Source organism: Mycolicibacterium sichuanense, assembly GCF_033741125.1.
Taxonomy (GTDB): Bacteria; Actinomycetota; Actinomycetes; order Mycobacteriales; family Mycobacteriaceae; genus Mycobacterium.
Map to the genome: position 1 here is coordinate 573,507 of NZ_JAWQPU010000001.1, position 230,686 is coordinate 804,192.

The 230,686-nt window shown below is 68.0% G+C and carries 217 protein-coding genes, 1 tRNA gene and 3 pseudogenes (2 of these 221 only partly in view); 124 read left to right on the plus strand and 97 right to left on the minus strand.

All coding sequences use genetic code 11. From position 1 onward, the window contains the following. The 5 genes from SBI80_RS02770 to SBI80_RS02790 all read left to right on the plus strand — a co-directional run. Positions 1-453 carry the 3' end of an NAD(P)H-quinone dehydrogenase gene (locus SBI80_RS02770; RefSeq protein ID WP_318972890.1) on the plus strand. It extends 963 nt beyond the left edge of the window, so only the last 453 of its 1,416 coding nucleotides appear in the window; its start codon lies beyond the left edge, outside the window; its stop codon occupies positions 451-453. Positions 454-510: 57 nt separating this feature from the next. Then, a complete protein-coding gene (locus tag SBI80_RS02775; protein WP_318972891.1) occupies positions 511-2,256 on the plus strand; it encodes a glycerol-3-phosphate dehydrogenase/oxidase in 1,746 nt (581 codons plus the stop codon). Further along, the gene (locus SBI80_RS02780; RefSeq protein ID WP_318972892.1) at positions 2,253-3,116 is read left to right on the plus strand and encodes a pseudouridine synthase; all 864 of its coding nucleotides are present in this window, start codon (positions 2,253-2,255) and stop codon (positions 3,114-3,116) included. Before SBI80_RS02775 ends, SBI80_RS02780 begins: the two co-directional genes overlap by 4 nt. 51 nt (positions 3,117-3,167) lie before the next feature. Next, complete coding sequence (locus SBI80_RS02785; RefSeq protein WP_318972893.1) at positions 3,168-3,941, plus strand: SDR family NAD(P)-dependent oxidoreductase; 774 nt, start codon at positions 3,168-3,170, stop codon at positions 3,939-3,941. Between the two features lie 172 nt (positions 3,942-4,113). Then, a complete protein-coding gene (locus SBI80_RS02790; RefSeq protein ID WP_318972894.1) occupies positions 4,114-4,815 on the plus strand; it encodes a hypothetical protein in 702 nt (233 codons plus the stop codon). 14 nt (positions 4,816-4,829) lie between these two features. On the opposite strand, the gene SBI80_RS02795 is transcribed toward SBI80_RS02790, so the two are convergent. Together SBI80_RS02795 and SBI80_RS02800 are read right to left on the minus strand one after the other, a co-directional pair. Continuing rightward, positions 4,830-6,077, minus strand: coding sequence for a mechanosensitive ion channel family protein (locus SBI80_RS02795; RefSeq protein WP_318972895.1), 1,248 nt, complete (start codon positions 6,075-6,077; stop codon positions 4,830-4,832). Between the two features lie 276 nt (positions 6,078-6,353). Further along, a complete protein-coding gene (locus SBI80_RS02800; protein WP_318972896.1) occupies positions 6,354-7,085 on the minus strand; it encodes a TetR family transcriptional regulator in 732 nt (243 codons plus the stop codon). Between the two features lie 68 nt (positions 7,086-7,153). Here SBI80_RS02800 and SBI80_RS02805 point away from each other — a divergent pair, with 68 nt between their 5' ends. Beyond that, positions 7,154-8,233 carry a ferredoxin reductase gene (locus SBI80_RS02805; protein WP_318972897.1) on the plus strand — a complete coding sequence of 360 codons (1,080 nt, stop codon included), beginning with the start codon at positions 7,154-7,156 and terminating at the stop codon, positions 8,231-8,233. Between the two features lie 110 nt (positions 8,234-8,343). Further along, positions 8,344-9,414: a fatty acid desaturase family protein gene (locus SBI80_RS02810; protein ID WP_318973653.1), complete on the plus strand. Its 1,071-nt coding sequence runs from the start codon at positions 8,344-8,346 to the stop codon at positions 9,412-9,414. Between the two features lie 27 nt (positions 9,415-9,441). Here the strand turns inward: SBI80_RS02810 and SBI80_RS02815 are convergent, their stop codons facing one another. The 4 genes from SBI80_RS02815 to SBI80_RS02830 form a co-directional block, all read right to left on the minus strand. Continuing rightward, entirely contained in the window at positions 9,442-11,151 is a 1,710-nt protein-coding gene (locus SBI80_RS02815) for a DegT/DnrJ/EryC1/StrS family aminotransferase (RefSeq protein WP_318972898.1), read from the minus strand. Positions 11,152-11,155: 4 nt separating this feature from the next. Next, on the minus strand, positions 11,156-12,181 hold the full coding sequence (locus SBI80_RS02820; protein WP_318972899.1) for an NAD-dependent epimerase/dehydratase family protein: 1,026 nt from the start codon (positions 12,179-12,181) through the stop codon (positions 11,156-11,158). 291 nt (positions 12,182-12,472) lie between these two features. Then, positions 12,473-14,023 (minus strand): FAD/NAD(P)-binding protein, encoded by a 1,551-nt coding sequence (locus SBI80_RS02825; RefSeq protein ID WP_318972900.1) that lies wholly within the window; start codon positions 14,021-14,023, stop codon positions 12,473-12,475. A 24-nt stretch (positions 14,024-14,047) separates the two neighbouring features. After that, positions 14,048-15,244, minus strand: a complete 1,197-nt coding sequence (locus SBI80_RS02830; RefSeq protein ID WP_318972901.1) for an alkane 1-monooxygenase — start codon at positions 15,242-15,244, stop codon at positions 14,048-14,050. Positions 15,245-15,668: 424 nt separating this feature from the next. Here SBI80_RS02830 and SBI80_RS02835 point away from each other — a divergent pair, with 424 nt between their 5' ends. Continuing rightward, on the plus strand, positions 15,669-17,288 hold the full coding sequence (locus tag SBI80_RS02835; protein ID WP_318972902.1) for a GMC oxidoreductase: 1,620 nt from the start codon (positions 15,669-15,671) through the stop codon (positions 17,286-17,288). Positions 17,289-17,292: 4 nt separating this feature from the next. On the opposite strand, the gene nei2 is transcribed toward SBI80_RS02835, so the two are convergent. Next, positions 17,293-18,063, minus strand: coding sequence for an endonuclease VIII Nei2 (gene nei2 / locus SBI80_RS02840; protein ID WP_318972903.1), 771 nt, complete (start codon positions 18,061-18,063; stop codon positions 17,293-17,295). 206 nt (positions 18,064-18,269) lie between these two features. Between nei2 and SBI80_RS02845 the strand changes: the two genes are divergently transcribed. Genes SBI80_RS02845 through SBI80_RS02880 form a run of 8 tightly spaced genes read left to right on the plus strand, consistent with a single transcriptional unit; the run spans position 18,270 to position 25,729 of the window. Further along, positions 18,270-18,791: an MSMEG_0572/Sll0783 family nitrogen starvation response protein gene (locus SBI80_RS02845; RefSeq protein WP_318972904.1), complete on the plus strand. Its 522-nt coding sequence runs from the start codon at positions 18,270-18,272 to the stop codon at positions 18,789-18,791. 10 nt (positions 18,792-18,801) lie between these two features. Continuing rightward, complete coding sequence (locus SBI80_RS02850; RefSeq protein WP_318972905.1) at positions 18,802-19,695, plus strand: carbon-nitrogen hydrolase family protein; 894 nt, start codon at positions 18,802-18,804, stop codon at positions 19,693-19,695. Then, the gene (locus SBI80_RS02855; RefSeq protein ID WP_318972906.1) at positions 19,688-19,987 is read left to right on the plus strand and encodes an MSMEG_0570 family nitrogen starvation response protein; all 300 of its coding nucleotides are present in this window, start codon (positions 19,688-19,690) and stop codon (positions 19,985-19,987) included. Before SBI80_RS02850 ends, SBI80_RS02855 begins: the two co-directional genes overlap by 8 nt. Further along, entirely contained in the window at positions 19,984-21,279 is a 1,296-nt protein-coding gene (locus SBI80_RS02860) for an MSMEG_0569 family flavin-dependent oxidoreductase (RefSeq protein WP_318972907.1), read from the plus strand. Before SBI80_RS02855 ends, SBI80_RS02860 begins: the two co-directional genes overlap by 4 nt. Before the next feature lie 13 nt (positions 21,280-21,292). Then, positions 21,293-22,351 carry an MSMEG_0568 family radical SAM protein gene (locus SBI80_RS02865; RefSeq protein WP_318972908.1) on the plus strand — a complete coding sequence of 353 codons (1,059 nt, stop codon included), beginning with the start codon at positions 21,293-21,295 and terminating at the stop codon, positions 22,349-22,351. Next, entirely contained in the window at positions 22,348-23,766 is a 1,419-nt protein-coding gene (locus SBI80_RS02870; protein WP_413232617.1) for an MSMEG_0567/sll0787 family protein, read from the plus strand. The genes SBI80_RS02865 and SBI80_RS02870 overlap by 4 nt, the downstream gene beginning before the upstream one ends. A 26-nt stretch (positions 23,767-23,792) precedes the next feature. Continuing rightward, positions 23,793-24,632, plus strand: a complete 840-nt coding sequence (locus SBI80_RS02875; protein ID WP_318972909.1) for a carbon-nitrogen hydrolase family protein — start codon at positions 23,793-23,795, stop codon at positions 24,630-24,632. 2 nt (positions 24,633-24,634) lie between these two features. Further along, positions 24,635-25,729, plus strand: coding sequence for an MSMEG_0565 family glycosyltransferase (locus tag SBI80_RS02880; RefSeq protein WP_318972910.1), 1,095 nt, complete (start codon positions 24,635-24,637; stop codon positions 25,727-25,729). Between the two features lie 8 nt (positions 25,730-25,737). Here the strand turns inward: SBI80_RS02880 and SBI80_RS02885 are convergent, their stop codons facing one another. From SBI80_RS02885 to SBI80_RS02910, 6 genes are all read right to left on the minus strand, one after another. After that, positions 25,738-26,703 (minus strand): NAD(P)H-dependent flavin oxidoreductase, encoded by a 966-nt coding sequence (locus SBI80_RS02885; RefSeq protein ID WP_318972911.1) that lies wholly within the window; start codon positions 26,701-26,703, stop codon positions 25,738-25,740. A 19-nt stretch (positions 26,704-26,722) separates the two neighbouring features. After that, the gene (locus SBI80_RS02890; protein ID WP_318972912.1) at positions 26,723-27,214 is read right to left on the minus strand and encodes a DUF2834 domain-containing protein; all 492 of its coding nucleotides are present in this window, start codon (positions 27,212-27,214) and stop codon (positions 26,723-26,725) included. A gap of 48 nt (positions 27,215-27,262) precedes the next feature. Further along, on the minus strand, positions 27,263-27,742 hold the full coding sequence (gene hadC, locus SBI80_RS02895; RefSeq protein ID WP_318972913.1) for a (3R)-hydroxyacyl-ACP dehydratase subunit HadC: 480 nt from the start codon (positions 27,740-27,742) through the stop codon (positions 27,263-27,265). Positions 27,743-27,865: 123 nt separating this feature from the next. Next, a complete protein-coding gene (locus SBI80_RS02900; protein ID WP_318972914.1) occupies positions 27,866-32,416 on the minus strand; it encodes an ATP-dependent helicase in 4,551 nt (1,516 codons plus the stop codon). 39 nt (positions 32,417-32,455) lie between these two features. After that, positions 32,456-33,076, minus strand: a complete 621-nt coding sequence (locus SBI80_RS02905) for a TetR/AcrR family transcriptional regulator (RefSeq protein WP_318972915.1) — start codon at positions 33,074-33,076, stop codon at positions 32,456-32,458. A gap of 88 nt (positions 33,077-33,164) precedes the next feature. Next, positions 33,165-33,971: an SDR family oxidoreductase gene (locus tag SBI80_RS02910; protein WP_318972916.1), complete on the minus strand. Its 807-nt coding sequence runs from the start codon at positions 33,969-33,971 to the stop codon at positions 33,165-33,167. Positions 33,972-34,053: 82 nt separating this feature from the next. Between SBI80_RS02910 and SBI80_RS02915 the strand changes: the two genes are divergently transcribed. Then, on the plus strand, positions 34,054-35,196 hold the full coding sequence (locus SBI80_RS02915) for a CaiB/BaiF CoA transferase family protein (RefSeq protein ID WP_318972917.1): 1,143 nt from the start codon (positions 34,054-34,056) through the stop codon (positions 35,194-35,196). Here the strand turns inward: SBI80_RS02915 and htpG are convergent. From htpG to hglS, 5 genes and pseudogenes are all read right to left on the minus strand, one after another. After that, positions 35,193-37,106 carry a molecular chaperone HtpG gene (gene htpG / locus SBI80_RS02920; RefSeq protein ID WP_318972918.1) on the minus strand — a complete coding sequence of 638 codons (1,914 nt, stop codon included), beginning with the start codon at positions 37,104-37,106 and terminating at the stop codon, positions 35,193-35,195. The two genes, SBI80_RS02915 and htpG, sit on opposite strands and share 4 nt — an antisense overlap. Positions 37,107-37,193: 87 nt before the next feature. Then, a pseudogene (locus SBI80_RS28190) lies at positions 37,194-38,497 on the minus strand (HNH endonuclease signature motif containing protein). Then, positions 38,422-38,694, minus strand: coding sequence for a hypothetical protein (locus SBI80_RS02935; protein WP_318972920.1), 273 nt, complete (start codon positions 38,692-38,694; stop codon positions 38,422-38,424). The pseudogene SBI80_RS28190 and the gene SBI80_RS02935 overlap by 76 nt, the downstream one beginning before the upstream one ends. An 87-nt stretch (positions 38,695-38,781) precedes the next feature. After that, positions 38,782-40,320, minus strand: a complete 1,539-nt coding sequence (amaB, locus tag SBI80_RS02940) for an L-piperidine-6-carboxylate dehydrogenase (RefSeq protein ID WP_318972921.1) — start codon at positions 40,318-40,320, stop codon at positions 38,782-38,784. Further along, positions 40,317-41,534, minus strand: a complete 1,218-nt coding sequence (hglS, locus tag SBI80_RS02945) for a 2-oxoadipate dioxygenase/decarboxylase (protein WP_318972922.1) — start codon at positions 41,532-41,534, stop codon at positions 40,317-40,319. Before hglS ends, amaB begins: the two co-directional genes overlap by 4 nt. 66 nt (positions 41,535-41,600) lie before the next feature. On the opposite strand from hglS, the gene SBI80_RS02950 reads away from it, so the two are divergent. Further along, positions 41,601-42,062, plus strand: coding sequence for an Lrp/AsnC family transcriptional regulator (locus SBI80_RS02950; RefSeq protein ID WP_318972923.1), 462 nt, complete (start codon positions 41,601-41,603; stop codon positions 42,060-42,062). Positions 42,063-42,115: 53 nt separating this feature from the next. Beyond that, complete coding sequence (gene lat / locus SBI80_RS02955; RefSeq protein ID WP_318972924.1) at positions 42,116-43,459, plus strand: L-lysine 6-transaminase; 1,344 nt, start codon at positions 42,116-42,118, stop codon at positions 43,457-43,459. Here lat and SBI80_RS02960 read toward each other — a convergent pair. The 3 genes from SBI80_RS02960 to SBI80_RS02970 form a co-directional block, all read right to left on the minus strand. Then, the gene (locus SBI80_RS02960) at positions 43,452-43,973 is read right to left on the minus strand and encodes a restriction endonuclease (RefSeq protein ID WP_318973657.1); all 522 of its coding nucleotides are present in this window, start codon (positions 43,971-43,973) and stop codon (positions 43,452-43,454) included. The two genes, lat and SBI80_RS02960, sit on opposite strands and share 8 nt — an antisense overlap. A 140-nt stretch (positions 43,974-44,113) precedes the next feature. Beyond that, positions 44,114-46,717: a molybdopterin-dependent oxidoreductase gene (locus SBI80_RS02965; protein ID WP_318972925.1), complete on the minus strand. Its 2,604-nt coding sequence runs from the start codon at positions 46,715-46,717 to the stop codon at positions 44,114-44,116. Between the two features lie 31 nt (positions 46,718-46,748). After that, complete coding sequence (locus SBI80_RS02970; RefSeq protein WP_318972926.1) at positions 46,749-47,573, minus strand: FAD binding domain-containing protein; 825 nt, start codon at positions 47,571-47,573, stop codon at positions 46,749-46,751. A 319-nt stretch (positions 47,574-47,892) separates the two neighbouring features. On the opposite strand from SBI80_RS02970, the gene SBI80_RS02975 reads away from it, so the two are divergent. Together SBI80_RS02975 and SBI80_RS02980 are read left to right on the plus strand one after the other, a co-directional pair. Then, positions 47,893-48,327, plus strand: coding sequence for an ATP-binding protein (locus tag SBI80_RS02975; protein ID WP_318972927.1), 435 nt, complete (start codon positions 47,893-47,895; stop codon positions 48,325-48,327). Continuing rightward, a complete protein-coding gene (locus SBI80_RS02980) occupies positions 48,324-49,112 on the plus strand; it encodes an RNA polymerase sigma factor SigF (protein WP_318972928.1) in 789 nt (262 codons plus the stop codon). Before SBI80_RS02975 ends, SBI80_RS02980 begins: the two co-directional genes overlap by 4 nt. A gap of 3 nt (positions 49,113-49,115) precedes the next feature. Here SBI80_RS02980 and pucL read toward each other — a convergent pair whose 3' ends face one another. The 4 genes from pucL to SBI80_RS03000 are packed head-to-tail and all read right to left on the minus strand — an operon-like array spanning position 49,116 to position 52,763. After that, a complete protein-coding gene (pucL, locus tag SBI80_RS02985) occupies positions 49,116-50,015 on the minus strand; it encodes a factor-independent urate hydroxylase (RefSeq protein WP_318972929.1) in 900 nt (299 codons plus the stop codon). Positions 50,016-50,018: 3 nt separating this feature from the next. After that, a complete protein-coding gene (uraH, locus tag SBI80_RS02990; protein WP_318972930.1) occupies positions 50,019-50,339 on the minus strand; it encodes a hydroxyisourate hydrolase in 321 nt (106 codons plus the stop codon). 9 nt (positions 50,340-50,348) lie between these two features. After that, positions 50,349-50,855, minus strand: coding sequence for a 2-oxo-4-hydroxy-4-carboxy-5-ureidoimidazoline decarboxylase (gene uraD, locus SBI80_RS02995; protein ID WP_318972931.1), 507 nt, complete (start codon positions 50,853-50,855; stop codon positions 50,349-50,351). Continuing rightward, positions 50,856-52,763 carry a PbuX/PucJ/PucK family nucleobase permease gene (locus SBI80_RS03000; RefSeq protein ID WP_318972932.1) on the minus strand — a complete coding sequence of 636 codons (1,908 nt, stop codon included), beginning with the start codon at positions 52,761-52,763 and terminating at the stop codon, positions 50,856-50,858. 33 nt (positions 52,764-52,796) lie between these two features. Between SBI80_RS03000 and SBI80_RS03005 the strand changes: the two genes are divergently transcribed. Together SBI80_RS03005 and SBI80_RS03010 are read left to right on the plus strand one after the other, a co-directional pair. Then, on the plus strand, positions 52,797-53,342 hold the full coding sequence (locus SBI80_RS03005) for a nucleotidyltransferase family protein (RefSeq protein ID WP_318972933.1): 546 nt from the start codon (positions 52,797-52,799) through the stop codon (positions 53,340-53,342). A 132-nt stretch (positions 53,343-53,474) separates the two neighbouring features. Further along, complete coding sequence (locus tag SBI80_RS03010; RefSeq protein ID WP_318972934.1) at positions 53,475-53,813, plus strand: histone-like nucleoid-structuring protein Lsr2; 339 nt, start codon at positions 53,475-53,477, stop codon at positions 53,811-53,813. A gap of 3 nt (positions 53,814-53,816) precedes the next feature. Here SBI80_RS03010 and SBI80_RS03015 read toward each other — a convergent pair whose 3' ends face one another. From SBI80_RS03015 to SBI80_RS03035, 5 genes are all read right to left on the minus strand, one after another. Then, positions 53,817-54,839 (minus strand): malate dehydrogenase, encoded by a 1,023-nt coding sequence (locus SBI80_RS03015; RefSeq protein ID WP_318972935.1) that lies wholly within the window; start codon positions 54,837-54,839, stop codon positions 53,817-53,819. Then, positions 54,836-55,168, minus strand: coding sequence for a hypothetical protein (locus SBI80_RS03020; protein WP_318972936.1), 333 nt, complete (start codon positions 55,166-55,168; stop codon positions 54,836-54,838). Before SBI80_RS03020 ends, SBI80_RS03015 begins: the two co-directional genes overlap by 4 nt. A 61-nt stretch (positions 55,169-55,229) precedes the next feature. Then, a complete protein-coding gene (locus tag SBI80_RS03025) occupies positions 55,230-57,029 on the minus strand; it encodes an acetyl/propionyl/methylcrotonyl-CoA carboxylase subunit alpha (protein WP_318972937.1) in 1,800 nt (599 codons plus the stop codon). Positions 57,030-57,190: 161 nt separating this feature from the next. Next, a complete protein-coding gene (locus tag SBI80_RS03030; protein ID WP_318973658.1) occupies positions 57,191-57,598 on the minus strand; it encodes a SufE family protein in 408 nt (135 codons plus the stop codon). A 2-nt stretch (positions 57,599-57,600) separates the two neighbouring features. Continuing rightward, positions 57,601-58,488, minus strand: coding sequence for a sulfurtransferase (locus SBI80_RS03035; RefSeq protein WP_318972938.1), 888 nt, complete (start codon positions 58,486-58,488; stop codon positions 57,601-57,603). 92 nt (positions 58,489-58,580) lie between these two features. Between SBI80_RS03035 and SBI80_RS03040 the strand changes: the two genes are divergently transcribed. Together SBI80_RS03040 and SBI80_RS03045 are read left to right on the plus strand one after the other, a co-directional pair. Continuing rightward, positions 58,581-59,924 carry a nucleotide sugar dehydrogenase gene (locus SBI80_RS03040; protein WP_318972939.1) on the plus strand — a complete coding sequence of 448 codons (1,344 nt, stop codon included), beginning with the start codon at positions 58,581-58,583 and terminating at the stop codon, positions 59,922-59,924. After that, positions 59,917-60,897, plus strand: coding sequence for an NAD-dependent epimerase/dehydratase family protein (locus SBI80_RS03045; RefSeq protein ID WP_318972940.1), 981 nt, complete (start codon positions 59,917-59,919; stop codon positions 60,895-60,897). Before SBI80_RS03040 ends, SBI80_RS03045 begins: the two co-directional genes overlap by 8 nt. Positions 60,898-60,903: 6 nt before the next feature. Here SBI80_RS03045 and SBI80_RS03050 read toward each other — a convergent pair whose 3' ends face one another. The 3 genes from SBI80_RS03050 to SBI80_RS03060 all read right to left on the minus strand — a co-directional run bounded on the left by SBI80_RS03050 (position 60,904) and on the right by SBI80_RS03060 (position 63,569). Next, entirely contained in the window at positions 60,904-61,548 is a 645-nt protein-coding gene (locus tag SBI80_RS03050) for a nucleoside triphosphate pyrophosphatase (protein ID WP_318972941.1), read from the minus strand. Positions 61,549-61,573: 25 nt separating this feature from the next. Then, the gene (locus SBI80_RS03055; protein WP_318972942.1) at positions 61,574-61,855 is read right to left on the minus strand and encodes an acyl-CoA carboxylase subunit epsilon; all 282 of its coding nucleotides are present in this window, start codon (positions 61,853-61,855) and stop codon (positions 61,574-61,576) included. An 85-nt stretch (positions 61,856-61,940) separates the two neighbouring features. Continuing rightward, positions 61,941-63,569, minus strand: a complete 1,629-nt coding sequence (locus tag SBI80_RS03060; RefSeq protein ID WP_318972943.1) for an acyl-CoA carboxylase subunit beta — start codon at positions 63,567-63,569, stop codon at positions 61,941-61,943. Positions 63,570-63,875: 306 nt separating this feature from the next. On the opposite strand from SBI80_RS03060, the gene SBI80_RS03065 reads away from it, so the two are divergent. From SBI80_RS03065 to SBI80_RS03090, 6 genes are all read left to right on the plus strand, one after another. Beyond that, positions 63,876-64,937: a glycosyltransferase gene (locus SBI80_RS03065; protein WP_413232618.1), complete on the plus strand. Its 1,062-nt coding sequence runs from the start codon at positions 63,876-63,878 to the stop codon at positions 64,935-64,937. After that, on the plus strand, positions 64,934-65,899 hold the full coding sequence (locus SBI80_RS03070) for a GDP-mannose 4,6-dehydratase (RefSeq protein WP_318972945.1): 966 nt from the start codon (positions 64,934-64,936) through the stop codon (positions 65,897-65,899). The genes SBI80_RS03065 and SBI80_RS03070 overlap by 4 nt, the downstream gene beginning before the upstream one ends. Continuing rightward, positions 65,896-66,576 (plus strand): acyltransferase, encoded by a 681-nt coding sequence (locus tag SBI80_RS03075; protein WP_318972946.1) that lies wholly within the window; start codon positions 65,896-65,898, stop codon positions 66,574-66,576. Before SBI80_RS03070 ends, SBI80_RS03075 begins: the two co-directional genes overlap by 4 nt. Then, a complete protein-coding gene (locus SBI80_RS03080) occupies positions 66,576-67,703 on the plus strand; it encodes a glycosyltransferase family protein (protein ID WP_318972947.1) in 1,128 nt (375 codons plus the stop codon). Before SBI80_RS03075 ends, SBI80_RS03080 begins: the two co-directional genes overlap by 1 nt. Next, complete coding sequence (locus tag SBI80_RS03085) at positions 67,696-68,859, plus strand: lipopolysaccharide biosynthesis protein (RefSeq protein ID WP_318972948.1); 1,164 nt, start codon at positions 67,696-67,698, stop codon at positions 68,857-68,859. The genes SBI80_RS03080 and SBI80_RS03085 overlap by 8 nt, the downstream gene beginning before the upstream one ends. 101 nt (positions 68,860-68,960) lie before the next feature. Continuing rightward, entirely contained in the window at positions 68,961-70,106 is a 1,146-nt protein-coding gene (locus SBI80_RS03090; protein ID WP_318972949.1) for a glycosyltransferase, read from the plus strand. On the opposite strand, the gene SBI80_RS03095 is transcribed toward SBI80_RS03090, so the two are convergent. Together SBI80_RS03095 and SBI80_RS03100 are read right to left on the minus strand one after the other, a co-directional pair. Further along, positions 70,099-71,643 (minus strand): cellulase family glycosylhydrolase, encoded by a 1,545-nt coding sequence (locus tag SBI80_RS03095; protein WP_318972950.1) that lies wholly within the window; start codon positions 71,641-71,643, stop codon positions 70,099-70,101. The two genes, SBI80_RS03090 and SBI80_RS03095, sit on opposite strands and share 8 nt — an antisense overlap. A gap of 51 nt (positions 71,644-71,694) precedes the next feature. After that, complete coding sequence (locus SBI80_RS03100; protein WP_318972951.1) at positions 71,695-73,116, minus strand: O-antigen ligase family protein; 1,422 nt, start codon at positions 73,114-73,116, stop codon at positions 71,695-71,697. 126 nt (positions 73,117-73,242) lie between these two features. Here SBI80_RS03100 and SBI80_RS03105 point away from each other — a divergent pair, with 126 nt between their 5' ends. The 12 genes from SBI80_RS03105 (at position 73,243) to SBI80_RS03160 (ending at position 86,520) form a co-directional block, all read left to right on the plus strand. Continuing rightward, entirely contained in the window at positions 73,243-74,778 is a 1,536-nt protein-coding gene (locus SBI80_RS03105; protein ID WP_318972952.1) for a tyrosine-protein kinase domain-containing protein, read from the plus strand. 37 nt (positions 74,779-74,815) lie between these two features. Further along, entirely contained in the window at positions 74,816-76,030 is a 1,215-nt protein-coding gene (locus SBI80_RS03110; protein ID WP_318972953.1) for an alpha/beta fold hydrolase, read from the plus strand. After that, a complete protein-coding gene (locus tag SBI80_RS03115) occupies positions 76,012-76,743 on the plus strand; it encodes a YveK family protein (RefSeq protein ID WP_318972954.1) in 732 nt (243 codons plus the stop codon). Before SBI80_RS03110 ends, SBI80_RS03115 begins: the two co-directional genes overlap by 19 nt. A 116-nt stretch (positions 76,744-76,859) precedes the next feature. Next, positions 76,860-78,014, plus strand: a complete 1,155-nt coding sequence (locus tag SBI80_RS03120) for a lipase family protein (protein ID WP_318972955.1) — start codon at positions 76,860-76,862, stop codon at positions 78,012-78,014. A 58-nt stretch (positions 78,015-78,072) separates the two neighbouring features. After that, positions 78,073-79,275 carry a lipase family protein gene (locus SBI80_RS03125; RefSeq protein WP_318972956.1) on the plus strand — a complete coding sequence of 401 codons (1,203 nt, stop codon included), beginning with the start codon at positions 78,073-78,075 and terminating at the stop codon, positions 79,273-79,275. Continuing rightward, positions 79,262-80,158 carry a sialate O-acetylesterase gene (locus SBI80_RS03130; protein WP_318972957.1) on the plus strand — a complete coding sequence of 299 codons (897 nt, stop codon included), beginning with the start codon at positions 79,262-79,264 and terminating at the stop codon, positions 80,156-80,158. Before SBI80_RS03125 ends, SBI80_RS03130 begins: the two co-directional genes overlap by 14 nt. A gap of 3 nt (positions 80,159-80,161) precedes the next feature. Next, entirely contained in the window at positions 80,162-81,391 is a 1,230-nt protein-coding gene (locus SBI80_RS03135; protein WP_318972958.1) for a lipase family protein, read from the plus strand. A gap of 206 nt (positions 81,392-81,597) precedes the next feature. Beyond that, positions 81,598-82,827 carry a lipase family protein gene (locus SBI80_RS03140; protein WP_318972959.1) on the plus strand — a complete coding sequence of 410 codons (1,230 nt, stop codon included), beginning with the start codon at positions 81,598-81,600 and terminating at the stop codon, positions 82,825-82,827. 71 nt (positions 82,828-82,898) lie between these two features. Beyond that, the gene (locus SBI80_RS03145) at positions 82,899-83,423 is read left to right on the plus strand and encodes a YdcF family protein (protein WP_318972960.1); all 525 of its coding nucleotides are present in this window, start codon (positions 82,899-82,901) and stop codon (positions 83,421-83,423) included. A 114-nt stretch (positions 83,424-83,537) separates the two neighbouring features. Then, the gene (locus SBI80_RS03150) at positions 83,538-85,028 is read left to right on the plus strand and encodes a sugar transferase (protein WP_318972961.1); all 1,491 of its coding nucleotides are present in this window, start codon (positions 83,538-83,540) and stop codon (positions 85,026-85,028) included. Between the two features lie 181 nt (positions 85,029-85,209). Beyond that, positions 85,210-85,974: a biotin--[acetyl-CoA-carboxylase] ligase gene (locus SBI80_RS03155; RefSeq protein WP_318973659.1), complete on the plus strand. Its 765-nt coding sequence runs from the start codon at positions 85,210-85,212 to the stop codon at positions 85,972-85,974. Between the two features lie 27 nt (positions 85,975-86,001). After that, positions 86,002-86,520, plus strand: coding sequence for a PH domain-containing protein (locus tag SBI80_RS03160; protein WP_318972962.1), 519 nt, complete (start codon positions 86,002-86,004; stop codon positions 86,518-86,520). On the opposite strand, the gene SBI80_RS03165 is transcribed toward SBI80_RS03160, so the two are convergent. Then, positions 86,475-87,140: a GtrA family protein gene (locus SBI80_RS03165; RefSeq protein WP_318972963.1), complete on the minus strand. Its 666-nt coding sequence runs from the start codon at positions 87,138-87,140 to the stop codon at positions 86,475-86,477. The genes SBI80_RS03160 and SBI80_RS03165 overlap by 46 nt on opposite strands. A gap of 119 nt (positions 87,141-87,259) precedes the next feature. Here SBI80_RS03165 and SBI80_RS03170 point away from each other — a divergent pair, with 119 nt between their 5' ends. The 3 genes from SBI80_RS03170 to SBI80_RS03180 are packed head-to-tail and all read left to right on the plus strand — an operon-like array spanning position 87,260 to position 90,149. Beyond that, positions 87,260-88,444, plus strand: a complete 1,185-nt coding sequence (locus SBI80_RS03170; protein ID WP_413232654.1) for a 5-(carboxyamino)imidazole ribonucleotide synthase — start codon at positions 87,260-87,262, stop codon at positions 88,442-88,444. Further along, the gene (gene purE / locus SBI80_RS03175) at positions 88,437-88,943 is read left to right on the plus strand and encodes a 5-(carboxyamino)imidazole ribonucleotide mutase (protein ID WP_318972964.1); all 507 of its coding nucleotides are present in this window, start codon (positions 88,437-88,439) and stop codon (positions 88,941-88,943) included. The genes SBI80_RS03170 and purE overlap by 8 nt, the downstream gene beginning before the upstream one ends. A 42-nt stretch (positions 88,944-88,985) precedes the next feature. Next, on the plus strand, positions 88,986-90,149 hold the full coding sequence (locus tag SBI80_RS03180) for an acyl-CoA dehydrogenase (protein ID WP_318972965.1): 1,164 nt from the start codon (positions 88,986-88,988) through the stop codon (positions 90,147-90,149). Positions 90,150-90,162: 13 nt separating this feature from the next. Here SBI80_RS03180 and SBI80_RS03185 read toward each other — a convergent pair whose 3' ends face one another. Next, complete coding sequence (locus SBI80_RS03185) at positions 90,163-90,873, minus strand: TIGR03089 family protein (protein WP_318973661.1); 711 nt, start codon at positions 90,871-90,873, stop codon at positions 90,163-90,165. After that, a complete protein-coding gene (locus tag SBI80_RS03190) occupies positions 90,870-92,339 on the minus strand; it encodes an LCP family protein (protein ID WP_318972966.1) in 1,470 nt (489 codons plus the stop codon). Before SBI80_RS03190 ends, SBI80_RS03185 begins: the two co-directional genes overlap by 4 nt. Before the next feature lie 68 nt (positions 92,340-92,407). Here SBI80_RS03190 and rfbD point away from each other — a divergent pair, with 68 nt between their 5' ends. From rfbD to manB, 4 genes are all read left to right on the plus strand, one after another. Beyond that, the gene (gene rfbD / locus SBI80_RS03195; RefSeq protein WP_318972967.1) at positions 92,408-93,274 is read left to right on the plus strand and encodes a dTDP-4-dehydrorhamnose reductase; all 867 of its coding nucleotides are present in this window, start codon (positions 92,408-92,410) and stop codon (positions 93,272-93,274) included. 52 nt (positions 93,275-93,326) lie between these two features. Next, positions 93,327-94,367 (plus strand): cellulase family glycosylhydrolase, encoded by a 1,041-nt coding sequence (locus tag SBI80_RS03200; protein WP_318972968.1) that lies wholly within the window; start codon positions 93,327-93,329, stop codon positions 94,365-94,367. Positions 94,368-94,428: 61 nt separating this feature from the next. Then, positions 94,429-95,319 (plus strand): glycosyltransferase family 2 protein, encoded by an 891-nt coding sequence (locus SBI80_RS03205; protein ID WP_318972969.1) that lies wholly within the window; start codon positions 94,429-94,431, stop codon positions 95,317-95,319. Beyond that, on the plus strand, positions 95,320-96,399 hold the full coding sequence (gene manB, locus SBI80_RS03210; protein WP_318972970.1) for a mannose-1-phosphate guanylyltransferase ManB: 1,080 nt from the start codon (positions 95,320-95,322) through the stop codon (positions 96,397-96,399). It abuts the gene before it with no gap. Here manB and SBI80_RS03215 read toward each other — a convergent pair. From SBI80_RS03215 to cofD, 3 genes are read right to left on the minus strand one after another with little or no spacing between them, the layout of a single operon-like run. After that, the gene (locus tag SBI80_RS03215; RefSeq protein ID WP_318972971.1) at positions 96,381-96,977 is read right to left on the minus strand and encodes an NUDIX hydrolase; all 597 of its coding nucleotides are present in this window, start codon (positions 96,975-96,977) and stop codon (positions 96,381-96,383) included. The two genes, manB and SBI80_RS03215, sit on opposite strands and share 19 nt — an antisense overlap. After that, the gene (locus tag SBI80_RS03220; RefSeq protein ID WP_318972972.1) at positions 96,974-98,332 is read right to left on the minus strand and encodes a coenzyme F420-0:L-glutamate ligase; all 1,359 of its coding nucleotides are present in this window, start codon (positions 98,330-98,332) and stop codon (positions 96,974-96,976) included. Before SBI80_RS03220 ends, SBI80_RS03215 begins: the two co-directional genes overlap by 4 nt. Beyond that, positions 98,329-99,342 carry a 2-phospho-L-lactate transferase gene (gene cofD / locus SBI80_RS03225; RefSeq protein ID WP_318972973.1) on the minus strand — a complete coding sequence of 338 codons (1,014 nt, stop codon included), beginning with the start codon at positions 99,340-99,342 and terminating at the stop codon, positions 98,329-98,331. Before cofD ends, SBI80_RS03220 begins: the two co-directional genes overlap by 4 nt. A 430-nt stretch (positions 99,343-99,772) precedes the next feature. Between cofD and SBI80_RS03230 the strand changes: the two genes are divergently transcribed. Continuing rightward, a complete protein-coding gene (locus SBI80_RS03230; RefSeq protein ID WP_413232655.1) occupies positions 99,773-100,042 on the plus strand; it encodes a WhiB family transcriptional regulator in 270 nt (89 codons plus the stop codon). A 20-nt stretch (positions 100,043-100,062) separates the two neighbouring features. Here the strand turns inward: SBI80_RS03230 and SBI80_RS03235 are convergent, their stop codons facing one another. Further along, entirely contained in the window at positions 100,063-100,485 is a 423-nt protein-coding gene (locus SBI80_RS03235; protein ID WP_318973663.1) for a metallopeptidase family protein, read from the minus strand. Positions 100,486-100,617: 132 nt separating this feature from the next. Here SBI80_RS03235 and SBI80_RS03240 point away from each other — a divergent pair, with 132 nt between their 5' ends. The 5 genes from SBI80_RS03240 (at position 100,618) to SBI80_RS03260 (ending at position 105,802) form a co-directional block, all read left to right on the plus strand. Beyond that, positions 100,618-101,025: a DUF3499 domain-containing protein gene (locus tag SBI80_RS03240; protein WP_318972974.1), complete on the plus strand. Its 408-nt coding sequence runs from the start codon at positions 100,618-100,620 to the stop codon at positions 101,023-101,025. Positions 101,026-101,167: 142 nt separating this feature from the next. Continuing rightward, positions 101,168-102,565, plus strand: coding sequence for a phosphomannomutase/phosphoglucomutase (locus SBI80_RS03245; protein ID WP_318972975.1), 1,398 nt, complete (start codon positions 101,168-101,170; stop codon positions 102,563-102,565). Beyond that, positions 102,562-103,635 (plus strand): TobH protein, encoded by a 1,074-nt coding sequence (locus SBI80_RS03250; RefSeq protein WP_318972976.1) that lies wholly within the window; start codon positions 102,562-102,564, stop codon positions 103,633-103,635. The genes SBI80_RS03245 and SBI80_RS03250 overlap by 4 nt, the downstream gene beginning before the upstream one ends. Positions 103,636-103,639: 4 nt before the next feature. Then, a complete protein-coding gene (gene manA / locus SBI80_RS03255) occupies positions 103,640-104,866 on the plus strand; it encodes a mannose-6-phosphate isomerase, class I (protein ID WP_318972977.1) in 1,227 nt (408 codons plus the stop codon). A 15-nt stretch (positions 104,867-104,881) separates the two neighbouring features. After that, positions 104,882-105,802, plus strand: a complete 921-nt coding sequence (locus SBI80_RS03260) for a cation diffusion facilitator family transporter (protein WP_318972978.1) — start codon at positions 104,882-104,884, stop codon at positions 105,800-105,802. Here SBI80_RS03260 and SBI80_RS03265 read toward each other — a convergent pair. Then, positions 105,759-107,135, minus strand: a complete 1,377-nt coding sequence (locus SBI80_RS03265) for an FAD-dependent oxidoreductase (protein WP_318972979.1) — start codon at positions 107,133-107,135, stop codon at positions 105,759-105,761. The genes SBI80_RS03260 and SBI80_RS03265 overlap by 44 nt on opposite strands. A 194-nt stretch (positions 107,136-107,329) precedes the next feature. Here SBI80_RS03265 and SBI80_RS03270 point away from each other — a divergent pair, with 194 nt between their 5' ends. The 18 genes and pseudogenes from SBI80_RS03270 (at position 107,330) to secA (ending at position 126,155) form a co-directional block, all read left to right on the plus strand. Then, the gene (locus SBI80_RS03270; protein ID WP_318973664.1) at positions 107,330-108,568 is read left to right on the plus strand and encodes an alkane 1-monooxygenase; all 1,239 of its coding nucleotides are present in this window, start codon (positions 107,330-107,332) and stop codon (positions 108,566-108,568) included. Then, positions 108,565-108,738, plus strand: coding sequence for a rubredoxin (locus SBI80_RS03275; protein ID WP_318972980.1), 174 nt, complete (start codon positions 108,565-108,567; stop codon positions 108,736-108,738). Before SBI80_RS03270 ends, SBI80_RS03275 begins: the two co-directional genes overlap by 4 nt. Then, a complete protein-coding gene (locus tag SBI80_RS03280) occupies positions 108,735-108,920 on the plus strand; it encodes a rubredoxin (RefSeq protein WP_029367840.1) in 186 nt (61 codons plus the stop codon). Before SBI80_RS03275 ends, SBI80_RS03280 begins: the two co-directional genes overlap by 4 nt. Positions 108,921-108,945: 25 nt before the next feature. Further along, positions 108,946-109,617 (plus strand): TetR/AcrR family transcriptional regulator, encoded by a 672-nt coding sequence (locus SBI80_RS03285; RefSeq protein WP_413232619.1) that lies wholly within the window; start codon positions 108,946-108,948, stop codon positions 109,615-109,617. Between the two features lie 115 nt (positions 109,618-109,732). After that, entirely contained in the window at positions 109,733-111,199 is a 1,467-nt protein-coding gene (gene ahcY, locus SBI80_RS03290; protein ID WP_318972982.1) for an adenosylhomocysteinase, read from the plus strand. Positions 111,200-111,422: 223 nt separating this feature from the next. After that, a pseudogene (locus tag SBI80_RS03295) lies at positions 111,423-111,581 on the plus strand (lipase family protein); the annotation flags it as partial. 137 nt (positions 111,582-111,718) lie between these two features. Then, entirely contained in the window at positions 111,719-112,348 is a 630-nt protein-coding gene (locus SBI80_RS03300) for a dTMP kinase (RefSeq protein ID WP_318972983.1), read from the plus strand. Between the two features lie 56 nt (positions 112,349-112,404). Beyond that, positions 112,405-113,091 carry a two-component system response regulator MtrA gene (gene mtrA / locus SBI80_RS03305; protein WP_318972984.1) on the plus strand — a complete coding sequence of 229 codons (687 nt, stop codon included), beginning with the start codon at positions 112,405-112,407 and terminating at the stop codon, positions 113,089-113,091. Then, complete coding sequence (gene mtrB, locus SBI80_RS03310) at positions 113,088-114,737, plus strand: MtrAB system histidine kinase MtrB (RefSeq protein ID WP_318972985.1); 1,650 nt, start codon at positions 113,088-113,090, stop codon at positions 114,735-114,737. The genes mtrA and mtrB overlap by 4 nt, the downstream gene beginning before the upstream one ends. 11 nt (positions 114,738-114,748) lie before the next feature. Then, a complete protein-coding gene (gene lpqB / locus SBI80_RS03315; protein WP_318973665.1) occupies positions 114,749-116,500 on the plus strand; it encodes an MtrAB system accessory lipoprotein LpqB in 1,752 nt (583 codons plus the stop codon). 125 nt (positions 116,501-116,625) lie between these two features. After that, the gene (locus SBI80_RS03320; protein WP_318972986.1) at positions 116,626-116,928 is read left to right on the plus strand and encodes a WXG100 family type VII secretion target; all 303 of its coding nucleotides are present in this window, start codon (positions 116,626-116,628) and stop codon (positions 116,926-116,928) included. Continuing rightward, the gene (locus SBI80_RS03325; protein WP_318972987.1) at positions 116,925-117,212 is read left to right on the plus strand and encodes a WXG100 family type VII secretion target; all 288 of its coding nucleotides are present in this window, start codon (positions 116,925-116,927) and stop codon (positions 117,210-117,212) included. The genes SBI80_RS03320 and SBI80_RS03325 overlap by 4 nt, the downstream gene beginning before the upstream one ends. 3 nt (positions 117,213-117,215) lie before the next feature. Further along, the gene (locus SBI80_RS03330) at positions 117,216-119,813 is read left to right on the plus strand and encodes a WXG100-like domain-containing protein (protein WP_318972988.1); all 2,598 of its coding nucleotides are present in this window, start codon (positions 117,216-117,218) and stop codon (positions 119,811-119,813) included. 2 nt (positions 119,814-119,815) lie between these two features. Next, positions 119,816-120,241 carry a hypothetical protein gene (locus SBI80_RS03335; RefSeq protein ID WP_318972989.1) on the plus strand — a complete coding sequence of 142 codons (426 nt, stop codon included), beginning with the start codon at positions 119,816-119,818 and terminating at the stop codon, positions 120,239-120,241. A 616-nt stretch (positions 120,242-120,857) separates the two neighbouring features. After that, positions 120,858-121,478: an Imm61 family immunity protein gene (locus SBI80_RS03340; protein WP_318972990.1), complete on the plus strand. Its 621-nt coding sequence runs from the start codon at positions 120,858-120,860 to the stop codon at positions 121,476-121,478. Positions 121,479-121,592: 114 nt separating this feature from the next. After that, positions 121,593-122,216, plus strand: coding sequence for a ComF family protein (locus SBI80_RS03345; protein ID WP_318973666.1), 624 nt, complete (start codon positions 121,593-121,595; stop codon positions 122,214-122,216). A 300-nt stretch (positions 122,217-122,516) separates the two neighbouring features. Next, on the plus strand, positions 122,517-123,185 hold the full coding sequence (gene hpf / locus SBI80_RS03350; RefSeq protein WP_318972991.1) for a ribosome hibernation-promoting factor, HPF/YfiA family: 669 nt from the start codon (positions 122,517-122,519) through the stop codon (positions 123,183-123,185). 117 nt (positions 123,186-123,302) lie between these two features. Continuing rightward, a complete protein-coding gene (gene secA, locus SBI80_RS03355; RefSeq protein ID WP_318972992.1) occupies positions 123,303-126,155 on the plus strand; it encodes a preprotein translocase subunit SecA in 2,853 nt (950 codons plus the stop codon). Between the two features lie 17 nt (positions 126,156-126,172). Here secA and SBI80_RS03360 read toward each other — a convergent pair whose 3' ends face one another. Beyond that, positions 126,173-126,721, minus strand: a complete 549-nt coding sequence (locus SBI80_RS03360; RefSeq protein WP_413232620.1) for an Rv3235 family protein — start codon at positions 126,719-126,721, stop codon at positions 126,173-126,175. Between the two features lie 143 nt (positions 126,722-126,864). On the opposite strand from SBI80_RS03360, the gene SBI80_RS03365 reads away from it, so the two are divergent. The 5 genes from SBI80_RS03365 (at position 126,865) to SBI80_RS03385 (ending at position 132,233) form a co-directional block, all read left to right on the plus strand. Next, entirely contained in the window at positions 126,865-128,274 is a 1,410-nt protein-coding gene (locus SBI80_RS03365) for a WS/DGAT/MGAT family O-acyltransferase (RefSeq protein ID WP_318972994.1), read from the plus strand. Between the two features lie 25 nt (positions 128,275-128,299). Continuing rightward, positions 128,300-129,148, plus strand: a complete 849-nt coding sequence (gene ppk2, locus SBI80_RS03370; RefSeq protein WP_318972995.1) for a polyphosphate kinase 2 — start codon at positions 128,300-128,302, stop codon at positions 129,146-129,148. 14 nt (positions 129,149-129,162) lie between these two features. Then, positions 129,163-129,690 carry a DUF6912 family protein gene (locus SBI80_RS03375; RefSeq protein ID WP_318973667.1) on the plus strand — a complete coding sequence of 176 codons (528 nt, stop codon included), beginning with the start codon at positions 129,163-129,165 and terminating at the stop codon, positions 129,688-129,690. A gap of 90 nt (positions 129,691-129,780) precedes the next feature. Next, complete coding sequence (locus tag SBI80_RS03380; RefSeq protein ID WP_318972996.1) at positions 129,781-130,932, plus strand: ferredoxin reductase; 1,152 nt, start codon at positions 129,781-129,783, stop codon at positions 130,930-130,932. 68 nt (positions 130,933-131,000) lie between these two features. Beyond that, the gene (locus SBI80_RS03385; protein WP_318972997.1) at positions 131,001-132,233 is read left to right on the plus strand and encodes a fatty acid desaturase family protein; all 1,233 of its coding nucleotides are present in this window, start codon (positions 131,001-131,003) and stop codon (positions 132,231-132,233) included. 72 nt (positions 132,234-132,305) lie between these two features. Here SBI80_RS03385 and SBI80_RS03390 read toward each other — a convergent pair whose 3' ends face one another. From SBI80_RS03390 to aroA, 5 genes are all read right to left on the minus strand, one after another. Further along, positions 132,306-133,154, minus strand: a complete 849-nt coding sequence (locus SBI80_RS03390) for an aldo/keto reductase (protein ID WP_318972998.1) — start codon at positions 133,152-133,154, stop codon at positions 132,306-132,308. A 64-nt stretch (positions 133,155-133,218) separates the two neighbouring features. Continuing rightward, entirely contained in the window at positions 133,219-134,067 is an 849-nt protein-coding gene (locus SBI80_RS03395; RefSeq protein ID WP_318972999.1) for an aldo/keto reductase, read from the minus strand. A 12-nt stretch (positions 134,068-134,079) separates the two neighbouring features. Beyond that, on the minus strand, positions 134,080-134,202 hold the full coding sequence (locus SBI80_RS03400; protein WP_318973000.1) for a hypothetical protein: 123 nt from the start codon (positions 134,200-134,202) through the stop codon (positions 134,080-134,082). 3 nt (positions 134,203-134,205) lie between these two features. Further along, positions 134,206-135,186 carry a ribosome small subunit-dependent GTPase A gene (gene rsgA, locus SBI80_RS03405; protein ID WP_318973001.1) on the minus strand — a complete coding sequence of 327 codons (981 nt, stop codon included), beginning with the start codon at positions 135,184-135,186 and terminating at the stop codon, positions 134,206-134,208. Beyond that, a complete protein-coding gene (aroA, locus tag SBI80_RS03410) occupies positions 135,183-136,499 on the minus strand; it encodes a 3-phosphoshikimate 1-carboxyvinyltransferase (protein ID WP_318973002.1) in 1,317 nt (438 codons plus the stop codon). Before aroA ends, rsgA begins: the two co-directional genes overlap by 4 nt. Positions 136,500-136,544: 45 nt before the next feature. Between aroA and SBI80_RS03415 the strand changes: the two genes are divergently transcribed. Beyond that, entirely contained in the window at positions 136,545-137,324 is a 780-nt protein-coding gene (locus tag SBI80_RS03415) for an SOS response-associated peptidase (protein ID WP_318973003.1), read from the plus strand. On the opposite strand, the gene SBI80_RS03420 is transcribed toward SBI80_RS03415, so the two are convergent. Beyond that, entirely contained in the window at positions 137,321-138,178 is an 858-nt protein-coding gene (locus SBI80_RS03420; RefSeq protein ID WP_318973004.1) for an SDR family oxidoreductase, read from the minus strand. The two genes, SBI80_RS03415 and SBI80_RS03420, sit on opposite strands and share 4 nt — an antisense overlap. A 9-nt stretch (positions 138,179-138,187) precedes the next feature. Continuing rightward, positions 138,188-138,679 carry an aminoacyl-tRNA deacylase gene (locus tag SBI80_RS03425; RefSeq protein WP_318973005.1) on the minus strand — a complete coding sequence of 164 codons (492 nt, stop codon included), beginning with the start codon at positions 138,677-138,679 and terminating at the stop codon, positions 138,188-138,190. A 212-nt stretch (positions 138,680-138,891) separates the two neighbouring features. Between SBI80_RS03425 and SBI80_RS03430 the strand changes: the two genes are divergently transcribed. Together SBI80_RS03430 and rsrA are read left to right on the plus strand one after the other, a co-directional pair. After that, positions 138,892-139,542: a sigma-70 family RNA polymerase sigma factor gene (locus SBI80_RS03430; RefSeq protein WP_318973668.1), complete on the plus strand. Its 651-nt coding sequence runs from the start codon at positions 138,892-138,894 to the stop codon at positions 139,540-139,542. Then, positions 139,539-139,850 carry a mycothiol system anti-sigma-R factor gene (gene rsrA, locus SBI80_RS03435; RefSeq protein ID WP_318973006.1) on the plus strand — a complete coding sequence of 104 codons (312 nt, stop codon included), beginning with the start codon at positions 139,539-139,541 and terminating at the stop codon, positions 139,848-139,850. The genes SBI80_RS03430 and rsrA overlap by 4 nt, the downstream gene beginning before the upstream one ends. Here the strand turns inward: rsrA and SBI80_RS28200 are convergent. Next, positions 139,847-139,939: a 50S ribosomal protein bL37 gene (locus tag SBI80_RS28200; protein WP_413232621.1), complete on the minus strand. Its 93-nt coding sequence runs from the start codon at positions 139,937-139,939 to the stop codon at positions 139,847-139,849. The two genes, rsrA and SBI80_RS28200, sit on opposite strands and share 4 nt — an antisense overlap. 149 nt (positions 139,940-140,088) lie before the next feature. On the opposite strand from SBI80_RS28200, the gene SBI80_RS03440 reads away from it, so the two are divergent. Both SBI80_RS03440 and SBI80_RS03445 read left to right on the plus strand, forming a co-directional pair. Continuing rightward, complete coding sequence (locus SBI80_RS03440) at positions 140,089-140,304, plus strand: biotin/lipoyl-binding carrier protein (protein ID WP_318973669.1); 216 nt, start codon at positions 140,089-140,091, stop codon at positions 140,302-140,304. A gap of 24 nt (positions 140,305-140,328) precedes the next feature. Next, positions 140,329-141,831, plus strand: coding sequence for a two-component system sensor histidine kinase PdtaS (locus tag SBI80_RS03445; protein WP_318973007.1), 1,503 nt, complete (start codon positions 140,329-140,331; stop codon positions 141,829-141,831). 92 nt (positions 141,832-141,923) lie between these two features. On the opposite strand, the gene whiB1 is transcribed toward SBI80_RS03445, so the two are convergent. Together whiB1 and SBI80_RS03455 are read right to left on the minus strand one after the other, a co-directional pair. After that, positions 141,924-142,178 (minus strand): transcriptional regulator WhiB1, encoded by a 255-nt coding sequence (gene whiB1, locus SBI80_RS03450; RefSeq protein WP_003893300.1) that lies wholly within the window; start codon positions 142,176-142,178, stop codon positions 141,924-141,926. Between the two features lie 246 nt (positions 142,179-142,424). Beyond that, positions 142,425-143,384, minus strand: a complete 960-nt coding sequence (locus SBI80_RS03455) for a diacylglycerol/lipid kinase family protein (RefSeq protein ID WP_318973008.1) — start codon at positions 143,382-143,384, stop codon at positions 142,425-142,427. Positions 143,385-143,446: 62 nt separating this feature from the next. Between SBI80_RS03455 and SBI80_RS03460 the strand changes: the two genes are divergently transcribed. Continuing rightward, positions 143,447-143,866, plus strand: a complete 420-nt coding sequence (locus SBI80_RS03460; RefSeq protein ID WP_318973009.1) for a hypothetical protein — start codon at positions 143,447-143,449, stop codon at positions 143,864-143,866. On the opposite strand, the gene SBI80_RS03465 is transcribed toward SBI80_RS03460, so the two are convergent. Genes SBI80_RS03465 through SBI80_RS03475 form a run of 3 tightly spaced genes read right to left on the minus strand, consistent with a single transcriptional unit; the run spans position 143,821 to position 145,996 of the window. Beyond that, positions 143,821-144,300 (minus strand): GNAT family N-acetyltransferase, encoded by a 480-nt coding sequence (locus SBI80_RS03465; RefSeq protein ID WP_318973010.1) that lies wholly within the window; start codon positions 144,298-144,300, stop codon positions 143,821-143,823. The two genes, SBI80_RS03460 and SBI80_RS03465, sit on opposite strands and share 46 nt — an antisense overlap. Next, complete coding sequence (locus SBI80_RS03470; RefSeq protein ID WP_318973011.1) at positions 144,297-145,388, minus strand: isochorismate synthase; 1,092 nt, start codon at positions 145,386-145,388, stop codon at positions 144,297-144,299. The genes SBI80_RS03465 and SBI80_RS03470 overlap by 4 nt, the downstream gene beginning before the upstream one ends. Then, on the minus strand, positions 145,385-145,996 hold the full coding sequence (locus tag SBI80_RS03475; RefSeq protein ID WP_318973012.1) for an acid phosphatase: 612 nt from the start codon (positions 145,994-145,996) through the stop codon (positions 145,385-145,387). The genes SBI80_RS03470 and SBI80_RS03475 overlap by 4 nt, the downstream gene beginning before the upstream one ends. 88 nt (positions 145,997-146,084) lie before the next feature. Between SBI80_RS03475 and SBI80_RS03480 the strand changes: the two genes are divergently transcribed. Continuing rightward, on the plus strand, positions 146,085-146,879 hold the full coding sequence (locus SBI80_RS03480; RefSeq protein ID WP_318973013.1) for a ParA family protein: 795 nt from the start codon (positions 146,085-146,087) through the stop codon (positions 146,877-146,879). Positions 146,880-146,886: 7 nt separating this feature from the next. Here the strand turns inward: SBI80_RS03480 and SBI80_RS03485 are convergent, their stop codons facing one another. Next, the gene (locus SBI80_RS03485) at positions 146,887-148,101 is read right to left on the minus strand and encodes an Rv3212 family protein (protein WP_318973014.1); all 1,215 of its coding nucleotides are present in this window, start codon (positions 148,099-148,101) and stop codon (positions 146,887-146,889) included. 20 nt (positions 148,102-148,121) lie between these two features. Beyond that, positions 148,122-149,717, minus strand: coding sequence for a DEAD/DEAH box helicase (locus tag SBI80_RS03490; protein ID WP_318973015.1), 1,596 nt, complete (start codon positions 149,715-149,717; stop codon positions 148,122-148,124). Positions 149,718-149,976: 259 nt separating this feature from the next. On the opposite strand from SBI80_RS03490, the gene SBI80_RS03495 reads away from it, so the two are divergent. Continuing rightward, positions 149,977-150,669, plus strand: coding sequence for a ferritin-like fold-containing protein (locus SBI80_RS03495; RefSeq protein WP_318973016.1), 693 nt, complete (start codon positions 149,977-149,979; stop codon positions 150,667-150,669). A gap of 10 nt (positions 150,670-150,679) precedes the next feature. Here SBI80_RS03495 and SBI80_RS03500 read toward each other — a convergent pair whose 3' ends face one another. After that, positions 150,680-151,567, minus strand: coding sequence for a hypothetical protein (locus SBI80_RS03500; RefSeq protein WP_318973017.1), 888 nt, complete (start codon positions 151,565-151,567; stop codon positions 150,680-150,682). A 232-nt stretch (positions 151,568-151,799) separates the two neighbouring features. Here SBI80_RS03500 and SBI80_RS03505 point away from each other — a divergent pair, with 232 nt between their 5' ends. Further along, on the plus strand, positions 151,800-152,060 hold the full coding sequence (locus tag SBI80_RS03505) for a DUF3107 domain-containing protein (RefSeq protein ID WP_318973018.1): 261 nt from the start codon (positions 151,800-151,802) through the stop codon (positions 152,058-152,060). Here SBI80_RS03505 and fasR read toward each other — a convergent pair. Then, positions 152,057-152,743: an HTH-type transcriptional activator FasR gene (gene fasR, locus SBI80_RS03510; RefSeq protein ID WP_318973019.1), complete on the minus strand. Its 687-nt coding sequence runs from the start codon at positions 152,741-152,743 to the stop codon at positions 152,057-152,059. The genes SBI80_RS03505 and fasR overlap by 4 nt on opposite strands. Before the next feature lie 182 nt (positions 152,744-152,925). Here fasR and SBI80_RS03515 point away from each other — a divergent pair, with 182 nt between their 5' ends. From SBI80_RS03515 to SBI80_RS03525, 3 genes are all read left to right on the plus strand, one after another. After that, the gene (locus SBI80_RS03515) at positions 152,926-153,960 is read left to right on the plus strand and encodes a DUF3152 domain-containing protein (protein WP_318973020.1); all 1,035 of its coding nucleotides are present in this window, start codon (positions 152,926-152,928) and stop codon (positions 153,958-153,960) included. Between the two features lie 93 nt (positions 153,961-154,053). Then, positions 154,054-155,247 (plus strand): adenylyltransferase/sulfurtransferase MoeZ, encoded by a 1,194-nt coding sequence (moeZ, locus tag SBI80_RS03520; protein WP_318973021.1) that lies wholly within the window; start codon positions 154,054-154,056, stop codon positions 155,245-155,247. Between the two features lie 36 nt (positions 155,248-155,283). After that, on the plus strand, positions 155,284-156,138 hold the full coding sequence (locus SBI80_RS03525; protein WP_318973022.1) for a TIGR02569 family protein: 855 nt from the start codon (positions 155,284-155,286) through the stop codon (positions 156,136-156,138). Here the strand turns inward: SBI80_RS03525 and SBI80_RS03530 are convergent. Together SBI80_RS03530 and SBI80_RS03535 are read right to left on the minus strand one after the other, a co-directional pair. Beyond that, the gene (locus tag SBI80_RS03530; protein ID WP_318973023.1) at positions 156,135-156,431 is read right to left on the minus strand and encodes an MGMT family protein; all 297 of its coding nucleotides are present in this window, start codon (positions 156,429-156,431) and stop codon (positions 156,135-156,137) included. The genes SBI80_RS03525 and SBI80_RS03530 overlap by 4 nt on opposite strands. Before the next feature lie 3 nt (positions 156,432-156,434). Continuing rightward, on the minus strand, positions 156,435-157,217 hold the full coding sequence (locus tag SBI80_RS03535; RefSeq protein WP_318973024.1) for an alpha/beta fold hydrolase: 783 nt from the start codon (positions 157,215-157,217) through the stop codon (positions 156,435-156,437). Between the two features lie 98 nt (positions 157,218-157,315). On the opposite strand from SBI80_RS03535, the gene SBI80_RS03540 reads away from it, so the two are divergent. Continuing rightward, positions 157,316-160,447, plus strand: a complete 3,132-nt coding sequence (locus SBI80_RS03540) for a PD-(D/E)XK nuclease family protein (RefSeq protein ID WP_318973025.1) — start codon at positions 157,316-157,318, stop codon at positions 160,445-160,447. Further along, the gene (locus SBI80_RS03545) at positions 160,444-163,725 is read left to right on the plus strand and encodes an ATP-dependent helicase (RefSeq protein ID WP_318973026.1); all 3,282 of its coding nucleotides are present in this window, start codon (positions 160,444-160,446) and stop codon (positions 163,723-163,725) included. Before SBI80_RS03540 ends, SBI80_RS03545 begins: the two co-directional genes overlap by 4 nt. Here SBI80_RS03545 and SBI80_RS03550 read toward each other — a convergent pair. Beyond that, positions 163,697-164,098, minus strand: a complete 402-nt coding sequence (locus SBI80_RS03550) for a DoxX family protein (RefSeq protein ID WP_318973027.1) — start codon at positions 164,096-164,098, stop codon at positions 163,697-163,699. The two genes, SBI80_RS03545 and SBI80_RS03550, sit on opposite strands and share 29 nt — an antisense overlap. Before the next feature lie 45 nt (positions 164,099-164,143). Here SBI80_RS03550 and SBI80_RS03555 point away from each other — a divergent pair, with 45 nt between their 5' ends. Next, on the plus strand, positions 164,144-165,223 hold the full coding sequence (locus SBI80_RS03555; protein WP_318973028.1) for a potassium channel family protein: 1,080 nt from the start codon (positions 164,144-164,146) through the stop codon (positions 165,221-165,223). Next, positions 165,220-166,155: an NAD(+) diphosphatase gene (gene nudC, locus SBI80_RS03560; RefSeq protein ID WP_318973029.1), complete on the plus strand. Its 936-nt coding sequence runs from the start codon at positions 165,220-165,222 to the stop codon at positions 166,153-166,155. The genes SBI80_RS03555 and nudC overlap by 4 nt, the downstream gene beginning before the upstream one ends. A 1-nt stretch (position 166,156) precedes the next feature. Here nudC and mrx1 read toward each other — a convergent pair whose 3' ends face one another. Continuing rightward, positions 166,157-166,408, minus strand: a complete 252-nt coding sequence (gene mrx1 / locus SBI80_RS03565; protein WP_318973030.1) for a mycoredoxin Mrx1 — start codon at positions 166,406-166,408, stop codon at positions 166,157-166,159. Positions 166,409-166,502: 94 nt separating this feature from the next. Here mrx1 and SBI80_RS03570 point away from each other — a divergent pair, with 94 nt between their 5' ends. From SBI80_RS03570 to SBI80_RS03580, 3 genes are all read left to right on the plus strand, one after another. Then, a complete protein-coding gene (locus SBI80_RS03570; RefSeq protein ID WP_413232657.1) occupies positions 166,503-168,656 on the plus strand; it encodes an ATP-dependent DNA helicase UvrD2 in 2,154 nt (717 codons plus the stop codon). A gap of 137 nt (positions 168,657-168,793) precedes the next feature. Further along, a complete protein-coding gene (locus tag SBI80_RS03575) occupies positions 168,794-168,997 on the plus strand; it encodes a hypothetical protein (RefSeq protein ID WP_318973032.1) in 204 nt (67 codons plus the stop codon). 145 nt (positions 168,998-169,142) lie between these two features. Further along, positions 169,143-169,424, plus strand: a complete 282-nt coding sequence (locus SBI80_RS03580; protein WP_318973033.1) for a WhiB family transcriptional regulator — start codon at positions 169,143-169,145, stop codon at positions 169,422-169,424. Between the two features lie 57 nt (positions 169,425-169,481). Here the strand turns inward: SBI80_RS03580 and SBI80_RS03585 are convergent, their stop codons facing one another. Both SBI80_RS03585 and mrf read right to left on the minus strand, forming a co-directional pair. After that, positions 169,482-170,807, minus strand: coding sequence for a macrolide-binding ATPase MABP-1 (locus tag SBI80_RS03585; RefSeq protein ID WP_318973034.1), 1,326 nt, complete (start codon positions 170,805-170,807; stop codon positions 169,482-169,484). Between the two features lie 44 nt (positions 170,808-170,851). Beyond that, positions 170,852-172,054 carry a ribosome hibernation factor-recruiting GTPase MRF gene (gene mrf, locus SBI80_RS03590; RefSeq protein WP_318973035.1) on the minus strand — a complete coding sequence of 401 codons (1,203 nt, stop codon included), beginning with the start codon at positions 172,052-172,054 and terminating at the stop codon, positions 170,852-170,854. A 182-nt stretch (positions 172,055-172,236) separates the two neighbouring features. Between mrf and SBI80_RS03595 the strand changes: the two genes are divergently transcribed. Further along, the gene (locus SBI80_RS03595; RefSeq protein WP_318973036.1) at positions 172,237-172,560 is read left to right on the plus strand and encodes a hypothetical protein; all 324 of its coding nucleotides are present in this window, start codon (positions 172,237-172,239) and stop codon (positions 172,558-172,560) included. A gap of 27 nt (positions 172,561-172,587) precedes the next feature. Here the strand turns inward: SBI80_RS03595 and SBI80_RS03600 are convergent, their stop codons facing one another. Further along, positions 172,588-173,430: a TOMM precursor leader peptide-binding protein gene (locus tag SBI80_RS03600; protein WP_318973037.1), complete on the minus strand. Its 843-nt coding sequence runs from the start codon at positions 173,428-173,430 to the stop codon at positions 172,588-172,590. Positions 173,431-173,501: 71 nt separating this feature from the next. Then, entirely contained in the window at positions 173,502-174,842 is a 1,341-nt protein-coding gene (locus SBI80_RS03605) for a zinc-dependent metalloprotease (protein WP_318973038.1), read from the minus strand. A 145-nt stretch (positions 174,843-174,987) separates the two neighbouring features. On the opposite strand from SBI80_RS03605, the gene SBI80_RS03610 reads away from it, so the two are divergent. The 5 genes from SBI80_RS03610 (at position 174,988) to SBI80_RS03630 (ending at position 184,187) form a co-directional block, all read left to right on the plus strand. Then, positions 174,988-176,022 (plus strand): YlbL family protein, encoded by a 1,035-nt coding sequence (locus SBI80_RS03610; RefSeq protein ID WP_318973039.1) that lies wholly within the window; start codon positions 174,988-174,990, stop codon positions 176,020-176,022. 99 nt (positions 176,023-176,121) lie between these two features. Next, positions 176,122-179,121 (plus strand): UPF0182 family protein, encoded by a 3,000-nt coding sequence (locus SBI80_RS03615; RefSeq protein ID WP_318973040.1) that lies wholly within the window; start codon positions 176,122-176,124, stop codon positions 179,119-179,121. A gap of 17 nt (positions 179,122-179,138) precedes the next feature. Beyond that, a complete protein-coding gene (locus SBI80_RS03620; protein WP_318973041.1) occupies positions 179,139-182,585 on the plus strand; it encodes an ATP-binding protein in 3,447 nt (1,148 codons plus the stop codon). A 112-nt stretch (positions 182,586-182,697) separates the two neighbouring features. Continuing rightward, positions 182,698-184,062 carry an FAD-binding oxidoreductase gene (locus SBI80_RS03625; RefSeq protein ID WP_318973042.1) on the plus strand — a complete coding sequence of 455 codons (1,365 nt, stop codon included), beginning with the start codon at positions 182,698-182,700 and terminating at the stop codon, positions 184,060-184,062. A gap of 51 nt (positions 184,063-184,113) precedes the next feature. Beyond that, positions 184,114-184,187, plus strand: a tRNA-Met gene (locus tag SBI80_RS03630). Between the two features lie 111 nt (positions 184,188-184,298). Here SBI80_RS03630 and SBI80_RS03635 read toward each other — a convergent pair. From SBI80_RS03635 to SBI80_RS03655, 5 genes and pseudogenes are all read right to left on the minus strand, one after another. Beyond that, positions 184,299-185,831, minus strand: a complete 1,533-nt coding sequence (locus SBI80_RS03635) for a S8 family peptidase (RefSeq protein ID WP_318973043.1) — start codon at positions 185,829-185,831, stop codon at positions 184,299-184,301. A 181-nt stretch (positions 185,832-186,012) separates the two neighbouring features. Then, positions 186,013-187,172, minus strand: a pseudogene (locus tag SBI80_RS03640) (IS3 family transposase). Positions 187,173-187,269: 97 nt separating this feature from the next. Continuing rightward, complete coding sequence (locus tag SBI80_RS03645; RefSeq protein WP_318973044.1) at positions 187,270-188,721, minus strand: 2-oxo acid dehydrogenase subunit E2; 1,452 nt, start codon at positions 188,719-188,721, stop codon at positions 187,270-187,272. Between the two features lie 451 nt (positions 188,722-189,172). After that, the gene (locus SBI80_RS03650; RefSeq protein ID WP_318973045.1) at positions 189,173-191,164 is read right to left on the minus strand and encodes an alpha-ketoacid dehydrogenase subunit alpha/beta; all 1,992 of its coding nucleotides are present in this window, start codon (positions 191,162-191,164) and stop codon (positions 189,173-189,175) included. A 48-nt stretch (positions 191,165-191,212) separates the two neighbouring features. Continuing rightward, positions 191,213-192,283, minus strand: a complete 1,071-nt coding sequence (locus SBI80_RS03655; protein ID WP_318973046.1) for a zinc-binding dehydrogenase — start codon at positions 192,281-192,283, stop codon at positions 191,213-191,215. Between the two features lie 436 nt (positions 192,284-192,719). On the opposite strand from SBI80_RS03655, the gene SBI80_RS03660 reads away from it, so the two are divergent. The 3 genes from SBI80_RS03660 to SBI80_RS03670 all read left to right on the plus strand — a co-directional run bounded on the left by SBI80_RS03660 (position 192,720) and on the right by SBI80_RS03670 (position 196,443). Further along, positions 192,720-194,156: an APC family permease gene (locus SBI80_RS03660; RefSeq protein WP_318973670.1), complete on the plus strand. Its 1,437-nt coding sequence runs from the start codon at positions 192,720-192,722 to the stop codon at positions 194,154-194,156. Continuing rightward, positions 194,146-195,579, plus strand: a complete 1,434-nt coding sequence (locus SBI80_RS03665; RefSeq protein WP_318973047.1) for a glutamine synthetase family protein — start codon at positions 194,146-194,148, stop codon at positions 195,577-195,579. Before SBI80_RS03660 ends, SBI80_RS03665 begins: the two co-directional genes overlap by 11 nt. A gap of 102 nt (positions 195,580-195,681) precedes the next feature. Further along, positions 195,682-196,443 carry a gamma-glutamyl-gamma-aminobutyrate hydrolase family protein gene (locus SBI80_RS03670; protein ID WP_318973048.1) on the plus strand — a complete coding sequence of 254 codons (762 nt, stop codon included), beginning with the start codon at positions 195,682-195,684 and terminating at the stop codon, positions 196,441-196,443. A gap of 49 nt (positions 196,444-196,492) precedes the next feature. On the opposite strand, the gene SBI80_RS03675 is transcribed toward SBI80_RS03670, so the two are convergent. The 4 genes from SBI80_RS03675 to SBI80_RS03690 are packed head-to-tail and all read right to left on the minus strand — an operon-like array spanning position 196,493 to position 199,670. After that, positions 196,493-197,359 carry an SMP-30/gluconolactonase/LRE family protein gene (locus SBI80_RS03675; protein WP_318973049.1) on the minus strand — a complete coding sequence of 289 codons (867 nt, stop codon included), beginning with the start codon at positions 197,357-197,359 and terminating at the stop codon, positions 196,493-196,495. A gap of 14 nt (positions 197,360-197,373) precedes the next feature. Further along, complete coding sequence (locus tag SBI80_RS03680) at positions 197,374-198,489, minus strand: enolase C-terminal domain-like protein (protein ID WP_318973050.1); 1,116 nt, start codon at positions 198,487-198,489, stop codon at positions 197,374-197,376. A gap of 3 nt (positions 198,490-198,492) precedes the next feature. Continuing rightward, positions 198,493-198,879: a Rid family hydrolase gene (locus tag SBI80_RS03685; RefSeq protein ID WP_318973051.1), complete on the minus strand. Its 387-nt coding sequence runs from the start codon at positions 198,877-198,879 to the stop codon at positions 198,493-198,495. Continuing rightward, entirely contained in the window at positions 198,876-199,670 is a 795-nt protein-coding gene (locus SBI80_RS03690; RefSeq protein ID WP_318973052.1) for an SDR family NAD(P)-dependent oxidoreductase, read from the minus strand. Before SBI80_RS03690 ends, SBI80_RS03685 begins: the two co-directional genes overlap by 4 nt. A gap of 226 nt (positions 199,671-199,896) precedes the next feature. Between SBI80_RS03690 and SBI80_RS03695 the strand changes: the two genes are divergently transcribed. Both SBI80_RS03695 and SBI80_RS03700 read left to right on the plus strand, forming a co-directional pair. Continuing rightward, positions 199,897-200,631, plus strand: a complete 735-nt coding sequence (locus tag SBI80_RS03695; RefSeq protein WP_318973053.1) for an IclR family transcriptional regulator — start codon at positions 199,897-199,899, stop codon at positions 200,629-200,631. Positions 200,632-200,666: 35 nt separating this feature from the next. Then, positions 200,667-201,455 (plus strand): SDR family NAD(P)-dependent oxidoreductase, encoded by a 789-nt coding sequence (locus SBI80_RS03700; protein ID WP_318973054.1) that lies wholly within the window; start codon positions 200,667-200,669, stop codon positions 201,453-201,455. 406 nt (positions 201,456-201,861) lie between these two features. Here SBI80_RS03700 and SBI80_RS03705 read toward each other — a convergent pair whose 3' ends face one another. Further along, entirely contained in the window at positions 201,862-202,494 is a 633-nt protein-coding gene (locus SBI80_RS03705; protein WP_318973055.1) for a TetR/AcrR family transcriptional regulator, read from the minus strand. A gap of 108 nt (positions 202,495-202,602) precedes the next feature. Between SBI80_RS03705 and SBI80_RS03710 the strand changes: the two genes are divergently transcribed. From SBI80_RS03710 to SBI80_RS03725, 4 genes are read left to right on the plus strand one after another with little or no spacing between them, the layout of a single operon-like run. Then, complete coding sequence (locus SBI80_RS03710) at positions 202,603-204,201, plus strand: bifunctional 3-(3-hydroxy-phenyl)propionate/3-hydroxycinnamic acid hydroxylase (RefSeq protein WP_318973056.1); 1,599 nt, start codon at positions 202,603-202,605, stop codon at positions 204,199-204,201. Then, positions 204,198-205,052, plus strand: a complete 855-nt coding sequence (locus SBI80_RS03715) for an alpha/beta fold hydrolase (RefSeq protein ID WP_318973057.1) — start codon at positions 204,198-204,200, stop codon at positions 205,050-205,052. Before SBI80_RS03710 ends, SBI80_RS03715 begins: the two co-directional genes overlap by 4 nt. Continuing rightward, complete coding sequence (locus SBI80_RS03720; protein ID WP_318973058.1) at positions 205,049-206,038, plus strand: VOC family protein; 990 nt, start codon at positions 205,049-205,051, stop codon at positions 206,036-206,038. Before SBI80_RS03715 ends, SBI80_RS03720 begins: the two co-directional genes overlap by 4 nt. Positions 206,039-206,053: 15 nt before the next feature. Further along, positions 206,054-206,809 carry an amidohydrolase family protein gene (locus tag SBI80_RS03725; protein ID WP_318973059.1) on the plus strand — a complete coding sequence of 252 codons (756 nt, stop codon included), beginning with the start codon at positions 206,054-206,056 and terminating at the stop codon, positions 206,807-206,809. Between the two features lie 108 nt (positions 206,810-206,917). Here SBI80_RS03725 and SBI80_RS03730 read toward each other — a convergent pair whose 3' ends face one another. Beyond that, positions 206,918-207,436, minus strand: coding sequence for a phenolic acid decarboxylase (locus SBI80_RS03730; RefSeq protein WP_318973060.1), 519 nt, complete (start codon positions 207,434-207,436; stop codon positions 206,918-206,920). Between the two features lie 40 nt (positions 207,437-207,476). On the opposite strand from SBI80_RS03730, the gene SBI80_RS03735 reads away from it, so the two are divergent. Continuing rightward, on the plus strand, positions 207,477-207,947 hold the full coding sequence (locus SBI80_RS03735) for a MarR family winged helix-turn-helix transcriptional regulator (RefSeq protein ID WP_318973061.1): 471 nt from the start codon (positions 207,477-207,479) through the stop codon (positions 207,945-207,947). 10 nt (positions 207,948-207,957) lie between these two features. Here the strand turns inward: SBI80_RS03735 and SBI80_RS03740 are convergent, their stop codons facing one another. The 9 genes from SBI80_RS03740 to SBI80_RS03780 all read right to left on the minus strand — a co-directional run bounded on the left by SBI80_RS03740 (position 207,958) and on the right by SBI80_RS03780 (position 214,929). Then, positions 207,958-208,779: an RsiV family protein gene (locus SBI80_RS03740; RefSeq protein WP_318973062.1), complete on the minus strand. Its 822-nt coding sequence runs from the start codon at positions 208,777-208,779 to the stop codon at positions 207,958-207,960. A 506-nt stretch (positions 208,780-209,285) separates the two neighbouring features. After that, positions 209,286-209,828, minus strand: coding sequence for a hypothetical protein (locus tag SBI80_RS03745; RefSeq protein ID WP_318973063.1), 543 nt, complete (start codon positions 209,826-209,828; stop codon positions 209,286-209,288). A gap of 74 nt (positions 209,829-209,902) precedes the next feature. Next, positions 209,903-210,247, minus strand: a complete 345-nt coding sequence (locus SBI80_RS03750) for a hypothetical protein (RefSeq protein WP_318973064.1) — start codon at positions 210,245-210,247, stop codon at positions 209,903-209,905. A gap of 27 nt (positions 210,248-210,274) precedes the next feature. After that, the gene (locus SBI80_RS03755) at positions 210,275-211,318 is read right to left on the minus strand and encodes an LLM class flavin-dependent oxidoreductase (RefSeq protein ID WP_318973065.1); all 1,044 of its coding nucleotides are present in this window, start codon (positions 211,316-211,318) and stop codon (positions 210,275-210,277) included. After that, a complete protein-coding gene (locus tag SBI80_RS03760; RefSeq protein WP_318973066.1) occupies positions 211,315-211,539 on the minus strand; it encodes a tautomerase family protein in 225 nt (74 codons plus the stop codon). Before SBI80_RS03760 ends, SBI80_RS03755 begins: the two co-directional genes overlap by 4 nt. Position 211,540: 1 nt before the next feature. Beyond that, on the minus strand, positions 211,541-213,028 hold the full coding sequence (locus SBI80_RS03765; protein WP_318973067.1) for an aldehyde dehydrogenase: 1,488 nt from the start codon (positions 213,026-213,028) through the stop codon (positions 211,541-211,543). Continuing rightward, a complete protein-coding gene (locus tag SBI80_RS03770) occupies positions 213,021-213,752 on the minus strand; it encodes an alpha/beta fold hydrolase (RefSeq protein WP_318973068.1) in 732 nt (243 codons plus the stop codon). The genes SBI80_RS03765 and SBI80_RS03770 overlap by 8 nt, the downstream gene beginning before the upstream one ends. Positions 213,753-213,763: 11 nt before the next feature. Continuing rightward, positions 213,764-214,315: an amino acid synthesis family protein gene (locus SBI80_RS03775; RefSeq protein WP_318973069.1), complete on the minus strand. Its 552-nt coding sequence runs from the start codon at positions 214,313-214,315 to the stop codon at positions 213,764-213,766. Beyond that, a complete protein-coding gene (locus SBI80_RS03780; RefSeq protein WP_318973070.1) occupies positions 214,312-214,929 on the minus strand; it encodes an amino acid synthesis family protein in 618 nt (205 codons plus the stop codon). Before SBI80_RS03780 ends, SBI80_RS03775 begins: the two co-directional genes overlap by 4 nt. A gap of 268 nt (positions 214,930-215,197) precedes the next feature. On the opposite strand from SBI80_RS03780, the gene SBI80_RS03785 reads away from it, so the two are divergent. Genes SBI80_RS03785 through SBI80_RS03800 form a run of 4 tightly spaced genes read left to right on the plus strand, consistent with a single transcriptional unit; the run spans position 215,198 to position 218,360 of the window. Then, a complete protein-coding gene (locus tag SBI80_RS03785; RefSeq protein WP_318973071.1) occupies positions 215,198-216,682 on the plus strand; it encodes a purine-cytosine permease family protein in 1,485 nt (494 codons plus the stop codon). Between the two features lie 24 nt (positions 216,683-216,706). Continuing rightward, positions 216,707-217,135 carry an ester cyclase gene (locus tag SBI80_RS03790; RefSeq protein WP_318973072.1) on the plus strand — a complete coding sequence of 143 codons (429 nt, stop codon included), beginning with the start codon at positions 216,707-216,709 and terminating at the stop codon, positions 217,133-217,135. Next, entirely contained in the window at positions 217,132-217,659 is a 528-nt protein-coding gene (locus SBI80_RS03795; protein ID WP_318973073.1) for a flavin reductase family protein, read from the plus strand. The genes SBI80_RS03790 and SBI80_RS03795 overlap by 4 nt, the downstream gene beginning before the upstream one ends. Before the next feature lie 26 nt (positions 217,660-217,685). Continuing rightward, positions 217,686-218,360, plus strand: coding sequence for a GntR family transcriptional regulator (locus SBI80_RS03800; RefSeq protein ID WP_318973074.1), 675 nt, complete (start codon positions 217,686-217,688; stop codon positions 218,358-218,360). Between the two features lie 33 nt (positions 218,361-218,393). Here the strand turns inward: SBI80_RS03800 and SBI80_RS03805 are convergent, their stop codons facing one another. Next, a complete protein-coding gene (locus SBI80_RS03805; RefSeq protein ID WP_318973075.1) occupies positions 218,394-219,017 on the minus strand; it encodes a TetR/AcrR family transcriptional regulator in 624 nt (207 codons plus the stop codon). 343 nt (positions 219,018-219,360) lie between these two features. Between SBI80_RS03805 and SBI80_RS03810 the strand changes: the two genes are divergently transcribed. Continuing rightward, on the plus strand, positions 219,361-221,709 hold the full coding sequence (locus SBI80_RS03810) for an arylsulfatase (RefSeq protein WP_318973076.1): 2,349 nt from the start codon (positions 219,361-219,363) through the stop codon (positions 221,707-221,709). Here SBI80_RS03810 and SBI80_RS03815 read toward each other — a convergent pair. Continuing rightward, the gene (locus SBI80_RS03815; RefSeq protein WP_318973077.1) at positions 221,684-222,238 is read right to left on the minus strand and encodes a superoxide dismutase; all 555 of its coding nucleotides are present in this window, start codon (positions 222,236-222,238) and stop codon (positions 221,684-221,686) included. The two genes, SBI80_RS03810 and SBI80_RS03815, sit on opposite strands and share 26 nt — an antisense overlap. A 256-nt stretch (positions 222,239-222,494) precedes the next feature. Between SBI80_RS03815 and SBI80_RS03820 the strand changes: the two genes are divergently transcribed. After that, complete coding sequence (locus SBI80_RS03820) at positions 222,495-222,758, plus strand: hypothetical protein (protein WP_318973078.1); 264 nt, start codon at positions 222,495-222,497, stop codon at positions 222,756-222,758. 22 nt (positions 222,759-222,780) lie between these two features. On the opposite strand, the gene SBI80_RS03825 is transcribed toward SBI80_RS03820, so the two are convergent. Then, on the minus strand, positions 222,781-224,223 hold the full coding sequence (locus tag SBI80_RS03825; protein WP_318973079.1) for a PepSY-associated TM helix domain-containing protein: 1,443 nt from the start codon (positions 224,221-224,223) through the stop codon (positions 222,781-222,783). Positions 224,224-224,435: 212 nt separating this feature from the next. After that, entirely contained in the window at positions 224,436-224,984 is a 549-nt protein-coding gene (locus tag SBI80_RS03830) for a hypothetical protein (protein WP_318973080.1), read from the minus strand. A gap of 170 nt (positions 224,985-225,154) precedes the next feature. Here SBI80_RS03830 and SBI80_RS03835 point away from each other — a divergent pair, with 170 nt between their 5' ends. From SBI80_RS03835 to SBI80_RS03845, 3 genes are all read left to right on the plus strand, one after another. Continuing rightward, positions 225,155-225,781 carry a DUF5994 family protein gene (locus SBI80_RS03835; protein WP_318973081.1) on the plus strand — a complete coding sequence of 209 codons (627 nt, stop codon included), beginning with the start codon at positions 225,155-225,157 and terminating at the stop codon, positions 225,779-225,781. 6 nt (positions 225,782-225,787) lie between these two features. Continuing rightward, a complete protein-coding gene (locus SBI80_RS03840) occupies positions 225,788-226,651 on the plus strand; it encodes a pyridoxamine 5'-phosphate oxidase family protein (protein WP_318973082.1) in 864 nt (287 codons plus the stop codon). A gap of 165 nt (positions 226,652-226,816) precedes the next feature. Then, complete coding sequence (locus tag SBI80_RS03845) at positions 226,817-227,266, plus strand: Hsp20/alpha crystallin family protein (protein ID WP_318973083.1); 450 nt, start codon at positions 226,817-226,819, stop codon at positions 227,264-227,266. A 72-nt stretch (positions 227,267-227,338) separates the two neighbouring features. Here SBI80_RS03845 and SBI80_RS03850 read toward each other — a convergent pair whose 3' ends face one another. Beyond that, positions 227,339-227,752 carry a hypothetical protein gene (locus tag SBI80_RS03850; protein WP_318973084.1) on the minus strand — a complete coding sequence of 138 codons (414 nt, stop codon included), beginning with the start codon at positions 227,750-227,752 and terminating at the stop codon, positions 227,339-227,341. Positions 227,753-228,039: 287 nt separating this feature from the next. Here SBI80_RS03850 and SBI80_RS03855 point away from each other — a divergent pair, with 287 nt between their 5' ends. Then, the gene (locus SBI80_RS03855) at positions 228,040-228,756 is read left to right on the plus strand and encodes a HemK2/MTQ2 family protein methyltransferase (protein ID WP_318973085.1); all 717 of its coding nucleotides are present in this window, start codon (positions 228,040-228,042) and stop codon (positions 228,754-228,756) included. Between the two features lie 7 nt (positions 228,757-228,763). On the opposite strand, the gene SBI80_RS03860 is transcribed toward SBI80_RS03855, so the two are convergent. The 3 genes in view from SBI80_RS03860 to SBI80_RS03870 are tightly spaced (at most 53 nt apart) and all read right to left on the minus strand, a layout consistent with a single transcriptional unit that may run on beyond the window. Continuing rightward, on the minus strand, positions 228,764-229,792 hold the full coding sequence (locus SBI80_RS03860; protein WP_413232623.1) for an iron-containing redox enzyme family protein: 1,029 nt from the start codon (positions 229,790-229,792) through the stop codon (positions 228,764-228,766). Between the two features lie 53 nt (positions 229,793-229,845). Beyond that, complete coding sequence (locus SBI80_RS03865; RefSeq protein WP_318973086.1) at positions 229,846-230,562, minus strand: hypothetical protein; 717 nt, start codon at positions 230,560-230,562, stop codon at positions 229,846-229,848. Further along, positions 230,559-230,686: the 3' portion of a vWA domain-containing protein gene (locus SBI80_RS03870; RefSeq protein WP_318973087.1), read on the minus strand. 847 nt of this gene lie beyond the right edge of the window; the window shows 128 of its 975 coding nt (coding positions 848-975); the start codon falls outside the window, past its right edge; the stop codon is at positions 230,559-230,561. The genes SBI80_RS03865 and SBI80_RS03870 overlap by 4 nt, the downstream gene beginning before the upstream one ends.

Below are 230,686 nucleotides of genomic sequence, written 5' to 3' on the forward strand. Positions count from 1 at the left end.
CTGCCGCTGGCCTCGGTGGCAGCCATGCAGGGCCGCATCGCGATGTATCACGCGCTCGGTGAGGGTGTGTCGCCCATCCGGTTGCGCACCGTCGCCGCGGCCGTGTTCACCCGTCCCGAGATCGCAGCGGTGGGGGTGCCGCAGACCGCGATCGACAACGGCTCGGTGCCGGCCCGCACGCTGATGCTGCCGCTGACCACCAACGCCAGGGCCAAGATGTCGCTGCTGCGCCGTGGCTTCGTGAAGATCTTCTGTCGCCCCGCGACCGGCGTCGTCATCGGTGGTGTCGTCGTGGCGCCGATCGCGTCGGAACTGATCCTGCCGATCGCACTGGCGGTGCAGAACCGGATCTCGGTGAGCGATCTGGCGCAGACGTTGTCGGTGTACCCATCGCTGTCGGGCTCGACGGTGGAAGCCGCTCGGCGCTTGATGGCCCACGACGATCTGGACTGAAGACACGTAGGCTCGCAGACGTACGCCTACCGGCCAGTAACTAGAGGAGTCCTTGGCGTGAGCGACCCGATCCCCGGTCCGGGCAACGGCCAGACCCTTCTCGGCCCCGAATGGCGATCCCAGTCGTGGGAACGTCTCGGAAGTGAGCAGTTCGACGTCGTCGTCATCGGTGGCGGCGTGGTGGGCGCTGGCGCCGCGCTGGACGCGGCCACCCGCGGTCTGAAGGTGGCGCTCGTCGAGGCCCGTGACTTCGCCTCCGGCACGTCGAGCCGGTCCTCGAAGATGTTCCACGGCGGCCTGCGCTATCTCGAACAGCTCGAATTCGGACTGGTACGCGAGGCGCTGCACGAACGCGAGCTCTCCTTGACGACCCTGGCGCCCCATCTGGTCAAGCCGCTGCCATTCCTGTTCCCGCTCACCAAGCGGCTGTGGGAGCGGCCCTACGTCGCCGCGGGCATCTTCCTCTACGACCAGCTGGGCGGTGCGAAATCCGTTCCCGCGCAAAAGCATCTGCTCAAGGCAGGTGCGCTGCGGCTGGCGCCCGGCCTGAAGCGCAGCTCGTTGATCGGTGGCATCCGCTACTACGACACCGTCGTCGACGACGCCAGGCACACCATGACCGTGGCGCGCACCGCGGCGCACTACGGGGCGGTGGTGCGCACCTCGACGCAGGTGGTGTCGCTGCTACGCGAGGGTGACCGCGTGACCGGCGTGCGGGTCCGTGATACCGAGGACGGTGCGCTGACCGACGTCCGCGGCCACGTGGTGGTCAACGCCACCGGCGTGTGGACCGACGAGATCCAGGCGCTGTCCAAGCAACGCGGTCGCTTTCGCGTGCGTGCCTCCAAGGGCGTGCACATCGTGGTGCCCCGCGACCGCATCGTCAGCGAGGTGGCGATCATCCTGCGCACCGAGAAGTCGGTGCTGTTCGTCATTCCGTGGGGCACGCACTGGATCATCGGCACCACCGACACCGACTGGAACCTCGACCTCGCGCACCCCGCGGCCACCAAGGCCGACATCGACTACATCCTCGGACACGTCAACGAGGTGCTCGCCACACCGCTGAACCACGACGACATCGACGGCGTCTACGCGGGCTTGCGGCCGCTACTGGCCGGTGAGAGCGAGGAGACCTCCAAGCTCTCCCGCGAGCATGCGGTGGCCTCCCCGTCCCCGGGTCTGGTGGCGATCGCCGGCGGCAAGTACACCACCTACCGGGTGATGGGGGAGGACGCCATCGATGCGGCCAGCCAGTTCATCCCGACCAGGGTGGCGCCGTCGATCACCGAGAAGGTGCCGCTCGTGGGCGCCGACGGCTACTTCGCGCTGATCAACCAGACCGAGCACGTCGGTGCGCACTACGACCTGCATCCGTACCGGGTGCGCCACCTGCTGGACCGCTATGGCTCGCTGATCGGCGAGGTGCTCGCAATGGCCGAGGGGCGCCCGGAGCTCTTGGCGCCCATCACCGAAGCGCCCGTCTACCTCAAGGTCGAGGCCTGGTATGCCGCTGCGGCGGAGGGTGCGCTACACCTCGAGGACATCCTGGCCAGGCGCATGCGCATCTCGATCGAGTACCCGCACCGCGGCGTCGACTGCGCCCGTGAGGTCGCCGAAGTGGTTGCGCCCGTTCTTGGTTGGAGTCCCGAGGACGTCGAACGCGAGGTGGCCATCTATCTGGCCCGGGTCGAGGCCGAGGTGCTCTCTCAGACCCAGCCCGACGACGAGTCCGCCGATGCGTTGCGCGCCGCCGCGCCCGAGGCGCGCGCCGAGATCCTCGAGCCCGTCCCGCTGACGTGAGGCGACCCGCGCCGCTTCCGGTGCGCGACGGCCTCGGCCCCGCCCGGGTGCGGTTGCGGGGCGGCGCCGTGCTGGTCGAGCTCGCCGACCGCTTCGGCGAGGACGCGGCCGCCAAAGTCCTTGCTGGAGAGGTCGTCTGCGCGGACGGTTCGATCGTGACCGCCTCGACGGTGCTCGCGCCCAACAGTCACGTCTACCTGTACCGCGACCTGCCCGCCGAGGTGGAGGTGCCGTTCGACGTTCCGGTGCTGTACCGAGACGGCGACGTCGTGGTGGTCGACAAGCCGCACTTCCTTGCCACCATGCCGCGCGGCGGCTACGTCGCGCAGACCGCGCTGGTGCGGTTGCGCCGCTCGCTGGACCTGCCGGAGCTGAGCCCTGCGCACCGTCTCGACCGGTTGACCGCCGGGGTGCTGCTGTTCACCGTCCGGCGCGACGTACGCGGCGCCTACCAGACGATGTTCGCGCGGGGTGAGGTGCGCAAGACCTACCTGGCGCGCGCGGCGGTCGACCCCGGATTGGCCCTGCCCGCGGTGCTGTCCAGCCGAATCGTCAAGCAGCGCAGCCGGTTGCAGGCCTTCGAGGAGGCCGGCGAGCCCAACGCAGAGACGCTCGTCGAGCTGGTCTCGCCAGACGGGGTGTACCGGCTGACGCCACGGACCGGGCGCACGCACCAGCTGCGCGTGCACATGGCATCCCTCGGGCTGCCGCTGATCAACGACCCGCTCTACCCGCACGTGCGCGACGTGGCGCCGGACGACTTCTCCCGCCCGCTCGCCCTGCTGGCGCACACCCTGGAGTTCGACGATCCGCTGACCGGCCGGCCGCGCCGGTTCGAGAGTGCCCGGCCGTTGCCCTGATCGTGGCGAGATGAGGCCTGCGTCGAACTGAAACGTGTTCTACTGGCCAGCGTGGATCGCACGACATTCGACGCACTGTTCGACATGACCGGCCGCACCGTGATCGTGACCGGTGGCACCCGGGGCATTGGCCTGGCGATGGCGGAGGGTTTCGCGCTCGCCGGTGCCAACGTGGTCGTCGCCAGCCGCAAGGCCGACGCCTGTGATGAGGCCGCCGAGCACCTGCGCGCCCTGGGGGGTGGGAAGGCCATCGGAGTGCCCGCCCACGTCGGTGCACTCGAGGATCTCGACGTCCTGGTGGGCCGAACCGTGGCCGAGTTCGGCGGTGTCGACGTGGTGGTCAACAACGCGGCGAACGCGCTCGCTGAACCGCTGGGCTCGCAGTCGGCACAGGCGTGGGCGAAGTCCAACGAGGTCAACGTGCGAGGGCCGGTGTTCCTCGTGCAGGCCGCGCTGCCGCATCTGAAGGCGAGCAGTCACGCCGCGGTGCTCAACGTGGTGTCGGTGGGCGCCTTCCTGTTTGCCCCCGGTCTGTCGATGTACGCGGCGGCCAAGGCGGCGATGATGTCCTACACGCGGTCGATGGCAGCCGAGTTCGCGGGTGACGGCATCCGCGTCAACGCACTCGCTCCCGGACCCGTCGACACCCACATGATGCGGCAGAACCCGCAGCAGGCGATCGATCACATGGTGGCGGGCACGCTGTTGAAGCGACTCGCCTCGCCGGACGAGATGGTCGGTGCCGCACTGCTGTTGTGCTCGGATGCCGGTAGCTACATCACGGGCACCGTCGTCATCGTCGACGGGGGCGGCACACCCCGCTGACCCTCTCACCCCGGCCGAGCGTGGAGAGGAAGCACGCAACTCACCGCGACGGCGTGCAGCTACTGCACACACACTCGACGGGGATCAATATTGCGTAAGTATCGGCGCGCACGACGTCAGGGTTGCGTATGCGATCGCTTCGGACGTCGCGACGGGGCGTACTCCTGAAGGCATGCCCATTGCCGTCGATGCGCCAGAGGCGATTCCGCTCTCGCTGCAGACCTCCATCCAACTCGTCCGCCGCGTGGTGACGGGCGCCGGTTACGACGTACCCGGCGCCGCGCTGGACGACCCGACCGTGACGGCCTGGGTCCGCGAGCACGGTGCGACGGTCACCGCCCACGACGACGACGAGCTGGACCTGGTGCAGTACAGCGGCATTCGTCCCAGCCAGATCGTGTTCAGGTGCGGCACCAGAACCGACACGGTACGACGAGCCGTGAAACTCGGGGTGTTCCGGTTCGTGGTCTGCACACCGGCGCAAATCGCCGGCCTGACCGCGTGCACCGAGCGGACGAGCTATCTCTACCTCGACGAGCATTCGCCCCTGGTGCTCGGCGACCGTCGCCTGCGGGTCATTGGTCTGCTTGGCGAAGTCGACGACTCCGACGGCGCCGTGGAGTGGGCCTCGGTGGCCGAGCGACTGCTGTGCCGGATGGCGCTGCTGAAGACCTGTGGCAACCCGACCAGGCGCATCATGCTCAGCGGCGGCTCCACCGACATCTGGCTGAAGGGCCAAGTCCCGCAATTGACCTCGATCGCGCATGCCATCGACGACGCGCTCCGCGAGGGCTGCGAGCGCTGGCAGTTGCCGAGGCCGGCGGTGACGCTGGCGTCATCGATGGTCTCGGGACGGGTGAGCACGGCGGCGTGAGCCCGCCCGGTCGGCTATCCGCCGTCGTAGCGCACCCGACCGTCGAATCCCGCCGCGCCCGCGCCGTTGACGCTCTCGGCCATCGCTTCGCCGTGGTCGAAGACGCGTCCCCGCCGCTCGGCGTCGCTGCTGCCGCTGAACAGCGACGCGTCGGACAGGTCGCCGGGTGCGGTGACGTCCCTGTTCTCGAGCGCCGATGCCCGGCCGCCGAATTGCTCGACCCGCCAACGGGGCAGCGCGCCGGGGTTGGTGTGCTGCAGCCAGGTGGTGATGCCTTCGCGGACGTGGCAGCGCAGATCGAACAGCGCAGGCGCGTTCGACGCGCTGACCAGAATGCGCACGCGCAGGTATCCGCCGACGCAGTCGGTCACCTGCACGACGCCGACGCGGCCGTCCCACAGCTCGTCGGCGGACAGCAGCCGGTCGAGCTCCGCGCGCATCGCATCGATCGGCACCGTGAAGTCGAGGTCGAACTCGGCGGTGCCGAGTAGTTCGGTGGCGTTGCGCGTCCAGTTCTGGAACGGCTTGGTCGTGAAGTAGGTACACGGCAGCACCAGGCGGCGCTCATCCCACAGATGCACGACGACGTAGGTGAGGGTGATCTCCTCGATCCGGCCCCACTCGTCCTCGAGCACCACGACGTCGCCGACGCGGATCGCATCGGAGAACGCGATCTGGATGCCGGCGAACACCGCGCCGAGCGAGGTTTGAGCGGCCAGACCCGCCACGACCGACAGCACACCCGCGGAGGCGAACAGCGTCTTGCCGACGTCGGTGAACGACGGGAAGGTCATCAGCGCCGAGGAGAGCCCGAACAGCACGATGATCGCGATGACGACGCGGCGCATCACCGTTACCTGGGTCCGCACCTTGCGTCGGTGGCGGTCGGCGTCGGTCATCGCGTCGTCCCCGCCGCCGAACTTGGCGATCGCTTGCCGTTCGGCGACGCGCACCAGACTCGCCACCACCCAGGTGGTCGCAGCGATCAACAGGATCAGCAGGGCATGGTCTACCCAGCCGCGCCAGGACGCGGACGGGGGCACGGCCCGCTTCACGACGATGCTGGCGGCGATGACCATCAGCGTCGCCCGGCCCGGAATGCGGGTGAACCTGGCGACGTCGGTGATCAGCGTGCTGTGCCGACCGATGCGCTGCAGCACCCAGGAGAGCATCACTCCCAGGAAGTAGGCGGCGACCACGGCGGCGCACACCCACGCGATCGGCACGGCGACGTCGGTCATCGAGGTGAATCCCTCAGACATTGGACTCTCTGCTCCCGTAGCTCGGGGTCGGGGGGTCGCCTTCCGACGCTACGGGAGGTATCGGCGTCCGTCGAATCGGCGGGGATCGGTCGGATGCGCCCGATGAGAGCGGTCTCACAGTTTGAAAACCGTTCAGCCGCTTGCCATTCGCGATCTCAGCTGGCTTCATCATCACCGAAGGCGGGCCGTCCGGCGGCGATTGACCGGCGCCGAACCGAATAAGATTCGGCCGCATGACCTTTCGAGCAGGTACGACGCAAGCCGACTGACAGCGCCTCAGCCCAGCAGTGGGCCCGCATCCTCACTGCGCCATCCGGTGATGCCGACGATGATCAGCCGCAGCTGCTTGACCGCGGTATTCCTGATGTCGTCCAGCGCGGCCTGATCGGGTGCGTCCTCGATGGCTTCGGCGATCGAGATCATCGCGTTGACGAACAGGCTGGACAGCATGTTGAGGTCCTCGGCGCTCCAGTCATTCAGACCGGGAAACCGGGTCAGGTCGATCGCCAGCTCCGAGGTGATCAGGCGGATCTCGGTGCGGATCGCGTAGCGCAGGACGGTGACGCCGCTGTTGCGTTCCCGGCCGATGAAACGCCAGTGCTCCCGGCGTTCGTTGACACCGGCGATGAGGATGTCGACAGTCGACTCGATCACCCGGCTGGGATCCAGCTTGCCCGCACGTGCACCCCGCAGCATGTCCCGCAGGGCGCGGAACGACTCGTCGATGAGCACCAGGCCGAGGGCTTCCATCGAGTCGAAGTGGCGGTAGAAGGCGGCGGGCACGATGCCTGCCTCGCGGGTCACCTCGCGCAGGCTGAGTGCGCTGAAGCTGCGTTCCTCCAGCAGCTTGAGGGCGGCCGCCACGATGGCCCGGCGGGTCGCTTCCTTGCGCTCCTCGCGCGACGGGGTGTCCCGGGCGGAGCGTGAACTGCGCCGTCTGTCGTCCTCACGGCCGGGTGTCGAGCGTCCCGGGCGAGACGATCGTGAACTGGGCGTACGTTCGTTCACTATGTGAAACCTAACACAACCTGGTCGAATCCATTGACGAGCAGCGCCGATCGGCGCACGGTATACACATGTTCACTCAAACGAAGACGCTGAGCCTGCGGGACCGGTTGTTGCGGTCGCCGCTGGTCGACCTGCTCACCGGACCACACGGCGTCGATCGGTACACGGAGCTCGTAGAGCCCACGTGGACGCTGGGCGACGCTCGCGCCAAGATCGTCGAGGTCCGTCGCCAGACGCCCCGCAGCGTCACCCTCACCCTGCAACCCAACGCGGCGTTCGCCGCCGGGCCGGCGCTGCGCGCCGGTCAGCACGTCAACCTCACCGTCGAGGTGAACGGCCGTCGGCAGACCCGCTGCTACTCGCCCGCCAACGCCGAGGGCACGTCGCTCCTCGAGCTCACCATCGGCGTGCACGACGAGGGCCGGGTCTCCCAGTACCTGTTCCGCCACGCCCGGCCGGGCATGGTGGTCGGTCTCGACGGTGTGGGCGGCGACTTCACCCTGCCGGCCCTGCGTCCGCGACGCGTGCTGTTCGTCTCCGGCGGCAGCGGCATCACCCCGGTGCTGTCGATGCTGCGCACCCTGGTCGCCGAGGACGCCGACCCGGATCGGGAGATCACCTTCGTGCACTACGCTCGCACCCCGGACGAGGCCTGTTACCGGGCCGAACTCGACGCGATGCCGGGTGTGCGCGTGCTGCACGGCTACTCCCGGTCGCCCGAGGCAGGCGACCTGACGGGGTACTTCGGCGCCGGTCATGTCGATAGCATGCCCGAACCCGACGCGGTCTACGTGTGCGGCCCACCGGCCCTGGTCGACGCCGTGCGCGAGCTGTTCCCCGACGCAGCCTTCGAATCCTTCGTCCCGCCGGTGTTCGCGGTGCCCGACGAGGCATCCGGAGGCACCGTGGCCTTCGCCGACAGCGGCATCGACGTCCTCGACGACGGCCGTTCCCTGCTGGAGCAGGCCGAGGCGGCAGGACTGACGCCCGAGAGCGGGTGCCGCATGGGCATCTGCCACACCTGCACCCGCCGCAAGACCAGCGGCGCGGTGAAGAACCTCGTCACCGGCGCCGTCTCCACGGCCGATGAGGAGGACGTGCAGATCTGCGTGTCCGTTCCCGTCGGTGACGTCGAACTCGCCCTCTAACCCATCCCACCGAGAAGGAGTGCCACATGACTGCGATGCTCGAAAAGCCCGCCCTCGAGGCCGAGGTCGCCGAGGTGCTGCCCCAGCCCGTTGCACAGGCCATCACCAAGATGGTGCGCGGCAAGCCCGTCACCATGACCCCCGAGATGGCCGACGCCTTCGGCCGTGAACTCGACGAACTGCGCGAACGCGTCGTCGCCGATCTCGGCGAACGCGACGCCAACTACATCCGCAACGTGATCAAGGCCCAGCGCGCACTCGAGGTCGGCGGCCGTGCCTTGCTGTTCGCCGGCGTCCTGCCGCCCGCCTGGATCGCCGGCACCGCCATGCTCGCGGCGTCCAAGATCCTGGACAACATGGAGATCGGCCACAACGTCATGCACGGCCAGTACGACTGGATGGGCGACCCCGCGCTGACCAGCCGCAACTTCGAGTGGGACTCGGCGTGCCCCAGCGACCAGTGGCGCCACTCGCACAACTACATGCACCACACCTACACCAACATCGTCGACATGGACCGCGACATCGGCTACGGCATCCTGCGGATGAGCGAGGATCAGCGCTGGGTGCCCTACTACTACGGCAACCCGGTGTACGCGTTCCTGCTGATGATCCTCTTCCAGTACGGCGTGGCGCTGCACGAGCTGGAGACCGAGCGCATCCGCTCCGGTGAGATCTCGATCGCCGACAAGCGCGAGACGCTCAAGGGCATCTGGCGCAAGGTCAAGAAGCAGACGCTGAAGGACTACGTCGCCTTTCCGCTGCTGGCCGGCCCGTTCGCGCCGTGGGTGTTCACCGGCAACCTGACCGCCAACCTGATCCGCAACGTGTGGTCCTACGCGATCATCTTCTGCGGGCACTTCCCGGACGGCACCCAGGAATTCAGCAAGGAGGAGACCGCCAACGAGACTCGAGGCATGTGGTACTTCCGCCAGATCCTCGGCTCGGCGAACCTCACCGGCGGCAAGTGGTTCCACGTGATGAGCGGCAACCTGTCGTTCCAGATCGAGCACCACCTGTTCCCCGACATCCCCGCGTTCCGGCATGCCGAGATCTCGGTCGAGGTCCAGGACATCTGCGAGCGGTACGGCATCCCGTACAACACGGGCCCGCTGCCCAAGCAGTTCGCGACCGTCGTGCGGAAGATCTTCTCGCTGGCCCGCAAGCCGACCGCCGCATGAGGGGGACGCAGGGGCCTGGCCGGAAGGTCAGGCTCCTGCGGTCAGGTCCTCGAGTTCGTCTCGCAGGACGCCGATCACGTATTCGGCGGTCGACTGCGGCAACTCGTTGGTGATCGGCAGCGACAGCATGCAGTCGGCCAGCTGATCGGTCACCTCGAGGGGGGTGCGCACCAGATGCTTGAACGGCGCCATGACGTGCACGGGCCGGAAGTACGGGCGCGTCTCGATCCGGTTGCGCAGCAGGCGGTCGGCCAGCTCGTCGCGCAGCCGAGGGGATTCGACGACCAGCACGACGTCCTTGGCGGTGCCCACGCGATCGGCCTGCCGATGCGGGACGACGCGCAGGTGCTTCAGGTCGGCCAGCCCCTCCTCGTAGATCGTGGCGGTCCGGCGTCGGGCGGCCAGCCAGCCGTCGAGCAGGTCGATTCCGGCCAGCGCCAGACCGGCAGGCCATTCCGCAAGTCGCCCGTTGACGCCGGCCGCAACGCAGGAGAAGGTCTCGTCGAGGCCGTAGCGGCCGATCTCGCGCAGCCGGGCCTCGGCCTCGTCGTCGTGCAGGCTCAGGAAGCCGCCCTCACCCGCGGAGAGCACCTTGGTGCTGCTGAGGCTGAACATCTCCATGTCGCCGTAGGTGCCCACCTTGCGGTCGCCGATCGTGGCGCCGAGCGCAGCGGCGGCGTCGGTGATCAGGAACGCCCCGCAGTCGCGCGCCAGGTCCTCGATGGCAGCCATGTCGCACGGTGCGCCATGCGCCAGGACCGGGGATAGCGCGAGGGTGCGGTCGGTGATCATCGGTGCCATGGTCGCCGCCGAGGCGCACAGGTTGTCCGGTTCGACGTCGCAGAACACGGGTACGAGCCCGGCTCGTACGACGGAGTTGACCGTGGACGGGAACGTGTAGCTGGGCAGTACCACCTCGGTGCGGTCGCTGCGCTGGTTGGCCGCGAAGATCATCGCCATCCCCAGCGCGGTGTCGCCGCTGGCCGCCGTGATCACGTGCCGCGCGCCGATGTACTCCGCCAGCCCCTGCTCGAGGGCGGCGTTGAGCGGGCCGTGGTTCGACAGCCGTCGCGACGAGGCGATCTCGTCGACCAGTTCGTGCAGCCGCTCGGTCGGGGGCAGTGACGGCATGGACACCCGGACCCGGCCGGTGACGTCGTCACCCCGGGACACCACGTTGGCGGCGTCGACGACGGCGAGGCGGGCACCCTTGCCGAACAGGGCGGCCCATGTCGAGCCCTCGCCCGACTCGTCTCCCCACGCGCTGGTGAAGCTGATCGCGGCCGGATGGGGCACGTCCCTTCCCGCTGCGACGCCGGCCGGGTCGAAGTTGACCTCGGACCGCTCACCGGTGTTCGGATCGCAGAACGCCGCGGCGCAATAGACGACGTCGGCATCGTGGTCGGCGAGGGCGTCCAGGCTGGCGCGGAGGTGACCGGGCAGGTACTCGGAGTCTTCGTCGAGCACGCTCAGCACCGCACCGCGGGCCAGCTCCCTGGCGCGGTCGAATGCCCCTGCCCGGGTGCCGGTGATCTCCTCGTAGCGGATCCTTGGATCGTCGAACTGGGCTACCGCGGCACGCATCCGCGCGTTGTCCGCGTGTTCGCTGACGACGACGAGTTCCCAATCCCCGTGCGTCTGCGCGAGCACCGACGGGATGGCGTAGTGCGCCACGGCATGGGGCCGGTCACCGCATGGCAGCAGGACGCTCACCAATCCGCTTCGGTCACTTGCCATCTGCTTAGTCACTCCACCGAAGGTCATCGCCGAGCTCTCCTCGCTCCAGTAGGTGCTGCAGTCGCCGGGCTCGGTTGCTGCCGGATGCCGATGCGTGTTCCTGCCACGTCGCGCGGCCTAGGCCATCGACCACCTCGGCCAACCCGTCCTCGATGCTCACCGAGGGCCCCGGGCAGATCCGGCGCAGCCGGCCGGCGTTCACCCGGTAGTGCCGGGCGTCGGTGGAGGCGGGGTGGCGCACGATGCGGCTGCCAGGAACCCGCGTCCGCACCATCTCGGCGATCTGTGCGATCGAGTAGCCCTCGGAGGCATCCGCGACGTTGAAGACCTGGCCGCGCATCTCGTCCTCATCCGACTTCAGGACGTCCAGGATGGCCGCCGCGGCGTCGCGGACGTGCAGCAGGGGCCGCGACTGCTCACCCGAGCCGTGCAGCGTGATCTCCCCGGTCGTGTGGGCGGCCGCGACCATGGTGTTCACCACCAGATCGCTGCGCAGGTTGGGGGAGAGCCCGTACAACGTGGCGAACCTCAGGATCGTAGGGGCGAACGTCGACGACGCCTCGCCCCGAATGCCGGCTTCGGCCGCCAGCTTGGACCTCGCGTAGGTCGAGACCGGTGCGCATCGGGACCGCTCGTGCGAGATGCGATTCGGCGCCGAGCCGTACACGCTGCAGCTGGACGCGAAGACGAATCGCGGCACGCCCGCGCTCTTGACCAACTGGGCGAATTCGATGGCGGACGCACCGTTCAGGCGGCCCGTCTGATCGGTCCGCAGATCGCACGCGGCATCGCTGGAAATCGCGGCCAGGTGGACCACTGCATCATGGCCGGACAAGTCCTCGGCACGAATGTCGCGAAAGTCCGACCGCTTCGTCGACGTGCGCTCACCCGAGGGTGCCCCGGCACCGTCAGCAATCGAATGCTGGTAGAGGTCGAGGTCGACGCCGCTAATCGACCAACCGGTGTCGCGGCCCCGCTGTGCGAGCACCGAGCCCAGGAAGCCCCGGATGCCGGTGACCAGGATCCTCACGATGCAGTCCGACGGTGACGGCCCCGCCGGCTCGCGCCGGGCGCACCCGTGGAGTTCATGAAATCTCCTGGTGAGAGTCGGTGGATGGGACATTCGTCGATATGGCGATCAACGAAGTCCGGCTAAGTTGGCACGGGTCCACGTCGAGCTCTCGATGCCTCGTCAGTGTGCCAATGGTCATGTCGATCCGCAAGCGAGACACCGCCGGGTAGGCAAACTTTCCGAACCAATTTCCGATCCCGCGATGGCGAATCTGGCCACGCCCGGCGAGAGTTTCCTGAGCGGACGCCATCACGGCGCCCCGAGGATCTCGGCCTCGAACTCGCGCACCATGAACCGGGCAGCCGCTGGAGCCACCCCCATGATTCGGCGCACGCTCTCGGCGTGCCAAATGAGCATGCTGCGGTTGGCATTTCCGGCGAGCAACGGACCGACCACGTAGAGGTGGGGGGCGGCCCGAAATCGATCGTCCACGCGCAACCCGGCATTCGAGCTCGACGCCTCGGCGAGACCGTCCCGCAGCAGCTGCCGCAGCAGCGGGTCGCGAGTGTCCGCCACGCCCTCGAACCCGACGGCACCCACGATGGCGCCGAACCGTCCGTCGAGCATGGCGTGGCGGCCCCGCTCGTCGGTCGCGGTGACGCGGAAGTGCGATTCCTCGCGGCGGCTGCCCACGTAGCGGCCCGTCTCGAACGTCAGCGTGCCCGACCGGACGTCGGATTCGACGACGTCGACGGCGTCACCACAGTCCTGGCGGAGCAGCCGGCTGATCGCCAGGCCGTACCGTTCGGCGATGGCGGCACGGTCGGCGTCATCGAGGTAACCGAGGAAGCCGGGGACGGCATCGGCCAATCCGGGAACCGTCGCCAGATCCGAGCCGGCAGCCACGGCCGTCCGCAGATCGGCGTGCACGGCCTGGTAGAGCTGCGCCGCGGTGACTCGCGCACCCCGTTCGGCCGCGCTGCGCAACTGGGACGTCGCGCTCAGGGTGGCGACCTCGTCGGGGCTGCGGCGGCGCCAGTGACGGGGTCGCCCGCTGGGCGACAGCACCGTGACACGCGCTCGCAGTTCGTCGACGATCCGATGGCTTGCCGTGACGAATTCGAGGGCCGTCGCGTTTGCGCCGACCACGAGGACGTGGCGGGTGTCGACGGGCAGGTCCAGCAGTCTGCGGCGCACCGCAGCCAGGGTCGCGTCGAGCCCGGGGTCGTAGGCGTCGTGCACGATGCCGTCGGTCGTTTCGTCGTCGCAGGGCAGGCGGCGCGCCGGAGGGGATCCCACGGTCAGTACGACGGCGCCGGCGTCGAGCTCAACGCGTCGGCCGCCGGCGTCGCGGGCGCCGACGACGTGCCGGTCGCCGGTGCGTTCGATGGAGGTGACGTCGCCGGTGACCAGCTCGCATTCGGCCACCCCGGCGGCCCGTGCGTCCCGAATCGCCCGGTCGACCTGCTCTTGGAGGTATCGGCCGTACAGCCGGCGCGGCACGAACAGGTCGTCCCACCCGTTCGTGGCGATCGCGGCGCGGTGACGGTACAGCCAGGCCGGGTCGGCGATCGCTGGCACGACGTCGTGCCTGCCGGCGACCAGCCACGCGACGAAGCGGGCACGCTCGTCGTCGGGCAGGAACCGTCTCAGCGTCGAGAGGGTGAGCGACGCTCGGCCCGATCGGTCGCCGTAGGCGATGCCCGTGAAGAACCGACGATCGCGATCGAAGACGACGATCCGCACCGGACGCCCGCGCTGGCGTTGCGGTGCCGCGAGTTCTGCGAGTAGCGCGAGCAGGGTGTGCGCACCCGAGGTGCCGGCCCCGACGATGGCCAGATCGGCCGTCTCCGCGGACACCTCAGGAGCCTCGGGAGCCGGTATTCACGCGGCCAGTGGGTATCGGTCCCGCAGACGCTTCTCGTGACGCGGGTTCACTGCGGCCAGGCTGACGTCACCGCCGTAGTGGGCCACCACCCGCGGGTCCATCACCCGTCGCCAGAGCGGCGGGACGCTGGCCAGGAGCAGCATGGCGGTGTAGCCGGCGGGCAACTGCGGGGCTTCGTCGTCGTGGCGGAGGGCCTGGTACCTGCGAGCCGGGTGGGCGTGGTGGTCGGAATGCCGCTGCAGGTGGAACAGCAGGAGGTTGGCAACCACGGTGTTGTTGTTCCAGCTGTGCGACGGCCGGACCCGTTCGTAGCGCCCGTTGGGCCGCCGCTGGCGCCGTAGACCGTAGTGCTCGATGTAGTTGATCGCCTCGAGCAGGCAGATGCCTACGACGGCCTGGCCGACGAGCCAGGGCAGGACCTCGAGGCCGAAGAGGGCGACGAGCGCGCCGAACAGGACCGCCGACACGAGCCAGGCATTGAGGGCGTCATTGCGCAGATCCCAGGCGGGCAGCCCCGAACGACGGAGGCGACGGCGCTCCAGTTGCCATGCGCAGCGCACGCTTCCGGCGACCGACCGCGGGATGAACAGGTAGAGGCTCTCGCCCATCCGCGAGCTGGCCGGGTCCTCGGGAGTGGCGACGCGAACGTGGTGGCCGCGGTTGTGGGCGACGAAGAAGTGGCCGTAGCAGGCCTGTGCCAGGGCGAGCTTGCTCAACCGCTGTTCGACCCTGGCCCGCTGGTGGCCGAGTTCATGGGCGGCGTTGATGGCGACGCCGCCGATGCCGCCGATGGTCACCATCAAACCGATCCGGTCGACCGTCCCGAGCGCGACGCCGCCACCGCCGCTCCACACCCAGCAGGCCAGCGCCAGCGAAGCGTATTGGATGGGGAGGTAGAGGTAGGTGGCCCAGCGGTAGAAGCGGTCGTCCTCGAGTCGGGCCAGAGCGCTCTCCGGCGGGTTCTCGTCGTCCCGGCCGACGGCGTAGTCGAGGACCGGCAGGATCACGAACGTCACGATCGGACCGAGCCACCAGAAGACGCCGGAGCCCGTCAGGTACACCCCGAACCAGGCGAAGAGGAAGACCGTGGGAACCACCAAGCCAAGTAGCCAGAGGTATCTCTTGGGGTCGCGCCACTGCGCGACCATGATCACCGTGCGATTGGGCTGCTCCGCCAGCTGGGGATATGGCATGCCGACGCTCCAATCACCGTAGAAATCAGAATCCAGTTAATCCACGTATCTGGGGCAGAGTACCGTAAATCCAGGCAAGCACCCGCGGAACGCGGCGAGGCTTCGATCTTGGCAATTGCCGGTCGGGCGCGCGCCCGGGCGATGTTCTCCGGTAAGGAGGTGTAATACGTTGTCCAACAAGATCTTTGATGTACCTGTCGAGGTGGCCCGGACCGGGATGGTGCGATCCGTCAAACCACGGCGCACGGCTACACTGCCATTCGATGGGCGGTGCTAGCTTGGAACGACCTGAAAACTAGCTAACGAAATTGTGGAACATGACTTTGATTGGTCACAGCGTGGGCATTGAATTCGGGAAATGGTATGGAATTCCCATGGCCGAGGCGGTTCAAGATTTCTCGTCCTCATTTGCCGGGCGCGGCGCGTGACCGTGCTGTCCCGGCGCCGTTTCCTCTACGGCACGGCGGCCGTCGCGGCAGCCGGCGCCGGAGCCGTGGCCTGCGGTTCGAGTCCCGATCGTCCGGCCGTTCAGCGTGAGCACCACACGGCGATCGTCGTCGGCAGCGGCTACGGCGGCGGAGTCTCGGCGCTGCGTCTCGCGCAGGCGGGCATCGACACGTTGCTCCTGGAGAAGGGCAGGCACTGGGATGCCCCGGACTCGGACGGCAAGCGCTTCTCCAGGATGTTGCCGCCCGACAATCGGGCCACGTGGTTCTCCGACGTGCCGCCATGCCTCATCCCGTCGTTCCAGGGCATCTCGATCGAGGACGTCGTCAAGAAGGTGCCGTCACCGCAACCGGTCCAGGCCGGCATCTGCGAGGAGGTCGCCCACGGTGCCCACACCGTCTTCCGCGGTCTCGGCGTCGGCGGGGGTTCACTGGTCAACGCGGCCATCGCGGCGGTGCCCACCACCGCACAGATCCGGGATGCCTTCCCCGACATCGACCCGGGCGAGTTCGTCGGCACCTACGTCCAGCGGGCCAGGGACATGTTGCGGATCAGCTACCGCGACATGGACTGGTTCGAGCAGACCCCGTGGTTCCAGTACGCGCGGACGGGTCGGCAGTATGCAGCGGCGGCCGGATACGGCGTCGACTACAACGGCAGCGCATACTCCTTCGACTACATGAAGCAGGAGGAGGCGGGCGCGGTGCCGCGGTCGGCCTTCGACCTCGAACAGCAGTACGGCAACAATTACGGGCGGATCGGCAGCGTCGATGCCACCTACGTCGCCGCGGCCCTGGCGACGGGCAAGGTGACCTTGTCTCCGCTGACCGAGGTGACCGGGATCCGTCGCGAACCCTCCGGTGAGTACGTGGTGTCGACCAAGACCATCGACCGGTGGGGCAAGGAGACCGGTCGGCGCGAGGTGGGCTGCGACAAGCTGTTCCTCAGTGCCGGGGTGCTCGGAACCAACACGATCCTCGTGCGGGCGCGGGAGACGGGTGCGCTGCCGAACCTCAGCGCGGAGATCGGCCGCGGTTACGGCAACAACGGTGACGTCATGGTCACCCACCACCTGCAGGAATCCGACCTTGCTGGCACCCAGCAGTCGATGCTCGGCATGATCAATCTCGACGGTCGTGACGATCCCGACAACCCGGTCTACGCGAGCATGTTCTCCATTCCGCTGCCTCAGGAGACCCACACGATCGGCTACTACGTGATGGTCAAGACCGGTGACCGGGCGGAGATGAAGTACGACCCGAGCTCCGGTGCGATCGACATCCTGTGGCCCCAGGACTACACCGACCACCTGGTGTCCCGAGCGCAACTGGTCTTCGACAAGGTGACTCAGGCCAACGGTGTCGACTATCGCGACGACGTGTTCGACGGAAAGGTGTTCGCCCCCAATACAGTTCACCCGCTCGGCGGGTGTGTTCGGGGTGTCGCCACCGACGCCTTCGGGCGGGTCACGGGTTACGACGACCTCTACGTCAACGACGCCTCGCTGCTGCCCGGTTACCTCGGGTGCAATCCGTTCATGTCGATCACCGCGCTGGCAGAACGCAACGTCGAGGCCATCCTGCAAGGCCGCAAGTGAGACACTACGTCTGGCAGTTCGGACACCAGAAGGAGATGCGCTCGGTGCCGGTCACCCGATCGCGGTCCGACTCGATCATGGTCCCGCACCGCCGGCACGGCCGCCCAACTCGGCCGTAGACCCAGAGGTCGCTTCCGGGTCTGGTATTTCCGGTCGTCGTGCGGTTGATTCGGGACCGATTGAGCCACAGCATGTCTCGGGCCCTCTGCACGACTCGAAGGGGATCCTTGACGCTGCTCACCGGTGCCGACGGCAGGCGGCCCAGCACGAAGCACAGCTCGTTGGCGTAGACGTTGCCGACGCCGGCCATCACCCGCTGGTCGAGCAGGGCCTCGGCCAGTGGCCGTTCGGGCTGGGTCGCCAGGTTGGCGGCCGCCGTCCGCGGCTCCCAGTCGTCGCCGAGCAGATCGGGGCCGAGGTGCGCGACGGTGTCCACGTCGGTGGCGCGAGGCAGGATCTCGAGCACGCCGAGGTCGACACCGGCGGCTCGAGTTTCGGCTGTTTCCAGGATGATTCGCACCTTGTGGGGTTGCACCCGGCGGATCTGGCCACCGATCAACCAGGCACCGTCCATCTTCAGATGCGAATGGATGCTCAGGTCGCCCGCGCGGATGAACAAGTGCTTGCCGCGACTTAGGACCTCGTCGACGACGTGCCCGGTGAGGTCGACCGTCGCGAACTTCGGTACCCGAACGTCGCAGCGGGTCAGCGTCCGGCCCAGCAGCGCGGCCCGCAGCTTGGCCGCCGTCCGGTAGACGGTGTCACCCTCGGGCATCCGTCCAACCTACCCGTCCGGTCGAAGTTACGCCCAGATGACGGCTGTGAGCCCCCGATAACCGAAACGTATTCCAGCGATGACCATTCGGAAACGCTCGGCTCCTGTAATGGGCATCAGCCGAACTCCTCGGTTCACCGGCAACGTCGCCGCATCCCACCGCACGCGCACCCCTCTCGACATCACCACGAAGGTTGGAGCCCACCATGTCATTCGACGATTCGATCGCCGAGAACATCAAGACCTCGCTGGCCGAGATCCCGCACCCCTCGCTACCCAAGGGGTCCAACATCTACGGCGGCACCAAGATCTTCCCCGACTACCAGGCGGAGGACGGCGAGAGCTACTTCACGCTGGTTCATGGCATCGCCCACGAATCGTCGGTCAGCTTCGTCGCGGTGCTGCAGGCCACCAGGGCGCTGCGCAAGGGCTTCGAATCGGCGATCTACTTCTACGGCCCCGGCGCCATCAACTGCCTGGCCACCAGGGGCTTCCCCAAGACCGGTGACTCCGGCTTCCCCGGTGAGCAGAACATCAACGATGCGCTCGGTACGTTCATCGGCGAGGGCGGCACGGTGTTCTGCTGCCGCTTCGGGCTGGCGCTGCACGGAGGCCGCGAGGAGGACCTGATCGAGGGCGTCATCCCTGCCCACCCGCTCGACGTCCAGGACGCCCTCATTCACTATGCGCGCAAGGGCGCGATCATCAACTCCACCTACATGGTCTAGGTGATCGACGATGACGAGACTTGCTGCCGTCGCGGCCAACTTCACCCGCGACCTGGAACAGAACTACGCGCTGATCGAGTCGCTGACCCAGCAGGCCCGCGACGAGGGCGTCGACTTCATGGTGCTGCCGGAGGCCGCGATCGGGGGTTACCTCTCCTCGCTGGGCAACCACGGTGACACGGTGAAGACCACCTCGACGTCGCTGCCACCGGCGATCCGCATCGACGGTCCCGAGATCGCCAGGGTGCAGCGCATCGTCGGTGATCTGGTGATCGCCATCGGCTTCTGCGAACTCGACGCCGACGGGGAGACCCGGTACAACGCCGCGGCCGTGCTGGACGGAGAGCGGATCTACGGCACGTACCGCAAGGTCCACCAGCCGCTCGGTGAGGGCATGTCCTATTCGGCAGGCTCCGGCTACGACGTGTTCGACACGCCCGTCGGGCGGGTCGGCCTGCAGATCTGCTACGACAAGGCCTTTCCCGAGGCCGCCCGCATCATGGCGCTCAAGGGCGCGCAGATCATCGCCAGCCTGTCGGCGTGGCCGGCCGCCCGCACCGCGACCGCGGAGAACCTGCAGGACGATCGCTGGACGTACCGCTTCAACCTCTTCGACGCGGCGCGCGCACTGGACAACCAGGTGTTCTGGATCGCCTCGAACCAGAGCGGCAGCTTTGGGTCGCTGCGCTACGTCGGCAACGCCAAGGTCGTCGACCCAGGTGGGAACACCTTGGCGACAACGCTTCTCGGCAGCGGCATGGCCGTGGCCGAAGTCGACGTGGACGCCACGTTCCGAGCGATGCGAGCGGGAATGTTCCACCTGCGCGACCGCAGGCCCGACGTCTACGGTCCGGTGGCCGACGCCGAGGGTGCACTTGCCTGGCGAGGTCTCGCACATGCCTGAGATGACCTTCGACGTGCAGTGGCCCGACGGCAGCGTGCTGCACTGCTACTCGCCGAGCCTGGTGATGCACGACTACCTCAGCATCGGCTCGGAGTACGCGAAAGCCGACTTCCTCGAGCGGGCGGGTGCCGCGCTGCAAGAGGCCAGCGAGCGAGTGCGGGCCAAGTTCGGTTTCGCCTGCTCGTCGGCCGCTTGGACGAAGGCCGAGATCGACTCGGCCGCAGCCCAATTCCAACCCGACGCCGTGATCCGCATCCTCGACATGCGCCCCGCCCCGGAGGTGACGTCATGACCGCCGACGCCGGACACGTCACCGTCGCCGTCATCGGCGGTGGCCAAGCCGGCCTCTCGGTCAGCTGGTACCTCGGGCAGGCGGGCATCGACCACGTCGTGCTGGAGGCGCAGACCCCGGTGCACGCCTGGGCCGACACCCGGTGGGACAACTTCACGCTGGTGACGCCCAACTGGCACTGCCGGCTGCCGGGGTACGAGTACGCAGGCGACGACCCGGACGGCTTCATGACCCGCGACGAGGTCGTGCAGTGGTTGGCGGGCTGGCTCGACACCTTCACCCCGCCCGTGCTGAACCACACCAGGGTGACGAGGCTGCGTCCCCTTGCCGCAGGTGGTTTCGAGCTCTCGCTGGAGACGGGGACCGGTGTGGGTACCGCAGTGCAGACACTGACGTGTGAGCACGCGGTGGTGGCCACCGGTGGCTATCCCATCCCGGTGGTGCCGCCGTTCGCCGGGGCACTCGACCCGTTCATCACCCAGCTGCACTCCGAGCAGTACCGCAATGCCGCCCAGCTGCCTGCGGGCGCGGTCCTGGTGGTCGGCACCGGGCAGTCCGGGGCGCAGATCGCCGAGGACCTGCACCTCGAAGGCCGGCAGGTGCACCTCGCCGTCGGCAGCGCACCCAGGGTCGCGCGGTTCTACCGGGGCCGCGACTGCATGACCTGGCTCGCCGACATGGGCCTCTACGACAAGGCGGCACCCGAATACCCCGGCGGCAAGGCGGCCATCGAGAAGACCAACCACTACGTCACCGGCCGCGACGGTGGACGCGACATCGACCTGCGCCGGTTCGCATCCGAGGGCATGCGGCTCTACGGCGCCCTGGGCGATGGCAGGGACGGCACGGTGGTCTTCGAACCGTCGCTGCACGAGGCCCTCGACAAGGCCGACTCGGTGTACAACTCGATCTGCGCCGACATCGACGCCTACATCGAGCGCGAGCGGATCGACGCCCCGCCGGCGACCCGCTACGTCCCGGTCTGGGAGCCCGACGGCGAGGTCACTTCGCTCGACCTGACCGCCGAGGGAGTCACCAGCATCGTCTGGGCCATCGGCTACCGGCCCGACTACCGGTGGATCGAGGCCAGTGCGTTCGACGGGGGTGGCCGGCCCATGCAGAACCGTGGCGTGACGAGCGTGGCGGGGCTGACGTTCATCGGGCTGCCGTGGATGCACACCTGGGGCTCCGGTCGGTTCCTCGGCATCGACCGCGACGCCAAACACATTGCCACGACGATCATCGACGATCTCCGTTCCCAGTCCGCGCCGCGCCTCGCCGTGGCCCGCTGAATCGAGAGAGCAGATGACCCCAATCTCCACCCGTGTCGACCTCACCCTGCTGGGCATCCGTGGCCGGCCACCGGTGAACCGCACTGCCGGAGCCGGCCCCAGTGCCGACGGACACCTGATGATCGACGGTCGCGCCGCGGCGATTCCACTCAACTCCGCGAGCCCGTTCGTCTTCGACGGCAACCGGGTGCTGCTCGACGGTGAGGATTCCGGCCTCGCGGTCGGGGTGATCGACCGGCCCCGGTTCTACGATCTCCGGACCGCCGAGGGGGTGACCTACGACCGTCTCGCTCGGCTGCACGGCCGAGACGTGTTGGCCACCACGGTCGTCCAGACGTGCGTCCGGTACGGCGTCGACCAGCGGTGCAGATTCTGCTCGATCGAGGAGTCCTTCCGGTCGGGCGCCACCACCGCCGTCAAGCGCCCACGGGAACTCGCCGAGGTCGCCGAGGCCGCGGTGCGGCTCGACGGCGTGCGGCACATGGTCATGACGACGGGAACGTCGGCCGGAACCGATCGCGGCGCACGGCATCTGGCGCGGTGCGTGCTCGCGGTCAAGGCAGCGGTGCCAGGGCTGCCGATTCAGGTGCAGTGCGAGCCGCCCGCCGACCTGGCCGTGCTGACCGAGCTGCGCGACGCCGGTGCCGACGCCATCGGCATCCACGTCGAGTCCCTCGACGACGAGGTCCGCCGCCGCTGGATGCCAGGCAAGGCGTCCGTACCCCTGGCGCAGTACCGCGAGGCCTGGCGCGAGGCGGTGCGCGTGTTCGGCCGCAACCAGGTCTCCACCTACCTCCTGGTCGGCCTGGGGGAGGATCCTGACGAATTGGTCACCGGGGCAACCGAACTCATCGCAATGGGGGTCTATCCGTTCGTGGTGCCGTTCCGGCCGCACCCTGGCACGCTGGCCGTGGACGTCGACGGAGCCAAGGCGCCGGATGCCGCCATCGTCGAGCGGGTCTCGCTTCAAGTGGCGGCAGCACTGCGGTCGGCGGGCATGGCCGGAGCCGATCAGAAGGCGGGCTGCGCGGCGTGCGGTGCCTGCGGAGTCTTGCAGAGCGTCGGGGGGTGAGCGCGGTGGAGCACCACGCCCTGTCGATCCTGGCGGGTACGCGCACCGAGGTCACCCCACCGGCGAAGTTCCTCATCCGCCGAGCCGAGACCGCGGCCGACCTGGCGGCTCATCGTCGGCTGCGCCACGACGCCTTCGTCCTCGACCAGGGCCTCTTCTCGGGCACCGACGGCGACGACGTCGACGACGACCCCCGCACCGTCGTGCTGGTCGCAGCGGCGACCGACGGCACCGTGCTCGGCGGCGTGCGGTTGGCACCGCGGTGCGATCCCGACCTCGGTTGGTGGGCCGGCAGCCGGCTGGTGACCGCACCAGGGGCGCGGCCGTCGGGCATCGGCGCCGCATTGATCCGCGCGGCGTGCGCGCACGCCGAGTCCGCGGGCGTGCTGCGCTTCGACGCCACCGTGCAGCGCCGGTTCGCGCCGCTGTTCACGGCACTCGGGTGGGAGGACCACGGTGACTGCCTGATCGCGGGGCACCCGCACGCGAGCATGCGCTGGCCCCTGCACGAGATGCAGCGTCTCACCGACGCCACCAAGTCGTTCCTCGGCGACGCGCTCGCCCCGCTGCGCAGCGTGCCCGGCGGGCTCGGTCCGGACGGTTTCGTGGGTGATGACGGCGTGCCGGTTCCCGGCAGCGATCTGGTCGCGGCGTGTGATGCAATCATCCCGTCCCTGGTGGAACGCGATCCGGAGTGGGCGGGGTGGTGTTCGGTGCTGGTCAACGTCAACGACCTGACCGCGATGGGTGCTGCGCCAACCGGGCTGCTGGACGCCGTCGGAGCGCCCACCCGTTCATTGCTGACCAGGATCGTGCGCGGCATCGCCAGAGCCTCGCAGGCCTGGCGGGTGCCCGTACTCGGCGGGCACACCCAGCTCGGGGTGCCGGCAGCACTGGCCGTGACCGCCTTCGGCAGGGCGGCACGGCCGATCCGCGCCGGTGGGGGCGCGGCGGGGGACACCCTGCGCCTGACCGCCGATCTGACCGGCAGCTGGCGCCCGGGACAGCATGGCAGACAATGGGATTCGAGTAGCACCCGTAGTCCGGACGATCTAGCCGAGCTGGCCACCCTGGTGGCGCGGATGGCCCCGCGGGCGGCCAAGGACGTCAGCATGGCCGGTGTCGTCGGCACCCTGGGCATGCTCGCCGAGGCCAGCGGAACGGGCGCCGAGCTGGACGTGGCCCGCATTCCCCGGCCGGCCGACGCCGACATGGCCGCATGGTTGACCTGCTTTCCCGGTTACGCCATGCTGACCGCCGACCGGGCGGCAGCGCCGCCGCCGCCCGCACCGCGGGGCGTGGACTCCGCGGAGTGCGGCCTGCTGACCGCCGAGCGCGGCGTGCGTCTGCGATGGCCCGACGGGGTGACCACGACCGCGGTCGCACCCGACGTGACGGGGCTGGGGACGGCCTGAATGCACGGGAGCGGAGCAACCGACGCATGACCCTCGTGACGATCGGCGCGATCGCGGCCCACTTCGGCCGCGATCTGGACCGTGGCGTCGCCAAGGTGGTCGGGATCATCGACGCGGCCGCGCGCGACGGCGTGCAGCTGCTGGTCTTCCCCGACGCCTGCCTCGGCGGTTACCTCGGCGACCTGCGCTCTCCCGATCTCGACGATCAGCCTCCCGCCCTGGATCCCGACGGTCCGGAGATCGCGGCCGTGATCGCCGCGGCGGGTCCGATGACCGTCTGCGTGGGGTACGCCGAGGAGGCGATCGGCGGCCGGTACAACGCCGCGATCTGCGTCACGGGTGACGGCGTGCTCGGCCACCACCGCAAGGTGCACCAGCCGGCCGGTGAGTCCCTGGCCTACCTCGCCGGTGACGCGTTCGCCGCCTTCGACACCCCGGTCGGTCGGCTCGGCATGCTCATCGACTACGACAAGACGTTCCCGGAGTCGGCCCGCGCCCTGGCCCTGGACGGCGCGCAGATCATCGCCGCGCTGTCGGCGTGGCCGGCCAGTGTCACCGACCGGGCGTCCCGGCTGCCCGCCGACCGGCAGGCCCGTCTGTTCGATCTCTACGACTGCGCCAGGGCCGCCGAGAACCAGGTCGTGGTCGTCTCGTCGAATCAAACCGGCGTCATGGGCGCGCTGCGATTCCTCGGCCAGGCCAAGATCGTCGGTCCCGGTGGCGACGTGCTTGCCAACACGGGCTCCAAGGGTGGCCTCGCCAAGGTCACCGTCGACGTCGATACCGAAATTGCCCGCGCCAGGAAGGTGCTGAATCACTTGGCCGAACGTCGGGTGGACGTCTACGGCAGCCCGGCGAGGAAGTGACCATGCGCGTTGCGCTGCTCACCTACTCCACGAAGCCGCGCGGTGGCGTGGTGCACACGCTGAATCTCGCCGAGGCGCTCGCGGAGTTGGGCGTCGACGTCACGGTCTGGTCGCTGGCGCGCCAAGGTGACCGCGGCTTCTTCCGCGACGTCGACCCGCGGGTGCGGGTGTCGCTCGTCGACTTCCCGGACTTCGGTGAGGAATCCGTGACCGACCGGATCGTGCGGTCGATCGCACTGTTGCGCCAGTCGTTCACGCCGGAGGCGTTCGACGTCGTGCACGCTCAGGACTGCATCAGCGCCAACGCCGTCGGTCCGTGCATCCGCACCATTCACCACCTCGACGAGTTCACCACTCCGGTGCTGGCGGAGTGCCACGAGAAGGCGGTGGTGGAGCCCTACGCCCGGATCTGCGTATCGGCGGCCGTGGCGGGCGAGGTGCGGGACGGGTGGGGTCTCGACCCGACGGTCATCCCGAACGGCGTTCGCGCCCAACGGTTCGTCGCCGCCGCATCCGATGATGCGCACGCGGTGGACCGGCGCGAAGCGTGGCGCGCGAGACTCGGGCGGTACGTCCTCGCGGTGGGCGGGATCGAGCCGCGCAAGGGCACCATCGACCTCGTCGAGGCCTATCACCTTCTGCGCCAACGCATCCCTGGCTTGAGCCTGGTGATCGCCGGCGGTGAGACGTTGTTCGACTACCGCGACTACCGGGCGGCGTTCGAACGCCGCTGCGTCGAGTTGGCGGTGGCACCGGTGATCCTCGGCGCGGTCGCCGACGACGAGCTGCCGAGCCTGGTCGCCGCCGCGGACGCGTTCGCCTTCCCGTCGACCAAGGAGGGGTTCGGCCTGGCGGCAATGGAGGCGCTCGCGGCGGGGCGACCCGTCGTCGCCCGCGACCTGCCGGTGCTTCGCGAGGTGTTCGGCGCCGCGGTGGCCTACGCCTCGACACCCGAGGCATTCGCCGAGGCACTGGTGGAGGCCGTGCAACGGGGCATCGACCCGCAGCGGGGACGTGCCCTGGCAAGCTCGTTGACGTGGGATCGCGCCGCGCGCCGGCACCTGGACTTCTACCGGGCCCACCCGATTCCCCGCTGACCGCCTCGTCAGGGCCGGAGCAGGCCGTGTGCCTCCTCGATTGCCGTGGCGGCCTCGGCGGCGATGCGCGCGACCAAGGCCCCCGCGTCCTCGACGTCACCGATCAGGTCGACGGCCTCGCCCGCCCACACCGGCAGGTAGTCGGGATCGCCGCGCAGAACGCCCGCCACGAAGTCGGCCTTTGCCGCGGCATCGAAGCGCAGGGCGTCCTCGCGGTCGTGCCAGTCGTCGGTCACGCGGTTGCGCAGCGTCCGCGCGGTGAAACGGTGCGGCCATGGCGAGTCCACGACGATGTCCAGCACCCGATCCCGGATCGTGTCGTCGGCCCTGGCGGCGACGATCCTCGCGCTCTCGGCGGTGCCAAGCAGCGCCTCCGTCGTCGCCTCGAAGCGCGTCCCGATCATCGCGCCGGCGGCGCCGAGCATCACGGCGGCCGCCAGCCCGCGACCGTCACCGATGCCACCCGCGGCGAGGACTGGCGTCCCGCCCGCCAGGTCGACGACGGCCGGCACGAACGGCAGGGTCGCGCGACCCTCACCGTGACCACCGGCCTCGGCGCCCTGGGCCACCACGACGTCCGCGCCGACGTCCAGGGCCCGGCGAGCGTCGTCGAGCGAGGTCACCTGCACCATCAGGGCGATGCCCGCCTCGCGGACCGCGGCGGCGAACGGGGTGGGGTCACCAAAGGACAGCATGATCGCCGCCGGTTGCTCGGCGATCGCGCGCTCGATGGTCACCGTGTCAGCCGCCCAGCTGAGTAGCCCGATGCCCCAAGGCCTTTCGGTGCCGTTCCTGGCGATACCGGCTTCGCGCGCCAGCCAGCCCGGCTCGCCGCTACCCGCACCGAGCAGGCCGAGGCCACCACCCGCGGAGACTGCGGTGGTCAGGCGTCCGCCCGCGACCCCGCCCATCGGCGCCAGCACGACCGGGTGGTCGATGCCGAACAGGTCGGTCAACGGTGTGCGCAGGCCCATGCGAGCACTCTAGGCAGCCTCAGGCGCGCATCGGTTCCCGCGCCTCGGTCAGCGCGTGGTGGCGGTGTTGGCGCTCGATGACCGCGAAGTAGAACGCGTAGGCGAAGGCGCAACTGGTGAACAGGCTGGACACGAAGAACAGCCAGGGCCGTCGAATGCCGCGCCGGCGCCCGTCGACGACGGTGAACAGGGGTAGCAGGACCACGTTGACGATCGTGTAGTCCTGGCTCGCCGACGCCGCCGCGGGGTTGGCGTAGCCCAGCGCGATGAACTGTTGCCAGCTGCCCGGGCCCCAGAAGGGATTGCCGCCGGGAACGGCGTAGTCGGCGACGAATCGGTGGTTGAAGTAGTAACCGAGCGCGATCGACGCGACCCCGACGACGTAGAACGCGATCTCCAGCGTCGAGAACGCCGCCCGGCCCGTCGGGCGAGCGAAGACCAGCGGATTGGCCCGCACGATCCAGACGACGACGAGGACTCCGAGAAGGGCATAGACGGTGAGCGAGACCATGGATCGAGTATGGAGCGCCCTCCACCCAGTTTTGTCACTTTTGCCGTTTCAGCGACCCGTCAGCCCGCCGATCGCCACGGTCTCGCCGGCCTGTTGGCCCATCAGCGTCGTGAACGCCTCGATGACGATCTCACCCGCGTCGTTGGTGCAGACATTCCTGGTCACCACGATGTCGGCGCCGAAGCGCTCGTCGACCGAATCGATCTCCAGTCGGGCCCACAGCTTGTCGCCGGCGTAGATCGGCTTGTGGTAGACGAACCGCTGGTCGACCTGCACGATGTTCATCGTCTCGATGCCGACGTCGACGCTGCGGAAGAAGTCCTGCTGGACCAGCAGGGCGTACACCGCGGTGAACGTCAGCGGCGCGACGAGGGCGGGGTGTCCCGCCTCGGCTGCGGGCTTCTCGTCGTAGTTGACGGCATCGGTCGACTGAACGGCCTTGGAGTACTCACGGATCTTCTCCCGGCCGACCACGAAGTAGTCCGGGTACACGTGCACCATGTTGCGAATGTCGGTCTTCAGTGCCACGAGGCACCTCCGACCCGGGGGGCTGGATCGAACACCTTCACGACAGTCCATTGAAGCAAAATGCTTAGCGGAGCTCATCTCGAGCGGCGGCACGGGCGTGCTGGCCTGGCCCGGAGTGGCTGCTCACCGCAGTCGAAGACCCCTCGGTGTTCGCGAGAAGCCGCTGCCGGTCAGGGCGTCCCGGACGACGTCGTGGTCGGGTCCGGCACCTGGATCCAACACGGGGATGCCGTTGATTCTCTCGACGACAAGGGACTGCAGACGTCCGGCGCCGACGAACTCGGCCAGTGCGGCCCCGGCGGCGCCGTGTGCCTCGGCGTCGGTCGCGAAGGACAGCAACGTACGGCCGCCGCGCTCGAGGAACCACGTCAGCTCGCCATCGACGAGCACCACCAGCGCGCCGGCCTTGCGTCCCGGGCGGTGTCCGCTCTCCGCTTCGGCGGGCCACCCCAGCGCGGCGCCGTACGGGTTGGCGGGATCGGTCGCCGCGAGCACCACGGCGTGGTAGTCGCGGGGCTGCTGGTCCAGACCGTCGAGGTAGGTGCGGAGGCGGTCGACGGTCGACGCGACGGCGAACTGTGCGCCGCCGAGGGACTCGACGAAGTAACCGCGCTGGCACCGCCCGGCATCCTCGAGGGCGGTCAGCACCTTGTACAGCATGGCGAACCCCCCGGGCACGCCCTCGGCCGCGCCCTTGGTGACCACGCCGTACCTGTTGAGCAGGAGCTCGGCGGTGAAGTGCGCCCTGATGGTCGAATCTGGTTCGGCGGCAGGCAATGCCGACCACCGGCCGGCGACGGTCGCGTCCGTGGTCCGGGTCTGCGCGTGCGCCACGCTGTAGCGGCTTAGCCGCGGCGGACGTTGACGCTGCCGGTGCGCCCCGCCACGTCGGCCCGATCCCGCAAGCAGGGCACGCAGCGGCGCGAAGGTGTCGCCGGTGATCCAGCCGGCCCAGATCAGCTCCCAGAGCGCATTCTTCACCGTCGCCGCGGCATCGCCGGCGCCCGCGGTCGCGGTGAGCTGTCGGAAGAAGTAGGCGCCACCGTGCTCGAGGGTGGCCATGATCTCGCGGTGCACGTCGGTGAACTCGATCTCGACCGGGGGGCTCAGCGTCAGCGGCGCCGTCTCCGCGGTGTGGAAGGCAATCCAGCCGTCGTTGGTGCTGATGGACCCGGCACCGGACCAGGTCACCTCACCCGAGGCGAGCAGCTCGTCGAGCATCGCGGGCTGGTAGTTGCGCACTCGCTGGCCGAACACCAGAGGTTCGATCGCCGACGCCGGAATCGGAACCCCGGCGAGCTGCTCGATCACCGCGGCCAGGCCGTCGACACCCGTGCTCTTGTCGATCCCCACCTGCTGCCAGGCGGGCAGGAATCTGGCGTATGCCGAGGTGCTGACCGGCTCGACCTGCGCGCGCAACGCGGCGAGCGAACGCCTGCGCAGGATCTTCAGAACGTCGGCGTCACACCACTGTTCGCCGTCGTCGCGGCCGAAGGCCGTCGGCGTGGCCTCGACGGTGAACTCACCGCGGATCAGCCGCCGGTCCACCGCCATCCGGCCCAGTACGTCGGCCGCCACCCGCAGGCCGAGGCCGAAGCGTTCGGCGGCGTCGCGGGTGGTGAACGGCCCGCGGGTGCGCGCGTATCGGCCGAGCAGCTCACCGAGGGGATCGGCCACCGTCTCGGTGAAACTGGCCGGAACGCCGACGGGCACCGCGATGCCGACCCCGTCGCGCAGCAGCCCCACGTCCTCGATGGCCGCCCACCACGTCGCACCGGCGAACGACACGGTCAGTGCGCGCCGCGCCGCGCGCAACCCCTCGAGCCAGCCGCCGACGTCGTCGGCGGTGGATCGGTCGGCCACCTCCTGCTCGGTGAGCGGACCGAGCAGCCGCAGTAGGTCCGCCACGCCCTCGGCGTCGCGCACCATCCGGTCCGGCGCCAGATGTTGCAGCTGCGCCACGGTCGAGGCGATGACCTTGGGGTCCAGGAGCTCTCGCAGCTCGACGCGACCGAGCAACTCGGCCAGCAGCGTGCTGTCCAGTGACAGGGCGGCCGCGCGGCGCTCGGCCAGCGGGCTGTCGCCCTCGTACATGAATGCGCCGACGTAGCCGAACAGCAGCGACGCCGCGAACGGCGACGGCGTGGGCGTCTCGACCTCGAGGATCCGAATGCGCCGCTGCGCAACGCGTTCCATCAACTCGCGCAGCATAGGTACGTCGTAGACGTCCTGCAGGCACTCACGCACCGTCTCCAGCACGATGGGGAAGTCCGGGTACTTGCGGGCGATGTCGAGCAGCTGTGCGGCCCGTTGCCGCTGATGCCACAGCGGCGACCGCTTGCCGGGGTGGCGCCGCGGCAGCAGCAGGGCCCGCGCCGCGCACTCCCTGAACCGGGAGGCGAACAGAGCCGAACCACCGACCTCGTCGGTGACGATGGGATCGATCTCGTCGGCGTCGAAGACGAACAACTCGGCACCGGGCGGGGTGTCCTCGGTGTCGGGCAGGCGCACGATGATGCCGTCGTCGGAGGCGGTCGGCTTCTCGTCGATGCCGTACCGGTCCCGCAGCCGCCGGGCCACCGCGAGCGCCAGCGGGCCATGCACGCGAAGTCCGTAGGGCGAGTGCAGGATCACCCGCCAGTCGCCCAGCTCGTCGCGGAAGCGCTCGACGATGAAGGTGGTGTCCGTCGGCACCGTGCCGGTGGCCTCGCGCTGGTCCGAGATCAGCTGCCAGAGATTGTCGGTGGCGAAGTCGTTGAACCCCATTGCGTTGCAACGTTCGTCGAATGCTTCCCGGGTCAGCCCGGACAGTATGCCGGTGAACTTGCCGATGGCAGCCCCCAGCTCGGCGGGCCTGCCGACACTGTCACCGCGCCAGAAGGGCAATCGGGCCGGCTGCCCTGGCGCGGGCAACACCAGGACGCGGTCATGGGTGATCTCGGTGATCCGCCAGCTGGTGGCACCGAGGGCGATTACGTCACCCGGCCGGGACTCGTAGACCATCTCCTCGTCGAGTTCACCCACCCGCGAGGGCTTGTCGGTTTCTGCCGAGGACGCCAGGTACACCGTGAACAGGCCACGGTCGGGGATCGCACCGCCAGAGGTCACCGCGAGCCGTTGGGCACCCGGTCTGGCTGTGAGCGTGCCCGCGTCGCGGTCGTACACCAGCCGCGGCCGCAATTCGGCGAACTCGGTGGACGGATACTTGCCGCTGAGCAGATCGAGGGTGGCTTCGAAGGCGCTGCGCGGCAGCGTCGCGAACGGCGCGCTGCGCCGGACCGCCTCGAACCAGCGGTCGGCGTCCAACGGCTCGAGGGCGGCGGCTGCCACGGTGTGCTGGGCCAGCACGTCGAGTGGGTTGGTGGGCACCTTCATCGTCTCGATCTCACCGGCGAGCATGCGCTGCACGGTCACGGCGCAGTCGATCAGGTCGGTGCGGTGCTTGGGGAACAGCACTCCCTGGGACACCTCGCCGACCTGGTGGCCCGCGCGGCCGATGCGCTGCAGCCCACTGGCCACCGACGGTGGGGACTCCACCTGGATGACCAGGTCCACGGCGCCCATGTCGATGCCGAGCTCGAGGCTCGACGTGGCGACGACCGCCTTGAGCCGACCCGTCTTGAGGTCGTCCTCGACCAGGGCGCGCTGCTCCTTGCTGATCGAACCGTGGTGCGCCTTGGCGAGCAGCGGCTCTGCCCCGAACGACTGACCGCTGCCCATCAGTTGCGCCGGAGATCCGCCGCCCACCTTGGGGTTTGGCGCATCGGGCAGCTCGTTTCCGGTGCGCTCGGCGTGAATCTCGTTGAGGCGAGCGGTGAGTCGCTCCGCCAGGCGCCGGGAATTGGCGAAGACGATCGACGAATGGTGCGACTCGATCAGGTCGACGATGCGTTCCTCTACGTCGGGCCAGATGGAGTTGTTCTCCAGGTTGGCCATGTCGGGCACCGGGACCTGCACCGACAGGTCGAACGTCTTCGCGGCCATGGGCGCCACGATGGTCGTCGGCGACTGGCCCGACAGGAACCTGGCCACCTCCTCGGGTGGGCGGACCGTGGCGGACAGGCCGATCCGCTGGGCGGGCTTCTCCATCAGCTGGTCGAGCCGTTCCAGCGACAGCGCGAGGTGCGCGCCGCGCTTGGTGGCCGCGACGGCGTGCACCTCGTCGACGATCACGGTGTCGACCTCGGCGAGCGTCTCCCTGGCCGCGGAGGTGAGCATGAGGAACAGCGACTCGGGGGTGGTGATGAGGACGTCGGGTGGCTTGGCGATCATCTCGCGGCGCCGATTGGCCGGGGTGTCGCCCGACCTGACGCCGACGGTGATGCTGGGCGCGGGGACCCCGCGACGCTCGGCGACCCGCCCGATACCCGTCAGTGGGGTGCTGAGGTTGCGTTCGACGTCGACGGCCAGCGCCTTCAACGGCGACACGTAGAGCACCCGGGTACCGGCACTGGCGGCCCGTGGCTCACCCGAGGCGAGGCGGTCGATTGCCCACAGGAACGCCGCCAGCGTCTTGCCCGACCCCGTCGGGGCGACGACCAGCGTGTTCTCGCCGTTGGCGATGGCCTCCCACGCCTCGGTCTGGGCGGCCGTCGGCGCGGCGAAGGTGCCCGTGAACCACTCCCGCGTCAGCTCGCTGAAGCGGGCCAGGGGTTCGGGCTTCTTCCGGGCCATTCAGCCATAGTGCCCGCACCCACCGACAAGCTCGCCAACTCAGTCGAAGGCGGGCAGGGCGGGCATGCGGGCTACGGCGTCCAGCAGCGCGTGGGCGCAGGTATCCGCGACGGCGCCCGCGTCGATCGACGGGTCGATGATCCGCTGCCGGCACATCTCGAACGTGAAGGCCAGCCAGCCATAGACCACGACCCGCAGATCGCGTTCGACGTTGGAGTCGAGCGGCTCGCCGACGGCGGCGGTGATGCGATCGATGATCCGGTTGGCCTGCCGATCGTTGTCCACGTCGTCGATGCCCCGCAGGACCGGGTCGGAGCGGCCCATGCCGATGTAGGCCGCCCAGGCTCCGTGCGGGTGGGCCTCGTCGTAGTCGAGGTAGGCCAGCACGCCGGCGCGCAGCTGCTCGAAGAGGGTGAGATCGGGGCGCGGGGGAGTGTTGGTGGCTTCGAACAACCGGTCGCCCTCGGCGCGGACGACGGCGGCGAAGAACGCGCGCTTGTCGGGGAAGTAGTGATACATCAGGGCCCGCGACACACCCGCGCGCTCGGCGATCTCGTCGATGCGCACCTCGTCGTAGGGTCGCTGCCCGAACACCTCGACTCCCAGTGCGAGCAACTCGCTGCGTCTGTCCTCTGGGGACAGCCTTCTGCGGTCGGCCACGTGGCGATTCTAGTTGACACCTGTCCAACAGCCGCGCCCCCGGTCGAGGGTGGGGAAGACGCACGCATCCCGCGCTGCGCCGTGGGGGCTATCCCAGGCTGTCTTGGTAGCGGCGCATGCCCGCGATCCACCGCTCGTAGTCCGCGCCCTTGCGCCGGTACATCTCCAGGACGGCGGGATGCGGAAGCACCAGGAAGCGGCCGTCGCGCACCGCCTCCACCGTGAGGGTGGCGACCGCCTCGGGTCCGATGACCTCACCGGCGTTGGCGACGGCGGCGCCGGCCATCCGCGCCGTCCGGTCGGTCGATCCGAGGATGCCGCTCAGCAGGGGCGTATCCACCCCCATCGGGCAGACGCATGACACGCCAATTCCATTGCCGCCGTAGGTGATGGACAACCATTCGGCGAAACCCACGGCGGCATGCTTGGTGACGGAGTAACCCGCTGCGCCGAGTTGGGTCAGCAATCCGGCCGCCGACGCCACGGCGACGAAGTGGCCCCGGCCGCGTCCGAGCCACTCCGGGACCAGGGCCTTGGCCGCCCGGACGTGGGCGCGAAGGTTCACGTCGATGACCGTGTCCCAGGCGCTCTCGTCGTCTCCGAGGCCGGGCGGGCCCATGATGCCCGCGTTGGCGACGAACACGTCGACGGGCCCGAATTCGTCACGCGCAGTGGAGATCAGCCCGGCGATACCCTCGCTCGAGGCGGCGTCGGCGACGGCCGCGGCGGCAGCACCGCCGGCGGCCCTGACGCGGGTGGCGGTCTCTTCGACTCCTGCCGCGTCGAGATCGCCCGCGACGACGGCCGCTCCGGCGGCTGCCAGCGCGACGGCGAGTTCCCTGCCGATTCCCGACCCGGCTCCGGTGATGATGGCCACGCTGCCCTCGATCTGCATGCCGCCATTCTTACAGTGCCCGCCGAGACGGGCGGGGGGCTCCGCCTTGGGTATGGTCGGGGCATGGTGGCAGAGGCGCTCCATGGATAGTGGCCCCCTCGCGGGAGTGCGCGTCGTCGACCTGACCGCCGTGGTGATGGGACCGTACTGCACCCAGATCATGGCCGACATGGGCGCCGACGTCGTCAAGGTCGAGCCGCCCGCCGGCGACAACGCCCGCTACATATCGGTCGGTCCGGCCTCCGGCATGAGCGGGGTGTTCGTCAACGTCAACCGCGGAAAGCGAAGCGTCGTACTCGATCTCGTCACCGAGGAAGGCAAGGCCGCGTTGCGCGGGCTCATCGCGGAGGCGGACGTCTTCATCCACTCGATGCGCGCCAGGGCGATCGCAAGGCTCGGATTCGGTTACGAAGACGTGGCCGCCGTCAACCCGGCGATCGTCTACACCAATTGCTACGGGTACGGCCGGCATGGGCCGGCGGCCGACCGGCCCGCCTACGACGACGTCATCCAGGCCCAGTCCGGTGTCGCAGCCGTCCAGGAAATGCCCACCGGTGAGGCGTCCTACGTCGGAACCATCGTGGCGGACAAGGTCGCCGGGCTCACGGCGCTGTACGCCACGACGATGGCGCTGTTCCATCGAGAACGTACCGGCGAGGGCCAGGAGGTCGAGGTCGCGATGTTCGAGACGATGGCCTCGTTCATGCTCGTGGAGCACGCCAACGGCGCGATGTTCGACCCGCCACAGGGCCCGGCGTTCTATCCCCGGACGGTGGCGCCGAATCGCAAGCCGTACCGCACCAAGGACGGCTACGTCGCGGTGCTGATCTACAACGACAAGCACTGGAACGCCTTCGTGCGGGCCGTCCAACCAGCCTGGAACCGCGACTCGTGGGCGACCATCGAGGAACGGTCGAAGCAGATCGACGTCGTCTACGGACTGATCGCCGAGACGCTGGCGGAACGGACCACCGCCGAGTGGCTGGAGCTGTTCGGCGAACTCGAGATTCCGGCCGCACGCATCCAGTCACCGGCCGACCTGTTCGACGACCCGCACCTCGACGCGGCCGGCTTCTTCGAGACCGTCGACACCGCGCACGGGCCGGTGCGCTTTCCCGGTGTGCCGACCTGGTTCTCGCGCACTCCCGGCCGGGTGGCGGGGCCGGCTCCCACTCTGGGGGCCGACACGGCCGAGGCGCTGGCCGAGGAGTGGCGGCGGGGCTAGACCGTCCGCGCCAACCGGTCCGCCAGCAGCGCCGCGAACCGCGCCGGATCGTCCAGGACGCCGCCTTCGGCGAGAAGTGCGGTGCCGTAAAGCAATTCGGCCGTCTCGGTGAGGCTCTCCGACGGTGCCGACTCGGCCAGTGCCCGACGCAGGCCGGTGACCAGCGGATGCTCGGGGTTGAGCTCGAGGATCCGCTTGCCGACCGGCACTTCCTGCCCGGACGCGCGGTACATTCGCGCCAGCTGCGGGGTGATCCCGAACGTGTCGGTGATCAGGCACGCAGGCGACGACGTCAACCGCGTCGACAACCGCACCTCCTTGACGTGCTCGTCGAGCGCCTGCTGCAACCAGGTCAGCAGCTCGGCGAAGTCGCCCTGGTCGGTCTCGTCCGCCGCGTCGGCCGCACCGAGATCCACCTCGCCCTTGGCCACCGACTGCAGAGCGTGGGAGTCGAACTCCGGCACCGACTCCACCCACACCTCGTCGACCGGGTCGGTCAGCAGCAGCACTTCGTAACCCTTGGCCTTGAACGCCTCGAGATGCGGTGAGCGCTCGAGGAGTTGCCGGGATTCGCCCGTCGCGTAGAAGATCCGGTCCTGGTCGTTCTTCATCCGTCCGACGTAGTCCGCGAGCGTGGTTGGCGCCGTGTCGCTGAAGGTCGAAGCAAACGACGACAGCCGAAGCAGGGTGTCGCGGTTGTCGCCGTCGGAGATCAAGCCCTCCTTGATGACGCGACCGAACTGTGTCCAGAACGTCTGGTAGTCGTCGGGACGGTTGGCCTGCAGATCCTTGATCGCCGACAGCACCTTCTTGGTGAGGCTGCGACGGATGACCTTGATCTGGCGGTCCTGCTGCAGGATCTCGCGAGAGACGTTCAGCGACATGTCCTGTGCATCGACGACACCCTTGACGAACCGCAGGTACTCCGGCATCAGCTCGTCGCAGTCGCCCATGATGAACACGCGCTTGACGTACAGCTGGACCCCGGCGTGCCCGTCGCGGTTGAACAGGTCGAACGGTGCCATCGAGGGAATGAACAACAGCGCCTGGTACTCGAAGGTGCCCTCGGCCTTCATCGCGATGACCTCGAGCGGCTCGTCCCAGGCATGCGCGATGTGCTTGTAGAACTGGGCGTACTCCTCGTCGGAGACCTCGCTCTTGGGCTTGGCCCACAGCGCGATCCGAGAGTTGATGGTCTCGGTCTCGACGGTCACCGTCGGCTCGCCGCCACCCTCGTCCGGCGGGACGGTCTTCTCGACCTCCATCCGGATCGGCCAGGAGATGAAGTCGGAATACTTCTTGACCAGTTCCCTGATCTTCCACGGCGACGTGTAGTCGTGCAGTTCGTCGTCGGCGTCCTCGGGCTTGAGGTGCAACGTCACCGAGGTGCCCTGGGGTGCATCGTCCACGGCGGCGATGGTGTAGGTGCCATCACCGTTGGATTCCCAACGCGTGCCCGAACTCTCGCCTGCCTTGCGCGTGAGCAGCTCGACGGTGTCGGCCACCATGAACGTGGAGTAGAACCCAATGCCGAACTGTCCGATCAACTCTTCGGTGTCGCCCGCCTGATTCGCCTCGCGCAACTTCTGGCGAAGCTCCCCGGTGCCGGACTTGGCGAGGGTGCCAATCAGTTCGACCACCTCGTCGCGCGTCATGCCGATGCCGTTGTCGCGGATCGTCAGCTTGCGCCCGGCCTCGTCGATCTCGATGTCGATGTGCAGATCCGACGTGTCGACGTCGAGTTCCTTGTTGCGGAATGCCTCGAGGCGGAGTTTGTCCAGCGCGTCGGACGCGTTGGAGACCAGCTCCCGCAGGAACGAGTCCTTGTTGGAGTAGATGGAATGGACCATCAGCTGCAGCAGCTGACGAGCTTCCGCCTGGAATTCCCTATGTTCGACCTGCTCGCTCACGCCGCCATCCTAAAACCCGCTGAGCGGGGGTCGAAGCAGGGCTCCGCTCGGTCGACTGGGACCCGCCTGCCGCGGGATGACGGGTGGTCAGGCGGCCAGGGGTGGGTCGGGTCCGGCGGGGGGTGTGGCTCGCTGCGTCGGCGCCGAGTCGTCTTCGGGTGGGCGTGCGGGGATGACGCCGCGGGGTGCCCAGGATCCGGGGTCGAGGGGATCGTGGGTGGCGGTGTGGTCGGTGGGGGGTCGGTAGCGTTGGGGGTGGTGGTAGTGGTTGATCCGGTTTTGGCCGGTGTCCAGGGCTTGGGGTGGGTGCCATTCGGTGTCGTGGTGGGCGTTCATGCGGGTGGTCCAGCCGCCGGGGCCGACGGGGCGGTTGTCGGGGCCGCAGGCCAGGGTCATCTGGTTGACGTTGGTGTGGCCGCCGTCGCGCCAGTCGGTGACGGTGTGGTGGACCTGGCTGCGGTAGGCGGGCACGGGGCAGCCGAGTTTGGTGCAGCCGCCGTCGCGCAGGATGATCGCCAGTCGTTGCGCGGTGGAGGCGGTGCGGCGGGCCCGGAAGAGGTCCAGCACCGCGCCGGTGGCATCGTCGAACATTCCCAGGTAGTTGGTGGCGTTGCGGCGGGCGGCCATGGCGAGGACGTCGCTGATCGGGAGGGTGGTGCCGCCGCCGGTGGTGGCGGTCCCGGTCATCGTCATCAGGTCTTGCAGGGTGGTGCGGATCAGGATCGAGGTGGGTAGCCCGTTGAGGTGGCCGAGGTCACCGCGTTCGAGGGCGCGGCGTCCGATGTATTCGAGGGCGTCGTGGTGGCGTTGGGCCGGGGTGCGGGTGTCGGCGTCGATCTGGGCTTGGCGGGGGGTGCCCGAGAGGCACGGCTGGCCGTCGGCGGGGTTGCACATGCCGGGGCGGCGAATTTCGCCATCAGCACTTCCCATACCGCCCGGCAGGCCGGGGTCAACGTGGCGGTGAATTCGGTCATGGTGTCGTGGCGTTGGGGGCTCATGCGCGCGCCGCGGCGGCGGTGGCGTTCGGCGTCGTTGGGGGGTGCGCCGTCTTGGTCGAGCAGGAACAGGGTCTGGTCGATCTGATCGCGCAGGGTCTTGGGTCGGTCTGCGACGCCGTGGCGGACCCAGTCGGCTTCGATCTGATCGCGTTCTGAGGGTTGGACCCAGCCGGGGATCTTGGCGATGCCCTTGCGGAGGATTTCGACGTGTTCGTGGGTGAGCATGCCCCTCCGTTGGGCGATGGCGACCGCGGGCAGGGTCGGGGGAAGCACCTGGCCGGTGATCGAGCGGCGCGGGCCGAGCAGCGCGGCTTGGGTCAGGCGGATCCCGGCCTCGCTACCGGAGAGCCGCCATCGGGTGGCCAGGACCTCGCGCCAGTTCTTGGCGCCCATGTCGATGGCCGTGGTCTGCTGTTGCAGTTGGTCAGGGCGCGGTGTCGGTGAGCCGCGGTGCGGCGCTCGGCGTCCTGTAGGGCGTCGAGCAGTGTGACCGCGTCATCGGCGGTCAGCGTGTCCAGGTCGTAGGCGTCGAGTTCGTCGTGGATCGCGCGCAGCGCCGCGACCGCGGCCAGGACCCGATCCGATGACACGACTCGAACATACCTTCGACCACCGACAGGCACGCCCCTGCTGTGACCGCTGAAACCACAGTGGCACACGAGCTTTCACGACATGGCTCAACCGAAGTGCACACCCTGGGCCAGCGGCAGTTCGGAGCTGTAGTTGACGGTATTGGTGGCCCGCCGCATGTAGGCCTTCCACGAATCGGACCCCGACTCCCGGCCGCCGCCGGTCTGCTTCTCACCGCCGAACGCCCCGCCGATCTCCGCACCCGACGTACCGATGTTGACGTTGGCGATGCCGCAGTCGGACCCGTCGGCCGCCATGAACCGCTCGGCCTCCCGCATGTCGGTGGTGAAGATCGCCGACGAAAGACCCTGCGGCACCGCGTTGTTGAGCTCGATGGCCTCCTCGAGAGTGTCGTAGGTCAACACGTAGAGGATCGGGGCGAACGTCTCGTCGTGCACGACGGCGGTCTGCGACGGCATCCGCACCACCGCAGGCGCGACGTAGAACGAACCGTCACCGGTGTCGACCCGCTCGCCGCCGACGACCTCGCCACCATCCTCGCGGGCTCGCTCCAGGGCGCCCACCATGTCGCGGTAGGACCGTTCGTGGATCAGCGGCCCGACGAGGGTGCCCTCGGCCGACGGATCGCCGATTGGCAGGCTGCGGTAGGCCGCGGTGATGCGCTCGACGAGCGTGTCCACGACCGAGGTATGGGCGATTACCCGGCGCAGCGTCGTGCAGCGCTGCCCCGCCGTCCCTGCCGCGGAGAACACGATGCCGCGAACGGCGAGGTCCAGATCGGCCGACGGGGCCACGATCGCGGCGTTGTTGCCGCCCAGTTCCAGCAGCGACTTGCCGAAGCGCTGCGCCACCCGCGGACCGACCTGCTGGCCCATGCGTACCGAACCGGTCGCGCTGATCAGGGCGATCCTGGGGTCGTCGACCAGCTTCTCGCCAATCTCCCTGCCGCCCTGGATGAGTCGGCTCACCTCGACCGGTGCCCCGACGTCGGCTGCGGCGCGTTCGATCAGGGCCTGGCACGCGATCGCGGTCAGCGGCGTCAGCTCCGAGGGCTTCCACACCACGGTGTCGCCGCAGACCAATGCGATGGCGGTGTTCCACGCCCACACCGCGACCGGGAAGTTGAACGCGGTGATGACGCCGACCACCCCGAGCGGATGCCACGTCTCCATCAGCCGGTGCCCGGGACGCTCCGAGGCGATGGTGCGCCCGTACAGCTGACGCGAGAGGCCCACGGCGAACTGGCAGATGTCGATCATCTCCTGGACCTCGCCAAGCGCCTCCGAGGTGATCTTGCCCGCCTCGATGGTGACCAGCGTGCCCAGCTCCGCCGCGTGTTCGACGAGGAGCTCGCCCAGGCGCGCCACCAGTGCACCGCGGACTGGGGCCGGGGTGACGCGCCACGTCGTGAATGCCCGTGCCGCAGCGGCAATGGCGTCATCGGCCTCGTCGGGGGTTGTCTCCCGGACCGTGAACAGGACGTCACCGGTGATGGGGGTACTGGCCTGCAGCCCGTGCCCACCGGGGTCGCCGAGCTCGGCCACCGAGCCGACGGCCTTGAGCGCGTCTAGCGCGCGGTCGCGAAGGTCGTCGAACGTCGGCAGGACGGGCGGGCTGTTCGTCATGATGCTGCTGCTTTCTCGTAGAGGTCGTACGGGTCGTGCACGTGTTCGTCGATGGCGCCTGCCAACCAGTCTGCGCCGTAACCGGATTGGTCGTCCGACTGGGTAGGGGAGGTGTCCGCGACGTCGAGGTTGGAGCGGAAGATCCCGGCTGCCGAGATCGGCAGGAAGTCCTCGTAGACGACGGGTCTCGTGGGGTCGCCACCGTGGTAGTAGGCCAAGCCCGCAGCGGCGAGTTCGGTGTCGCTGCTTGGGAAGTACTCGGCCCAGCAGGCCGCCGGGTCCTCCGAATTCATCGCGGTGTCATAGCGTTCCCGGCCCCGCCGGGTCAGCGCCACGCCCCGCGACTCCACCTCGCCGAAGCGGACCCTCAGGGTGCCGTCGGTGACGGTGCCTCCGGCGTCCCGGAAGCGCCGGGGCTCGGCCAACGCCCGGAACGACGTCTGGCGCAGCAGCACGTCGGGCCCATCCGATCGTGGCGGGCCCTGGATGGTGTCGGTCATGGTGATGCCCCTGGCGACCATTCGCCGATACAGCTCGTCGATGTCGAGAACCCGCGGGGTCAGGTGGTTGACGTGGGTGGACCGCACGCCGGCGATGTCTGCGGCCACCGCGGAGACCGCGGACAGTTCCCGGTACCAGCTTGCGTCGATCGGTTCGCGAGACAGGGTGAACGACGACACCGCACGGGCGACGAAGTCGTCGGCCTCGGCGGCCGGACATTCACCGGCGCTGGCGATGGTCCTGGCGGTGGCGATCAGGGTCGGATCGAACAGTTGCCGGTCGTCGAGGAACCGGTCGATGCGGGTGCGCAGCTCGGGGTCGAAGAACCGGCTGTCGGCGGTGGCCAGGACGGAGGTGAAGACCCGAAAGGGGTTGACGGCCAATTCCTCCGAGTCGATCGGCCGGAACGCAGTCGATACCACCGGCACGGGCGATGCCGCGTCGCGCAGGTCGTAGAAGCCGACCGGGTGCATGCCGAACGCGGCGAACAGGCCGGCGACGTCGGCCAGCTCGCGGGCGCTGCCCACCCGGATGGCGCCGTGGCGCTCGGCGGTGACGCGGTGCAGCGAACCGAACCGGTCGTCGCCGGTGAAGTCGGCGTTGACCTCGGTGCTGACTTCGACCAGCGTCGTGTAGGCCGGCACCTCGGCGCCGTACATCCGCGACAGCGCAGCGGCGAACCGAGACCGGAGCTCTGCGGTCGTGACACTCATCGAGTCGGCCTCCCCGATCCCCGAGTCGCTGCGCTGCAGCCCGCCGAGCCGCGATAGTCTCCGGCCATGGCCGATGCTTGCGAGGAGCTCGACGACATCGACCGGACGTTGGTCCGGGAGTTGGCGGCGGACGGACGCGCGACGCTGGCGCACCTGGCGGCCAGCGCCGGGCTGTCGGTGTCCGCGGTGCAGTCGCGGGTGCGGCGCCTGGAGACGCGCGGTGTCGTGACCGGATACCACGCGCGGATCGATCCAGAGTCCGTCGGCAACATGCTGTCGGCGTTCGTGTCCATCACCCCAATCGATCCCTCTCAACCCGATGATGCGCCCGCGCGACTCGAGCACATCGAGGCCATCGAGTCATGCCATTCGGTGGCCGGGGACGAGAGTTACGTCCTCCTGGTGCGTGTCCGATCGGCGCGCGCGCTCGAAGACTTGCTGCAACGGATCCGGACGGCGGCGAACGTCAGGACCAGGAGCACGATCATCTTACAAACTTTTTACGAGGGTCGCGACTTCATACCGTAGAAAATCCTGTCATGCGGCGTGCGTGGCGTAAATAATCCGTTAGGATGGCCGGCATGACTGCCGTGCTGCCTTCGCGTGACCTGAAGTCCGGTGCCCACGTGGCTCCCGCCGACGTGCGTGAGGTGCTCAGTCGCAGCATCCTGGCCGACGGGCTCGACTTCGTCCTCGACGTCGAGCGGTCGGCCGGCTCCTACCTCGTCGACGCCCGCACCGGCGAGCGCTACCTGGACATGTTCACGTTCTTCGCGTCGTCGGCACTGGGCATGAACCATCCGGCCCTCGCACTAGACCAGGCCTTCCGCGCCGAACTCGCCGCCGCCGCGGTCAACAAGCCCAGCAACAGCGACGTCTACAGCGTCCCGATGGCGCGCTTCGTCGAGACGTTCGCCCGGGTGCTCGGCGACCCCGCCCTGCCCCATCTATTCTTCGTCGACGGCGGCGCGCTGGCGGTCGAGAATGCGCTCAAGGTCGCCTTCGACTGGAAGAGCCGGTTCAACGAGAGCCGCGGCATCGATCCCGCGCTCGGCACCAAGGTGTTGCATTTGGCGGGTGCCTTCCACGGCCGCAGCGGATACACGCTGTCGTTGACCAATACCGACCCGAACAAGGTGGCCCGTTTCCCGAAGTTCGACTGGCCGCGCATCGATGCGCCCTACCTGCGTTCGAGCGTGGACATGGCCGAGCTGGAGGCGGAGTCGCTGCGGCAGGCGCGCGCGGCGTTCGAGGCCAGTCCGCACGACATCGCCTGCTTCATCGCCGAGCCCATCCAGGGTGAGGGCGGGGACCGGCACTTCCGTCCCGAGTTCTTCGCCGAGATGCGCAGGCTGTGCGACGAGTTCGACGCGTTACTGATCTTCGACGAGGTGCAGACGGGCTGCGGGATGACCGGAACTCCCTGGGCCTACCAGCAATTGGGTGTCGCGCCAGACGTCGTGGCATTCGGCAAGAAGACCCAGGTGTGTGGTGTGATGGCCGGCCGCCGGGTCGACGACGTGGCGGACAACGTGTTCGCCGTCAGCTCGCGGATCAACTCGACCTGGGGTGGCAACCTGACCGACATGGTGCGGTCGCGTCGCATCCTCGAGACCATCGAGGGGGAGCAGCTCCTGTCGCACGCGGCGAACCTCGGCCGCCACCTGCTGTCCCGGCTCCAGGACTTGGCGACGGAGTTCCCGGGACAGGTGCGCGATCCGCGCGGCCGCGGCCTGATGTGTGCGTTCAGCATGCCGACGGCATCGCAGCGCGACGAGTTGATCGAAGCGCTATGGGCCCGTCGGGTGATCATGCTGGCCAGCGGGTCCGACAGCGTCCGATTCCGGCCGGCCCTGACGGCGTCGCGCACCGAGATCGATGCCGCGGTCGACGCCGTGCGATCGGTGCTGGCCACCCTCAGCTGACGCCGTCGCGCTGGACCAGGCGGCGGATCGTCGAACCCAGTCGGGTGAGGTCTTCACCGCCGACGAGGATGCAGCCGTGACGCTGCGCGAGTTCACGTGCGGCGGGCGTGAAGTCGTGGTTGGTGACGACCATGGTGTGTGCACAGTCGTGCATCGCCGCACCGGCAACGACCTCCTGCACGGCTCCGGAGCCGACCGGCCGGGACTGCCGCTTGCATTGGATCGCAAGACGATTCGGTCGGCGGCCGACGATGAGGTCGACGCCGAAGTCGCCCGTCACCGCCGTCATGATCACCGAGGTGCCGGTGCCGCGGGCGATGCGCGCCACGTAGTCCTCGAACTCCAGGCCCGACATGGCCTGCGTGGCGGGGTGCTCGTAGGCGGCGGGCGTGCGGGCGCCGCGCAGCACGCCGACCAGGAAGGCGGGTAGCGCCGGCGCGAGCACCGCGGCGGCCACGCTCCACGTCACACCGAGGCCTCCCACGTACGCCGCGACGCCAGCCGCGACCGCCATCAGGACGTACGCTCTCCACACGGTGCGAAGGCTAACGCGCCGCACCGACAGTGCATCGTGACGCACGTGGCGAAAACGCGGTGCTCTGCCCGCGACGGGATCGAGCGTGCGCAGGCACGCTTGGGGGTCACGGGTAGGGGTCAGTGGTGCAGGGCGCGCCAGACCCGCGCGGGGGTCATCGGCAGCTGATGCAGGCGCGCGCCACACGCCCTGGCGATCGCGTTGGCCAGCGCCGGGGCCACCGGGTTGTACGGCGACTCGCTCATCGACTTCGCGCCGAACGGTCCGAGGGCGTCGTAGGTGTCGGCGAAGTACACCTCCGTCACCGGCAGGTCCGCGAGCTGGGGAATGTGGTAGTTGCGCAGCTCGGTGGTGGTGATCGCACCGTCGGGGCCCGAGCGCATCTCCTCGTACAACGCCGTGCCGATGGCCTGTGCGACGCCACCCTCGACCTGGCCGCGGCACTGCTCGGGGTTCATCACCACGCCCGCGTCGGCGGCCTGCACCGACTGCAGGATCCGCACCACGCCCGTCTCCACGTCGACCGCGACGCGGAAGCCCTGCACGTTGAACGCCACCGACCGCGGAGTGCCGTCGTGCCTACCGTGGCCGATGAGGGGCCGGTCGTCCGGGGTGGCGGCGATGAGGTCGCGCAGCTCGCGGCAGGCGGCCTGCACCGCCATGCCGGCCACCACCGTGCCGGCCGAGCCGAACGCTCCGGTGTCGTAACCCGTTGCATCGGTGTCGGATTGGCGGAGGCGAACCCGGCTCGGGTCGACGCCCAGCTCGGAGGCCACGATCTGGGCGTGCACCGTCGAGGTACCGTTGCCGAATTCGGCGGTGCCGACGGACAGGGTGAAGTCACCGTCGGCGTCACGGGTGATCGAGGCGTCGGCGAAGTGACCGCGTGGCGGGATGGTGGCGATCATCGCGACGGCCATGCCCTCGCCGATGCGCCACTGTGGGCCGTCCGGTACCGCCGTCGCCGCGCCGTCGGACAGCGCGTTCTGCACCAGATCCAAGCACTGGTCCAGTCCGTAGCTGCCGTAGGACAGGTCGTCGTCGGCCACGTGTGAGTCGGTGAACGCATCGCCCGGGACTACGACGTTGCGGCGTCGGAGGTCGAAGGGGTCGATGCCCAGCTCGTCCGCCAACTCGTCGAGCGCCGACTCGATGGCGAAGATCACCTGGCCCAGGCCGTATCCGCGGAATGCGCCCGAGGGAATGTTGTTGGTGTACACCGCTTCTGCATCGACACGCTTGTTGGCGCAGCGGTACACCGACACCGATTCGCCGCAGCCGTGGAACATCACGCCCGGGCTGTGGTTGCCGTACGCCCCGGCATCGACCAAGGCGTCGACGGCCAGCGCGGTCAGGATTCCGTCGGGACCGGCGGCGACGGTGGCGTCGACCCGAAACGGGTGTCGGCACGGCGCGGCGATGAACTCGTCGGGTCGGCTGAACTCGTAGCGCACGGGCTTGCCGAGCCGCAGCACCGCCAGCGCCACCAGATCCTCGGTCAGCATCTCCTGCTTGCCGCCGAAGCCACCGCCGACCCGACGCGTGAAGACGTGGACCTCGGCGCGGTCGAGCCCGAAGACGTGACACAACTCGTCGCGGACCAGGAAGGGCACCTGTGAACTAGTCCGAATCACCAAGCGGCCGTGGTCATCCCGCCACCCCGTGCAACCGTGGGTCTCTAGGTGCACATGCTGGACCCGCTGGGTGTTCCACCGTCCCGTGACCACGGCACCGCCTGCGGCCAGCGCTCGGGCGACGCCGGCGTCGACGTCGCCGACCCCGCCATGCACCTCGGCCACCAGGTTGCGCGACGCATCGGCGATGCGCGCGTCGGCGTCCTTGTCGGCGTGCAGCAGCGGCGCACCGGGTGATCGGGCGACCTCTGGGTCGAACACCGCAGGCAGTGGCTCGTACTCGACGCGGATTGCCTGGCAAGCCTTCTCGGCGACGGCCAGGCTGTCGGCGACCACGGCGGCGACCCGTTGGCCGACGAAACGCACGGTGTCATCGAGGACCACGGAGTCATCCGGGTCGTCGAGCCGGCTCTCGTGGCGGGCGGTGGAGAAGGCCACGGGTGGGCTGTCTCGATGCGTCAGCACCAGGTGCACGCCGGGGAGCTGCTCGGCCGCGCTGGTGTCGATCGAGGTGATCCTGGCGTGGGGCAGTGGACTGCGAAGCACCGCGAGGTGAAGCAGTCCGGTCATGGCGTGATCCATCGTGTACTGCTCGGTGCCGGTCACGACGCGCATGCCGGCCGGCGCTCCGACGGAATCTCCGGTCCCGCCAACCTTCTTGGTGTTGACCGCACCCGCCAGCGCGTCGGTGATCGAGCGGTATCCGGTGCACCGGCACAGGTTTCCCTTGAGGTGCCGGGGCAAATCGGCCTGCTGCTCGGGCGTCAGCGTCGACGCGGTGGTGATCATCCCTGCCGTGCAGAAGCCGCACTGGAATCCCGCCGCCTCGACGAAGCGCCGCTGCAGGGGATGGGGATCGTCGGGCGTCCCGAGGCCCGCGACGGTCGTGACGTCGCGGCCGGTGGCGCGGAACGCGGGGAACACGCAGGAATGCACGGGGGCTCCGTCGACGAGCACCGAGCAGGCTCCGCAGTCACCGGCGTCGCACCCCTTCTTCACCTCGAAGTGGCCGTGATCGCGCAGATAGGTTCGCAGACACTGCCCCGGCCGCGGTTCGTCGGTCAAGGGCTGGCCGTTCACGGTCACCATCCGCGACCCCGTTCCGCTGCTCGCTGAAATGTCATCCGCCCAATTCCCCACAGATCTGCTCGGCGAGCACCAGCGACACCCCGCGCCGCCAGTCGGGGTCGCCGTGCGCGTCGTCGGTCCAGGCATCCTCGGGAATGCCGGCATGCGCCCGGCGTGCCAGAGCGACGTCGACGGAGGGCAGCTCGAACACGTAGGGACGGACCGTCGCGGCGGTGATCGACAACGTCAACGACCCGTCGGCATTCAGCCGGCCGATGACGACGATGCCGGAGCGGCCAAGCGCCGACGGCGCCAGCTTCCGGTACGCGGTGCGACACCGCAGCGCCGACGCCGGCAGACGCACCGACCGCAGGACCTCGTCGGCGCCCAGCACGTTGGTGGAGCTGCCCGTGACGAACTCGGTGACGGGCATCCGGTAGTCGTCGCCGTCGGCGCGCCACACCACGACTTCTCCGGCTAGCGCCGAGGCCAGCGAGATCATCGATCCCGCGGGGAAGGAGAGGCAGACGTTGCCGCCGACCGTGGCGGTGTGCCACACCTCGTGCGACGCGAGTAGCGCCGTACAGCACTGGTGCAGCAGCGGCGCGGCCAGCCAGTCCGGCCGGTTTGCGGCCAGCTCGGACGACAATTCCGACAGCCGCTGCAGTGTGCACGTCGCGGCGAGGTCGATCCCGTCGTCGTCGATCGTGACGGCGGGCCAGCCCAGTCCGGAGATGTCGACCAGGGTTCGGGTGTGCGGCTGGGGCTCGGAGAACAACCACGTGCCGCCGGCGATGATCGCCTCCGCCGGAGCGAGTGGCCACAGGTCGTCGCGGCGGCGCGGCGTCCTGATCGACTCGACGGTGTTGAGGTCCACTCGTCGAAGGTAGTCAGGATTGGGGTCCCTCGCATTCCGATGCGCAATCCATCACAGGCGCCACGCCAAAGACGTTGTTCTTCGCCGGATTTGGGCCTGGGTCTGCTGGTCCGAGGGCGGGTCGTCGGGGTTTAGCCGTGCACCGGTTGGGCATCCAGGGCGCAACCAACTACGGCACGCAGAGCGGGAGGTACCACCATCGGAGCAGGCCAGGGGGTTATCACGGCGCCCGTCGAGGCGCCGGAAGGGGATCGGAGTGCTGGTGGTTAATCGAGAGCAGGCTCGGGGTAATCTCGCCTGGAGATCACTTGGAGGGCGCGTGTCAGACGGTCAGGACGGCCACGACGGTGGGCATCGGAGCCCGCGATCGGTCGAGGTACGGGTTGCGGCGAAACTCGAGAACTTGGCGGTGTTGCGGACGGTCGTCGGCGCCGTCGGCACCTATGAGGACCTCGACTTCGACAGCGTCGCCGACCTCCGCCTCGCAGTCGACGAGGCGTGCACCCGGCTGATCCGCTCGGCGACCCCCGACGCGACGCTGGTGCTGGTGATCCACCCTCAGGAGGAGCAGCTCGTCGTCGACGTGTCGACAGCGTGCTCGTCGCCCGACATCGTCGTGCCAGGCAGCTTCAGCTGGCACGTCCTGAGCTCGCTGACCGACGAGGTCAGCACCTTCCACGACGGACATGGCGCGGAAGACGCACAGGTCTTCGGCATCTCCATGACGACGAGACGAGCGAGCTCGCTGAGGTGACCACGCCGTCCTCTCGGGGTTCGGCATCACGATCGAACTCTGAATATGCGGACGTGGTCGACATGTTCCGTGCCCTGCAGGAGCTGCCCGACGACTCCACGGCGTTCCGGCGTCAGCGCGACTCCATCGTCGAACGCTGCCTACCGCTCGCCGACCACATCGCCCGCCGATTCGACGGCCGTGGCGAACCGCGTGACGACCTGGTTCAGGTGGCCAGGGTCGGTCTGGTGAACGCCGTGATCCGCTTCGACGTCGACGCCGGCTCGGACTTCGTGTCCTTCGCCGTGCCCACCATCATGGGCGAGGTTCGGCGGCACTTCCGCGACAACAGTTGGTCGGTGAAGGTGCCGCGCCGGCTGAAGGAACTGCACCTTCGCCTGGGCGCCGCCACCGCCGAGCTGTCGCAGAAGCTCGGCCGGGCGCCCACTCCGTCTGAGCTGGCCGCCGAACTCGAGATGGATCGCGACGAGATCGTCGAGGGGCTGGTGGCCGGCAGCTCGTACAACACGTTGTCCATCGACGGTGCGGGCGGCGGTACCGAGGAGGCCCCCGCGATCGCCGACACCCTTGGCGACGTCGACCTCAACCTCGATCAGATCGAGAACCGAGAATCATTGCGGCCCTTGCTCGCCAGCCTTCCCGAGCGCGAGCGTCAGGTACTGCTGCTGCGCTTCTTCGAATCGATGACGCAGACGCAGATCGCCGAGCGGGTGGGTATCTCGCAGATGCACGTGTCCCGGCTGCTCGCCAAATCCCTGGCGCGGCTGCGGGATCAGCTCGAGTAGGGGCTAGGCGAGCCAGCCCTGGTACACGTCCCACGCCGATCCGGCCGGGGGAGCGTCGTCGCGGGTGACGGTGGCCTGGATGAAGCCGTAGGGCCGATCGTCGGCGTTGAACACCTCGTTGTCGTTGGACAGCCCGAACGGCGAGAGGTCGTAGACGAAGTGGTGCTTGTTCGGCGCCGCCAGTCGCACCTCCGCGATCGTCGGATAGGCCTCCAGCACCGCCCGGCCCATCTCGAACAGCGTCTGCTGTAGTGCCAGGGACTGCACCACCGCGAACTGCTCGACCAGGTGGGTCTTGATGCCCTCGAACGTCGTCTCCCAATCGACGTCGGTGGTGGTGAAACGCCACTGGGCGGTCAACGACGTGGCCATCACCCGATCGTGGGTCGGCTCGAGAATCGTGTAGGGATCGGTGAGGAAGCCGGCGAACTCCGAGCCGGTCGACTTGAGGATGGTCATCTCCTTGAGACCTCCGACGACCCATTCTCCCTCGGTGTCAACGGTTATCGCGGCCGTGCGCACCTCCTGGCCCTTGCGGATCCAGGTGTGGTCGTGCTCGGCGCCGTCGACCACCGCACGCTGCCAGGCGTATTCGTCGATCTCGATGCGGGCGCCCTGCACCGGTTCGACGTCGTGGACGAAGTGCCGCGCCAGCGCCAGCCCGTAGTCCTCGATGGACTGCAGCCCCTTCTCCTTGGCGTAGGCGTACGCGGTCTGCTTCTGGGTGTCGGTGGGCAGTACCTGGGATTGTTCACCCGCCAGGTGCGCGGCACTGAAATCGCCTCGCAGACAGGTGGATACGTTCACGTCGTGGATCTCGTGGCGCGGGCTGTCGCGGTAGATCCTGACGATGCGGTTCTCCGCCTTGCCGTACTGGTTCTTGCCGAGAACGACCTTGGACAACGCTCAACTCCCTCGGTAGGTGGAATACGCAAATGGCGAGAGCAGCACCGGCACGTGGTACTTGCCGAGCGCGTCGGTGACGTGGAACGCGATGACCACTTCGGGGTAGAACGTCGGCACGTCGCGGCGCGCGAAGTACCCACCGGTGTCGAAGGTCAGGTGGTATACCCCGGCCGCCAGCGCGTCACCGAGTGTCGCGATCCGTCCATCGTCGTCGGTGCTCGCAGTGGCCAGCGTGGTGCCCGCGGCATCGGTCAGGGTGACGGCCACACCGGCCGCCGGCCGGCCCGACATCGCGTCGAGCACGTGGGTGGAGAGGCTCATGTGGTCACCCTAGGCGGGCTCACTCAGCAGCCGTTCCAGCCGGAGCCGGTTGATCTTGGCCAGCTCGCTGCGCATCACCCGGCGCTCGGTCTCTGGATCGTTGTGCAGGCGCTCGGTGAGGATCTCCAGCAGCTCCTCGGCGGACCGGCCGCTCGCGCACACCAGGTAGACGTACCCGAACTGGGCTTCGTACTCCGCGTTGCGGGCGGCGAGCTCGGCCTTGACCGAGTCCGCTGCCGTCGCCACGGCGGCCTGCTCGCGCGCCGAGGACGCGTTGTCGGCCCGGGCGCCGATGCGCGGATGACCGTCCAGGGCGGCGTCGATCTCGGCGTCGGGCAGTTCGGCGAGCACGCGGTCGGCGCGGTCCAGAAGAGCGTCGGCGTCCCGGAACGGACCGCCGGCAAGCACTCGTCGGGCCCAGATCGTCGACGAGCAGACACCGAACAGCAGATTCATCCGTTGCCGCTCGGTGAGGCCGTTGAAGCCGTCCAGGCCCAGTGCACCTTGGGTCGGCATTCAGCGCAGTTCGTTGAGCCGGCCGAAGCGCGCCGCGGCGATCGGGTTGGCGTCGGCGACCAGGTCGTCGAAGCGGTAGTTGGCGATCTTGGCGATCTCGATCAACGCAAACGCCTTCTCGGCCTGCGGTGAGTTGTCCATCCGCGACCAGCCGTTGTCGAGCACCCGGTCGAAGTGCTCGGTCTCGCGCGCGCAGATCACCAGTGGGAAGCCGAAGTGCTCGCGGTAGGCGGTGGCCAGCTCGACGACGTCGTTGTGATCGTCCTCGGCCAGGTTGCTCAGCGCGACGTGATCCACGGCAAGCGCGTGGCCCGTCTCGTCCTCGGCGCCGAGGTCGTGGAACGCGTTGATCAGCTGGAGCTGCTGCTCGGACGAGCCCGTCAGCACCGCGTCCTGGAATGCCTCGCGCAGGGCCCTGGTGTCGGTGAAGGGGCGCTGCTGGAACGCCCGCTCGATCGCCCACGGGACGTCCTGCACGACGTGCCCGAACACCTCGGTGAACCGCTCCTTGGTCATCGCGTTGACCTCGCCGAGGCTGATGGTGCCGCCACCGGCGACCCGGGGTCCCCGGCTGATGCCGAGGTGGAAGAACACCACGTTGAGCAGGATCGCGGCGATGGCGCCGATGCTGATGCCGCTGCCGAACAGCAGGTCGATACCGGGCGGCAGTGCCTTGGCGACGTCGGGGTATGACGTCACCCACAGCGCCAGCGCCAGGCTGGTGGTCACGATGATCAGGTTGCGGTGATCGGTGAAGTCCACCTTGCCGAGGGTCTGGATGCCGACGACGGCGACCGTCGCGAAGAGGGTCAGTGCCGCGCCGCCGAGCACCGGATTGGGGATCGACGACACGATGGCTGCCACCTTGGGCAGGAAGCCCAGGATGATCATGATGACGCCCGCGGCGGCCACCACCCAGCGACTCTTGACGCCGGTGAGCCGAACCAGGCCCACGTTCTCCGAGAACGCGGTGTAGGGGAACGAGTTGAAGATGCCGCCGATCACGGTGGCCAGACCGTCGGCGCGCAACACGTTGCCGATGTCGGAGGCCTTGATGCGCTTGCCGACGATCTCGCCGGTGGCCATGGTGCTGCCCGTCGACTCGACCGCGGTGATCATCAGCACGATGATCATCGTGACGCAGGCGACCACGTCGAACTTCGGCATGCCGAACAGGAACGGCTGGGTGAAGCCGATCGGTGCCGCGGCGCCGACCTTGTCGAAGTTCATGTCGCCCAGCGCGAACGCGATTGCGCAGCCGATGACCAGTCCGAGCAGCACGGCGATGGTAGCCATGAAGCCGCGGAAGATGCGCTGAATGGCCACGATGATGGCGATCGTGCCCAACGCGTAGAGCAGCCAGCGGATGTTCGTCGGATCGTGTTCGCCGGTATGGGGATTGGTGACGGCGTCCCCCGCACCGACCGGGACGAGGCACAGCCCGATGATCGTGATCAACGTGCCGGTGACCACTGGCGGGAAGTACCTGAGCAGCTTGACGAAGATCGGCGCGATGAGGAACGTGAAGACGCCCGCGACGATCACCGCGCCGTAGACGTAGAGCAGGCTGGCCGCGCCGCCACCGTGCGCCAGCCCGATCGCGATGATCGGGGACACGCCGGCGAACGTGACACCCTGCAGCAGGGGAAGGCGGACGCCGACCTTCCAGAACCCGACGGCCTGGATGATCGAGGCGATGCCGCAGGTGAACAGGTCGGCCGTGATCAGCTTGACCAGGTCGTCCTGAGGCAGCTCGATGGCTCCGGCGATGATGATCGGTACCAGGACCGCACCGGCGTAGAACGCGACCACGTGCTGAAAACCATAGGTGGCCAGCTTGGGCAGGGGGAGCACCTCGTCGACGGGATGCACGCGCTTGCGCTGGGCCTTGGTGACCGGGGTGGACATGGATCAAGAATCGACCAGGTTGACACTGTTCGCATGTCGAAGAAGTCGCCGATCGCCGGTGTCGTGCTGGCCGCAGGAGCGGGCACTCGTTACGGAATACCGAAAGTCCTTGCCGAACAAGGGAAGTGGTTACGGTCGTCGGTGGCTGCCCTGGCCGACGGGGGCTGCGACGACGTCGTGGTGGTCCTCGGGGCTGCGGTGGTGGACGTGCCGGCACCCGCGCGCGCCGTGGTGGCCGAGGACTGGACCGTCGGCGCGAGCGCCTCGGTGCGGGCCGGGCTGAGCGCAGTCGCCGATGCGGACCTGGTGGTCTTGCACCTCGTCGACCTGCCCGACGTCGGACCCGACGTGGTGGTGCGCGTGCTGGGGGCGGCCAGCGCCGCGGCGTCGGGCCTCGCGAGGGCGACCTACGGGGGGAAGCCCGGTCACCCCGTGGTGGTGGCTCGGCGGCATGTCCCGGCCCTGGCGTCGACGCTGTCCGGTGACCGTGGGGCGCGCGGCTTCCTGGCCGGCCGTGCCGACGTGGTGGCCGTGGAGTGCGGTGATCTGGCCACCGGTATCGACGTCGACGACCCCTAGCTTCGAGACTGCCCGGCGGTGTATACAGCTCAATACGCGGGAAACGGGGAGTTCCTGCGCACGATTGGTCGGTAGCCGACCTCGGGGGGTGTGGCACCAGGTGGTGACACACGGGTGGCAAGGGGTAGGGCCATGGGGAGAAACAAGAAGGTCGTGTTCGTCGACGACGTCGATGGCACGGATGCCAGCGAGACGGTCGAATTCGGCCTCGACGGGGTGCGGTACGAGATCGACCTGTCGGAGGCCAACGCCGAGGCGCTGCACCGCACGCTCCAGCGGTGGGCCAAGTGCGGACGCTATGCCGACGAGCGGTCACGGCGCGTGGCGCGCGCCCGGCCGTGGCATGGTCGCGTCAGCGCGCCCGAGCGGGCAACCATCCGCGAATGGGGCATTGCCAACGGTTTCCGGGTCGGGCGGCGCGGCCCGTTGCCCGTCGAGGCGGTGCACGCGTTCCGCGAGGCCAACCGCTGACGGTCAGAGCAGCCCGAGGGCGGCGACGGCCGCGCGTTCGGTTTCGAGCTCGGCGACCGAGGCGCCGATGCGGGCCCGTGAGAACGCGTCGACGGTCAGGCCCTCGACGATCTGCCAGGCGCCGTCGACCGCGCGGACCGGCAGCGAGGCGACCACGCCCTCGGGGATGCCGTAGACACCCGGTGACGGCAGTGCCACCGAGGTCCAGTCGTCGTGGTCCGTGCCGTCCACCCAGTCGCGGACGTGATCGATCGCGGCGTTGGCGGCCGACGCGGCCGAGGACGTGCCCCGGGCTTCGATGATGGTGGTTCCCCGCGTGGCCACGGAGGGGATGAAGTCGTTGGTCAGCCAATCGGTGTCGGCTGCGTACTCCGCTCCGGGCCTGCCACCGACGATGGCGTGAAAGATGTCGGGATACATGGTCGGAGAGTGATTGCCCCACACCGTCACCCGGCTGACGTCGGTGACGTGCACCCCGGCGTGGGCGGCCAGTGCGGCCACGGCGCGGTTGTGGTCCAGCCGGGTCAGCGCGGTGAAGCGCTCCCGCGGGATGTCTGGCGCATGCGCGGAGGCGACGAGTGCGTTGGTGTTGGCGGGATTGCCGACCACCACGATCCGGACGTCGGCGGAGGCGCCCGCGTTCAGTGCGCGGCCGGCTTCGGCGAAGATGGCGGCATTGGCGGCCAGCAGGTCGGCGCGCTCCATGCCCTTGCTGCGCGGTCTGGCACCCACCAGCAGGGCGATGTCGACGCCGTCGAACGCGCGGATGGGGTCGTCGTGGATCTCCACCCCGGCCAGCAGGTCGAAAGCGCTGTCGACGAGCTCCATCACCACGCCCTCGGCGGCGCGCATCGCCGACGGCAACTCCAGCAGTCGCAGCGTGACCGGTACGTCGCGTCCCAGCAGCGCCCCCGCCCCGATGCGAAACAGTGCGGCGTAGCCGATCTGGCCGGCGGCGCCGGTGACCGTGACGACCTTCGGGCGGGCGGAGCTGGGTGGGACGGGATCCGGGCGGGCGGAGCTCACGTGTGCACGCGGATGTTGAGGATCTCCGAGGCGTAGCGCCGGACCGTGTCCTCGGACATGGCGGCGGCGTCCTCGTAGCCCGGGCGGGCCCGGCTCTGCATGAACCCGGTTGCGGGGTTCAGGGTGATCTCGGCCAGCAGCTCACCGGTGGAGGGTTCGCACACCGCCCAGGTGTAGAGGCTGTCGTCGGCCCAGCCGTCGGCGGCGTCGTGCACGTAGTCCAGGTCGGTCTCGCCGAGGTCTGCCAGCGCGGGCCGATCGTCGACGCGGTCGTCATAGCGCAGGCCCCGCAGATACCAGGTGCCGTTGTTGATTTCGACGGGCTCCATGATGGTCGACCGTTCGAGCGGCCACCTGGTGCGCGTGCACCACGTGGCCGCTCGGCGGGTTCTAGTCCTTGATCTCGGCGAGGACGGTGCCCTGCGTGACGGCCGCACCCGCCTCGACGGCCAGGCCGGTGATGGTGCCGTCCTTGTGCGCCGTCACGGGGTTCTCCATCTTCATGGCCTCGAGCACCGCGACCAGGTCGCCGGTGGACACCTGCTGGCCCTCTTCGACCGCGACCTTGACCACGGTGCCCTGCATCGGGGCCGTCACCGCGTCGCCGGAGGCCGCTGCGCCCGCAGCCGCCCCACGCTTGCGCGCCTTGGGCTTCTTGCGGATCACGCCGGGCGCGGCGGCGCCGCCCCCGTTGCCGATGGCGAGATCACCGGGCAGCGACACCTCGACGCGACGTCCACCGATCTCGACGACGACCTTCTGGCGGGGCAGGCTGTCGTCCTCGTCGATGGGCGCGCCGGCGGTGAACGGCTCGACGGTGTTGTTCCACTCGGTCTCGATCCACCGGGTGTGCACGGTGAAGCCGTTCTCGTCGCCGATGAACGCGGGATCGGACACCACGGCCCGGTGGAACGGGATGACCGTCGCCAGCCCTTCGACGTCGAACTCGGCGAGCGCCCGCCGCGAGCGTTCGAGCGCCTCCTGGCGGGTGGCACCCGTGACGATCAGCTTGGCCAGCATGGAATCGAACTGTCCACCGATCACCGACCCGGACTCCACGCCGGAGTCCAGGCGCACGCCGGGACCGGTCGGCGGGTCGAACTTGGTGACGGGGCCCGGGGCGGGCAGGAAGCCGCGGCCGGCGTCCTCGCCGTTGATGCGGAACTCGAACGAGTGCCCGCGCGGCGTCGGATCCTCGGTGATGTCCAGTGCCTCGCCGTTGGCGATGCGGAACTGCTGGCGTACCAGGTCGAGGCCCGAGGTCTCCTCGGTGACCGGGTGCTCGACCTGCAGGCGGGTGTTGACCTCCAGGAAGGAGATCAGCCCGTCCTGGCCGACGAGGTACTCCACGGTGCCCGCGCCGTAGTAGCCGGCTTCCTTGCAGATGCGCTTGGCCGACTCGTGGATCTCCTTGCGCTGCGCGTCGGTCAGGAACGGCGCCGGAGCCTCCTCGACGAGCTTCTGGAAGCGGCGCTGCAGCGAGCAGTCGCGGGTTCCCGCGACGACGACGTTGCCGTGCGTGTCGGCGATGACCTGGGCCTCGACGTGGCGCGGCTTGTCCAGGTACCGCTCGACGAAGCACTCACCGCGTCCGAAGGCGGCGACGGCCTCGCGGGTGGCGGACTCGAACAGCTCGGGAATCTCCTCGATGGTGCGCGCGACCTTCATGCCGCGGCCACCGCCACCGAAGGCGGCCTTGATGGCGACGGGCACGCCGTATTCCTTGGCGAACGCCACGACCTCGTCGGCGTCCTTCACCGGATCGGGGGTGCCGGGCACCAGGGGCGCCTGCGCCTTGGCGGCGATGTGGCGGGCCGTCACCTTGTCGCCGAGGTCGCGGATCGACTGGGGGCTCGGCCCAATCCAGATCAGTCCGGCGTCCAGCACGGCCTGGGCGAAGTCGGCGTTCTCGGAGAGGAACCCGTATCCGGGGTGGACGGCGTTGGCGCCGGACTTGGCAGCGGCGTCGAGCAGCTTGGCGAAGTCGAGGTAGGACTCGGCAGAGGTCTGGCCACCCAGGGCGAAGGCCTCGTCGGCGAGCCGAACGTGCGGTGCGTCCGCGTCGGGCTCGGCGTACACGGCCACGCTGGTGAGCCCGGCATCCTTGGCGGCCCGGATTACCCGGACGGCGATCTCACCACGATTGGCAACGAGTACCTTCGAGATCTTCGAGCTGGCGTGATTGGCCACTTCGCCTCCTGCTGATATGCCGTCTGGGGCATGTTCTTAAGAACGTCTTGAGAAACTCAACGGGAAGTTTAAGCGGCTCGCATTGGAGTCCGGTCAACCGGTGTCGGTTACCGATGAGTAGGGAGAAGTGACGTGCACGACACGTCCCGTGGGTTGCCCGGTCAGTCGCGCAGGCGGCGCTTGATCCGGGTCAGCATGGCCGACATCCCGCGCAACCGCAGCGGGCTGATCAATTTGGCGAGCCCGAGTTCGGAGTAGAAGTCGTCGGGCACGCCGAGGATGTCGTCGGCCGAGTGCGCGTCGAGGCCGGCCGCGAGGATCGCCGCGAAGCCGCGGGTCGTCGGCGCCTCGGCCGGGGCGCTGAAGTACAGCCGGACGCGACTGCGGTCGGAGGCGTCGACGTGCAGGAACAACGGCGACTGGCACTCGGGCACCGGCTCCATCGCGGCCTCTTCGAGGTCGGCGGGCAACGGCGGCAGATCGTTGGCGAACTCCAGCAGGAGCTGCAGCTTGTCCTGGCCCTGCACCTCGGCGAAGTCGGAGACCACCTCGGCCAACGCGGCCGGCATGCTCACGGCGCCTCGCCGGGCTCTTCTCCGGCGGCGACCGGTACGCGCACGGCATTGCCCCACTCGGTCCAGGAGCCGTCGTAGTTGCGGACGCCCTCCTTGCCGAGCAGGTGGGTCAGCACGAACCAGGTGTGGCTGGAACGTTCGCCGATGCGGCAGTACACCACCGTCTCGTCGCCGGGCTCCAGGAAGCCGTAGAGCTCCTCCAGCTCGGCCCTGGTCCGGAACTGCCCGTTGTCCAGGGCGGCCTTGGCCCACGGGATGGACTTCGCCGTCGGGATGTGGCCACCCCGCAGGGCGCCCTCCTCCGGATAGTCGGGCATGTGGGTGCGCTCACCGGTGTACTCCAGGGGGGAACGAACGTCGATGAGCGGCTCGGTGCCGAGGACCGCGAGGACGTCATCCTTGAATGCGCGGATCTCGGCATCGTTGCGCGCGACCACCGGGTAGCCGGTGGTCTGCTTGGACGGGACGTCGAGGGTGGTGTCGCGTCCGTTGGAGACCCACAGGTCGCGGCCGCCGTCGAGCAGGCGTACGTCGGGATGGCCGAACAGCGTGAACACCCAGAGGGCGTAGGCAGCCCACCAGTTGCTCTTGTCGCCGTAGATCACGACCGTGTCGTCGCGGCTGATGCCCTTTCGGTCCATCAGCTCGGCGAACTGGGCACCGTCGATGTAGTCGCGAACGTGCGGATCGTTGAGGTCGGTGTGCCAATCGATCTTCACGGCGCCCGGAATGTGTCCAGTGTCATAGAGGAGAACGTCTTCGTCGGATTCGACGATGGCAAGTCCGGGCCGACCGATGTTGCTAGCTAGCCAGTCGGCGGTGACCAGCCGTTCTGGGTGAGCGTAGGCGGCGAGGGAGGGATGCGGGTCTGCTGGCAGAGGCACACCAAGAGCCTACCCACGTCGAAATGCGCGCCGACGCCCTAAGGTCGAAACTTGGAGGCACCACGCTCGGTGCTGTAATAATTTGAGGAATGATGGGTTTGCCAGCAAAGTTTGATGTGGGAATCGTCGGCCTTGGTTACGTTGGCTTGACCCTGGCCACCGTGCTTGCCGAGGCCGGTAACTCGGTCATCGGCATCGAAAAGCGTAAAGACCTCGTCGAGATGACCAACGAGGGCATTCCGCACTTCACCGAGACGGGCTTGCCCGACGCACTCGCCGGGGTCACGCGGTCGAAGAAGCTGGTGGCCGCGGAGGCGTTCGACGACAGCTTCACCTGCGACACCTACATCATCACGGTGGGGACGCCCCTGTCCGCGGACGGGGTGGCCCGCGTCGACATGATCGAGGCCGCGGCCCGCGACATCGCGGCCAACATGCAGGACGGCGCCCTGGTGATCCTTCGGTCGACGGTGAAGATCGGCACCACCCGTGACGTCGTGGCACCCATCCTCACCGCCAGCGGCAAGTCCTACGACATCGCCATGTGCCCCGAGCGCACCCTGGAGGGCAAGGCGCTGCAGGAATTGCGCGAACTGCCGCAGATCATCGGGGCCGATTCCCAGGCCGTCGCCGATCGCGCCGCAGCGGTATTCCGCCGCCTCACCAATTCGATCGTCTCGGTTTCCGGCATCGAAACCGCGGAAATCATGAAATTGGTCAGCAACACCTTCCGCGACGTCCAGTTTGCGTTTGCCAACGAGGTCGCCAGGGTTTGCGATGCGTTTGGCGTCAGCGCCCACGAAGTGATTTCCTCCGGCAAGCTCGGCTACAGCCGGACGAACATTCCGCTGCCGGGGCTGGTCGGCGGACCGTGCCTGGAGAAGGACCCGCACATCCTGATGGAGAGCGCGCGGACCCGCGGCATCTCGCTGGAGATCACCTCGGCGGGCCGCCTGGTCAACGAGCGCCAGCCCGAGGAGACGGTGCGCTTCATCAGCAGCGAGATCAAGCGCCGCGGCCTGAGCGCACCGTTGAAGATCAACATCCTCGGGATGGCGTTCAAGGGCCAGCCCGAGACCAGCGACCTGCGCGGCTCGATGTCGATCAAGGTGCTCGACGAACTCAAGAAGGCCCACCCCGAAGCCGAGATCGGCCTGTACGACCCGGTCACGCCGCAGGAGGTACTCGCCAGCGAGTTCCCCGACGAGAAGAACTTCAGCCGCTTCGGAGACGCGGTCAGCGGCGCCTCCGTCGTGGTGATCGCCAACAACCACCCCTCACTTGGCACGATCTCGCCGCGCACCATCAGTGAGTTCACCAGCCCGGACGGGTTCGTCTTCGACTACTGGAACCACTTCAGCCACCTTCCGGCCTCCGAACTCGGCGATTCGTACTACGCCGTCGGCCGCAGCGGAGTGGCGCCGACCAATGGCTAAGCGCGTCGTAGTCACCGGTGGTGGCGGATTCATCGGGGCTTATCTGGTCAAGCGCCTGGTGCACGACGGGTGGGACGTCGCCGTCGTCGACAGCATGGTGCGCGGCGACGCGAGCCGGTTCGCCGAGGTCGCCGACGACGTGCGGTTGTTCACCTGCGACGTGCGGGACCAGGATGCGCTGGAGGAGGCGTTCGTCGGCGCCGAGGTCGTGATGCACCTGGCGGCGATCAACGGTACCGAAAACTTCTACAAGCAACCGGAATTGGTGCTCGACGTCGGGTTGCGGGGCGCCTTGGCCGTCGTCAACGCGGGCCGCGCCGTCGGGGTGCCCGACTTGGTGGTGGCCTCGACGGCCGAGGTGTACCAGACGCCGGCGATCGTGCCGACGCCGGAGACCATCCCGCTGATGCTGCCCGACAGCCTCAACCCCAGGTACTCCTACGGTGGGTCGAAGATCGTCAGCGAGTTGATCGCGTTCAACTACGCCCAGGACCACTACCGGCAGGTACAGGTCTTCAGGCCGCACAACGTGTTTGGCCCCAACATGGGCTGGAAGCACGTGGAGCCGCAGTTCATCATGCGGGCGCTGGCGGCCCAGGAGGCCGGCGACGGCGCCTTCCCGATCCAGGGAGACGGCACCGAGACCAGGTCGTTCTGCTACGTCGATGACATCGTCCAGGGCATCTTGACGATGTACGCCAGCGGCGGCCACCGCGAGGTCTATCACATCGGCAGCGACGAGGAGGTCAGCATCCTCGACCTCGCCGGGCGGATCGGCAAGATCGTCGGCGTCGAACTCGACATCCGTCCCGGCGCGGCCGCCGAGGGTGGAACACCGCGACGGTGCCCCGACATCGGCAAGATGCGGGCTCTGGGCTGGTCGCCTCGGGTCGGTCTCGACGAGGGCCTGGAGCGGACCGTCGCCTGGTACCGCGAGCACCGCGACGACGTGCCCGCCAACGACCTGATGTAGTTCCGCTCAGGTAGTCGGCGAATTCGGTTGCCACAGAGCCGAAACCGAGAGGCCGACCCGTTCCAGCAGGCGTCGGGTCAGCGACAGACTGAGGCCGATCACGTTCGAGGGGTCGCCGTCCACGCCGTCGACGAACCAGCCGCCGTAGCCGTCGAGGGTGAACCCGCCGGCGACCGCGGTGGGTTCGCCGGTGGCGGCGTAGGCAGCCAGGTCCTCCTCGGACGGTGAGCCGAAGCGAACCGTGGTGACCTGGTGATCGGTGGCGGTGGCCTCGACGACGCGGTCACGCAACCGAATCAGGCAGTGTCCGCTGTACAGCTCGGCGGAGGTGCCCGCCATCGCACGCCAGCCATCCACCGCCGCGGCCTCCGATGCCGGCTTGCCCCACAGGCGACCGTCGCGATACAGCATCGAATCGCAGCCGATGACGATGCAATCCGCGGACAGGGCGGCGTCCAGCTCGCGGAGGACCGCCTCAGCCTTGGCGGTGGCGAGGGCTTGGGTCACCCGATCCGGGCCCGCATCGGCCGGTAGCGCCGCGACCACGGCGTCCTCGTCGACCCCTGACACCAGTACCAGCGGGTCTATCCCGGCGCTGCGCAACACCTTTCGCCTGCCCGAAGAGGCCGACGCGAGGATCACCCGCGTCATGAGCCGTTCCTCGCGCCAGCGCTCACTAGCGCCGCATGTGGGTACGCGCCACCTGGGTGACCCGTTGCCAGCTGATGATCGAGTACCTCAGCTTGTCCACCGGATGGCCCCACAGGTTGAGTTCCTGCGGCCCTGGCTCCGGGGTGCCGCCGCCCGCACCGGCGAGCACCGTCACCAGCGCGGCCAGTTCCTCGTCGGTCGGGTTGCCCTTGAGGACCTTGATCTCGGGCGCCGAGGTATCGGCGGGCACGTCGATGGTCATCTCCGCGGGATCGGACACCTCGACGATGTCGACGTCGTGTTTCATGAAGCGCTCCGTTCTTTGCGATTTCGGCGTGATGAGGCGCGCTCAGCGCGACCAATCACGCCGAAATGGCGGGCTGGGGGACGGATCAGAGCGGGATGTTGCCGTGCTTCTTCGGCGGCAGCTGCACGATCTTGCGCTCGAGCAACCGCAGCGAGGCCGCGATGTAGCCACGGGTGTGCGACGGCGGGATGACCGAGTCGACGTATCCGCGTTCGGCGGCGACGTACGGGTTGACCAGGGTGTCCTCGTACTCCTGCTGCAGCTCCAAGCGCAGCGCGTCGACGTCCTTGCCCTCGGCGGCGGCCTGCTTGAGCTGCTGGCGGTAGACGAAGCCGACCGCGCCCGAGGCCCCCATCACCGCGATCTGCGCGCTCGGCCAGGCCAGGTTCACGTCGCAACCCATGTCCTTGGAGCCCATCACGCAGTACGCGCCGCCGTAGGCCTTGCGGGTGATGACGGTGATCTTGGCGACCGTCGCCTCGCCGTAGGCGTACAGCAGCTTGGCGCCGCGGCGGATGATGCCGTTGTACTCCTGCTCGGTGCCCGGCAGGAAGCCCGGGACGTCCACCAGCATGATGATCGGCACGTTGAAGCAGTCACAGGTCCGCACGAAGCGGGCCGCCTTCTCGGAGGCGTTGATGTCCAGGCAGCCGGCGAACTGCGTCGGCTGGTTGGCGACGATGCCGACGGTGCGTCCGTCGACGCGGCCGAACCCGACGACGATGTTGCCCGCGTAACCCTGCTGAACCTCCAGGAACTCGTCGTCGTCGAGGATGCGGGTGATGACCTCGTGCATGTCGTAGGGCTGGTTCGGTGAATCCGGGATCAGCGTGTCCAGCTCGAGGTCCTCTTCGGTGAGGTTGTCCTCGATGGCTCCCGGATGCGGCGGGGCCGGGTAGCGCGGCGGCTCGGACGCGCTGTTGGGCGGGAGGTAGCTGAGCAGGTCGCGAACGTAGTCGAAGGCATCCTGCTCACCGGAGGCGACGTAGTGCGCGGTGCCCGACTTGGCCATGTGGGTGTGCGCGCCACCCAGCTCCTCCATCGTCACCTCTTCGCCGGTGACGGTCTTGATGACGTCGGGGCCGGTGATGAACATCTGGCTGGTCTGGTCGACCATGATGACGAAGTCGGTCAGCGCGGGGGAGTAGACGTGGCCACCTGCGGCGGCGCCCATGATCAGTGAGATCTGGGGGATCACGCCGGACGCCAGGATGTTGTTGCGGAAGATCTTGCTGTACAGGCCGAGCGAGACCACGCCCTCCTGGATGCGGGCACCCGCGCCGTCGTTGATGCCGATCAGGGGGCGGCCGGTCTTGATGGCCAGCTCCTGGACCTTGACGATCTTCTCGCCGTAGACCTCGCCGAGGCTGCCGCCGAAGACGGTGGCGTCCTGGCTGAAGATGCAGACGTCGCGTCCGTCGATGGTGCCGTAGCCCGTGACCACGCCGTCGCCGACGGGGCGGTTGGCATCCATGCCGAAGTTCTTGCTGCGGTGCTTGGCCAGCGCGTCCAGCTCGACGAAGGAGTCCTCGTCCAGCAGGGCGTAGATGCGTTCGCGAGCGGTCAGCTTGCCCTTGGCGTGCACCTTCTCCACGGCGGATTCGCCGACCGGGTGCAGCGTCTCCTCGGCGCGCTTGCGGAGATCGGCGAGCTTGCCCGCGGTGGTGTGGATGTCGATCTCGGCTGCGGCGGTAGGTTCGGTAACGCTCGTCATGGGTAGGGATGCTATCGAGTCGCTCGCCGATCGTTCGCAGCGGCCGCGTCGAGCCGTCTCGTAGACATGCCGCGCCGACCTGCGAAAGTTTGCCGCGAGTTGTAACCGGCCCCATTTTGGGGTTCTATGTACCTATTCCTATGGATGGGCTTGGAACAATACGGAGAGTCCGTCCATAACGCGCGTGCGAGAGGGTTGTCCAGCGTGCCTCGAGTTCGCAGATACGACGGAGTCGACGGGCCTCGGGTCGCGATCGCCCACGATTATTTGACCCAGCGTGGGGGTGCCGAGAAGGTCGTCCTCTCCATGACCCGGGCATTTCCCGACGCCCCGATTTACACGTTGCTGTACGACCCCGCCAACACCTATCCCGAATTCGCCGACCGCGACGTCCGGGTCTCTCGATTGAATTCGCTGGGGATCTTCCGCAAGCATCACCGCGCGGCGTTGCCCATTCTGCCGATGGCGGCCAACTCCATGCACGTCGACGCCGACGTGGTCGTCACCAGCTCCAGCGGTTGGGCCCACGGCTTCCAGACCACCGGGCGCAAGTTGGTGCACTGCCATTCCCCGGCCCGCTGGTTGTATCTCAGCGACATGTACCTCGGCTCGGACAGCGGGCTGCTCAAGCGTGGGCTCTTGGCCGCCACCTCGTCGCGGCTGCGCGCCTGGGATTACCGCGCCGCCAGTTCCTGCGACCGCTACCTTGCCGTGTCGACCGTGGTGCAGCAGCGCATCGCCGACGCCTACGGTATCTCCGCCGACGTCCTTCCCTCGCCCGTCGCGATGACCAGGGGCGCGGCCACCGAGCCGATTCCCGAGCTCGAGCAGTGGCTGTCGGCCGACGGGGCGCCAAGGCCGGCCCAGGAGTTCTTCCTGTGCGTGTCCCGGCTGCTGCCGTACAAGAACGTCGACGCCGTGGTGCGCGCGTTCGCCGGGCGTTCGGAGCGATTGGTCGTGGTGGGACGCGGGCCCGATGCCGAGCGCATCGCCGCGGCCAAGACGCCGAACGTGTTCATGCTGCGCGACCTGACCGACGGCCAGATGTCGTGGCTCTACCAGCATTGCCAGGCACTGATTGCGGCGAGTTACGAGGACTACGGCTTGACGCCGATCGAGGCGGGCGTCTGGGGCAGGCCCAGCATCGTGTTGCGCTGGGGTGGTTTCCTCGACACCGTCGCCGAGGGTGTGACGGGCATGTACTTCGACCAGCCCGATGCCGCGTCGATCGCCGAGGCGCTGGACCGTTTCGACGCGTCGTCGTTCGACCCGGACAAAATTCGGGCGCACGTCGAGCAGTTCACCGAGGAGCGCTACGTCGAGGCGCTTCACGCGGCAGTCGACGAGCTCGCGGAGCGACCGGCGTGACCGCTGACACCGCTCTGATCACCGGTGTCACCGGGCAGGACGGCCGGTATCTCGCCGAGCTGTTGACCGCAGCGGGCGTCGAAGTCCACGGCGCGATCCGGATCGGGGCTGCCCCCGACGTGGAGGGGTCCGGATTCGTCGCTCACGAAGCGGATCTGACCGACCGCGATTCGGTCGCCCAGCTGCTCGATGCCGTCGCACCCGACATGGTCTTTCACTTGGCCGGCATGTCCTCGGTGGCGGCGTCGTGGGACGACCCGGTGTCCTGCACCCGGATCAACTCGTCGTCGACCGCCGCCGTCCTGGATGCCTGCCTGCGCACGCAGGATCGCCGCGGCAACCCGATGACCGTGGTCAACGCGTCCAGCTGCGAGATCTTCGCCGGGGCGCCGGACGCGGTACAGAGCGAAACCACCCCGGTGCGGCCCATCTCACCGTACGGCGCCTCGAAGGCGTTGGGTCACAACCTATGTCAGGTGTACCGGGCGCGCGGCCTCGAGGCGACCAATGCCATCCTCTTCAACCACGAATCACCCCGGCGCCCAGCGAGATTCGTCACCAGGAAGATCAGCAAGGCGGTCGCCGAGATCGCCCGGGGCCGTCGGGAGCACCTGGTGCTCGGCGATCTCACGGTGCGCCGCGACTGGGGCTGGGCGCCGGACTACGTCGACGCCATGTACCGGATGGCGGTGCACGGCAAGGCCGACGACTTCGTGGTGGCCACCGGTGTCGCACACTCGCTGGCGGACTTCGTCGCCGCTGCCTTCGCGGCCGCGGGCATCGACGAATGGCAGCAGTTCGTGCTGAGCGACCCCGGCCTGATCCGTCCAGCCGACCGGCCCGCGATGGTCGGTGACGCGACGAGGGCGTGGGACATACTCGGGTGGAAGCCCACCAAGACCTTCCAGGAAATCGTAATTGCCATGGTCGAGTCGGACCTATCACAGGAGCGAGACACGTGATTCCAGAACCATTCAAGGCAGACCCCGAGGACCGGGCCAGGAAGTTGGCCGCCGCGCCGGGGCTGAAGCTGCCGCCCGACCCGGAATGGGAGCTGGGTCCCGACGGCCGCGTCGTCGCCTACAAGATGCAGGGGATGACGTTCACCCGCAAGGCGCGCAACCGCATTGCCACGATCCTCTACAACATGATCGTCACCTACATCCCGTCGCACTTCGTGCGGCAGAACTTCCTGCGCTGGGTCGCCGGGACGAAGATCGGCAAGAAGTCGACGCTCATGCGCGGGGTGACCGTGTTCGACCCCGAGTTCCTGACGATCGGCAACTACACCACGATCGGCTTCCGCTGCTTCCTGGATTCGCGGGCGGGCATCTCGATCGGGGACAACGTCAACATCGCCAGCGACACCCACATCCTTGGTGGCGGGCACGACATCAACCATCCGGACTTCCTGCCCATGCCGATCCCGACGGTGATCGAGGACTACGTCTGGATCGCCAGCCGGGCGATGATCCTGCCGTCGCACATCAAGCGCGGAGCGGTGGTCGCGGCGCATGCCGTGGTGACCAAGGACATCGAGGAGCTCGAGGTCGTTGGCGGCGTGCCGGCCAAGGTGCTGACCAAGCGCAACCCGGACGCCCTGAAGTACAGCAGCCCTTACCGCCCGCTGTTCTTCTGATGGCCGTCGATCTCGAGGACTACCGCCTGATCTACGTCGGGCCGCGCAACCACGTCACGGCGATCGGCGACTACACCGAGGATATGGTCGCCGCCCTGCGCCCGTACTTCGGCGAGGTGGCGGAGGTGCGGGTGTCCGGGCCCGGTGACGAGACGTGGTCCGACGTCCGGCGCGTGCGCAAGCAGGTTCGCGACCTCATCGCCTCGTGGCCGGCAGGCAAGGTGCTGGTGCATTCGGAGATCGGTTGCGGCATGCTCTCGCCGTTCTGGGCCATCGCCGGGCTGAAGGGCATTCCCGTCACGCTGACGGTGCACGATCCGCCACAGGCGCTGTGGTTCACCGCCCGCACCCGGTTCGTGGCCCGACACAAGTTGCTCATGCACGGTTTCCACTACCCCCTGCGGCCGTTGTCCCGGTGGCTCGAGGGACGGGTGAACGGCCGCCGCGACATCTTCGCCCTCAGCCGGACGGGGCAGGCGTCCATCGACCGTGTCTACCCGCACACCCGCACGCACTACGTGCCGTACCGGGTCGCCGACAAGAACGTCATCAAGCCCGCCGAGGACCGGCCCAAGGCTATCGGTTTCTTCGGATTGGTGTACCGCGGCAAGGGTTTCGACCAGATCGAGCAGATCCGCAAGGAATTGCCCGACGACATCCTGATCCGCGTCGCTGGCCGCGGCACCGAGGCGTTGCCGAAGATGGCCGGCGTCGAGATCGTCGGTGGTGTCGACGGCCCCGAAGAGGACGCATTCTTCGAATCGGTGCGAGCCATCGTGATTCCCTACGGCAAGAGGCATTTCTACGCCGACACCTTCCCGGCGTCATCGGTGGCCGCGCACGCGCTGGCCTACCGGACGCCGATCATCGCCACCAGCTATGGCTCGCTCGCCGAGTTCGACGCCGAGACGGGCGCGGTGGTGGTGCCGATGGGGCCTGGTGACCCGAATGCGTTGCCGCCCGGCTTCACCGACACGATCGCCGCATTCGTCGACGACGACGGCCGGGTGACCGAGGTCGGGAAGAACGCCGACCGCACCCGCGAGGAGCGTTCGATCGCTCGGACCGCCGAGGCGTTCGCCGCTGCGTGGTCGAAGATCCTGGGCCGTCAGCACGAGAGTGGCTGAGCCAACCACGCAGGGCGCGGCCGCCCCGCGCAACATCTTCAAGACGCTCGTCGCGGTGGGCTGGATGTACGGTGGCCGCGGCATCGGCATGCTGTGGACCCTCGCCCTGGTCGGCAAGCTGAGCGTCGGCGACTACGGCAAGTACGGCATGGGCTTCGCGCTGTCGGCAGTCGTCGGGCCGCCGCTGGACAACCCGTTCAACGTGCGCGCGATGCGGGAGTCCGAAGAGCACTTCCTGGCCGAGCGCACCAGCCGCTACCTGGTCGGGATCACACTGGTGGCGCTGGGCGTCGCCCTGATCGGCGTCAACTACATCGCCTGGTTCGGCTTGGTCATCGCCGGCGGCGAGATGGTGTTCAAGTCGTATCAGAGCAAGGCCGCCAGGGACGGCCACCCGCAGGTGACCTGGCGGATGGACACCGTGCGGCAGGTGACGAGCGTGCTGATCGCGGGTACGTACCTGTTCGCCTCCGCGAAGCCGAATCTCGCCATCGCAAGCCTGCTCTACTGCAGCCCCTACCTGGTGGTCCTGGTGTTGGCCACGCGACGGGTGTGGGGGCACCGCCCTGGCGTTCCCGGACCGCCGCGGCTGATCTTGGCGCTGGTCGGCGAGATGCTCGGCATGTGCATCTACCTGCAGGGCGACGTGCTGCTGCTGGGTTTCCTGACGGACAGCACGACGGTCGGCTACTACGCGCTGACCGTGACCGTGACCGTGGCGCTGGCGGCCATCGGCCAGTCCTTCGCGATGACCTACAACGAGCCGCTGCGGCGCAGCGGGGGAGACCTGTCGACGGGTCCGTCGCTGCGCAACATCGTGCTCCTCGGTCTCGGCACGGGATCGCTCGTCGTGATCGCCGGGCTGGTCCTGCTGGCGACGCCCGCACCGACGGAGCTGGCGGTCGCGATGCTGATCATGGCGGTGTTCTGCGCCATGCGGACCATGAGTTCGGTGCTGGCCGTGATCCTCTACGCTCAGCGTCGCGACGTGATGCGCCTGAGCGCGAATCTTGGCCTGGTGCCGGTGAAGTTGGGGGCGGTCGCGGTACTGGCCCAGTTCGGTGCCGTCGGGGCGGCGTGCGCCACGGTCGGCACCGATGCCATTCTGCTGGCGATCTATCTGGTGGCTATCTATCGACGAAAGGTCAAGGCATGACGGGCGAGCGAGAAGCGGAGCGGGATCGCGCATGACTGGTAAGCGAGAAGCGGAGCGGGATCGCGCATGACCGGTAAGCGAGAAGCGGAGCGGGATCGCGCATGACCAAGGTGGCATTCCTGGTCTCCAAGGATCCGGTGACCGAACACGGCGGTGACGTCGAACTCGCCCGCGTGGTGATGAGACTGGCCGCCGAGGCGTACGACATCCGCCTGGTCTGCCTGTCCGAGGAGCCCGCCGGTGAGTTGGTCTCCGACGTCGTCAAGGGTGGGCTGAAGACGCTGCGGGTGGCCCAGTACCCGGTGAAACGCGTTCCACTGCTGGCGAATTCGTTGCTCAAGCGGCGCAGCCTGGTGCACGTCAGGTTCGACACCGACGAGCTGCTCGAAGCCATCGAGGCCAGCGACGAGGACGTGTTCTTCAGCGAGCACAGCTACATGGCCGAGACGTTCATCCGCAGCAGCCTCTTCGGCAAGAAGGGCTTGGTGATCAACACGATCAACACCGAGTCCCAGGTGTGGCTGTCGACCCGCGGCACGCTCGGCAAGATCGAGGCCCCGCGCCTGCTGCGTGACGAGCTGCGGGTGGCGAAGCTGGCCGATGCGGTCGGTTGCTACGAGATCGAGGAAGCCGAGATGTACCGGGATCACGGGGTTTCGGCTGCCCGGTTCATGGAGGTGACGCTGCCGCCCGCCGAGCAGATCGACGTGTCGCAGACGGGTCGGCGGCTGGTGTTCCTCGGTGGCCGCGACTGGCCGCCAAATCAGGAGGCGTTCCACGTCGCCCTGCGACTGTGGCCGCGCATCGCCGAGGGCATCCCGGATGCCGAGCTGTGCATCGTGGGTGCCAAGAAGAAGGGGTCGACCGACCCGGTCTACCCGGAGCGTGTCCGCGACCTCGGGTTCGTCGACGATCTGCCGGCCTTCCTGAAGACCTGCCGCGCGCTGATGGCGCCGATCCGGACCGGCGGCGGCGTGCGGGTGAAGCTGCTCGACGCGGCCAGCCAGGGGCTGCCCGTGGTGGGAAGCGGCCCGGCCGTTGGCTCGCTCACCTCGGTGTTCGGCATGTCCACCTTCGACGACGACGACGACTTCGTCGCGGAGTGCCGGCGCATGCTGCTGGACCGCGACGCGGCGGTGGCCGCCGGCAAGGAACTCTACGAGGTCAACCGCGCGCACTGGGAGCAGAAGCTCCCGCAGCGAGCCGTCGAGTCGCTCGTGCAGGCGGGGCTCAAGCCGGTCAGGTGACGTGCGCCGTCGCGCCGGCACCTTGCTGCCACGTGACGTATCCGTGCTCGAAGTCCACGCGCACTCCCGACCCCTGTGGTTGCTCGTCGGAGATCGCCAGGCCCAGCCTTGGCGTCCATCCTTCGACGATGCCGGCGCCCGCGCTGTGGGCGCCGGTGCCCGGCGACCACCAGATGCGCACGCCCGCAGGGGAGTCCATGTCTTGGTAGCCGTCCTGGAACGGCGCCTTCGGCGCGATGCCGTACAGACGTGCCTTGTCGGCCACCGGATTTGGTGAGGCAATGATGCCGGACGGGGTCTCGTACAGCGTGGCCTCGGTGCGCGTCTGGGCCCAGACCTCCGGGGTGGCGCGGAACACCGGACTGAGCACTTCGCCGTAGCCCTCGTCGTGAATCTCGCTGAACCGCTGGTACTCCGCGGTTCTGGGGGTGCCCGCGGCGATCAGATCCTTCATCGCCGTGGCGGCGGGCTTGGCCGAGCCATCGGAGCGATAGACCCCGAACACGTCCTCGGGGTCGGCGCTGCCGGTCCTGCGGTCCCGCGTGGTGTGGATCATGATCGGGCCGGCGTAGGGCATCTCGGGCCACTTCCTGATCAGGTCGGTGATGAACGCGGCCTGCCCCGACTCGTCGGCCTCGGTCGCCGGCTCGCCGTACTCGGTGGCCCAGATCTTCTTGCTCGCATCACCGTTGGCAAGCATCAGCTGCCGGATGGCCACCACCTGGTTCATCGGCGAGTTGGGGATGGGGTATCCGTCGGAGAACTTGAGCGTGTATTGGTACGGATGGAACGACAGGGCGTCCAGATAGTCCTTCGCCCCCGCGGCATACATCTGCTGGACGAATTCGACGGGGTTGATCGTCGACGTTCCGCGGTCGATCACCGAGCCCAGCGCGCCGCCGAGCACCGTCGCGCTGGGGTCGGCGGCCTTGATGCGCGGGTAGGCGGCCTTCAGCAGCTCGGTGTAACCGGCGGCATCGGGCGCCGGTGCGAAGAATGCGGCACCGTTGGGTTCGTTCCAGATTTCGTAGGCCGAGATGATGCCCCGGTATCGCTGCGCGAGCTTGGCGCAGAAGTCCGCGTACTGGGTGGCCGAGGCGGGCCGGCCGGTGATGGCGGGGGCGTTCGGTGCGACGGCCCACGCCGGGCTGGCGTTGACGACGCCGAGGATCATCATGTGCCGCGATGCGGCGGCGTCGACCGTCCGGTCGATCTTGGACCAGTCGAACTGGTTGCGGGTGGGCTCCACGCCTGCCCAGGGGATCATCAGCCGGACGGCCCTGACATTGGTCGCCTGCATCGCGTCGAAGGCGCGGGCTATGTCGGCGTCCGAGCCGAAGTAGACGTCGGGATCGTGAAACCCGATGGTCGTTGGCACGGGCGCGATGGGGGGCGCCTGCTCGACGATCACCTGGCGTGGGTGTCGCGACGGGCCGGACGGAAGCACGACCCACACGGCAGCGGTGATCGCCAGGCCAATCGCGACCGCGGCGACGACGAAGGTCCTTCGACGCGGTCGACGGATCGATCGCCGCACCGAATCACCTCAGACCTTCTCCGGCTGGACTTGCCTAGCGGACGTTCACCGTCAACGCAGTAGCGGTGAGTATGCCGGTTCGGTGCGAGGGCTCGGGAGGGTGTGGGCCTCTTGTCGGTTTCGCCGCCGATCCTCGTCGATGACGATGAGGAAGGTCAGCATCACCGAGAACATCAGCGTCACCTGGGGGATGGTCGCCACCATGTGGTCCAGCTGCAATGCCACGAAGCACATTCCGATGAAGATGCCGCCGTACATCGCGTAGGGCAGCGAGTTCGAGCGGATCAACTTGCCGCTCATCACGCACCCCGTCAGCAGCACGGTGATGAACACCAGGCCGACGATGATGCCCGCTCGATAGATGGTGATGAGCGGGGCGTTGGCCACGAAGTTGAGCGTGAAGGCGGTGGCTCCGTTCTTGAACTCCGGCCGCCCCCAGCCCAGTCCGAAGGGCCAGTGACCGGCCATCTGGTTGGGCCACTCCCTGATGGCGTCCGCGCGCGACGAGCTGCCGACGTCGTCGGAGCTGAACGAGCTGAAGATGCGGGTACGTACGGCCGGGGTGACCATGGCGGCCACGACGACGGCCGCGATCGAACCGAGGGCGATGCTGCGGTCGCGGGTCCGCATGGAATGGAAGAGCAGGACGAGTCCGATGCCGACCAGGACGCTGAAGATGGCCGACCGGCTCAGGGTCAGCACGATCGCCATCGCCAGGATCAGCGTGATGCCCGCCCGCAGCCAGCCCGTGAGCAGGACCAGGCCGAGGGCGAACGCGATCATCAGACCGATGCCCGCCATGTTGGGGTCGACCCACAATCCGCCGAGTCGAACGAAGCGCTGCGCGCCTTCCTCGGTGAACACGAACCGTCCGGTGTCGACGAGGCCATATCCGAACATTCGGAAGATCTTGATGAATCTTTGGGTGGGATCTGCCGCGACGATCGCGATTCCGAACACCGCATTGAGTGTCGCGAAATAGACATAGATTCTTCCGAACTTCGCGAGTAACTCCGGAGGAAATCTCAGCAAAGCGATCACCGTCAGTGTCGCGATCGACCACTTGATGAGTTCGGCGACGTCGGTGAGCGTTCGCCCGGTGAACACCACGGATACGGCCGACACCGCGACGAGCGCGATGAGGGCCTTCTCCAACGGGTGGAACGGCTTGGGCTCGTCCTTGTGCACGATGGCCGCGAGGATGACACCGGCAGCAAACGGCAGGTAGAGCGGCACGTGGATGCCGGGGAAGTATCCGAACGGCAGCAGGCCGAGCTGTGCGGCCAGCCCCCAGGCCAGCCATTGCGGGTGACGAATGCCCACGTAGACGCCGATTGCCAGGGCGGCGAGGCCGCCGACGGCGAGCGTGATCGTCGAGTCCGGGCTGGCCGCCAGAGCTGCGACGATGGGGCACGCAACTACAATGGCGATGCCGGTCAACAGCTCCATCCGCGACTGCATCGCCCATCTCACGGCTCCAATAGTCCGTGTTGTGTTCGCTGAATGCAACTGTCGGCGTCGAGCTGGTGGTGTGCTTTGTGTTGCTTGGCCAGCTATGGTGTGAATGTTGCGGCAAACTTCGAGCGAATGGAGATCCCGGTGGCGATCGGGGATTACCTGCGAACCTTCCGACGCTTCTGGTGGCTCGTGCTGGTGGCCGTCGTGGTGGGAGCGGGCATCGGTTATGCGACCACGTACATGACCACCCCGCAGTATCAGTCGACGGCCCGGCTCTTCGTGACGACGCAGAGCGGCACGTCCGTGGGCGACGCCTACCAGAACAACCTGTTCTCGCAGGAGCGTGTGGTGTCCTACGCCGGGCTTGCCACCAGCGAACAAGTTGCCGCACGGGCGGTCGACCAGCTGAAGATGCCGATCACGGCCGATCAGCTGAGGTCCAAGATCACCGCCACCCCGCTGCCGAAGACGGTTCTGTTGGACATCACCGTCAGCGACCCCGACCCGACCCTGGCTCAGACCTACGCCAACGCCGTGGCCGATCAGTTGGTGCAACTGGTCAGCGAACTCGAAACCTCGCGTCGCGGCGGTACTCCGGCGGCCGGTGCGATCTTGCTCGACGATGCGAACTACCCGACCAAGGCTGCGGGCATTGGTTTGCTGACGCGCATCGGCCTCGGTGCGGTGGGCGGTCTGCTGGTCGGTCTCCTCGCTGCGGTGGCGCTTGGCGTGTTGGATTCCCGCGTCCGGGGCCGCGACCGGGTCGAGGCGGTCAGCAAGTCACAGGTCCTCGGTGCCCTGGTGGCCGATCCGCACCGGTCCGATGTGGCGGTTGCAGACCTCGCGGCCGGCGGCCTGGCCGCCGAGCGCCTGCGGGAACTGCGCACGAACCTGCAATTCGCCCGGACCCGGGCGGGAAGGCGGCCCCAGGTGATCGCGGTCGCCAGCCCGACCCGGGGCGACGGCCGCACCACCACGGCGATCGATCTGGCGGCGGTCTTCGCCGAGGCGGGCCGTTCCGTGGTGTTGGTCGACGGTGACTTCCTCAACCCGTCGCTCGTCGATCGGCTGCGGTTGACCGACGCCGAACGTGCAACCGCATCTCAGCGCGGGTTGGCCACCGTGCTTGCCGGCAGCGACGACGTGACGTCGGTGGTGATCCCATCCCCGGGCGGCGCCCCGTTCGCTCTGGTCCCCGCGGGACCCTCGGCAGCTACGTTGCGGCGGCTGTGGGGCGACGAGTCCGCTGGCCGGATCATCGAGACCCTGCGCGGCAGCTTCGACTACGTCATCATCGATACCCCGCCGCTGACGAGTTGCTCCGATGGTGCCGTGGCGGCCGCGCTCGGTGACGGCGCGATCGTGCTGGCCCGGATCGGTCACACGACGACGAAGAAGTTGACCGCGGCGCTGCAGGTGCTCGAGACGGCCAACGCGGAGTTCATCGGCACCGTGGTGACCTGCGAGCCCGGTCACCGCCGCGAGCTCTCCAAGGCTGCGCCGAGGTCTACCGACGAGCCCGCCGAGCCGGCGCCGAAGAAGTCCGCGCCGCCCAGCGCCCCCGTCGCGGCGGCCAACGGACGGTCCGACGCGAACGGCGACCAGCCGACGGACGTCACCGGTCTGAACCCGGCAGGCGCCCATCGAGGGTCGGGCGTCAAGCGCGAAAGTCGGTGACCTGGTGGCCGTTTGGCGGAGTCTGTCCTGTTTGGTGGTGACTGCCGCGCTCGTCGCGGCGTGCACCCCAAGCCCGTCGGCTCCGTCGGCCCCGCCCGCCAACCAAACTCCGGCGGTCAAGACGTTCGCTCCCGTGTTCGGCGGGGCGGTTCAACTGGGTCCGCCCAACCTGGTCGACGACGGGCCCGGTTCGCTCGTCTCCGTCGAGGTGATGCACGGTAGCGAGGAACTCGAAGATGCCAACGCGACCTACGCGCGCATCGTCTACCGCTCGACGTCGGGAATCGACGACAGCCCCACCGAGGTGTCGGGTGTCGTCGCCATCCCGCCCGGCCAACCCCCCAAGGGCGGCTGGCCGATCATCTCCTTCGGACATGGCACGACGGGCGTGCTCAACAAGTGCGCCCCAAGTCGTTTCCCCACGCTGCCCGGTAACGGCTTCATGATGCAGGCGATGATCCTCAACGGCTTCGCGGTGACGATGACCGACTACCAGGGCCTCGGCGTACCGGGTTACTACCACCCATTCCTCGATTCGAAGACGTTCGGCAACAACATGATCGACGCCGTCCGTGCGGCGCGACGGGTCGGCGCCGACCTCAGCACGCAGTGGGTGGCGTTCGGGCACTCCCTCGGCGGCATGGCGGCGTGGGCCGCGGCGGACCGCAACGGCGTGTACGGCCAGGGGCTGGACCTGATGGGTTCGTTGGCGATGGCCCCCGCCGCGGACATGGCCGGCATGGCGGATGCGGCGTGGAACGAGACCCTCACCGCCGATCAGCGCGTGGCGATGGTCTTCGCGCTGCAATCGCTGGCCTGGTCGCACCCCGACCTCGATCTGGACCGCTACCGCCACGGGTACACCGCCGAGCATTGGGACGAGTTGCTGGACTGCCTCCCCCCGAATCTCGACGACATCCTCAAGGTGCGGTCGAAGATGCAGAACTCGGACCTCAAGCCGCAGACGCCCGCCGATCGCGACAAGCTGCACGATCTGCTTGCGCAGATGGCGTTGCCGCAGAACAAGCTGACCACGCCGCTGATGGTGGTCTACGGCACCCAGGACACCCTGGTCGACCTGCCGTGGTTCGAGGAGGCCATCAACCGGGCGTGCGCCCAGGGTGACAAGCTCCAGATCGAGAAGAGCATCGGCCAGGGCCACAGCGACCTCGACAGCACCTACGGCCTGCCCTGGTTGCGCGATCGGCTGACCGGGGAGAAGACCCCCAACTCGTGTCCGGGGCAATCTTGAAGCCGCCCGCGGGAGTACCTCGGATCCGCGACTACCTGCGGATGCTCGCCGATCGCTGGCTGGTGATCCTGGCAGCCACACTGCTCTCCGCGGTGGCGGTGGTCGTGGCCAACCGCTACTTCCAGGACCCGGTGTACGCCGCCTCCAACGAGGTATTCGCGATCGTGCCGGGTGATGCTCAGTCCCACGCTGCCTACGAGGGCAACCGCGGCGCCTCGGTGCGGATGGACACCTACGCGCAACTGGCGACGTCGGCGATCGTGACGCAGCGCGCCATCGACGAACTCGGTCTGCCGGACACGGCGAAGGACCTCGCGAAGCGCATCACGGTGAAGTCGGTGCCGGCCACGCTGTCCCAGTTCTCCTATCCGCTGTCGGTTCTGCTCGACGTCCAGGTCACCGGCTCGGACCCCAAGCAGACCGTCGACATCGCCAATGCCGTGGGACAGAACCTCGTCGAAGCCTCCCAGGAGGTGGAGTGGACGGGCACCGAGTCCGGCCCGGAGCTGGTCCTGGTCGACCAGGCCAAGACGGCTCACGAGGTGCGGGCATCGTGGCTGGCCGATGCGGGCTTCGGGGCGGCCCTCGGACTGGCTCTGAGCTGCCTGGGCGTGCTGGCGACGGGTGCCTGGCGGGACAAGGTCCTCACTCGCGGCCAGGTAGCCTACGTCGCCGCCCAGACGGTGAGCGGCGGCCGGACGGCGCAATCGTGATCGGGAAACCCGCAGCGCTGGCCCTTGTGACCGCGTGCCTGGTCGGCCTTCCAGGTCTTGCGGCGTGCGCACCGCGACCGACCCCAACGCCGCCGCCGTCCGATGGATCCTCGAGCATGTCGGGTGTGCCCGTCGCGGCCGACTTCTCACAGACCGGCAGCGGCGCGCTCAAGTCCGCGGAGACGATGCCCACCGTCGACCGCCGCCTGCTGAAGGTCACGTCATTGGCAGCGCGGATCGAATTCGAGTCGAAGTCGGGGATCGACGGAAGTGCCCAGCGTGTCTCGGGATCGGTCTTCGTTCCCATCGGGGAGCCGCCGCCGGGCGGCTGGCCGATCGTCGCAATGGGCCACGGCACCACCGGAATTCAGCATGATTGCGGTCCCTCGCAGTGGCCGAACCTGCTCGGTGCAGCCGACCCCGTCGCGACGCTGGTGAACGCCGGCTTCTTGGTCACGCTGCCCGACTACCAGGGACTGGGCATGAAGGGGACCTATCACCCCTACCTGGACTCCACGACCGTCGGCTACAACATGATCGACTCCGTGCGAGCTGCTCGCACGCTGGTGCCGGCGGCCTCCGACCGGTGGCTGGCCTTCGGCTCGTCGCAGGGTGGTCAAGCAGCTTGGGCGGCAAACGAATTGGCCACCAGCTACGGCCAGGGTCTGCAGCTGGTTGGCGCGGCGAGCGTGGCGCCCGCCGCAAACATCGTCGGCCTGGCCGACGGGGCGGCCGCGGGCACGCTCACCCCGGAGCAGGCCTCGGCGCTGCAGTGGGTGCTCTACTCGCTGAAGGAGGAGCACCCGGACCTCGATCTCGACGAGTACCGCCGCGGCATCGTCGCGCAGAAGTGGGACGTGCTATCGGCGTGCGCCGGACCGCTGGTCGCCCAGCGCACCGAAGTGTCCAAGCAGGTCACCCCCGACGATCTACGCCCGTCGACCGACGAGGCCACCAACCGGCTTCGGGACTATCTGGCGCAGATGAGCCTGCCCAAGGTCCAGGCCGCCGCGCCGATGTTGGTTCTGTTCGGCGAACTCGACAAGGTGGTCTCGCCGGCGTGGACGGATGCGGCCGTGCGCCAGGCATGTTCGATGGGCGACGTGATCGAGGCGTACGTGGCGCCGGGCAAGGGACACGACGACATCGACGGTTCCGTGGCCCTCGGCTGGTTGAAGCAGCGCTTCGCCGGCGTCGACGCGAACAATTCGTGTGACGTCCAGGATGGCCCGACGCTGCGATTGAGCCCCAAGCCCTGGTACCAGGAATGACGACAGACCTCCGCGGGCCCGGTGGCGGGTGAGCCGGCGAACTACCCTCCTGATCAGCATGTCGGTCCCCCTCGTCGTCGTAGTCGTCGCCGTGATCGGTCTCACCGTGGGCCGTCCCGCGCTGACCAGATTGCTCTCGGGTGACCAACAGGCCGCTCCCGCACCGGATTCCATCGTCACGGCGGACCTGTCGGGAACGAGCCCCGGTTCGCTGGTGAGCGCAACGCGGATGCCGGAGTTCGAGCGCACCAACTACGGCCGGTCGATCCGCTCCGCGAGGGTGGTGTACCGGTCGACCTCCGGTGACGATGGGTCGCCCACCGAGGTCTCCGGCACGGTGTTCACGCCGCTTGGCGCGCCCCCGCCGGGAGGCTGGCCCGTGGTGTCCTTCGGGCACGGCACACTGGGCTGGGAGGAACGGTGCGGTGCATCGCTGTCGCCGACGCTGCTGGGGCAGGTGACGGCGGTCGAGGGTTTCACCAAGCTGGGATATGCCGTTGCGATGGCTGACTACCAGGGCCTCGGAGCGCCGGGCATCCACCCCTATAGCGACGCGAAGACCGCCGGGCTCAACATGATCGACGCGGTACGGGCACTGCGACACACCTTCCCGGAGGTGTCCGGCCGCTGGGTCGCGTTCGGTGGATCGCAGGGCGGGGGAGCGGCGTGGGCCGCCAACGAACAGGCCGCGGTCTACGCACCGGAACTCGAACTCCTTGGCGCCGTGGGGCTCTCACCCGCCGCAGACGTCTCCGGACTGGTGGACAAGGCCGTCGCCGGCACGTTGACCGAAGACCAGGGTCCGGTGCTGCAGGGCATTCTCTACTCACTGGCCCGGTTGCATCCCGACCTGAACCTCGACGACTATCGGCACGGTGCGGCGGTCCGCTACTGGGACGTGCTGTCATCGTGCGGCGGACCCGACGTGCACCAGCGGACGGCCGCGATGAAGGCCCTTGGCCCGGACGACTTCAAGCCGAGCACGCCGGAGGCGGCCGCCCACCTTCGTGACCTGCTCGCCAAATGGGCGCTGCCGCAGCGTCGGCTGTCAGCACCGCTGTACGTCGAGTTCGGTGCCGACGACACCTTCATCGATCCGCCATGGACGCTGGCCGCCATCAAGCGAGCGTGCTCCCTTGGCGGAGTCGTGGACTGGCGCGAGGACCCCAACACGGGCCACGGCGACGTGGACTGGGCCGCAGGCCTGGCATGGATGGCGGATCGATTCGAGGGAAAGCCGGTAGTCGATGAATGCCCGTAGGAACCCCGACGGCGATGCCGCACCGTGGCGCCAACTGCTGCAGGAGGCCAAATGCGTCGTCAAGCGACGCATCGCCAAACCCGGCGTTCCCGTCGACGAGCCAGAGCGCCCATATTTGGTGGTACCGATCCTCGGTCAGTCCAACGCCTTCGGAATGGGACTCGGGCTGGACCCGACCGGACTGGACCGTCCGCATCCACTGGTACACCAGTGGGCGATGTGTGGCCCGTCGAAGGGCACCGCGGTCCTGGGTGCCGATCCCTTGCTGCACGAAATTCCCTGCAAGCGAGTGGGATTCGGCGTCACCTTCGGCAAGCGGTTGGCTGACGCCACCGGGCGGGCCGTGCTGCTCGTCCCAGGCGCGCGGGGTGACACCTCGTTCACTCCCAAGAACGGCTACACCTGGGACGGCAACGACACCTCGACGAGGGTCAACCTGTACCGGCAGGCCGTCAGGGCCATCGACGCTGCGATCGAGCGCCACCCCGGCAGTGAGGTCGCGGTGGTCCTGTGGCATCAGGGTGAGACCGACGTCCCGCTGATGTCGGCCGAGATCTACCGGGAGAAGCTGGACACGATGGTCGGCGACCTGCGGCGGCGCTACGGCGGTGACACCCCCTTCGTCCTCGGACAGATGGTGCCCGAGGAGATGGAGCGCAGCGGCAAGGACTACTCGAAGATCGATGCAGTACACCAGGACACGCCGAACCGGTTGCCCAACGCGGCGTTCGTGCCGGGACCGCGGGAGTCGTTCAACAGCGACCTGGATCGGCATTACGACGCCGCGGGTCTGCGCGAACTCGGGGACCGGATGTGGCGCGCATACGCCCAGCTGTGCCCCGCGGCGCTGACGCGCTACCGCACCGTCGAAGTGGAGGGTTGATCGATGCGCGGACGCGTCCTGCTGGCCGGTGCGGTGGTGGTGGCCTTGCTGGCCACCGGCTGCAGTCACCAATCGTCCGTGGCGTCGAAGGAGTCGGCAGAAGCCGGTGCTGCGCTGCCGGGCACCTTCGGCGGCCAGGTTCCCGGGTCCCTGCTCACCGCGAAAACCCTGCCCACGATCGACCGCAGGCTCAGCGCGGTGTCGTCGGTGGCGGCCCGCATCACGTATCTGTCGACGTCGGGCATCGACGGGAGCACGCAGCAGGTGTCCGGGGTCGTCTTCGCCCCGGCGGGCACGCCGCCGGACGGCGGCTGGCCGGTGATCGCCTACGGCCACGCGACGACCGGCATCCACTCCGAGTGCGCCCCGTCGCTGGACCCAATGCTGCTGGGCCTCTCCACCACCGTGACGGGTCTGGTGAAGGCCGGTTACGTCGTGACGGTGACCGACTATCAGGGACTCGGCATGAACGGGACCTATCACCCCTATCTCGACGCCACCACCGAGGGCTATGACCTGATCGATTCGGTCCGTGCCGCGCGCAAGCTGGTGCCGCGCACGTCGAACCGCTGGGCCGCGTTCGGTGGGTCCCAGGGTGGGCAGGCGGCCTGGGCCGCCAACGAATTGGCGGGGAAGTATGCCCCGGAATTGAACCTGGTGGGCTCTGCCAGCTACTCGGCCCCACTGGCCATCACCGGATTCGCCGACGGGGCGGTCGAGGGCACCCTGACCTCCGAGCAGCGGCTGGCGGTGCTGCAGGTGTACGCGTCGCTGGCCGAGGAGTCGGCGGACTTCAAGCTCGACGACTATCGCCGGGGTCGGGCCGCCGAGAAGTGGGACGTCCTGCTGGCATGCAAGGGACCCGACGTCGGGGAGCGCGACCAACTCGGCCCGCAGCTGACCGCCGAGGAGGTCGCTCCCGCGTCGCCGGCGGCGGCCGATGCGCTGCGGATCCGGCTGCAACGGATGTCCCTGCCGCAGCAGCCCGCAACCGCGCCGATCCTGCTGGTGTACGGCGGCCAGGATCAGCTGGTCCCGCCGACGTGGACCGATCGGGCTCTGGACGCGGCCTGCCGGCAGGGTGACGTCGTGCAAATCGAGTTCCAGCCCGACCGGGGTCACGCCGACGTCGACGGTGGTACGGCCTTTCCGTGGCTGAACGACCGCTTTGCCGGTGCACCGCCGCGCAACGATTGCGCGGATTTCCTGCCACCGGCTCAGGCGTCACAGTGACGCTGCCGGAATCGGTCGCGGCGAGCCCGGGTGCGGCTCGGGGCGTCGGTATGATCGCGCTGACGGCCTGCCCACGGCGACCGAGCGGCGCCAGCCGGATGCCCGGTGCCACGATTCGGTGAGGCCGCGGCGATCTCTACGTCGACCTACGGCGTCGTGGGCCGAACCGCACTCGACGGCGATACCGGCATGGGATGGGACGACTAGTGAAGACGCTGCGACGTGTCGCGCTGGTGCTCACCACGATCCTCGGCGTCGTCCTCGTCGGAGCGTCGCTGCCGGTGTCGTGGAACCTGGCCACCAGGGTCTTGGCGACGGCCGTGCGGCCCGGCGGCCAGCCGGTTCCCATTACCAGCGCCGACCTCTCCGGTACGGGGCCCGGATCCCTGGTCAGCGCGACCACGATGCCGGGGCTGGCGGCCAGCGGCGACGGGGCCCATCTCCAGGCGGCCCGGGTGGTGTACCGGTCGAAGTCCGGCAACGGCGGCGTCCCGACGGTCGTGTCCGGCGCGGTCTTCGTCCCGTTGGGGGTCCCGCCGGCGGGTGGCTGGCCCGTCGTCGCGTTCGGGCACGGCACCACGGGCATCGACGAGCCCTGCGCGCCGTCCCTGTCGGATTCGTTGATGGGGGTGTCGGGGGTGGTCGCCGGCCTCGCCGCCAAGGGCTTCGCCGTCGCCATGCCGGACTACGAGGGCCTGGGTGCACCCGGTGTTCATCCGTACACCGACGCGCGGACCGCCGGACTCAACATGATCGATGCCGTCCGCGCGCTGCGCTCCACCTTCGGCAACGTGTCGAATCATTGGGCAGCCCTTGGTCATTCGCAGGGGGGTGGCGCCGCGTGGGCGGCCGACGAGTGGGCGCGGGAGTACGCCCCCGAACTCGACCTGGTCGGGGCGGTGGCGCTGGCGCCAGCGGCCGACATCGCCGGGTTCGTGGACAAGGCGCAGGCCGGCACCCTGACGCAGGATCAACGGCTGGCGTTCGTCCTGGTGATCGAATCGCTGGCGCGCCGCTACCCGGACCTCACCCGCGACGACTACCGGCGCGGCGCGGCGGTGAGGTCGTGGGACGTGCTGTCGGCATGTGCCGGGCCGCTGATGGATCGCCGCCCCGCCGCGGCCCAGGAGCTGACGCCGTCCGACTTCGAGCCGCGTTCGCCCGCCGCGGCGGACCGGCTTCGCCAGCGGCTTGCGGCCTGGGCGCTGCCGCAGCGACCGCTGGCCGCCCCGATGTACGTGGTCTACGGCACCGCCGACACCCTGATCGACGCGCAGTGGACCACCGATGCCATCGGGCGAGCCTGCGCGCTCGGTGACACCATCGCCTGGGAGGAGCAACCGGGCAAGGGGCATGGCGACATCGACTTCACCAAGGCCCTGTCCTGGATCCTCGAGCGCTTCGCGGGCAAGCCCGCGACGAACGATTGCCGTTGAGCTCGTGACCGGATGGCGGGTCGATGCCACGGGGTAGACGGATCCTGGCGATCGTCCAAGCCATCCTGGTCGTGCTGGTCGTCGTCGCGATCGACATGGGCGTCAGCGGCTTCCTGGTGTTCAGGAACGCCAAGGTCGACCAGCTCGAGCGGGCGGACGCGATCATCGTCCTTGGTGGCGAGCACGACGGGCGGGAGGACTTCGGGCTGAGCCTGGCCCGGGCGGGCTGGGCACGTGCCGTGGTCATCTCGAATCCGTACGACGACGACCCCGTGATGAGGCGGGTCTGCCGTCCTGCGGCAGACATCGAGGTGATCTGCCAGCGCCCCGATCCGCTAACCACGCGCGGAGAAGCCGAGATGATGCGGCGCCTGGCCGACGAGAGGCACTGGAAGCGGGTAATCGTGGTGAGTTGGCGATACCACCTGCCGCGGGCCCGACTCGTCTTCGAGCAGTGCTTCTCGGATCAGGCGAGCCGCACGTTGTTTGCTGCCGTGCCACGGCGCTATCAATTTTCTTGGCTGGGGTGGGAATTGGTTTACGCCTACCAGTGGGGCGGTCTCGCGAAAGCGTTTGCACAGGGGGAATGTGCGTGACCTGGATCTGGACCGAAGCGGTAGCGCCGTCTGGCAAACAGTGCGATAGTGTTACCCAGCACGGGGAACGGCGCAGGAACGTAAGCTGCCAGCAAACAGGAGGTGTGGCGACCAGTGTCGGTAGCAGAAGAAGTCTTCGCTCCCACTCGTACGCCGCTGAGCGCGGTCAATCCCGGCAAGGGACCACAGTGGCAACGGCGGTACGTTCGCGCCCTGGTGTTCGTGGACATCATCGTGGTCGGTTCCGCCCTGGCGGTCGCCCAGATGGTCCGCCTCGGTAGGCCCATCACGGCCCGCGACCCCGCGTCGATCTACTTCTCGATCTTGTCGGTCCTCATCGCCGGCATCTGGCTGGCGCTGCTCGCGGCGTATCGCACCCGGTCACCGCGCATCGTCGGGGCCGGCGTCGAGGAGTACCGGCGGGTGGTCTCCGCCACGCTCGCGACCATCGGTGTGGTCGCCGTCGCGCTGATGATCTTCCGTCCCGAGTTCGCGCGTGGATACCTCGCCGTCGCCTTCCCCCTCGGCCTGGCCGGGTTGGTGGTCGGGCGCAACATCTGCCGTCTGTACCTCGCCCGGCAACGTCGGCGCGGCCGCTGCGTCGTGACCGTGCTCGCCGTCGGTGACGCCAGGGCGGTTCGCAGCCTGGTGCAGTCGCTCACGCGGGGCTGGGGTTATGGCTACTCGGTGGTGGGCGTCTGCCTCACTGGTCGCAGCTCCGGCGGCACCATCGACATCCCCGGTGTCGGTCAGCTGCCCGTCCTCGGTGACGAGGGCAAGGTGCACGACGCCATCCTCAAGACCAACACCGACACCGTCGCGCTGACCACCACCGATCACCTCGGTCCCGAGGGCGTGCGTGAGTTGTCGTGGGATCTGCACAAACTGGGCGTCGACCTGGTCGTTACCCCGGGTGTCGTCGACGTGGCCGGCCCGCGCCTGACGATGCGTCCGGTCGCCGGGCTGCCGCTGATCCACGTGGAGAAGCCGCAGTACAGCGGCACCAAGAAGATTCAGAAGCTCGCCTTCGACTACTTCGTCTCGATCAGCGTGCTGCTGGGGGCGCTGCCCGTGATGATCGCCGCTGCACTGGCCATCAAGATGACCAGCCGGGGTCCGGTGTTCTACCGCTCCGAGCGCATCGGCCTGGACGGCGAACCGTTCCAGATGATCAAGTTCCGCACCATGGTCGAGGGCGCCGACAAGCAGGTCGACAGCCTCATCGACGTGAACGACAGCGTCGGCGGCGTGCTCTTCAAGATCAAGGACGATCCGCGGATCACCCGGGTGGGCCGGCTGCTGCGCAAGTACAGCATCGACGAGCTGCCGCAGTTCTTCAACGTGCTCCGTCGCGACATGAGCGTCGTCGGTCCGCGCCCGCCGCTTCGGCGCGAGGTCGACACCTACAACGACCAGGTACGCCGCCGGCTGTTGGTACTGCCAGGCATCACGGGCCTATGGCAGGTGAGCGGCCGTTCCGACCTGTCCTGGGAGGACTCGGTGCGGCTGGATCTCTCCTACGTGGAGAACTGGTCGATCACCAACGACGTCCTGATCGCGGTCAAGACCGTGCGAACGGTCGCCACCGGTTCCGGCGCCTACTGACGCTTGCACCGGGGGTAGCAACGGCAAATTTGCCCTCGGCAAACACCTCGCAGTACCGCCGCCTACGAATGTGGCAAACCCGGGTCCGCGGGGGTCCACGAACGCCGCACCCCATAGGCTCGTCCGCGTGGCCGACGAGGGAGCGCGTGCAGCGCTCGACCAGAACGTTCTACGCAACACGATGCTCGGTCCCGGGTCCGCCTGGCGGCGCATCGACGTCGTGACGGCCACCGGCTCCACCAACGCCGACCTGATCGGGCGCGCGGGGGCCGGGGAGGACATCGGCGGGGCGATCCTGCTAGCGGAGGACCAGACCGCTGGACGCGGCCGCAACGGCCGCACCTGGTCGGCGGTACCTGGGGCGCAGATCAGCATGTCGGTGGGCGTTTCGACGGCCGGGCTGCCCGCCGCGGCCTGGGGCTGGGTGCCTTTGGCCACCGGCATCGCCGTCGTGGCGGCCATCGCGGACGTCACGGGTGTGCAGGCGGGCCTGAAGTGGCCGAACGACGTGCTGTCGCGGCCCGACGGCCACAAACTGGCGGGCATCCTCGCCGAGGTTGCGACGCCGGCGTCCGCGATCGTCGTCGGGATCGGCGTGAACGTATCGCTGGGGTCCGACGAGCTGCCCGAACCGACGGCCACCTCGCTGGCCCTGCTCGGCGCCCGGCAGCTCGACCGCACCGCGATCGCGGCTGCCATCCTGCGCCGCCTGCAGGAGCAGTTCGACGCGCTGCGGGCCGCCGGGGGAGCCGACGACGCGATAATCGCCCAGTACACCGCCAAGAGCCTCACCATCGGCACGCGCGTGCGCGCCATGCTGCCCGGCGACCGCCAGGTCGTCGGTGACGCGTTGGCCATCGATGGGCAGGGCCGCCTGCGGATCCAGACCGAGCAAGACGAGGTCGTGGTCTCCGCCGGCGACATCGTCCACCTGCGGCCCGTCTAAGTCGCCGCCGCTGGGTACAGTCGGCGCGTGGGATACCCGGACAACGTGCTGGCCGCCGACGAACGCGTCGTGCTGCACCGCCATCCGCACTGGAAGCGACTGATCTGGCCGGTGCTGGTCCTGGTGCTGGCGACCGCGGTGGCGGGGTTCGGCCTCGGTGTGGTCAACCGCACGGCGTGGGATCAGATGGCCAAGGACATCGTGATGATCGTCATCGCGGTGATCTGGCTGATCCTGGTCGGCTGGTTGACGCTGTGGCCCACCCTGAGTTGGCGTGCCACGCACTTCGTCATCACCGATCGCCGGGTGATGTTCCGCCATGGCCTGCTGACCCGCGCGGGCATCGACATCCCACTGGCGCGGATCAACAGCGTCGAGTTCCGGCACGGTCTGGTCGACCGAATGTTTCGCACCGGGGTGCTGATCATCGAGTCAGCGTCGCAGGATCCCCTGGAGTTCCACGACATTCCGCGGGTGGAGCAGGTGCATTCCCTGCTCTATCACGAAGTCTTCGACACCCTTGGCTCGGAGGAATCGCCCAGCTGAGCCGCGCGCCGCGCCCGGCGACCACGCAGCGGCGTGACCGTGCTCCTGGTGTGACCCTGTTCCACCTCGTCTTCGAGGGCCTCGGCGAGACCGCCCGCGGTGATCGAGGCCTCGACCGCCTTCTCCGGGCTGCGGCCGAACTCCTCGGGGAAGACCCACCGGCGGAACGCCCAGAACCGGAACGCCATCTGCAGCAAATTGCCGATGACGTAGGCGGAGACGAAGTCGGCGACGTTCTCCATGGTCAGCGAGACCATCGGAACGCGCAGTTCCAGCATGTAGCTCGAGACCCACAGCGGCGCCATGCTGAGCAGCACGCCCACACCGCTGACCCCGAAGAACAGCAGCGCCTCGTGATGCCGCTCGCGGCCGCCGCGGTGCCTGAAACTCCACTCCCTATTGAGGATGTAGGAGGCGATCACCGCGACGATGCCGGAGATGATCTTGGCGGTGACGGGCTTGGGTTCGAGGATCGTCAGCTTGAGGGTGTAGAAGATCGCCGAGTCGATGATGAACGTCGTGCCGCCGACGATCGCGAACTTGATGAGTTCGCGATGCCGCTCGACGAACGGTCGCACCACTCGTGGAAGACGCGCGATCGTCGCCTCGGAGAAGGTCACGAGTGCGCAGTCTACGGAAACTGGGCAGTTTGCGCGTAGCCGTGCAGGTCGCGGCCCCCGCGAACGGGGATCGCGGCCGTGACAACATAGGCGTCGTGAGCTCACCCCCAGTCGTCGCCATGGTCGGCGGCGGGCAACTTGCCCGGATGACCCATCAAGCCGCGATCGCCCTCGGTCAGACACTGCGGGTGCTGGCCGCATCGGCCGACGATCCGGCCGCCCAGGTGACCCCCGACGTCGTCATCGGCGCGCACACCGATGCCGAGGCGCTCGCCAAGGCTGCCGAGGGGGCGTCGGCCCTGACCTTCGATCACGAGCACGTCCCGACCGATCTGCTGCAGGCCCTGGTCGACGCCGGCGTGAACGTCGCGCCGCCGCCGCAGGCGCTGATCCACGCGCAGGACAAGCTGGTGATGCGGCGCCGGCTAGAGGCGCTCGGGGCGCCCATTCCGCGGTTCGCCGAAGCCACCGAGCTCGCCGACGTCGACGCCTTCGCGGCGCGTATTGGCGGCCCGATCGTCGTCAAGACCGCGCGCGGCGGGTACGACGGCCGCGGCGTGACCCTCGCGAAGGACCTCGCCGAGGCGCGCGCGGTGACCGAGCGCTACCTGAGCGAGGGTGTCGAGGTGCTACTCGAGGAGCGTGTCGACATGCGCCGGGAACTGTCCGCGCTGGTCGCGCGGTCGCCCTTCGGTCAGGGTGCGGCGTGGCCGGTCGTGCAGTCGGTCCAGCGCGACGGCATCTGCGTGGAGGTGATCGCCCCTGCTCCGGACCTCGATCGCGAGCTGGGCGCCGCGGCCGAGCAGTTGGGGCTGCGGCTGGCGGGGGAGCTGGGAGTGGTTGGTGTGCTCGCGGTGGAGCTGTTCGAGACTGCCGACGGCAAGCTCCTGGTCAACGAGTTGGCGATGCGCCCGCACAACACCGGGCACTGGACCATGAACGGCGCCGTGACCAGCCAGTTCGAACAGCACCTCCGGGCGGTCCTGGACTATCCGCTCGGCGCCACCGGGCCGATCGCACCCGTGACGGTGATGGCGAACGTGCTGGGGGCACCTCAGGCGCCGGCGATGACCATGGACGAGCGGCTGCATCATCTGTTGGCGCGGCTACCCGAGGCCAGCGTGCACATGTACGGCAAGTCCGAGCGTCCTGGCCGCAAGATCGGCCACGTCAACGTGCTCGGCGCCGCGGGTGGCTCGCTGGAGGACGTGAATTACGTGGCCGAGGTCAGGGAACGGGCAGCTCGGGCGGCGCACTGGTTGTCGCACGGTGAATGGACGGACGGATGGGACCCACATGCCTAGAACCGCAAGAGTCGGCGTCATCATGGGCAGCGACAGCGACTGGTCGGTGATGGAGGACGCGGCGACGGCGCTCGCCGAGTTCGAGGTGCCGTTCGAGGTTGGCGTGGTGTCGGCGCACCGCACGCCGGGCCGCATGCTCGACTACGCCCGTGGGGCGGCGGACCGCGGCATCGAGGTCGTGATCGCCGGGGCTGGTGGTGCGGCCCACCTGCCCGGCATGGTGGCCTCGGCGACGCCGCTTCCGGTGATCGGCGTGCCCGTGCCGCTGGCCCGGCTCGACGGGATGGACTCGCTGCTGTCGATCGTGCAGATGCCCGCGGGCGTGCCGGTCGCGACCGTGTCGATCGGAGGTGCCCGCAACGCCGGGCTGCTCGCCGTGCGCATTCTCGGCGCGTCGGATGCGGTCCTGCGGGCCCGGATGGAGCGCTTTCAGTCCGATCTCGAGGAGATGGTGTTGCAGAAGGATGCCGCACTGCGGGAGCGCTTGCTGGGTTCGTGACCGGGCGCGGTAAAGTTACTGGCGAGTAGCGAGGAGTTGCGAATGTCCACAGGTAACCCGTCTTTCGACGTCTTTCAGCTGTCCGACGAGCACGTCGAAATGCGCAAGGTCCTGCGTGACCTGTGCGAAAAGGAGATCGCGCCGTACGCGGCCGACGTCGACGAGAAGGCCCGCTACACCGACGAGGCGCTGGTCGCGCTGAATTCGTCTGGGTTCTCGGCGATCCACATCCCCGAGGAGTACGGCGGCCAGGGCGGGGACTCCGTCGCGGCGTGCATCGTCATCGAAGAGGTCGCGCGGGTGTGCGCCTCGTCCTCGCTCATCCCGATCTGCAACAAGCTCGGCACCATGGGCATGCTGCTGCGCGGTTCCGAGGAACTGAAGAAGCAGGTGCTTCCGTCGATCGGCGCCGGTGAGGCCACCGCCTCGTACGCGCTGTCCGAGCGGGAAGCCGGCAGTGACGCGGCCGCGATGCGCACCAGGGCCAAGGCCGACGGTGACGACTGGGTGCTCAACGGCTCCAAGTGCTGGATCTCCAACGGCGGCCACTCGCAGTGGTACACGGTGATGGCGGTGACCGACCCCGACAAGGGCGCCAACGGCATCTCGGCGTTCGTCGTGCACGAGAACGATCCCGGTTTCTCGGTGGGGCCCAAGGAGAAGAAGATGGGCATCAAGGGATCGCCCACCACCGAGCTGTACTTCGAGGACTGCCGCATCCCTGGTGACCGGATCATTGGCGAGCCGGGCACGGGCTTCAAGACTGCGCTGGCCACTCTGGACCACACCCGTCCGACGATCGGTGCCCAGGCCGTCGGCATCGCTCAGGGTGCGCTCGACGCGTCGATCGCATACACCAAGGAACGCAAGCAGTTCGGCAGGTCGATCAGCGACTTCCAGAACACTCAGTTCATGCTCGCCGACATGGCGATGAAGATCGAGGCGGCCCGTCTGATGGTGTACTCCGCGGCGGCTCGCGCGGAGCGCATGGAACCCAACCTGGGCTTCATCTCCTCGGCGGCCAAGTGCTTCGCCTCCGACGTGGCGATGGAGGTCACCACCAACGCCGTCCAGCTGTTCGGCGGGTACGGCTACACCGTCGACTTCCCCGTCGAGCGCTACATGCGCGACGCCAAGATCACCCAGATCTACGAGGGCACCAATCAGATTCAGCGCGTCGTGATGTCGCGCGCGCTGCTGAAGTAGGTCTTCCCCGGAGTCAGGCCAGTTCTGCGGTGATCTTCTCCGCGGCCCGCCGCCGGTCCTGCGCGCCGGGATCGGGGTGGGCCACCTGGACCAGTGACCCGCCGGCCACCAGCACCGCGAGCACGCCGTCGACGATGCTCTCGGCGGTGTCCCACGGTCGCGTCGAGAGCACCCTGCTGTCGGCCGTCAGGCCTGCCGCCGCCGCTGAAGCCGCTGCCGCGTCGAGGACCTCGGTCGCGGACCGGCCATCGAGTGCGGTTCCGGGCTGGCGCTCCGCCACGATCTGATCGCCGTGCAGCCGTACCGACGTCGCGTAGTCGGTGATGCCGAAGGGCAGGTCGGGGATCGGCTTGCCGAACGGGTCGAGTGACAGGGCCACCACCTCGCCACCTGGTGCGGCGGCGTCGGCATCGGCGACTCCCCGAGCAGTGCAGAAGGCGATGTCGCAATTTGATTGCCCGACAACGACTTCCGCGCCGACGTACCAGATGCCCAGTAGCACCCCAAGGGTCTGCCAGTGGGCGGGCAGCAGCACGGCGACCCGGCTGCCCGGGCCCGCTCCGAGCTCATCGCGAATCAGGTTGCCGCTCTTGGCAGCCCAGTTGGCGAGGGTGGCCGTCGACAGCTCGATCCGCTCGCCCGTAGCGTCGTCGTAGTAGGTGATGCGCGGTGCCGAGGGCAGCGCGAGGAGCGGATCCATCACCGCCGAGCCGAGATTGGTCAGTTCACGCACTCCGGTCCGTCCGAGCCCGCGGTGATGATGGGCGGCGCGGGAAGGGGAGTGTCGGTGGACTCGACGGCCGCGGTGTCGACGGTGTCGCCCTTGCTGACCTCGGTGCCAAGACCCGATCCGGGGCCGGTGTAGTCGGTGGCGATCACGACCTGAACCGAACCGGGGCCCACCGACGGGTCCTCGATGATGGGCAGATTGCCCAGCTCCTTGGAAACCGCTTGCGCACCAAGGTCGTCGGTCTTGGCCGCCCGCACCTGGCTGTTGGTGACGCGACCCGTCTCGTTGTTGCCGATGCTGCCCGCCACGAAGCCCTTGCCCGTCAACTCCTCCGACACCGAGGCCGCCAGCCCGTTGATGTCGGTGTCGTTCATGACGTCGACGGTGGTCTTCGACGGCGAGTAGGAGAGCTGTTCGGTCTTGCCCGCGTCCTGGTTCTGCAGCAGGCTCATGACGAAGTCGTGCACCTGGGTCGGATCGACCCGCACCACGCTCTGCATGCCGTCGTCACTCCAGCCGTCCTCCTGCAGGACGGGAATCGTGGCGAAGGCCACCTTGCCGCCCGCCAGCTTCTGCATCTGCTGGACGAAGTCCATGATGTCCCAGCCGTCGGACAGCACCACCGAGCGCTGCACGGCGGTCTGCAACCGGTTGAGGGTGGCCGGGCTGGAGAGCGTCTTGCTCGAGATCACCTGGTGCGCAAGGGCGGCCATCACCGCCTGCTGCCGAGTGACCCGGTCGAGGTCGCCCCTCGGCAGATCGTGGCGCTGCCTGACGAAGCTCAGGGCCTGCGGGCCGTCGAGCTTCTGCGGGCCCGCCGGGAAGTCGGCGCCGGAAAGGGGCTCGGAGACCGCGTTCTTGAGGCAGACGTCGACCCCGCCGAGGGCGTCGGTGATCAGCGCGAACCCGAGCAGGCCGATCTCGGCGTAGTGGTCGACGGTCACTCCGGTCAGGTTGGCGACCGTCTTGATCAACGCCTCACGGCCGGCTTCGGTGGCCTTGGGCTCGGCGACCGCGGGGTCCTCGCCCTGCTGCTCGACGAGCTCCTTCATCTTCTCGAGCTTGACCTGACCGAAGACGCCGTTGATCTTGGTCTTGCCGAGATCGCCGGGCGCCTCGACGTAGGAGTCGCGCGGGATGGAGATCGCGGTCGCGGACATCCCGTTGTTCGGGATGCGGATCAAGATGATGGTGTCGGTATTGGTCGAGACGTCGTCGCCGGCGCGCAGCGTCGCGAGTTCCTCGGCGGAGAGCGGGTTGCCGTGGGCGTCGGTACGGCTGTCCAACCCGACGAGCAGGATGTCGATCGCACCGTCGTCACCGCCGCCGCCGAGCGCGGCGGACGAGACGTGATTGATGCCGTTCTCGAACGACCGGATCTTTCCCCACGCGACGCCCGTGCCGACGACGATCAGAGCCGCGACGACCACGGCAACGATGCGGGACAGACGAGCTGGCATCAGCCCAGGCTACTGGCGAGTCGCCCGAAGACCGGGTAGCGCGGGTCGGCGTGCCAGACTCTTCAGACATGTCTGGTCGTTTGGTCATCACCGGTGCGGGAGGGCTCGTCGGGCGCAAGCTGGCGGCCGAGGCGAGACGGCGCGGCCAGGAGGTGCTGGCGTTGACGTCGGCCGAGTGCGACGTCACCGACCCGACGGCCCCCGAGCGCTACTTCTCGGCTGGTGACGTGGTGATCAACTGCGCCGCCTACACGAAGGTCGACCAGGCCGAGTCCGACGAGGATGCGGCCCGCGCGGTCAACGCCGGGGGAGCCGAGAACGTCGCCCATGCCTGCGCGCGGGTCGGGGCCGAGCTCGTCCACGTCTCGACCGACTACGTGTTCGACGGCGACTTCGGTGGTGGTACGCCCCGTCCCTACGAGATCGATGACGAGACCCACCCGCTGGGCGTCTATGGCCGCACCAAGCTGGAGGGTGAGTTCGAGGTGCTGGCGGCGATGCCCAATGCCCACGTCGTACGCACGGCCTGGATCTTCTCCGGCGGCGACGGTGCGGACTTCGTCGCGACCATGCGGCGGTTGGCCGCCGGCGACGGTCCGGTGGACGTCGTCGCCGACCAGGTCGGTTCGCCGACCTACGTCGGTGACCTGGTCGGCGCGCTGCTGCAGGTGGCCGACGGGTCGATCGAGGAGTCGGTGCTGCACGCCGCCAACCAGGGCGAGACCAGCCGGTTCGAGCAGGCTCGTGCGGTCTTCGAGCTGGTGGGCGCCGATCCCGAGCGGGTGAGGCCGGTGGACACCGCCCACCATCCGCGACCCGCTCCGCGACCGCCGTACTCGGCGTTGTCGGGCCGTCGGTCGGCGGACGCCGGCCTCTCGCAACTGCGGCCGTGGCGGCAGGCGCTGGCGGCCGCGCTGGCCGAGGTGACGCTCTAAGCCCGTCACGGCGGCATCCTCGTCGATGCTTAGGTGCGGTAGCTTTCTGGGCATGACCAAACGTGCAACGGGACTGTTCGTGCGCGCGGCAGTGTGCGTGGCAGTCGTCCTCGGACTGACCGTGCCCGCGCCTGCGAACGCCGCGCCACCCTCCATCCCGGCAGCGGGTTACGGCTTCGGCGACGGGGCCCAGACGACGTGGCTCGGTGCGGGCGACGTCGACCGCGAACTCGATGCGGTCGCCAAGACCAACGCCAGCTGGTTGCGCGTCCTGGTGCCGTGGTCGCAGATCGAGACGGCCAAGGGCCAGTACGACTGGGGACAGACCGACATGGTGATCAACGCCGCCGCGGCGCACGGGTTGCGGGTGCTCGGCGTCATCGCGTTCACGCCGGACTGGGCCAAGCCGCCGGGCACCTACTTCACCACCCCGCCGGACAACACGGCCGACTACGCCGACTTCTCTCGGGCCGTGGCCACGCACTACGGGTCGAAGGTGTCGAACTGGCAGCTGTGGAACGAGCCGAACCTCCCGCTGTTCTTCGGCGGCGGCGTGCACAACGCCCCGAGGTACACCGAGCTGGTCAAGGCCGCCTATCCGGCGATCAAGGCGGTCCAGCCCAACGCCACGGTCGTCCTCGCCGGACTGAGCCGCCTGCCGGGTGACGAATCGCCGCCGGCGTTCCTGGACAAGGTGTACGCCGCCGGGGGCAAGGGCAGCTTCGACGCCGCGGCAGCGCACCCGTACGTCTTCCCGACGGGCCTGGCCGCCAACCCGGAGAACGGCTGGTCCGACGTCGGCGCCATGCACGACGTGATGGCCCGTAACGGTGACGGTGGCAAGAAGATCTGGATGACCGAACTCGGGGCGCCCACGTGCGACTGCGGTGACGGCGTCAGCCCGCAGGACCAGGCCAAGCAGATCACCGACGTATTGGCGGCCGCCGCAGCGACCGGATACAGCGGCCCGGCGTTCATCTACAGCATCCGGGACGTCGATTCCGCCAACCGCGGTGACCGCGAATCGAACTTCGGGGCGCTGCTGACGTCGGACTGGCAGCCCAAGTTCACCGCAGGGGTGCTCGCCCGCTGAGGTACTCGAGAAGGTGCACCGGCTGCCCTGACGGACGGCGGTCGCCATTACCCTCGACGCCGTGAGTGACGAATTGGTCGTGGTGACGGTGACGTATTCGCCGGGACCGCACCTGGACCGGTTCCTCGACACGTTGTCCCACGCCACCATCCGGCCCGTCACGGTCGTCATGGCCGACAACGGTTCGACGGACGGGGCGCCGGAGGCGGCGGTCGAGCGCCATCCCAACGTCCGCCTGCTGCCCACCGGCGGCAATCTCGGCTACGGCAGTGCGGTCAATCGCGCCGTCGCGGAGTATCTCGGCGGACAGATCCCGTCGGACCCCGAGTTCTTCATAGTCGCCAATCCCGACGTCCAGTGGGGCCCGGACAGCATCGACGCGCTCCTCGAGGCCGCCGCCCGGTGGCCGCGGGCCGGTGCGCTGGGGCCGCTCATCCGCGATCCCGACGGGTCGGTCTATCCCTCGGCGCGGCACCAGCCCAGCCTGATCCGTGGCGGGATGCATGCGGTCGTGGGACCGTGGTGGAAGTCGAATCCGTGGACCGCGGCGTACCGCCAGGAGCGAATGACACCCAGCGAACGACCTGTTGGCTGGCTGTCCGGTTCGTGCCTGTTGCTACGCCGGGACGCCTTCGATGCCGTCAAGGGCTTCGACGAGCGTTACTTCATGTACATGGAGGACGTTGACCTCGGTGATCGTCTCGAACGCGCGGGATGGCTCAACGTGTACGTGCCCGCCTCGGAGATTTTGCACGACAAGGGGCATGCGACGGGCCGAGATCCTGCCCGCAACTTGGCAGCCCACCACAGGAGCACCTACACTTTTCTCGCCGACCGGCATCCCAGATGGTGGGAGTCGCCGCTGCGGTGGGCCATCCGGGGGGCGCTCTCAGTCCGAGCGGGCCTGGTGGTCGGGAATTCTCGACGCAAGGCAGCGAAAGGACGGCGGTAAGTGGTGAATCCTGCTGAGGTGGACGCGGTCGTCCTGGTGGGTGGTCAGGGGACGCGCCTGCGCCCATTGACGCTGTCGGCGCCCAAGCCGATGTTGCCGACCGCGGGCCTGCCGTTCCTGACGCACCTGCTGTCCCGCATCGAGGCCGCAGGCATCCGCCACGTGGTGCTCGGCACGTCCTACAAGGCGCAGGTCTTCGAAGCCGAGTTCGGTGACGGTTCCAAGCTGGGCCTGGAGATCGAGTACGTCGTCGAGGACGAGCCGCGCGGCACGGGCGGCGGCATCGCCAACGTGGCCTCCAAGCTCCGCTACGACACGGCGCTGGTGTTCAACGGTGACGTGCTCTCGGGAGCTGATCTCGGTGCCCTGCTGGCAAGCCACGAGGAGCGCAACGCCGATCTGACGCTGCACTTGGTGCGCGTCGGCGATCCGCGCGCATTCGGTTGTGTGCCAACCGATCCCGACGGTGCCGTGACGGCGTTCCTCGAGAAGACCCAGGATCCGCCCACCGACCAGATCAACGCCGGCTGCTACGTGTTCCGGCGCGAGGTGATCGATCGCATCCCGACCGGTCGCGCGGTGTCGGTGGAGCGCGAGGTCTTCCCGGCGCTGCTGTCCGACGGCCTCAAGGTGTGCGGTTACGTCGACGCCACCTACTGGCGCGACATGGGCACCCCGGACGACTTCGTCCGCGGCTCGGCCGATTTGGTGCGTGGCATCGCGCCGTCGCCCGCGCTGAAGGGACACCGCGGCGAGGAACTGGTGCACGACGGCGCGGCCGTCGCACCCGGTGCCTTGCTGATCGGCGGCACGGTGGTGGGCCGCGGCGCCGAGATCGGCGCGGGTGCCCGGTTGGACGGTGCGGTGGTCTTCGACGGTGCGCGCATCGAGGCAGGCGCCGTGGTCGAGCGATCCATCATCGGGTTCGGCGCGCGAATCGGACCGCGGGCCCTGATCCGCGACGGCGTCATCGGCGACGGCGCCAACATCGGCGCGCGGTGCGAGCTGCTGCGCGGTGCCAGGGTGTGGCCAGGTGTGAGCATCCCCGACGGCGGAATCCGCTACTCCACCGACGTCTGAGACGTCGATGAGGCTGCGGACGTCTGAGACGTCGGTGAGGCCATAGCCGTCTGAGCCGCCCGGGCCAGCTGCGTCAGCCCGAAGTCCGATCCCGGCGGAAGCCCGTCGAGTGGCCACCAGCGCAGGTCCAGGGATTCGTCGCTGATCGCGATCTCGGCGCTCACCGGTGCCCGCGCGACGAACTGCACGTCGAGGTGGCGCGTCGGCACGCCCAGCGAGCACGTCAGGGCGTGCACGTGCAGCGCGGTCGGCAGCTCGTCGACGGTCAGCTCGTCGACGCCGGACTCCTCGCGGGCCTCCCGCAATGCCGCCGACGCGATGTCGGGATCGGATTCCTCGCAGTGTCCGCCGAGCTGCACCCAGCGGCCGAGCCGGGGATGCAGGGTCAGCAGGGTGTTCGTGCCGGTGTGGTCGAGCACCAGAGCCGAGGCCGTGACGTGGCCGGGGGCGCAGGCCCGCTGGCACGCGTCGGGCCTGGCCAGTACGAACGCAAGCACCGCCTGCCGCAGCGCGTCCTGGCCGGGATCGGTCGTCTCCCAACGGTTCAGCGTGTCGACGACCGATTCGTGCAGGCTCATCGGTAGACGAGCAGGCCGTCGGTGGGTACCGGCTCGCGCGGTTCGAGCGGCGTCTGCGGGTGCCCGATGGCGATGGCGCCGAGGGGTTCCCAGTCCGGCGGCAGCTCGAGACGTTCGCGAACGAGGTCGGCAGCGAAGATCGTCGAACCGATCCAGCAGCTGCCGACTCCGCGGACCGCCAGAGCCACCAGCAGCGCCTGCACTGCGGCACCGGCGGCCACGGTGAACATCGTGTGTTCGGCCGCCGTCCGTGCCGCGTCGGGGTAGGCGTGGGCGCCGTCGGGCACCATGAACGGGATGACGAGTTCGGGCGCGTCGTAGAGGATCTGACCCCGGCGCACGCGGCGATCGACGGCATCGGCGGGTCGTCCGTCGGCGAGTAGATCGGCCCGCCACGTCTCGCGCATGCCGTCGAGCAGGCCGACGCGCACCTCGCGATCGCGGATCCAGGCGAAGCGCACCGGCCGGGTGTGGTGCGGCGCGGGTGCAGTGAGAGCCTCGGCCACGGCGGCCTCGACGACCGCCGGGTCCACGGGATCGGCACTGAACTGGCGCACGGACCGACGCAGCAGTTGAGCATGCAACCGGCCCCGCTCGATCGCCTCGGCGGTGCCGAGCCAGAACAGGTCGTCCTCGCCCGCCCTGACGAGGGTGTGACCGTTGGTGCCGTCGTCGCGCGGGGACAGCCCACGGACCACGGCCACCGGGATGCCGGTTAGCTTGCCCTTGACGAGGTCTGCGGCGGCGGCGATCTCGTCGGCGACCGCGATCTCGGTGACCACCAGCTCGTTGCCGTGGACGTCGTGGGATCCGCCGTAGCCGTGCAGGACGGCCAGTCCGGCCGCACCGATGGCGGTATCGGTCTGGCCGTTGCGCCACGCCCGGCCCATGGTGTCGGTGATCACGATGCCTACGGTGACGCCGAGTAGCGCGCGCAGGCGTTCCCGCAGTGCCGCCGCGCTGCCGTCGGGATCGACTGGCAGCAGCGCCAACTCGGCCGTGTCGACGTTCGAGCCGTCGACGCCGGCAGCGGCCTGGATCAGGCCGATGGCGTTCTCCGTGATCAACGTCCGGCCCTTGCGGGCCAGCACCCGGACCGCCTCGGCGTCGACCAGTCTGCGACGCAACGCATCCCGTTCCTCGGGATCCGTCGGCGCGGCCACGATGCGCCCTTCGCTCTTGGAGAACACCTTGCTGGTCACCACGACGACGTCGTCGTCGCGAAGCCAGGGTGCCGCGGTGGCGATGGCGGCGGCGACGTCGTCGCCGGGCCGGAACTCCGGCAGCCCCGGCACGGGCAGGATCTCGATGGCGGCGGCGGCACCGTGTTCGGTGTTCTGCCCTGGTGCGTTCACGCGCCCGACCCGATGCCGGCGAGTTCGATTCCGTGGCGCACCATTTCGGCGGTGGCCTTCGGGTCGGTCATCAACAGCGGCACCGCGCGTACCTCGATGCCGGGGATCGTGGCCGAATCGCCCTCGGCGATGAGCCAGCCGTCGAGCAGCCCGGTGGCCGAGCGCGCGCCGAAGTGGGCTCCGACACCCTGCGAGGAGGTCTCCACCCCGATCACCGACAGGCACTCGTCGGCCATCCCGCGCAACGCCCGTCCCGCGACGATCGGGGAGTAGCCGATCACTGGCGCCGGCGTGGAACGAATAGCGCCGCGGATTCCCGGTACGGCGAGGATCGCCCCGACGCTGACGACGGGGTTGGATGGGGCGATCAGGACGACGTCGGCCTCGGCGATGGCCTGCAGCACGCCTGGCGCCGCGCTGGCCTTGTCGGCGCCGACGAATGCGAAGTCGTGCGTGGGGATTTGCGCGCGGTACCGCACCCACCACTCCTGGAAGTGGATGGCACGCCGGGAATCGGGCTCGGCACCTGGTTCGGGATCGGTTACGACCACGTGGGTTTCACTGCGGTCGTCGGTGACGGGCAGCAGGCGCGCGCCTGGCTGCCATCGCGCGCACAGTGCCTCGGTCACTTGGGACAGCGGGTATCCCGCCCTGAGCATCTGGCTGCGCACCAGGTGCGTGGCCAGGTCGCGGTCGCCCAGCCCGAACCAGTCGGGTTGCACGCCGTAGGCGGCGAGTTCCTCCTTGGCGTGCCAGGTTTCGTTGGCGTGGCCCCAGCCCCGCGTGGGATCGATACCTCCACCTAAGGTGTACATGCAGGTGTCGAGGTCCGGGCAAATGCGGACGCCATGCATCCACGCATCGTCTCCGACGTTGACCACGGCGGTTAGCTCGTGGTCGTGACCAGGGCCCGTTGCCGCGCCCGCGAATTGGCCGAGGCCAAGGTATTGCTGAACGCCGAGGAGGAAGCGCGCACCCCCGACGCCGCCTACCAGAACGGTGACTTTCACATCGATCGACACTAGGCGCTCCGGGGCCATCGTGTTTCACGGCGGGGGCCGAATTGGTCACGTTCGCGACACGCCAGGTAACCGACGCGCCGACATCTGGTCACGAGATGATATGAAAACGGCCCTTAGCGCTTGACCGGTGCAGCTAACCCGTGTCTAATCACATCAGTGTCATTTCCCGGTTCGCTTCCGGTTCCAGTGTCGCAGACCGAGATTCGATCACTTGTTCGAATGGGAGTGGCCGCGCGGGTTCGCGGCGGGGCTGGACAAACGGGAATTTCGAGAACAGGTAAGGAGGCGGAAGATGTCTTATGAGCACGTAGATTTCGATCGTGTCATCCGATTCGACAGTCGGATGCTCGGCTCAGTAGGCAACGAACCGCATACCGATACCGGGCCGTCGCAGGGTGGGGTGATTGGCCGTCCCCAGTTGAGTGTGGTCCCCGACCACCCGAACGCGTACGACGAGCCGGCAATCGACGACGAGCAATGGCAGGAACGCGCGTTGTGCGCGCAGACCGACCCGGAGGCGTTCTTCCCCGAGAAGGGCGGCTCGACCCGCGAGGCCAAGCGCATCTGCCTCGGCTGCGAAGTCAAGGACGCGTGCCTGGACTACGCACTCGCCAACGACGAGCGCTTCGGCATCTGGGGCGGGCTGTCCGAGCGGGAACGCCGGCGCCTCAAGCGCGGCATCATCTGATCCACCCCTGACCCCACGGGTCAGTCGTCGTCGATCGTCGGGTCGATGACGGAGGGCTCCACGCCCAAATACGTCGCCACCTGCGCGACCAACACGTCGTGCAGCAGGTCGGACAGGTCGATGGTGTCCTTGGCTCGACGTTCGATTGGCTTGCGAAACAACACGATTCGTGCGCGAGTGGCATTTCCCCTGACGTCCACCCCGGCAGGGATGAGCCGAGCCAGCGCGACCGGTCCGTCCGCGATCACCTCAGGCGGCCACTGCACGTTCTCCGGATCCTTGGGCGAGATGCGCGGAATCTCGTCGACCGCCACGTCCAGGCCAGAAACCCGCTCCTGCCACTGGCGCTCGATCGGCTCGTAGGCCTCGAGGACCGCCATGTCGAAGCGTTCGGCGCGGCTGCGCCAGCCCGGCACCGTCGGTGGCAGCAGGGGCCCGCGCATCTCGCGGCGACCCCGGTGCACGCGTCTGGGCTCCCGCTCGACCATTCGGCGATCGTAACGGTTGGGGATCGGCCGGTTGCGGGCTGCGCGTGTCGTGGGCAAGAGGCCCGCCCGCGCGATAGCCTCGTGTCCGTGAACGTTCCCCGTCGCTGCTGCAGGCCCGGGTGCCCGCACTACGCCGTGGCGACGCTGACCTTCGTCTACAAGGACTCGACTGCGGTCGTCGGTCCGCTCGCCACCGCCTCCGAGCCTCACTCCTGGGACCTATGTGTGATCCACGCTGGCCGGATCACCGCGCCACGGGGTTGGGAACTGGTCCGGCACGCAGGCCCATTGCCGTCGCATTCCGACGACGACGACCTGGTTGCGCTCGCCGACGCAGTGCGCGAAGGGCGCGATGCCGCGGTCGCCAGCGTGCCCGCCGGGTTCTCCGATCCCGGGATTCACGGCAATGCGCTGATGGCGCCGCCGGCCCCGCGATCGGAGCACAATGGCCGCAAGCGCGGGCACCTGCGGGTTTTGCCAGACCCCCTCGACTGACTCCCGAGGCCAACCCTCCATCACCCATCCCGTCGGATCGTGCGTTCGGGTCGGCCGGTGCGACCCACCGGAGTGACCCGTCGGCGGGACGACGGCCCAGCCGATAGGCTGGCGTTCACGAGTCCCCTTCACGAGGAGATCTATGTCCCGGCCCGCTGCGGCAGTCAACCGCGTCATCAAGGCGTATGACGTACGTGGATTGGTCGGCGAGGAGATCGACGAGCAGTTCGTCGCCGACGTCGGTGGCGCGTTTGCCCGCTTGGTGCGCGACGAGGGCGACCCTGGCGCGGATCGCGTGGTGATCGGTTACGACATGCGGGCCAGTTCGCCGGCGTTGGCGGCTGCGTTCGCCGAGGGCGTCGTCGCCCAGGGGCTGAACGTCACCCGGATCGGTCTGGCTTCCACCGATCAGCTGTACTTCGCCTCTGGTCTGCTCGATTGCCCCGGGGCCATGTTCACCGCCAGTCACAACCCGGCGGCCTACAACGGCATCAAGCTCTGCCGCGCCGGCGCCAAGCCCGTCGGCAAGGAGAGCGGGTTGACGACCATCAGCGACGAGGTGATCGCCGGCGTGCCGGGCTTCGACGGCCTGCCGGGCGCCATCGAGGACCGCGACGTACTCGCCGACTATGGCGACTTCCTGCGCTCACTGGTCGACATCGCCGGCTCCCGCCCGCTTCGGGTGGCCGTCGACGCGGGCAATGGGATGGGTGGTCACACCACCCCGGCGGTGCTCGGCCCGCTCGCACCGATCACGCTGCTTCCGCTGTTCTTCGAACTCGACGGCACGTTCCCCAACCACGAGGCCAACCCGCTGGATCCGGCCAACCTCGTCGACCTGCAGCGCCACGTCCTCGACACCGGCGCCGACATCGGGCTGGCGTTCGACGGGGACGCCGATCGCTGCTTCGTCGTCGACGAGCTCGGCCAGCCCGTGTCGCCGTCGGCGGTGACCGCGCTGGTGGCGGGCCGCGAACTCGGCAGGGAGATCGGCGCCACGGTGATCCACAATCTGATCACCTCCCGGGCCGTGCCCGAGCTCATCGTCGAACGCGGTGGCACCGCGATCCGTTCGCGCGTCGGACACTCCTACATCAAGGCGCTGATGGCCGAGTCCGGTGCGATCTTCGGTGGCGAGCACTCGGCGCACTACTACTTCCGCGACTTCTGGGGCGCGGACTCCGGGATGCTGGCCGCGCTGCACGTGCTCTCCGCGCTCGGCGAGCAGGACCGGCCGCTGTCGCAGATGATGGCCGACTACCAGCGCTACGAGGCGTCGGGGGAGATCAACTTCACCGTCGCCGACGCCCCCGGGTGCGTCGACGCCGTGCTCAAGTCCTTCGGCAGTCGCATCCAGTCCATCGACCACCTCGACGGCGTGACCGTCGACCTTGGTGACGGAACCTGGTTCAACCTGCGCACCTCCAACACCGAGCCGTTGCTGCGGCTCAACGTCGAAGCCAGGACTACCGAGGGCGTCTCGGCCATCGTCGACGCCGTCGCTGACCAGATCGCCTCCGTGAGTGGGACCGTCACATGAGTGCCGCGCACGCGACCATCGACCTCGACGACGTCGAAGGTCTGCTCGCAGCTGACCGTCACGGTTTGCTGCGGGCCGCTTCGATGGCGGGTGCGCAAATGCGAGCCACCGCGGCCGCCCTGGACGAGGGCGTGCTCGAACCGCTCCGCAGCGACCAGTTGCCCCGCACCGTGATCTGGGTGGCCAGCCGCGGTGCCGCCGAGGCGGCCGGTGCGATGCTGGCCGCCGCCCTCGGGGGTTCGACCGCGGCTCCGCTGGTGCTGGCCTCCGAGGTGCCGCCGTGGATCGGGGCGCTGGACATGTTGGTCGTCGCGGGTGACGATCCCGCCGACCCGGTACTGGTGTCCGCCGCCGCGAGCGGCATCCGCCGCGGTGCGCGCGTACTGGTGGTCGCCCCGGACGAAGGGCCGCTGCGGGAGGTGGCGGCGGGCCGGGCCGTGGTGTTGCCGCCGCGCCTGCAGGTCCCCGACGAGTTCGCGCTCGGCCGTTACCTGGCAGCCGGACTGGCCGCCGTGCACGTCGTGCTGCCTGGGACCAGCGTCGACCTCGCCGCCCTCGCCGATGCCCTGGACGCCGAGGCCTTGCGCAATAGCGCGGGTCGCGAATTGTTCACCAACCCCGCAAAGGCGCTCGCCGAGCGCATGTCGGGCTGCGACGTCGTTCTGGCCGGGGGCAACCCGGCGAGCGTGGCGCTGGCCAGACACGTGGCCGCGATCATGCTGCGGGTGGCCCAGCAGCCCGTGGCGGCCGTCGGCCTGGCGGACGTGTTGATGGCGTTGCGACGGGGATTGGCAAGCAGCCCAACAGATTACGAATCATCCATCTTCCATGACGAGGAATTGGATGGTCCGCTCCCCGCCAGGGTGCGAACCCTGGTCTTCGCCGCCGACGCCGAGCGACCCGCAATCGTCTCGACGCTCAGCGGCTACGACGACGTCGACGTCGTCAGCGCCGACGACGTGCCCGACGTGGTGACCCCGCGGCCCAGCGGTCGTCCCGAACAACAATTGGCGATGTTGGCGGTGCGCCTAGAGATGACCGCGGCGTACCTGAGATTGGTTCGAGGGTAGACGAGTGGACCTATTACGCGGCGCGCTGCGAACCTATGCATGGGGATCGCACACTGCCATTGCCGAATTCACGGGACGACCCAGTCCCACCCCGCATCCCGAGGCGGAGCTGTGGCTGGGCGCTCATCCGGGTGACCCTGCGTGGCTGGGCGACCACGGCCAGGGCCGGTCCCTTCTGGACACCATCACCGCCGACCCGGAGGGTCAGCTGGGTGCGGCGACGCGCTCCCGGTTCGGTGATGCCCTGCCCTTCCTGGCCAAGGTGCTCGCGGCGGACGAACCACTGTCATTGCAGGCACATCCAAGTGCTGCGCAGGCCGCCGAGGGTTTCGCTCGCGAGGATCGCCAGGGGATTCCCATCTCGGCGCCCACCAGAAACTACCGCGACCGCAGTCACAAGCCGGAATTGTTGGTGGCGCTGGGGCACTTCGAGGCTCTGGCCGGCTTCCGTCCGGTCGCGCGCAGCGTCGCCTTCCTCAAGGCCCTCGCGGTCGCCGACCTCGATCCCTACGTCAACCTGCTGGCCGGCCAGGCCGATGCCGACGGATTGCGGGCGCTGTTCACCACGTGGATCACGGCGCCGCAGGCCGATCTCGACGTCCTGGTGCCCGCAGTACTCGACGGAGCGGTCAACTACTTGCGTTCGGGAGCAACAGAATTCGCCGTCGAGGCGAAGACCACCCTGCAGCTCGGCGAACTGTATCCGGGGGACGCGGGTGTGTTGGCGTCGATGTTGCTCAACCGGATCACGCTATCGCAGGGGCAGGGCATCTACCTTCCCGCCGGCAATCTCCATGCCTATCTGCACGGCGTGGGCTTCGAGGTGATGGCCAACTCCGACAACGTGTTGCGCGGCGGACTGACACCCAAGCACGTCGACGTGCCCGAACTGCTGCGGGTGCTGGACTTCACCCCCACCGACGAGTCGATGCTGATCCCACGGACCCTCAGCGAGGGCATCGAACTCGTCTACGAGACCCCCGCACCGGAATTCGCGGTGTCGGTGCTGCGCCTGGACGGCCGCGAACTCGGTCATCAGATCGACGCTCCCGCCCGGCACGACGGACCGCAGGTGCTGTTGTGCACCGAGGGCTCGGTCGAGGTGCACGCCAAGTCCAGCGTGCTCTCACTCGAACGTGGTGCGGCGGCCTGGGTGGCCGCCGACGACGGTCCGATCCGGTTGGTCGCCGATCAGCCGGCCACGCTGTTTCGGGCAACCGTCGGCATCTGACGAAGGGGCTGCGACATGTCCGCGTCCGGTAGCAAGCGCGCCATCATCGCAGCACTCTCGGCGAACGCGGGCATTGCCGCCGCCAAGTTCGTCGGATTCATCATCACCGGTAGCTCGTCGATGCTCGCCGAGGCCGTGCACTCGGTCGCCGACACCTCCAATCAGGGCCTGCTTCTGCTGGGGCAACACGAGGCCGGCAAGCAGGCCGACGCGTTGCATCCGTTCGGATACGGGCGCAGCCGCTACTTCTACTCGTTCGTCGTGGCGCTGGTGTTGTTCACCCTCGGCGCCGCCTTCGCCCTCTACGAGGGGTACGAGAAGGTGGTGCATCCGCACGAGCTGACCTCGCCGGTCGTGGCCATCGCCATCCTCGCGGTGGCAATCTGCCTGGAGTCCTACAGTTTTCGGACCGCCATGGTGGAGTCACGGCCGTTGAAGGGAACCGGCGGATGGTGGAGTTTCATCCGGACCTCCCGCAATCCCGAGCTGCCGGTAGTGCTACTGGAGGACACCGGCGCGCTCGTCGGATTGGCGTTCGCACTCGTCGGCGTCGGCTTGACGATGCTCACCGGCAACCCGGTCTGGGACGGCATCGGCACCCTGTGCATCGGGGCGCTGCTGGCGGTGATCGCCGTCATCCTGATGATCGAGATGCACAGTGCGCTCATCGGTGAGGGCGCGACGGCACACGAGGATCGGGCGATCCGTGCGGCGCTGGAACGGACCCCCAACGTGGACCGGCTGATTCATCTGCGCACGCAATACCTCAGCCCCGACGAGATGCTCGTCGGCGCCAAGATCGCACTGGCGCCGGGTTCGGACCTGGCGACCGTCGCGGTGACCATCGACGCCGCGGAGGCCGCGGTGCGTGCCGCGGTGCCCACGGTCTCGATCATCTACTTGGAACCGGATCTCGATCGCGCGCCGAAGACCTGAACCTCTCCGACAGCATCAGCCGCATGTTGTGCCGAATGGTGCGTCCCACCAATCGCGCCGACGGCACCATGTAGAGGCTGTCCAGGAGGCTGAAGCGGCGCAAGAACCATTCGGCCAGAACGGGATCGGTCTCCGCGGCACCCAGGAACTGGTCGAACAACCCGCCCACCGGTTTGTACCACCAGCGGGCGTCGCCGGTGGCGTTGTGCAGGCTCAGATCGCCGATCGCCGTCATGGCCCACACCGGCCAGGTGGTCTTGGCGGTGGCCTTGGCCAGGCGGCCCGCGACATCGGGTGCGCCCGACCGCAGCACCTCCTGCAGGTTGCCGGCCTGGATCGACGTCATGGTCATGCCCTGACCGAAGGTCGGGTTGAAACTGACCACCGCGTCGCCGAACGGAATGATGCCGGCGGGGAAGCGGTCCATCTTGTCGTAGCGCCGCCACCGGCTCGTGGGGTAGGCGTGGAAGGCGACGTCACCGACGGGTTCGCCCTGGCGAAGGGCGACTGCCACATGGGCAGGAAGGATGTCGTCGGCGAGCGCGCACATGCCGGCGAAGTCGTGTGGCGGCTCGACCTTGCCCGTGCCGAACGTCGTCAGACCCCAGAGACCGTCCTCGTAGAGGAGCATGCCAAGTCCCACGGGTTTCGCGCGATTGGCGCCCGCGACCACCACCTTCTCCTTGATCAAGCCGGCCGGAATGCTGACCTGATGGGTGGCGTACTTGATTCCGACGTCGACGGTGTCCTCGGCCGGCCGGCCGTATCCCCACTGTTCGAGCCAGACCGGTAACCGGGTGCCGCGCCCGGTGGCGTCGACGACCAGGTCGGCCGGTATCGCGCTGGATTCGTCACCGGCCTCCAGCAGAACGCCGGTGACGCGCTCCGCGAGGGGGTCGAATCGTGGCTCGGCCACGCCTTGGCGCACCAACTCGACGTTTGGTATTGCCAGCGCGCGCCGGCGAATCTGCCACTCGAGGTGGGGGCGGCTGGGTACGTAGGCCGTGAATTCGTCGCGCAGCGTCGTCTGCGTGCCCAGGAGGTGGCCCGCGGCGCCGAAGGAGATGCAGTCGGGCCGGTTCTCCAGGATGGGCACGCCCTCGGCGACCATGCCGTCGAGGAGTCCTGGAAACAGGCCCTCGAACTCGCTGGCGCCCCGCGCCATCAACAGGTGCACGTGCCTGCCCTGCGGCACCGCCGCCCGGTTGGCCGGTTCGTCGGGTAATTCGTCGCGTTCGAGGACGATCACCCGGTCGAAGTGGTCCGACAGCACGCGAGCTGCGCACACGCCGGCGATGCTCGCACCGATGACCACTGCGCTCGTCGGCCCCATGCCCGGACCGTACCCAGCAGCGCGGTCACCAAACAGGTCTCGGCCGATGTCGTCACGCACTCGTCATGGCTTCATGATGACAACGCCCATGGCTTTACAAAACCATATTCTGTGTCTAGACAACCGACAAAAACGGAGTTATGGTCAAGCCAGGCAAGTGACCACCATCACGAAGGGGAGTGGCTGACGTGGCAATGGAGCTATCAGACGTCCAAGAGGGGACCGGGAGTCCCGCGGAGGCATGGCGAGACAAGAAGCGGTACCTGTGGCTGATGGGCCTCATCGTGCCCACCGCGGTGCTCGTCATGCTGCCCGTCGTGTGGGCGCTCAACCAGCTTGGCTGGCATGCCGCCGCGCAGGTGCCCTTCTGGATCGGCCCGATCCTGGTGTACGTGGTGCTGCCGCTGCTGGATCGGCGATTCGGCCCCGACGGCGAGAACCCGCCCGACGAGGTGATGGCGCGACTGGAGAACGACAAGTACTACCGGTACTGCACCTACAGCTTCATCCCGTTCCAGTACCTCACGGTCGTGCTGGGGGCCTACCTGTTCACCGCGTCAGACCTGGGTTGGCTCGGTTTCGACGGGTCACTGGGCTGGCCCGCGAAGATCGGCCTGGCCCTGTCGGTCGGCATGATGGGCGGCGTCGGCATCAACACCGCGCACGAACTGGGGCACAAGAAGGATTCCCTGGAACGCTGGCTCAGCAAGATCACCCTGGCACAGACGTGCTATGGCCACTTCTTCATCGAACACAACCGCGGACACCACGTCCGCGTCGCCACCCCGGAGGATCCGGCGTCGGCCCGGTTCGGGGAGACCTTTTGGGAATTCCTGCCGCGCAGCGTCTGGGGAAGCCTGAAGTCGTCGTGGGAGTTGGAGGCCCAGCGGATGCGTCGGCTGAACCGCAGTCCCTGGCACCCGTCCAACGACGTGCTCAATGCGTGGGCGATGTCGATCGTGTTCTACGGCGTGCTCATCGCGGTCTTCGGCATCGCACTCATTCCGTACGTGGTCATCTCGGCGGTGTTCGGTTTCACGCTGCTGGAGACCGTGAACTACCTCGAGCACTACGGACTGCTCCGGCAGAAGACCGTCAACGGACGCTACGAGCGGTGCGCACCCCAACACAGTTGGAATTCAGACCATTTGGTGACCAACCTGTTCCTGTACCACCTGCAGCGGCACAGCGATCACCACGCCAACCCGACACGCCGCTACCAGACGCTGCGCAGCATGGACGGAGCGCCGAACCTGCCCAGCGGGTACGCCTCGATGATCGGTCTCACCTACTTCCCGCCCCTGTGGCGCAAGGTGATGGACCATCGCGTCATGGCGCACTACGACGGTGACATCAGCCGGGTCAACGTGCATCCGCGGGTCCGTGACCGAGTGATGGCCGAGTACGGCAGCGGTGAGGCAGTGGCCTCGTGACGGCCTACCGGTGTCCTGGTTGTGACTACGTCTACGACGAGTCGGAAGGTGCTCCGCGAGAGGGATTTCCGGCGGGCACGGCCTGGGACCAGGTGCCCGACGACTGGTGCTGCCCCGACTGCGCGGTCCGGGAGAAGGTCGATTTCGAAGAGGTGGGAGCATCGGCATGAGTGAGCCGTACAAGCTATTCGTCTGCGTGCAATGCGGATTCGAGTACGACGAGGAGAAGGGGTGGCCGGAGGACGGTATCGCGCCGGGCACCCGCTGGGACGACATCCCCGACGACTGGAGCTGTCCCGACTGCGGCGCGGCCAAGTCCGACTTCGAAATGGTCGAGATCGCCCGTCCGTGACGCGTGTGACCGAAGCGACGGGGCGATGACCGTTACCCTCACGCATGTGAGTACTTCGGCCGGTCCGGGAGAGGGGGAGCGGTCCATCCGTGCGCCTCGGGTGCCCTACGCCGAAGCGTCGCGGGTGTTGCTGCGCGGATCCATCCTCGACGGCATGCGGGAGCTGCTGCTCGACCGTGACTGGTCGGCCATCACGCTCTCCGACGTCGCCAAGGCGGCCGGCATCAGCAGGCAAACCATCTACAACGAGTTCGGCTCACGCCAGGGCCTGGCCGAGGGGTACGCGCTGCGGCTGGCCGACCGCCTGGTGGACGCCGTCGACGATGCCATCGGCGGCAACGTCGGCAACGTCTACGCAGCCTTCCTCGAGGGCTTCCGCGCCTTCTTCGCCGAGTCTGCGTCCGATCCGCTGGTGATTTCGCTGCTGACCGGTGCGGCCAAGCCCGACCTGCTGCAGATCATCACCACCGACAGCGCGCCCATCATCACGCGGTGCTCGCAACGGTTGACGTCGACGTTCATGGACAGCTGGGTGCGCGCCAGCGCGGAGGACGCCGGAGTGCTGGCCAGAGCTATCGTCCGGCTGGCGATGAGCTACGTGTCGATGCCCCCGGAGGCGGATCATGACGTGGCCCGTGACCTGGCCCGTTTGATGACACCGTTCGCCGAGCGATACGGTGTCATCGACGCCTCTTAGCTGGCAGAGCGCTTTGGCCGCCTGTCCCGCGAGTCCGCAGGCTTTGGGTGTCGCCGGCGCACATCTGTGCGCTCATGGGCATTTCTGAAGCAAGAACGAACGAAGTAGGGGCTACATGACTGCATCCACACTGACCGCCGACGTCCGCAACGGCATCGACTTCAAGGTCGCCGACCTGGGACTAGCCGAGTTCGGTCGCAAGGAGATCCGGCTGGCCGAACACGAGATGCCCGGCCTGATGGCGCTGCGCCGCGAGTACAGCGAGGTGCTGCCGCTCAAGGGTGCACGCATCTCCGGATCACTGCACATGACCATTCAGACCGCCGTGCTGATCGAAACGCTGGTGGCGCTGGGCGCCGAGGTCCGTTGGGCCTCGTGCAACATCTTCTCCACCCAGGATCACGCGGCCGCGGCCGTCGTCGTCGGCCCGCACGGCACCCCCGAGGAGCCCAAGGGCACCCCGGTCTTCGCCTGGAAGGGCGAGTCGCTCGAGGAATACTGGTGGGCCGCCGAGCAGATGCTCACCTGGCCCGGCGAGCCGGCGAACATGATCCTCGACGACGGCGGTGACGCCACCATGCTGGTGCTGCGCGGGGCGCAGTTCGAGAAGGCCGGCGTCGTGCCGCCCACGGAGGACGACGCGTCCGACGAGTACAAGGTGTTCCTGGCGCTGATCCGCGAGCGTTTCGAGACCGACAAGACCAAGTGGACCAAGATCGCCGAGTCCGTCCAGGGCGTCACCGAGGAGACCACCACCGGCGTGCTGCGGCTCTACCAGTTCGCCGCCGCGGGTGAACTCGCCTTCCCGGCCATCAACGTCAACGACTCGGTCACCAAGTCCAAGTTCGACAACAAGTACGGCACCCGCCACTCGCTGATCGACGGCATCAACCGCGGCACCGACGTCCTCATCGGCGGCAAGGCCGCGCTGGTGTGCGGTTACGGCGACGTCGGCAAGGGCTGCGCCGAGGCGCTCAAGGCTCAGGGCGCGCGCGTGGCGGTCACCGAGATCGACCCGATCAACGCGCTGCAGGCGCTGATGGACGGCTTCGAGGTCAAGACCGTCGAAGAGGCCATTGGCTGGGCGGACATCGTCATCACCGCAACCGGCAACCAGGGGATCATCACCCTCGAGCACATGCGGTCGATGAAGCACCAGGCGATCCTCGGCAACATCGGCCACTTCGACGATGAGATCGAGATGGCCCGCCTGGAGCGCGACGAGGACATCCGCCGCATCAACATCAAGCCGCAGGTCGACGAGTTCGTCTTCCCGGACGGGCACTCGATCATCGTGCTGAGCGAGGGCCGGCTGCTGAACCTCGGCAACGCGACGGGCCACCCGTCGTTCGTGATGAGCAACAGCTTCTCCAACCAGGTCATCGCGCAGATCGAACTGTGGACGAAGAACGACGAGTACGACAACGAGGTCTACCGCCTCGCCAAGCACCTGGACGAGAAGGTCGCCAAGATCCACGTCGAGGCACTCGGTGGGTCGCTGACCAAGCTCACCAAGGAGCAGGCGGAGTACATCGGTGTCGACGTCGACGGCCCGTACAAGCCCGAGCACTACCGCTACTAAGTAGTCACGACGACAGAGCCCCTGGCACCTCGTGTGCCAGGGGCTCTTCGCATCTCCGGTCGGCCGGGTGGGCGCAACGTCAACCCGTTGGCAGCAAGATGTCTTGCGGGACGGCCGTTTCCGCGATCGTGATCGGTGTTGCCGTACCCGTCGTGTACGTCGAGGCGCTCTGTTACGGTTCGGCCCAGTGCGACGCATCCCGGGTTTCCCGCTGGCGCTGCTGCTCGGCGCCATCATGGCGACCGGCACGCGAATCATGTACCGCAACAACGATGCTCGCGGCAATCCGATCGCCGTGACGGGCACCTACTTCGAGCCGTCCGCGGACTGGCCGCGGCGCGGGCCGCGTGGCCCCGAGATGCGGGCGCCCGCGCCTGCTGGCCGATGCGGTCGGATCGGGGCGGCGCCGGACGGCCCATCGGTCTTCGCGTATTCCCCATCGGCGCTCCAGGGGGGCGGGACGCACCGGTTACGCTCGCCGCAGGCAGCAGTGGAGCGAACACGGGGGATGTGACGGGCGTGCTCATCGCGATCGAAGGCGTGGACGGCGCGGGCAAGCGCACGCTCACCGAGGGACTGCGCGCGGCCTTCAACGTGGGCGGCGTGACAGTCGCGCAGCTGGCCTTTCCCCGCTACGGACAGTCCGTGCACGCCGATCTCGCCGCTGAGGCGTTGCATGGCGAGCACGGTGACCTGTCGGCTTCGGTCTATGCCATGGCGACCCTGTTCGCCTTGGACCGCTGTGAGGCCAAGGCGGAGATCGACCGGCTGCGCGCGGCCTACGACGTGGTCATCCTCGACCGCTACGTCGCCTCCAACGCGGCCTACAGCGCAGCGCGAATGCATCAGGGGGTCGACGGGGACGTCGTCACCTGGGTGGGGGAGCTCGAGTTCGGTCGATTCGCCGTGCCCGCCCCGGATTGGCAGGTGTTGTTGGCGGTCCCCACGGAGCTGGCGGCCGAGCGCGCGCGCCGACGCGAGGAAGGCGACGCTGCCCGCACGCGTGACGCCTACGAACGCGACGACGGTTTGCAGCGTCGTACGGGGGACGCCTACGCCGGGTTGGCCGCCGCGAATTGGCATGGGCGATGGTTGGTGGCGGGTCCCGACGTGGTCGCCGCGGACCTGGCGCGTGCGCTGGCCGGGTGATCTGCAGGCAAAACGCCGCGTGTGGTAACCGGGGATTGTCGCGATCTGGTGACACGATGGACACCATGAGGCAAAGGATTCTGGTCGTCGACGACGATCCGTCGCTCGCCGAGATGTTGACGATCGTCCTGCGGGGCGAGGGCTTCGACACCGCGGTCATCGGAGACGGCAGCCAGGCGCTGACGGCGGTCCGTGAATTGCGGCCCGATCTGGTGCTGCTGGACCTCATGCTGCCAGGCATGAACGGCATCGACGTGTGCCGCGTGCTGCGGGCCGACTCCGGCGTCCCCATCGTCATGCTGACGGCCAAGACCGACACCGTCGACGTGGTGCTCGGGCTGGAATCCGGGGCCGACGACTACGTGATGAAGCCCTTCAAGCAGAAGGAACTCGTGGCCCGGGTGCGGGCGCGATTGCGCCGCAACGACGACGGCCCGGCCGAGATGCTGTCGATCGCCGACGTCGAGATCGACGTGCCGGCCCACAAGGTCACGCGCAACGGCGAACAGATCTCGCTGACGCCGCTGGAGTTCGACCTCCTGGTGGCGCTGGCACGCAAACCGCGGCAGGTGTTTACTCGGGATGTGCTGCTCGAACAGGTGTGGGGTTACCGGCATCCCGCCGACACCCGTCTGGTGAACGTGCACGTCCAGCGGTTGCGCGCCAAGGTCGAGACTGATCCGGAGAACCCGCAGGTGGTGCTCACCGTTCGAGGAGTGGGGTACAAGGCCGGACCCCCGTGATCTGGGGATCCCGGCGTCGTATCCGGAGCCGATCGGCCCCGATGTTGCGGGGTCTCGGCACTCTTGGTCGGGCCCTGAGCTTTGCGTGGCGCCGGTCGCTGCAGCTGCGAGTGGTCACGCTGACCATCGGGTTGTCCCTTGCCGTCATCATGGTGCTTGGCTTCGTGCTGACCAGTCAGATCACCGACCGGATCCTCGAGATCAAGGTGCGGGCGGCGACCGAGGAGATCGAGCGGGCGCGCACCACCGTCAGCGGGATCGTGGGCGGTGAGGAGACCCGCTCGCTGGACAGCAGCCTGCAGCTGGCCCGCAACACGCTGGTCGACCGCAAGGCCGACTCCGGTGCCGGGTTGGCGGGCGCGTTCGACGCGGTGCTGGTCGTGCCGGGTGACGGCCCGCGCGCGGCAACTGCGGCCGGACCGGTGCAACAGATCCCGGGGGCCCTGCGCGACTTCGTCAAGGCCGGCCAGGTCAGCTATCAGTACGCGACGGTCAACACCGACGGCTTCTCCGGCCCGGCGCTGATCGTCGGGAGTCCGACGTCGTCTCCGGTCACCAATCTCGAGCTGTACCTGATCTTTCCGCTGAACAACGAGGAGAGCACCATCGCGCTCGTGCGCGGGACGATGGCCACCGGTGGCATCGTGCTACTGGGTCTGCTCGCGGCGATCGCGCTGCTGGTGGCCCGGCAGATCGTGCTTCCGGTGCGGTCGGCCTCGCGCATCGCCGAGCGGTTCGCCGAGGGACATCTGACCGAGCGGATGCCGGTGCGCGGCGAGGACGACATGGCCCGGCTGGCGGTCTCGTTCAACGACATGGCCGAGAGCCTCTCGCGCCAGATCACCCAGCTCGAGGAATTCGGAAACCTGCAGCGCCGCTTCACCTCCGACGTCAGCCACGAACTTCGCACCCCTCTGACGACGGTGCGCATGGCCGCCGACCTGATCTACGACCACAGTGAGGACCTCGAACCCGCCTTGCAACGCTCCACCGAGCTCATGGTCAGCGAACTGGACCGATTCGAGACGCTGCTCAACGACCTCTTGGAGATCTCCAGACACGATGCCGGCGTCGCCGAGTTGTCGGTCGAGTCCGAGGATCTGCGCCTCACCGTGGAGAGCGCGCTGGAGAACGTCGGGCACCTGGCCAAGGACGCCTCGGTGGACCTGATCGTCGACATGCCCGCCGAGGCCGTCATCGCCGAGGTCGATTCGCGCCGGGTGGAACGCATCCTGCGCAACCTCATCGCCAACGCGATCGATCACGCCGAGCGCAAGCCGGTCCGGATCCGGATGGCCGCCGACGAAGACACGGTCGCGGTCACGGTGCGCGACTACGGTGTCGGGTTGCGCCCCGGTGAGGAGAAGTTGGTGTTCAGCCGGTTCTGGCGTTCGGATCCGTCGCGCGTGCGACGTTCCGGGGGCACGGGGCTCGGGCTGGCCATCTCGATCGAGGACGCCCGATTGCACCAAGGCAGGCTCGAGGCGTGGGGTGAACCCGGCAAGGGGGCGTGCTTCCGGTTGACGCTGCCGCTGACGCGGGGCCACAAGGTGACGGCGAGTCCGTTGCCGCTCAAGCCGATTGGACCAGACCGGCCTGCTCTGCGTGCGGCGCGCGACCGCGAGCCCGCGGGAGACCGCACGTGAGACCGTCCGCGGTGGCTGCGCTGCTGCTGGCGATCGCGCTGGTCCTGGCCGGATGCGCCGGGGTACCGAGTTCGTCGGCGCCGCAGGCTCTGGGCACCATGGACCGTCCGGCACCGCCGAGCCTGCCCACCCCGACACCCGACATGGATCCCGACATCCTGTTGCGTGAATTCCTCAAGGCCACCGCCGATCCCGCGAATCGTCACCTGGCTGCCCGCCAATTCCTCACCGAGTCGGCCTCCAGCGGGTGGGACGACGCCGGCAGTGCGTTGCTCATCGACCGCGTCGTCTTCGTGGAAACCCGGGGCCCCGACCGGGTTTCGGTGACCATGAAGGCCGACATCCTCGGATCGCTATCGGACATGGGCGTATTCGAGACGGGTGACGGTGCCCTGCCCGACCCCGGCCCGATCGAGCTGGTGAAGACCTCCGGCGGCTGGCGCATCGACAAGCTACCCAACGGTGTGTTCCTCGACTGGCAACAGTTCCAGGCGACCTACAAGCGCAACACCCTCTACTTCGTCGACCCGACCGGTAAGACCGTCGTCCCCGATCCGCGTTACGTGGCGGTGGCCGATCCGGACCAGCTGGCCACCGAATTGGTCAGCAAGCTCATCTCCGGGCCCCGCCCGGAGATGACGAACACCGTGCGCAACCTGCTGGGTCCGCCCCTGCGCTTGCGGGGTCCGGTCACCAGATCGGACGGCGGAAAGACCGGGGTAGGCCGAGGTTACGGCGGGGCGCGCGTCGAGCTGGACAGTCTGTCCACCACTGATCCGCACTCGCGCCAACTCCTTGCCGCGCAGATCATCTGGACGCTGTCGCGGGCTGGGGTGAACGGGCCCTACGTCATCAACGCCGACGGTGCCGCGTTGGACGACCGATTCGCGGAGGGCTGGAACACCTCCGACGTGGCCGCGACCGACCCGGGCGCCGATCCAGGAGCGGCGGCCGGTCTGCATGCGCTGGTAGGCGGGTCGTTGGTGTCCCTGGACGGGCAGCGCGCGCCGAAGGTTCCTGGCTCGTTCGGGGACCTTCCCGGACAGACGGCCGCCACGCTGTCGCGCAGCGGTCAGGAGGCGGCTTCGGTCGTCATCCTGCGGCCCGGCGCGCCCGACATGGCGTCGTCCCTGTGGATCGGCCAGGTCGGCGGTGATGCCTCCCAGGCGATCGATGGTCGCACGCTGTCACGCCCCAGCTGGTCGCTCGACGACGCGATTTGGGTCGTGGTCGACGGCAACAACGTCGTGCGCGTCATCCAGGAGGCGGCGTCGGGTCAGCCGGCGCGCATCCCCGTCGACGCCACGGCGGTGTTCACGAAGTACCCCGGCCCCATATCGGAGCTGCAGCTCTCACGCGATGGCACGCGCGCTGCGATGGTGATCGCCGGGCAAGTCATCCTCGCCGGTGTCGAACAGACCCAGGGCGGCCTGTACGCGCTGACCTATCCCCGGCGTCTCGGCTTCGGTCTCGGCGACACCGCGGTGTCGCTGTCCTGGCGCACCGGTGACGACATCGTGGTGAGCCGCACCGACACTCAGCACCCGGTGTCCTACGTCAACCTCGACGGGGTGAACTCCGACGGCCCCAGCCAGAACCTGCTGGCGCCGGTCTCGACCGTGGCGGCGAACCCGTCGACGCTATACGTCGCCGATCAGCGGGGCGTGCTGCAGCTGTCGGGATCGGCCGCCGAGAACGACCTGATGTGGACCGAGGTACGGCCGTTGATGGTGCCGGGCGCCACCCCGGTGCTGCCCGGCTGACGGTTCGCTGCCGAAGCGCTGTGAAGATGCTGCCAATACAGTAGGCAAACAGTGTCTTTGGGCTCCGTCGTCACCCGTTAGGCTGAATTGGTCGGGTGTTCACGGAGTGCCACGGGGGTGGATTGGTGTCGGACCTACGGGTGACGACGGCTGCGTTGGCCACGGTCGCAGGAGAACTGGACTCCGTGGCGGCCGGGTTGCGCGGCGGATTGGGTTCGCTGGACGGGGAGGTGTCGGCCCTGCTCGGCCCCGGGTGGTCGGGCGAGGCGGCGTCGGCCTACGACGGAGTGTGGCGCGAGTGGCACGAGGGAGCCCAGCGCGTAGTCGAAGGTTTGATGGCGATGTCGGCGCTGCTGCAGGACGCCGCGGCACGCTACGAGGCAACCGACGCCTCGGGCGCGGCAAGGGTGACGGAGGCCGGCCTGTGAGCGCGTTCAAGGTCGATCCGGGTGCCCTGCTCGCCGTGGTCGATCGCATGGCGGAGTTCGACCAGCAACTGGAGGGTCATCTGGCTCGAGCCGCAGCGTCGGTCGCCCAGCTGGGCACTTCCTGGTACGGCGACGCGGGTCAGGCGGAACGCGCGGCACGACAACGCTGGGACGAGGGAGCCCGCGAGATGCGAGAGGCGTTGGCGCGCCTGCGGCAGATCGCCGAGGGAGCGCACGAGAACTATTCGGGCGCCGCGCAGACCAACGTGCGCAACTGGAGCTAGAGCGTGACGGCTCCACTCTCGGTGGATCCGGCTGCCTTGGCCGCTACCGGCGTGACGGTCGGTGGCGAAGGCGACGCCGTCGCCACGGCGATCGGTGCCCTCGATGCCGCCCTGTCCGGCGCGGGGGCGATGTTCGGCCACGATGCGGCCGGCCTGGTCTTCGGGCAGAACTACACCTCGTCGGGCAATGCGCTCCTCGAGGCCGCGGGCAAGGCGGTGAATGCCTGCCGCAGAGTGAGTTTCGGCGTACAGACCTCCGCCTCCAACTACGGCCACGCCAACGCCGCGTCGACCGTGGGTGGCGGCACGTCGCCGGTATCCGCGCCCAGCGCCCCGGCGAACTTCGGCGCCCCGAGCATGCCGCCACCGCTCGGTGCTGGGATCGTCGCGCCCCTGGGCTGGGCCTTGGTCGAGGCATTCGTCGGCGATGTCTGGCCGGACGGCAACCCCGGTGAGATGAGGACGGCCGCCGGCGCGTGGCGGTCCTTCTCCACGACGATGAGCAGCCTCGCGGGGCAGGTGACGGCGGCGGGCCCGGGGCTCGGCGCCCAGCAGATTCCCGAAGCGGGACAGATGGTTTCAGCGCTGAACCAGATCGGCGACGGTCTGTCCAACATCGCAACGACGGCCCAGGCGGTGGCCACCGCGGTCGACGGGTTCGCCACCACCGTCGAGGCCACCCAGAACGCGGTGCGTGGGCTGCTGCATCAGCTCAGCCCCTCCGGGATCTTGGAGACCATCGGCGGCATCTTCACCGGGCACGACCCGATGGACGAGGTCCGCAAGGTCGCCCACGAGATCAAGACCGTGCTCGACAACATGAAGCGCGAAGCCGACGCGACGGGCACGCTGTTCGATCAGGGCATCAACGCGCTGGACTCGGCGAGCACCTCGTTGGAGTCCTGGGCCAACAAGGAGTTCACCCACGTTCTCGGCAAGGACGTCGGCGGCGCGCTGGCCTTCGGGTTCACCGCGCTGGTCGACGAGTCGGAGGGCGCGTTCAAGTTCGTGGCCGAGACCGCGCAGGGCATCGGCCAGCTGGACCCCACCCGATTCCTCTACGACCCCTCCGGGGCGGCGAAGACGTGGGAGGGTCTGGGCGAGGCGGCGGCGGTGGTCACCAATCCCGCCCTGCTGGCGCAGCAGATCGTCACCGACCCGCAGGGCAGCCTCGACACGGTCAAGGGCATGGTCGACTGGAAGGACGTCGAAGCCGGACATCCGTTCCGCGCCCTGGGTTACGACGCCGCCCAGGTGGGTTCCCTGCTCATTCCCGGGGCGGGCGAGGCCGACGCGGCGGCCGACGGCGCAGGCATCGCCGGGCGCGCCGCCTCGGTCGAGGAGCGGGCGGCCGCAGGTGCGGTGCGCGAGGGCGTCGCCGGGGCAGGGGCGGAGAACGTCGCCACCCAGGCTGGTCGGGTCGCCAAGGATCTGGACGGCATCAAGGTGCCCGAGAGTAGCCGCCCGGGCGCAGCTCCCGGGACGTCGACGCCCGGGGAGCGACCGCCGGTCGACGCGCCGACGTCACCGGCCGAAGCGCCCGGCGGCCGGGCCCCGCTCGACACCGCGCCGCCGGGGGACACGCCCCGGCCGGAGTCCGGACCGGCGCCGGTGGGCCAAGCCCCAGAGACGCAGGTACCTCGCGACTTGGCGCCTGCGCCGCAAGCCGAGGCGCCGGCCCCGCACGCGGCACCGGATTCGCCACCGCCCGCGTCAGCGCACGGGTCGGAACCGACGCCGATGGCCAGCGATGAACCTCCTTCGCCGACTTCCGGAGGCGGCGGGTTCGAGACGCCACCTCCGGCGGGCGAATCATCGATGCAGACCGGCTTGGGGTCGAGCGACCACGGTGGTGGCGCGACGTCGCCTGCGGGGGCGGACGACAAGGTGCCGGTCAGCGTGGGCGCTCACAGCAGCGACGGCGTTGGCGGGTCGGGGCACGCGTCGAGTGGTGCCGCGCACGGGTCCGGCGACGGAGGCAACCACGGCTCTGACGGGGTAGGGCACGACTCGGGCGCGTCGGGGCATGGGTCGGACAGCGGTGCCGGCGATGGCAGTCATCATCCATTGGGAGGCGATCACAGCCCGGACGGCGCGGCACACGACCCCAGCGGAACTTTCGACCACGACCGGCCGGTAGAGACTGCGAACGAACTCAACCATGCGTTCGCACACGGCCTCCCAACCGAAGACCTGGCGCGGCAAGTGGCCGAAGGAGCAACGCACCGCGTCGGTGACGCGGATCGGGTGGTCCTTGGCAAGTGGGACGGGCAGGATGGCGGATACATCGGCGAGGCGCGCCACAATGGCGGCATCTACTTCGACACGGGTGATCCGGTGTGGCAGGCAGTCGAGCACGGTCTTGCCCCCGATCAAGCCAAGATGCTTGGCTGGCAGGTCAACGAGCAGTTCCTAAGGATGCAGCTTGAAGATGGCGTGCCACGTATCGAATATGTTCTCGACAGCAGGTACCCAACGCTGGAAGACGTTGTGTTGGAACGGGAAGGATCATTCTCGGCAATGGAGATCGAATATCTCACTGAGCATGCAGCCGAATACGGCTACCGTCGTGAGGGAAATTCCTGGGTGAAGGATGACTGATTGTGTCTGACGACTTCCCCGAAATGGTCGAGGCCACCGTCGGGCCGGTTCTCGCAGAACTTGGCTTCGTCCTCGACGCCGTCGATGACGCAGTCGACGAGGGAGGGCGGCTCGGATCCGTTGTTTACTACCGCTCTGCAGACTGCAAGCTTCAGATTTACTGGTCCAGCCGCGCGGGCGAGATCAATTGCATGATTGCCCCCCTGAAGGCTCAGAACCAACCTGGTCTCTACGACCGGTCCGGGATGTGGCACTACCTCAAGGAATTTGCGGAGAAGCCAAGGCTTCCGCTCGAGGAGCTCGTGAAGGTACTTCGAGCCGACAAGGCCAATTTCGAGACGCGTGAGAAGTGGCTGAGATGGCTCGGTGGACAGATAGAGAAGAATTTCTCGACAGCCCGGGCCAGCATCTTGAAGACCTACGAGTAGCGAGCCCATTGGATGAGAGGGAGGCCATCGTGACATTCTTGAAGCGATATCCAGGCCAGAACCGCTAAGAATTCGAAGCCTGGTATGGGTCCTCTGCGAACGCCGTAGAGGGCGAAAGTCAAGAAGTTGTTGGACGAAGCCATGCGCATCGAACTCGACTGGTCAAAGCTCGACCTCAACGGAAGCGGGGCATTTCGTCGAGTCGGTGATGCACGAGCGTGATCCCCAACTATCCGTCAGCGAATGCCACGCCTTAGCTTTCCGAGAGAACTCGACGAACTTGCCGAGGGATATCGTCTGGACGAAGTAGACTCCGACGGATACAGGCGGTTGGTAAATGCCAGCGGATTGTTGGTCAAAGTGGGGGAAGGGTTAGCGGCATCTCCACTCTCGTCAGACTTTCTCATCTGCTCAGCAATTCGCTTGAGGATATGAAGATCTCATTCGAGGATCCAGGAGGACATCCCTTGTTTGCGTTGAGGTGATCGGATTTCGTTGGACAACCTGCTAGGTCGTACTACGTTATCGAAACCTCTAGCGGCGTAATGTAATTGGTCGACGGAACACTCGATTGTGGAGTGAGTCGATGCGATGGAGGTGAAGGGCAGACGTAGACATGACCGATGCAATCGTCGCTTCGCACCTCCGCCGGATCGTTGAGGCTTGGTATCAATGGCAACGGGTGAACCTTCGAAAGCGGGGGCGGGCCCCGGGTGACAGCAGTGCTGCGCGCGAGCCTTGGCAGTCAAGAGCAGAGGCCTTCTGGGGGGCGCCCCCGCCAAGGACGGCCGACGACTCCACTCTGGTTCTGTCGGACGACTCGGGCGGAGCCTATTTTCTCGTGAAAGAAGACGGGGTCTTCTTCATCGACGAGGCGGAGCGGAGGCCCGAGGGACGATATTGGATGTTCCGGTCCTTCGAGGATGCGGAAAAATGTCTGCTCTTCCTGATTAGCCAGTCCGCGCGGCCGGGACGGTACACCGACTCACCTCGGTTTCGGTGGAATGCCGAAGGGCTTGCTTCAAGGGTCACGATCAGTAAGCCGGATGCCGAACACTTTCCGGGAAGAGTCAGCATGCGCCTCGATCACGAACCGATCGATCGAGGTTGGATGGGTGAAGCGGACGCAATCCCCTTTTCCCATGTCATCACGATGAGTTACGAAGCCCTCGACGATGCAGTCCGTGAGGGCATTCCGCAGGAATGGTTCGAGCCCGACGACGGCCAAGTCTTCTAGCCACACTCCCCTGTGGTCGACCGGGGGAGTGGTGAAGATATCGCCCGGGAGGTACGAACTGCGCCAACTCGGCCAGCCGGCCCTGTCGGACCCACCCGCCACACTGCACGCATGCTGCTCGACCTCGTCCTGCCGTTGGAGTGCGGTGGCTGCGCCGTCCCCGGCACCCGCTGGTGTGCGGCCTGCGCCCAGGCGCTGACGGTGCACCCCGACGAGCCGATGATCGTCACGCCGCGCATTGATCCGGGGGTGCCGGTCTTCTCGCTCGGCCGGTACGCCGGACCGCGGCGGGCGGCCATCCTCGCGATGAAGGAGCACGGACGCTCCGATCTCGTCGCCCCGCTGGCCGGTGCCGTGGGGGCGGCCGTCGCGCGTTTGGCGGCATGGGGCATCGTCGAGCGTCCGCTGACGCTGGTACCCGCACCCACGCGCCGGTCGGCCGCGCGCCGTCGGGGTGGTGATCCCGTCACCGCCATCGCGCGGACCGCGGCGACGCCGGGCATCGTCGTGGTCCCCGCGCTGCGGATGCGCGCCTTCACCCGCGACTCCGTCGGGTTGACGCCCGACCAGCGCCAGCGCAACGTCACCGGACGGGTCAGGCGTCGTCGCGACGTCCTCGGTGAGGCGTTGCTGATCGACGACGTGGTGACCACGGGTGCCACGTGCGCCGAGTCGGTCCGCGTCCTGCAAACTGCCGGCGCTCGCGTCAGTGCGATCCTCACCGTCGCGCACGCCTGAACGCGGCTTCGTCGCGGTGCCAATTACTGCGAGATCAAACCGAAATGAACATCCAGAAAATGGTGGGCCGAATTAGTGGCACGGGCAGGTGAACACGGACTACCGTCGGGACCTATCACCCGTGAACCACTCACGGCGGCGTCGAGACCCGGCGCCACATCGCCCTAAAAGCGGTAGGAGGTGAGTACTCGACACCTTGCGCCGCGGGCCGCCGACATCATGGACCCTTCGGCGCGTTTCTGTTACCAGCTGGGCATGCCTACGGGCGTGCGATGCCGACGAGGAAACGAGTTGCCAAGTATGTCAATACATTCCGTGGATACCAACCGTTCGACGATGGTGGATGAGCCCGACGAGCAGCCAGACGGTCCCCGCGCCGAGGTCGTCGTCAAGGGCCGCAACGTCGAGATTCCCGATCACTTCCGTACCTACGTCTCAGAAAAGCTGGCGCGCCTGGAGCGCTTCGACCGCACCATCTACTTGTTCGACGTCGAACTCGACCACGAACGCAACCGACGACAACGCAAGAATTGTCAGCACGTGGAGATCACCGCCCGGGGTCGCGGACCCGTTGCGCGCGGTGAGGCCTGTGCGGACAGTTTCTACGCGGCCCTCGAATCGGCCGTCTGCAAACTCGAAAGCCGCCTCCGGCGGGCTAAGGATCGGCGCAAGATCCACTACGGCGACAAGACGCCGGTCTCACTGGCCGAGGCCACCGCGGTCGCACCACTACTCGACCGCGCCCCGTCGGCCGTCGAGGATGACGGGCCGGCCCTCGACGATCACGAACCAGGCCGCGTCGTGCGCACCAAGGAGCACACCGCCGAGCCGATGAAGGTCGACGACGCGCTCTACGAGATGGAACTGGTGGGTCACGACTTCTTCCTGTTCCACGATGCGGAGAGCGACAAGCCGACGGTCGTCTACCGACGTCACGCCTATGACTACGGCCTGATCCGGCTCGCCTAGCGGTGCTGGTCCGGACTGGCCGGCGCGGCGCTTTCGGCTGGCCAGTCCGGCCTGTCACCTACGATGGACCTCGTTTGAAGTATTACGAGTTCCATCGAGCCCACAGGGGAAATTAGCGTGCTGTCGAAGTTGCTCCGTCTCGGTGAAGGCCGCATGGTCAAGCGCCTCAAGAAGGTCGCCGACCATGTCAACTCCCTGTCCGAGGACGTGGAGAAGCTCTCCGACGCGGATCTGCGCGCCAAGACCGAGGAATTCAAGAAGCGCGTCGCCGACGGTGAGACCCTCGACGACCTCCTTCCCGAGGCCTTCGCGGTGGCTCGCGAGGCGGCCTGGCGGGTCCTCAACCAGCGTCCGTTCGATGTCCAGATCATGGGTGGTGCCGCGCTGCACTACGGCAACGTCGCCGAGATGAAGACCGGTGAGGGCAAGACCCTGACCTGCGTCTTGCCCGCCTACCTCAACGCGTTGTCGGGCAACGGCGTGCACGTCGTCACGGTGAACGACTACCTGGCCAAGCGCGACAGCGAGTGGATGGGACGCGTACACCGGTTCCTCGGTCTCGAGGTCGGCGTGATCCTCGGCCAGATGACCCCCGACGAGCGGCGCGTGTCCTACGCCGCCGACATCACCTACGGCACCAACAACGAATTCGGCTTCGACTACCTGCGCGACAACATGGCGCACACCGTCGAGGACATGGTGCAGCGTGGCCACAACTTCGCCATCGTCGACGAGGTCGACTCGATCCTGATCGACGAGGCCCGCACGCCGCTGATCATCTCCGGACCCGCCGACGGCGCGTCGAACTGGTACGTCGAGTTCGCCCGGTTGGCGCCGCTGATGGAGAAGGACGTCCACTACGAGGTCGACATCCGCAAGCGCACCGTCGGCGTGCACGAGATCGGCGTCGAGTTCGTCGAGGATCAGCTGGGCATCGACAACCTGTACGAGGCCGCCAACTCGCCGCTGGTCAGCTACCTGAACAACTCGCTGAAGGCCAAGGAGCTGTTTCAGCGCGACAAGGACTACATCGTCCGCGACGGCGAGGTCGTCATCGTCGACGAGTTCACCGGCCGTGTGCTCGTCGGCCGCCGCTACAACGAGGGCATGCACCAGGCCATCGAGGCCAAGGAGCACGTCGAGATCAAGGCCGAGAACCAGACGCTGGCCACGATCACGCTGCAGAACTACTTCCGCCTCTACGACAAGCTCGCCGGCATGACCGGCACCGCCCAGACCGAGGCTGCCGAGCTGCACGAGATCTACGGCCTGGGCGTCGTGCCGATCCCGACCAACCGGGACATGATCCGCACCGACCAGACCGACCTGATCTACAAGACCGAGGAAGCCAAGTACATCGCCGTCGTCGACGACGTCGCCGAGCGCTACGAGAAGGGGCAGCCGGTCCTCATCGGCACCACCAGCGTCGAGCGCTCGGAGTACCTGTCCAAGCAGTTCACCAAACGCCGCATCCCGCACAACGTGCTCAATGCGAAGTACCACGAGCAAGAGGCCAACATCATCGCCGAGGCGGGGCGGCGCAACGCCATCACCGTGGCGACCAACATGGCCGGCCGTGGTACAGACATCGTGCTGGGCGGCAACGTCGACTTCCTCGCCGACAAGCGGCTGCGCGCCCGCGGCCTCGATCCGGTCGAGACCCCCGAGGACTACGAGGCCGCCTGGGACGAGGTGCTGGCGCAGGTCAAGGCCGAGGCCGAAGCGGAGGCCAAGGAGGTTCGCGAAGTCGGTGGCCTGTACGTGCTCGGCACCGAGCGGCACGAATCGCGCCGTATCGACAATCAGCTGCGTGGCCGGTCCGGCCGCCAGGGCGACCCCGGTGAGTCGCGGTTCTACCTCTCACTCGGCGACGAGCTGATGCGGCGCTTCAACGGCGCCACCCTGGAGTCGCTGCTGACCCGGCTGAACCTGCCCGACGACGTGCCCATCGAGGCCAACATGGTCACCCGCGCCATCAAGAGCGCCCAGACCCAGGTCGAACAGCAGAACTTCGAGGTCCGCAAGAACGTCCTCAAGTACGACGAGGTGATGAACCAGCAGCGCAAGGTCATCTACGCCGAGCGCCGCCTGATCCTGGAGGGGGAGAGCGTCCAGGAGCAGGCCAAGCAGATGGTCGAGGACGTCATCACGGCCTACGTGGATGGCGCGACGGCCGAGGGCTACTCCGAGGACTGGGACCTCGGCGCGCTGTGGGATGCGCTCAAGCTGCTCTACCCGGTCGGCATCGACCACCACGACCTCGTCGACTCCGATGCGGTTGGCGAGCCCGGTGAGCTGACCCGCGACGAGCTGCGCGACGCGCTCATCGAGGATGCCCGGCGGGCGTACGCGGTGCGCGAGGCCGAACTGACGGCGATCGGCGGCGAGAACGCCATGCGTCAGCTCGAACGCAGCGTGCTGTTGACCACCATCGACCGCAAGTGGCGCGAACACCTCTACGAGATGGACTACCTCAAGGAGGGCATCGGGCTGCGCGCCATGGCGCAGCGCGACCCCCTGGTCGAGTACCAGCGCGAGGGCTACGACATGTTCATGGGCATGCTCGACGGCCTCAAGGAGGAGTCGGTCGGTCTGCTGTTCAACGCGCAGGTGCAGGCCGCGCAGCCCCCGGCCGCGCAGGTGGGTGCCACCGCGGCCCCGCCGAATCTGGCGCAGTTCGCCGCCGACGCGGCCAACGCCGCGAAGGCGCGCCAGGGCGAGGCGGCAGCGGCCGACGGCGCCGTCGCCACCGAGGAGCGGCCGCGCCAGGCTCCCGCCGCACTACGGGTCAAGGGCATCGACGAGGAGCAATCGCGTCCGATGACGTACTCCGGGCCCGCCGAGGACGGCTCGGCCGAGGTGCAGCGCGATGGTGGCGGCAGGCATGCCGCACCGTCGGGCTCGCGGCGCGAGCGCCGGGAGGCCGCACGTCGACAGAGCCGGGGCGGTCCCAAGGCACGCCGCGGGTAGAGCCGGGGGGCGGCTAGTCAGCCGACCTGCAGGGCCGTGATCACCCAGCGCCCGTTGGCCAGTTCGACCCGGCCGGCGATGGCGCGGATGCGTTGACCCCGAGAGTAGGTCGCGAATACCTCGGCGACCGTGACCTCGTCGTCTCGCATCTCCGCCGACCGCAACCGCACCCGGCGCAGGACGGCAGGGCCCTCGGACGACGCCTTGCGCGTGGTTGCCGCGACGGCGTCGAACAGCGAGGACGCCACCAGCGGCCGCAACTGCGCGACCGGCCGGCGCCGGTCGGTCACCTCGAGGACCCGACGCAAGGCGGTGTCGGCGAACACGGCCGCTGCGCGTGGCGGCCTCGGTTCGCGAGGCGGTAGGTCGGAGCCCGGCGCACGTACCGGCCGCAGCGGCCTGGGGGTGTGGCGGTGCAGCGCCGCCGGTGACGGTGGCGGACAGGCCACCGCAGCGGGCAAACCGACAGGGGGCGGTTCGTAGTCCACGACCGGTGAGGTGAACGAGGTGCGGCGGGTCGGGATGCGTGATGCGGTCACGGCGGATCTCCAGCGGTCGGACGACATTGACGGCATCTGCTGGAGAGTCGCAGACACATCGATGATCCCACGGCGCGGGGACACCTTCGCGCACCCGTAGTGCCGTACTCCAGTTTCGCCAGTTACCGTGACGGGGATCGCAACCGGAGAGAGGGGAGGGTGCGCCCGTCATGGTGACGAGATTGTCGGCCAGCGACGCCTCCTTCTACCACCTCGAGAACACCTCGACCCCCATGTACGTCGGTTCGCTGTCCATCCTGCGCAAGCCACGCAACGGGCTGAGCTACGAGACCCTGCTCGAGACGGTCGAGCGGCGGTTGCCGCAGATTCCGCGCTACCGGCAGAAGGTCCGCGAGGTGGTCCTCGGGCTCGCGCGGCCGGTGTGGATCGACGACCGCGAGTTCGACATCACCTATCACATCCGCCGATCGGCGCTCCCGTCTCCCGGCAGCGACGCCCAGCTGCACGATCTGGTGGCGCGGCTGGGTTCTCGGCCCCTGGACAAGTCTCGCCCGCTGTGGGAGATGTACCTCGTCGAAGGCTTGGCGAAGAATCGCATCGCGATCTACACCAAGTCCCACCAGGCGCTGGTCAACGGCATGACCGCCCTGGAGATCGGCCACGTCATCGCCGACCGTACCCAGAAGTCACCGGAATTCGGCGAGGACATCTGGATCCCGGCCCGCGAGCCGAGCGACACCCGGTTGCTGCTCGGCGCCATCGGCGAGTTCGTCGCCCGCCCCGGGGCGGAGCTGGCCGCAATCCGGTCCGCCGTCGCCGAAACCTTCGCCAGCACTGGACAATTGGTCGAGGCAGGGCGTCGCTTCGCTGACGTCGCCAAGACGCTGGCCCGTGGCACCGCGCCCAGTAGCCCGCTCAACACCACGGTGTCGCGCAACCGCCGGTTCACCGTCGCGGGGCACCAGTTGGAGGACTACCGCAGGTTGCGCGCGCGCTACGACTGCGACGTCAACGACGTCATCCTTGCGGTCATCACCGGGGCGCTGCGCAATTGGCTGCTGTCGCGCGGTGAACCGGTGACGGCTACCTCGACGGTTCGCGCGATGGTGCCCATGTCGGTGTACCCGGACGCGGAGCTGGACACGACGGGCCCCGGCCAAGCCATCAGCGAGGTGTGGCCCTTCCTGGTGGATCTGCCGACCGGTGAGGGCAACGCGGTGGTGCGGCTCTCGCAGATCGCGCACGCGACCGAGTCGCACTCGACGGCAGCCAGCCTCGTCGACGCGCGGACCATCGTCACGCTCTCCGGATTCGCCCCACCGACGTTGCACGCCATGGGTACTCGGGTCGCCACCAGCTTCTCGGCCCGCCAGTTCAACCTGCTCATCACCAACGTGCCCGGCGCGCAGAAGCAGATGTTCGTCGCGGGCACGAAGCTGCTCGAGACGTACTCCGTGCCGCCGCTGTTGAACAAGCAGGTACTCGCGATCGGCGTGACTTCCTACAACGGCATGCTGTACTTCGGCGTCAACGCCGACCGCGACGCGATGAGCGACGTGGACATGGTGCCATCGCTGCTGCGCGAATCGCTCGATGAGTTGCTGGACGCGGCCCAGTAGTGCCGCTTGTCGCTAAGATTCGGCGATGAGCAAGAGCAAGTCCGCCAAGGCGTCGAAGAAGTCCAAGCCGGCCAAGATCTCCAACGCGGTCTACGAAGCCGAATTATTCCGTCTTCAAACGGAATTCGTCAAGCTTCAAGAATGGACGCGACACACCGGGGCCCGGATCGCGGTGGTCTTCGAGGGTCGCGACGCCGCGGGCAAGGGCGGCACCATCAAGCGCATCACCGAATATCTGAGTCCACGCGTCGCGCGAATCGCCGCGTTGCCCGCGCCGACCGACCGTGAGCGCGGCCAGTGGTACTACCAGCGCTACATCGCGCACCTGCCCGCCAAGGGCGAGATCGTCCTGTTCGACCGGTCCTGGTACAACCGGGCCGGTGTCGAACAGGTCATGGGTTTCTGCACGGCACAAGAACATACGTTGTTCCTGCGGCAGACCCCGGTGTTCGAGCAGATGCTGCTCGAGGACGGCATCCTGCTGCGCAAGTATTGGTTCTCGGTGTCCGACGACGAACAGTTGCGCCGGTTCAAGTCGCGCATGAATGATCCGGTGCGGCAGTGGAAGCTGAGTCCGATGGATCTGGAGTCGGTCTACCGGTGGGAGGACTACTCGCGGGCCAAGGACCAGATGATGGTGCACACCGACGTGCCGCAGAGCCCCTGGTACGTCGTGGAGTCCGACATCAAGAAGCATGCGCGGCTGAACATGATGAGCCACCTGCTCTCCACCATCGACTATCACGAGGTGGAGCTGCCGAAGGTGGAGTTGCCGGACCGGCCCATCTTGAGCAACACCTACGAGCGCCCGCCGCGCTCACTGTCTACCTACGTCGACGACCACGTGGCGACGTTGATGGGCGACCGCGAATAGCCCGCTACCCTCGCCTGGTGCGTGTCTACATTCCAGCGACCCTCGCCATGCTGCAGCGTCTCGTCGCCGATCGGTCGATGCACGCCCTCAGCGGGACGGCGTTCGCCGTCACCCCGACGCTGCGGGAGGCCTACGCGGAGGGCGACGAGGACGAACTTGCCGAGGTCGCCTTGCGGGAGGCCGCGCTGGCATCGCTGCGCCTGCTCGCCGCGGAGGGCGGTGCGGGGGCGGAGGACGAGGGCGCCGGCGGCGGGCTGCCACTGCGGCGCGCGGTGTTGATCGCCGACGTGGAGGGCGCCACGTTGCGGCCCGATCTCGACGACGCCGTGGTGCGTCTGGCGGGGCCCGTCGGCATCGACGACGTGATCGCGGCCTACGTGGACACCGCGTCGGCGGAACCGCTGATCGCCGAGGCGGTCGAGGTGGTCGACCTCGCCGACCTGGGTGACGAGGACGCCGAACTCACCGTCGGAGACGCTCAAGATCACGACCTTGCGTGGTACGCCGCGCAAGAGCTGCCGTTTCTCTTGGAACTGCTCTGAGGCCTAGATACGGCGCCGTAAGTTTCGGTACCGTAAGTTGGTGTCGCTGGGTCGAAATGCGACACGTGGGCAAGGCGAGCAGGAGCCGTGGTGGCCAAGAACGAAGTCAAGATCGCGGCCAAGGTGGCTGACACCGTCCGCCCAACGCCGGCGGGCGGCGGTCATCCGGGTTGGCGCGCGCTGCGGACGGTGGCCGGACGCATCACGACGCCGCTGCTGCCCGACGACTACCTCAAACTGGCCAACCCGCTGTGGTCGGCGCGTGAGCTGCGCGGCCGTGTGGTGGAGGTCCGGCGCGAGACGGTGGACTCGGCCACGTTGGTGATCAAGCCGGGGTGGGGATTTCACTTCGACTACGAACCCGGGCAGTACGTCGGCATCGGGGTGCTCGTCGACGGACGGTGGCGGTGGCGGTCGTACTCGCTGACGTCGGCGCCCGCGGGTCGGTCCCGCCGCGACAAGACGATCGCCATCACCGTCAAGGCCATGCCGGAGGGCTTCCTGTCCAGCCACCTGGTCGGCGGCGTCACGCCGGGCACGATCGTGCGGCTGGCTGCCCCGCAGGGGAACTTCGTCTTGCCCGATCCCGCGCCCGCCTCGGTGCTGTTCCTGACGGCGGGTTCCGGGATCACGCCCGTCATGTCGATGCTGCGCACCCTGGCCCGACGCAATGGCATCGGCGGGCCTGGCCACGTCGTCCACGTGCACTCGGCGCCCACCGAATCCGACGTCATGTTCGCCCAGGAATTGGCACGGCTGCACGAAGCGCACGAGGGCTATCGGCTGACCGTCCGCGCGACGCGGACCCAGGGCCGGCTCGATCTGTCGAAGCTGGCCGAGATCGTGCCGGACTGGCGGGATCGCCAGACCTGGGCCTGTGGTCCCGAGGGCATGCTCGACGACGCGCAGCGGTCGTGGTCCGAGGCCGGCATCCCCGAGCGGCTGCATCTCGAGCGGTTCGCCGCGTCTCGGGCCGCCGCGCATGGCACTGGCGGCACCGTCACCTTCGAACGCAGCGGCAAGACCGTGGTGGCCGACGCCGCGACGTCGCTGATGGACGCCGGCGAGCAAGTCGGCATCCAGATGCCCTTCGGATGCCGGATGGGCATCTGCCAGTCCTGCGTCGTGGGGCTGGTCGACGGGCACGTCAGGGATCTGCGAACGGGGGCCGAACACGAACCCGGCACCCGGGTGCAGACCTGCATTTCCGCAGCTTCCGGCGATTGCGTCCTGGACGTCTGAGGTTTACTGGCTAGTAACCTACGCTGTCGTAGGTTACCGTATCGTAGGTAACGAAAGGAGGCTGACCGATGGCAATCACAGACGTACCGGCATTCGCCCATCTGACCGAGACGGACATCGAGAATCTGGCGCACGAGCTGGATGCGATCCGCACGGACATCGAGGACTCCCGCGGAGAGCGTGACTCCAAGTACATCCGCCGCACCATCGCCGCTCAGCGCGCGCTCGAGGTGGCAGGCCGGCTCATGCTGGCCGCAGGCTCGCGACGTTCGGCGTGGTGGGCTGGCACGGCAACCCTGGGTGTGGCCAAGATCATCGAGAACATGGAGATCGGCCACAACGTCATGCACGGCCAGTGGGACTGGATGAACGATCCCGAGATCCACTCCACGACGTGGGAGTGGGACATGAGCGGGTCGTCCAAGCACTGGCGGTTCACTCACAACTTCATGCATCACAAGTACACGAACATCCTGGGGATGGACGACGACGTCGGCTACGGCGTCATCCGCGTCACCCGCGACGCCAAGTGGAAGCCGTTCAACCTCTACGGCAACCTGCTCTTCAACACGCTGCTCGCCATCGGCTTCGAATGGGGCGTCGGGCTGCAGCACCTGGAGCTCGGCAAGATCTTCAAGGGGCGCGACGATCGCAAGGCCACGATGGAGCGCGTGCGCGAATTCGGTGTGAAGGCCGGTCACCAGGTGATCAAGGACTACGTCGCCTACCCGGCGCTGACGTCGTTGTCGCCGGGCGCCTCGTTCAAGTCCACCGTGAAGGCCAATGCGGTCGCCAACGTGATCCGCAACGTCTGGGCCAATGCGGTGATCTTCTGTGGGCACTTCCCCGACGGCGCCGAGAAGTTCACCAAGACCGACATGGTGGGTGAGAGCAAGGGGCAGTGGTATCTGCGCCAGATGCTCGGCAGTGCCAACTTCGAGGCGGGTCCCGCGCTTCGCTTCATGAGCGGCAACCTCTGCCACCAGATCGAGCATCACCTGTACCCGGACCTGCCGAGCAATCGTCTGCACGAGATCGGCGTTCGGGTGCGCGAGGTGTGCGAGAAGTACGACCTGCCATACACGACGGGCAACTTCGCGGTCCAGTACGGCAAGACCTGGCGGACCATCGCCAAGCTGTCGTTGCCGGACAAGTACCTGAAGGACACCCGCGACGATGCGCCCGAGACGCGCAGCGAGCGGATGTTCGACGAGTTGGAGCCCAGCGAGCGCAGCGGGCTCAGGTCGGCCATCGCTGCAGTCCGGGCCCGGCGTCGGCAGAAGGGCCGCGTCGCGGTCTGACCTCTCGACACGAGACTGCGGGGAGGGCGCCAGGTGCGCCCTCCCCGCAGTCGTCGGCGGAGGTGACTGGTACTAGTCGGGGATGTAGTCGAAGGTGTCCGGGTTGGGGCCCGTGCGACCGTCCTCGCCCTTGTCCAGCGCCGTCAGTGCATCGACGTCGTGTTGGCTCAACTCGAAGTCGAACAGCGCGAAGTTCTCTTCGATTCGCTTGGGGGTCACCGACTTCGGGAACACGATGTCGCCGCGCTGGATGTGCCATCGCAGCACCACCTGCGCGGGGGTCTTGCCCGTCGCCTCCGCGATGCCCGTCACCACGGGGTCGTCGAGCACCTTGCCCTGGGCGATCGGCGACCATGCCTCGACGGCGATTCCGTGCTCACCGCAGTACGCCCGAACCTCTTCGTTGACGAAGTAGGGGTGCACTTCGATCTGGTTGACCGCGGGTACGGTGTCGGTCTCGTTGGCGAGGCGTTCGAGATGGTGCGTCTGGAAGTTCGAGACGCCGATGCTGCGGGCCCGGCCGTCGCGCCGGAATTCCTCGAGCGTCTTCCACGTCGACGGGAAGTCGCCACGGTAGAGGGTGGGTAGCGGCCAGTGGATCAGGAACAGGTCGACGTAGTCGAAGCCGAGCTTGCTCAGCGTCTCGTCGAAAGCCCTTCGCGCGGCGTCGGGCTCGTGGAAACCATTGTTGAGCTTGCTGGTGACGAACACGTCTGCGCGGTCGATCCCGGAATCTCGGATGCCCTGACCGACACCCGCCTCGTTCTGATACATCTCGGCGGTGTCGATATGCCGGTAGCCGATGTCCAGAGCGGTCTTGACCGCACCCGCCGTCTCGTCGGGATCGATCTGATAGACCCCGAAGCCGAGCTGCGGAATGTGTGCGCCAGTGCTGAGTTCGATCGTTGGAACGTTCGTCATGAAGGTGCCTCCTTTGGCAATCTGCCCGGCTGGAGCGTGCCCGTTCCGGCATGGATGCAAACAGTTAGCGCGTGATGACGTCGAAGGTGTCGGGGTTGGATCCGACACGGCCGGAGGCACCCTGGTCGAGAGCATCGATCAAGGCCACGTCATCGGCGCTGAGCACGAAGTCGAACACCGCGAAGTTCTCGGCGATGCGTTGCGGGGACACCGACTTCGGAAACACGATGTCGCCTCGCTGCAGATGCCAGCGCAGCACCACCTGGGCGGGGGACCTGCCGATCACCTCGGCCATCCGCTGGATCACCGGGTCGCCCAGCACCTTGCCCCTGGCCAGCGGCGACCAGGCCTGAAACGCAATGCCGTTGTGCGTGCAGTAGTCCCGGACGGTGGCGTTGGTGAAGAACGGGTGTGCCTCGACCTGGTTGACGGCGGGCACGGTAGCGGTCTCGGCGGCAAGTCGCCGAAGATGCGGGACGTGGAAGTTCGACACTCCGATGCTGCGTGCGCGACCGTCGGCGGCGAACTCCTCGAGGGTCTGCCAGGTCGAGACGAAGTCACCGCCGTAGCGGGTCGGCAGGGGCCAATGGATGAGATATAGATCGACGTAGTTCGACCCAATGGCGGTGAGCGTGTCGTCGAATGCCCTTCGCGCAGCGTCGGGTTCGTGGAATCCGTTGTCGAGCTTGCTGGTGATGAAGACGTCGCGCCGGTCGATGCCGGCATCCCGCAAGCCCCGCCCCACGCCCTCCTCGTTGTGGTACATCGCGGCCGTGTCGAGGTGGCGGTACCCGACTTCGAGTGCGGTCCGGACGGCGACCGCGGTCTCGTCGGGTGCGACCTTGTACACCCCGAATCCGAGCTGGGGTATGCGTGCGCCGTCGTTCAGCGTGATCTCGGGTACCGGAGTCATGGCCGTCTCAGACTAGCGACCCGCGCGCTTGCGTGCGAGGACGAAGGCCTGGAAGGTGGTCTCGACGCCACCATCGGCGAGTGCTCGACGAAGCTCCGAGAATGCCTGCGGCAGATGCAAATCCAGGACGTCCACGCGCTAGTCCGCCGCCATCGCAGCCAGCAGACGGCGCGTGGCAGCCACTCGATCGGCGGCGTGGCCCGTCAGCTGGTCGAGTGCGCAGTCGGGATCCGACGGCGGGCCGAGGTGGCCGCACCCCCGCGGACAGTCCTCGATGGCCTCGGCGAGATCCGAGAATGCCTGCATGACGTCGTTGGGGGTGACGTGGGCCAGCCCGAACGAGCGGATGCCTGGAGTGTCGATCACCCATCCGGATCCCTTCAACGGCAGGGCCACCGACTGGGTGGACGTGTGCCTGCCCTTGCCCACGCCGGACACCACGCCGACGGCGCGACGTGCTTCGGGGACGAGGCGATTCACCATCGTGGACTTGCCGACCCCGGAGTGGCCGACGAGCACCGTGGTCTTGTCGACCAGCAATTCCTCGACCGCGGCGAGGTCGTCGTTGCGGCCCGCGGTGACCACGGTGAGGTCCAGTCCGGCGAACTGGGCGGCAAATGGTTCGGGCGGGGCCAGGTCGGTCTTGGTCAGGCACAGGATGGGTTCGAGCCCGCCCACGTACGCTGCGATCAGGGACCGTTCGACGAATCCCGTGCGCGGCGGAGGGTCGGCCAAGGCGACGACGATCAGCAGTTGGTCGGCGTTGGCGACCAGGACGCGTTCGGTCGGATCGGTGTCATCGGCCGTGCGGCGCAACACGGTTCGTCGTTCACCACGCCGAACGATCCTGGCAAGGGTGTCCGGTTGCCCGGACAGGTCGCCGACGACGTCGACTTCGTCACCGACGACGATCGGGGTGCGGCCCAGTTCCCTCGCCCGCATCGCGGTGACGACGCGGTGTGGATCGCCGCCGAGTGCGCATCCCCACCGGCCGCGATCGACGGTGACGACCATCGCGGCACGCGCATCCCGGTGCTCGGGACGGGTCTTGGTGCGCGGTCGCGAACCCCGACCAGGGCGGACCCGGACGTCGGACTCGTCGTAGTCGTACTGGCTCAACGGATTTCGGGCACCTGCCCGGCCAGCATGTCCATCCACATCTGCGGAAAGTCGGGCAGCGTCTTGGCGGTGGTGCCGATGTCCTCGACCTCGACGCCGGCCGTGCGCAACCCGATGATCGCGCCGGCCGTGGCCATCCGGTGATCGGCGTAGGACCGCCACACGCCGCCGCGTAGGGGAGCGGCCGTGATGGTCAGCCCGTCGGCGGTCTCCTCGCAGTGGCCACCGAGGCCGGTGATCTCGGCGCTCAGCGCCGCCAAGCGGTCGGTTTCGTGGCCGCGCAGGTGCGCGATGCCGGTGAGGTGTGAGACCGATCCCGGGTCGGCCAGGGCGGCGATCGCGGCGATCGATGGTGCCAGCTCGCCAACCTCGTGCAGGTCGGCGTCGAAGCCCCCGAAGCCGATCGCACCGGTCACGTCGAGGTGTGCGTCGCCCTGCTGCACCGTCGCACCCGCCTTGGCGAGCAGGTCGAGGATGGTGTGCGCCGGTTGCACGCTGTCGCGCGGCCAGCCCGTGATGCGCACCGTGCCGGCGGTCACCAGGGCGGCCGCCAAGAACGGCACCGAGTTCGACAAGTCGGGTTCGATCGCCCAGTGCCGCGCGGCGATCGGTCCTGGTCGCACCGTCCAGCGGTTGGGGGTGCCGTCGTCGACTGGCACGCCGGCATCGCGCAGCATCGACACGGTCATCGCCACGTGGGGAGCGGACGGCACCGACTCGCCGGTGTGCACCACGGTGAGCCCGTCGTCGAAGGTGGCACCCGACAGCAGCAGCCCGGAGACGAACTGAGACGACGCCGACGCATCGACGCGCACCGTGCCGCCGGCCACCGAACCCTTGCCGTGCACCCGGAACGGCATCGCGTCCCCGTCGAGCTGCACGCCGAGGCTGCGAAGCGCGTCCAGCAGGGGCGCGATCGGACGAGCCCGGGCCTGCTCGTCACCGTCGAAGGTGACGACCTCGGTGCCCAGCGCGGCCACGGGCGGAACGAACCGCAGAACGGTGCCCGCCAGGCCGCAGTCGACGTGCGCATCCGTACCGGGGGAGATCGCGCCGCCGACCGACAAGTCGGTGCCCGCGCCCTCGATCGAGACCCCGAGAGTCTGCAGCGCACCGATCATCAGGTCGGTGTCGCGACTGCGCAGCGCGCCGCTGATCGTGGACGTGCCCTGCCGCGTGGCCAATGCGGCCAGGACCAGCGCACGGTTGGTCTGCGACTTGGATCCGGGCACGTCGACGGCGGCGTGGATGGGCGTGGTGGTGGACGGGGCCGGCCACCTGCCTGCGTGCTCGTCGCGCGTGCGTGCGGTCATGGCGTCCATCCTGCCTTGTCGGCATGTTCTGCAACCATGGGACACATGTGTGGGCGATTCGCGGTGACGACCGATCCGGCCCTGCTCGCCGAGAAGATCAAGGCGCTCGACGAGAGCGCGGCGGCGACCGGTAACGGTGGTCCGCCGCAACCCAACTACAACGTCGCGCCGACCACTGACATCACCTCGGTGGTCAAGCGCCACGACGAGCCCGACGACGAGTCGACCCGACGCGTGCGGACCATGCGGTGGGGGCTTGTCCCATCGTGGGCCAAGACGGCGCCCGACGGCGGCCCGGACACCAAGGGGCCGCTGCTGATCAACGCCCGCGCAGAGACCGTCACCACCTCGGCGGCGTTCCGCACCTCCGCCAAGGGCAAGCGTTGCCTGGTGCCGATGGACGGCTGGTACGAGTGGCGGCCGAACGGTGAGGGCACCGGCGGCAAGAAGGCCGCCAAGACGCCGTTCTACATGTATGGCGCCGACGGCGAACTGCTGTTCATGGCGGGCCTCTGGTCCACCTGGCGGCCCAAGGACGCGGCGCGGGACGCGCCACCACTGCTCAGCTGCACCATCATCACGACGGAGTCGGCCGGTCCCTTGGCCGAGATCCACGACCGGATGCCGCTGACCATCAGCGAACGGGACTGGGACCACTGGCTGGACCCCGACGCGCCGATCGACGAGGGCCTGCTGCGTGGGCACGGCGACCTCGATCGCATCGCGATCCGCGAGGTGTCCCGGCTGGTCAACAGTGTCCGCAACAACGGACCCGAACTCATCGAGCCGGCCGAACCGCAGCCCGAGCAGGCGACGCTGCTCTAGGGGCCGGTGTACCCGGGCGGGTTCGGGGTCTCCACCCACAGGTCGAGGCCGAGTTCCGAGCCGGGCACGCAGTCGTAAACCGACAGGTCGGTGACCCCGGAGTCCACCAGGACGTCCTCGCACAGCACGGCGTTGCCGGTGTACTCGGTGGCCGGCTTGGTGAAGATCACGTAGGCGGCGTCGGCGTAGACCTCGGGCTTGCGGGCGCGCCCCATCGCCTCCTCGCCACCCAGCAGGTTCTGCACCGCGGCGGTGGCGACCAGGGTCCGCGGCCACAGCGTGTTCGAGGCGATGCCGTCGGCCCGCAGCTCCTCGGCCATGCCCAGCCCGCACAGCGTCATGCCGTACTTGGCCATCATGTAGGCGGTCGGCTTGAGCCACTTCGACTCCAGCAGGATCGGCGGCGACAGCGTCAGGATGTGGGGGTTGGGACGTCCCTTCATGTGCGGAATGCAGGCCTGCGACACCGCGTAGGTGCCGCGGACGTTGATGCCGTTCATGAGGTCGAAGCGCTTGAGCGGCACCTCGGTGATGGACCCGAGGTTGATCGCCGAGGCGTTGTTCACGCAGATGTCGATGCCGCCGAACTGTTCGACCGCCTGCGCGACCGCGGACTGCACCGAGTCGCCGTCGCGCACGTCGCCGAGGATCGGCAACGCCTGGCCGCCGGCATCCTCGATCTCCTTGGCTGCGGTGTAGATCGTGCCCTCGAGCTTGGGATGCGGTTCGGCGGTCTTGGCGATCAGGGCGACGTTGGCGCCGTCCGCGGCGACCCGCTTGGCGATGGCCAGCCCAATACCGCGGCTGGCACCAGAGATGAAGAGGGTCCGTCCGGACAACGAAGATGTGGCCATGAGCTCACCCTAGGGGGCCAGGATGTCGGCGGTCACGGCCCCGGTCAGACCGACCAGATCGGCGGGGGCCAGCGCCACCTGCAGGCCACGCTTGCCGGCGCTGCAGAGCACCCGGTCCCAGGCTAGGACGGAGTCGTCGACGACGGTCGACAGCGGCTTGCGCTGGCCGAGCGGCGAGATGCCGCCGACGACGTATCCCGTCGACCGCTCGGCCGCGGCGGGGTCGGCCATCTCGGCTCGCGCGGCCCCCAATGCCGCGGCGGCGGCCTTGAGCGACAACTTGTAGGGCACCGGAAGCACCGCGACGGCCAGGCCCGTTGGCACAGCGATCACCAGGGTCTTGAAGACCTGTTCGGGGGAGACACCCGCGCTCTCGGCGAGCTGCGCGACGGCCTCGTCACCGAAGGATTCGGCGCGGGGATCGTGGTGGTAGCGCAGCACCTCGTGCGGGACGCCCGCGGTCAGCAGCGCGGCGATTGCCGGGGTTGCTGCGCGCGCCATCGGCTCACCATAGCGGCGGCGGTCCGGGGAACAACCCCGCGTACGCGCGCTGTTGTTGGGGTGGTACGGCCGCCGAAGGGCGACCATGTCGGGATCACGCATTAGGATCATCGGAAGGAGACACCTCGGTGCCAACGCTCTGCCTGGAACGTCCGGCCGATTTGCCGGCCGCGTTCGACGGTGCCGCGAGAGAAGGGACGGTGTCGATCCAGATGACCGATCTCGACGGGGCAGCACCCGCGACGGCCGACGAGCCCGTGATCGAAACCGACGCCGAGTTGACGGCGCGGTTCGAGCGCGACGCGATCCCGCTGCTCGATCAGCTGTACGGCGGTGCGCTTCGCATGACCCGCAATCCAGCCGACGCCGAGGACCTGCTGCAGGAAACGATGGTCAAGGCGTACGCCGGTTTCCGTTCGTTCCGCGCGGGGACCAACCTCAAGGCGTGGCTGTACCGGATCCTGACGAACACCTACATCAACAGCTACCGCAAGAAGCAACGCCAGCCCGCGGAGTACCCCACCGACGAGATCACCGACTGGCAGCTCGCGGCCAACGCGCAGCACTCGTCGACGGGTCTGCGCTCCGCGGAGGTCGAGGCGATGGAGGCCTTGCCCGACACCGAGATCAAGGCAGCGTTGCAGGCGCTGCCCGAGGAGTTCCGGATGGCGGTGTACTACGCCGACGTCGAGGGATTCCCCTACAAGGAGATCGCCGAGATCATGGGCACTCCCATCGGGACGGTGATGTCCCGACTGCACCGCGGACGCAAACAGCTCCGTGATCTGTTGGCCGATGTTGCGCGTGACCGCGGCTTCCTGCGAGGTCAGCCACTCGACGAGCCCGAGGAGGTATCCCCGTGAGCGACGAGTTCTCGCGCCCAGAGGGGCACACGTTCCGTCCGCCGGTAGGGCCGGTGGATCCCGACCATCCAGAGTGCGCTTCGGTCATCGCCGAGGTGTGGACTCTGCTCGACGGCGAGTGCACCACCGAGACGCGTGACAAACTGCGTCATCACCTCGAGGAATGCCCGACCTGCCTTCGGCAGTACGGCGTCGAGGAACGCGTGAAGCGCCTCATCGCCACCAAGTGCAGTGGCGATAAGGCGCCGGATTCACTGCGGGCGCGGCTGCGCGTCGAGATCAGCCGCACCACCATCATCCGCGGCTAGCGGACGGACTTCGAACCGCAGTTGGGCCGCTTGCCGTGGTTGGCCTGGGTGTGCTTACGGTCACGCTTCTTGCGGCCACGCTTAGCCATGATGGTCCTCCAATGAGTCAATTGCTTGCTCGTAAGTGTCTCACGCTCGCGCCCCTGCATTCCAATCCCGCCCGTGTGGTTCGATGGACCACGCAAGCACCGCGCTGTGCAGTCGTGACAGGCGGCTCTAGGAGACGAGTGGGGTGAAGATGGTCGAGGATGTTCGCGCCGAGATCGTGGCCAGTGTTCTCGAGGTCGTGGTGAGCGAAGGCGACCACATCGACGAGGGGGACACCCTCGTGCTCCTGGAGTCCATGAAGATGGAGATTCCGGTGCTCGCCGAGGTCGCAGGCACGGTGACCACCGTGAACGTAGCCGTGGGCGACGTCATTCAAGCGGGCGATCTCATCGCCGTCATCGGCTAGGACCCGGCGCTCGGGGCACCCGCCATGTCAACCCTCGGTGATCTGCTCGCCGAGCACACCATGTTGCCCGGCAGCGCCGTCGATCACCTGCACGCCGTAGTGGGCGAGTGGCAGCTGCTGGCTGATCTGTCGTTCGCCGACTACCTGATGTGGGTCCGCCAGGACGATGGCTTGCTGGTGTGCGTAGCGCAGGTCCGGCCGAACACCGCACCGACGGTGCTGCTGGCCGACGCGGTCGGCACGGTCAACACGGCGAGCGACATGCCCGTCGTCGTCGAGGCCTTCCAGTCCGGTCACATCGGCCGGGAAAGCGATGCGGGTCAAGCCGATTCGCCGCCCGAAGGCCGGTGGCTCAACGTCGAGGCCGTCCCGGTCCGGCACGGCCAACAGGTGGTGGCCGTGCTGACGCACCAGACCGCGCTGGTCGACCGGCGAAAGGCCAGCCCGTTGGAGCGTGCCTACCTCGACTGCGCAGCGGATCTGCTGCGGATGCTGTCCGAGGGCACCTTTCCCAACGTTGGCGACCTGGCCATGTCCCGGTCGAGCCCCCGCGTCGGCGACGGTTTCATCCGGCTCGACGTCGGTGGGGAGGTCAGCTTCGCCAGTCCGAACGCGATCTCGGCTTACCACCGGATGGGCTTCACCGCCGAACTGGAGGGACACAACCTCGTCACCGTCACCCGGCCGCTGATGTCCGATCCCTTCGAGGCGCAGGAACTGGCCAACCACGTGCGCGACTCCCTCTCGGGCGGCTCGAGCATGCGGATGGAGGTCGACGCCGGGGGAGCTGCGGTGCTGCTGCGCACGCTGCCGCTGGTGTTCGACGGGGAGGCGGCGGGGGCGGCGGTGCTGATCCGCGACGTCACCGAGGTCAAGCGGCGCGACAGGGCGCTGCTGTCCAAGGACGCGACCATCCGGGAGATTCACCACCGGGTCAAGAACAACCTGCAGACCGTTGCCGCGCTGCTGCGCCTACAGGCCCGCCGCACCAACAACGCCGAGGGGCGCGACGCGCTGATCGAATCGGTGCGCCGGGTGTCGTCGATCGCCCTGGTGCACGACGCGCTGTCGATGTCGGTGGACGAGGAGGTCAACCTCGACGAGGTGGTGGACCGCATCGTGCCGATCATGAACGACGTCGCGTCGGTGGGCCGGCCCGTGCGAATCAACCGGGTCGGTGATCTGGGCGTGCTGGACGCCGATCGGGCCACGGCGCTGGTCATGGTCATCACCGAGCTGGTGCAGAACGCGATCGAGCACGCCTACGACTCGACCTCCGACAACGGGAGCGTCACCATCCGGGCCGAACGCTCCTCGCGGTGGCTCGACGTCGTGGTGCACGACGACGGCCGCGGCCTCCCCGAGGGGTTCAGTCTGGAGAAGTCCGACAGCCTCGGCCTGCAGATCGTCCGCACGCTGGTGTCCGCCGAACTCGACGGTTCGCTCGGTATGCACGCCGTACCCACCGGCGGCACCGACGTCGTCTTGCGGGTGCCGATCGGCCGTCGCGGCCGGATGGCGCAATGACTCATCGGTTACGTGATCGAAACGAATTGCCTGGCCCAAAAATTTACGGCCCCGGTGAAAACCGGGGCCGTAAACGTAGGTATTCGAAATGGCTAGACGCCGGTGCGCGCCTTGGTGCGCGCGTTGCGCCGCTTCAGTGCACGACGCTCGTCCTCGCTCATGCCGCCCCACACGCCAGCGTCCTGACCGGACTCCAAAGCCCAGCTCAGGCACTCCGTGGTGACCGGGCAGCGGTTGCAGACGAGCTTCGCGTCGGCGATCTGCGCAAGGGCCGGGCCGCTGTTCCCCACCGGGAAGAACAGTTCCGGGTCCTCGTCACGACAGACCGCTTTGTGCCGCCAATCCATAGTTACAACTCCTCTTCATGTGCGCAGCAGGGCGCGCGAGTTTTTCTTCGGCTGTTAACGCGTGCACATCAAATGTTTCTGCACTGTTGCAAACGATGCTTCCACAGGCTGAACAGATGTCAATAGAGGCGCGTTAACACGTGGGCAATCTCACTGCGGGACCGGGTTAGCGAACCCCTCATTCGTTTGTACTACACTCAACCTACTTGCGCCCTAAATAACGTCACTTCGGAGCGCATTCGCAGGTCAGACGGTTTTGAGCGGTGGCGCCACCACGTTGAGCGCATCCTGAACCGCCGTGAACGTCATCCTTTCGCGCAGCCCGATGTAGTCGCCGTCGATCTGACACGCCACCGGTGTGTCGGCGGTCACGCGGACCCACGCCACGTCGTCATCACGGATGAGGTGCTTGGCCTCCAGGCGCGGTTTCTTGGACAACATCTGACGCACCAGCCCCAGGTTCGCCCACACGTTCATGCTCGTCGTCGCGAACACGCCAAGGCCCGTCTCGAACGTGGTCGACGGGTTCGTCCAGACCGGCCGCGTGTTGGCGTACGTCCATGGACTGGAGTTGGACACGAACGCGAAGTGCACGCCGGTGACGGGGTCCCGGTCGGGCAGCTCGAGGGTCAACGACGGTTCCCGTCGCGCGCTGGCCAGCACGGCACGCGTGGCCACCCGGATGTAGCGCGCCGCGGTGACCTTGCGGCCCTTCTCCCGTTGCGCCTCCACGGCGGCGACAACGTCACCGTCGACCCCCATGCCCGCGGTGAACACCCCCCACCGGTCGCCGCAGTTCATCAGGCCGATCCGGCGCCACGACACGCCGCGGCGGTAGGCACCGAGGAGGTCGACGAGCTGGTTGGTCGCCTCGACGGGGTCGGAGCTGATGCCCAGCGCGCGGGCGAAGACGTTCGCCGATCCGCCGGGGACCACGCCGATCGCGGGCCCGCGCTCGGGCGGGGTCGGCGAGCAATCGCCGAGGATGCCGTTGACCACCTCGTTGACCGTCCCGTCGCCGCCGTGGACGATCACCACGTCGACGCCGTCGTGGGTGGCATTCCTGGCGATCTCGATGGCGTGGCCGCGGTGGTCGGTGTGAGCGACGGTCAGCTTGACCCGGCTCTCCAACGCGTGGGCCAGCAGGTCACGTCCCGCCGGCGTGGTCGACGTGGCGTTGGGATTGACGATCAGGACGGCACGCACGGGGCTCGACCCTATCCGACCGCCCATCCGCACGCCCTGGCTCGCGCTCTACGCTCATCCGTGTGATCGCACCTCCGCCGCCCAACGTTCGACGGGCCGCCGCCCTGGTGGCGCTGGAGGGCGTCGTCCTGATCGGGGTGGCCGCGGTACTGGTGGTGCGGGCGATCGGCGGGGCGCACGAGAAGGCCATCAGCGGGTACGGGACCGCGGCGTGGTTCGTCGTCATGGGCGCGGCCGTGGCGGGCGCGGGTTGGGCGCTGTGGACCGGCCGCCGCTGGGGTCGCGGCATCGCGGTGTTCGCCCAGCTGCTGCTACTGCCGGTGGCCTGGTACATCGCCGTCGGGTCCCAGCAGTGGTCCTATGGCGTCCCCGTCGCGCTCGTCGCGGTGTGCGCGCTGGGGCTGTTGTTCAGTCAGTCGACGGTGGCGTGGCTGTCTCAGGACTCGGCGAGCGCCGACAGCTCGTCACCGGACACCCGATAGGTGATCCACTCGCTCTGCGGCCTGCCGCCCACGGCGTCGTACAGCGCGATCGCGTTCGAATTCCAGTCCAGCACGGCCCACGTCAGCCGGGTGTAACCGTTGTCGACGCATTCGCGGGCCAGCTTCGACAGCAGCGCCCGCGCCAGCCCGTGCCGGCGGAAGGCCGGCCTGACGAACAGGTCCTCGAGGTAGATGCCTGCCACGCCATCCCAGGTGGAGAAGTTGTAGAACCACAGCGCCATCGCGGCCGGCTCCCCGTCGACCTCGGCCAGGTACGCCTGCACGGTGGCCGGGTCGCCGAAGAGTGCTTGGCGCAGTTGACCTTCGGTCACGGTGCACTCCTCGAGGGCATGCTCGAACTCGGCGAGTTCGCGCACCATGGCGACCAGCTCTGCCTCGTCACCGGCTCGGGCCCGGCGAATCGTCACGGTCACGTACTCACTCCCAACGCGCTCAGAATGGTTCGGAACTTCGTATTCGTCTCGGCCACTTCGTCGTCCGGGTCGGACTCGGCGACGATACCGCCTCCCGACCTGGCCACGGCGGAGCGGCGGTCCGCCGACAGTTCGGCACAGCGGATCGACACCACCCAGGTACCGTCGCCGTCGGCCGTGCACCACCCGACCGCGCCGGCATAGAACCCACGGTCACCCTCCAGGGCTCGGATGAGGTCGACGGCGTCGGCGGTGGGCACGCCTCCGACGGCTGCCGTCGGGTGTAGCGCCAAGGCGAGATCCAGTGCAGTGGCTGATGTTTCGCGCAGGCGGCCGGTGATGGGGGTGTTGAGGTGCCACACCTGCGACGTACGGCTGAGCTCCGGTGATGGCGCGATGTCCAGGTCCGCGCACAGCGGCTTCAGCGCCTCCCGCATCTGGTCGACCACCAGTTGGTGCTCGTGCAGGTTCTTCGCCGAGGCCGCCAGGGCGGCCCCGTTCGACCGGTCGGTCGCCGGGTCGGCCGACCGGGGTGCCGATCCGGCGAACGGTCGGCACGTGACCACGTCACCGCGGCGCGCCACCAGCAATTCGGGGCTGGCGCCAACCAGTGCGGCACCGTCGTGTTCGGCACCCGAGGCGGTCAGGTCGACGAAATACGTTGTCGCCGAATGATCTTCGGCGAGTCGCCGGATCAAGGTGCGGGCGTCGATGGTGCCCTCGCCGATCAGGCGCAGCGCCCTGGCCAGCACCACCTTGTGCAGCGCATCTGCCGGGTCTCGCAGGCGCTCGAGGGCCGCCGCGATGCGGGTCCGGTGCTCGGCGGGCTCTGGTTCGGTGGCGGCGATCCGTACGGCGGGCAGGTCGCGGCTGGGGAAGCCCGGCAGCGCGTCGGTGACGTGGAACCGTTCGGGCCGCATCAGTGCGGCCGGGTGCGTGACGTCGAACGGCAGCGCGCCCACGATGATCGGTGCCACCCCCCGCGCCAGGGCTTCGCGCGCATCGTCGAGCCGCGGGTACGCAGCGTCGATGCCCTCGCCGACGACGACGCCATCGGCACCGGCCAGGACGAAGGACGGTTCGGTCACGCGGGCAGGCAGGGATTGGTGTGACCGGTGAGCCCGAGCGCGGTGATCTGACGGACTCCATGCTCGTATCCGCACACGGCGATCGATGCCGCCGCCATCGACACGCGAATGCCCTCGGAGACCGGCAGTTCCACCCACCGCGCCAGCACGGACCGCGAGAAGTGGCCGTGTCCGACGAACACCACGTCGCGGGATTGCAGGTGAGACAGGGCCAGTCCGACGGCGCGATCGGCCCGCACGGTGACCTCGGCGACGCTCTCGCCGTCGGGGCAGCCGTGCGTCCACACCGTCCAGCCGGGGACCGTCTCGCGAATCTGCGGTGTGGTGAGCCCCTCGTAGGCGCCGTAGTCCCACTCGGCGAGTACGGGGTTCACCTCGTCGATCGTCAACCCGGCCAGCTCGGCGGTGACCAGGGCGCGGTGCCGGGGGCTGGACACCACGAAGGGGTCCTCCAACTGCAGGTCGGCGAGGACGTCGGCGGCCAGCCTGGCCTGCTCCCGCCCCTCTTCGGTGAGCTCCAGATCGGTGCGGCCGGTGTGCCGGCCGTTCTTGGACCACTCGGTCTCGCCGTGGCGGAGGAGGATCAGGCGGTGCCGTTCGGTGCCCACTCCGGCGATTCTGCCTCACGCCGCGCGTCATGCTCCGGGCGCGTACGTGCTTGGATGAAGGCGTGCCGAGCAGAGCGACGGGAATCACATGACGCGGGTACTTGCGGTCGCCAATCAAAAGGGCGGGGTTGCCAAGACGACGACGGTGGCGTCGCTCGGTGCGGCGATGACGGAGATGGGGCAGCGCGTGCTGCTCGTCGACCTCGATCCCCAGGGATGTCTGACCTTCTCGCTGGGCCAGGATCCCGACGAACTCGCGGTGTCGATCCACGAGGTGCTGCTGGGTGACGTCGAGCCGTCCACCGCCCTGGTGACCGCGGCCGAGGGCATGACGGTGCTACCCGCGAACATCGACCTGGCCGGCGCGGAGGCGATGCTGCTGATGCGGGCGGGTCGCGAATATGCACTGAAGCGAGCGCTGGCCAAGCTCGGCGCCGACTTCGACGTCGTGATCGTCGATTGCCCACCCTCGCTGGGTGTCCTGACGCTGAACGGGCTGACCGCGGCCAACGACGTCATCGTCCCGCTGCAGTGCGAGACGCTGGCGCACCGGGGCGTCGGGCAATTCCTGCGCACCGTCGACGACGTCCAGCAGATCACCAATGCCGACCTTCGGATGCTCGGTGCACTGCCGACGCTCTACGACTCCCGGACCACGCACAGCCGCGACGTCCTACTGGACGTGGCCGACCGCTACGGGCTGGTGGTGCTGGCGCCGCCGATTCCGCGCACGGTGCGGTTCGCCGAGGCCAGCGCGTCGGGGGCATCGGTGCTGGCGGGCCGACGGAACAAGGGCGCCATCGCGTATCGCGAGCTGGCGGAATCGCTCGTCAAGTACTGGAAGTCCGGCAAGAAGCTGCCGACGTACGCTCCCGAGATCTGACCGGGGCTCACGGCCCCAGCGCGACCAGCGTGTCGCCGCGCTGCTCCAGCACGGTGGTGCCGGCCACGTTGGGAATGACCGGGGTCGTGCCCGCGGGTCGCGGCACGGCGATGTGGAACTGTCCGGCCCCGGTCGCGGGGTCGAACACGTCGTAGCCGGTGGTGACGGGCACTAGGAGCTTGCCCGCCATCAGCGTGGCGGGACCAACCGGTCCCTGCCCGTTGACCGGACTGACCGAATACCGGTACTTCAGCCCGTTGGTGCCGAACACCATCACGACGTCGCCGGTCCACCACGTCACCAGGTCGCCGGCCCGCGTCGCGGTGGCCTGCGGTGACGCCGGGCCGGGCAGCGCCGTGCTTGCGATCGTGGTGCCGGTGTCGTCGATGACGTTGACCACGGGCGTCGGGGTGGGCACGTAGACGGCGGTGGTGGTGTCGGCGACGGCGATCACCCGGGCGCCGCTATCGGCGGGGACGCCGGGCAGCTGGACGATCTTGCTCTTAGGTTCGTCCTCCTGGTCGCCGGCGGTCAGCAGATTCAGCCGCAGGTCCTTCTGGCCGGGGCAGGCCTGCAGCACCGACACCTGCGACGAATTCGCGGCGGCCGACACCAGCCGGCATAGCGGCTGCGCGGGGACGTTGGGCTTGATCCTGGCGTCCAGCGCCCCGAAGCCGATCATCCGGACCATGTCCGAACGCCATAGCTCCAACCGAGTGTCCCCGGCCGACAGCACCGTCGAACCGTCCGACGAGAGCGTCACCTTGGGATCGGCGTAGGCGGTGCGCGCATAGTGGCGCCGGCCCGTCTGGGCGTCGATGGTGGTCACCTGGCCGCAGCCGCGGTCATCCGGGTACACCGCGACCGCGTCGTTGTAGACGTAGGTGACCCCGCACAGGTCGACGCCGCGCGCGTAACTCCAGAGCACGTCGCCGGTAAGCGGGTCCCGGCCGTCGACCTCGGCGCCGGCGCCGGTGATCACCGCACCGCCGGCCACCACCGGTCGGGTGGTCTTCGGGCTGGCCGCGGTCCAGAGTTCGCGCAGCGTCGCCGGCACGTCACGGGCCGACTTCAGCGCGGGTACGGGTTGCGCGGCGGGCTTGCTCAGCGTGGCCCGCGCGTCGCTGCTCCACCAGATCAGGCCTGCTGCGACGGCGATGACCACGACGATTGCCGCGGCCACCAGCACGTCGCCCCTGGTGCGGCGTTCCGGTTCGACCATTCGAGGGGTGGGTGCCTCGGTCAGCCGGCGCTCGGCGCGGTGGTGTTGTTCGGGCGACGACGCCTGCGACGGCGCCGGGCCGGGGTGGAACCGTCGCCTGCGGGGGCCGCGTCGCCCTCGTCGGACGGCTGGGCCTGGTCGGCGTCGTCGACGTGGCCGGTGGGGGCCTTGCTGGCACCGCGGGTGCGTTGGCGGGTGCGTTCCCGGCTGCGGGCCGGACGCTCGCCGGCGTCGCGGGTCTCCCGGGTTTCGCGCTTCGACCGGTCCTTGGATTCGGTGCTGCGCGTGGCCTTACCGATCGAGCCGCCCGCCTCGGAGGGGATCGACAGCTCCTCGTAGAGGTGCGGCGAGCTGGAGTACGTCTCGACGGGGTCGGGATTGTCCAACCCGAGGGCTTTGTCGATCATCGTCCAGCGGGGCAGCTCGTCCCAGTCGACGAGGGTGACCGCGATGCCGGTCTTGCCCGCGCGGCCGGTGCGGCCGATGCGGTGCACGTAGGCCTGCTCGTCCTCGGGGATCTGGTAGTTGATGACGTGGGTGATGTCGTCGATGTCGATGCCACGCGCGGCGACGTCGGTGGCGACGAGCACGTCCACGTCGCCGTTGCGGAAGCCCTTGAGGGCCTTCTCGCGGGCGGCCTGGCCGAGGTCGCCGTGCACGGCGCCGACCTTGAAGCCGCGCTCGGCCAGCTCGTCGGCGACCTTCTGCGCGGTGCGCTTGGTGCGGGTGAAGATCATCGTCGCGCCGCGGCCCTCGGCCTGCAGGATGCGGGCGACCATCTCCACCTTGTCCAGCGCGTGGGCGCGGTAGGCGTGCTGCTTGGTGTTCTCGTGGGTGGCGTTGGAGTGCGGGGCCTCGGCACGGATGTGCGTCGGCTGGTTCATGAACGTGCGGGCCAGCGTGATGATCGGATCGGGCATCGTCGCCGAGAACAGCATCGCCTGCCGGCTGGTGGGGATCTGCTTGAGGATGCGCTCGATGTCGGGCAGGAAGCCCAGGTCGAGCATCTCGTCGGCCTCGTCGAGGACCAGCACCGACAACCCGCCCAGCTGCAGGTGGCCCTGCTGGGCGAGGTCGAGCAGGCGGCCGGGGGTGCCCACGACGACGTCGACGCCCTTCTGCAGCGCCTCGATCTGCGGCTCGTAGGGACGGCCACCGTAGATGGAGGTGACCGACAGCTTGCGGTCGTCGACCCTCAGGTACTTCGCGGCGTTGGCGAGGTCCTCGTAGACCTGGATGCACAGCTCACGGGTCGGCACGACGATCAGGGCGCGGGGGATGCCGGTCAGCGGTCGCGACTCGTCGGTGACGATGCGGTGCAGCAGCGGTACGCCGAAGGCGTAGGTCTTGCCCATGCCGGTCCTGGCCTGACCGATGAGGTCGTTGCCGGTCATGGCCAGCGGCAGGGTTAGTTCCTGGATGGCGAAGGTGTGCTCGATGCCGCCCTCGGCGAGGGCGCGGACGATCTCCTCGCGCACGCCGAGCTCGGCGAAGGTGGTGGTCTTCGGGGCCGCCTCCGGAGCCTCGACGACGACGTCGATGTCCGGGGTGAGGGGCTCGTGATCGGTGGTGGTGGTCTCTGTGGTTTCGGTGGTGTTCGTGGTGGAAGAAGTCATGCGTTTGCCGACATAACCTTTCGTGTTGTCAATCTCGCGGCGTCCACACGCGCACACGGGTTCGACGAAAGAACGTTGGGGGCCTCGGCTGAACGAACGAATTCGCAGCAGCGGGCCGACCTGAGCCGACGTTGTGTGCGCACATTTCTCGGTAGCGGCGGATGACAGACGTGCCGCTTCCACCTCCATGATAACCGGCCCGGCCAATCAGGGGTCCTCGCGCCCAGTCGGCGCACGTCTCGGCGTCTAGAGTCGAGGCATGACTCCGACGCAGCCCGCGGCCGTGCCCGAGCAGACGGTGAACCCCACGACGGTCGAGCATCCGGGTGTCGAGCAGCTCTTCGCACTGCTGGCATACGGGGAGGTGGCGGCGTTCTACCGGCTCACCGACGAGGCGCGGATGGCGCCCAATCTGGCGGGTCGCATCAACATGGCGAGCATGGCCGCCGCCGAGATGAACCACTACGAGCTACTGCGCGACGCGCTGGCCAAACGTGGGGTCGACATCGTGTCCGCGATGACGAAATATGCTTCGGCACTGGAGAATTACCACCGCCTAACCACGCCGAGCACATGGCTGGAGGCGCTCGTCAAGACCTACATCGGGGACGCGCTGGCCGCCGACTTCTACCTCGAGATCGCCAGTGCGCTACCCGCCGACGCGGCCGACGTGGTGCGCGGCGTGCTATCGGAGACCGGGCATTCGCAGTTCGTCGTGGCCGAGGTCAAGGCCGCGATCGCCGCCAGTGACAAGCAGCGCCACCGCCTCGCGCTGTGGTCGCGCCGGCTGCTCGGTGAGGCGATCACCCAGGCTCAGTACGTGCTCGCCGAACACGACGAACTGGTCGACCTCGTCGTCTCCAGCGGGGAGGGCCTCGGCCGGCTGACCGAGTTCTTCGACCGTCTGCAGAACACGCACGCCTCCAGGGTTCGCGAGCTCGGCCTGCTCTAGCCGGACCGTTCTACTTGGTGCAGCTCGCGATCATCGTGCCGGTGTTCTGCGCCACCAGGGTGGCGCCGCTGGCATCGGAGATCTGGCAGTTCAACTGACCGGTGAGGCTGGTTGCCGTCACCGACTTCAGCTCGACACCGGGATCGAGTGTGACGGACTTGACCCAGGGCAGTGCGACGTTGAACTCGGTCTGCAGCGCGCCCTGCGCGTCGGTGTAGACGATGGTCACCATGTCCAGCAACGGTCGTTTGCCGGTCACCAGGTAGGTGACGGTTTGCGGCGAGACGGGCAAGACCGGCGCGATCGCGGACGGGGCAGCGGCTGCCGGCGGGGGCATGGGCGGGGTGGTCGCGGTCACGCTCGGGGCGATCGTGGTGACCGTCTCCGGTGACAACGGGCCCGTCGGTGCCGGGACGGGCGCCGCCGACGGTGCGAGGGGTGGGGCGGTCGTCTTGACGGCGTCCTGGGGCACGGTGGTCGAGGTGGGAGTGGGAGCGGCGATCGTCTTGGACACCGCGCCGCTGTCGCCGCCACCGAGGATGACCACCGTGCAGATGACGGCGATCAACAGGATGGCGGCTGCGACGCCAGCCACCCAGATCCAGCGGCGGTCGATCGGATCCTCGTACTCGTAGACGTCCTCGTACTCGGGGTCGTATTCGGCGTCGTCGTATTGAGCGGCGTCGTAGTGAGCCGAGCCGTAGGACGTGTCGTAGGACGGCTCGCGGGTGCCGTACGGCGTGTCGTACGCGTCGTAGTCGTGGAGGCTGCCGTCGTCGTAGTAACCGGTCTCGACGTTGCGGTATCCGCCGGTGCGGTGGGTGCGGCCGACACCCGCTGCCTCGGCGTTGCGCGCGGTCGTCGACGTCGGTGGATACGTTGCGAAAGGCCTGTCCATACCGCTTTCCCGTGAGTCGTCTTGGTCGATGCAGCGATGCTAACGAGACGGAAGTGACGCACGAGGTTGACGCGCTGGCCCTCAGGTCACGGTCCGGACTCGGTTGGGACACCGGTCGATTCGGCATCGCGAGGGCTTCGCCGTGCGCGAAGTGGGACCACCGCCGACGCATGCCGGTGACGTCGTCCACTAGCCTTCTCGAGAGAACGATCATCGAAGGGAAGGGTTCAGCGTGGAGGTCAAGATCGGCGTCACCGACAGTCCGCGCGAGCTGGTGCTCCAGAGCGCGTCCACCCCTGCCGAGGTGGAGGAGCTGGTGGCCGCGGCGCTGGGCAAGGACTCGGGCGTGCTCGCACTGACCGACGAGAAGGGCCGTCGCTACCTGGTGGCGAACAACCGGATCGCCTACGTCGAGATCGGCGCTCCCGAGTCGCGCAGGGTCGGATTCGGGATCGGAGCCACGGCTGCCGCGGTGGCCGACAAGCTCAGCTAGAAGCGGGCCAGCGGCACGTGTGACAGTCCGCCCCAGGCGAACTGCACCGTGCCGTCCACCGCGTCGTCCTTGGAGATCGGGCGGTCGGAGTTCAGCCAGTACCGCGCGCAGTCCACGCTCGTCGAGACCAATCCGACCGCGATCATCCTGGCGCGGTGTGCTTCCAGGCCCGAATCACTGCTGATGAGTTCGAACACCGCATCGGTGCAGGCCTCGGTGGCCACCCTCACCTGCGCGGACACCTGCGGCTCGGTGACGTAGTCGTTCTCGAAGATCAGCCGGTAGCCCTGGCCGTCGTGCTCGATGAAGTCGAAGAAGGCCTGCACCGCGGCGCGCAGCCGCTGCCGGTTGTCCGTGGTGGTGCGCAGCGCCTGGCGCACCCCGGAGACCAGGTTGTCCACGTGCCGCTGCAGCACCGCGAGGTAGAGCTCGAGCTTGGACGAGAAGTGTTGATACAGAACGGGTTTGCTGACTCCAGCGCGATCGGCGATCTCGTCCATCCCCGCGGCGTGGTAGCCGCGGTCGACGAACACCTCGCTGGCGGCCGCGAGCAACTGGCCGCGGCGCTCATCGCGGGGCAGACGGTTGCCACGACGGTTGGCGCCGGACGAACTACCTGTCGAACCGTCGCCATTCACCGGTTGGCCACCTTGCCTCTGGGCGGCGTTGGCGATGTCGCTCATCAATCCTCAATCTGGCTGTGCTGCGGTGTTTTGGGGTGCCGAGCGGGCGGGTCCGGATCGGTGGAACCGGTGGCCCATCGGATCGACACTACTACCGCCACTGTGGCGCCCGCCGCATCTGCGCCGGGCGGAGGGTGGCGCGCCACGGCCTGTGATGGCCCGGGCTGTGCCATCCTGGTTCGGTGACCTACGACCCGGGGCGTCGCGGGGGCGGTCGTCAGCCCGTGCTGCGCAACGAGTGGAGGGAACCCTTGCGCGCACAGCGCGACCCGCTCGCCGACGGCGGCGGCCGTCCGCGTGCCAACCGCGACGACCATCAGCAGTGGCGCAAGCAGTCCTGGCTGGGACGCTTCGTGTCGACCTACGGCTGGCGCGCCTACGCCATTCCCATCCTCACCGTCATCACCGTTCTCGTCGTCTATCAGACGCTGACCGGGACGACCGAGCCCATCCCGGTCCGGGCGGACGGGCCGGCACAGGGCCCGCCGACCATCGGGGCCGCGAGCACCGGCATCATCGGCGCCCCGCCCAAGGGGCTGACGCAGTTCGACGCCAACCTGCCGACCGGCGTACTGCCCGGTGGGGGGCCGTTCACCGAGGAGGGCGCCAAGACCTGGCACGTCGTGCCCGGCACGACGCCCAAGGTGGGCGAGGGCACGACGAAGTCCTTCACTTACACCGTCGAGGTCGAGGACGGCGTCGACACCGCGAGCCTCGGCGGCGACCAGGCCTTCGCGCAGATGGTCAGCGAGACGCTGGCCAACCCGAAGAGCTGGACGCACAATCCGCAGATCGCCTTCACCCGCATCGACGATCCCGCGGTCCAGCCGGACTTCAGGGTGTCGTTGACCTCTCCCATGACCGTGCGGGAGGGCTGCGGGTACGACATCCCGCTGGAGGCCTCCTGCTACAACCCCGCCTATCTGGGTGACCAGTCGCGCGTCTTCATCAACGAAGCGCGCTGGGTGCGGGGCGCGGTGCCGTTCCAGGGCGACATCGGTTCCTACCGGCAGTACGTGATCAACCACGAGGTCGGACACGCGATCGGCTATCAGAAGCACGAACCGTGCGCCGACAACGGCGCGCTGGCGCCGGTGATGATGCAGCAGACCTTCTCGACGAGCAACGACGACGACGCCAGGTTCGACCCGCAGTCCGTGCAGGCCGACGGCAAGACGTGCCGGTTCAATCCGTGGCCGTACCCCGTGGTGTCCTGATCCGCGGGGAAGGTCTTCGCGGGCATTGCCGTTGAATGGTGGGGCCTGGTGTGATCGTCATCGGGTACTCACGTCGATACGAGGAGCGAGCCGGTGTCCACACCGTTACCGCCGCTGGTTGAGCCCGCGGCACAGCTCACGCGCGAAGAGGTGTCGCGGTACAGCCGCCACCTGATCATCCCCGACCTCGGCGTCGATGGGCAGAAGCGGCTCAAGAATGCCAAGGTGCTGGTCATCGGCGCCGGCGGCCTCGGATCGCCGACGCTGCTCTACCTCGCGGCCGCGGGCGTCGGCACCATCGGCATCGTCGAGTTCGACGTCGTCGACGAGTCCAACCTGCAGCGCCAGATCATCCACGGCCAGCCCGACATCGGCCGCTCCAAGGCCGAGAGTGCCAGGGACTCGATCAAGGAGATCAACCCGCTGGTCGACGTGCGGTTGCACGAGGTGCGCCTCGAACCCGACAACGCCATCGGCCTGTTCGAGCAGTACGACCTGATCCTGGACGGCACCGACAACTTCGCGACGCGCTACCTGGTCAACGATGCCGCCGTGCTGGCGGGCAAGCCGTACGTCTGGGGATCGATCTACCGCTTCGAGGGCCAGGTGTCGGTGTTCTGGGAGGACGCGCCGGGCGACGAGGACGGCAATGAGCGGGGCCTGAACTACCGCGATCTGTATCCCGAACCGCCACCGCCGGGGATGGTGCCGTCGTGCGCCGAGGGTGGCGTGCTCGGCATCCTGTGCGCGTCGATCGCCTCGGTCATGGGCACCGAGGCCATCAAGCTGATCACCGGCATCGGCGAGCCGCTGCTCGGCCGGTTGATGGTCTACGACGCGCTCGACATGACGTACCGCACGATCAAGATCCGCAAGGATCCCGAGACGCCCAAGATCACCGAACTGATCGACTACGAGGCGTTCTGCGGGGTGGTGTCCGACGAGGCCGCCGAGGCGGCCGCCGACTCCACGATCACCCCGCACGAACTGCGCGACATGCTCGACTCGGGACGCAAGGTGGCGCTGATCGACGTCCGCGAGCCCGTCGAGTGGGACATCAATCACATCGACGGCGCGGAGCTGATCCCCAAGTCGGCCATCGAGGCGGGCGACGGCTTGACCAAGCTGCCGCACGACCGGACTCCGGTGCTCTATTGCAAGACCGGGATCCGGTCGGCCGAGGCGCTGGCCGCGGTGAAGAAGGCCGGTTTCGCCGATGCGCTTCATCTGCAGGGTGGGATCGTGGCATGGGCGCGACAACTCGAACCCGACATGGTCATGTACTGACGGCTGGTTGGCCCGGGCACGCCTTAGGCTGTGCCCGTGAGTGCCGACATGCCGCCTGACCACGTATTGGCGGCGTTTGGGCTGACGGGCGTGCGCCCCATCCCGCTCGGCTCGAGCTGGGAGGGCGGCTGGCGGTGCGGCGAGGTCGTGCTGTCGATGGTCGCCGAGCACGCCCGCGCCGGATGGTCCGCGAAGGTCCGCGAGACGTTGTTCGTCGACGGGGTGCGGCTGGCCAGGCCGGTCCGCTCGAGCGACGGTCGCTACGTGGTCGCGGGCTGGCGCGCCGACACGTTCGTCACCGGAACGCCGGAACCTCGCCACGACGAGGTGGTCTCGGCCGCGGTGCGGTTGCACGAGGCCACCGCGAAGCTGGAACGGCCGCGGTTCTTGACCCAGCCGCCGGGCGTGCCGTGGTCGGACGTCGACGTGTTCGTCGCCGCCGACCGCGCGGCCTGGGAGGAACGCCCGCTGCATTCGTTGCCGCCGGGGGCGATGGTGGCGCCGGGCGGGGCCGACGGGCAGCGCTCCGTCGAGTTGATCAATCAGCTGGCCGCGTTGCGCCGGCCGACGCGCAGCCCCAGCCAGCTGGTGCACGGCGACCTCTACGGCACGGTGCTCTTCGCGGGTTCGGCCGCTCCAGGAATCACCGACATCACGCCATACTGGCGACCCGCGTCCTGGGCGGCAGGGGTGGTCGTGGTCGACGCGCTGGCTTGGGGCGAGGCCGACGACGGGCTCGTCGAGCGGTGGGCGCCGCTTCCGGAGTGGCCGCAGATGTTGCTGCGCGCCTTGATGTTCCGCTTGGCGGTCCACGCGCTGCATCCGCGTTCGACGGCGGCCGCGTTCCCCGGTCTGGCCCGCACCGCGGCGCTGGTGCGGCTGATCCTCTAGAACTGGTGCCGGACTTCGGCCAGCCGTACCCGGCCGTCCCTGGCCAGAACGCCTTCGGCCCTGAGGTTTTCGAGCTGGCGGGTGGCCAGGTGCGGTGCAGGCCGGCCCGAAGCCGTGATCACCCGGTACCAGGGTAGGTCCGAGGAATCCGTCCGCATGATCCACGCGACGATGCGGGGGCTGGAAAGGCCTGCGGCGGCGGCGATGTCACCGTAGGTCGACACGCGTCCGGCGGGTATCGAGGCCACCAGCGCGCGCACCCTCTCCACCTGTTCGTCGGTGATCGCGGCCACCCGTCAGCCCACCCGGTCGCGAACCACCGCCGCCGTCTCGGCCGGCATGGCGTGGGCGACCATGTGATCGCAGTCGAAGTCCATCAGCGTGAAGTCAGCACCCAGTCGAGCGCTCAACGACGCGACGAGCTCGTCGGAGACGTAGGGGGGATCGGTCCGGATGGCGCGAATCAGCGTCGTCGGGGTGCCTTCCCGCGGCACCGCGATCGGCCTGGCCAGCTCGCTCCAGTACGACGTCGTCGCGGGCAAGCTGACCCGCCAGCCGACCCGCCCGTTCGGCAGCTCGACGAGGTGCTCGTCGATGTCGCGCTCCAGCTCGGCGGCGTCGACCTCACCCCACGAACCGGACGCCTTGTCCGCCCGTGCCTCGTCGCGGTCGGCGAAGTCCGGTGAGCTCAGCATCGCGTCGGCGATCTCCAGCATCCACGCACCGTCGAGCGCCACCGCGGGGTCGAGCAACACCAGTCCGGCGACCAGGTCGGGCCGGGTGGCCGCGAGGTTCAGCGCGACGGCGCCGCCGAAGGAATGCCCGACCACCCAGACCGGACCCTTGGCGTCGGTGTCGAGCAGGTGGCCGAGCGCGGCCACGTTGGCGTCGATGGTCCACGGCGCGGCCCACGACGAGCGCCCGTGGCCGAGGAGGTCGGGCGCCAGGATGGCGTACTCGGGCAGGTGCTGGTCGGCCAGGGTCTGCCACCGCTGGCCGTGCCCGGTCAGGCCGTGGATGGCGAGGATCTGGGGCGGCCGCTGGGGGCCGAATCGGCACACGTTCAACACGTCGTTCACGGTGTCGATGCTGCCAGTACCGTCCGGTGATCGTGACGGCCCCGTGCCGTCGACCTGGCTTGGCGGCACTTGTCGGACCCGCGTGATGTCATGCCGTCATGCCCGCTTCACGCACCGCGTCGTCGCCCACCGTGCTGACCGATCCCGGTCTGCGGGGCACCGTGCGGGTGCTCGGCGGTCCCGGTACGGGCAAGAGCTCGCTGCTGGTCGACACCGCGGCCGCGCGCATCGCCGCCGGGGTCGACCCGGAATCGGTTCTGCTGCTCACGGGTTCGGCCAAACTGGGGGTTCGGGCCAGGGCCGCGGTGACCGCCGCCCTGCTCGGCGATTCCGGGCCTGCCGCGGTGCGCGAACCGATGGTGCGCACGGTGCACTCCTATGCATTCGCGGTGCTGAGGTTGGCGGCCCAGCGCAACGGCGATCCGCCGCCACGGTTGATCACGAGTGCCGAGCAGGACGGCATAATCCGGGAGCTGCTGGCCGGCGACGTGGAGGACGGCGAGCATGCGTCCGTGCCGTGGCCGCGGCACCTGCGGCCTGCCCTCGGCACCGTCGGATTCGCCAACGAGTTGCGCGATCTGTTGGCCCGATGCACCGAGCGCGGCGTGGATCCCGCTGCGCTGCAACGCATCGGGCGGCGCGCCGGCCGGTCGGAGTGGGTCGCCGCCGGCCGGTTCGCGCAGGTGTACGAGCAGGTGATGCTGCTGCGGTCGGCGGTGGGCATGGCGGCACCGCAGGCCACCATTCCCGCCCTCGGCGCGGCCGAAATGGTCGGCGCGGCGCTGGAGGCGTTCGCCGCCGACCCGGACTTGCTGGCCAGTGAGCGTGGCAGGATCCGGTTGCTGCTGGTCGACGATGCGCAGAACCTCGACCCGCAGGCCGCGCTGCTGGTCCGGGTGCTGGCCGCCGGGGCCGAGCTCGCGCTGATCGCCGGTGATCCCAACCAGGCCGTGTTCGGTTACCGCGGAGCCGATCCGGCGCTGCTGAGCGACGGTGACCATCCGACCGTCGTCCTGACCGAGTCGCACCGCTGTTCGTCGGCAGTGGCGCGCGCGGTGACGGGGATCGCCGCCCGGTTGCCAGGGGCCGACCCCGCCAGGCAGCTCACCGCCGCGGGTGCTGCGACGGGGTCGGTGGCCGTCCGAATCGCCGCGTCGGAGCGCGCCGAGTCGGCCGTGATCGCCGACGCGCTGCGGCGCAGGCACCTGGTCGACGGCGTCCCGTGGTCCGAGATGGCGGTCATCGTGCGGTCGGTGCCACGGGTGGGGGCCGCGGTCGCCCGCACGCTGGCATCCGCAGGAGTGCCGGTCCGCCAGCAGGCCGCCACGGGCCCGCTCGCCGAGCATCCCGCGGTCGCCGCACTGCTCACCGTGCTCGAGGTCGTCGTCGCCGGGATGACCGGTGAACGGGCGTTGGCCTTGCTGACCGGTCCGATCGGACGGGTCGACCCGGTGTCGTTGCGGCAGCTGCGACGCACCCTGCGCCGGATCGACGCCGCCAGCCCACCCCGAGAGTTCGCCGAGCTACTGGTCGAGGTGCTCGACGCCCGCCGGCCGCTCACCGCCGAGATCCCGGAGCAGCTCGCACAGGCGCTCAAACGGGTGCGCAAGGTGGTGGGGGCGGCCGCACGCAGTGACGCCGACGGCCTGGATCCGCGGTTCACGCTGTGGCAGGCCTGGCATCAGACCGGTTTGCAGCGACGCTGGTTGGCCGCCACCGAACGCGCGGGAACGGTTGGCGCCCAGGCGGGCCGTGACCTCGACGCCGTGACCGCGTTGTTCGACGTGGCCGAGCGGTACGTCACCCACGTCACGGGCGCGTCGCTGGCCGGTTTCGTCGACCACGTGCGGGCCATGGTGCTGTCCGCTCCGGCCGACGACGCTGCCGCGGTGGGGGAGGCGGTGGCGGTCGTGTCGGCGCACGCGGCGCTCGGCCGGGAGTGGGACTTCGTGGTGCTCGCCGGTGTGCAGGAGGGGTTGTGGCCCAACGTGGTTCCCCGCGGCGGCGTGCTCGGGACGCAACGACTCGTCGACGCCCTCGACGGCATCGCCGACGGCACCTCGACCAGGGCGCCGCTGCTGGCCGAGGAGCGCAGGCTGTTGCTCGCCGCGCTTGGCAGAGCACGCACCCACGTGCTGGTGACCGCCGTCGACGGCGAGGAGGGTGACGACGCCCTGCTGCCGTCACCCTTCTGCGCTGAACTGCTCGCGCTGTCGACCGAGCGGCCGGCCGAGCCCGCCGAGCCCATTCGCGCCCCGCGCGTGCTGACGCCGGCCGCGGTCGTCGGCAGGCTCCGCGCGGTGGTGTGTGCGCCCGAGGGCACGGTGGGCGATGCGATGCGAGAGCGTGCGGCAACGCAATTGGCCCGGCTGGCGACCGCTGGCGTGCCCGGTGCGGTCCCCGATCAGTGGTATGGCACCACGGCAACGTCGACCGAACAGCCGCTGTGGACCGGCGCGGAGCACGTGGTGACGCTGTCGCCGTCGACGTTGCAGACGCTGGCCGACTGCCCGCTGCGGTGGCTGCTCGAGCGCCACGGGGGCAGCGACGGTCGCGACGTCCGGTCCGCGTTGGGCACCCTCGTCCACGCGCTGGTGTCGGATTCGGGCAAGAGCGAGGGGCAGTTGCTCGCCGAGCTCGAATCGGTTTGGGACGAGCTGCCGTTCGAGGCGTCCTGGTATGCGGCCAACGAACTCGACCGCCATCGGGAGATGCTGAGGGCCTTCGTGCAGTGGCGCGAGCAGACGCGCCACGAGCTGACCGAGGTCGGCACCGAGGTCGACGTCGACGGCGTCCTCGCGCCCGCCGACGCAGAGCTGCCCGGGGTGCGCGTTCGGGGACGGGTCGATCGGCTGGAGCGCGACGCCGAGGGCCGCCTCGTCATCGTCGACGTCAAGACTGGCAAGAGCCCCGTCACCAAGGACGACGCCCAACGGCATGCCCAGCTGGCGATGTACCAGCTGGCGATCGCCGAAGGCGTCCTGCCCCAAGGTGACGAGGCTGGCGGTGGCCGCCTGGTCTACCTCGGCAAGATCGGTGCGTCCGGAGCCGCTGAGCGCGAACAGAACCCGATGACGGCCGACGGTCGGGCCGAGTGGCGCGACCGCGTCCGGGAGGCGGCCGCAGCCACCAGCGGTCCCCAGTTCGTGGCCCGTGTCAACGACGGCTGCGTGCACTGTCCCGTGCGCGCGATGTGCCCAGCCCGGGCCGCGGCGGAGGGACGCGCGTGATCGCCCGGTACAGCCCGTCCGAACTCGCCGAGGCGCTCGGCATCTTCGAGCCAACCGAGGAACAGGCCGCCGTCATCGCCGCGCCACCGGGTCCGCTGGTCGTCATCGCGGGTGCTGGCGCGGGCAAGACCGAGACGATGGCCGCGCGGGTCGTCTGGCTGGTCGCCAACGGTCACGCCCGCCCAGGTGAGGTGCTCGGGTTGACGTTCACCCGCAAGGCCGCCGGGCAGCTGCTGCGCCGGGTGCGCACCCGGCTGGCCAGGTTGGCGGGGGCGGGCCTGGTTCCCGGCGACTCCGGTGAGGTCGACGAGCACCCGTCGATCGGCACGTACCACGCCTTCGCTGGCACGCTGTTGCGCGAGCACGGCCTTCTGTTGCCGGTCGAACCGTCCACCAGGCTGATCAGCGAGACCGAGTCGTGGCAGTTGGCCTTTCGGGTGGTCTGTGAGCACCCCGCGGCCCTGGACACCGACAAGTCACCGGCCACCATTACCGCGATGGTGTTGCGGCTGGCCGGCCAACTTGCCGAGCACCTGGTGGACACCGACCAGTTGCGCGACACTCACGTCGAGCTGGAGCGGTTGGTGCACGCCCTGCCCGCCGGTCCCCGGCAGCGCGACACCGGGCCAAGTCAGTCGCTGCTGAGGATGCTGGCGACCCAGGCCGAGCGCGCGATGATCGTGCCGCTGATCGACGCACTGCACCAACGGATGCGCGCCGAGAACGTGATGGACTTCGGCATGCAGATGGCATCGGCCGCCCGTCTCGCCGAGGCGTTTCCCCAAGTCGGCGCGCAGTTGCGGGAGCGCTACCGGGTGGTGCTGCTCGACGAATACCAGGACACCGGGCACGCACAGCGGGTGGCGCTGTCGTCGTTGTTCGGTGGAGGCGCCGACGACGAGCTCGCGCTGACCGCCGTCGGTGACCCGATCCAGTCGATCTACGGCTGGCGGGGCGCCTCGGCGACCAACCTGCCACGGTTCACCACGGACTTCCCACTGTCGGACGGCACGCCCGCGCCGACGTTGGAACTGCGCACCAGCTGGCGCAACCCGCCGCGGGCCCTGCATCTGGCGAACGCGGTCTCTGCCGAGGCACGCCGGAGGTCGGTGGCGGTCCGTGAGCTGTTGCCGCGACCCGGTGCGCAACCCGGCGCGATCTCCTGCGCGCTGTTCGACGACGTGAGCACCGAAAGGGATTGGGTCGCCCAACAATTGGCGGAGCGCTACCACGGTGCCGTTGCGGCGGGCGCGGAGATCCCCACCGCGGCGGTGCTGGTACGCCGCAACGCCGATGCCGCCCCGATGGCCGAGGCCCTGACCAATCGAGGGGTGCCGGTCGAAGTGGTCGGATTGTCGGGATTGCTGTCGGTGCCCGAGGTGGCCGACGTCGTCGCGATGCTGCGGTTGACCGCCGACCCCACCGCGGGCTCGGCCGCCATGCGCGTCCTCACCGGGCCGCGTTGGCGGTTGGGCGCTGCCGACGTGACCGCGCTGTGGCGGCGGGCCGTGGAGCTCGACTCCGCAGCCGGGTCGGCCGCCGAGCGGTCCTCGACGGCGCACGTCGTCGCGTCCGCCGGTCCCGACGCGGATCGGGCGTGCCTGGCGGACGCGATCTGCGACCCCGGCCACTCCGACCGGTACTCACCGGTCGGATACGAGCGGATCGTGGCCCTCTGCCGCGAGTTGACGACACTGCGCGCCCAGATGCACCACCCGCTGCCGGAGCTCATCGCCGAGATTCGGTGGATGCTGGGGGTGGACGCCGAAGTGCGTGCCGAGCAATCGGTTTCGGCGGGCTGGTGCGGTACCGAGCACCTCGATGCGTTCGCCGACGTCGTGGCCGACTTCGCGGCGCGGCCATCGGCCACGGTGGCGGCGCTGCTGGCCTATCTCGACGTCGCAATGGACGTCGAGAAGGGTCTGGCGCCCGCCGAGCTCACGGTGTCCAGGGACCGCGTGCAGATCCTGACGGTCCATGCGGCCAAGGGGCTGGAGTGGCAGGTCGTCGCCGTGCCGCATCTGAGCGGCCGGGTGTTCCCGTCGACGGGAACCGCGCGCACCTGGCTGACCGACGCCGGTGACCTGCCGCCACTGCTGCGCGGTGACCGCGCCTCGGTGACCGAGCACGGCGTGCCAGTGCTGGACACCTCCGACGTCAACGATCGGAAGGCGTTGTCCGACGCGATCGCCGCCCACCGGGCCACGCTCGATCAGCGCCGCACCGACGAGGAGCGCCGGCTGCTGTACGTGGCGTTGACTCGCGCCGAGGACACGCTGGTGCTCTCGGGTCACCACTGGGGTGCCACCGAGTCCAAGGCCCGGGGGCCGTCGGACTTCCTGCTGGAGATCAAGGACGTCATCGACCGGACGACCGCCGAGGGCGATCCGTGTGGCGTCGTCGAGCACTGGGCGCCGGCCCCGGCGGAGGGGGAGGTCAACCCGCTGCGGGACATCGTCACCGAGCGGTCGTGGCCCGAGGAATCGGCGGGCGCGCAGCGCACCACCGTCCATCGTGGCGCCGAGCTCGTCGAGGCGGCCATGGCGGCCGGTGCCTCGCCGGTGCCGACGGGCGAGGCGGACGTCGATGGCTGGGCGGCCGACGTGGATGCACTGCTCGTCGAGCGTGCGCAGGCACTGGCCAGGCCCACCGCGGTAGTGCCGCCGCAACTGTCCGTCAGCGCGCTGGTCGACATTGGCCGCGACCGCGAAGGCGCGCTGCGCCGGCTGCAGCGCCGGCTGCCGATGCGACCCGACCCGCACGCATTGCTGGGTACCGCGTTCCACGACTGGGTGCAGCGGTTCTTCCACGCCGACCGGTTGTTCGACCTGGAGGACCTCCCGGGCGCAGTCGACGGCGAACTCGGTCTGCTCGAAGCCGAGCGGCTCGCCGAGTTGCAGAGCGCGTTCGCCGTGTCACCGTGGGCGGCGCGGACACCGATGGAGGTGGAGGTCCCGTTCGACATGATCGTGGGCGGCATAGTCGTGCGCGGCCGCATCGACGCGATCTTCGCCGACGACGACGGCGGGGTGACCGTGGTCGACTGGAAGACCGGCGATCCGCCATCGAACCCGGAGGCATTGCAGCAGAACGCCATTCAGCTGGCGGTCTACCGGCTGGCCTGGGCGGCGACGTCGGGGGTCGCACCGGAGTCGGTGCGCGCCGCGTTCCACTACGTGCGCAGCGGGCGCACGGTCGTGCCCGAGACGTTGCCCGACGCCACGGAGCTGGCGGGGCTGCTGGCCGTGCCTAGCGAGGAGCGTTGCGGTACACCTTGAGCGCCTGCGTGATCATCGGCACCTGCAGCGGCAGCCGCGCGATGGAGGCGACGCGGGCCGGCCAGCCCTTGCTCCAGAACACTCGGATCGAGTTGACGTTGGCGGGAAAGACGCCGACGTAGAGCGCGATCGCGGCCAGCGCGCCGACCCGTCGGGTCTTCGGCACCAGCAGCATCGCTCCGGTCGCGGCCTCGGCCACGCCGGAGGCCAGCGTGTAGAACCGCGGCGTGCCAGGCAGCTCGGCGGGAACGATCGTGTCGAAGGGCTTCGGGGCGACGAAGTGCAGCACGCCCATGCCGACGAGCATCGCGCCCATCCGCTGGGCGGTCTTCTGGCTGGGGGCGTCGCCGAATGTTGGTGCGGGGGAGGTCATGGTTACATTGTGCTGTGCGGCGTGTTGGGCAGATGATGGGCCCTCATGGCCAAGGGTAGGTTGCGTCGTCGGTTGGCGGCGCTCGATCAGACGCTGACCACGCAGCCCGACCATGCGCTGGTCGGCACGCTGCGCATACCCGAGACCCCGGTCAGCCCGGCCCGCAAGATCGTCATGCGGGTCATCTACGCGCTGACCGCGTTGTTCGCCGCCGTCGCGATCGTCTACCTCGACCGTGACGGCTACCGCGACGTCCAGGGCAACGAGCTGTCCTTCCTGGACTGCCTGTACTACGCCACGGTGTCGCTGTCGACCACCGGCTACGGCGACATCACCCCGTTCACCCCGTCGGCGCGGTTGATCAACGTCCTGGTGATCACGCCGTTGCGGGTTGCGTTCCTCATCGTGTTGATCGGTACGACGGTGGAAACCCTGACCGAGGCCTCGCGTCAGACGCTGAAGATCCAGCAGTGGAGGAGAAGAGTGCGCGACCACACCGTCGTCGTCGGATACGGCACCAAGGGCAAGACCGCCGTCGCGGCGATGATCGGTGACGGCGCCAAGAGCAGCGAGATCGTCATCGTCGACACCGACCGGGCAGCGCTGGACCGCGCCGACAAGGCCGGCCTCGTGACGGTGCACGGTGACGCCAACCGCGCCGACGTGCTGCGGCTGGCCGGCGCCCAGCACGCCAAGGCGATCGTCGTGGCCACCAACAGCGACCCGACCGCCGTGCTCGTCACGCTGACCGCCCGCGAGCTGGCGCCCAAGGCCAAGATCATCGCCTCGATCCGCGAGGCCGAGAATCAGCACCTGCTGCTGCAGTCCGGCGCGGACTCCGTGGTGGTGTCCTCCGAGACTGCCGGGCGGCTACTCGGCATGGCGACCAAGACCCCGACCGTGGTGGAGATGATCGAGGACCTCCTGACCCCCGATGCGGGTTTCGCGATCGCCGAGCGCGACGTATCAGCCAAGGAGCTCGGCGGATCGGCCCGGCACCTGCCCGACATCGTGCTCGGCGTCGTCCGGGAGGGGCAGCTGCTCCGGGTGGACGATCCCGAGGTCGATGCCATGGAGCTCGGCGACCGCCTGCTCTACATCCGCAATGCAGAAGGTAACCGTTGAGTACTCCTGGAGCCTTCGCGCTGCGCAACGTTCCCCTGCTGTCGCGCGTCGGCTTGGTGCGGGCGGACGAACTGCGCACCGACCCCGCCGCGCTGCGCGACGGGTGGGCCGATGCCGTGCTGCTGAACGTGGATCGGCGCAATCAGGTGCTGATCTCCGGCGGCCAGGTGGTATTGGGCAAGGCGGCCAAGCATTCCAGCGAGCCCGACGAGCACGCGGTGTTCCTCGGCCGGATGCCCGACGGCAGGCACGTGTGGGCGGTGCGCGGTGCGCTGGAGGGGCCGGAGGATCCGCATGCCGAGTCCGAGGTGCTCAACCTGCGCCAGGCGGGGGCGATCTTCGACGACCTCAGCTCGCAGCTGGTGGCCACCGCGACCGCCCTGCTGAATTGGCATGACAGCGCCCGGTTCAGCAGCATCGACGGCTCGCCGACCAAGAGTCACAAGGCGGGCTGGTCGCGGATCAACCCGGTCAACGGACACGAGGAATTCCCGCGTCAGGACCCGGCCGTCATCTGCCTGATCCACGACGGGCACGACCGCGCGGTGCTGGCGCGTCAGACGGTGTGGCCCGAGCGATTGTTCTCGCTGATCGCCGGCTTCGTCGAGGCCGGCGAGTCCTTCGAGTCGTGCGTCGTGCGCGAGGTCGCCGAGGAGATCGGGCTCGACGTGCGCGACGTGACGTACCTGGGCAGCCAGCCATGGCCGTTCCCGCGCTCCCTGATGGTCGGCTTCCACGCCATCGGCGATCCGGAGCAGGAGTTCTTCTTCAGCGACGGCGAGATCGCCGAGGCGGCGTGGTTCACCAGGGACGAGGTGCGCGCGGCGCTGGCCGACGGGGACTGGACCAGCGACTCGCCGTCGCGGCTGTTGCTGCCCGGTTCGATCTCGATAGCCAGGGAGATCATCGAATCCTGGGCGTACGTCGACTGATTCAGGCGGCGAGCTTGGCCTGGACCTGCTTGAGACTGGGGTTGGTCAGCGTCGAACCGTCGGCGAACTTCACCGTCGGCACCACGTGGTTGCCGCCGTTGACCGAGCCGACGAACTCCGCCGCGGCCGGGTCGGCCTCGATGTCGACCTCGGTGTAGCCGATGCCCGCGGACTTCAGGGCGGACTTGAGCCGGGCACAGTAGCCGCACCACGACGTCGAGTACATGGTCAGCTGCGCATTGGTACCTGTCATAGCGTTGTCAACGTAGTGGAGACCGGCGGTATTGCACCATCGGGGGTGAGCTGCGCGACCGTCGAATCGGTGAATGTCGCCACCCCCTGCCAAGATGGATGCCATGCCATCCCAGGCTCCCGTGGCCACCTCGTCGGGCAAGAGTGGGCCGTTGGTGCGGCTCATCGACGATCTCGACGAGGAGCAGCGCGAGGCCGTGCAGGCGCCGCGGGGTCCGGTGTGCGTGCTCGCGGGTGCCGGCACCGGCAAGACCAGGACCATCACCCGCCGCATCGCGTATCTGGTGGCGGCCGGGCACGTCGCGCCCGGCCAGGTGCTTGCGGTGACGTTCACCTCGCGCGCAGCGGGGGAGATGCGGGCCCGGTTGCGGTCCCTTGACGAGCAGGGCGCCGACGGGGTCGGTACCGGGGCCGTGCAGGCCATGACGTTTCACGCCGCGGCCCGGCGGCAGCTGCAGTACTTCTGGCCGCGGGTCGTCGGTGACACCGGGTGGGAGCTGCTCGACAGCAAGTTCGGCGTGGTCGCCCAGGCGGCCAACCGGGCCAGGATCCAGGCGAGCACCGACGACGTCCGCGACCTCGCCGGTGAGATCGAATGGGCCAAGGCGTCGCTGATCAGCCCCGAGGGTTACCCCGCCGCGGTCGCCGAGGCGGGGCGTGACATCCCGTTGGACGCCGCCAAGGTCGCGGCCGTCTACGCCGGCTACGAGGCGCTGAAGGCCCGCCGCGACGGCACCACTCTGCTGGACTTCGACGACCTTCTGCTGCACACCGCCGCGGCGATCGAGAACGATGCCGCGGTCGCGCAGGAGTTCCGCGACCGCTACCGCTGCTTCGTCGTCGACGAGTACCAGGACGTCACGCCCCTGCAGCAGCGCGTGCTGAACGCCTGGCTCGGCGACCGCGACGACTTGACGGTGGTCGGCGACGCCAACCAGACCATCTACTCATTCACCGGCGCCACCCCGGCCTATCTCCTGGACTTCTCCCGTCGCTTCCCGGACGCGGCGGTGGTGCGGCTGGAACGCGACTACCGCTCCACCCCGCAGGTCGTCTCCCTGGCCAACCGGGTGATCTCGATGGCCCGCGGACGCATGGCGGGCAGCAAGCTGCACCTGATCGGTCAGCGCGATGCCGGGCCGGTGCCGACGTTCACCGAGCATCCCGATGAGGTCGCCGAGGCCGGGGCCGTCGCGAAGTCGATCAAGAAGCTGATCCAGGCGGGCACTGCGCCTGCGGAGATCGCGGTGCTCTACCGGATCAACGCCCAGTCGGAGGTCTACGAGGAAGCCCTGACCGCCGCGGGCGTGGCGTTCCAGGTGCGGGGCGGGGAGGGCTTCTTCAGCCGTCAGGAGGTGCGCCAGGCCCTGGTCGCGCTGCAGCGGGCCGCCGAGCGGGTCGACGCCGTCGGGGCCGAGCTGCCGCCCGTCGTGCGCGAACTGCTCGAGCCGCTGGGCCTGACCGCCGAAGAGCCGCAGGGTGTCCGGGCCCGTGAGCGGTGGGAGGCATTGGTCGCCCTGGTCGAGCTGGTCGAGGAGGAGGTCGCGCTGCGGCCCTCGTTGGACATCCGCGCCCTGCTGGCAGAGTTGCGGCAGCGCGCCGATGCGCGGCACCCACCGGTGGTCCAGGGCGTCACGCTGGCGTCGCTGCACGCCGCCAAGGGACTGGAATGGGACGCGGTGTTCCTGGTCGGTCTGGCCGACGGCACCATGCCCATCTCGCATGCGCTGGCCCGCGGCGCCGACAGCGAGCAGGTCGAGGAGGAGCGTCGGCTGCTCTACGTCGGGGTCACGCGGGCGCGCGTGCATCTGGCGCTGAGCTGGGCGCTGGCCCGCACTCCCGGTGGACGGCAGGGTCGCCGGCCGTCGCGCTTCCTCAACGGCATCGCACCGCAGACCGGCACCGACGAGGGGCCGAGCAAGCCGCGCCGCCAGCGTGGCCCCGCCCCACGCTGCCGGATCTGCAATGGCGCGTTGAGCACACCCGCGTCGATCATGTTGCGGCGCTGCGAGACCTGCCCGTCCGACCTGGACGAAGAACTGCTGGCGCAGCTCAAGGAATGGCGCCTGGAGACGTCCAAGACGATGAAGGTGCCTGCCTACGTGGTGTTCACCGACAACACCCTGCTCGCCATCGCCGAGACGCTGCCCTCCGACGAGGCGGCTCTGGTCGCGATTCCGGGCATCGGTGCGCGCAAGCTCGAGCAGTACGGAGCCGACGTCTTGGCGCTGGTCAGGGGCCGGCGTTAGGCCGTGCCGCGAAAACGGTCGGGATGCACCAAGATTCTGCCAAAGATGCAGGTCAGAAAATCGCTTGTCCGATTTGGGTGTTAGCCTCTAACCTCGTAAGCGTCTAATTCAGTCGAGTCGGTAGGGAGGTGTCCATCATGAAGTTCCAGTCGTTCTCCGGCGTAGCCAATGCTCGTGCCAACGCCCATGCCAACGTCGACGTCATGCCGTGGTCCCTCCACGTCGCTGGACCCGTCGCCCCGGCGGCGCATTGGGCGATTGGCACGAAGCGCGCCATTCCGGCGCTCAAGCGACGCGCCGCCGCCGCGACCGTCGCGTCCGTGAATCGAGGCTCCATCTAGGAAGCTCTCGAAAGCCTCATGGCCACGGACCCGACACCACAGGATCCGTGGCCAGATTCGTTTTCGGGACATCCGAACACCTGGTCGCAGATCCATCGAAGACAGATGGCCGATCGACTGAGACCAGGAAGAAGGTGATTCGGACATGTCTGCGCAGACATGCCCCGAAAGAACGCATCCGGCGGTGCCGTGTCACGTCGGTGATCCCGACCTGTGGTTCGCCGAGAACCCCCTCGAACTCGAGCGGGCCAAGACGCTGTGCGCGGACTGCCCGATCCGGCGTCAGTGTCTCGCCGAAGCGCTGGAACGCCAAGAGCCATGGGGAGTTTGGGGCGGCGAGATCATCGACCGCGGAGCGGTGGTGGCGCGTAAGAGGCCAAGGGGCCGCCCGCGGAAGAACCCGGTTGCGAACCCGGCGGCCGCGTAGCCGGCGACAGGTCGCCTGACCCCACGTATTGCTGGGGTCAGGCGGCGTGCTCGAAGATCAGGACGCGAAGCCCGGAATGTATTCTGCGGTAAGCGCTCTCACCGGTACATGGGCGTCGAGCTGGCATGAGATCGCGACGATCGAGGCGATCACGCGCATCGGGATCGCCAGCTTGGCCGGCAGATCCATCGCGCGGGCCGTCCGGATCGCGTCGGCCGAGAGGTCCATGTTGGCCGCGGCCATGCGCTGAATCCACTTGCGGGTGTAGTGGAATACCTCGACCTCGATGGGTTCGACGTACTGACGCAGCATGTCGTCGATCTCGCGTGCCGACACCTGCTGGCCACGCTGAATGAACCCGATCCGCTCCATCGTCGGCAGTAGCCGGTCGTAGTCCTTCTCCTGCGCGTAGCGCAGCATCTGCCCGAGCTCCGGGGGCAGTCCGCCGGGAAGCGGTGCGACGGCACCGAAGTCGAGGACGCCCATGCGTCCGTCGGCGAGCAGCATGAAGTTCCCGGGATGGGCGTCACCGTGCATCATCTCGAGGCGCTGTGGTGCGCCGAAGGTGAGCTCGGCCAGTCGGGTGCCCATGAGGTCGCGCTGCTCGGGGGTGCCGGTGCGGATGATCTGTGCCATCGGGATGCCGTCGATCCACTCGGCGATGACCACCTTGGGAGCGCTCGCGACGATCGCGGGCACCAGGAAGTGCGGGTCGTCGTGATAGGCCTTGGCGAAGGCACGCTGGTTGTCGGCCTCCAGCCGGTAGTCGAGTTCCATCTCGGTGCGTTCGATGAGTTCGTCGACCACGCCCTGGACGTCGGCGCCGGGGGAGAGCTGCCGGAAGACGTAGACCAGTCGCTGCATGGTCTTCAGGTCGGCGCGCAGGGCCTCGTCGGCGCCCGGGTACTGGATCTTGACCGCGACCTCGCGGCCGTCGGACCAGATGGCCTTGTGAACCTGGCCGATGCTGGCCGACGCGATGGGGGTGTCGTCGAAGGCTTGGAAGCGGTCGCGCCACTTGGTGCCGAGCTGGGCGTTCAGGACGCGATGCACCTTCGTTGCGGGCAGTGGCGGGGCGTCCTTCTGGAGCTTGGTCAGGGCCTCGCGGTAGGGCTCGCCGAACTGCTCGGGGACCGCGGCCTCCATCACCGACAGCGCCTGGCCGACCTTCATCGCGCCGCCCTTGAGTTCGCCGAGGACGGTGAAGAGCTGATTGGCGGCCTTCTCCATCATCTCGGCATTGACGTCGTCCTTGGACATGCCGGTCAGCCGTTTGCCGAAGCCAAGGGCGGCCCGCCCGGCGAACCCGACGGGCAGGCTTGCGAGCTTGGCGTTCCTGGCGACTCGTCCACGCTTGATGTCTGCCACGACTCCATCATCCATGACGATGCTGGCAGCGCGACCGCCGCGGGGAGCGGCCATCGTGCTCACTCGCCGGTGTGGCGCTCCGGACGGCTCTCGTCGGCATTCGAGTCGGCCAGCTCGGCCCCGTCGTCGCACGGATCCTCGTGCCAGTCGCCGAACGGATCCGGGTAGTCGGCCCAATCCCACGGCGCGGCCATTTCGGCGTCGGTCAGCACGGCGCCGGACAAGGCGGCGACGACGTCGCTGGGATCGGCGCCACAGACCAGGATCACCATCGAGGTGTGCCGGTCGCCGTATTCGGCGCTCCACATCAGGTCGGCCATGGCGCGTCGGTCGGGGGCCACATAGGCCCGTTCCGAGGCATCCATGGCGGCCAGCCACCGCCCCGCGGTGTCGATGCGCAACCCGCCACCCGCGGACTGCAGCCACATCGCCTGCCGGGGTTGGGTGGCCAGCCACAGTCGGCCCCTGGTGCGGATCACCCCCTCGAGCAGCAGGTCGACGGCGGCGTGCAGCCGCTGCGGGTGCAGTGGCCGGGTCGCGGTGAACTCGACGAGCTGCACGGCTCCGTCGCGTCCGAGTGGCGGTTGGCCGGCCAGAAGCGGCTTGTGGGGGCCGTCGCTGCGACCGCGGCGGGCGTCGGGTTCCAGGTTCGCCAGCGCCATCTCGACGCGGTCGGGCCCGACGGTGATCCGCGCGCGCGGCGTCAGGCGTCGCAGCACGGCCAGCGTCACCGCCTCCGGGCGAGTCGGCACCAGCACGTCGGCGAACTCGGCCTGTCCGACCACCACCTGGGCGACGGTCCTGCCATCGGCCAGCTCGTCCTCGCCGAGGGCCTGCTCGAGGAAGCGGTCGACGTCCACGCAGGTCACGACGGCCCGGATGGCGACGTCGCGGGCCGCCGGGCCGTCCAAGTATCCGGGTCCGACCCGCACCTCGACGTGGTTGATCGCCCAGCAGATCGGCTCGGGTTCCAGCCACGGCGCCAGGTGCACCACGATGCGGTCGAGGTCGTCGCGTCGGTGCAGCCGTCGCAGCAGCACCAGGAGGTCGTCGCGCACTGTGCACGACAAGCAGCCGTGCGCCAGTTCGAGCGCGGTCTCGATCGTCTGCGGCAGGCCGTCGCGCTGGATCTCGAGGGTGCGACGCACGACGTGGCCGTCGAACCGATGCCGCACGACCAGCGTTCCGGGTCGTCGCAGCAGCGTGTCGGTCACCGCATCGGTGTCGCCCTGGCCGGTCGTCAGCACTACAGGAGTCCGCATACCGCTCCTTATTGATAATCGTTGTCATCTAGCGGGGTTTCACGGTACAGTCCGGGGAGGTCGTTGTCGAAAATCATTTTCATCAGTACGGTCACCGAGAGGGGTTGGTCGCGATGTCGGCTCAGCGTCGAAATCCTTCTGGGAAAACGTCTTTCGGGACCCGTCGGCCCTTCACCGTCATCGTGTGCACCGCGTGCGCGGCCGACGGGGACGCCGCGGTGCCGGCCGAGCTCAGGGCGACGATCCGGCGGAGCGCTCACGGCATGCTGGTCACGACGGGTTGTCTGCTCGCACCGGGCCGGTGCACCCAGGCGGTGGGGCGCGTCACGGTCGCCGTGCAACCCTGCACCGTCGACCGGCGCCCAGAGGGCCGGGTTCGATGGGTGGGTCCGATCGACGGGGCCGGGGAGGTGCGCGCCCTGTGCCGGTGGCTGGAGCGCGGTGACTGGGACGCGCCGCTGAGCACCAGGTGGGACGCCCGGCGGCACGTCGAAAGTAGGAACTAGGGCACCGTCGGGGAACGGGCCCGGGCGTCAGCACTCGCAGCGAGGGTGGCGCGACCACCGGCGGCTGGTCGTCGAGCCGGTGCGTACGTCGAACTCGAGCGTGGTGTCCAGGGTGGACGGCGGTTCATCCGCGCGGCGCGGGTCGTCGGACTCGTGCACGGCCTCGATGACGCGATCGACCTGGCTGAGCGCCAACGCCGCCGTGCCAAGCAGGGTGGCGCGATCCGCGCTGCCGACCGCGTCGCGCAGCTGGGCCGCGACGGCCGGCCAGGCCGCGTCGCGATCGCTGCGGTAGAGATCGGCGCAGCCCAGGCAGCTGGTGACTCCGGGGATCACCAGTGGGCCGATGAGCCCCGTCCCGTCGCGCACCCGCACCGGCAGGTGCGGAATTCGCGCCCGGTGCAGTTCGCGCAGCAGGTGCGGATCGGCGACCAGCACGTCGGAGAGCACCACCAGATCCGTCGTCCCCGCGGTGACCCCGGCGTGCTTGCGGTCGCTCTGTTTGACCCTGGCCCCCGAGCAGCGCAGCGCGCTCGCGAGCAGATCCGACAGCGGTCCACGGCCGTGGATGCGGATCGACGCCGACCGGGTGGGTACGGGAGTGGCGGTGACCAGCCCGCCCGCGGCGAGGGCACCGACCAGCTCGGTCATGGCCGCCGACTCGGCGATGCCGCGGGCGCAGGCCAGCGCCACCAGCTCGGCATCGGTCACCCCGGACTGCATGGTGCGCAGCAGATCGGCCAGCGCGGCGGCCGACAACCCGTCTGGCGGTTCGACGAGCATCGCGCGCCGCGGATCCCAGCCCACCTGGACGACGCCGTCGGGCCGGACCAGGACCGGCATCGCCGGGTTGAGGGTGTGACGCGACATGCGCCGACTCTGCCACGGCAAGCCCCTGCCGGGTGCGAACCATCCACAGGCCCCGAGGACCCTGTGGATGACTACTTCGAGTCGTCCCCGAAGTCCTTCTCCAGGTCGGCGATCGCCTGGTCGATGCCGCTGGTGTCGCCACCCATGACGCGGTCGATGAAGCCCGCGGGCTCGTCGAGGTCGTCGGAGCCGGGAAGCAGGTCGGGGTGCTGCCAGACGGCGTCGCGGGCGTCCTGGCCCACCGCCTCGGTCAGCCGCTCCCACAGCACGGCGGCCTCGCGCAGCTTGCGCGGCCGCAGCTCCAGCCCGACCAGCGTGGCGAAGGTCTGCTCGGCGGGACCGCCGGTGGCGCGGCGCCGGCGCAGGGTCTCGCTCAGCGCCGACGTTCCAGGGATTCGGTCACCGAGGGCGCTGGTCACGACGGTCTGCACCCAGCCCTCGATCAGTGCCAGCAGCGTCTCGAGGCGTTCGAGTGCGGCGATCTGCTCCGGGGTCGACTTCGGCTCGAAGATGCCCTGGTTGAGCAGCTGCTCCATGGCCGCCGGGTCGGCCAGCGCGGCGGGATTGAACCCCTGGGCCATGTCCTCGATGCTGCTCATGTCGACTTTCATGCCGTGCGCGAACGCCTCGACGGCGCTCAGCAGCTGGCTCGACAACCACGGCACGTGGCTGAACAGGCGGTGGTGGGCGGCTTCACGCGCCGCGAGGAACGTCATGATCTCGCCGCGCGGCTGCTCCAGCCCCTCGGAGAGGGCCTCGATGGCCTCGGGCATCAGCGCGGCGACGCCCTTCGGCCCCAGCGGCAGCCCGATGTCGGTGGAGGTCAACACTTCCCGCGACAGTGTGCCGAGGGCCTGACCCAGCTGGGAGCCGAAGGCCATCCCGCCCATCTGCGTCATCATCGCCAGCAGGGGGCCCGCCATGGCCTTGGCCTCTTCGGGCAGCGCCGAGGCCCACACCGTCGACATCTGCTGGGCCACAGGATCACACAGCCGCTTCCAGGTCGCCATGGTGTTGTCCACCCACTCGCTGGGCGTCCACGCGACGGACTTGGTGGTACCGGCGGGCAGGGGTGTGACACCGTCGAGCCACGTATCGGCCAGCCGCACGGCGTCGCCGACGGCGGCGCTGGTCTGTTCGGACACCGGCTTGACGAAGCCGATCGAGCTGGACGCCAACTGGCGGGCCAGGTCGTAGTTCACCGGCCCGGCCTGCGCTCCACCGGCCATCGAGTGCCCGGCGCCACTGAACATCTCGCCGAGCTTGGAGAAGATCTGCCCGAGGTTGTTCATGTCGAAGTCGCCGCCGCCGAATCCGAACGGATCCGACGACGAACCCTCGCCGGGGTCCTTCTTGCGGTCGTCTCGTTCGGGGTCGTCTCCCGGGGAGAAGCCAAAGGGCAGGTCAGCCATGGCGTCAACGGTACTCACCCCGGGCGCCGGGTGCGTGTGCCCGGGTCACGCCGAGAGTGAACTTCGAGGTCGCGGGGCGAGTGAGCACCTGCGGCCGCAAGTGCGTGGCGCCGGGCACTCGGCGAAGCGCCCTAATGTATGCAGCGTGAAGGGTGGAACGAACAGGCGCATCTCGACGCTGGTGGTGGCGCTGGTCCCGATCGTGATCTTCGGTCTGCTGCTGTCGGTGGTGACGGTGCCGTTCGTGGGACTCGGGCCAGGTCCGACGTTCAACACGCTCGGCGAGGTGGACGGCAAGCAGGTCGTCGACATCGAGGGCACCGAGGTGCATCCCACGTCGGGCAACCTCAACATGACCACGGTCAGCCAGAGCGACGGTCTGACCTTGGGCCAGGCGCTGCGGCTGTGGATGTCGGGCAACGAGCAGCTGGTGCCGCGGGACCTGGTCTACCCGCCGGACAAGAGCAAGGACGACATCGACAAGGAGAACACCACCGACTTCAAGCAGTCGGAGGACAGCGCCGAGTACGCGGCGCTGGGGTACCTGAAGTACCCGCAGGCCGTGACCGTCCAGACCGTGACGTCCGACGGGCCGTCGGCGGGCAAGCTGCAGGACGGCGACGCCATCGACATGGTCGACGACAAGCCGGTCGCCAACCTCGCCCAGTTCACCGACATCCTCAAGGCCACCAAGCCCGGTGACCAGTTCGTCGTCGACTACCGCCGCAAGGACGGGTCGCTGGGCACGACGACCATCACGCTGGGCAAGAACCCCGACCGCGACTACGGCTTCCTCGGGGTGGGCGTGCTGGACGCGCCGTGGGCACCGTTCAAGATCGACTTCAACCTCGCCAACATCGGCGGTCCGTCGGCGGGTCTGATGTTCAGCCTGGCCGTCGTCGACAAGCTCACGACGGGCGACATCAACGGCGGCAAGTTCGTCGCCGGCACCGGAACCATCACCGGTGACGGCAAGGTCGGCCCCATCGGCGGCATCACCCACAAGATGTATGCCGCCAAGGAGGCCGGGGCCGAGGTGTTCATGGTCCCCGCGGAGAATTGCGACGAGGCCAAGTCCGCCCACGAGGACGGTCTGCAGTTGATCAAGGTGGAGAATCTGGCCGGCGCGGTGGATGCCTTGAAGACCTATTCCGCTGGTGGTGAACCTCCCCATTGCTGAGAAGTCCCTTTGCGACGGATGCGTAGAGTTATGGCACGTCCAATCGCGGCGTGTGACTGCCTGCCACCTGTTCGTGGCACCCGAGACTGGAGTTGACGAGTGGGGATGCGGCCCGCGGCACGAATGCCGAAGCTGACTCGACGTAGCCGAATCTTGATCGGGATCGCCCTGGCGGTCGTCGTTCTGTTGCTGATCGGCCCCCGCCTGATCGACACCTACGTCGACTGGCTGTGGTTCGGCGAGCTCGGATACCGATCGGTGTTCACCACGACGCTGCTGACCCGTCTGGTCGTGTTCGTGGTCGCGGCGGTCCTAGTCGGCGGCGTCGTCTTCGCCGCGCTGGCCCTGGCCTACCGCAACCGTCCGGTGTTCGTCCCCACCGCCGGACCCAACGATCCCGTCGCCCGCTACCGCACCTCGGTGATGGCGCGGCTGCGGCTGTTCGGCATCGGCGTTCCGGTGTTCATCGGTCTGCTCGCCGGCATCGTCGGACAAACCTACTGGGTGCAGGTGCAGCTGTTCCTGCACGGCGGCGACTTCGGCGTGACCGATCCGCAGTTCGGCCTCGACCTCGGCTTCTATGCCTTCGATCTGCCGTTCTACCGGTTGGTGCTGAACTTCCTGTTCGTCGCCACGTTCCTGGCGCTGATCGCAAACCTGCTGGGGCACTACCTGTTCGGCGGCATCCGCCTCGCCGGGCGCACGGGCGCGCTGAGCCGCTCGGCGCGCATCCAGCTCGTCACCCTCGTCGGCACGCTGGTGCTGCTCAAGGCGTTCGCCTACTGGCTGGACCGCTACGAGCTGCTCAGCCACACCCGTGGTGGCAAGCCGTTCACCGGCGCCGGCTACACCGACATCAACGCGGTGCTGCCCGCCAAGCTGATCCTGCTGGCGATCGCGCTGATCTGTGCGGTGGCGGTGTTCTCCGCGGTGGTGCTGCGGGATCTGCGCATCCCCGCGATCGGCGTGGTGCTGCTGCTGCTGAGCTCGCTGATCGTCGGGGCGGCCTGGCCGCTGATCGTCGAGCAGTTCAGCGTCAAGCCCAACGCGGCGCAAAAGGAAAGCGAATACATCAGTCGCAGCATCACCGCGACCAGACAGGCCTACGGGCTCACCGACCAGAACGTCACCTACCGCGACTACAGCGGGGACGCCGCGACCACGGCGCAGCAGGTGGCGTCCGACCGTGCGACGACGTCGAACATCCGCCTGCTCGACCCCACCATCGTCAGTCCCGCGTTCACGCAGTTCCAGCAGGGCAAGAACTTCTACTCGTTCCCCGACCAACTGTCGATCGACCGGTACGACACCGGAGGCAACCTGCGCGACTACGTCGTCGCGGCGCGCGAACTCAACCCCGACCGGCTGATCGACAATCAACGGGACTGGATCAACCGCCACACGGTGTACACGCACGGCAACGGCTTCATCGCCTCGCCCGCCAACACGGTCCGCGGCGTGGCCAACGACCCGAACCAGAACGGCGGTTATCCCGAGTTCCTGGCCAGCGTCGTCGGCGCCAACGGCAGCGTCGTGTCACCGGGACCCGCACCGCTGGATCAACCCCGCATCTACTACGGCCCGATCATCGCCAACACGACCGACGACTACGCGATCGTCGGCCGCAACGGCGCCGACCGCGAGTACGACTACGAGACCAACACCGACACGAAGAACTACACCTACGGCGGCACCGGTGGCGTCCCGGTGGGCAACTGGCTGGCGCGCAGCGTCTTCGCGGCCAAGTACGCCGAGCGGAACTTCCTGTTCTCCAACGTGATCGGCGAGAACAGTCGCATCCTGTTCAACCGTGACCCGGCGCAGCGCGTCGAGGCGGTCGCCCCGTGGCTGACCACCGACACCAGCGTCTATCCCGCGATCGTGAACAAGCGGATGGTGTGGATCGTCGACGGCTACACGACGCTGGACAACTACCCCTACTCGGAGCTGACCTCGCTGTCCTCGGCCACCGCGGACTCCAACGAGATCGCGCTGAACCGGCTGGCGCTGGACAAGCAGGTGTCCTACATCCGCAACTCGGTGAAGGCCACCGTCGACGCCTACGACGGCACCGTGACGCTGTACGCGCAGGACGAGAGCGATCCGGTGCTCAAGGCGTGGGAGTCGGTGTTCCCCGGCACGGTCAAGCCGAAGTCGGACATCTCGCCGGAGCTGCAGGCGCACCTGCGCTACCCCGAGGACCTGTTCAAGGTGCAGCGCGCGCTGCTGGCCAAGTACCACGTCAACGATCCGGTGACGTTCTTCTCGACGTCGGACTTCTGGGACGTGCCGCTGGATCCGAACCCGACGGCCAGCAGCTTCCAGCCGCCGTACTACATCGTCGCCAAGGACATTGCCTCCAACGACAATTCGGCGTCGTTCCAGCTGACCACGGCGATGAACAGGTTCCGGCGTGACTTCCTCGCCGCCTACATCAGCGCCAGCTCCGACCCGTCGACCTACGGCAAGATCACCGTGCTGACCATTCCCGGTCAGGTCAACGGCCCAAAGTTGGCCTTCAACGCGATCAGTACCGATACCGCGGTGAGCCAGGACCTCGGTGTGATCGGTCGCGACAATCAGAACCGCATCCGCTGGGGCAACCTGCTGACGTTGCCGGTGGCGCAGGGCGGTCTGCTGTACGTGGCGCCGGTCTACGCCTCGCCGGGCGCCAGCGACGCGGCATCGTCGTATCCCCGGTTGATCCGCGTGGCGATGATGTACAACGACAAGGTCGGCTACGGCCCGACGGTACGGGACGCGCTCGACGAGTTGTTCGGGCCAGGTGCCGGGGCGACGGCGACCGGTCCGGCTCCGACGGATCTGCCCGCCGGCCAGCCGCCCGCGGCGTCGCCGCCGGCCAACCAGCAGCCGCAGGCGGCTCCGCCGGCCAACCCGTCCGGGACTGCGCCGGAGGTGCCGGTTGCGGTGCCCGGCGGGGCAACTCAGCTGACGGCTGCGAAAGCGGCTGCCCTGCAACAGGTTCAGGTCGCTTTGGACGCGATGCAGCAGGCTCAGCAGAGCGGCAACTTCGCCCAGTACGGCCAGGCGTTGCAGAATCTGGACGATGCCATGAACAAGTACCGGGATACCAAGTAGGGCAATAAGCTCGACGCGTGCGCTATCGGTTACTGGGACCGCTGCAGGTCGTGCACGCGGCCCCGGCGAACGACACCGAGGTGCTCGTCGACGTCGGGCCACGCAAGCAGCGTGCCGTGCTGGCGGTGCTGCTGCTGGCGCGCGGCAGCGTGGTATCGGTGGACCGCCTGATCGACGCCGTCTGGGGTGACGACGTTCCGGCGAGTGCGACGGCGAGCCTGCAGGCCTACGTGTCCAACCTGCGGCGGGCCCTGCGCGGTGGTGGTACCGGGTCGCAGGTGGCCACGCCGATCGTCAGGCAGTCCCCGGGGTACTACCTCGCCGTCGGACCCGACGACGTCGACCTCACCGTCTTCGGCGCGTTCCTCGGGCGCGCCGCCGCCGCCATCGAGGCATCGCGGTGGGAGGGGGCGCTCGCCGAGACCGACACTGCGCTGGCGCTGTGGCGCGGTCCCTTCCTGGAGGACCTGGGCGACGAGCCGTGGGTCGCCCCGGAGGCGGCGCTGGCCGAGCAGCTGCGTCGGGACTGCCTCGACTACCGGATCAGTGCGCTGCTGGCCCTCGGTCGCATTCCCGCGGCGCTGAGCGCCGCCACGCAGCTGAGTGCGGCCGACCCGTTGTCCGACCGGGGATGTTGGCTGCACGTGCTGTCGCTGTATCGCGCCGGTCGCACCTCGGATGCCTTGGCGGCCTTCACCCGCCACGCCCGGATGCTCGACGACGAGATGGGTTTGCAGCCGGGTGCCGAACTGCGGGATCTGCAGACGGCCATCCTGCGTCAGGCTCCCGAGCTCGCGGCCTGGCCGCGCCAGCCCGAGTGGACCGGCGCGGCCCAGGTCGCCACCCCGACGGGTCACGTCGCGCCGGTGACGTCGCAAGAGACCCCGCCCCGAGCCAGCCTGGTCGGTCGGGATCGCGAGTTGAGCACGGTGGCAAGCCTTCTCGACGACGTGGCAGCCGGCGCGACCCGTTGGCTGGTGCTCTCGGGGCCTCCCGGGATCGGCAAGACCCGTCTGGCCGAGGAGGTGGCGGCCCGGGTCGTCGATGGCGGCGGGCGCGTGGTGTGGGTCGGCTGTCCCGACGAGTCGGGCACCCCGCCGTGGTGGCCGATGCGCCAGCTGGTCCGCGCACTCGGAGGTGACGCCGACGAGCTTCTCCGCGTGCCGGCGAACGCCGACCCGGACATCGCGAGATTCCAGGTCTACGAACGCATTCAGTCCCTCCTCGAGTCGGTTGGCGACGTCCGGGCGGTGGTGGTCGACGACGTCCAGTGGGCCGACTCGGCGTCGACGGGCTGCCTGGCCTACATCGCCGGTGCGCTGCGCGAACATCCCGTCGCGCTGGTCGTCACGGTCCGCGACGGCGAGCCAAGCCCGGAGTTGCGGCGGTTGCTCGGCACGGTGGCCCGCGGGCCGCACAACCGTCACCTCGAGGTGCCGGCGCTGTCGTCGCGGGACGTGGCCGCGCTGGCGACGCAGGTGGCCGACGAGGTGGTCACCGACGCCGAGGCTGCGACCCTGGCCGTGCGGACCGGTGGCAATCCGTTCTTCGTCTGCGAGTACGCGCGTCTGCCGCGAGACGAGCGGCAGGGCAACGAGATTCCCGTCGCGGTGAAGGCCGTGCTGGACCGCCGGTTCGCCGGCCTGGATCCTGCGGTGCTGCAGATGCTGCGCACCGCCGCGGTGGTCGGCGACGAGGTCGACGTGCCGGTGCTGGCGAAGGCGACCGGGTTGGACATCGACACCCTGGCCGACTACCTCGACGAGGCGGCCGACGAGCGCATCGTCGTCCCGTCGCACGCCGGTGACGGATATGCCTTCGCGCACGGACTGCTTCGCGAGCAGTTGATGGCGAGCCTGCCCGCATTGCGCCGACAACGCTTGCACGCCAAGATCGCCGAGGTGCTCCAGGACGGCGTGGGTGCCGACGCGCTGACGCGGCGAGCCCAGCACCTGGTGGCGGCGCAGCCTCTGGTGGAGCCCGACGTGGTGGTGCGGGCGTGCCGGCGCGCCGCCGAGGACGCCGCGCAGCGCTGGAGTTCGGACATCGCCGCGACGTGGTGGCAGGCGGCACTGGATGCCTACGACCGGCTGCCCGTCGCGGCGCGCGACGACGAGGAGCGCGATGCCCTGACCGTGGCCATGCTCGACGCGCATTCGCGCGCGGGGCGCGGGCGTCTGGTGCTACAGACCGTCGAGCAGCAGCTGACAGAGGCGCTGCGGGCGGGTCGCACCGCCACGGCGGGCCGGGTGGCCAGCGCACTGCTGAGGGCCAGCGGGGGATGGCCGTGGCTGGCGCCCGGCGAGGACCCCGGTGAGTTGCTGGTGCTGCTCGAGCGCTCCGCCGAGGTCGCCGATCGCGACGCGGGCGCGGGCGCGCGGGTGTTGGCCGCCCTCGCGGTGGGGCACTGCTACGACCCCGATCCCGCGGTTCCGGCGGCCCACCTCGACCACGCGCAGCGGTTGGCGGAGACCACGGGGGATTCCGACGTCGTCGCCGACGTGCTGGTGGGCCAGTTGATCACCTATTCCGGGGTGGCCACCCACAGCGAGCAGGCACTGGCGTGGTCAGATCGGCTGAATGTGTTGCAGCACAGCAGGTCTCGTGAAGACCGCGTCATCGCGAACTCGGTGTGCACGATGGCCGCGATGAACCTGGGCGACGTCGACGAGACGATTCGTCGCTTGGCCGCGGGCATCGAGGGTAGCGAGGAGATGCAGCTGCCGGTGCTGCGCGCGCAATTGCGGTGGATGGAGGCGGTGCTGGCGGTGTGGCGCGGCGACTTCGCCGAGGCCAAGCGGCACCACGGCATTGCGGCCTACGTGCATGAGCAGACCGAATTGTACGGCGCGGGAAGCGGTTTGATGGCCGAGGTGTCACTGCTGCGAGAGACCGGCGGTCCGATCGATCCGCAGTGGCAGGCGATGGCGGCGACCCCGGAGACCGGCGGGCAGGACATGCTGAATCTGGTCCGCGCGGCGCTGCTGACGGTGGCCGACGGGCCGGAGGTGGCTACGGCGGGGGAGACGATCCTGGCCGAGTGGCTCGCCACCCGGGAACGTCCGCACGTGTGGACGACGCTGGGTCATCTGGCGCTGCTGGCGCATCTGGCCGCCGACGGCGGGCACGCCCACTATGCCCGGCCGCTGATCGAGGAGCTCGAGCCGTTCGGCGACCGGGTCGCGGTGATCGGGCAGATCGGCGTCGTCGGCCCGGTGGCGCTGGCGACTGCGCGCCTGCGGTGGCTGCTGGGGGACCGCGCCCACGCGGCCGGTGATCTCGAGTCGGCCCGCGAGATGGGCCGGCGCACCGGGGCGGTGCCCACCCTGGTGCGGTGTGACCTGTTGGCCGCCGAGCTGGCCGAGTCCGAGGCGCAGCGGCGCGCGTTGGCGACCGACGTCGCGGCGCGGGCCGATCGGCTGGGGATGAACACCTTGCGCGCCGCCGCCCTGAGGCTCTGCTAGGCGGGCTTGGACGTTTCTTGGATCGGGCGGCCACGGCGGCGCCAAGGTCCCGCCAAGCGGCATGGGTGATGGTCGTGCCATCGAACGCCCGTCCCGCTGAAAGGAACCCACTATGAGCCCCCTCGCCCCGACCGAGGCGCCGGACGTCGAGGTGACCGAACTGCGCAGCCACGTCACCGCACCCGTCGCCCTGCCAGGTGAACGCGTCTATGACCGGGCCATGCCGTGGAACGTGGCGGTGCCGGTGTGCCCGGCCGCGGTGGTGTTCGCCTCGACGGCCAGCGACGTCGCGGCCGTGATGCGGTTCGCCGGGGAGCGGGGCATGCGGGTGGTCGTGCAAGCCACCGGCCACGGGGCCGTCCCGACCGGCGCCGACGCGATCCTGGTGCTCACCACCGGAATGACGGGCTGCGTGGTGGATCCGGTGACCCGGACCGCCCGCGTCGGGGCCGGTGTCCGCTGGCAGACCGTGCTCGACGCGGCCACACCGCACGGTCTGGCGCCGCTGTGCGGGTCGGCCCCCGGGGTCGGGGTGGTTGGCTACCTGACCGGTGGCGGCATCGGCCCGCTGGTGCGCACGGTCGGGTTGTCGGCCGATCACGTGCGGGCCTTCGAACTCGTCACCGGTGCGGGGGAGGTGCTGTGGGTCACACCCGATGACCACGCCGACCTGTTCTGGGGAGTGCGCGGCGGCAAGTCGCTGCTGGGCATCGTGACCACGGTCGAGATCGACCTGCTGCCGATCGCCGAATTCTACGGTGGGGCACTGTACTTCGACGGTGCGCAGGCGGGCGTGGTGATGCGCGAGTGGCAGCGGTGGTCGGCCGCGCTGCCCGAGGAGGCGAACACGTCGCTGTGCGTCCAGCAGCTGCCCCCGCTGCCGGGCATTCCCGAGCCTCTGGCGGGCCGGATGACGGTGGCGGTGCGCTACACCGCGGTGGGTGACTTCGAGGCGGCAGCGCGCCTGCTGGAGCCGATGCGCGCGGCGGCGCCGGCGTTGATCGACGCGGTCGGGGTGCTGCCGTACGCGGCGATCGGCGCGGTGCACGCCGATCCGGTGGACCCGATGCCGGTGCACGAGGGCCACGCCCTGCTGCGCGAGCTGACCGCCGAGACCGTCGAGGCGATCCTGGCGCTGTGCGGGCCGGCGGCGGGCTCCCCGCAGACGATCGTCGAACTGCGGCTGCTCGGTGGCGCCCTGGCCCGCGAGCCGCGGCACCGCAGCGCGTTCTGCCACCGCAACGCCGCGGTCGCGCTGACGACGATCGGGGTGCTGATGCCCGAGGTGGCCGACGCCGTCGTCGGGCACGCCGCCGAGGTGGTCGAGGCGGTGGCCCCGTGGGCGACGGGTGGGCAGCTGCCGAACTTCGCGGCCTCGGCCGATCCGGAGCGGCCGTCGCGCTGCTACAACGAGGACGCGCTGCACTGGCTGCGGGCGCTCGCGCGACGCTACGATCCGGCCTCCGTGATGCGCTGAGCACGCGATTTGGAGCTGTGCCCGGGGGTCGGTAACCTTGTGTTCACCCGTCGCGGGGTGGAGCAGCTCGGTAGCTCGCTGGGCTCATAACCCAGAGGTCGCAGGTTCGAATCCTGTCCCCGCTACTAGGCAAAACGGCTCCCGGAGATCTCTCCGGGAGCCGTTTTCATGCCACTTGGGAACACGTTTGGGAACATTCGCATCGCTAACGATCGAATGGGAACCATCTCGAACGATTACACCTCGACAGTTACTGACGTTCGGACACTCAAAGGTGCGTTCCAGAGGGCAAGCTGCTGGATTGCCTGCAGTCCGTCAGCGTGCACTGGGAGGCCGTCATCGAGCCCGCGCAATGTGACGATGGCGTACGCCCTTTGCTCGATGCCGTCCTCGTAGTCGTGCCTCTCGGTGAGGCTTAGTTTTAAGCCCCATTCGTCGCCGGCGCAGCCACGTGGAAACCGCGCGTGGTGCGTTCGTACCGGGCTCCACTTGCCTGCGGCAACGAGATCGGATTCCCAGGGGTGCGCCCCCGTGGTCTTCTCTTCGGGGGCCTTCCCAGTGATCTTGATGGTCTCGCCAGTTCGGTCCACAACGCCGAAACTCCCATCGACGCATGTGCGAACAGCTTCCTGCCCGCAAGCGCGGTCCAAGATCGGGTTATAGGAGATGGTCATGAAGATTTCGGCCCTGAGCTTGCCGTCTGGCGTTAGAAGGCAGGCAGGGATCGGGAACGGAGCGCGCAACCAGCTGATCTTGCTGGCGAGTGTGACGTCGTGGACCGTGGTGAAGGAATTGCTATCTTCGAACAGAGTCTTGGTTCCGCTGAAGGGGATTCCGGCGCCGTAATAGTTCCTGTGATTCGCGACGAGTTCTCGACTGTTGGTTGCCGCCCCGTGCACAATGAGGCCCTTGATCAACGCTGGTGCCGCGTCGACGCCCTCTACATCGTCTATTTCCGACCATACGTTCGCGGCAATAGCACTGATCAGCGGCGTGGCGAAGGATGTGCCCACTCCCTCTGCAATTTGGTCGTTGGGAACCAATGACCTGATACCTGCGTATGGGACTTCGCCGAGCGGTCCGACGTCGCCGCTCCAAAACGACACGTCTGGCTTGGTTTGGCCGCCGAAGCTCGGACCCCGCCTGGAGTAGCTTGCCGGTGCGCCAACCGGGGTTCGTCCACCCCTATGAGAAATAGACCCAACCACCAAGGAGTTCACCGAGTCGGCCGGGCTAGCAATGCCATCACTGAGCGGATCGATAGGTGGCCATGGACGTCCTCCGCCATCTTCAAAGTTGCCTGCCGCCTGTACGAACAGAATCTCGAGTTCGCTTGAAAGCGCATCCATCTCGCTTGCAAAAACTGAGTATTCAACCGGCCGGAGCTCGTTTCGCCGGGCGAATGAGCAGTTCCAAATCTTGACCTCTGGATGTCTGCGGACCACTTCGGTAATCCGTTCCAGCAATTCGAGCTCGCCGATGCCGGATGGTCCCGCGGGTAACACTTGACCATCGATCAGACGCGCCGAGTCGCCCTCGAAGCATGCCTCGCCAGGGTTTAGTGCGCCGCCGCCAAGGATGAGTCCGCCAACGAATGTCCCATGCTCGGGATTTTGCTCGCTTCCGAGGTCATAGCTCTCTCTTGCCATGACCCATGGCTCGAGAATGGCGGTGTTGATCCCAGAGTCGAGTACTCCAACAACCGCTGGGCCTGGGTCTTGAGACAGCGCCGCTCGCATGTCTTCGTCGACAGCGCCGACGACCGCCATGGACTGTGGCCCAATTGCACGCCAGTGGCTGTAGGTGGGTTCGAGGCTGGCTTGGCGGATGCCATACAGGTTGGATAGTTCGTCGATGTCTGCAGACTCGGCGGGAGCGACATAGATGGGTCTGCTGCACGAATAGGTGACATCTTGACCTGCCCTACCTGCTGGGTTCCAGTCGCGGTGGCTAACTGACTGCGGTGAGGGTGTCGTTGGTGAAGGATAGTTCGTACTCGATCGGTGTGCGGTAGTTCAACGCGGAATGGCGGCGTTGGCGGTTGTGGAAGATCTCCAGGTAGTCGAAGATGGCGTTGGCCAACTCGGTGCGGGTCTTCCACTTTTGACGGTCGAGTAGCTCGATCTGCATCGAGGACCAGAAGCTTTCCATCATGGCGTTGTCCAGGCCGTCACCGATCGTCCCGAACGACGGGACGAGCCCGGCAGAACGGATCTTCTCCCCGAAAACCCAAGAGGTGAACTGAGTTCCGTGATCGGCATGCACAATGCCGCCAGGTGCCGGGCGACGGTTGCGGATGGCCATATCCAACGCGTTGACCACCAACGTGGCATCGGCCTTCGAGTCCATCGACCAGCCCACAATCCGGCGGCTGAACGCGTCGAGCACAGCACAGCAGTACAGCCATCCTTCCCGGGTCCTGTGCTGGGTGATGTCAGTGACCCACAACTCATTTGGCGCGAGTCGGTGGAACTTGCGATGGACCAGATCATCAGCAGTGACCACCCCGCGCAGGCGTTTCACCCGCACTGGACCCGGCAAACCGTAGATGCCGGCAAGGGTCATCAGGACCGACACCGTGCGTGGGCAGGCCGTGATTCCCATACCGAGGGTGAGTTCAGCGTGGACGCGACGATAACCGTAGGTACCGCGTGAGGCGACGTGGATCTCGCGGATCAGCCCGGTCAACCACTGACGGCGCAACTGGGTGGCTGTGGTCGGTTTTCGCTTGTGCTTGTAGTAGTTCTGGCGTGTCACACCAAGAATGACGCAGCAGCGATCTACAGGCGCCCCGGCGCCGACCAGTCGGTCGATCACCGGGTAGATCCTTTTGGGCGGGGCTTGTCCTCACCGAGGAACGTGGCGGCCTGGCGCACTATGGCCAACTCGGTTTCCAGCTCGCGGATCCTTCGCCGCGCTGCTCGCAACTCTGTTGATTCGCTCGTCGGGACACCGGGACGCACCCCGCGGTCGATATCGTCCTGCTTGATCCACTTCGACAGCGTGACCGGGTGGATGTCGAGGTCGTCAGCGGTCTGTTTCTGCGGCTTGCCGGCACGCACGAGCGCGATCGCACGCGCCCGGAACTCGGCAGGATAGGGGCGGGGCATGACGGTCAGCCTTTCGTACAGGCCGTCACTTAGTCACCGAATCTGGAACCCAAACGGTGGGTCAGGTCAAACTGTCACCTGATCGTGCAGCAGACCCTTACGTAGTGCCTGTTAGTTCTAAAGAGAAGTCAGCGGTTTCAAGCCTGGCCTTCACCGAAGTGAGGAATCGGGCAGCGTCCCCGCCATCGATGAGTCGGTGGTCGTAGGTTAGGGCGAGGTAGGCCATGTTGCGGATGTCAATCGTCTCCTTGCCACCGTCATCGCGTATGACGGTGGCGCGCGCAACGACGGCGCCGGTGCCGAGGATGGCGACTTGGGGTTGATTGATGATGGGCGTGTCGAAGAGCGCACCGCGGGATCCCGTGTTGGTGACGGTGAACGTTCCCCCTGACAGGTCGTCGACAGTAAGGGTGTTGGCGCGAGCGCGATCCGCGACATCAGCTACAGCGGTGGCCATTTGAGCGATATCGAGTGCATCGGCATTGCGTATGACCGGGGCCAAGAGCCCGCGGTCGGTGTCCACGGCGACGTTGAGGTGTGTAGCGCCGTGGTAGGTGACGGTGCCGTCGGCGGTATCGACTGAAGCGTTGAATGCCGGGAAGTCGCCGAGGGTGTCCATCGCGGCGCGCAAGAAGAAACTGGTGAACGTGAGTTTGGTGCCGTACGCGGCGGCGAACGCGGCTCCGTATTGCCCCCGGAGTTGGTTGATAGCGGTGAGGTCGGCTTCGACGACGGTGGTCAGTTGTGCTGAGGTGTGAAGTGATTCGACCATGCGGTTGGCGATGACCTTTCGCAGTCGTGTGAGCTTCTCGGTGCGATCTGGCCGATTCGCGACAGCCGTGAGGGTACGTCGCTGATTTAGGGAGAGGTCCGCTATGCGGATGCGGTTGTGGCGTCCGCTACCCCGTAAGGTCGAAATGTCCAGCCCACGCTGTTGGATGGTCAGGCTGACCAGCGGGCTGAGGTAGGGGTTGGCTGCGGACTTCCCGTCGTGCGTGGCGTTCGTGGGTTCTTCGTCAGCGGTGGCAGCTGCGGCAGTGTCGGCTGCAGCGAGGACGTCGGCTTTGCGGATGCGGTTGCCCACGCCGCTTCCTGTAACCGTAGTGAGGTCGACGTGGAGCTCGGTGGCCAGGCGACGCACCAGGGGTGTGACGTAAGGAGTCCCTGGGGTGTGACTGACCCCGGTCGGCAATGTCATGGCCGCAGCGGGGTGCTCGTTCGTGTGCGGCGCATCGACTGTGCTCGTCGCCGGAACTAAGTGCGCATGCGTTGTCACCACGGGTGTTTCGGACGGATGGCCCTGTGGGATGTCTACGTCGGTCGCTGATTGCGAGTCGTCGATCAGCGCCAGATTGGCGCCGATCGGCGACACGTCCCCCTCGTTAGCGAAGATCTCGGTGAGTCGGCCCGAGGCTGGCGCGGTGATCTCGGAATCGACTTTATCGGTGGAGACTTCAACAAGCGGCTCGTCTTTTACGATGAAATCGCCGGGGAAGCGAAGCCATCTACTGATCGTGGCATCGGTCACGGTTTCCCCGAGATCAGGCATTGTCACTGCTATCGGCATCGGTGGTCCTCATCGTGGGGTCGAGTTGAAGCGGGTGCTTCCTCAGGAGAAGCTGGGTCTGCGGCGGGATGGGGCGTGCCGAGGTGTTGCTCGACGTGGCGTAGATGCACTAGTTCGTTGCGTCTCCCGGCTACACCGCAACGGCACCCGTCGAGGAACCGCTTGAGGCGCAGCGTCGATGTTCGCGCAGATTGGCCGCCCGAGGCGGAAGTGGGCGGATTCGATCGGATTCGGAATCCGCCCCACGTTCCGAGTACTTCGAGATGAGCCAGAGAGTGCTCGCGACATTGGCTGACGACCGGACGAGCATGACGTCGGGTCAGCCTCCGGTCCGAGGGCAAGTTCTGACGTCGAGCGTCATGGGGGTTCCTTCCGTCCACGCCGATGCGCACCACTGGCTCCCGCACTGCTCATGCTGTTGTCCCGGCTCGTCCTACACCCGGGCGAGGGTCACCAGTTTGCGTGCAGCGTCGACGATGTCGGCCGCACGTGGCAGCACGGCAGCCTGCAGGGCGGGCGCTGAGGGCATGCGCAGGTCGTTCAAACCGATGCGGACGACGGGTGCGGTCAAGGCGTCGAAGTGACGTTCGGCGATGCGGGCGGCGATTTCGGCGCCGAATCCAGCGGTGAGGTTTGCTTCGTGCGCCACTATGACCCGACCCCCGCTAGCGTGGACAACCTCGGCGATCGCCGCATCGTCGAGTGGCCGTAGCCATCTCAGATCGAGCACAGTTGCGTGGATACCCGTCGCAGCGAGTTCGTCGGCAGCAGAGAGGGCTTGGTGCAGCATCGAACCCCAGGTAATGATCGCCAAATCAGAACCATCGCGGTGCTTGCGGGCGCCGGCCGCGGCCTCGACGACACCGCCGGCGGTCACCGGCTCGGATTCCTGATAGAGACTGCGATGCTCGATCAGGATCGTCGGATCCGGATCGGCGACGGCGGCGCGGGTCATCGAATACGCGTCCTGTGCCGTGGCGGGTAGCCCAACTTTGATTCCTGGAATGTGCGCCAGAATGGCCTCGATGCTTTGCGAGTGCTGAGCACACGATCCCGGAGTAACGCCCTGCTGCATCCGGACGACCAATGGTGCGGTGAGCCGAGAACGGTTGACGTAGCGGACATTCGCCGCCTGGTTGACGATCTGATCCAGCGCGACGAACAGGAAGTCGGCCCACATGATCTCGACGACCGGCCGCATGCCTTCCATCGCCGCGCCCACTGCGGCTCCGAGGATCGCGGCTTCGGCAATTGGCGTATCAAAGATCCGCCGGTCCCCGTAATCCTTCTGCAGCCCACGAGTGACGCCGAAGATGCCGCCGGCGAACCCGACGTCCTCTCCCCAGATGGCGACCTCGGGTCGGTCGTCCATCTCGGTTCGCAACGCGAGATTGATCGCGCGCAGGTATGTCAGATCCTTGGCCGGCTCGACCGGACTGTGGGGTCGGGAATCGTCGCCCTCGTCGGGGCCGATGACGTGGGCATACACGTCGGCCACTGTCGGTTCGGGCATCGCCCGCACTCGTCGGGCGACGTCGTCGATCAGGGTGTAGACCTGCTCATCGATGTCATCGATGTCGTCTTCGGACAGCGTGCCCTGCTCCAGGGCGAGACGGATCAACCGCGGCAGACAATCGCCGTCCCGGGCGGCGTCAGCATCCTCTTTCGGGCGGTAGTGCTCGATGTCCTTGTTGTAGTGCCCGGACAGTCGAAACGTCTTGCATTCAAGTAGCACTGGGCCTTCCCCGCGACGGCAGGTCTCGGCCGCGGCGGCCACCGCGCCATAGACGGCGAATGGGTCGTTGCCATCGACGACATGGCTCTCGATACCGAGACCGCGGCTGCGTTCGGCTAGATCCGCAACACGGTTGATACCGGAAATCGCGGTCATCTCGGCCCAACCGTTGTTCTCGCACAAGAAGATGACCGGAAGGTTGCGCGAAGCCGCGAATATCATCCCCTCAGTGGTCGATCCTTGATTCATGGCGCCGTCGCCGATCGAGGTGACCACGACACGGTTGGTGTCGAAGTATTGGGAGGCCAGCGCGACCCCGTCGGCGATGGGAACGCCGGCACCGACGATGGAGTTCTCGCCAAGGAACCCGTTGTCAGGATCGCTGAGTAGCGGGGAGCCGGCGCGGCCGCCGTTGACGCCGGTGCCGCGCTGGGCAATTTCGGCCATCAGTGCTTCGGGGTCAGTGCCACAGGAGAGCGCCCACCCGTGTCCGCGGTAGGTCGAGAGCACCCTGTCTTGGTCCTGCAATGCTGCCAGTGTCCCGACTGGGATTGCTTCCTGGCCCAGGCACAGATGGATTGATCCGGCGATCACTCCCTCGCGGCCGAGTTCGAGGATTTGCTCCTCGAATCGGCGGATGGTGGCCATCTGCCGGTATGCATCGGCTACGGACAGTGCGTGGGTGCTCACATCAACTCCTATGTGGGACAGAGACATATATGTGTTCGTGGGGTGGATCTAGGGGAAGGTCAGGATGGCGCGGCCGCGGACTCGGCCACCGGCGAGATCGGAGATCGCCCGGTTGATGTCCTGCAGTTCATAGCGATTGGTGACCAGTGCCTGCAGGTCGATGTCGCCGCCCTCACACCACTGCGCGAGCAGCGGAATCTCGGTACCGATGTCTGTGGGCACCCCGAGACTCGCGGTGACCGTCTTCTGCCCGATGAGAAGCTCGCGAGCGGAAACGCCGACTCCCGGAGCTGGTACGCCGACGATGACGAGATGTCCACCGCGTGAGCTGCCGAGCACCCCGCGGCGAACCGCCGCCAGAGCCGTGCCGAGGGTCGACTGTTGAGCGACGCAATCGAAGACGTAGTCGGCGCCTGAAGGCCCGTCGGCATGCGCCGTGATCTCGAGCAACGCCGCGACCGGATCGGTGTGGGCGGCGTTCACCGTGTGTGTAGCACCGAAATCGTATGCAAGCGAGAGTTTTTCATCGGAGACATCGACGGCGACGATGGGTCTAGCCTGGGCGTGCCTGGCGGCCGCGATCGCGGAAAGCCCTACTCCGCCGGCGCCCCAGATGACCACGCTCGCACCGGGTTCGACCTTGGCCGTTCGTACCACCGCGGATGCGCCCGTCAGCACCGCACATCCCAGGACCGCCGCAACGTCGCTGGCTATCTCAGGCGGGATGCGCACCGCGTAGCGCTGATCGATCAGGCTGTGCGTGCCCCAGGTGAAGACCATCTCGTCGGTGGAGGCGTACTCACCGTTCGCGAGCGCGGCGCCAGCCCTCCATGGTGTTCCTGCGCCGGGCCGCGGCACCCAGGACACCGACACTGCGTCCCCAGGCGCAACCAGTCGAACATCGGGTCCCACGGATACGACGATCCCGCAGGCTTCGTGGCCCAATAAGTACGTCTGGTCGCGCTGCGCACGGATCTCGTGCAGTTGGCTGTGGCAGACGCCGGCGCCGAGGTTGCGAACGAGTACCTGACCTGGTCCGGGATCGGGCAGTTCGACGTCCTCGACGGACAGGTGGTCCGACCCGGCCCGCAAGACGGCGACTTGGGCGTTGGTGGGCATGTGTGTCCTCATTCGTGAGGGGTTCGGCAGCGGGCTACTCGACCACTGGTATCGACGAACATTAACACCGTCTCACGATCCTATGGAAGTAATAATATAGCGATGTATTGGTCGAGATCTAAGCCGAGTCGATGGCTGTAACTGATCGAAAGCTGCTGTACGCCATGGCGGGCCGTCCGTCATACCGCGTGCCCTAGTGGTGGTGCATAGAGGTGAGGCGGGCCTAGTGGCGGGGAGCTATCTAGCCGGGCCCTATGCATCACTATTTTACTAGTTCCATCGAATCGTGAGACGGTGATAGTGTGCCTCCTCACACCGCCGCATTCCATTCCAGGCGGGCTCCTGACAGGTGAGGAAACGAAAGATGGTCACCGAAGCTCAAACACCAGCGTCATCGCCACCGCGAAAATTGATGGGCACGATGACCTTGGCCCTCATGGTCGTGGCGATGGCTTCCCCCGTCGGAGTCGTAGTGGGAACCGTTCCCCTAATGCTCGGCGTGGGCAATGGCATTGGCACACCAGGGGCATTCGTTCTCGTCGGCGTGGTGCTCGTAGTGTTCGCCTTCGGCTACGCCGCGATGGCTCAGGCTCTGCCCTCGGCCGGCGGGTTCTTCGGATTCATCCGTGCTGGTCTCGGCGGGCGGGCCGGCCTCTCTGCGGGATTCGTCGCCACCACCGCGTACGCCGTCATCACGATCTTCGTTGCTGCCTTGCTGTCGTACTTCGCCAGCACGTTCTTCCGGACGCGGTTCGGCCTTGACCTCGATTGGGTGGTGTGGGGCATCGGCTTCGTCGTCATCGCTGCAGTACTCATGTACTTAGGCGTGAAGGAGAGCGCTCTGGTTACCGCCGGGTTCCTCATGGTCGAGTTCGCGATCCTCGCGGCGCTGGCCATCGCCGTCGTCGTCCGCCAAGGGCCGGGAGCTTTCCCGGTGACGAGTTTCTCACCCGCGCAGATCTTCAGTGGGTCACCAGGTTTCGCCCTAGCGCTAGCGTTCTTGTGCTTCGTGGGATTCGAAGTGACAGCCGTCTTCACCAGCCACGTTCGCAACCCGGAGAAGACGATCGGACGTGCCACGATGATCGGTGTCGTCATCTTGTTCACCACGTTCGGGTTGGGTGCTTGGGTGGTGTTGGCCGGGCTTGGCGCCGACAAGGCCATCGCGATCGCGCAAGGCCCCGATTCGGGTCAGTTGGTACCCATGGTTGCCAGTGCCAATCTGGGTGCGTGGATGGGGGTCGTGTTCGAAGTGGTCCTGATGACAAGCTTGTTCGCGACTCTGATCGTCGTCTTCAACACCACAGCGCAGTACACGCTGAACATGTCGCGCGCGCTGGCGCCGAAGGGACGCCTGTCCCGGGTGCACCCCAAGCATGGCTCACCTGCGAACTCGGGAATCGCACTCGCCGTGGTCATCTGCGCGGTCCTCATCGCTTGCCGGCTCGCTCAACTGGACCCCTACCTCAAGGTGGCGGCGATCCTGGGCGTGCTGGGCTCGGTCGCGATCTTCGCCCTGGAGATCATGTGTGCGTTGGCGATCTTCGTCTACTTCAGGCGAGCCAAGGACCGTCGACTCTGGATCACGACGCTGTCGCCGCTCGTCGCGGGTGTCGCGCTCGCGGTCTTCCTCGCGATCGTGCTGATCAACTTCGCGGGTCTCACGGGATCGACGTCACCAGTCGTTACCTGGTCGCCCCTGCTTTACCTCGTCGTGGCCGTCGTTGGATGGATCATCGGCGCAAAGCGATCAGATTTCGGCGAGGCTGGGATTGACGAGGCTGTCCAGAGCGAGGACCCGTCAATTAGTGCTAAGCCCAATCTCCACGCGTCGGCCGGCCAGGAGAACAAGGAGGCGCCACATGTCCAGTGACACTGTCAGCATGCTCCCGGTCGCGGAGAACGGCACCGGCGCCTCGAAGATCCGAAAGAATTCACCAATGGATGCAGGGGAAATGCTCGAACGACTCGACGCCCGCCGCGTACGCGTCGAGTTCATCGACACCGACGGGCGCCTGCGCGGCAAGTACGTCACCGTGGAGAAGGCACTCTCCAAGGGGGGCATTGGCCTGCCCGAGTTCTTCTACGCCCTCAGCGTCGACGACGGCGCCTATGACGTGCCGATCGCCAGCGCCGACCACGGCTTCCCTGACTTCTTCGCCATACCGGACTGGTCGACCCTGCGCCCCGCACCAAATGAGGACGGAGTCGCCGCCGTCATCTGCGACGTCCAGTCCAAGACGGGTGAACCCGTGCAATTCGACGGGCGCTCGGCATTGCGGCGAACGTGTGCGCGGCTAGCAGAGGCCGGCTTCGATGCGCTGATCGGCGTCGAGTTGGAGTTCTACCTCTATGAGGTCGACGAGCATGGTGAGACGGCACTGCGGGAGCAGCACCCCACCCGTTTGCGACCTGTCGGTCGTACCCGACAAACCCTCAGTGTTCATCGCTGGCCCGATCACGGCAAGTTCGTCGCCGACCTCGATTCGGCCATGGAGTCCTACGGCATCGAGGTCGAAGCGTTCTCCACCGAGCTCGGGTACGGCATGCTCGAGGCAGCCCTTTCTCCGGTGCCCCCGCTGCAAGCCGCAGACAACGCAGCACGGTTCAAACAGGCCTGCAAGGACGTTGCGCGACGCAACGGCATGCTCGCGAGCTTCGTCGCCAAGCCCCACATGAAACAAGAAGGGGCTGGAGCCCACTTGCATCAGAGCTTGCTGCGCAACGGTCAGAACGTCTTCTGCCCCGAAGATGAGCTGAGCACAGGTATGTCGGAGACCTTCCGGCACTACGTCGGCGGGGTAGTGGCCACGGCCGGTGAACTCTCTGTGTTCCAATGCCCGTACGCAAACTCCTACCGGAGGTTAGATCCAAAGTTCTTCGCGCCCACCAACATCAGTTGGGGAATCGACAATCGGGCCGCCTGTTTGCGCGTCATCACCGACTCCCGGTCGGCGACGCGGTTGGAGCACCGCCGAGGAGGAGCCGACTTCCACCCCTACCTTGCCATTGCAGCTAGCCTCGATGGCGGCCTCCACGGCATTCGCAATCGCATCGAACCGCCGAGAGCTTCCACCGGCGCCGCCTACGCCGACGCTGAAGCGAAGCCATTCCCCGGGAATCTGCGCGCGGCCGCCGCGGCACTTCACGACTCAGGGCTGGCCCGCCAATGGTACGGAGATGACTTCGTCGAACACTATGCGGCATCACGTGTTTCGGAGATATCCACCTACGAAGCCTTGCGCGACGGATACGTCCCCGATTGGGAACTGGCTCGCTACTTGGAAGTTACCTAACTGAGCTGCCGTCGCCGTCGACCACCATGCCCGCACACAAGGAAAGCTGACCGTGCATCAACCACAATTCCGGCGTAATTCACTCCTCCGCGGAGCGCAATCATGAAGCCGCTCATCGGTATCACTGGTCGCCGGCTGGCTGCCGGGAGCGTGCTCAGCTACCACCCGCGGTTCCACGACCTACACGTCGACGTCTACTGGTCGGACAACGGGCGACGTGTCCTCGAAGCGGGCGGCATCCCGGTGCTCCTGCCCTTTGAGTCGTCAGACTCCGGCGTGATCGACCGACTGGACGCACTCCTGGTGACCGGCGGGCAAGACATCCATCCCGACGTGTGGGGAGGCGACCCCGCCCTAGCCGACGCTGACGCCGATCCTCGGCGAGACGCCAATGTCCATGACCACGAACGCGACGTCTACGAGATCGCGCTGGTACGCGCAGCGGTTGAACGGCGCCTCCCGGTCCTCGGGATATGTAGAGGACATCAGGTCCTCAACGTCGCCTTGGGCGGCACCCTGGTCGAGGACATCCCCATCGACACAGTCATTCACGCCGCCGAAGAGGCGCCACCGACCCCGGGCCACACCAACCACGTCGTGACCTTCACCCCGCAGTCGCTTGTCCGCGAGATCTACGGCGACTCAGCTCAAACGAACTCCCTGCATCACCAGGCGGTAAAGGAGTGTGGTCCCGGCGTACTCGCTACCGGCCACACCGTTGACGGAAGCGTCGAATCGATTGAGCTGATGGGGTTCCCGGTTCTTGGGGTGCAGTGGCACCCGGAGTGGCACATGGAACTCGACCCAGTGTTCCCGTGGCTCGTCGAGGCCGCCCGTCACTACCGCGAATTCGCCACGTCCTGACGGGCTCTTGCTCTCGGCGAACGACGGAGTGCGCCTCTCTGAGGCGGCGTCAGACCTCCGCAGCGGGCACGTCGACTCTGGCTACCAGGATAACCGACTGATCACGGCCATCCTCATGGATGTCGTCGAGGTCCGGCCCGGCGGTGATGAACAAGCTGCGCCCATCGTCACCGCCGAGGACGGCCGAGTAGGCGGTGTACTGGCCGGTGTCGACGTGATCGACGACGTTTCCCCCCTCGGCGATGCACCACACGCCTGAACCGGCAGCATCGGCGATCCACAGGTTGCCCGCGGCGTTGAGCGTGATGCCGTCGGTGATCATCAGCAGGTGCTTGCGCGCTTCGGTCAACGTCCTTGCGAGCCGCGGGATGCCGAAGTTCGCCCATACTCGCCGATTCAAAAGAGAACCGTCGGCTCGGACGTCCCATGCACTGATTCGACCTGCGAAGGACTCCGCCAAGAGCAGGAGCTTTCCGTCTGGCGACAGGACGACGCCGTTGGGGGTGACCACGTCGGTAGCGGCGACGACGACTGCGCCGTCGGGATCGACTCGGACGAGTACCGTTGGTTTGAGGGGGTTGAGCGGGCCGTCGTTGCCGATGTAAGCCCGCCCCGCCGCATCGACGCACATGTCGTTGGCGAGGCCGGGGCAATGGTCTGCTAGTTCTGCCACGACATCGAGGGCTCCCGCCCGCAAACGCAATAGCCGCCGTTCGATCATCGAGACGACCAGCAGTTCTCCAGCGGGGGTGAATCCCAATCCCGAGGGCTGACCGGCCACCTCGCACACGGTGTGAAACGTCGCGCCATCCCAGCGAAGGACCCTATGTGTGTAGAAGTCGGAGAACCACAAAGCGCCTTCGTGCCAGCGCGGACCTTCGGTGAAGGAGAAGCCCCGACCTACCAGCTCAACCACATGACGTCCTCGTGCTAATCGGTCGTGAACGTCATCGATCGAACGACGTTGTCGAGCAATGACTCCGGCTGGTACCGCAGACCCAATCCGGGAGAGGCTGGTGGGAGGAACCCGCCGTCGACGAGCGTTGATTCTTCGCAGTGGATGAATCGATCAACGAAGTCGAAGGCGTCGCCAGGTGGGAAGATCTCGACGGGGCTGTCCGTGTCCATGACCAGAGCGGCGTGGCGATGGATCTCGGGGTACACGTGCAAGGACACTGGCACGGTGGCGCGCGCGACGAGGTCGCGGAGGCCGCTGAGGCCCCCGACTGTCGTCGAGTCGGCGCGAAGGACGTCTACGGCGCCGATTTCGAGTAGCCCAAGCAGTTCATCGGGGGAGGCTTCGTCGCCCGCGGCAATCGGAAGCGAAGCAGCGGAACATATTTCGGCGATGTCTCCTGCCGATCCAACCGGCACTGGGTCCTCGACCCAGGTGATGCCGTACGGTTTCCACGCGCGGGTGGCCTCAACGATCTGCTCAACGTTGCGCCCGGCGAACCCCAAGTCCACGATCACCTCGAGATCCTCGACAGAGGCGAGCCTTCGGATCTCGGCGAGCAACCGTGCCGTCGAATCGCCCCGCAGATCCGCGGCAATCTTGACCGATCGGTACCCAACGTCCCGCCACCCCACCAGGCGGCGGGCCATCACCTCGTTACCTTCCCCGTGGCGCCGATAGCCGGCGACGAGCAGCGCGGGCTGGTGCGTACGGGGAGCACCGAGCAATTTCCACGTGGGAACCTCTTGTAACTGACCGGCGAGGTCCCATGCACAGTTGTCCAACACAGCCCGCGCCCGCTGGTCCGCAGACGTGCCACGTCCATCCACGTCACGTGAAAACAGGTTCGCCAGTGTGCATCCAAGCACCTGGTGAGCTACGGATTCGGCTGCCGCACCAATGGACTGGCCCCGGGTGAGCACGTAGGCCGTCCCGGTGACTCCCGTTTCGAGGGTGACTTGGAGTACGACGTATTCTCTGGCGTTGATGGACCGGCCCGCAAGTTGAAGGGGAGGATCCATCGCGAAGCGTAGTACGTCGACCTGGGCGCGCGTCACCCGCAGATCGAGGATCCCTTCGTCGAGCTGCACCTGCTAATGCTCCTGCACGTACGCGGTGGCTTCGATTTCCACGAGCAGATCCGGATGGAGGAATTGCAGGCCGCCGACGCAAGAGCTCGTGGGTAGATGTTCGCCGAACATCTCGGCGTGCGCCCTGCCGGCTTCGCGCCAATCCTCGACGTTTCGCACGAACACTCGCGTGCGCAGAACGTCATGCTTTTTGCCGCCGAGTTCTTCAACGGCGGCAAGCACTACCGACAATGCGTAGGCCGTTTGCGCGTACAGATCGCCTGGTCCTTCGATGGTTCCATCGGGCTTGCCCGCGGTGGTGCCGCCGACTTCGATGAGGGGCCCGATGCGGGTGGCGCGTGAATACGCCCAATCAGCGACCCACGGCGCCTTGGCTACTACTCGCTTCACTGTGCCAACTCCTTCGCAGAATCCTTCGTGATGTTAAAACCTCCGTCGACCGGGACGACCGTGCCGGTCATGAACGACGACTGCTCGGAGAGCAGGAAGGCGATTACCGCCGCGACCTCGGACGCGGCCGCTACCCGACCCAGCGCATGGCGATCCGCCACCTCCTCAAGGGATTTCACGCCAGCCGGTCGGCGCCCCTCAGCCATGAGGGGGGAATCGACGGAGCCCGGCGCGACGGCATTGACACGAATTCTCCAGCGGGCCCATTCCACCGCAAGGGTGCGCGTCAACGCCTCGACGCCAGTCTTGGCGATTGGGTACGGCAACCGACCGGGCCAACCGAATGTCGAAGCCACCGAGCTCACGTTGACGATGACGCCGGGATCTCCCAGCGAGATCCAAATCTTCGCTGCCGCTTGCGCGACGAAGAGGGACCCCGCGACATGGACGTCGAAGAGCTTGTGGAGGTCGGCCAACGTCAAGTCCAGGCTCGGTTTGGCGAGCAAGGTGCCGGCGCAGTTGACGACGCCAGTGATCGGTCCGGCTTCGACGACCTTGCCTACAGCCCGAGCGACCGCCTCTTGATCAGAGACGTTGCAGGACAAAGCAGTCACGCGCGAGGCACCGAACTGATCCGACAAATGCTCGACGACGGCAGGGTCCGGGTTGAGATCGAAGATTGCACACCGCTCCGTACCGCCGCTGAGCAGTTTCGTCACGGTCGCGAGGCCGATTCCGCTGGCTCCGCCGGTGACGAGCACCGTTCTAGATTGGCCGATAGCGGTTGCCATTCTTACTCCTTCAACGATCGATTCGGTTGGCGCCAGTAGTGGACTCATCCGCGCCAGAACAGCCGAGGCTTCGCGTGGCAACGGCACCAAGGTAATCACTTCTCGCACTCTGATGCAAGACATCATATTGCGATGAATGAGACTGGAGATCGGCATTGCCAAACCGGAGGGTGATGTATCAAACTGTTATTCTCTCCGTAACACTCTTCAACGCTAAAGGAACACGGTGACCGAAAGCTCATTCCGGATCCAGTCCTTGGCGCGAGGCCTCGCCATCGTGTCCGAGGTCGCTGCAAGCGACGGAGATCTGACCGCTGCCGAGTTGAGTCGTCGCATCGGCGTTTCACCCCAGACGACGTATCACCTGCTGCATACCCTTCGCCAGGTTGGGTACGTCGAGCAGGATTCGAGTCAACGCTATCGGCTGGGCAGCGCGATCCCTCCTCTGATCGATGGCTATGAACGCCAATTCACTCCACCCGAAGCCGTGCTACGACGCCTGAAGAAACTCCGGGGAGCGACCAGGGAGACGTGCTCTCTGTCGACATGGTCCGGCGACGACGTCGTGCTCATTGCGCAGGAATCGGGCGATCACACCGTCCGCGTGGCCGATGTGCAAGTAGGTCAGCGCGGTGCCGTACATGCGCGTGCCGCCGGCAAGATTCTGCTGGCACGCGCGGACGCCGAGAAACGCGATCGCGTTCTCAAGGATCTACACCTCAAGAAGTTCACCGAGAATACGATCACGCGGCGCGCCACGCTCGAACGGGAACTCGAGCGAGCCGCGGCTAACGGATGGACGATGGACGATGAGGAATTCATCCCCGGCCTTACGTGCATGGCGGCGTCCATCGACTACAACGGCACGGATTTTGCACTGACCATCTTGGCTCCGACCGATCGCCTGAAGGAAAACTCCGAGCCTTACCTGGCCGCTCTCCTACAAGCGACACGGCCATAGGGGATCGGAGAGTGAACGATTGTGTCGGTAGCGCGGTGATCACCGGTGCTGCCTCTGGTATCGGCCTCGCCACCGCCAAGCATCTCGCACGAAGCGGTTGGGCGCTGGCGTGCGTAGACACCAATGCCGCTGCTCTTGAAGGACTCATCGACGAGCTTGTCGCAGCCGACCATCGCGCGGTCGCGGTGCACGGCGACGTCTCGTTGCGGGCAGTCCACGAGCAGGCCTGCGCGGCCGCCGCCCAGCTGGCGCCGCTTGGCGCGTGGGTAGGTGTCGCGGGCGTGGCCACTGACTACGACCTTGCCACTGTCTCGGAAGGCGACGTGCGCAGGCTCATCGACATCAACCAACTGGGCATGCTGTGGGGTGCGATCGAAGCCCTTCGCATCTGGGAAGCCACGGGAACTGCTGGCACGATCGTCGCCGTCTCATCCGTCCACGCACGCCACGCGGCATCGGGCTCAGGAATATACGAAATGACCAAAGCGTCCATCGAGGCTCTCGTCCGAAATATCGCCGTTACCTACGGTTCTCGGGGTATTCGGGCTGTCGCCGTTGCCCCCGGGGCAATCGCGACCCGCGCACTCCAGGCGTCCCTCGAGACGGCATCAAACCCCAAGGCCGCGCGCGAACGCCTCGAACGCCAAGCTCCCATGAATCGACTCGGGGAGCCCGAGGAGATTGCCGACGCGATCAGCTTCCTCGTGTCCCGCGAAGCGTCCTACATTTCTGGAACGACACTCACCGTTGATGGAGCAATGTCTTCGGTCCTCATGCTCCCGGCAACCGACCCCGACGCCGTTCGGCCACGAGCCGACACGTGACGTGACTTCGCGGAAGATGAAGAGCGCGTCCTGAACTTAACGAGATACCTCGCACCATCTCGCCGCAGAGTCGTGACCGTTAACGGCCGCGCTACAGGGCGCGAGATGCTGCGTATTTGGGAACCGATTTGGGAACGAAATTCTGCGAAACAGCTTGAAAGCCATGCAACGTCACCGGGCTGAGTAAACAGCTCATGGGCTCTGATCTGCAGGTATGCGATGAAGCGGACAAGGCAAAGGCTCCAGTACCCGGCTCATAACCCAGAGGTCGCAGATTCGGATCCTGTCCCCGCTAGTAGGCAAAACGGCCGTCGGGGACTTTCGGGGGCCGGTTGATGCCGCAGTCGGCCGGCGCGTCGGCCAGTCAGGCGACCGCGGTACATCGCCCATCACGGCATGGCGGGGCTCATCGGGTGTTCTCGGCGACCATGACGGCCGCGTTGCCGAAGACGGCGCGGCCGAGCATCTCGAACAATGCGATCAAGTCGACGCCGTCGCCGTCGATCTCCTTGGCGATGAACAGGCCGTCGGCGGCGGCGATGGCGTAGGTGGCCAGCTGTTGGACCTGTGCATCGGTCAGGCCGGGGGTCAGGGTGCGGATGCCGGCCGAGAGCACCTCGTGGGCCTGGGCGCGGACTCGAAGGAACATCGTGCGGGCCCGCGGCTCGACGGGGCGGCGTTCCAACGCCAACATCAGACCGAGCCGGAGGAAGTCGGGTGAATCCTGCAGTGCCTTCGCGATCTGGGTGGCCACAGCCGTGCCACGCTCGTGCGCGGTGCCGTGGTCGGGCATCGACCAGGCGCCCAACCAGTCCGCGAAGCTGCGTTCGATGACCGCGGCGAGCAGGTCGTCCTTGTCGGTGAAGTGCCAGTAGATCGAGCTGGCCGGCAGGCCGCACTTCTTGCTGACCGCTCCGATGCTGGTTCCCTCATACCCGCGTTCGGCGGCGATCTCGGTCGCGGCGTCGAGGATGCGTTCCCGCGACAGTTCCCCGTCCGCGCGCCTGCGACGCGGCCTGGGCGCCTCGCCCCCTGCCATCTTCGTCCCCTTCGATCCAACCCTTGACTCCGTAGTGATCACTACATTACCGTAGCGATCACTACAGGTGCAATCCTCGAATAGGGGATCGGACGAAGTGAGACCTCGATGAGTGATGTCCCGACTTACGACGTGGCGGTGATCGGCTACGGCCCCACCGGCGCCACCGCCGCCAACCTGCTCGGCCAACTCGGCCTGCGCGTGGTGGTCATCGAGCGTGACCCCGACGTCTACGCACGCGCCCGCGCCATCTCCACCGACGAAGAGGTGCTGCGCGTGTGGCAGTCGGTCGGTCTGGCCGACCGGTTGCAGGCTGACATGCTGCCCGACCGGCCCATCGCGTTCGTCGACTCCGCCGGGGTGCCGTTCATGGAGACCACCATCACCGCACGCGGTTGCGGCCACCCACCACAGCAGTTCATCTACCAGCCCGCCGTCGACCACGTGCTGCGCGAAGGCGTCGAGCGCTTCGCCAACGTCGAGGTGCTCCTGGAACGGGAATGCCTGCGCGTGGCCAATCGGGGTGATCACGTCGAGCTGCTCGTCGGTGACGCGAGCACCGACACCCTCGTCCGCGTCCGTGCGTCTTACGTGATCGCCGCCGACGGCGGATCCTCCCCGACTCGCTGTTCACTGGGCGTCGGCTACTCCGGTCGCACCTACGCCGAACGCTGGGTGGTCATCGACACCGAGGTGCTGCAGGAATGGGATGGGCACGACCGCTTGCGCTTTCACTGCAACCCCGACCGCCCGACCGTGGACTGTCCCACCCCGCTGGGTCATCACCGCTGGGAGTTCCCCGTCCGCGCCGGCGGAGACGAGGCCACGCTGACCTCCGAGAAGGCCATCTGGGAGGTGCTGCACGAGCAGGGTGTCACCGAAGCGCAGGTGAAGATCCTGCGCGCGGTGGTCTACAGCCATCACGTCCGCGTCGCCGACCGCTGGTGCGTTGGACGCGTCTTCCTGGCCGGCGACGCTGCACACGCCATGCCGCCCTGGATCGGACAGGGGATGTCGGCCGGAGTGCGCGACGCCGCCAACCTGTGCTGGAAGATCGCCGCCGTGCTACAGGGGAACGCCCCGGAGACACTACTGAATTCCTATGAGGCCGAACGCAAACCGCATGTCACCGAGGTCACCCGCCGCGCCGTGCTCGTCGGCCGCGTCATCACCGAACGCCGCCGCGCCGTCGTCGCGCTGCGCAACCACGCGGTCCGGGCACTGACCAAAATCCCCGGCGCCGTGGACCGTGGCCAGAGACTGTGGTGGATCCCGGACGCGCACTACGACGCGGGCTTCTTCGCGAACAGCGGTCACGGTGCGGTCGGGTGGCAGATCCCGCAGCCCTGGGTGATTGGCAGCGACGGCAGCACCAAGCGCCTCGACGACATCCTGGACCGCACGTGGACCGTCCTGCACACCGGGGCACTCCCGGCCGGTGCACGCGCCTGGGCGGACGTCGGGGCCAGGGTGATCCGGTTGACCAGACCGCACGACGCCATCCCCGGCGACGGCGTTCGCGACTGCGGCGCCACCCTCCTCGACTGGATGGCCGACAAGAACGCCGCCGCACTGGTGGTGCGGCCCGACGGATTCGTCTATGCCGCCGCCACATCGGATGATTCGTTACCCGGCCCGCCCGCCGGATTCTCCGGCGCGACCACGGCAGCCCCCGTCCTCTCCATCTGCAACGGAGTCCTCGCATGACCACGTCGACCCTGACCGAGCACACCGTCACCGTCGGCGGCAAGCAGATCTTCTACGCCGAAACCGGTACTGGCCCTGCGGTGGTGCTGCTGCACGGCGGCGGCCCAGGCGCTTCCGGGGTGTCGAACTTCTCCCGCAACATCGACGCCCTCGCCGAGCACTTTCGGGTCATCGTGCCCGATCTGCCCGGCTACGGCCGCTCCACCAAGGGCGTCGACGGCACCGACCCCTTCGGCTACCTCGCCAACGGCATCCGCGGATTGATGAACGAACTCGACGTCGACACCGCGCACCTGGTCGGCAACTCCTACGGCGGGGCGTGCGCCCTGCGTCTGGCACTGGACACCCCCGACCGCGTTCAGAGGATGGTGTTGATGGGACCCGGCGGCATCGGCGCCACCCGCGCCCTGCCGACCGCCGGCTTGCGGAGCCTGCTGGCCTACTACGGTGGCGACGGGCCGTCGCGGGACAAGCTGGAGACGTTCATTCGCGAATACCTGGTCCATGACGGCGAATCCGTGCCGGCCGGGGTCATCGACGCCCGCTATGAGTCCAGCATCGAACCCGAAGTCATCGCGAACCCGCCGCTGCGCCGCCCCTCCGGCCCGACCGCGATGCGGACGCTGTGGCGGATGGACTTCACCCGCGACCCCCGCTTGGCCTACCTGCAGACCCCGACGCTGGTGGTGTGGGGAACCGCGGACAAGGTGAACCGACCCAGTGGTGGCTCCACGCTGGCCGACACCATGCCCAACTGCGACCTGCTGCTGGCCGCCAACGCCGGGCACTGGGTGCAATGGGAACGCGCCGACTTCTTCAACGGCGTCACCCGCGCCTTTCTGAGCGCATGAACGTCTTCGGCAAGGCGCACCTGGGCTACCTGGTCATCGAGACCGAGAAGTTCGCCGACTGGCGCCGCTTCGGTGAGGACGCCATCGGCATGCACTGCGACGAACTCTCCACCGAACACTTGCGCTTCCGCCTCGACGAACACGAATGTCGCTTCCTGCTTCAACGCGGCGCGGCCGAGGACGTCACCACCATCGGCTGGCACCTCGACGACCACGACACGTTCGACGAGATCATCCACCGAGTGACCACCGCCGGTGTCCCCATCGCCGAGGGCACCGACGAAGAAGCCGCCCTGCGGGGAGTGGAGCGCCTGCTGCGCTTCCCCGGCCCCAAGGGATTGACCCAGGAGATCTTCACCACCGCCACGACGGCATCCCCGCCGCGGATCCGCCACGGCGGGTTCGTCACCGGTGCCGCCGGGATGGGGCACGTAGCCATCACGTCCACCAAACCCGCTCAGCTGCATGGGTATTACGACACCGTGTTCGACGCGCGGCTGTCGGACTACATTGACGAGACGATCAGCGGCGTCAAGTTCAAGATCCGGTTTCTGCGCGTCAACGAACGTCACCACTCCGTCGCGATCGCCGCCGTGCGCGGTCTGCCCGTCGACCCGGTCCGCACCCGCGTGCAACACCTCAACATTCAAGCCGCCGAACTCGACGGCATGGTCGACTGCTATCAACGCGTCGGTGCGCTGGGCTTCGACATGGCCTTGGCGATCGGGCAGCACACCAATGACCGCGAACTGTCGTTCTACGCGGTCACCCCGTCGGGCTTCGAATGGGAGGTCGGCTGGAACCCCATCGTGGTCGACGAAACTACCTGGGAACCCACCACCCACCAGGGGATCAGCATCTGGGGGCACTCCCCGGTCGGGCAGACCGTCATCGACAGACTCGCCCAATTCAAGACCGGCGCACGTTCGCTTCGACACCGCGAAGACACCGTGCCCGCCCTGGCCGGCACCACCATCCGCACCTAGAGGCGACGAGGACGCATGCGCATCGACACCCACCACCACCTCATCCCGCCTGAGTACCGAAAGGTGCTGCAGCGAAGGGGGATCGACGATGCCGGCGGCCGTGCGCTCCCGAATTGGAGCCCCGAGACCTCGTTGCAGACGATGGCCGACCTCGACGTCAGCACCGCGATCCTGTCGGTGTCCACCCCCGGCACCACGTTCCTGCCCGCCGCCGCCGACGCGGCCGCACTGGCCCGCGACCTCAACGACTACACCGCCGGCCTCGTCGACGCCGAGCCCGACCGGTTCGGGTTCTTCGCCACCATCCCCATGCCGCACTTCCGGGAGTCCGCCGCCGAGGTCGTGCGGTCGTTGGACGAGTTACACGCCGACGGGGTGGTCCTGCTGGCCAACAGCGCCGGCACCTATCTCGGCCGGGACGGTCAGGACGACCTGTTCGCCGCCCTCGATTCCCGCTCGGCGGTGGTGTTCATCCACCCCGCCGACCTGCCCGGGCCAGTGATTCCGGGCGTGCTGCCCTTCGCGGCCGACTTCCTCCTCGACACCACACGCGCCGCGTACCTGTTGGTGCGCAACGGAATCCGTCGCGAGTATCCGAACATCCGTTTCATCCTCAGTCACGCAGGCATCGAACGCACCAACGCCCTGGCTCTCTTCCCACGGCTCGGTCGCGCCCAACCGCCGCCGCAGCCGACGTGGGCAGAGCACGTCCAGCGCGCCGCAAGCCGTACTGTCATGCGCGGCATCACGAAGCTCATCGGCACTGCGTGAGCGGCTCGTCCGACTCGGGGAGGGATGAAGCGGCACGCCCGTCTCGTCCGGACCTGAGTCGGCGTTGCGCGGATGCCCAGGTTTCGGACCGTTCGCGGCGATGCTCCGCTAGTTGGTGCGGTCGGCGAACCCGGCGGGCAGTTCCTCCGGTCCGACGGCGATGATCGTCTCATCGTCGGCGCCCACGAACTCGAACAGGGTGATGGCGGCGAACTCGGGCACCACGTAGATCGGATAGGTGGGGCCGGCGTCGCGGTAGGCGCGCATCTCGTCGAGGTGGTCGTTCTGGTAGAGCACCGTGCGCTCGCCGTGCGTGCGGATCCAGTCGGGGAAGAAGATGGTGCCGTGCAGGCGCCGCAGCGCGGGCATGACGTTCACGACGACGCTGGTGCCGGTGGGTTCGGTCCACGAGATCTTGTAGACGTCGGGCGCCAGGGCGACCAGGTCGACGGTTTGGTCGCGCACCCATCGGCCTCCGACGTGGCCGGTGTGAATGCGGTAGTCGATGGTGGTGGCGTTCTTGACGTACATCTCGTACTGCCACCCGTTGTCGTAGGTGTAGATGTAGCGGTATCCCACGAGGCCGTCGAGGTCGTCGGTGGAGTGCGCGGTCGGTTCGGTGGTCATAAGATGAGTTTATTGCAAAATAGTTTTGTAAGGAACATATGTGACGCGATCGAAGAACGACTCCGCCGCGGCGGCGCTGTCGCCGCTGCTGGGTCCGTTGCGACGAGCGGTGCTGCGGGCCACCCGGACCATAGAGGGCCTGCCCGATCTACCCGAGGCGCACATCGAGATCCTGCGCACGGTCGCGGCCCAACCGAGCATCACCGCCGGCGGCATCGCCGAGCGGCTCGGGCTGGCCCGCCCCACGGTGAGCAACCTGATCCAGGCGCTCAAACGCGACGGGTTGCTGACCCTGGACCGCGGCGAGCGGGATGCCCGGGTCGTCCACGTCAGTGCCACCGATCGGGCCGCGGATCTGCTGAGCCGCTACGACGGCGCCAGCCGCCGCATCCTCGCCGAGGCATTGGCGCAACTCACCGCCGAGGACCGGGCCGCCATCACCGCGGCCGTTCCGGCATTGGCGCGGCTACAGGCCATCCTGTCGGCACCCGCGGCGGAGCCGACGACCTGATCGGGGGACGCTAGGCGATCATCGGGTCGATCGCCGACCTGGGCACCAGCACCTGCACCGCCCCGTACGAGGCGGGCAACAGCACGCCCTGGTCGAAGAAGAAGATCACTCCGTCGTTGACCACCGCGAAGTTCTGGTAGTTGGCCGGGTTGTACAGCGCGGCCGTCGCGAACGGCAGCGGCGCGGGCGCAGGTGCCGGCGTGGTCGTGGTTGGCGTGGCCGTCGTGGTCGTAGTCGTGGTCGCCGCCGGCTGTCCCGGTTGGGTGGTCGGGGCGGGAGTCGCGACCGGCGGCGGTGCCAGCTGCTGCTGCAGTTCGGTCTGGACGATCGGCGCGACGGTCTTCAACGGATCGTCCACCCGCCACAGCGGCGTATTCGCCTTGTCGTCAGGGGCGGCCGTGTAGATGATCGCCTTGCGGTAGGTCTGGTCCCAGTCGAACGCCTTCCACGTCGTCTGCGGCGTGCCGCCGAGGTTCTGCACCACCTTGAACACCACGGCCTGCGTGCCGCGCGGGGGAACCGACGAGGTGTACTCCGACGGCGTGATGGTCAACGAATACGGCGTCGTGCGCGGTGCACCGGACTTGGCCGTGTTGAGGAACGCGTCGCGGGTCTGGGAGACGTAGTCGGCGACCGACTTCTGGTCGGGGTAGTCCTGCGGAATGCTGATGTCCACGCTGTACGCGGGGTCGGAGAGCTGGATCTCGCACGTGCTGCCGGTATTGCCGCCCTTGAGGTCGGCGCAGTAGTCCTTCGGCGCGGCCACCGCCACGCCAGACGAACCGAGGATGGCGGCAGCCGTGGCGAGCACGGCCACGCTGAAAGTACGCATGGTAGTTCCTCCTAGCAAACGCGGCACTGCGCCGTGTAGGCCAGATTAACGTGCTGCGTGCCAGCGAATTGGGCCGGGCGCAGTTACCGCTGCATACCTGCGGTTTCGCACGCTGCGAGGGGTGAGGGGATCGGCTGCGGGCCGCGTCCGACGTTGACGGCCCGGACCAGGCGCAACGACGGCGCCGTGGCAGAGAGTCCGGAACGCTCGAGGAGCCGGGACTCGTCGATGTCCTGGTCTCTCGCGTCAACCAGTGAAAGACCCTGGTATGACGGATGTCTGCGCATCGCCTCGGCCAGCTCGAGGGAACGTTGGCGAGCCGACTGCCGTTTCGGGTGTGCACCAAGATCGATGACGTTTCCGACTCCGGTAGTGGTCTTCGCCATCGTCGGGCCTCCGTGTGGTTCACGCCTCTTCGGCTGGTATGCCGCCCAGTGTCGCGTCCCTACCTGAGCGCGCCGCTCTGCCTTTGCCGTGAATTCGTTAAGAAGATCCCCAGGTAGCGGTCAGCAGTCCTTGTCGGGAGGGTCCAGCAGGCTGGGGCACGTCTGGGCGCCGAAGTAGTAGGTGCCGTACCCCGGGCGATCCCGCTGGCCGAACGGGCGGCCGCCGACAGCCACCCGGTCCAGCTGCTGCGTGGTTCCCGGCAGCTTGAACGTGTAGCCGTGTGGGTCGGGCATGGCGGGGGTGAATACGGCCGCCACGACGCAGTACACGCCGTCGTCGGAGAGCGCTTGGCCGCCGGTGTAGTTCCGGTGCTCGACCACCGCAGTGGTCACCGACTCGTCCCAGAAGCCGGTGGTGTTGCCGAACAGCTGCGCCCGCGCTCCACCGCGGAGACCTTCGAAGTACTTCCTGCCCGCGCACGTCCCGTCGCTCAGGACGTCGAACGAGTCGGCCATGCCCCAGCGCACCGTCACCGTGTCGTCGATTCCCGCGACGGCCGGCGGCGGATGGGGGAGTGACGGCTGGGTCGGCGTCGTCGAACGACCACCCGAGCACGCGGGGAGAAGTCCCATCACCAACACCAGTGCACCGATGCGGTTCACCCTCGCCCAGCAAACGCCCATGGATCATGGTAGGCCGGGTGGGACCAGTCAGGATGAAGGCGAGGCAGGCGAACTCACGCTGCCCGTTGGGCACCCAGCCCCGGAGCCATCTCGTCGAGGACGAGCCCGATCACGTGATCCCGGCGCGCGGTCAGCAGCACGACCCCATCGGCGATGCCGAGACGCTGGACGTCGGCGATGAAACCGGCCAGGCCGCGGGCCGTTCCGACGTAGCGCACGTGCGCCGTCTCGATGGAATCCAGCGCCGCGAAGGCGGTGGCGGCGTCGTGTTCGATGACGACCTTCACGTCCAGGAGGATCTCCGGGGCGACGGCGCCACGAGCCTGCGCGTCGGCGCGGATGGCGGCGGACTTACGCGAGGCGTCGCGCAGGTCGGTTGCGCTGATTCGAATGGCCATGACTACTCCTGGGTGCGTGTGGGGTGCTCAGTGAAATGCCGGAACGACTTCCTTGATGAACAATTCGAGGGACTTGCGCTTCTCCTCGTGGGGCAGGCTGTTGTCGCACCAGAAGCTGAACTCGTCGATGCCGAGGTCCTGGTAGAAGCGCAGCCTTTCGATGACTTCGTCGGGCGTGCCGATCATCGCAGTGCGGTGCAGTGACTCCAGTTCGAACTCGGGCCGCTCGGCGAACTTCGCCTCGGGACTGGGCTCGAGGAAGCCGTCGACCGGGGCGGTCTTGTTGCCGAACCAGGCATCGAAGGTCCGGTAGAACTTCGAGATGCCCTCGGCGGCAGGGCGCCAGCCGTCGGGATCCTCCGCGGCGTGGACGTGGGTGTGGCGCAGCACCATGATCTCCGGACGCGCGACGTCGGGATGGTTGGCGACGGCGGTGTCGAACTTGCCCTTCAGGTCGACCACCTCCTGGTCGCCCTTCATCAGGGGCGTCACCATCACGTTGCAGCCCGAGCGCACCGCGAAGTCGTGGGAGTCGGGGTCGCGGGCGGCCACCCACATCGGTGGTGTCGGCTGCTGGATGGGCTTCGGAACGCTGGTCGAGGTGGGGAATTGCCAGATGTCACCGTCGTGTGCGTAGTCACCCTGCCACAGCTTGCGCACCGCGGGCACCAGCTCGCGTAGGTGCTTGCCACCGTCGGTCGCGGGCAACCCGCCGGCCATCCGGTCGAACTCGAATTGGTAGGCCCCGCGGGCGATTCCGATCTCGGCCCGGCCGTTGCTGATGACGTCGAGCAGCGCGCACTCGCCGGCTGCGCGGATCGGATGCCAGAACGGCGCGATGATCGTGCCGGCACCGAGGCGGATGGTGCTCGTCTTGCCGGCGAGGTAGGCCAGCAGCGGCATCGGGCTCGGCGAGATGGTGTATTCCATGGCGTGGTGCTCGCCGATCCACACCGTGCCGAACCCGCCGGCCTCGGCCATCAGGGTCAGCTCGGCCAGGTTCTCGAATAGCTCGCGGTGGCTGACGTCTTCGTTCCACCGCTCCATGTGGGCGAACAACGAGAATCTCATGACTGCTCCTCTGGCGTGCTCTGGTGGCGTTGGGCGTCGAGTTCGGTCAGGGTCACATCGCCCGTCGCCCAATGGTCTCTGGGTACTTCGCGCACGACGACGCGAATGTGTTCGGATGCGGTGTTCACGGTCCGCAGCACGGCGTGATGCACTTCTCGCATCAGCGCGCGGACCTGTTCGGGGGTGCGGCCCGCTCCGATCGTGACTTCGACGAGCGGCATGTCAGCTCCTCATGACGAAGGGGTCGGGCACGGGTCCTTCGTCGGTGTTGATCCAGATGCTCTTCAGCCGGGTGTATTCGCGGATGGTCTCGGTGCCGTGCTCCACGCCGACGCCACTGCTCTTGAAGCCCTGCCGGGGTGACATCGGCGACATGGCTCGGTAGGTGTTGACCCACACGGTGCCGGCTTCGATGCGGTCCGCAACGCGGTGTGCCCGAGCCAGATTGGAGGTCCACACTCCGGCAGCCAACCCGTAGTCGGTGTCGTTGGCGAGGCGGACGACCTCGTCCTCGGTGTCGAACGGCATGATGGCGGCGACTGGGCCGAAGATCTCCTCCCGCACCACGCGCATGTCGTTGTCGACGTCGACCAGCACGGTGGGTTCGTAGAAGTACCCGCCAAGGCCGGCGTCGGTCGCCCGGCCGCCGGTGAGCACCCGCGCCCCCTCGGAGCGACCCAGGTCTACGTAGGACGCCACCTTGTCGCGCTGGTCTGCGAAGGCCAGTGGGCCGAGTTCGGTGTCGTCAGCGAGGGGATTGCCGATGCGAATACTCTTGGCGCGCTCCGTCACCCGCTCCAGCAGCTCGTCGTAGACCGCGCGCTGGGCGAACACGCGGCTGCCCGCGATGCAGGTCTGGCCCGCCGCGGCGAAGATGCCGGCCACGACGCCGGTGGCCGCGTTGGCGACGTTGGCGTCGTCGAACACGATGTTGGGCGACTTGCCGCCCAGCTCCAGGGTCGAGCCGATGAAGCGGCCCGCTGCGGCAGCGGCGATGCGCGAACCGGTCGCCGTCGATCCGGTGAACGAGATCTTGGCCAGAGCGGGATGGTCGACGAGCGGCTGGCCCGCCTCGACCCCGAATCCGGTCACCACGTTGACCGCGCCCGGTGGGAAGCCAGCCTCGATGGCGAGTTCGGCCAAGCGCAACACGGTCGCCGAGGTGTACTCGGATGGCTTGATCACCACCGTGTTTCCCGCGCACAGAGCTGGCGCGAGCTTGCTGGTGGTCAGGGTGAGCGGCGAATTCCACGGGGTGATCGCGCCGACGACGCCCAGCGGTTCGCGGGAGGTGTAGTTCAGCACGCGGCGGTCGGAGGTCGGGATGACCGACCCGTTGATCTTGTCGGCGAGCCCGGCGTAGAAGTAGTAGTACTCGGGCAGCGTGGTGAGCTGGCCGCGCATCTCGCGAAGCAGCTTGCCGTTGTCCAACGACTCCGACCTGGCCAGTTCCTCGGCGTGCTCCCCGACGAGATCGCCGAGCCTGCGCAACAGATGGCCGCGCTTGGTCTGGCTCAGGTCGCGCCAGCGGGGATCCTCGAACGCCGATCGCGCCGATCTCACCGCGGCGTCGACGTCACCGGCGGTGCCTCGCGCCGCCTCGTAGAGCACCTCGCGGGTGGCGGGGTTGGTGCTCTCGAAGTAGGCACCGGACTCCGGTTCGACGGGTTTGCCATCGATGAAGTGCTGCAACCTGTTCCGCTCAGACATGGGCAAATCCTTCGACGAATGTGGACAGGACCTCGGCCAGCTCGCCCGGTCGCTCGACGGGAAGCATGTGGCGGGCGTTGGGGATGATGACGGCTTCGCAGCGGGGGATGGCCGACGCCAGGCGCCGGGTCATCTCCGGGGTGGATCCCGGATCGCACTGCCCGGTGACGGCCAGCGCGGGAACGGTGACGTCGCCGAGGCGATCGGCGAGCTCGGTGTCCGCGGTGGCGAACACCCGGTAGCAGTTGACGAAGCTGCGGCGGTCGTTGGACGCCAGGACGTCCCGGGTGCGGCGGATCAGGGCCTCGTCGACGCCCGTCCCGTCGTACCAGCGATGTAGGGAGGCGGTGATGCCGGCGTCGTAATCGGTTTCGGCCGAATGCAATCGGGCGAGCACGGCGGCCCGCTCCTCGTTGGTCCGCCGGCACACCGAGCTCACCGAGGTCAGCGAGGCGACCAGGTCGGGACGGTGAATCGCCAGATGCTGGGCGACCATCGCGCCGAGGGAGAACCCGACGAGGTGGGAACCAGCCTCGATGTCGGCTGCCACCCCGTCGGCCAGATCGGTGAGCGTGACGTCGTCGCCGACGGGTTCGCGGTTACCGTGCCCGGGCAGATCCAGGGCGACCACGCGGGCCCGACCCGACAGGAGGTCGGTCACCGGCTCCCACACGGAGCTGTCGAGACCCACTCCGTGCAGCAGGACCAGCGTCGGCGTGCTCACCTCGATACCCGTTACTGCTCGGTGGACAGCGGAGCCAGCCGCTGCTGCGGACGACCCTGGGCGGCGGCGGCCAGGGCGACGACGATCTCGTCGGCGTGCGGCGCGTCGGCGATGCGCACCTCCACCGTCTGGTGATGCGATCGGATCGTGGCGTCGGTGATGTGCTTGAGCGGAATGTCGAATAGCACACCGGCGGGTCCGCGCTTCTCGACCGCGGGCAGCAGGGTGGTGGCGTTGGCGGCCTTGCGGAAGTGATCGCCGAACTTCAGCGTATGGATCAGCCCGGAACCGTGTTCGATCTCGCCGTCGAGCCCCACGATGGCGGCCTTGCCGTAGGCCTCCGGCTCGCCCTGCAGGGCGTCGATGACCTGAGGTGCCAGCAGGGCGCCGAGGTCCGAGGCCGTCGCATCGATGCCGGGGTTGAGATCTTCGACGAATCCCCTTCCTCCCCAAGGGTTTTCGATAACCGCGGCGACGACCGCGATGCGCGCCGGCGGAAAGACCTCACGGCCGCCCTCGGTGCGGATCTCTTCGACGATGGTGACGATCTTGCGGACCTTCATGACAGCGCACTCTCCAGACTCTTGACGGTGATGGCGGGATCGGTCGATCGGTCGCCGATGCGGGGATGGGGACGGGGGCCGGTCGATCCGGCGGCGACGACGACGATCTCGTCGGCACACGGCGCGTCGGACACCCGGGTGGTGACGGTTTGGTAGTAGTCGCGGGTGGCGGCCTTCGTCTTGTGCCACAGCGGGACGACCAGGGTCTCACCGGCTTCGGCCCGGGTGTCGGAGAAGCAGATGATCGACTCGCCACCCAGGAACTCGCGCATCAGGTTGCCGAAGAACGGGGTGTGGATCAGTGCCCCGCCGTGCTCGATCTCGCCGCGACTGCCCACGATGGCGGCCTTGCCGAAGGCCTCGACGTCGTCGGCGCCGCCGAGGACGTCGACCAGCCGGTCGGTCAGCAATCGGGCGAGCACGGGCGCGATGCGGGAGGCTTCGTCGAACAGATCGTGCGTTGGCCCGGTTCCCGCCCAGGGATTGCGGATCACCGCGGCGATGCTGGCTTGCACGGCGGGTCGGGCCGCGACGGCGCCGGCCTCGGTGATCACCGACTCACGGTAGGTGACGAGTTTCCGGAGACCAATGGTCCGCGGATCGACATGTTGCATACAACAGACACTAGAACTCGGCCGTACCCGCGTCAAGGGCGGAAATGAGGACGGATGACCGGTGGCGGTCAGGCAAGCAGTAAAGATGCCGTTCACCGGCCAATACGCAAAGAATCCCCGGATCGAGTGCCTGCCCTCCGCGCCGAAGGTGGGCGGAAGGCCAAACTGGCCATTGACACCCGATGTGACGACCCTTACATTCTGTTGTATGCAACAGCGGTAGCGTCGCCGCGGAGCACGGAATCCCATCGTCAAGACGAGGAACCTCATGACCAAGTTCTCCAACACGTCGGCCGGTGAACCCGCGCCCGATCTCGGATATCGCAACAAGGTGGCGGCGATCGAACCGTACGGAGTGGACGCCATCCCCGACTCCGAACGTCACGGGAAGGCCAGCTCGCAGTTCTTCATCTGGTTCGCCGCTGGCATGAACTTCCCGATCATGGTGCTGGGCTTCCTGGCGGTGAGCTACGGGCTCTCGCTGACGGCCTCGGTCACCGCCATCGTCGCCGGGTCGTTCGTCGGTTCGGTGGTGATGGGGGTGCTGTCGCGGATGGGTGGCCGCCTCGGCGTCGCCCAGCAGATTCAGGCCCGCGGCCCGTTGGGGTTCTTCGGCAACTTCATTCCGGTCGCCTACGTCAACGTCTTCGCCGGAATCGGTTGGGCCGCAGTCACTGTCATTCTCGGCGCGCAAGCGTTGGAGGCGCTGGTGCCCGCGATCCCGTTCTGGCTGGGCGCGGCGGTGCTGGTAAGCATCCAGCTCGTCGTCGCGATCTACGGCTACAACATGATCCATTATCTGGAGCGCATCCTGGCCGTGGTGCTGTTCTTCGGCTTCCTGATGATCACCATCGTCTCGGTGGCCCGCGGTTGGCAGGGTGGCTTCGACACGAACCCGAAGGCCCCGTACTGGATTGGCGACGCCGGCGGCTGGATCACCTTCGCCGGGTTCTTCCTGTCCTTCCTGATCGCCTGGTGGCCCTTCGCCTCGGATTACTCGCGCTACCTGCCCGACGACGACCGCGTGAACCGGGCGACCGGGGTGTGGACCTTCGCCGGCAACTTCCTTTCGCTGTCGTGGCTGGGCATCGCGGGCGCGCTGCTCGGCAGTTCGGCCGCGACGGGGGAGAGCCCGATCGAGGCCCTGTTCCGCCTGACGGGGCCCTTCCACGCGCTGGCCCTGCTCGTCGTGCTCATCTCGTCGTTCTCGCAGAACTTCCTCAACGTCTACGGCGGCGCCATCTCCGTTCAGACACTGCGCATTCCGGTCAGTCGGCGCACCGCCGTGATCGTGATCTGCGTGGCCGCCTACCTGATCAGCCTGTGGGCCGACGAGGGCTTCGAAGCCAAGTTCAAGACCTTCCTGTTCGTCGGCGCCTACCTCATCGCACCCTTCGGAGCGGTCCTGCTACTCGACTACGTCCTGGGCCGCCGCCACGACCGCGCCCGCATCGCCGAGCTCTACGACGCCAGCCGCATCCTCGAATGGGGCTTCGTCGCCTGGCTCGTCGGCACCCTCGCCTCGGTTCCGTTCTGGACCTTGTCCTTCTTCGTCGGTCCGGTGGCGCAGGCCCACCCCGGGTGGGGTGACCTGTCCTACTTCGTCGGATTTGGGGTCGGCTCCGTGGCCTACCTGGCCACCTACCGACTGCCGCCGCTGTGGCACCGCAAGAAGTCGAGCCCCGCAACCGAAGTGATCCAGGGCGAGACCGTCGGCACCACGGCGACCACGACCATCAGCCACGGCGCTTGAATCGCCGAAGGAGAGGACGAGACCATGCTCACCCCGGAGACCATTCGCACCCAGATCGTCGACGCTTGGACCGCCGCCTGGGACCACGGTGATGTCGACGCGCTCGACGACGTGCTCAGCCCCGACTACCGCCGCGTCGGCGCCTCCGGTGACGTGCAGAACCGCGAGGAGTTCAAGGCGTCGATCACCGCCACCCGGGCCGCCTTCCCCGACTTGACGACGACCATCGACCAGATCGTCGTCGAGGGGGAGCAGGCGGCAGTCCGCTGGCGCAGCAGCGGCCACCACGGTCATTCCTTCCTCGGCATCCCGGCCACCAAGCGGGAGGTGACCGTCAGTGGGGCCACCTTTGCCCGATTCGAGGACGGCCGCATCGTCGAGGAGTCGGTGACATGGGATCCCAGGACCCTGCTGTCGGCCCTCGGCATCATCTCGGTGGGGCAGGACCAGTGAGCGCCGCGGCGGGCACCCCGGCCCCGCTCGAGCGCGACGGGCCAATGCTGGAGACGATGAAGCGCGTCAACCGTCAGTTCGTCACCGGGGTGACGGTGGTGACCGTGAGCGACGAGGGCACGCCCCGCGGCCTGGCGGTCAACGCCTTCGCCAGCATCTCGCTGGAACCGCCGACGGTGATGGTGGCAGTGCAGCATTCGTCATCGACGCACGACTGTCTGTTCCCGGCCCGGCACCTCGCGATCAACATCCTGTCCATCGATCAACTCGACGTGGTCGGGCGATTCGCGGTGAAGTCCGACGACAAGTTCGCCGGGCTGGATTGGACGGCGGGCCCCTTCGGCAGCCCGCTCATCGCCCGCAGCGCCGCCAGGATGGAAGTCGAGATCCGCGAGCGTCTGCAGGCGAGCACGCACACCGTCTTCATGTGCCGGGTGGTGCACGCCGAGGTCACCGACCGCGACCCGATGATCTACAGCGCCGGAGCGTTCTTCCACGGCGGTACCCTTGCCGCGCTGGGATGACGCCAACGGCACGTGAGGGGATCGCGGTGAGCACCAAGAACGGCTCGGGCAACGGTTCGATCCAGGCGCGCCTGATCAGCGAGGTTCGCCGCCGCATCATCGCCGGTGAGATCAGCCCCGGCGTGAACATCTCCGAGCTCGCCATCGCCGAAGAATTCGGGGTCAGCCGCACGCCGGTGCGGGAGACCTTCAAACAGCTGCAAACCGAAGGGCTGGTGGAGATCCGACCCAAGGTCGGCACGTTCGTCACCACACCGTCGCGACGCGAGATCACCGAACTCTTCGAGATGAAGGAACTCCTCGAAGGGGCCGCCGCGCGGCTGCTGGCCCAGCGCGGCCGCGTTCCAGAGATCGACCAGCTCGAGGAGAACCTGCGGCAGGCCGATCGTGCCGTCGCCGCTGACGACAAGACCCGGTACGCCGAACTCGTCGAGGAATTCCACGACCTGCTCATCACTGGCGCCGACAACAGCAAGCTCGAAGCCCACTACCGCACGCTGATGAACCAGCTGGCCTACGCGCGCCTGGTGAATACCTCACTGAGCCAACCGGGTCGGCCCCTGCAGTCCGACCGCGAACACCATCACGTCCTGGACCTCATCCTGGCCAAGGACGGCGACAGCGCCGAGCGCGTCATGCGCGAACACGTTCGTGCCAGCCGGCGCGCGCTGCTCGCGGGGCTGGAGACCACTAGCGCCTAGGTTCAATGGCCTGCCGCCGTCCGTCCGGCTCGCTCAGCGGTCCTGTTCGGCCCTGAGCCGCACCGCCATGTCGTACAGCGCGCGGGCGTGCAGCTCGAAGAGCGTGGTCAAGTCCAGGCCGTCCCCGGCGATCTCCCCGGCGATGAACAATCCGTCGGCCCCTGCGATCGCGTACGTGGTGACCTGGTCGACGTGCACCTGGGCCAGGCCGGGCACCAGCTCCTCGATTGCCGCCGCCAGGATGCGGAACGCCTCGCCGCGCGCCTCGACGAACACCGCGCGCGCCCGTGGTTCGACGGGGCGGCGTTCCAGTCCCAGCATGAGGCCGAGCCGGATGAAGTCGGGTGAATCGGTGAGTGCCTTCGCGATCTGGCGGGCCGCGCCGATCAGGCGTTCGGCAGGAACGTCGCCATCCGGGAATTCCCATGCGGTGAGCCATTTTCCGAAACTTCGCTCGATGACGGCGGCGAGCAGGTCGTCCTTGTCCTTGAAGTGCCAGTAGATGGAACTGGCCGGCAACCCGCACTTCGCGCTCACCGCGCCGATGCTGGTGCCCTCGTATCCCCGTTCGGCGGCGATCTCGGTGGCCGCGTCGAGGATTCGGCGCCGGGAGAGGGCACCGTCCGCGCGCTGTCGCCGCGGCTTGTTCTCGACCATCGCGTCACTCCTCGACTTTCACCCTTGACCCCGTAGTGATCACTACACTACCGTGTCGATCACTACAGAAACCCCCAAGTGAATGCGAGATCTCGGTGACCGACGTTCCGAATCACTCTGTCGCCGAACCTGATCCTGACGTCTTCTGCTGGTGCCGTCCCATCATTCGGTCCGGTGTCCGCTCCTGACCCGGTGGCTTGGCGCGCACGGCCGGGCTCTTCCTGATATTCGATTGAACGACGTCCTCCGATGAGCCGTTCGGCCTAGTGTCGCGTTCGAACCGCCGCCTCCGCGAGTCGGCGCCCCACGTACCTGGTCCATGTCTTGAGCAGAAAGGGCACCCATGGCCACTCCCGTCTCCCGAGATCACCTGCCGATCCCGGATCCCAAGCACGTCGGATTGACGACCTACGACGCCAAGGACCCCAACACCAGCTATCCGCCCATCACTGCGTTGCGGCCCCCGAAGGACGCACCGAACGTGCTCGTCGTACTCATCGACGACGTCGGTTTCGGCGCGTCGTCGGCGTTCGGCGGCCCGTGCCGCACCCCGGTCGCGGAGCGCCTGGCCGCCGGCGGAGTGAAGCTGAACCGCTTCCACACCACGGCGTTGTGCTCACCCACCCGGCAGGCCCTGCTGACCGGACGCAACCACCATTCGGTTGGCATGGGCGCGATCACCGAGATGGCGACGTCGGCACCGGGCAACTGCAGCATCCGTCCCAAGGAGAAGGCGCCGATCGCCGAGACCCTGCGGCTGAACGGCTATTCCACCGCGCAATTCGGCAAGTGCCACGAGGTACCCGTGTGGGAGGTCTCGCCGGCGGGCCCGTTCGGGCAGTGGCCCACCGGATCCGGCTTCGAGTACTTCTACGGCTTCATCGGCGGTGAGGCCAACCAGTACTACCCGGGGTTGTACGAGGGCACCTCGGCCGTCGAACCGCCGAAGTCGCCCGAGGAGGGCTACACGCTGAACGCGGACCTCGCCGATCGGGCCATCACGTGGGTGCGCCAGCAGAAGGCGCTCGTTCCGGACAAGCCGTTCTTCATGTACTACGCACCCGGCGCCACCCACGCGCCGCATCACGTTCCCGCCGAGTGGTCCGACAGGTACCGCGGGGAGTTCGACGCAGGTTGGGATCAGCTGCGGCAGAACATCTTCGACGCTCAAAAGGAGTTGGGCGTGATTCCTGGCGACGCCGAGCTGACGCGCCGTCACGACGAGATCCCGGCCTGGGACGACATGCCCGACGAGCTCAAACCGGTACTGACGCGCCAGATGGAGATCTACGCCGGATTCCTGGAGCAGACCGACCACGAGATCGGTCGGGTCATCGATGCCATCGACGATCTTGGCTTCCTCGACGACACCCTGATCTACTACATCATCGGCGACAACGGTGCATCGGCCGAGGGCACCATGAACGGCTGCTTCAACGAGATGGCCTCCCTCAACGGGATGGGCGGCATCGAGACCACCGAGTTCCTGCTGTCCAAGATCGACGACTTCGGCACCCCGCAGGCCTACAACCACTACGCCGTCGGTTGGGCACATGCGCTCTGCACGCCGTATCAGTGGACCAAACAGGTTGCCTCACACTGGGGCGGGACGCGCAACGGAACCATCGTGCATTGGCCCAACGGGCTCACCGACAAGGGCGGGTTGCGCAATCAGTTCCACCACGTGATCGACGTTGCCCCCACCATCCTGGAGGCCGCCGGTCTACCGGCCCCCGCGGCGGTCAACGGCATCACCCAGGCGCCGCTGGAGGGAGTCAGCATGCTGCCAACCCTGCGGGATGGCGACGCGGCGGAGACGCACGTCGTCCAGTACTTCGAGATGTTCGGCAATCGCGGTATCTACCACCAGGGGTGGACCGCGGTGACCAAGCACCGTACGCCGTGGGAGACCGGTACCCCGCCGCCCTTCGACGAGGACGTGTGGGAGCTCTACGGCCCGGGGGATTGGACGCAGGCGCGGGACATCAGTGCCGAGAACCCGGCGAAACTCGCCGAGCTGCAACGGCTCTGGTTGATCGAAGCCGTCAAGTACGACGTCGTGCCGCTGGACGATCGTGGCGTCGAACGGATCAACCCCGACATCGCCGGGCGCCCGCAGCTCATCAAGGGCAACACCCAACTGCTGTTCGACGGCATGCGGGTCAGCGAGAACTGCGTGCTCACCCTGAAGAACAAGTCCTACACGGTGACCGCGAACGTCGACGTGCCGGAGTCCGGCGCCAGCGGAGTCATCGTGACCCAGGGCGGCAGTGTCGGCGGCTGGTCGCTCTATGCCCACGAGGGACGGTTGAAGTACTGCTTCAACTTCTTCGGCATCGAGTACTACATCACCGCCGCGGACGAGCCGATCCCGGCCGGCAAGCACCAGCTGCGCATGGAGTTCACCTATGACGGCGGCGGTCTGGCCAAGGGTGGCGACGTCGCGTTGTTCTACGACGGCAGACGGGTCGGGTCGGGGCGCGTCGAGAAGACCCAACCCATGGGCTATTCGGCCGACGAGGCATGCGACGTGGGGTGCGACACCGGGTCCCCGGCATCACCCGACTACGGGCCGACTGGCAACCGCTTCAGCGGCAGCATCGAATGGGTGCAGCTCGACATCGGTGAAGATGGCCACGACCACCTCATCACCGCCGAAGAGCGCTTCAATCTCGCGATGGCCCGCCAGTGACGGCCGCAGTGAACCTGCCCTGGACGTCCGCCCAGTCGACGACGTTCCAAAATGCCTTGACGTAATCGGCCTTGACGTTCTCGTACTGCAGGTAGTAGGCGTGTTCCCACATGTCGACCTGGAGCAGCGGGACGATGCCGAGCGGTACGTTGGCCTGCTGGTCGTAGAGCTGGAAGGTGAGTAGCTTCGCGCCGAGGGGCTCGTAGCCGAGCACCGCCCAGCCCGAACCCTGCAACCCGTTCGCCGCCGCGGTGAACTGCGCGCGAAACCCGTCGAACGAGCCGAACTGGTCGTCGATGGCGGCGGCCAGCTCACCAATGGGCTCGTCACCGCCGTCGCGAAACTGGAGGAAGATCGCGCCGTGATCGGACGAGGCGCGGGCCTCCTCCAGTTTCGCGACGGCGTCGTTGAGTCCCTTGACGTAGGTGGCGTGGTGCTTGCCGTGGTGAAGCTCGTTGATGCGCCCCGAGATGTGGGGTTCGAGCGCGCCGTAGTCATAGTCGAGGTCGGGCAGGGTGTAGTCGGCCATGGAGACCCTTTCGGTGGTCGCGGAACGTCCCGTCGGGAGCTTAGGACCCACTGGCAACATCTGTCCATACATTCATCTGTTCAGGTGTTAAGGTATTGGCGAGGCGGGCCGCGGGCGGTGCACGCTGTCCGCGCAGGTTCAGGACGGCGTGCGGATGCGGCGACGTCCGCTTCGAGATTCAGCGAGGTGCTGATTTGCGAACAACCGAAATCGTCCGTGGCAGAGCGACGATGACGATTCCACGTGGCGAGGTCGCATGATGGTCGACGACGAGAAGACCCGCTGGGCGATCGACGTCATGACCGCCTGGGTCGACGACGACGACGGCGACTTCGTACACGAACGCATTCGCGCCTACCTGGCGGAGCCGGACGGTTCTCCCGGATTGATCACCGGGCTGGTGAATCTCTCGGGCCTGCTGCTGATGGGCATGGAGGTCACTCTGGGCAAGAGCACGCCCGAGATCCTCCAGACCATCGCCACGACGGTATCGACCCCGGGGGACCGGCGGCCCGGTTGAACGGTGCCGCCGGTCCACGGGGTCAGCGCTTGACCGCGGCCACGACGACGTCGGCGACCAGGAACGCCAGCAGGCTCAACCCGAACAGCGGCAGGAACCAGCCCACGGCGATGGTGCCGACGGCGAGCAAGATCAGCACGCCCGGCGAGAGCTTGCGCAGAGCACCCCGCAGCGGCGGTCGTCCCATCGCCCATGCCGAACCCCGCGTGGGCCGGCGCTGCCACCACATCACGTAACCCCGCACCACGATCGTGATCAATCCGATTGCGGTGAGCGCCAACACGATCTGGTTGACGAGGCCGAACAGGACGCCCATGTGCGCATCGATTGCCCAATCGGTGAGCTTGGCCAGGAACGGCCAGTCGGCGAAGTTCACCCGGGCGGTGATCGCCCCCGAGTTGGGATCCACCGAGATGGCGTCGTGCCTGGTCGGCCAGTCCCGCTTGTTCTCCGCCACCTGCCAGCCCTGGTCCGGCCCGGTCGGCGGGTACAGCCACATCGGTCCCCGCAACCCGGCGTCCTCGGCAGTGCGCCACACGGTGTCGGCCCCGGAGAGGGCACCGCCACCCGAACCGGCCTCGGGCATGACCATGTCACCGTGCTGCTGATGCTGCCCGGTCTCCACGGACGACGTCTGCGCCGCGAGGGTCGTGTCGACCGACGGTGCGGTCATGTCGAGGTGCTGCCTGACCAGGCTCACCGACTGGCCGCCATGGCGCGACCAAGTGACTCCGGTGACCGACAGGCCAAGCAGCGCAACCAGAATCCATATCCCGACCGCGCCGTGCCAGGTCACCGTGCGTCGGCGATCCCGCGAGTTGCGATCGGGTAGCGCGAGACGGCGCAGCTTGCCGGTGTCTCTGCGGCGCAGGTACCACAACACCAACCCGGCCAGCGAGATGATCCACAGCCAGCTGGCGGCGAGCTCGCTGTAGTTGCGGCCGATGGTGCCCAGATGCAGGGTGCGGTGCAGCTCGTCGAACCACGCCCGCACCGGCATCCACTGCCCATACGTCGTCAGCGCCCCGCGGACCCCACCGGTGTAGGGGTCGACGAACACGGTGCGCCCGTAGTCCGGCGGGACGTCCCCGACCGACAGGTTGACCTGCGTGGTCTCGTCGGGAGCCGCGGGCGGGCGGATGCTCGTCACGGTGCCTTCGGGGTGCGCGGCACGCGCCGCACCGATCTGATCGGCCAGCGGCAACCGGTGTTCGCCGGCGCGTTCGACGGTCAGTTCGTGCCGGTAGACCATCGAGTCGATCTGGGGAATCAGGGCGTAGAGCAGGCCGGTGACTGCGGCGAGCAGGATGAACGGACCGACGAAGACGCCGGCGTAGAAGTGCAATCGAAGCAGTAGCGGCCGTAGCCCCGTGGGGCGTGCTCGAGCGTCGCGGGTGGGCGTTGGCGGAGGTTGGGCGAGGTGCCGGTCGGTGGTGTGGATTTCGTCGTCTGGGGTCTTGGTCATGACGGATCTGCCTTCGTGTCAATGGTGTTGGCCCGTGTCGCGGCACACGAAGTGCGGGGTTGGCGCGGCGAATGCGGGCAGGGCACGCTCGGGGTGCGAGCGCGATGCAGCGGACCGCCGCCGCGGGCCGCGTGGGTCCGATCGGGTGGCGAGTATCCGTGTGGACGGCAGGCCGCTGCGAGCGGCCCACCGGTCAGTGAGGTGAGGGTGCGTCAGGCACCGAGGACCAACGCCCTCGGGGGTGCTCTGGTACCCAGTCCCGGGCCGAGCAGGACTGGTCGACGAACGACGACGTTCGATCGGCGCGTGGGCGCCGCAGGGGCGGGATCGATGCTGGCGGTGGCGAACAGTCGCAGCCAGGACAGCACCGAGACGCAGATCAGGTAGAGGTATTCGACAGCGGCGATCAACGAGCCAAGCACGACCGCCGCACTCGCGTGCAGCGCCAACATCTGGAGCGGATGCGAGGCAGCCTGATCGGCGTGGTGATGGCCGCCGACCCCGGCCAGGGTGAGATGTCCGAGGCCCTGGCCCGCCGCCAGCGCGGAGACCGCCATCGTCAGCCTGGCGCAGCGTCGCTCGGCGCCGAGGGCCCCGACGCCGGCACCGATCGTCGCGCACACGATCAGCAACTCGATTGGCGCCGAACCGGTCGGCAGGCCTCCACCACCTGCGGCGTGGGCAAGCGCGGTCACCAGCGCCGAACACGTGCCCACCAGCGCGCCGCGGAGTATTCCCGCGCGCGAAGAGGGCGTGTTCACGTCGCGAACCCTACCGCTGTGGTCGCGGCGGCACGAAGGTGCATGCGTCGAGTTGCCTTCGCACTTCGTTCATTCGGCGTTCACCCGGGCGCGCGCGAGGCAACCATCGGCTCCATCCGAGGGGACCAAAGTCCATGGCTTCGGCGACTTTTCAAGGACAAGCTTCGAGCATGACCGATGTATTGCAGACATCCGGGACCAACGATCCCGCCCGTGATCCGGATCGTCTCCGGCTGACCGGAAGCCGAGCACCCACCGAGCACGTCGACGGTGCGTGGTGGCCGGCATCGAGGCACCTCGACGTCGAAATCCCCGCCCTGGTGACCGCGATCGGTGACCGGATGCCACGGGTCGCCATGGTGGCCTACCGCCGCGACGGGTGGATCGCCCCGCAGCGGGTCGAGCTCGGCGGCCGAGTGGTGGAACTGCTGGGCTTCGTCAGTGACGAACCGTCGACGATCATCGTCATCGGGGAGGACGGGCACCACCTCACTCTGCGGGTCATCGATCCCGACGTCGATGAACGGCAGGCTCGGCTCGAGCTCGACGACATTCCACGTCGAGCCGTGACCTCGGGGCAAGGTGCGGCGGCTGCGCGCTCGGTGGCCGAAGTGGCGAGCAAGCTCGCCGAACACGAGGGGCGTCACGACCCCATTCGCGATGCTCAGATCCTGAGCTGGTGCCAGGACGCCGCCGCGCAGTTGGACGACGCCCGAATTCGGACGTTCGTACCCATCCTCGTCGAGCACATCGTCAACAACCGGATGCATCGCGAACGCCATCTTCCGCCCGGGTGATGCGACGTGATCACCCGCGACGTCGAACCGGCGCAGCTCGCCGACCTCCTGCGGAATCCGCCGCGCGCGGCGCTGGCCGCGGTCGTCGACGGGCGGGTGGAGCTCTACCCGGTAGGCGTGGTCGCCGACGGTCCGGGTAACCCACGGTCGTTGACGGTGACGATGCCACCGTCGTCACCCGATCTCGCCAAGCACGACGTGGTCGTGGTCATCGACGACGGTGCCGCGTGGTTCGAGTTGCGCTCCTTGACGTTTCGTGGATCCGCGGTGAGCGCCGGCGCGCAGACGTACTCGATCGTGCCCACGCGCGTCGTGGCGTGGGACTACGGTGCGCTCCGGCAGGCGTCGGACTCTTCGGTGGTGCGACGCCGGCCGCTGGTCCTGGCCGCCGCAACCGATGCTGATCGCGAGCCGCCGTTCTCGTCGGCGAGACTTGATGCGGAGTTGGCGACGTCACGGGTCATGATCGTGGCCAGTCGCTCGCCATCGGGGCGCCCCTTCGCGGTGCCGTTGTGGTTCACCACCTGTGGCGGCCGACTCCTGGCCACCACGTCGGCGTCGTCGTGGACCGTGCGCAACGTCGCAGCGTGCCCACACGTAGTCATCCTGTTTGGCGGTGGAAGGCAAGGAGACGCAACGAGATTGATCGTGCCTTCGCGGGCTAGCGCGGTCACCGGTGCACCACCGCCGACTGCGCTGGCCCGCATCGCCTGGCGGTACTACCTATCGCCACGATTCGCGGCAACCGAACTCGCCCATGCCCGTCTGTGGACCCGTCGGATCAGGTACTACACGCAGTCGCGCCCGGCGTATCTCGTCATCACCCCGCAGTCGGCGGTGCCCGTCGAGGCGCCGCTGCCGCCTCGATGACTCCTCGGTGCTTGGAACCACGTCGGGGAAACCGCTCCGCCGCACCCAGAAAATTTCCCCAAAAAGTGTTAGCACTCGCCTGGGTCGAGTGCTAATCTGACGGTGCACAGTGATTGGTCGCCCGCCAGGGTGGCGGGCCCACAGGCGATATGGGAGGTGGTTGCTGTGCTTCGCTTTGATCCGTTCAGTGATTGGGATGGGCTGAGCCGGAGCCTGCTCAGCGGACAGGCCGGATCGAATCGCAGTCCACGGTTCATGCCGATGGACCTCTGCAAGATCGACGATCACTACGTCCTGACGGCCGACCTTCCCGGAGTCGATCCCGGTTCGGTGGACGTGACCACCGACAACGGCACCCTGACCCTGACCGCGCACAGGTCGGCAAGGTCGGAGGACTCCGTGCAGTGGCTCAGCAACGAGCGGTTCTTCGGCACCTACCGTCGCCAGATATCCCTCGGCGAGGGCGTGGATGCCAGCCGCATCTCGGCAACCTACGAGAACGGTGTGCTGACGGTGACCATCCCGGTCGCCGAGGCGGCCAAGCCACGGCGCATCGAGGTCGCCCACAGCGGTGCGACCCGTTCGATCGAACCGACCACGGTCGACGCCAAGTAGGTACCATCCGCGAAAGTGCCGGGCCCGCATCTCGTTTCGGGATGCGGGCCCGCGCCATGCGTAAGGGGCGAGCTAGCCGAGACGCAGCATCGCCGCGATGCGATCGTTGATCCAACCGGTGTCGACGACGGCGAGTGTCTCGCAGTTGCGCTTGCCGCAGATGCAGCCGTGCTCGGTGGCGCGGTGGTAGCGGGCCAGCCGCTCGAACTGCTTGAGGACATTGTCCCGGGACCTGCACGCAGCGAGCATCTTCTCCCGGTAGTCGTCGGCGCGGAAGGTCTCGGCGGCGAGGTCTTCCAGGGTCTGTTGCCACCGAACCCGAAGCTCGTCCTCGTGGTCGCGCGCCATTGCGAGTGGGTCGTCGCGGTGGCCGTCGCACGCTTGGCACAGCCACTCGTCGGCCTGTCCGGCGTCGGGCGCCAGCCAGCCGGGGAAGTCGAGATCGCAGCAGGGACACAGCACGGTGTCTGGCGTGGACTTGGTCACTAGGTCAACCTGATCGGCAGTCGTTGGCGCCCGGATTGCGGCGTACTCCAACGGTGCCACGACCGGCCTTCGGCGCGCTGCCTGACACGCCAGCGTCAGCTGTGAGAACGATGGGATCTTGGGCGGGCCGCCTACACGTGCCCATGGGACGGAGCCGCGAAACGTGGCATGGCGTCTGGTGGCCGGGTGAGTGAGTTGGGCACGACTTTGCGCCGGCGACGATTCAATCGCTCCAGATGTGGGCAATTGCGGCAGACAGCCTCTCGACTTGCAATGGAGCACCGGCAGTGACGACTTTCTTCACCGATGCACAGAGTTACCCCACGACCCCCGCGGCGGGCCTGTCGGTACCCATCGGCGTGTATCCGCCGCAGGAGGATTCGGCACTGCTCATCGCCGCACTGCGTGAGACCGGACTCGCCCCGGGTAGCCGGGTTGCGGACCTGTGTTCGGGTAGCGGCGTGATCGCCCTGGCCGCAGCAGCCGAAGGTGCCGCCTGCGTGCACGCGTTCGAGATGAGCTCCTCGGCGGTCACCTGCGCCAGGGCCAATGCGGCCACGACGGGCTTGGACGTGACCGTTCATCGCGGGTCATGGACCAGGGCAGCAGAATTCGCACCCTTCGACGTCGTGACGTGCAACCCGCCCTACGTGCCCTTCGTGCCCGGTGCCGACCACGCCGTCATCTCGCCCGCGGCCGGGCCCGAGGCGGCGTGGAACGCTGGCAGCGACGGCCGCGAGGTGCTGGACCCCCTGTGCGACAGCGCGCCCGGCCTGCTGCGCGACGGCGCATCGATGCTCATCGTGCAGTCCGAGTTCGCCGACGTCGAACAAACGGTACTTCGCCTACGCGACCGCGGGCTGCGCGCCGAAGTGGTTGCCGAGCAATGGATCCCGTTCGGGCCGGTGCTCACGGCGCGGGCCGTGTGGCTAGAAGGGGCCGGAATGCTCGAGCCAGGGCGACGCCAGGAGCGCCTGGCCGTCGTCCAGGCCGTGAACGACTGAGCTGCGCTCAGCCCTTCGTGCGCAGCGAGGTCGTGCCGGACTGCCAGCTCGCCATCATGTGATCGGCCAGCCGGTCCTCGACCACGTCGCGGGCCAGGATGCCGAATACGACGTCGGCATCGAGTGCGGGTTCGCGGGCGACCATGTCGCCGACGACGTCGTGGCGCACGATTTGCTCGTGCACGGCGTCGGCCTCCACGTGTTCGCGGTAGAACACGACGCAGGGCGACGGAGCGTCCATCCGCTCGAGTGCCGCGACGATGCGCGCCGACCCGGGCGGGGAGGTGATCTCGGTGGAGGCGAAGTGGCCCACCGCCGCGCCCCGCAGATCGCGATGCAGTCCGAACAGGGACATCAGGTTCACCACCGACAACGCATCGGCGGGCACCTCGTCGAGATAGCCCAGGTAGCTGGCGTCCAGATCCGCGGCCAGTAGCAGGTCGGCGAACAGCTGCTGGTGCACCCGCTCGCCGCGACCTGCGCCGTACTCGTCGTACTCGACGGCGACGAAGGCCGCCTTGGCCCCGCCGACCAGGCGGGGGATGGCGAACGCGTGCGGATCGGCTTCCTTCAGGTGGTACAGCGAACGGTGCACGAAGTACTCGCGCATCTGTTCCCAGCTGCCCTCGTCGCGCAGGTAATACGACAGCCCGGTGCCGTCGACGGGCTCGATGGCGAGTTCGGCCATCAGATCGGCAGCCGTCCGTCCCTCGGCGCGATCGCCGACCTCCCGGCGCACTGCGTCGAGGAACGACCGCTCCATCCGGCTCCGCAGCGCCAGCAGGCCGGGGTTCCACTCCCACGAGCCAGCTACCCCGGCGAAGCTGCGGTAGTGCAGTTCGTAGCAGACGTAGAGCGCCAGCTGCAGATCCAGCCCCCAGGGGTCGGCGGCCTCGACGTCGGGGGTGGCGGCGTCGGGTGAACCGGTGCCGGCGAGCAGATCGACGACCCATTCGGACAGTGGTCCGACTGCGCTGGGCAGTGCGGGGTCGATCGTCGTCGGGACGGGCTGCGCCGTCAGGGTGGAGTTCGTCATCACCTCGTGCACGTACCCGGGGTGAGTGGCCCGCAATCGTGGTGACGCGCAGGTCACCGCTTGGCTTGGGCTGCCGCGGCGTCGCGCAGGACCTGCTGCAGGCGCTCCAGCGGGTCACCCCCGGGGTCCAGCCGCAACGGGACGTCATCGCGGGCTCCCGCGCCGGCCGGCGGTGGGATGGCGGGTGCCGCTGCCGCTGCGGGCGGTGGCGGCGGAGGTGGGGGCGGCGGGACGGCCAGGGCGTCGATCTTGGCGCGCAACCGGGCCTCGGCCCCGTCGAGCACCGCCCGGCGCTGCTCGTCTGGGTCGGTGCTGCCGGTGAAGCATCCCGGGGGCGCCTGGTCGATGACGTCGGCTGCCCGCCGGTAGGCGTCCAGCGCCGCGCGGCCGTCCAGACTCGCCACGGCCCGGTCGCCCAGCGTCTCGCGGACCAGTTCGAGGTTGACCCGAACCCCGCAGGAGCGGGCAGGCTCGGTCTGCGCCAGCGCCGTGGCGAAGCGGTCGTCGGCGTCGGCGAGTCGGTCTTCGAGGACGGCGAGGGCGCCCGCGGCGAACGCGGTCGTCTGCGGCGCGACGACATCGGCCACCTCCAGCACCGTGACGTCGGTGCGCAAGCCGTCGACGTCACCGTTGGCGAAGTCGGTGACGGCGGCGTTGCCCGCGATGCCGACGGAGCAGAACTTCACCAGCACGAGCACCAACAGGATCGCGACCGGGGCGGAGTATGCCAGCAGCCGCCGGCGCTGCCTGGTCCCGCGCGGCCGGCTCATCGGGTGGCTCCGGTCTGGACGAAGCGGGTGCGGCGGAACTCACGCAGCACCACGCCGAGTTCGGTGAGGACCAGGACTGCGGCCAATGCCGCTGGAATCCAATAGAGTTCGGTCCGGGCCGCAG

Coding starts and splice junctions, on each gene's coding strand:
- SBI80_RS02790 (WP_318972894.1), top strand. CDS start 4,114: ATGCCCATTGCCGTCGATGCGCCAGAGGCGATTCCGCTCTCGCTGCAG.
- SBI80_RS02795 (WP_318972895.1), bottom strand. CDS start 6,077: ATGTCTGAGGGATTCACCTCGATGACCGACGTCGCCGTGCCGATCGCG.
- SBI80_RS02805 (WP_318972897.1), top strand. CDS start 7,154: ATGTTCACTCAAACGAAGACGCTGAGCCTGCGGGACCGGTTGTTGCGG.
- SBI80_RS02810 (WP_318973653.1), top strand. CDS start 8,344: ATGGTGCGCGGCAAGCCCGTCACCATGACCCCCGAGATGGCCGACGCC.
- SBI80_RS02815 (WP_318972898.1), bottom strand. CDS start 11,151: ATGGCAAGTGACCGAAGCGGATTGGTGAGCGTCCTGCTGCCATGCGGT.
- SBI80_RS02830 (WP_318972901.1), bottom strand. CDS start 15,244: ATGCCATATCCCCAGCTGGCGGAGCAGCCCAATCGCACGGTGATCATG.
- nei2 (WP_318972903.1), bottom strand. CDS start 18,063: ATGCCCGAGGGTGACACCGTCTACCGGACGGCGGCCAAGCTGCGGGCC.
- SBI80_RS02845 (WP_318972904.1), top strand. CDS start 18,270: ATGTCATTCGACGATTCGATCGCCGAGAACATCAAGACCTCGCTGGCC.
- SBI80_RS02850 (WP_318972905.1), top strand. CDS start 18,802: ATGACGAGACTTGCTGCCGTCGCGGCCAACTTCACCCGCGACCTGGAA.
- SBI80_RS02855 (WP_318972906.1), top strand. CDS start 19,688: ATGCCTGAGATGACCTTCGACGTGCAGTGGCCCGACGGCAGCGTGCTG.
- SBI80_RS02860 (WP_318972907.1), top strand. CDS start 19,984: ATGACCGCCGACGCCGGACACGTCACCGTCGCCGTCATCGGCGGTGGC.
- SBI80_RS02865 (WP_318972908.1), top strand. CDS start 21,293: ATGACCCCAATCTCCACCCGTGTCGACCTCACCCTGCTGGGCATCCGT.
- SBI80_RS02875 (WP_318972909.1), top strand. CDS start 23,793: ATGACCCTCGTGACGATCGGCGCGATCGCGGCCCACTTCGGCCGCGAT.
- SBI80_RS02880 (WP_318972910.1), top strand. CDS start 24,635: ATGCGCGTTGCGCTGCTCACCTACTCCACGAAGCCGCGCGGTGGCGTG.
- SBI80_RS02885 (WP_318972911.1), bottom strand. CDS start 26,703: ATGGGCCTGCGCACACCGTTGACCGACCTGTTCGGCATCGACCACCCG.
- SBI80_RS02890 (WP_318972912.1), bottom strand. CDS start 27,214: ATGGTCTCGCTCACCGTCTATGCCCTTCTCGGAGTCCTCGTCGTCGTC.
- SBI80_RS02900 (WP_318972914.1), bottom strand. CDS start 32,416: ATGGCCCGGAAGAAGCCCGAACCCCTGGCCCGCTTCAGCGAGCTGACG.
- SBI80_RS02910 (WP_318972916.1), bottom strand. CDS start 33,971: ATGCAGATCGAGGGCAGCGTGGCCATCATCACCGGAGCCGGGTCGGGA.
- SBI80_RS02915 (WP_318972917.1), top strand. CDS start 34,054: ATGGATAGTGGCCCCCTCGCGGGAGTGCGCGTCGTCGACCTGACCGCC.
- amaB (WP_318972921.1), bottom strand. CDS start 40,320: ATGACGAACAGCCCGCCCGTCCTGCCGACGTTCGACGACCTTCGCGAC.
- hglS (WP_318972922.1), bottom strand. CDS start 41,534: ATGAGTGTCACGACCGCAGAGCTCCGGTCTCGGTTCGCCGCTGCGCTG.
- SBI80_RS02950 (WP_318972923.1), top strand. CDS start 41,601: ATGGCCGATGCTTGCGAGGAGCTCGACGACATCGACCGGACGTTGGTC.
- lat (WP_318972924.1), top strand. CDS start 42,116: ATGACTGCCGTGCTGCCTTCGCGTGACCTGAAGTCCGGTGCCCACGTG.
- SBI80_RS02960 (WP_318973657.1), bottom strand. CDS start 43,973: ATGGCGGTCGCGGCTGGCGTCGCGGCGTACGTGGGAGGCCTCGGTGTG.
- SBI80_RS02965 (WP_318972925.1), bottom strand. CDS start 46,717: ATGGTGACCGTGAACGGCCAGCCCTTGACCGACGAACCGCGGCCGGGG.
- uraH (WP_318972930.1), bottom strand. CDS start 50,339: ATGAGCCTCTCCACCCACGTGCTCGACGCGATGTCGGGCCGGCCGGCG.
- uraD (WP_318972931.1), bottom strand. CDS start 50,855: ATGCCGACCCAAGGTGCACTGGGCCTGGACGGCTTCAACGGCCTCACC.
- SBI80_RS03000 (WP_318972932.1), bottom strand. CDS start 52,763: ATGTCCACCCCGGTCACCAAGGCCCAGCGCAAGCGCGTGCATCCCGTC.
- SBI80_RS03005 (WP_318972933.1), top strand. CDS start 52,797: ATGTCGAAGAAGTCGCCGATCGCCGGTGTCGTGCTGGCCGCAGGAGCG.
- SBI80_RS03010 (WP_318972934.1), top strand. CDS start 53,475: ATGGGGAGAAACAAGAAGGTCGTGTTCGTCGACGACGTCGATGGCACG.
- SBI80_RS03020 (WP_318972936.1), bottom strand. CDS start 55,168: ATGGAGCCCGTCGAAATCAACAACGGCACCTGGTATCTGCGGGGCCTG.
- SBI80_RS03030 (WP_318973658.1), bottom strand. CDS start 57,598: ATGCCGGCCGCGTTGGCCGAGGTGGTCTCCGACTTCGCCGAGGTGCAG.
- SBI80_RS03040 (WP_318972939.1), top strand. CDS start 58,581: ATGGGTTTGCCAGCAAAGTTTGATGTGGGAATCGTCGGCCTTGGTTAC.
- SBI80_RS03045 (WP_318972940.1), top strand. CDS start 59,917: ATGGCTAAGCGCGTCGTAGTCACCGGTGGTGGCGGATTCATCGGGGCT.
- SBI80_RS03050 (WP_318972941.1), bottom strand. CDS start 61,548: ATGACGCGGGTGATCCTCGCGTCGGCCTCTTCGGGCAGGCGAAAGGTG.
- SBI80_RS03055 (WP_318972942.1), bottom strand. CDS start 61,855: ATGAAACACGACGTCGACATCGTCGAGGTGTCCGATCCCGCGGAGATG.
- SBI80_RS03060 (WP_318972943.1), bottom strand. CDS start 63,569: ATGACGAGCGTTACCGAACCTACCGCCGCAGCCGAGATCGACATCCAC.
- SBI80_RS03065 (WP_413232618.1), top strand. CDS start 63,876: ATGACCCGGGCATTTCCCGACGCCCCGATTTACACGTTGCTGTACGAC.
- SBI80_RS03080 (WP_318972947.1), top strand. CDS start 66,576: ATGGCCGTCGATCTCGAGGACTACCGCCTGATCTACGTCGGGCCGCGC.
- SBI80_RS03090 (WP_318972949.1), top strand. CDS start 68,961: ATGACCAAGGTGGCATTCCTGGTCTCCAAGGATCCGGTGACCGAACAC.
- SBI80_RS03120 (WP_318972955.1), top strand. CDS start 76,860: ATGTCGGGTGTGCCCGTCGCGGCCGACTTCTCACAGACCGGCAGCGGC.
- SBI80_RS03125 (WP_318972956.1), top strand. CDS start 78,073: ATGTCGGTCCCCCTCGTCGTCGTAGTCGTCGCCGTGATCGGTCTCACC.
- SBI80_RS03130 (WP_318972957.1), top strand. CDS start 79,262: ATGAATGCCCGTAGGAACCCCGACGGCGATGCCGCACCGTGGCGCCAA.
- SBI80_RS03135 (WP_318972958.1), top strand. CDS start 80,162: ATGCGCGGACGCGTCCTGCTGGCCGGTGCGGTGGTGGTGGCCTTGCTG.
- SBI80_RS03155 (WP_318973659.1), top strand. CDS start 85,210: ATGCTCGGTCCCGGGTCCGCCTGGCGGCGCATCGACGTCGTGACGGCC.
- SBI80_RS03170 (WP_413232654.1), top strand. CDS start 87,260: ATGGTCGGCGGCGGGCAACTTGCCCGGATGACCCATCAAGCCGCGATC.
- purE (WP_318972964.1), top strand. CDS start 88,437: ATGCCTAGAACCGCAAGAGTCGGCGTCATCATGGGCAGCGACAGCGAC.
- SBI80_RS03180 (WP_318972965.1), top strand. CDS start 88,986: ATGTCCACAGGTAACCCGTCTTTCGACGTCTTTCAGCTGTCCGACGAG.
- SBI80_RS03190 (WP_318972966.1), bottom strand. CDS start 92,339: ATGCCAGCTCGTCTGTCCCGCATCGTTGCCGTGGTCGTCGCGGCTCTG.
- rfbD (WP_318972967.1), top strand. CDS start 92,408: ATGTCTGGTCGTTTGGTCATCACCGGTGCGGGAGGGCTCGTCGGGCGC.
- SBI80_RS03200 (WP_318972968.1), top strand. CDS start 93,327: ATGACCAAACGTGCAACGGGACTGTTCGTGCGCGCGGCAGTGTGCGTG.
- SBI80_RS03215 (WP_318972971.1), bottom strand. CDS start 96,977: ATGAGCCTGCACGAATCGGTCGTCGACACGCTGAACCGTTGGGAGACG.
- SBI80_RS03235 (WP_318973663.1), bottom strand. CDS start 100,485: ATGCGCGGGCCCCTGCTGCCACCGACGGTGCCGGGCTGGCGCAGCCGC.
- SBI80_RS03245 (WP_318972975.1), top strand. CDS start 101,168: ATGTCCCGGCCCGCTGCGGCAGTCAACCGCGTCATCAAGGCGTATGAC.
- SBI80_RS03250 (WP_318972976.1), top strand. CDS start 102,562: ATGAGTGCCGCGCACGCGACCATCGACCTCGACGACGTCGAAGGTCTG.
- SBI80_RS03260 (WP_318972978.1), top strand. CDS start 104,882: ATGTCCGCGTCCGGTAGCAAGCGCGCCATCATCGCAGCACTCTCGGCG.
- SBI80_RS03265 (WP_318972979.1), bottom strand. CDS start 107,135: ATGGGGCCGACGAGCGCAGTGGTCATCGGTGCGAGCATCGCCGGCGTG.
- SBI80_RS03270 (WP_318973664.1), top strand. CDS start 107,330: ATGGAGCTATCAGACGTCCAAGAGGGGACCGGGAGTCCCGCGGAGGCA.
- SBI80_RS03280 (WP_029367840.1), top strand. CDS start 108,735: ATGAGTGAGCCGTACAAGCTATTCGTCTGCGTGCAATGCGGATTCGAG.
- SBI80_RS03285 (WP_413232619.1), top strand. CDS start 108,946: ATGACCGTTACCCTCACGCATGTGAGTACTTCGGCCGGTCCGGGAGAG.
- ahcY (WP_318972982.1), top strand. CDS start 109,733: ATGACTGCATCCACACTGACCGCCGACGTCCGCAACGGCATCGACTTC.
- mtrA (WP_318972984.1), top strand. CDS start 112,405: ATGGACACCATGAGGCAAAGGATTCTGGTCGTCGACGACGATCCGTCG.
- SBI80_RS03340 (WP_318972990.1), top strand. CDS start 120,858: ATGACCGATGCAATCGTCGCTTCGCACCTCCGCCGGATCGTTGAGGCT.
- hpf (WP_318972991.1), top strand. CDS start 122,517: ATGTCAATACATTCCGTGGATACCAACCGTTCGACGATGGTGGATGAG.
- SBI80_RS03360 (WP_413232620.1), bottom strand. CDS start 126,721: ATGTCGTCCGACCGCTGGAGATCCGCCGTGACCGCATCACGCATCCCG.
- SBI80_RS03365 (WP_318972994.1), top strand. CDS start 126,865: ATGGTGACGAGATTGTCGGCCAGCGACGCCTCCTTCTACCACCTCGAG.
- ppk2 (WP_318972995.1), top strand. CDS start 128,300: ATGAGCAAGAGCAAGTCCGCCAAGGCGTCGAAGAAGTCCAAGCCGGCC.
- SBI80_RS03385 (WP_318972997.1), top strand. CDS start 131,001: ATGGCAATCACAGACGTACCGGCATTCGCCCATCTGACCGAGACGGAC.
- SBI80_RS03390 (WP_318972998.1), bottom strand. CDS start 133,154: ATGACGAACGTTCCAACGATCGAACTCAGCACTGGCGCACACATTCCG.
- SBI80_RS03395 (WP_318972999.1), bottom strand. CDS start 134,067: ATGACTCCGGTACCCGAGATCACGCTGAACGACGGCGCACGCATACCC.
- aroA (WP_318973002.1), bottom strand. CDS start 136,499: ATGACCGCACGCACGCGCGACGAGCACGCAGGCAGGTGGCCGGCCCCG.
- SBI80_RS03415 (WP_318973003.1), top strand. CDS start 136,545: ATGTGTGGGCGATTCGCGGTGACGACCGATCCGGCCCTGCTCGCCGAG.
- SBI80_RS03420 (WP_318973004.1), bottom strand. CDS start 138,178: ATGGCCACATCTTCGTTGTCCGGACGGACCCTCTTCATCTCTGGTGCC.
- SBI80_RS03425 (WP_318973005.1), bottom strand. CDS start 138,679: ATGGCGCGCGCAGCAACCCCGGCAATCGCCGCGCTGCTGACCGCGGGC.
- SBI80_RS03430 (WP_318973668.1), top strand. CDS start 138,892: ATGACCGATCTCGACGGGGCAGCACCCGCGACGGCCGACGAGCCCGTG.
- SBI80_RS28200 (WP_413232621.1), bottom strand. CDS start 139,939: ATGGCTAAGCGTGGCCGCAAGAAGCGTGACCGTAAGCACACCCAGGCC.
- SBI80_RS03440 (WP_318973669.1), top strand. CDS start 140,089: ATGGTCGAGGATGTTCGCGCCGAGATCGTGGCCAGTGTTCTCGAGGTC.
- SBI80_RS03445 (WP_318973007.1), top strand. CDS start 140,329: ATGTCAACCCTCGGTGATCTGCTCGCCGAGCACACCATGTTGCCCGGC.
- whiB1 (WP_003893300.1), bottom strand. CDS start 142,178: ATGGATTGGCGGCACAAAGCGGTCTGTCGTGACGAGGACCCGGAACTG.
- SBI80_RS03480 (WP_318973013.1), top strand. CDS start 146,085: ATGACGCGGGTACTTGCGGTCGCCAATCAAAAGGGCGGGGTTGCCAAG.
- SBI80_RS03485 (WP_318973014.1), bottom strand. CDS start 148,101: ATGGTCGAACCGGAACGCCGCACCAGGGGCGACGTGCTGGTGGCCGCG.
- SBI80_RS03490 (WP_318973015.1), bottom strand. CDS start 149,717: ATGACTTCTTCCACCACGAACACCACCGAAACCACAGAGACCACCACC.
- SBI80_RS03495 (WP_318973016.1), top strand. CDS start 149,977: ATGACTCCGACGCAGCCCGCGGCCGTGCCCGAGCAGACGGTGAACCCC.
- SBI80_RS03500 (WP_318973017.1), bottom strand. CDS start 151,567: ATGGACAGGCCTTTCGCAACGTATCCACCGACGTCGACGACCGCGCGC.
- fasR (WP_318973019.1), bottom strand. CDS start 152,743: ATGAGCGACATCGCCAACGCCGCCCAGAGGCAAGGTGGCCAACCGGTG.
- SBI80_RS03540 (WP_318973025.1), top strand. CDS start 157,316: ATGCCCGCTTCACGCACCGCGTCGTCGCCCACCGTGCTGACCGATCCC.
- SBI80_RS03550 (WP_318973027.1), bottom strand. CDS start 164,098: ATGACCTCCCCCGCACCAACATTCGGCGACGCCCCCAGCCAGAAGACC.
- SBI80_RS03555 (WP_318973028.1), top strand. CDS start 164,144: ATGGCCAAGGGTAGGTTGCGTCGTCGGTTGGCGGCGCTCGATCAGACG.
- mrx1 (WP_318973030.1), bottom strand. CDS start 166,408: ATGACAGGTACCAATGCGCAGCTGACCATGTACTCGACGTCGTGGTGC.
- SBI80_RS03570 (WP_413232657.1), top strand. CDS start 166,503: ATGGATGCCATGCCATCCCAGGCTCCCGTGGCCACCTCGTCGGGCAAG.
- SBI80_RS03575 (WP_318973032.1), top strand. CDS start 168,794: ATGAAGTTCCAGTCGTTCTCCGGCGTAGCCAATGCTCGTGCCAACGCC.
- SBI80_RS03580 (WP_318973033.1), top strand. CDS start 169,143: ATGTCTGCGCAGACATGCCCCGAAAGAACGCATCCGGCGGTGCCGTGT.
- SBI80_RS03585 (WP_318973034.1), bottom strand. CDS start 170,807: ATGGATGATGGAGTCGTGGCAGACATCAAGCGTGGACGAGTCGCCAGG.
- mrf (WP_318973035.1), bottom strand. CDS start 172,054: ATGCGGACTCCTGTAGTGCTGACGACCGGCCAGGGCGACACCGATGCG.
- SBI80_RS03600 (WP_318973037.1), bottom strand. CDS start 173,430: ATGTCGCGTCACACCCTCAACCCGGCGATGCCGGTCCTGGTCCGGCCC.
- SBI80_RS03605 (WP_318973038.1), bottom strand. CDS start 174,842: ATGGCTGACCTGCCCTTTGGCTTCTCCCCGGGAGACGACCCCGAACGA.
- SBI80_RS03625 (WP_318973042.1), top strand. CDS start 182,698: ATGAGCCCCCTCGCCCCGACCGAGGCGCCGGACGTCGAGGTGACCGAA.
- SBI80_RS03635 (WP_318973043.1), bottom strand. CDS start 185,831: ATGGCGGTCGTCGGCGCTGTCGACGAAGACATGCGAGCGGCGCTGTCT.
- SBI80_RS03645 (WP_318973044.1), bottom strand. CDS start 188,721: ATGCCTGATCTCGGGGAAACCGTGACCGATGCCACGATCAGTAGATGG.
- SBI80_RS03655 (WP_318973046.1), bottom strand. CDS start 192,283: ATGCCCACCAACGCCCAAGTCGCCGTCTTGCGGGCCGGGTCGGACCAC.
- SBI80_RS03660 (WP_318973670.1), top strand. CDS start 192,720: ATGGTCGTGGCGATGGCTTCCCCCGTCGGAGTCGTAGTGGGAACCGTT.
- SBI80_RS03665 (WP_318973047.1), top strand. CDS start 194,146: ATGTCCAGTGACACTGTCAGCATGCTCCCGGTCGCGGAGAACGGCACC.
- SBI80_RS03670 (WP_318973048.1), top strand. CDS start 195,682: ATGAAGCCGCTCATCGGTATCACTGGTCGCCGGCTGGCTGCCGGGAGC.
- SBI80_RS03690 (WP_318973052.1), bottom strand. CDS start 199,670: ATGGCAACCGCTATCGGCCAATCTAGAACGGTGCTCGTCACCGGCGGA.
- SBI80_RS03705 (WP_318973055.1), bottom strand. CDS start 202,494: ATGGCAGGGGGCGAGGCGCCCAGGCCGCGTCGCAGGCGCGCGGACGGG.
- SBI80_RS03710 (WP_318973056.1), top strand. CDS start 202,603: ATGAGTGATGTCCCGACTTACGACGTGGCGGTGATCGGCTACGGCCCC.
- SBI80_RS03715 (WP_318973057.1), top strand. CDS start 204,198: ATGACCACGTCGACCCTGACCGAGCACACCGTCACCGTCGGCGGCAAG.
- SBI80_RS03720 (WP_318973058.1), top strand. CDS start 205,049: ATGAACGTCTTCGGCAAGGCGCACCTGGGCTACCTGGTCATCGAGACC.
- SBI80_RS03725 (WP_318973059.1), top strand. CDS start 206,054: ATGCGCATCGACACCCACCACCACCTCATCCCGCCTGAGTACCGAAAG.
- SBI80_RS03730 (WP_318973060.1), bottom strand. CDS start 207,436: ATGACCACCGAACCGACCGCGCACTCCACCGACGACCTCGACGGCCTC.
- SBI80_RS03740 (WP_318973062.1), bottom strand. CDS start 208,779: ATGCGTACTTTCAGCGTGGCCGTGCTCGCCACGGCTGCCGCCATCCTC.
- SBI80_RS03750 (WP_318973064.1), bottom strand. CDS start 210,247: ATGGCCATTCGAATCAGCGCAACCGACCTGCGCGACGCCTCGCGTAAG.
- SBI80_RS03755 (WP_318973065.1), bottom strand. CDS start 211,318: ATGAGATTCTCGTTGTTCGCCCACATGGAGCGGTGGAACGAAGACGTC.
- SBI80_RS03760 (WP_318973066.1), bottom strand. CDS start 211,539: ATGCCGCTCGTCGAAGTCACGATCGGAGCGGGCCGCACCCCCGAACAG.
- SBI80_RS03765 (WP_318973067.1), bottom strand. CDS start 213,028: ATGTCTGAGCGGAACAGGTTGCAGCACTTCATCGATGGCAAACCCGTC.
- SBI80_RS03775 (WP_318973069.1), bottom strand. CDS start 214,315: ATGAAGGTCCGCAAGATCGTCACCATCGTCGAAGAGATCCGCACCGAG.
- SBI80_RS03780 (WP_318973070.1), bottom strand. CDS start 214,929: ATGCAACATGTCGATCCGCGGACCATTGGTCTCCGGAAACTCGTCACC.
- SBI80_RS03785 (WP_318973071.1), top strand. CDS start 215,198: ATGACCAAGTTCTCCAACACGTCGGCCGGTGAACCCGCGCCCGATCTC.
- SBI80_RS03790 (WP_318973072.1), top strand. CDS start 216,707: ATGCTCACCCCGGAGACCATTCGCACCCAGATCGTCGACGCTTGGACC.
- SBI80_RS03805 (WP_318973075.1), bottom strand. CDS start 219,017: ATGGTCGAGAACAAGCCGCGGCGACAGCGCGCGGACGGTGCCCTCTCC.
- SBI80_RS03810 (WP_318973076.1), top strand. CDS start 219,361: ATGGCCACTCCCGTCTCCCGAGATCACCTGCCGATCCCGGATCCCAAG.
- SBI80_RS03815 (WP_318973077.1), bottom strand. CDS start 222,238: ATGGCCGACTACACCCTGCCCGACCTCGACTATGACTACGGCGCGCTC.
- SBI80_RS03820 (WP_318973078.1), top strand. CDS start 222,495: ATGATGGTCGACGACGAGAAGACCCGCTGGGCGATCGACGTCATGACC.
- SBI80_RS03825 (WP_318973079.1), bottom strand. CDS start 224,223: ATGACCAAGACCCCAGACGACGAAATCCACACCACCGACCGGCACCTC.
- SBI80_RS03835 (WP_318973081.1), top strand. CDS start 225,155: ATGACCGATGTATTGCAGACATCCGGGACCAACGATCCCGCCCGTGAT.
- SBI80_RS03860 (WP_413232623.1), bottom strand. CDS start 229,792: ATGACGAACTCCACCCTGACGGCGCAGCCCGTCCCGACGACGATCGAC.
- SBI80_RS03865 (WP_318973086.1), bottom strand. CDS start 230,562: ATGAGCCGGCCGCGCGGGACCAGGCAGCGCCGGCGGCTGCTGGCATAC.